The organism is Curtobacterium sp. L3-7, assembly GCF_048756585.1.
GTDB lineage: Bacteria > Actinomycetota > Actinomycetes > Actinomycetales > Microbacteriaceae > Curtobacterium.
Genome location: NZ_CP151474.1, coordinates 1,405,752 through 1,633,373, shown reverse-complemented (window position 1 = coordinate 1,633,373; position 227,622 = coordinate 1,405,752). Strand labels below are relative to the sequence as shown.

General features: G+C 70.3%; 212 protein-coding genes, 2 tRNA genes, 1 pseudogene and 1 riboswitch (2 of these 216 running past the window's edge). Of the genes and pseudogenes, 74 read left to right on the top strand and 141 right to left on the bottom strand.

Going from position 1 to position 227,622, the window contains the following annotated elements; translation table 11 throughout:
• Together AAEP80_RS08010 and AAEP80_RS08005 are read left to right on the top strand one after the other, a co-directional pair.
• On the top strand, window positions 1-71 hold the final stretch of the coding sequence (locus tag AAEP80_RS08010; RefSeq protein ID WP_420366631.1) for a peroxiredoxin. Its footprint begins 409 nt before the window's first position; 71 of the gene's 480 nt are visible here — the last part of the coding sequence; its start codon lies beyond the left edge, outside the window; the stop codon is at window positions 69-71.
• A gap of 229 nt (window positions 72-300) precedes the next feature.
• The gene (locus AAEP80_RS08005; protein ID WP_420366630.1) at window positions 301-870 is read left to right on the top strand and encodes a PH domain-containing protein; all 570 of its coding nucleotides are present in this window, start codon (window positions 301-303) and stop codon (window positions 868-870) included.
• A 565-nt stretch (window positions 871-1,435) separates the two neighbouring features.
• Here AAEP80_RS08005 and AAEP80_RS08000 read toward each other — a convergent pair.
• From AAEP80_RS08000 to gcvT, 7 genes are all read right to left on the bottom strand, one after another.
• Window positions 1,436-3,178 carry a dipeptide ABC transporter ATP-binding protein gene (locus tag AAEP80_RS08000; RefSeq protein ID WP_281267189.1) on the bottom strand — a complete coding sequence of 581 codons (1,743 nt, stop codon included), beginning with the start codon at window positions 3,176-3,178 and terminating at the stop codon, window positions 1,436-1,438.
• Window positions 3,175-4,125, bottom strand: a complete 951-nt coding sequence (locus AAEP80_RS07995; protein ID WP_281267188.1) for an ABC transporter permease — start codon at window positions 4,123-4,125, stop codon at window positions 3,175-3,177. The genes AAEP80_RS08000 and AAEP80_RS07995 overlap by 4 nt, the downstream gene beginning before the upstream one ends.
• Entirely contained in the window at window positions 4,115-5,044 is a 930-nt protein-coding gene (locus tag AAEP80_RS07990) for an ABC transporter permease (RefSeq protein ID WP_402729081.1), read from the bottom strand. The genes AAEP80_RS07995 and AAEP80_RS07990 overlap by 11 nt, the downstream gene beginning before the upstream one ends.
• 219 nt (window positions 5,045-5,263) lie before the next feature.
• Entirely contained in the window at window positions 5,264-6,895 is a 1,632-nt protein-coding gene (locus AAEP80_RS07985) for a peptide ABC transporter substrate-binding protein (RefSeq protein ID WP_413602558.1), read from the bottom strand.
• Between the two features lie 664 nt (window positions 6,896-7,559).
• Window positions 7,560-10,484, bottom strand: a complete 2,925-nt coding sequence (gcvP, locus tag AAEP80_RS07980) for an aminomethyl-transferring glycine dehydrogenase (RefSeq protein WP_420366629.1) — start codon at window positions 10,482-10,484, stop codon at window positions 7,560-7,562.
• The gene (gene gcvH, locus AAEP80_RS07975; RefSeq protein ID WP_281267184.1) at window positions 10,481-10,858 is read right to left on the bottom strand and encodes a glycine cleavage system protein GcvH; all 378 of its coding nucleotides are present in this window, start codon (window positions 10,856-10,858) and stop codon (window positions 10,481-10,483) included. Before gcvH ends, gcvP begins: the two co-directional genes overlap by 4 nt.
• Before the next feature lie 5 nt (window positions 10,859-10,863).
• Entirely contained in the window at window positions 10,864-12,000 is a 1,137-nt protein-coding gene (gcvT, locus tag AAEP80_RS07970) for a glycine cleavage system aminomethyltransferase GcvT (protein WP_420366628.1), read from the bottom strand.
• A 170-nt stretch (window positions 12,001-12,170) separates the two neighbouring features.
• Window positions 12,171-12,278, bottom strand: a riboswitch (glycine riboswitch).
• 100 nt (window positions 12,279-12,378) lie between these two features.
• On the opposite strand from gcvT, the gene AAEP80_RS07965 reads away from it, so the two are divergent.
• The 4 genes from AAEP80_RS07965 to AAEP80_RS07950 are packed head-to-tail and all read left to right on the top strand — an operon-like array spanning window position 12,379 to window position 14,308.
• Window positions 12,379-12,756, top strand: a complete 378-nt coding sequence (locus AAEP80_RS07965; RefSeq protein ID WP_281267182.1) for a BlaI/MecI/CopY family transcriptional regulator — start codon at window positions 12,379-12,381, stop codon at window positions 12,754-12,756.
• Window positions 12,757-12,808: 52 nt separating this feature from the next.
• Entirely contained in the window at window positions 12,809-13,534 is a 726-nt protein-coding gene (locus AAEP80_RS07960) for a M56 family metallopeptidase (RefSeq protein ID WP_281267181.1), read from the top strand.
• Between the two features lie 40 nt (window positions 13,535-13,574).
• Window positions 13,575-14,057 carry an FBP domain-containing protein gene (locus tag AAEP80_RS07955; protein WP_402729078.1) on the top strand — a complete coding sequence of 161 codons (483 nt, stop codon included), beginning with the start codon at window positions 13,575-13,577 and terminating at the stop codon, window positions 14,055-14,057.
• Entirely contained in the window at window positions 14,054-14,308 is a 255-nt protein-coding gene (locus tag AAEP80_RS07950) for a hypothetical protein (protein WP_420366627.1), read from the top strand. The genes AAEP80_RS07955 and AAEP80_RS07950 overlap by 4 nt, the downstream gene beginning before the upstream one ends.
• 9 nt (window positions 14,309-14,317) lie before the next feature.
• Here the strand turns inward: AAEP80_RS07950 and AAEP80_RS07945 are convergent, their stop codons facing one another.
• Entirely contained in the window at window positions 14,318-15,196 is an 879-nt protein-coding gene (locus AAEP80_RS07945) for a LysR substrate-binding domain-containing protein (protein ID WP_420366626.1), read from the bottom strand.
• Between the two features lie 68 nt (window positions 15,197-15,264).
• On the opposite strand from AAEP80_RS07945, the gene AAEP80_RS07940 reads away from it, so the two are divergent.
• Genes AAEP80_RS07940 through AAEP80_RS07925 form a run of 4 tightly spaced genes read left to right on the top strand, consistent with a single transcriptional unit; the run spans window position 15,265 to window position 16,715 of the window.
• Window positions 15,265-15,753: a GNAT family N-acetyltransferase gene (locus tag AAEP80_RS07940; protein WP_281267177.1), complete on the top strand. Its 489-nt coding sequence runs from the start codon at window positions 15,265-15,267 to the stop codon at window positions 15,751-15,753.
• Window positions 15,754-15,797: 44 nt separating this feature from the next.
• Complete coding sequence (locus AAEP80_RS07935; RefSeq protein ID WP_420366625.1) at window positions 15,798-16,019, top strand: hypothetical protein; 222 nt, start codon at window positions 15,798-15,800, stop codon at window positions 16,017-16,019.
• A 4-nt stretch (window positions 16,020-16,023) separates the two neighbouring features.
• Window positions 16,024-16,479: a GNAT family N-acetyltransferase gene (locus tag AAEP80_RS07930; RefSeq protein WP_420366624.1), complete on the top strand. Its 456-nt coding sequence runs from the start codon at window positions 16,024-16,026 to the stop codon at window positions 16,477-16,479.
• A gap of 32 nt (window positions 16,480-16,511) precedes the next feature.
• Window positions 16,512-16,715 (top strand): hypothetical protein, encoded by a 204-nt coding sequence (locus AAEP80_RS07925; protein ID WP_413602568.1) that lies wholly within the window; start codon window positions 16,512-16,514, stop codon window positions 16,713-16,715.
• Window positions 16,716-16,828: 113 nt separating this feature from the next.
• On the opposite strand, the gene AAEP80_RS07920 is transcribed toward AAEP80_RS07925, so the two are convergent.
• Entirely contained in the window at window positions 16,829-18,016 is a 1,188-nt protein-coding gene (locus AAEP80_RS07920; RefSeq protein ID WP_281267173.1) for a MalY/PatB family protein, read from the bottom strand.
• A gap of 110 nt (window positions 18,017-18,126) precedes the next feature.
• Here AAEP80_RS07920 and AAEP80_RS07915 point away from each other — a divergent pair, with 110 nt between their 5' ends.
• The gene (locus AAEP80_RS07915) at window positions 18,127-18,915 is read left to right on the top strand and encodes an isocitrate lyase/PEP mutase family protein (RefSeq protein ID WP_420366623.1); all 789 of its coding nucleotides are present in this window, start codon (window positions 18,127-18,129) and stop codon (window positions 18,913-18,915) included.
• A 66-nt stretch (window positions 18,916-18,981) separates the two neighbouring features.
• Here the strand turns inward: AAEP80_RS07915 and AAEP80_RS07910 are convergent, their stop codons facing one another.
• Together AAEP80_RS07910 and AAEP80_RS07905 are read right to left on the bottom strand one after the other, a co-directional pair.
• Window positions 18,982-20,853 carry an amidase family protein gene (locus tag AAEP80_RS07910; protein ID WP_420366622.1) on the bottom strand — a complete coding sequence of 624 codons (1,872 nt, stop codon included), beginning with the start codon at window positions 20,851-20,853 and terminating at the stop codon, window positions 18,982-18,984.
• Entirely contained in the window at window positions 20,850-21,635 is a 786-nt protein-coding gene (locus tag AAEP80_RS07905; RefSeq protein ID WP_420366621.1) for a hypothetical protein, read from the bottom strand. Before AAEP80_RS07905 ends, AAEP80_RS07910 begins: the two co-directional genes overlap by 4 nt.
• Before the next feature lie 396 nt (window positions 21,636-22,031).
• Here AAEP80_RS07905 and AAEP80_RS07900 point away from each other — a divergent pair, with 396 nt between their 5' ends.
• Window positions 22,032-22,319, top strand: a complete 288-nt coding sequence (locus tag AAEP80_RS07900) for a hypothetical protein (RefSeq protein WP_281267169.1) — start codon at window positions 22,032-22,034, stop codon at window positions 22,317-22,319.
• Window positions 22,320-22,422: 103 nt separating this feature from the next.
• On the opposite strand, the gene AAEP80_RS07895 is transcribed toward AAEP80_RS07900, so the two are convergent.
• Window positions 22,423-22,770 carry a hypothetical protein gene (locus AAEP80_RS07895; RefSeq protein WP_420366620.1) on the bottom strand — a complete coding sequence of 116 codons (348 nt, stop codon included), beginning with the start codon at window positions 22,768-22,770 and terminating at the stop codon, window positions 22,423-22,425.
• Window positions 22,771-22,850: 80 nt separating this feature from the next.
• Entirely contained in the window at window positions 22,851-23,123 is a 273-nt protein-coding gene (locus AAEP80_RS07890) for a helix-turn-helix transcriptional regulator (protein ID WP_413602575.1), read from the bottom strand.
• A gap of 32 nt (window positions 23,124-23,155) precedes the next feature.
• Here AAEP80_RS07890 and map point away from each other — a divergent pair, with 32 nt between their 5' ends.
• Window positions 23,156-23,926 (top strand): type I methionyl aminopeptidase, encoded by a 771-nt coding sequence (gene map, locus AAEP80_RS07885; RefSeq protein WP_420366619.1) that lies wholly within the window; start codon window positions 23,156-23,158, stop codon window positions 23,924-23,926.
• A 48-nt stretch (window positions 23,927-23,974) separates the two neighbouring features.
• On the opposite strand, the gene AAEP80_RS07880 is transcribed toward map, so the two are convergent.
• Window positions 23,975-24,115 (bottom strand): hypothetical protein, encoded by a 141-nt coding sequence (locus AAEP80_RS07880; protein ID WP_420366618.1) that lies wholly within the window; start codon window positions 24,113-24,115, stop codon window positions 23,975-23,977.
• A gap of 192 nt (window positions 24,116-24,307) precedes the next feature.
• On the opposite strand from AAEP80_RS07880, the gene AAEP80_RS07875 reads away from it, so the two are divergent.
• Window positions 24,308-24,745, top strand: a complete 438-nt coding sequence (locus AAEP80_RS07875; RefSeq protein WP_420366617.1) for a helix-turn-helix domain-containing protein — start codon at window positions 24,308-24,310, stop codon at window positions 24,743-24,745.
• Window positions 24,746-24,763: 18 nt separating this feature from the next.
• On the opposite strand, the gene AAEP80_RS07870 is transcribed toward AAEP80_RS07875, so the two are convergent.
• The 4 genes from AAEP80_RS07870 to AAEP80_RS07855 all read right to left on the bottom strand — a co-directional run bounded on the left by AAEP80_RS07870 (window position 24,764) and on the right by AAEP80_RS07855 (window position 28,938).
• Window positions 24,764-25,228: a phage tail protein gene (locus AAEP80_RS07870; protein ID WP_420366616.1), complete on the bottom strand. Its 465-nt coding sequence runs from the start codon at window positions 25,226-25,228 to the stop codon at window positions 24,764-24,766.
• Between the two features lie 111 nt (window positions 25,229-25,339).
• Window positions 25,340-27,328: a hypothetical protein gene (locus AAEP80_RS07865; RefSeq protein ID WP_420366615.1), complete on the bottom strand. Its 1,989-nt coding sequence runs from the start codon at window positions 27,326-27,328 to the stop codon at window positions 25,340-25,342.
• A 3-nt stretch (window positions 27,329-27,331) separates the two neighbouring features.
• Window positions 27,332-28,405, bottom strand: coding sequence for a redox-regulated ATPase YchF (gene ychF / locus AAEP80_RS07860; RefSeq protein WP_420366614.1), 1,074 nt, complete (start codon window positions 28,403-28,405; stop codon window positions 27,332-27,334).
• An 11-nt stretch (window positions 28,406-28,416) separates the two neighbouring features.
• Complete coding sequence (locus AAEP80_RS07855; protein WP_420366613.1) at window positions 28,417-28,938, bottom strand: hypothetical protein; 522 nt, start codon at window positions 28,936-28,938, stop codon at window positions 28,417-28,419.
• A 30-nt stretch (window positions 28,939-28,968) separates the two neighbouring features.
• Here AAEP80_RS07855 and AAEP80_RS07850 point away from each other — a divergent pair, with 30 nt between their 5' ends.
• From AAEP80_RS07850 to AAEP80_RS07840, 3 genes are all read left to right on the top strand, one after another.
• On the top strand, window positions 28,969-29,430 hold the full coding sequence (locus tag AAEP80_RS07850) for a hypothetical protein (RefSeq protein ID WP_420366612.1): 462 nt from the start codon (window positions 28,969-28,971) through the stop codon (window positions 29,428-29,430).
• A 111-nt stretch (window positions 29,431-29,541) separates the two neighbouring features.
• Entirely contained in the window at window positions 29,542-30,177 is a 636-nt protein-coding gene (locus AAEP80_RS07845; RefSeq protein WP_420366611.1) for an exonuclease domain-containing protein, read from the top strand.
• 91 nt (window positions 30,178-30,268) lie between these two features.
• Window positions 30,269-31,027 (top strand): GntR family transcriptional regulator, encoded by a 759-nt coding sequence (locus AAEP80_RS07840; protein ID WP_281267156.1) that lies wholly within the window; start codon window positions 30,269-30,271, stop codon window positions 31,025-31,027.
• A 3-nt stretch (window positions 31,028-31,030) separates the two neighbouring features.
• Here AAEP80_RS07840 and AAEP80_RS07835 read toward each other — a convergent pair whose 3' ends face one another.
• The 11 genes from AAEP80_RS07835 to iolC form a co-directional block, all read right to left on the bottom strand.
• The gene (locus AAEP80_RS07835; protein WP_413602583.1) at window positions 31,031-31,438 is read right to left on the bottom strand and encodes a tautomerase family protein; all 408 of its coding nucleotides are present in this window, start codon (window positions 31,436-31,438) and stop codon (window positions 31,031-31,033) included.
• A gap of 121 nt (window positions 31,439-31,559) precedes the next feature.
• Window positions 31,560-32,753 (bottom strand): Gfo/Idh/MocA family protein, encoded by a 1,194-nt coding sequence (locus AAEP80_RS07830; protein WP_281267154.1) that lies wholly within the window; start codon window positions 32,751-32,753, stop codon window positions 31,560-31,562.
• Window positions 32,754-32,968: 215 nt separating this feature from the next.
• Window positions 32,969-34,081 (bottom strand): transaldolase family protein, encoded by a 1,113-nt coding sequence (locus tag AAEP80_RS07825; protein WP_420366610.1) that lies wholly within the window; start codon window positions 34,079-34,081, stop codon window positions 32,969-32,971.
• On the bottom strand, window positions 34,078-34,947 hold the full coding sequence (locus AAEP80_RS07820; protein ID WP_402729051.1) for a sugar phosphate isomerase/epimerase family protein: 870 nt from the start codon (window positions 34,945-34,947) through the stop codon (window positions 34,078-34,080). Before AAEP80_RS07820 ends, AAEP80_RS07825 begins: the two co-directional genes overlap by 4 nt.
• A complete protein-coding gene (locus tag AAEP80_RS07815) occupies window positions 34,947-35,999 on the bottom strand; it encodes a Gfo/Idh/MocA family protein (RefSeq protein ID WP_420366609.1) in 1,053 nt (350 codons plus the stop codon). The genes AAEP80_RS07820 and AAEP80_RS07815 overlap by 1 nt, the downstream gene beginning before the upstream one ends.
• Window positions 36,000-36,044: 45 nt before the next feature.
• Entirely contained in the window at window positions 36,045-36,998 is a 954-nt protein-coding gene (locus AAEP80_RS07810) for a sugar phosphate isomerase/epimerase family protein (protein ID WP_420366608.1), read from the bottom strand.
• A 39-nt stretch (window positions 36,999-37,037) separates the two neighbouring features.
• The gene (gene iolD, locus AAEP80_RS07805) at window positions 37,038-38,918 is read right to left on the bottom strand and encodes a 3D-(3,5/4)-trihydroxycyclohexane-1,2-dione acylhydrolase (decyclizing) (RefSeq protein WP_413603038.1); all 1,881 of its coding nucleotides are present in this window, start codon (window positions 38,916-38,918) and stop codon (window positions 37,038-37,040) included.
• A gap of 17 nt (window positions 38,919-38,935) precedes the next feature.
• Window positions 38,936-39,841 carry a 5-deoxy-glucuronate isomerase gene (gene iolB / locus AAEP80_RS07800; RefSeq protein WP_420366607.1) on the bottom strand — a complete coding sequence of 302 codons (906 nt, stop codon included), beginning with the start codon at window positions 39,839-39,841 and terminating at the stop codon, window positions 38,936-38,938.
• Between the two features lie 8 nt (window positions 39,842-39,849).
• Window positions 39,850-41,361 (bottom strand): CoA-acylating methylmalonate-semialdehyde dehydrogenase, encoded by a 1,512-nt coding sequence (locus AAEP80_RS07795; protein ID WP_420366606.1) that lies wholly within the window; start codon window positions 41,359-41,361, stop codon window positions 39,850-39,852.
• Window positions 41,358-42,347, bottom strand: coding sequence for a class I fructose-bisphosphate aldolase (locus AAEP80_RS07790; protein WP_420366605.1), 990 nt, complete (start codon window positions 42,345-42,347; stop codon window positions 41,358-41,360). Before AAEP80_RS07790 ends, AAEP80_RS07795 begins: the two co-directional genes overlap by 4 nt.
• Entirely contained in the window at window positions 42,340-43,332 is a 993-nt protein-coding gene (gene iolC / locus AAEP80_RS07785; protein WP_281267146.1) for a 5-dehydro-2-deoxygluconokinase, read from the bottom strand. Before iolC ends, AAEP80_RS07790 begins: the two co-directional genes overlap by 8 nt.
• Window positions 43,333-43,497: 165 nt before the next feature.
• Between iolC and rmuC the strand changes: the two genes are divergently transcribed.
• Entirely contained in the window at window positions 43,498-44,748 is a 1,251-nt protein-coding gene (gene rmuC, locus AAEP80_RS07780) for a DNA recombination protein RmuC (protein WP_420366604.1), read from the top strand.
• Window positions 44,749-44,766: 18 nt separating this feature from the next.
• On the opposite strand, the gene glpX is transcribed toward rmuC, so the two are convergent.
• The gene (gene glpX / locus AAEP80_RS07775) at window positions 44,767-45,756 is read right to left on the bottom strand and encodes a class II fructose-bisphosphatase (protein ID WP_281267144.1); all 990 of its coding nucleotides are present in this window, start codon (window positions 45,754-45,756) and stop codon (window positions 44,767-44,769) included.
• Window positions 45,757-45,881: 125 nt separating this feature from the next.
• Between glpX and fbaA the strand changes: the two genes are divergently transcribed.
• Both fbaA and AAEP80_RS07765 read left to right on the top strand, forming a co-directional pair.
• The gene (fbaA, locus tag AAEP80_RS07770; RefSeq protein ID WP_402729044.1) at window positions 45,882-46,910 is read left to right on the top strand and encodes a class II fructose-bisphosphate aldolase; all 1,029 of its coding nucleotides are present in this window, start codon (window positions 45,882-45,884) and stop codon (window positions 46,908-46,910) included.
• A gap of 58 nt (window positions 46,911-46,968) precedes the next feature.
• A complete protein-coding gene (locus AAEP80_RS07765) occupies window positions 46,969-48,231 on the top strand; it encodes a M18 family aminopeptidase (RefSeq protein ID WP_420366603.1) in 1,263 nt (420 codons plus the stop codon).
• A 21-nt stretch (window positions 48,232-48,252) separates the two neighbouring features.
• Here the strand turns inward: AAEP80_RS07765 and AAEP80_RS07760 are convergent, their stop codons facing one another.
• Together AAEP80_RS07760 and AAEP80_RS07755 are read right to left on the bottom strand one after the other, a co-directional pair.
• Window positions 48,253-48,945 carry a DUF6264 family protein gene (locus AAEP80_RS07760; protein WP_420366602.1) on the bottom strand — a complete coding sequence of 231 codons (693 nt, stop codon included), beginning with the start codon at window positions 48,943-48,945 and terminating at the stop codon, window positions 48,253-48,255.
• Window positions 48,942-49,961, bottom strand: a complete 1,020-nt coding sequence (locus tag AAEP80_RS07755) for a 4-hydroxy-3-methylbut-2-enyl diphosphate reductase (protein ID WP_402729346.1) — start codon at window positions 49,959-49,961, stop codon at window positions 48,942-48,944. The genes AAEP80_RS07760 and AAEP80_RS07755 overlap by 4 nt, the downstream gene beginning before the upstream one ends.
• A 170-nt stretch (window positions 49,962-50,131) precedes the next feature.
• On the opposite strand from AAEP80_RS07755, the gene xseA reads away from it, so the two are divergent.
• From xseA to AAEP80_RS07730, 5 genes are all read left to right on the top strand, one after another.
• Complete coding sequence (xseA, locus tag AAEP80_RS07750) at window positions 50,132-51,370, top strand: exodeoxyribonuclease VII large subunit (protein ID WP_281267140.1); 1,239 nt, start codon at window positions 50,132-50,134, stop codon at window positions 51,368-51,370.
• Between the two features lie 97 nt (window positions 51,371-51,467).
• Window positions 51,468-51,731 (top strand): exodeoxyribonuclease VII small subunit, encoded by a 264-nt coding sequence (locus AAEP80_RS07745; RefSeq protein WP_402729041.1) that lies wholly within the window; start codon window positions 51,468-51,470, stop codon window positions 51,729-51,731.
• Window positions 51,728-52,366: a DUF4245 domain-containing protein gene (locus tag AAEP80_RS07740; protein ID WP_420366601.1), complete on the top strand. Its 639-nt coding sequence runs from the start codon at window positions 51,728-51,730 to the stop codon at window positions 52,364-52,366. Before AAEP80_RS07745 ends, AAEP80_RS07740 begins: the two co-directional genes overlap by 4 nt.
• 46 nt (window positions 52,367-52,412) lie before the next feature.
• Window positions 52,413-53,027: a carbonic anhydrase gene (locus tag AAEP80_RS07735; protein ID WP_281267137.1), complete on the top strand. Its 615-nt coding sequence runs from the start codon at window positions 52,413-52,415 to the stop codon at window positions 53,025-53,027.
• A 124-nt stretch (window positions 53,028-53,151) separates the two neighbouring features.
• Window positions 53,152-54,594: a class II fumarate hydratase gene (locus AAEP80_RS07730; protein ID WP_420366600.1), complete on the top strand. Its 1,443-nt coding sequence runs from the start codon at window positions 53,152-53,154 to the stop codon at window positions 54,592-54,594.
• A 184-nt stretch (window positions 54,595-54,778) separates the two neighbouring features.
• Here AAEP80_RS07730 and AAEP80_RS07725 read toward each other — a convergent pair whose 3' ends face one another.
• The 3 genes from AAEP80_RS07725 to AAEP80_RS07715 form a co-directional block, all read right to left on the bottom strand.
• Window positions 54,779-56,083, bottom strand: a complete 1,305-nt coding sequence (locus tag AAEP80_RS07725) for a PhoH family protein (protein WP_281267673.1) — start codon at window positions 56,081-56,083, stop codon at window positions 54,779-54,781.
• A 431-nt stretch (window positions 56,084-56,514) separates the two neighbouring features.
• Window positions 56,515-57,648: an aminotransferase class V-fold PLP-dependent enzyme gene (locus tag AAEP80_RS07720; protein WP_402729037.1), complete on the bottom strand. Its 1,134-nt coding sequence runs from the start codon at window positions 57,646-57,648 to the stop codon at window positions 56,515-56,517.
• A gap of 89 nt (window positions 57,649-57,737) precedes the next feature.
• Window positions 57,738-58,523 carry an isoprenyl transferase gene (locus AAEP80_RS07715; RefSeq protein WP_281267135.1) on the bottom strand — a complete coding sequence of 262 codons (786 nt, stop codon included), beginning with the start codon at window positions 58,521-58,523 and terminating at the stop codon, window positions 57,738-57,740.
• Window positions 58,524-58,598: 75 nt separating this feature from the next.
• Here AAEP80_RS07715 and trhA point away from each other — a divergent pair, with 75 nt between their 5' ends.
• Window positions 58,599-59,339: a PAQR family membrane homeostasis protein TrhA gene (gene trhA, locus AAEP80_RS07710; protein ID WP_420366599.1), complete on the top strand. Its 741-nt coding sequence runs from the start codon at window positions 58,599-58,601 to the stop codon at window positions 59,337-59,339.
• 113 nt (window positions 59,340-59,452) lie between these two features.
• Here trhA and AAEP80_RS07705 read toward each other — a convergent pair whose 3' ends face one another.
• Window positions 59,453-59,734: a hypothetical protein gene (locus tag AAEP80_RS07705; RefSeq protein WP_413602597.1), complete on the bottom strand. Its 282-nt coding sequence runs from the start codon at window positions 59,732-59,734 to the stop codon at window positions 59,453-59,455.
• On the bottom strand, window positions 59,731-60,621 hold the full coding sequence (gene mca, locus AAEP80_RS07700; protein WP_420366598.1) for a mycothiol conjugate amidase Mca: 891 nt from the start codon (window positions 60,619-60,621) through the stop codon (window positions 59,731-59,733). Before mca ends, AAEP80_RS07705 begins: the two co-directional genes overlap by 4 nt.
• Window positions 60,622-60,677: 56 nt before the next feature.
• Between mca and AAEP80_RS07695 the strand changes: the two genes are divergently transcribed.
• Window positions 60,678-61,187 carry a DUF4307 domain-containing protein gene (locus AAEP80_RS07695; RefSeq protein WP_281267131.1) on the top strand — a complete coding sequence of 170 codons (510 nt, stop codon included), beginning with the start codon at window positions 60,678-60,680 and terminating at the stop codon, window positions 61,185-61,187.
• 75 nt (window positions 61,188-61,262) lie between these two features.
• Window positions 61,263-61,751 (top strand): transcription elongation factor GreA, encoded by a 489-nt coding sequence (gene greA, locus AAEP80_RS07690; RefSeq protein WP_281267130.1) that lies wholly within the window; start codon window positions 61,263-61,265, stop codon window positions 61,749-61,751.
• Between the two features lie 173 nt (window positions 61,752-61,924).
• Here the strand turns inward: greA and ilvA are convergent, their stop codons facing one another.
• Entirely contained in the window at window positions 61,925-63,172 is a 1,248-nt protein-coding gene (gene ilvA, locus AAEP80_RS07685) for a threonine ammonia-lyase (protein ID WP_420366597.1), read from the bottom strand.
• Between the two features lie 46 nt (window positions 63,173-63,218).
• Window positions 63,219-64,478, bottom strand: coding sequence for an AI-2E family transporter (locus tag AAEP80_RS07680; RefSeq protein ID WP_413602601.1), 1,260 nt, complete (start codon window positions 64,476-64,478; stop codon window positions 63,219-63,221).
• Between the two features lie 93 nt (window positions 64,479-64,571).
• On the opposite strand from AAEP80_RS07680, the gene AAEP80_RS07675 reads away from it, so the two are divergent.
• Window positions 64,572-65,837, top strand: a complete 1,266-nt coding sequence (locus tag AAEP80_RS07675) for a winged helix-turn-helix domain-containing protein (protein ID WP_420366596.1) — start codon at window positions 64,572-64,574, stop codon at window positions 65,835-65,837.
• On the opposite strand, the gene AAEP80_RS07670 is transcribed toward AAEP80_RS07675, so the two are convergent.
• Both AAEP80_RS07670 and AAEP80_RS07665 read right to left on the bottom strand, forming a co-directional pair.
• Entirely contained in the window at window positions 65,834-66,736 is a 903-nt protein-coding gene (locus AAEP80_RS07670; RefSeq protein WP_420366595.1) for a M48 family metalloprotease, read from the bottom strand. The genes AAEP80_RS07675 and AAEP80_RS07670 overlap by 4 nt on opposite strands.
• A 22-nt stretch (window positions 66,737-66,758) precedes the next feature.
• Complete coding sequence (locus AAEP80_RS07665; protein WP_281267125.1) at window positions 66,759-67,340, bottom strand: LemA family protein; 582 nt, start codon at window positions 67,338-67,340, stop codon at window positions 66,759-66,761.
• 229 nt (window positions 67,341-67,569) lie between these two features.
• Between AAEP80_RS07665 and AAEP80_RS07660 the strand changes: the two genes are divergently transcribed.
• Window positions 67,570-69,951 (top strand): Ig-like domain-containing protein, encoded by a 2,382-nt coding sequence (locus AAEP80_RS07660; protein WP_420366594.1) that lies wholly within the window; start codon window positions 67,570-67,572, stop codon window positions 69,949-69,951.
• Window positions 69,952-70,129: 178 nt separating this feature from the next.
• Window positions 70,130-71,800: a class I adenylate-forming enzyme family protein gene (locus AAEP80_RS07655; protein ID WP_420366593.1), complete on the top strand. Its 1,671-nt coding sequence runs from the start codon at window positions 70,130-70,132 to the stop codon at window positions 71,798-71,800.
• A gap of 57 nt (window positions 71,801-71,857) precedes the next feature.
• Here AAEP80_RS07655 and AAEP80_RS07650 read toward each other — a convergent pair whose 3' ends face one another.
• Together AAEP80_RS07650 and AAEP80_RS07645 are read right to left on the bottom strand one after the other, a co-directional pair.
• Window positions 71,858-73,180, bottom strand: a complete 1,323-nt coding sequence (locus AAEP80_RS07650; RefSeq protein WP_281267122.1) for a threonine/serine exporter family protein — start codon at window positions 73,178-73,180, stop codon at window positions 71,858-71,860.
• A 25-nt stretch (window positions 73,181-73,205) separates the two neighbouring features.
• Window positions 73,206-73,487, bottom strand: coding sequence for a hypothetical protein (locus AAEP80_RS07645; RefSeq protein WP_420366592.1), 282 nt, complete (start codon window positions 73,485-73,487; stop codon window positions 73,206-73,208).
• A gap of 172 nt (window positions 73,488-73,659) precedes the next feature.
• Here AAEP80_RS07645 and AAEP80_RS07640 point away from each other — a divergent pair, with 172 nt between their 5' ends.
• Window positions 73,660-74,763, top strand: a complete 1,104-nt coding sequence (locus AAEP80_RS07640; RefSeq protein ID WP_420366591.1) for a fatty acid desaturase family protein — start codon at window positions 73,660-73,662, stop codon at window positions 74,761-74,763.
• A 2-nt stretch (window positions 74,764-74,765) separates the two neighbouring features.
• Here the strand turns inward: AAEP80_RS07640 and AAEP80_RS07635 are convergent.
• The 7 genes from AAEP80_RS07635 to AAEP80_RS07605 all read right to left on the bottom strand — a co-directional run bounded on the left by AAEP80_RS07635 (window position 74,766) and on the right by AAEP80_RS07605 (window position 81,299).
• Window positions 74,766-74,839, bottom strand: a tRNA-Leu gene (locus AAEP80_RS07635).
• Window positions 74,840-74,913: 74 nt separating this feature from the next.
• Entirely contained in the window at window positions 74,914-76,374 is a 1,461-nt protein-coding gene (locus AAEP80_RS07630) for an NAD(P)/FAD-dependent oxidoreductase (RefSeq protein ID WP_420366590.1), read from the bottom strand.
• 44 nt (window positions 76,375-76,418) lie between these two features.
• On the bottom strand, window positions 76,419-76,967 hold the full coding sequence (locus AAEP80_RS07625; RefSeq protein ID WP_281267118.1) for a DUF501 domain-containing protein: 549 nt from the start codon (window positions 76,965-76,967) through the stop codon (window positions 76,419-76,421).
• Window positions 76,968-77,016: 49 nt separating this feature from the next.
• On the bottom strand, window positions 77,017-77,553 hold the full coding sequence (locus tag AAEP80_RS07620) for an FtsB family cell division protein (RefSeq protein ID WP_413602612.1): 537 nt from the start codon (window positions 77,551-77,553) through the stop codon (window positions 77,017-77,019).
• Window positions 77,554-77,709: 156 nt separating this feature from the next.
• On the bottom strand, window positions 77,710-78,993 hold the full coding sequence (gene eno, locus AAEP80_RS07615; protein WP_402729022.1) for a phosphopyruvate hydratase: 1,284 nt from the start codon (window positions 78,991-78,993) through the stop codon (window positions 77,710-77,712).
• A gap of 99 nt (window positions 78,994-79,092) precedes the next feature.
• Window positions 79,093-80,337, bottom strand: coding sequence for a histidine--tRNA ligase (gene hisS / locus AAEP80_RS07610; protein WP_420366589.1), 1,245 nt, complete (start codon window positions 80,335-80,337; stop codon window positions 79,093-79,095).
• 278 nt (window positions 80,338-80,615) lie between these two features.
• On the bottom strand, window positions 80,616-81,299 hold the full coding sequence (locus AAEP80_RS07605) for a MazG family protein (RefSeq protein ID WP_420366588.1): 684 nt from the start codon (window positions 81,297-81,299) through the stop codon (window positions 80,616-80,618).
• Between the two features lie 96 nt (window positions 81,300-81,395).
• On the opposite strand from AAEP80_RS07605, the gene nhaA reads away from it, so the two are divergent.
• Window positions 81,396-82,574 (top strand): Na+/H+ antiporter NhaA, encoded by a 1,179-nt coding sequence (nhaA, locus tag AAEP80_RS07600; RefSeq protein ID WP_420366587.1) that lies wholly within the window; start codon window positions 81,396-81,398, stop codon window positions 82,572-82,574.
• Window positions 82,575-82,695: 121 nt separating this feature from the next.
• On the opposite strand, the gene mfd is transcribed toward nhaA, so the two are convergent.
• From mfd to AAEP80_RS07520, 16 genes are all read right to left on the bottom strand, one after another.
• Window positions 82,696-86,289, bottom strand: coding sequence for a transcription-repair coupling factor (gene mfd / locus AAEP80_RS07595; RefSeq protein ID WP_420366586.1), 3,594 nt, complete (start codon window positions 86,287-86,289; stop codon window positions 82,696-82,698).
• Window positions 86,290-86,369: 80 nt separating this feature from the next.
• Window positions 86,370-86,954 carry an aminoacyl-tRNA hydrolase gene (pth, locus tag AAEP80_RS07590; RefSeq protein ID WP_420366585.1) on the bottom strand — a complete coding sequence of 195 codons (585 nt, stop codon included), beginning with the start codon at window positions 86,952-86,954 and terminating at the stop codon, window positions 86,370-86,372.
• A 28-nt stretch (window positions 86,955-86,982) separates the two neighbouring features.
• Window positions 86,983-87,615, bottom strand: a complete 633-nt coding sequence (locus tag AAEP80_RS07585) for a 50S ribosomal protein L25/general stress protein Ctc (RefSeq protein ID WP_413602617.1) — start codon at window positions 87,613-87,615, stop codon at window positions 86,983-86,985.
• A gap of 277 nt (window positions 87,616-87,892) precedes the next feature.
• Entirely contained in the window at window positions 87,893-89,263 is a 1,371-nt protein-coding gene (locus AAEP80_RS07580) for an RbtT/DalT/CsbX family MFS transporter (RefSeq protein ID WP_420366584.1), read from the bottom strand.
• A gap of 509 nt (window positions 89,264-89,772) precedes the next feature.
• Window positions 89,773-90,735 carry a hypothetical protein gene (locus AAEP80_RS07575; protein ID WP_420366583.1) on the bottom strand — a complete coding sequence of 321 codons (963 nt, stop codon included), beginning with the start codon at window positions 90,733-90,735 and terminating at the stop codon, window positions 89,773-89,775.
• Between the two features lie 8 nt (window positions 90,736-90,743).
• Window positions 90,744-92,696 (bottom strand): response regulator, encoded by a 1,953-nt coding sequence (locus AAEP80_RS07570; RefSeq protein WP_420366582.1) that lies wholly within the window; start codon window positions 92,694-92,696, stop codon window positions 90,744-90,746.
• An 86-nt stretch (window positions 92,697-92,782) separates the two neighbouring features.
• Entirely contained in the window at window positions 92,783-93,328 is a 546-nt protein-coding gene (locus AAEP80_RS07565) for a hypothetical protein (protein ID WP_420366581.1), read from the bottom strand.
• Window positions 93,329-93,417: 89 nt separating this feature from the next.
• Complete coding sequence (locus AAEP80_RS07560) at window positions 93,418-94,311, bottom strand: hypothetical protein (protein ID WP_420366580.1); 894 nt, start codon at window positions 94,309-94,311, stop codon at window positions 93,418-93,420.
• Between the two features lie 41 nt (window positions 94,312-94,352).
• On the bottom strand, window positions 94,353-95,696 hold the full coding sequence (gene manD / locus AAEP80_RS07555; protein ID WP_413602623.1) for a D-mannonate dehydratase ManD: 1,344 nt from the start codon (window positions 95,694-95,696) through the stop codon (window positions 94,353-94,355).
• Window positions 95,693-96,979 (bottom strand): mannitol dehydrogenase family protein, encoded by a 1,287-nt coding sequence (locus AAEP80_RS07550; protein WP_420366579.1) that lies wholly within the window; start codon window positions 96,977-96,979, stop codon window positions 95,693-95,695. The genes manD and AAEP80_RS07550 overlap by 4 nt, the downstream gene beginning before the upstream one ends.
• Window positions 96,976-97,863 carry a sugar phosphate isomerase/epimerase family protein gene (locus tag AAEP80_RS07545; RefSeq protein ID WP_420366578.1) on the bottom strand — a complete coding sequence of 296 codons (888 nt, stop codon included), beginning with the start codon at window positions 97,861-97,863 and terminating at the stop codon, window positions 96,976-96,978. The genes AAEP80_RS07550 and AAEP80_RS07545 overlap by 4 nt, the downstream gene beginning before the upstream one ends.
• Entirely contained in the window at window positions 97,860-99,044 is a 1,185-nt protein-coding gene (locus tag AAEP80_RS07540; protein WP_413602626.1) for a Gfo/Idh/MocA family protein, read from the bottom strand. The genes AAEP80_RS07545 and AAEP80_RS07540 overlap by 4 nt, the downstream gene beginning before the upstream one ends.
• Window positions 99,041-99,892, bottom strand: coding sequence for a sugar phosphate isomerase/epimerase family protein (locus AAEP80_RS07535; RefSeq protein ID WP_413602627.1), 852 nt, complete (start codon window positions 99,890-99,892; stop codon window positions 99,041-99,043). The genes AAEP80_RS07540 and AAEP80_RS07535 overlap by 4 nt, the downstream gene beginning before the upstream one ends.
• A gap of 81 nt (window positions 99,893-99,973) precedes the next feature.
• Window positions 99,974-100,924, bottom strand: a complete 951-nt coding sequence (locus AAEP80_RS07530) for a carbohydrate ABC transporter permease (protein WP_420366577.1) — start codon at window positions 100,922-100,924, stop codon at window positions 99,974-99,976.
• Window positions 100,921-101,907: a carbohydrate ABC transporter permease gene (locus AAEP80_RS07525; RefSeq protein ID WP_420366576.1), complete on the bottom strand. Its 987-nt coding sequence runs from the start codon at window positions 101,905-101,907 to the stop codon at window positions 100,921-100,923. Before AAEP80_RS07525 ends, AAEP80_RS07530 begins: the two co-directional genes overlap by 4 nt.
• Window positions 101,907-103,247: an ABC transporter substrate-binding protein gene (locus AAEP80_RS07520; protein ID WP_420366575.1), complete on the bottom strand. Its 1,341-nt coding sequence runs from the start codon at window positions 103,245-103,247 to the stop codon at window positions 101,907-101,909. The genes AAEP80_RS07525 and AAEP80_RS07520 overlap by 1 nt, the downstream gene beginning before the upstream one ends.
• Before the next feature lie 127 nt (window positions 103,248-103,374).
• Between AAEP80_RS07520 and AAEP80_RS07515 the strand changes: the two genes are divergently transcribed.
• Window positions 103,375-104,505 carry a LacI family DNA-binding transcriptional regulator gene (locus tag AAEP80_RS07515; RefSeq protein WP_420366574.1) on the top strand — a complete coding sequence of 377 codons (1,131 nt, stop codon included), beginning with the start codon at window positions 103,375-103,377 and terminating at the stop codon, window positions 104,503-104,505.
• A complete protein-coding gene (uxaC, locus tag AAEP80_RS07510) occupies window positions 104,505-105,923 on the top strand; it encodes a glucuronate isomerase (RefSeq protein ID WP_420366573.1) in 1,419 nt (472 codons plus the stop codon). Before AAEP80_RS07515 ends, uxaC begins: the two co-directional genes overlap by 1 nt.
• 6 nt (window positions 105,924-105,929) lie before the next feature.
• Here uxaC and AAEP80_RS07505 read toward each other — a convergent pair whose 3' ends face one another.
• The 5 genes from AAEP80_RS07505 to AAEP80_RS07485 are packed head-to-tail and all read right to left on the bottom strand — an operon-like array spanning window position 105,930 to window position 109,340.
• The gene (locus AAEP80_RS07505) at window positions 105,930-106,703 is read right to left on the bottom strand and encodes a sugar phosphate isomerase/epimerase family protein (protein WP_420366572.1); all 774 of its coding nucleotides are present in this window, start codon (window positions 106,701-106,703) and stop codon (window positions 105,930-105,932) included.
• A gap of 54 nt (window positions 106,704-106,757) precedes the next feature.
• Window positions 106,758-107,135, bottom strand: a complete 378-nt coding sequence (locus AAEP80_RS07500; protein WP_420366571.1) for a type II toxin-antitoxin system death-on-curing family toxin — start codon at window positions 107,133-107,135, stop codon at window positions 106,758-106,760.
• Window positions 107,132-107,335, bottom strand: a complete 204-nt coding sequence (locus tag AAEP80_RS07495) for a DUF6290 family protein (RefSeq protein ID WP_402729000.1) — start codon at window positions 107,333-107,335, stop codon at window positions 107,132-107,134. Before AAEP80_RS07495 ends, AAEP80_RS07500 begins: the two co-directional genes overlap by 4 nt.
• A gap of 44 nt (window positions 107,336-107,379) precedes the next feature.
• Window positions 107,380-108,054: a response regulator gene (locus AAEP80_RS07490; RefSeq protein ID WP_420366570.1), complete on the bottom strand. Its 675-nt coding sequence runs from the start codon at window positions 108,052-108,054 to the stop codon at window positions 107,380-107,382.
• The gene (locus AAEP80_RS07485; RefSeq protein ID WP_420366569.1) at window positions 108,051-109,340 is read right to left on the bottom strand and encodes a sensor histidine kinase; all 1,290 of its coding nucleotides are present in this window, start codon (window positions 109,338-109,340) and stop codon (window positions 108,051-108,053) included. Before AAEP80_RS07485 ends, AAEP80_RS07490 begins: the two co-directional genes overlap by 4 nt.
• Window positions 109,341-109,555: 215 nt before the next feature.
• Between AAEP80_RS07485 and AAEP80_RS07480 the strand changes: the two genes are divergently transcribed.
• Together AAEP80_RS07480 and gndA are read left to right on the top strand one after the other, a co-directional pair.
• Window positions 109,556-109,795: an SHOCT domain-containing protein gene (locus AAEP80_RS07480; protein ID WP_420366568.1), complete on the top strand. Its 240-nt coding sequence runs from the start codon at window positions 109,556-109,558 to the stop codon at window positions 109,793-109,795.
• 119 nt (window positions 109,796-109,914) lie between these two features.
• Complete coding sequence (gndA, locus tag AAEP80_RS07475) at window positions 109,915-111,372, top strand: NADP-dependent phosphogluconate dehydrogenase (RefSeq protein WP_420366567.1); 1,458 nt, start codon at window positions 109,915-109,917, stop codon at window positions 111,370-111,372.
• 275 nt (window positions 111,373-111,647) lie between these two features.
• Here gndA and AAEP80_RS07470 read toward each other — a convergent pair whose 3' ends face one another.
• The gene (locus AAEP80_RS07470; protein ID WP_420366566.1) at window positions 111,648-112,331 is read right to left on the bottom strand and encodes a hypothetical protein; all 684 of its coding nucleotides are present in this window, start codon (window positions 112,329-112,331) and stop codon (window positions 111,648-111,650) included.
• A 129-nt stretch (window positions 112,332-112,460) separates the two neighbouring features.
• Between AAEP80_RS07470 and AAEP80_RS07465 the strand changes: the two genes are divergently transcribed.
• Window positions 112,461-114,005, top strand: a complete 1,545-nt coding sequence (locus AAEP80_RS07465) for a molybdopterin-dependent oxidoreductase (protein ID WP_420366855.1) — start codon at window positions 112,461-112,463, stop codon at window positions 114,003-114,005.
• A 49-nt stretch (window positions 114,006-114,054) separates the two neighbouring features.
• Here AAEP80_RS07465 and AAEP80_RS07460 read toward each other — a convergent pair whose 3' ends face one another.
• The 15 genes from AAEP80_RS07460 to AAEP80_RS07390 form a co-directional block, all read right to left on the bottom strand.
• The gene (locus AAEP80_RS07460) at window positions 114,055-114,831 is read right to left on the bottom strand and encodes a putative protein N(5)-glutamine methyltransferase (RefSeq protein WP_420366854.1); all 777 of its coding nucleotides are present in this window, start codon (window positions 114,829-114,831) and stop codon (window positions 114,055-114,057) included.
• On the bottom strand, window positions 114,831-115,808 hold the full coding sequence (locus tag AAEP80_RS07455) for a ribose-phosphate diphosphokinase (protein WP_281267087.1): 978 nt from the start codon (window positions 115,806-115,808) through the stop codon (window positions 114,831-114,833). The genes AAEP80_RS07460 and AAEP80_RS07455 overlap by 1 nt, the downstream gene beginning before the upstream one ends.
• A gap of 74 nt (window positions 115,809-115,882) precedes the next feature.
• The gene (gene glmU, locus AAEP80_RS07450) at window positions 115,883-117,310 is read right to left on the bottom strand and encodes a bifunctional UDP-N-acetylglucosamine diphosphorylase/glucosamine-1-phosphate N-acetyltransferase GlmU (RefSeq protein WP_420366565.1); all 1,428 of its coding nucleotides are present in this window, start codon (window positions 117,308-117,310) and stop codon (window positions 115,883-115,885) included.
• Between the two features lie 221 nt (window positions 117,311-117,531).
• A complete protein-coding gene (locus AAEP80_RS07445; RefSeq protein ID WP_420366564.1) occupies window positions 117,532-118,911 on the bottom strand; it encodes an MFS transporter in 1,380 nt (459 codons plus the stop codon).
• A 301-nt stretch (window positions 118,912-119,212) separates the two neighbouring features.
• Window positions 119,213-120,256 carry an NAD(P)-dependent alcohol dehydrogenase gene (locus tag AAEP80_RS07440; RefSeq protein ID WP_281267084.1) on the bottom strand — a complete coding sequence of 348 codons (1,044 nt, stop codon included), beginning with the start codon at window positions 120,254-120,256 and terminating at the stop codon, window positions 119,213-119,215.
• Window positions 120,253-121,485, bottom strand: a complete 1,233-nt coding sequence (locus AAEP80_RS07435; protein ID WP_420366563.1) for an ROK family transcriptional regulator — start codon at window positions 121,483-121,485, stop codon at window positions 120,253-120,255. Before AAEP80_RS07435 ends, AAEP80_RS07440 begins: the two co-directional genes overlap by 4 nt.
• Window positions 121,486-121,587: 102 nt before the next feature.
• The gene (gene yicI, locus AAEP80_RS07430; protein WP_420366562.1) at window positions 121,588-123,927 is read right to left on the bottom strand and encodes an alpha-xylosidase; all 2,340 of its coding nucleotides are present in this window, start codon (window positions 123,925-123,927) and stop codon (window positions 121,588-121,590) included.
• Window positions 123,927-124,865: a carbohydrate ABC transporter permease gene (locus AAEP80_RS07425; protein WP_281267081.1), complete on the bottom strand. Its 939-nt coding sequence runs from the start codon at window positions 124,863-124,865 to the stop codon at window positions 123,927-123,929. The genes yicI and AAEP80_RS07425 overlap by 1 nt, the downstream gene beginning before the upstream one ends.
• Complete coding sequence (locus AAEP80_RS07420) at window positions 124,862-125,833, bottom strand: carbohydrate ABC transporter permease (protein WP_402728285.1); 972 nt, start codon at window positions 125,831-125,833, stop codon at window positions 124,862-124,864. The genes AAEP80_RS07425 and AAEP80_RS07420 overlap by 4 nt, the downstream gene beginning before the upstream one ends.
• 95 nt (window positions 125,834-125,928) lie before the next feature.
• A complete protein-coding gene (locus tag AAEP80_RS07415) occupies window positions 125,929-127,224 on the bottom strand; it encodes an ABC transporter substrate-binding protein (protein ID WP_420366561.1) in 1,296 nt (431 codons plus the stop codon).
• A 91-nt stretch (window positions 127,225-127,315) separates the two neighbouring features.
• Entirely contained in the window at window positions 127,316-128,323 is a 1,008-nt protein-coding gene (locus tag AAEP80_RS07410; protein ID WP_420366560.1) for a LacI family DNA-binding transcriptional regulator, read from the bottom strand.
• Between the two features lie 269 nt (window positions 128,324-128,592).
• Window positions 128,593-129,618, bottom strand: a complete 1,026-nt coding sequence (locus AAEP80_RS07405; protein ID WP_420366559.1) for a sugar phosphate isomerase/epimerase family protein — start codon at window positions 129,616-129,618, stop codon at window positions 128,593-128,595.
• Between the two features lie 26 nt (window positions 129,619-129,644).
• The gene (locus AAEP80_RS07400; RefSeq protein WP_420366558.1) at window positions 129,645-130,745 is read right to left on the bottom strand and encodes a Gfo/Idh/MocA family protein; all 1,101 of its coding nucleotides are present in this window, start codon (window positions 130,743-130,745) and stop codon (window positions 129,645-129,647) included.
• Window positions 130,742-131,455 (bottom strand): ThuA domain-containing protein, encoded by a 714-nt coding sequence (locus AAEP80_RS07395; protein ID WP_420366557.1) that lies wholly within the window; start codon window positions 131,453-131,455, stop codon window positions 130,742-130,744. The genes AAEP80_RS07400 and AAEP80_RS07395 overlap by 4 nt, the downstream gene beginning before the upstream one ends.
• On the bottom strand, window positions 131,452-132,648 hold the full coding sequence (locus AAEP80_RS07390) for a Gfo/Idh/MocA family protein (protein WP_420366556.1): 1,197 nt from the start codon (window positions 132,646-132,648) through the stop codon (window positions 131,452-131,454). The genes AAEP80_RS07395 and AAEP80_RS07390 overlap by 4 nt, the downstream gene beginning before the upstream one ends.
• Before the next feature lie 97 nt (window positions 132,649-132,745).
• Between AAEP80_RS07390 and xylA the strand changes: the two genes are divergently transcribed.
• The 4 genes from xylA to AAEP80_RS07370 all read left to right on the top strand — a co-directional run bounded on the left by xylA (window position 132,746) and on the right by AAEP80_RS07370 (window position 137,725).
• Entirely contained in the window at window positions 132,746-133,936 is a 1,191-nt protein-coding gene (gene xylA, locus AAEP80_RS07385; protein ID WP_281267075.1) for a xylose isomerase, read from the top strand.
• Complete coding sequence (gene xylB / locus AAEP80_RS07380) at window positions 133,933-135,405, top strand: xylulokinase (RefSeq protein ID WP_420366555.1); 1,473 nt, start codon at window positions 133,933-133,935, stop codon at window positions 135,403-135,405. Before xylA ends, xylB begins: the two co-directional genes overlap by 4 nt.
• A gap of 87 nt (window positions 135,406-135,492) precedes the next feature.
• Window positions 135,493-136,215, top strand: coding sequence for a VIT1/CCC1 transporter family protein (locus tag AAEP80_RS07375; protein WP_413602653.1), 723 nt, complete (start codon window positions 135,493-135,495; stop codon window positions 136,213-136,215).
• An 88-nt stretch (window positions 136,216-136,303) separates the two neighbouring features.
• The gene (locus AAEP80_RS07370) at window positions 136,304-137,725 is read left to right on the top strand and encodes a protein kinase domain-containing protein (RefSeq protein ID WP_420366554.1); all 1,422 of its coding nucleotides are present in this window, start codon (window positions 136,304-136,306) and stop codon (window positions 137,723-137,725) included.
• 28 nt (window positions 137,726-137,753) lie between these two features.
• Here the strand turns inward: AAEP80_RS07370 and AAEP80_RS07365 are convergent, their stop codons facing one another.
• From AAEP80_RS07365 to AAEP80_RS07340, 6 genes are all read right to left on the bottom strand, one after another.
• Complete coding sequence (locus AAEP80_RS07365) at window positions 137,754-138,416, bottom strand: peroxiredoxin-like family protein (RefSeq protein WP_420366553.1); 663 nt, start codon at window positions 138,414-138,416, stop codon at window positions 137,754-137,756.
• Window positions 138,417-138,500: 84 nt separating this feature from the next.
• Complete coding sequence (locus AAEP80_RS07360) at window positions 138,501-139,814, bottom strand: family 1 glycosylhydrolase (protein WP_420366552.1); 1,314 nt, start codon at window positions 139,812-139,814, stop codon at window positions 138,501-138,503.
• Window positions 139,811-140,671 carry a carbohydrate ABC transporter permease gene (locus tag AAEP80_RS07355; protein WP_420366551.1) on the bottom strand — a complete coding sequence of 287 codons (861 nt, stop codon included), beginning with the start codon at window positions 140,669-140,671 and terminating at the stop codon, window positions 139,811-139,813. The genes AAEP80_RS07360 and AAEP80_RS07355 overlap by 4 nt, the downstream gene beginning before the upstream one ends.
• Window positions 140,661-141,494 carry a carbohydrate ABC transporter permease gene (locus AAEP80_RS07350; RefSeq protein WP_420366550.1) on the bottom strand — a complete coding sequence of 278 codons (834 nt, stop codon included), beginning with the start codon at window positions 141,492-141,494 and terminating at the stop codon, window positions 140,661-140,663. The genes AAEP80_RS07355 and AAEP80_RS07350 overlap by 11 nt, the downstream gene beginning before the upstream one ends.
• 122 nt (window positions 141,495-141,616) lie before the next feature.
• Window positions 141,617-142,879 (bottom strand): sugar ABC transporter substrate-binding protein, encoded by a 1,263-nt coding sequence (locus AAEP80_RS07345; RefSeq protein ID WP_420366549.1) that lies wholly within the window; start codon window positions 142,877-142,879, stop codon window positions 141,617-141,619.
• Window positions 142,880-142,996: 117 nt separating this feature from the next.
• Entirely contained in the window at window positions 142,997-144,040 is a 1,044-nt protein-coding gene (locus AAEP80_RS07340; protein ID WP_420366548.1) for a LacI family DNA-binding transcriptional regulator, read from the bottom strand.
• 223 nt (window positions 144,041-144,263) lie between these two features.
• Between AAEP80_RS07340 and AAEP80_RS07335 the strand changes: the two genes are divergently transcribed.
• Both AAEP80_RS07335 and AAEP80_RS07330 read left to right on the top strand, forming a co-directional pair.
• Window positions 144,264-145,028: a hypothetical protein gene (locus AAEP80_RS07335; protein WP_420366547.1), complete on the top strand. Its 765-nt coding sequence runs from the start codon at window positions 144,264-144,266 to the stop codon at window positions 145,026-145,028.
• 225 nt (window positions 145,029-145,253) lie between these two features.
• On the top strand, window positions 145,254-145,535 hold the full coding sequence (locus tag AAEP80_RS07330) for a hypothetical protein (protein ID WP_420366546.1): 282 nt from the start codon (window positions 145,254-145,256) through the stop codon (window positions 145,533-145,535).
• A 253-nt stretch (window positions 145,536-145,788) separates the two neighbouring features.
• Here AAEP80_RS07330 and AAEP80_RS07325 read toward each other — a convergent pair whose 3' ends face one another.
• Entirely contained in the window at window positions 145,789-146,529 is a 741-nt protein-coding gene (locus AAEP80_RS07325) for a helix-turn-helix domain-containing protein (RefSeq protein ID WP_420366545.1), read from the bottom strand.
• 21 nt (window positions 146,530-146,550) lie between these two features.
• Here AAEP80_RS07325 and AAEP80_RS07320 point away from each other — a divergent pair, with 21 nt between their 5' ends.
• Window positions 146,551-147,948, top strand: a complete 1,398-nt coding sequence (locus AAEP80_RS07320) for a CoA transferase (RefSeq protein ID WP_420366544.1) — start codon at window positions 146,551-146,553, stop codon at window positions 147,946-147,948.
• 555 nt (window positions 147,949-148,503) lie between these two features.
• Here AAEP80_RS07320 and AAEP80_RS07315 read toward each other — a convergent pair.
• The 6 genes from AAEP80_RS07315 to AAEP80_RS07290 all read right to left on the bottom strand — a co-directional run bounded on the left by AAEP80_RS07315 (window position 148,504) and on the right by AAEP80_RS07290 (window position 157,160).
• Entirely contained in the window at window positions 148,504-149,112 is a 609-nt protein-coding gene (locus AAEP80_RS07315; RefSeq protein ID WP_420366543.1) for a hypothetical protein, read from the bottom strand.
• A gap of 255 nt (window positions 149,113-149,367) precedes the next feature.
• Window positions 149,368-151,254, bottom strand: a complete 1,887-nt coding sequence (locus AAEP80_RS07310; RefSeq protein WP_413602666.1) for an arabinofuranosidase catalytic domain-containing protein — start codon at window positions 151,252-151,254, stop codon at window positions 149,368-149,370.
• Window positions 151,255-151,442: 188 nt separating this feature from the next.
• Window positions 151,443-153,953: a glycoside hydrolase family 3 N-terminal domain-containing protein gene (locus AAEP80_RS07305; protein ID WP_420366542.1), complete on the bottom strand. Its 2,511-nt coding sequence runs from the start codon at window positions 153,951-153,953 to the stop codon at window positions 151,443-151,445.
• Window positions 153,950-154,828, bottom strand: a complete 879-nt coding sequence (locus AAEP80_RS07300) for a carbohydrate ABC transporter permease (protein ID WP_420366541.1) — start codon at window positions 154,826-154,828, stop codon at window positions 153,950-153,952. The genes AAEP80_RS07305 and AAEP80_RS07300 overlap by 4 nt, the downstream gene beginning before the upstream one ends.
• Window positions 154,825-155,856, bottom strand: coding sequence for a carbohydrate ABC transporter permease (locus AAEP80_RS07295; protein WP_420366540.1), 1,032 nt, complete (start codon window positions 155,854-155,856; stop codon window positions 154,825-154,827). The genes AAEP80_RS07300 and AAEP80_RS07295 overlap by 4 nt, the downstream gene beginning before the upstream one ends.
• An 8-nt stretch (window positions 155,857-155,864) precedes the next feature.
• Window positions 155,865-157,160, bottom strand: a complete 1,296-nt coding sequence (locus tag AAEP80_RS07290) for an ABC transporter substrate-binding protein (RefSeq protein ID WP_420366539.1) — start codon at window positions 157,158-157,160, stop codon at window positions 155,865-155,867.
• Window positions 157,161-157,372: 212 nt separating this feature from the next.
• Here AAEP80_RS07290 and AAEP80_RS07285 point away from each other — a divergent pair, with 212 nt between their 5' ends.
• Window positions 157,373-158,404 (top strand): LacI family DNA-binding transcriptional regulator, encoded by a 1,032-nt coding sequence (locus AAEP80_RS07285; protein WP_402728258.1) that lies wholly within the window; start codon window positions 157,373-157,375, stop codon window positions 158,402-158,404.
• Between the two features lie 13 nt (window positions 158,405-158,417).
• Here the strand turns inward: AAEP80_RS07285 and AAEP80_RS07280 are convergent, their stop codons facing one another.
• Window positions 158,418-159,392, bottom strand: a complete 975-nt coding sequence (locus AAEP80_RS07280) for a helix-turn-helix domain-containing protein (RefSeq protein WP_420366538.1) — start codon at window positions 159,390-159,392, stop codon at window positions 158,418-158,420.
• Window positions 159,393-159,481: 89 nt separating this feature from the next.
• On the opposite strand from AAEP80_RS07280, the gene AAEP80_RS07275 reads away from it, so the two are divergent.
• Together AAEP80_RS07275 and AAEP80_RS07270 are read left to right on the top strand one after the other, a co-directional pair.
• The gene (locus AAEP80_RS07275; RefSeq protein WP_420366537.1) at window positions 159,482-159,940 is read left to right on the top strand and encodes a MarR family winged helix-turn-helix transcriptional regulator; all 459 of its coding nucleotides are present in this window, start codon (window positions 159,482-159,484) and stop codon (window positions 159,938-159,940) included.
• 155 nt (window positions 159,941-160,095) lie between these two features.
• Window positions 160,096-160,245, top strand: coding sequence for a hypothetical protein (locus AAEP80_RS07270; protein ID WP_281267051.1), 150 nt, complete (start codon window positions 160,096-160,098; stop codon window positions 160,243-160,245).
• 126 nt (window positions 160,246-160,371) lie between these two features.
• Here AAEP80_RS07270 and opgC read toward each other — a convergent pair whose 3' ends face one another.
• The 4 genes from opgC to AAEP80_RS07250 all read right to left on the bottom strand — a co-directional run bounded on the left by opgC (window position 160,372) and on the right by AAEP80_RS07250 (window position 166,237).
• Entirely contained in the window at window positions 160,372-162,873 is a 2,502-nt protein-coding gene (gene opgC, locus AAEP80_RS07265; RefSeq protein WP_420366536.1) for an OpgC domain-containing protein, read from the bottom strand.
• Window positions 162,870-163,274, bottom strand: coding sequence for an ATP-binding protein (locus tag AAEP80_RS07260; RefSeq protein ID WP_420366535.1), 405 nt, complete (start codon window positions 163,272-163,274; stop codon window positions 162,870-162,872). Before AAEP80_RS07260 ends, opgC begins: the two co-directional genes overlap by 4 nt.
• Window positions 163,271-165,295: a glycosyltransferase gene (locus AAEP80_RS07255; RefSeq protein ID WP_420366534.1), complete on the bottom strand. Its 2,025-nt coding sequence runs from the start codon at window positions 165,293-165,295 to the stop codon at window positions 163,271-163,273. Before AAEP80_RS07255 ends, AAEP80_RS07260 begins: the two co-directional genes overlap by 4 nt.
• Before the next feature lie 126 nt (window positions 165,296-165,421).
• Window positions 165,422-166,237, bottom strand: a complete 816-nt coding sequence (locus AAEP80_RS07250; protein ID WP_420366533.1) for a TetR/AcrR family transcriptional regulator — start codon at window positions 166,235-166,237, stop codon at window positions 165,422-165,424.
• A 127-nt stretch (window positions 166,238-166,364) separates the two neighbouring features.
• Between AAEP80_RS07250 and AAEP80_RS07245 the strand changes: the two genes are divergently transcribed.
• Window positions 166,365-167,288, top strand: a complete 924-nt coding sequence (locus tag AAEP80_RS07245) for an NAD-dependent epimerase/dehydratase family protein (RefSeq protein WP_420366532.1) — start codon at window positions 166,365-166,367, stop codon at window positions 167,286-167,288.
• A gap of 156 nt (window positions 167,289-167,444) precedes the next feature.
• Here AAEP80_RS07245 and AAEP80_RS07240 read toward each other — a convergent pair whose 3' ends face one another.
• The 4 genes from AAEP80_RS07240 to AAEP80_RS07225 all read right to left on the bottom strand — a co-directional run bounded on the left by AAEP80_RS07240 (window position 167,445) and on the right by AAEP80_RS07225 (window position 172,193).
• The gene (locus tag AAEP80_RS07240) at window positions 167,445-168,785 is read right to left on the bottom strand and encodes a fibronectin type III domain-containing protein (protein WP_420366531.1); all 1,341 of its coding nucleotides are present in this window, start codon (window positions 168,783-168,785) and stop codon (window positions 167,445-167,447) included.
• Between the two features lie 183 nt (window positions 168,786-168,968).
• Window positions 168,969-170,756 carry a DEAD/DEAH box helicase gene (locus AAEP80_RS07235; protein WP_281267044.1) on the bottom strand — a complete coding sequence of 596 codons (1,788 nt, stop codon included), beginning with the start codon at window positions 170,754-170,756 and terminating at the stop codon, window positions 168,969-168,971.
• A 181-nt stretch (window positions 170,757-170,937) separates the two neighbouring features.
• Window positions 170,938-171,519, bottom strand: coding sequence for a hypothetical protein (locus AAEP80_RS07230; RefSeq protein WP_420366530.1), 582 nt, complete (start codon window positions 171,517-171,519; stop codon window positions 170,938-170,940).
• Complete coding sequence (locus AAEP80_RS07225) at window positions 171,516-172,193, bottom strand: TetR/AcrR family transcriptional regulator (protein WP_420366529.1); 678 nt, start codon at window positions 172,191-172,193, stop codon at window positions 171,516-171,518. The genes AAEP80_RS07230 and AAEP80_RS07225 overlap by 4 nt, the downstream gene beginning before the upstream one ends.
• A gap of 74 nt (window positions 172,194-172,267) precedes the next feature.
• Between AAEP80_RS07225 and AAEP80_RS07220 the strand changes: the two genes are divergently transcribed.
• The 4 genes from AAEP80_RS07220 (at window position 172,268) to AAEP80_RS07205 (ending at window position 177,266) form a co-directional block, all read left to right on the top strand.
• A complete protein-coding gene (locus tag AAEP80_RS07220) occupies window positions 172,268-174,241 on the top strand; it encodes a GMC oxidoreductase (protein ID WP_420366528.1) in 1,974 nt (657 codons plus the stop codon).
• A gap of 242 nt (window positions 174,242-174,483) precedes the next feature.
• Window positions 174,484-175,869, top strand: coding sequence for an FAD-binding oxidoreductase (locus AAEP80_RS07215; RefSeq protein ID WP_420366527.1), 1,386 nt, complete (start codon window positions 174,484-174,486; stop codon window positions 175,867-175,869).
• A complete protein-coding gene (locus AAEP80_RS07210) occupies window positions 175,869-176,759 on the top strand; it encodes an alpha/beta fold hydrolase (protein ID WP_420366526.1) in 891 nt (296 codons plus the stop codon). Before AAEP80_RS07215 ends, AAEP80_RS07210 begins: the two co-directional genes overlap by 1 nt.
• Before the next feature lie 9 nt (window positions 176,760-176,768).
• Window positions 176,769-177,266 carry a DUF427 domain-containing protein gene (locus AAEP80_RS07205; protein WP_413602684.1) on the top strand — a complete coding sequence of 166 codons (498 nt, stop codon included), beginning with the start codon at window positions 176,769-176,771 and terminating at the stop codon, window positions 177,264-177,266.
• Between the two features lie 18 nt (window positions 177,267-177,284).
• Here the strand turns inward: AAEP80_RS07205 and AAEP80_RS07200 are convergent, their stop codons facing one another.
• Entirely contained in the window at window positions 177,285-177,737 is a 453-nt protein-coding gene (locus AAEP80_RS07200) for a hypothetical protein (protein WP_420366525.1), read from the bottom strand.
• 48 nt (window positions 177,738-177,785) lie between these two features.
• Between AAEP80_RS07200 and AAEP80_RS07195 the strand changes: the two genes are divergently transcribed.
• Together AAEP80_RS07195 and AAEP80_RS07190 are read left to right on the top strand one after the other, a co-directional pair.
• Window positions 177,786-178,448 (top strand): DUF3592 domain-containing protein, encoded by a 663-nt coding sequence (locus AAEP80_RS07195; RefSeq protein ID WP_420366524.1) that lies wholly within the window; start codon window positions 177,786-177,788, stop codon window positions 178,446-178,448.
• Window positions 178,449-178,525: 77 nt separating this feature from the next.
• Window positions 178,526-179,071: a TetR family transcriptional regulator gene (locus AAEP80_RS07190; protein ID WP_420366523.1), complete on the top strand. Its 546-nt coding sequence runs from the start codon at window positions 178,526-178,528 to the stop codon at window positions 179,069-179,071.
• Window positions 179,072-179,097: 26 nt separating this feature from the next.
• On the opposite strand, the gene AAEP80_RS07185 is transcribed toward AAEP80_RS07190, so the two are convergent.
• Window positions 179,098-180,123 carry an SDR family NAD(P)-dependent oxidoreductase gene (locus AAEP80_RS07185; protein ID WP_420366522.1) on the bottom strand — a complete coding sequence of 342 codons (1,026 nt, stop codon included), beginning with the start codon at window positions 180,121-180,123 and terminating at the stop codon, window positions 179,098-179,100.
• Window positions 180,124-180,311: 188 nt separating this feature from the next.
• Here AAEP80_RS07185 and AAEP80_RS07180 point away from each other — a divergent pair, with 188 nt between their 5' ends.
• Entirely contained in the window at window positions 180,312-181,199 is an 888-nt protein-coding gene (locus tag AAEP80_RS07180; protein ID WP_420366521.1) for a DUF808 domain-containing protein, read from the top strand.
• Between the two features lie 52 nt (window positions 181,200-181,251).
• Here the strand turns inward: AAEP80_RS07180 and AAEP80_RS07175 are convergent, their stop codons facing one another.
• Window positions 181,252-181,872 (bottom strand): TetR/AcrR family transcriptional regulator, encoded by a 621-nt coding sequence (locus tag AAEP80_RS07175; protein WP_420366520.1) that lies wholly within the window; start codon window positions 181,870-181,872, stop codon window positions 181,252-181,254.
• Between the two features lie 100 nt (window positions 181,873-181,972).
• Here AAEP80_RS07175 and AAEP80_RS07170 point away from each other — a divergent pair, with 100 nt between their 5' ends.
• Window positions 181,973-182,941, top strand: coding sequence for a zinc-dependent alcohol dehydrogenase family protein (locus AAEP80_RS07170; RefSeq protein ID WP_420366519.1), 969 nt, complete (start codon window positions 181,973-181,975; stop codon window positions 182,939-182,941).
• Between the two features lie 71 nt (window positions 182,942-183,012).
• Here the strand turns inward: AAEP80_RS07170 and AAEP80_RS07165 are convergent, their stop codons facing one another.
• The 5 genes from AAEP80_RS07165 to AAEP80_RS07145 form a co-directional block, all read right to left on the bottom strand.
• Entirely contained in the window at window positions 183,013-183,927 is a 915-nt protein-coding gene (locus tag AAEP80_RS07165) for a carbohydrate ABC transporter permease (RefSeq protein WP_420366518.1), read from the bottom strand.
• Window positions 183,924-184,949, bottom strand: a complete 1,026-nt coding sequence (locus AAEP80_RS07160) for a carbohydrate ABC transporter permease (RefSeq protein ID WP_420366517.1) — start codon at window positions 184,947-184,949, stop codon at window positions 183,924-183,926. Before AAEP80_RS07160 ends, AAEP80_RS07165 begins: the two co-directional genes overlap by 4 nt.
• A gap of 23 nt (window positions 184,950-184,972) precedes the next feature.
• Window positions 184,973-186,289: an extracellular solute-binding protein gene (locus tag AAEP80_RS07155; protein WP_420366516.1), complete on the bottom strand. Its 1,317-nt coding sequence runs from the start codon at window positions 186,287-186,289 to the stop codon at window positions 184,973-184,975.
• Window positions 186,290-186,366: 77 nt separating this feature from the next.
• Window positions 186,367-188,235, bottom strand: coding sequence for a glycoside hydrolase family 2 protein (locus tag AAEP80_RS07150; RefSeq protein WP_420366515.1), 1,869 nt, complete (start codon window positions 188,233-188,235; stop codon window positions 186,367-186,369).
• A gap of 71 nt (window positions 188,236-188,306) precedes the next feature.
• Window positions 188,307-188,771 (bottom strand): hypothetical protein, encoded by a 465-nt coding sequence (locus tag AAEP80_RS07145; RefSeq protein WP_420366514.1) that lies wholly within the window; start codon window positions 188,769-188,771, stop codon window positions 188,307-188,309.
• 283 nt (window positions 188,772-189,054) lie between these two features.
• On the opposite strand from AAEP80_RS07145, the gene AAEP80_RS07140 reads away from it, so the two are divergent.
• Window positions 189,055-189,735 (top strand): hypothetical protein, encoded by a 681-nt coding sequence (locus AAEP80_RS07140; protein ID WP_420366239.1) that lies wholly within the window; start codon window positions 189,055-189,057, stop codon window positions 189,733-189,735.
• A 114-nt stretch (window positions 189,736-189,849) separates the two neighbouring features.
• Here the strand turns inward: AAEP80_RS07140 and AAEP80_RS07135 are convergent, their stop codons facing one another.
• Both AAEP80_RS07135 and AAEP80_RS07130 read right to left on the bottom strand, forming a co-directional pair.
• Window positions 189,850-190,479, bottom strand: coding sequence for a DUF1345 domain-containing protein (locus AAEP80_RS07135; protein ID WP_281267014.1), 630 nt, complete (start codon window positions 190,477-190,479; stop codon window positions 189,850-189,852).
• A 69-nt stretch (window positions 190,480-190,548) separates the two neighbouring features.
• Window positions 190,549-191,559 (bottom strand): response regulator transcription factor, encoded by a 1,011-nt coding sequence (locus tag AAEP80_RS07130; RefSeq protein WP_420366513.1) that lies wholly within the window; start codon window positions 191,557-191,559, stop codon window positions 190,549-190,551.
• Window positions 191,560-191,787: 228 nt separating this feature from the next.
• Here AAEP80_RS07130 and AAEP80_RS07125 point away from each other — a divergent pair, with 228 nt between their 5' ends.
• Genes AAEP80_RS07125 through AAEP80_RS07115 form a run of 3 tightly spaced genes read left to right on the top strand, consistent with a single transcriptional unit; the run spans window position 191,788 to window position 194,569 of the window.
• Window positions 191,788-192,939: a glutathione-independent formaldehyde dehydrogenase gene (locus AAEP80_RS07125; protein ID WP_420366512.1), complete on the top strand. Its 1,152-nt coding sequence runs from the start codon at window positions 191,788-191,790 to the stop codon at window positions 192,937-192,939.
• Window positions 192,900-193,403 (top strand): hypothetical protein, encoded by a 504-nt coding sequence (locus AAEP80_RS07120; RefSeq protein ID WP_420366511.1) that lies wholly within the window; start codon window positions 192,900-192,902, stop codon window positions 193,401-193,403. The genes AAEP80_RS07125 and AAEP80_RS07120 overlap by 40 nt, the downstream gene beginning before the upstream one ends.
• A gap of 35 nt (window positions 193,404-193,438) precedes the next feature.
• Window positions 193,439-194,569 carry a zinc-dependent alcohol dehydrogenase gene (locus AAEP80_RS07115; RefSeq protein WP_420366510.1) on the top strand — a complete coding sequence of 377 codons (1,131 nt, stop codon included), beginning with the start codon at window positions 193,439-193,441 and terminating at the stop codon, window positions 194,567-194,569.
• A 23-nt stretch (window positions 194,570-194,592) separates the two neighbouring features.
• On the opposite strand, the gene AAEP80_RS07110 is transcribed toward AAEP80_RS07115, so the two are convergent.
• Genes AAEP80_RS07110 through AAEP80_RS07085 form a run of 6 tightly spaced genes read right to left on the bottom strand, consistent with a single transcriptional unit; the run spans window position 194,593 to window position 200,365 of the window.
• Window positions 194,593-195,372: an alpha/beta fold hydrolase gene (locus AAEP80_RS07110; protein ID WP_420366509.1), complete on the bottom strand. Its 780-nt coding sequence runs from the start codon at window positions 195,370-195,372 to the stop codon at window positions 194,593-194,595.
• A 54-nt stretch (window positions 195,373-195,426) separates the two neighbouring features.
• A complete protein-coding gene (gene nagB, locus AAEP80_RS07105) occupies window positions 195,427-196,197 on the bottom strand; it encodes a glucosamine-6-phosphate deaminase (protein WP_402728215.1) in 771 nt (256 codons plus the stop codon).
• 11 nt (window positions 196,198-196,208) lie between these two features.
• Window positions 196,209-197,033, bottom strand: coding sequence for a carbohydrate ABC transporter permease (locus AAEP80_RS07100; RefSeq protein WP_413602708.1), 825 nt, complete (start codon window positions 197,031-197,033; stop codon window positions 196,209-196,211).
• Window positions 197,030-197,986, bottom strand: coding sequence for a carbohydrate ABC transporter permease (locus tag AAEP80_RS07095; RefSeq protein ID WP_420366508.1), 957 nt, complete (start codon window positions 197,984-197,986; stop codon window positions 197,030-197,032). Before AAEP80_RS07095 ends, AAEP80_RS07100 begins: the two co-directional genes overlap by 4 nt.
• A gap of 11 nt (window positions 197,987-197,997) precedes the next feature.
• Complete coding sequence (locus AAEP80_RS07090; RefSeq protein WP_420366507.1) at window positions 197,998-199,362, bottom strand: extracellular solute-binding protein; 1,365 nt, start codon at window positions 199,360-199,362, stop codon at window positions 197,998-198,000.
• A 34-nt stretch (window positions 199,363-199,396) separates the two neighbouring features.
• Entirely contained in the window at window positions 199,397-200,365 is a 969-nt protein-coding gene (locus AAEP80_RS07085) for a carbohydrate kinase family protein (RefSeq protein ID WP_420366506.1), read from the bottom strand.
• 200 nt (window positions 200,366-200,565) lie between these two features.
• Here AAEP80_RS07085 and AAEP80_RS07080 point away from each other — a divergent pair, with 200 nt between their 5' ends.
• The gene (locus AAEP80_RS07080; protein ID WP_281267003.1) at window positions 200,566-201,345 is read left to right on the top strand and encodes a DeoR/GlpR family DNA-binding transcription regulator; all 780 of its coding nucleotides are present in this window, start codon (window positions 200,566-200,568) and stop codon (window positions 201,343-201,345) included.
• Window positions 201,342-202,700, top strand: a complete 1,359-nt coding sequence (locus AAEP80_RS07075; RefSeq protein ID WP_420366505.1) for a 6-phospho-beta-glucosidase — start codon at window positions 201,342-201,344, stop codon at window positions 202,698-202,700. Before AAEP80_RS07080 ends, AAEP80_RS07075 begins: the two co-directional genes overlap by 4 nt.
• Before the next feature lie 212 nt (window positions 202,701-202,912).
• Here the strand turns inward: AAEP80_RS07075 and AAEP80_RS07070 are convergent, their stop codons facing one another.
• Window positions 202,913-203,086 (bottom strand): hypothetical protein, encoded by a 174-nt coding sequence (locus AAEP80_RS07070; protein ID WP_420366504.1) that lies wholly within the window; start codon window positions 203,084-203,086, stop codon window positions 202,913-202,915.
• A 213-nt stretch (window positions 203,087-203,299) separates the two neighbouring features.
• Here AAEP80_RS07070 and AAEP80_RS07065 point away from each other — a divergent pair, with 213 nt between their 5' ends.
• Window positions 203,300-204,061 (top strand): hypothetical protein, encoded by a 762-nt coding sequence (locus tag AAEP80_RS07065; RefSeq protein ID WP_420366503.1) that lies wholly within the window; start codon window positions 203,300-203,302, stop codon window positions 204,059-204,061.
• Entirely contained in the window at window positions 204,058-205,509 is a 1,452-nt protein-coding gene (locus AAEP80_RS07060) for a hypothetical protein (protein ID WP_420366502.1), read from the top strand. The genes AAEP80_RS07065 and AAEP80_RS07060 overlap by 4 nt, the downstream gene beginning before the upstream one ends.
• 402 nt (window positions 205,510-205,911) lie before the next feature.
• Here AAEP80_RS07060 and AAEP80_RS07055 read toward each other — a convergent pair whose 3' ends face one another.
• Window positions 205,912-207,495 carry a hypothetical protein gene (locus tag AAEP80_RS07055; protein WP_420366501.1) on the bottom strand — a complete coding sequence of 528 codons (1,584 nt, stop codon included), beginning with the start codon at window positions 207,493-207,495 and terminating at the stop codon, window positions 205,912-205,914.
• Between the two features lie 457 nt (window positions 207,496-207,952).
• A tRNA-Gln gene (locus AAEP80_RS07050) sits at window positions 207,953-208,024 on the bottom strand.
• Window positions 208,025-208,101: 77 nt separating this feature from the next.
• Between AAEP80_RS07050 and AAEP80_RS07045 the strand changes: the two genes are divergently transcribed.
• A complete protein-coding gene (locus AAEP80_RS07045; protein WP_420366500.1) occupies window positions 208,102-208,596 on the top strand; it encodes a MarR family winged helix-turn-helix transcriptional regulator in 495 nt (164 codons plus the stop codon).
• Here the strand turns inward: AAEP80_RS07045 and AAEP80_RS07040 are convergent.
• The gene (locus AAEP80_RS07040) at window positions 208,593-209,183 is read right to left on the bottom strand and encodes a GNAT family N-acetyltransferase (RefSeq protein ID WP_420366499.1); all 591 of its coding nucleotides are present in this window, start codon (window positions 209,181-209,183) and stop codon (window positions 208,593-208,595) included. The genes AAEP80_RS07045 and AAEP80_RS07040 overlap by 4 nt on opposite strands.
• A gap of 86 nt (window positions 209,184-209,269) precedes the next feature.
• Between AAEP80_RS07040 and AAEP80_RS07035 the strand changes: the two genes are divergently transcribed.
• Entirely contained in the window at window positions 209,270-209,707 is a 438-nt protein-coding gene (locus AAEP80_RS07035) for a VOC family protein (RefSeq protein ID WP_420366498.1), read from the top strand.
• Window positions 209,708-209,761: 54 nt separating this feature from the next.
• Here the strand turns inward: AAEP80_RS07035 and AAEP80_RS07030 are convergent, their stop codons facing one another.
• The 7 genes and pseudogenes from AAEP80_RS07030 to glp all read right to left on the bottom strand — a co-directional run bounded on the left by AAEP80_RS07030 (window position 209,762) and on the right by glp (window position 214,967).
• Window positions 209,762-211,141: an ABC-F family ATP-binding cassette domain-containing protein gene (locus tag AAEP80_RS07030; RefSeq protein ID WP_420366853.1), complete on the bottom strand. Its 1,380-nt coding sequence runs from the start codon at window positions 211,139-211,141 to the stop codon at window positions 209,762-209,764.
• Between the two features lie 23 nt (window positions 211,142-211,164).
• Window positions 211,165-211,633, bottom strand: a pseudogene (locus tag AAEP80_RS07025) (ATP-binding cassette domain-containing protein); the annotation flags it as partial.
• 234 nt (window positions 211,634-211,867) lie between these two features.
• Entirely contained in the window at window positions 211,868-212,266 is a 399-nt protein-coding gene (locus AAEP80_RS07020) for a PLDc N-terminal domain-containing protein (protein ID WP_420366497.1), read from the bottom strand.
• Window positions 212,267-212,300: 34 nt separating this feature from the next.
• A complete protein-coding gene (locus tag AAEP80_RS07015; protein WP_420366496.1) occupies window positions 212,301-212,744 on the bottom strand; it encodes a molybdenum cofactor biosynthesis protein MoaE in 444 nt (147 codons plus the stop codon).
• Window positions 212,741-213,268: a MogA/MoaB family molybdenum cofactor biosynthesis protein gene (locus AAEP80_RS07010; protein ID WP_420366495.1), complete on the bottom strand. Its 528-nt coding sequence runs from the start codon at window positions 213,266-213,268 to the stop codon at window positions 212,741-212,743. The genes AAEP80_RS07015 and AAEP80_RS07010 overlap by 4 nt, the downstream gene beginning before the upstream one ends.
• Window positions 213,265-213,753 (bottom strand): cyclic pyranopterin monophosphate synthase MoaC, encoded by a 489-nt coding sequence (moaC, locus tag AAEP80_RS07005; protein WP_413602781.1) that lies wholly within the window; start codon window positions 213,751-213,753, stop codon window positions 213,265-213,267. The genes AAEP80_RS07010 and moaC overlap by 4 nt, the downstream gene beginning before the upstream one ends.
• Entirely contained in the window at window positions 213,750-214,967 is a 1,218-nt protein-coding gene (gene glp / locus AAEP80_RS07000; protein ID WP_420366494.1) for a gephyrin-like molybdotransferase Glp, read from the bottom strand. Before glp ends, moaC begins: the two co-directional genes overlap by 4 nt.
• A gap of 107 nt (window positions 214,968-215,074) precedes the next feature.
• Here glp and AAEP80_RS06995 point away from each other — a divergent pair, with 107 nt between their 5' ends.
• The 7 genes from AAEP80_RS06995 (at window position 215,075) to pgm (ending at window position 221,654) form a co-directional block, all read left to right on the top strand.
• The gene (locus AAEP80_RS06995; RefSeq protein WP_420366493.1) at window positions 215,075-215,908 is read left to right on the top strand and encodes an MTAP family purine nucleoside phosphorylase; all 834 of its coding nucleotides are present in this window, start codon (window positions 215,075-215,077) and stop codon (window positions 215,906-215,908) included.
• Window positions 215,905-216,975, top strand: a complete 1,071-nt coding sequence (locus AAEP80_RS06990; protein ID WP_420366492.1) for an NAD-dependent epimerase/dehydratase family protein — start codon at window positions 215,905-215,907, stop codon at window positions 216,973-216,975. Before AAEP80_RS06995 ends, AAEP80_RS06990 begins: the two co-directional genes overlap by 4 nt.
• A gap of 394 nt (window positions 216,976-217,369) precedes the next feature.
• Window positions 217,370-218,140: a glycosyltransferase family 2 protein gene (locus AAEP80_RS06985; protein WP_420366491.1), complete on the top strand. Its 771-nt coding sequence runs from the start codon at window positions 217,370-217,372 to the stop codon at window positions 218,138-218,140.
• Window positions 218,137-218,793 carry a TIGR04282 family arsenosugar biosynthesis glycosyltransferase gene (locus AAEP80_RS06980; RefSeq protein ID WP_420366490.1) on the top strand — a complete coding sequence of 219 codons (657 nt, stop codon included), beginning with the start codon at window positions 218,137-218,139 and terminating at the stop codon, window positions 218,791-218,793. Before AAEP80_RS06985 ends, AAEP80_RS06980 begins: the two co-directional genes overlap by 4 nt.
• The gene (locus tag AAEP80_RS06975) at window positions 218,790-219,458 is read left to right on the top strand and encodes a class I SAM-dependent DNA methyltransferase (protein ID WP_420366489.1); all 669 of its coding nucleotides are present in this window, start codon (window positions 218,790-218,792) and stop codon (window positions 219,456-219,458) included. Before AAEP80_RS06980 ends, AAEP80_RS06975 begins: the two co-directional genes overlap by 4 nt.
• A 122-nt stretch (window positions 219,459-219,580) precedes the next feature.
• Window positions 219,581-219,832, top strand: coding sequence for a hypothetical protein (locus tag AAEP80_RS06970; RefSeq protein WP_420366488.1), 252 nt, complete (start codon window positions 219,581-219,583; stop codon window positions 219,830-219,832).
• Between the two features lie 202 nt (window positions 219,833-220,034).
• Window positions 220,035-221,654: a phosphoglucomutase (alpha-D-glucose-1,6-bisphosphate-dependent) gene (gene pgm / locus AAEP80_RS06965; RefSeq protein WP_402728179.1), complete on the top strand. Its 1,620-nt coding sequence runs from the start codon at window positions 220,035-220,037 to the stop codon at window positions 221,652-221,654.
• Window positions 221,655-221,672: 18 nt separating this feature from the next.
• Here pgm and AAEP80_RS06960 read toward each other — a convergent pair whose 3' ends face one another.
• The 5 genes in view from AAEP80_RS06960 to AAEP80_RS06940 are tightly spaced (at most 24 nt apart) and all read right to left on the bottom strand, a layout consistent with a single transcriptional unit that may run on beyond the window.
• Window positions 221,673-222,947 (bottom strand): glycoside hydrolase family 125 protein, encoded by a 1,275-nt coding sequence (locus AAEP80_RS06960; RefSeq protein ID WP_420366487.1) that lies wholly within the window; start codon window positions 222,945-222,947, stop codon window positions 221,673-221,675.
• Window positions 222,944-225,265, bottom strand: coding sequence for a glycoside hydrolase family 3 protein (locus tag AAEP80_RS06955; protein ID WP_420366486.1), 2,322 nt, complete (start codon window positions 225,263-225,265; stop codon window positions 222,944-222,946). Before AAEP80_RS06955 ends, AAEP80_RS06960 begins: the two co-directional genes overlap by 4 nt.
• Complete coding sequence (locus AAEP80_RS06950) at window positions 225,262-226,116, bottom strand: carbohydrate ABC transporter permease (protein ID WP_420366485.1); 855 nt, start codon at window positions 226,114-226,116, stop codon at window positions 225,262-225,264. Before AAEP80_RS06950 ends, AAEP80_RS06955 begins: the two co-directional genes overlap by 4 nt.
• Before the next feature lie 14 nt (window positions 226,117-226,130).
• The gene (locus AAEP80_RS06945; RefSeq protein ID WP_420366484.1) at window positions 226,131-227,069 is read right to left on the bottom strand and encodes a carbohydrate ABC transporter permease; all 939 of its coding nucleotides are present in this window, start codon (window positions 227,067-227,069) and stop codon (window positions 226,131-226,133) included.
• 24 nt (window positions 227,070-227,093) lie between these two features.
• On the bottom strand, window positions 227,094-227,622 hold the final stretch of the coding sequence (locus AAEP80_RS06940) for an ABC transporter substrate-binding protein (protein ID WP_413602792.1). The gene runs 761 nt beyond the window's last position; the window shows 529 of its 1,290 coding nt (coding positions 762-1,290); the start codon falls outside the window, past its right edge; it ends in the stop codon at window positions 227,094-227,096.

The window sequence follows — 227,622 nt, the reverse complement described above, 5'->3', positions numbered from 1 at the left end:
TCGGACTCGTCGGGCTCCGGTTCCCGAAGGCCTCCGTGATCCGCGGGGAGATCGAACAGCTCGTCCGGTAGGTACGTCCGCATCGACTTTGCGCTCGATCGGCGTGTCGGTTTCCTGATCCTTTCGTTCGGGGGTATTGACACCCGAACTGGGGTCGGGGACCATCGACGGTACGAGAGATCCGTCATGGATTTGCCTCCCCGGAACATCGGGTCGTCAGTTGGTACGCGCACGGCGTTTCACGCCCGCTCAACAGACGGTTCCGGGGAGGCACTCTCGCACCTCTCCTACGATGGAGCCGTGAGCGACTCCCCCGGCCCCGAACCCGCGCGCATCGTCGCTCCCGGCATGCGGACGTTGGCCATCGTGCTCTGGGCAGTCGCCGTCGTCCTGCTCGTCCTCGGCTTCATCAGCCGTGGTGACACGTCGGTCCTCCTCGTGCCGATCCCGAGCATCTTCATCGCGTTCGTGGCGTGGGCTGCGCTCTGGCGTCCTCGGCTGCTGCTCACCCCCGACGCGCTCGTGGTCGTCGACGTCCGACGCACCTCGACGTACGCCTGGCGACGCGTCACCGGCGTGCGGACGAAGTACGGCCTCGAGATCCAGTCGAACGAACCCGACCGTCGCACCTGGATCGCGCCGCGGCCGACGGCACGCTTGCGCGTGGACCGGCCGGGAGGCTCGGTGCCAGTGACCGTGGACGCTGCGGCTGCCGAGGTGCTCGCGTTCGTCCCCGCGGCGGCTCATCAGGACGGCCCGCCTCCGGCGACCGTCACCCCGCACCCGATCGTGCACCGTGTCCACGGATGGACGATCCTCGCGATCACGATCCTCGCCATCGCCGCGTCGATGGCCGCCGCCCGCCTCTGACCGACCCGCCGGCGTGCCGGCTGGGCGCCATCCGGGCGTGCGAGCGCGCGTGCGGGCACTCGTGCGTGCGGGCGTGGGTGCGTGCGGACGAGCGTGGGTGCGCGCGTGGCGGACCCTGACTCGAGCGGGCGAAATACCCGTGTCGGTCCCAAGCCGAACCCTGGCATTTCGCCCGCTCGGCCGCGTGCGGAGCGCGTCCCACGGTGAAGTCGCCATCCGTGGCGGCTCGGCGGACCCGAGGCGACACGGACTGCGATCTCACCCGGCGTCGATCCGGGTACGAGGCGGGCAGGACAGTCGCGCGGACGAGGGGCGGTCCTCCAGTCCGTGTCCACGGTCGAGCGGGCGGAATACCCGGGTGCGCGCTCGGGATGGCCACGGTATTTCGCCCGCTCGACGCAGGCGCGGCCCGCGGGAGCACGCCCGCACGTCGAGCGGGCGGAATACCCGGGTGGGCGCTCGGGGCGACCACGGTATTTCGCCCGCTCGACGGGGCGGGTGGGGCGGAAACGCGGAACGCGCCGCCCCATCGGGGCGACGCGTTCCGTGTGCGGTGAACGGGGGCTCAGCGTCCGAACTCGAACGAGGCGCCCGGGATCGCGGCCAGGAGGTCGCGGGTGTACTGCTCGCGAGGGTTGGCGAAGACCTCGTCGGTCGTCGCCTTCTCCACGATCTGTCCCTTGCGCATGACACACACGTTGTCCGCGACGAGGCGGACGACGGCGAGGTCGTGCGTGATGAACAGGTACGTCAGGCCGAGTTCCGACTGGAGCTCGGTGAGGAGCTCGAGGATCTGACCCTGCACGAGCACGTCGAGCGCGGAGACCGCCTCGTCGAGCACGATGACCTCGGGCTTCAACGCGAGTGCACGCGCGACGGCGATGCGCTGCCGCTGACCGCCGGAGAGCTCGTTCGGGTACCGGTTCACCATCGAGGACGGCAACGCCACCTGGTCGAGGAGCTCGCGCACGCGAGCGCGACGCGATGCCTTGTCGCCGACGCCGTGCGTGACGAGCGGCTCCGCGATCGTGTTCCCGACGTTGTACATCGGGTCGAGGGAACCGTACGGGTCCTGGAACACCGGCTGCACACGGCGGCGGAAGTCGAAGAGCTCCTTGCCCTTCAACGCACCGATGTCGGTGCCGTCGAACTGGACGGTGCCGCTCGTGATGCCCTCGAGCTGCAGCACGAGCTTGGCGACGGTCGACTTGCCCGAGCCGGACTCACCGACGAGCGCCGTGGTGGTGCCCTTCGGGATCGAGAACGACACGTCGTCGACGGCCTTCAGCTCACGCGACGCGAGGTTCTTGCCGCGCAGCTTGTAGATCTTCTGCAGGTTCTTGACGACGATGAGGTCCTCGGCCGGCTGGTGCTCGCGCTCCTGGGCGCGTGCGATCAGTTCGGCGTCGTCGCTGCCGCTGTCCGAGATCGCGATGCTCTCGTGCTGCACCTTCGACTGGATGCGGCGGCTGGCGAGGGACGGTGCCGCGGCGACGAGTCGCTGCGTGTACGGGTGCTGCGGGTTGCCGAGGATCTCCTGCGACGGACCCGCCTCGACGACCTGCCCCTTGTACATCACGACGAGCTTCTCGGCACGCTCGGCAGCGAGGCCGAGGTCGTGCGTGATGAAGAGGACGCTCGTGCCGTAATCGCGGGTCAGGGTCTCGAGGTGGTCGAGGATGACTCGCTGCACGGTCACGTCGAGCGCGCTCGTCGGCTCGTCGGCGATGAGCAGCTGCGGGTGGCTCGACAGACCGATGCCGATGAGCACGCGCTGCCGCATGCCGCCGGAGAACTCGTGCGGGTACTGCTTGAGGCGGTTCGCGGCGTCGCCGAGACCCGCTTCCTTCAGGACCTCGATCGCACGCTCGCGCACGGCCTTCTTGCCGGTGGCCATGCCGTTCGCACGGATCGCCTCTTCCACCTGGAACCCGATGGTCCACAGCGGGTTGAGGTTCGACATCGGGTCCTGCGGGACGTAGCCGATCTCCTTGCCGCGGATCTCGGACATCTCCTTGTCCGAGAGGCCGACGAGCTCGCGACCGTTGAACTTGATCGACCCGCCGGTCACCTGGCCGGCGCCGGGCAGCAGCTTGATGATCGCCTGGGCGCTCGTGGACTTGCCGGAACCGGACTCGCCGACGATCGCGAGTCGCTCACCCTGCTCGAGGGTGAAGTCGACACCGCGGACCGCCTGGACGAACCCGCTCTGGGTCTTGAAGCCGATCTCGAGACCGGAGATCTCGAGGAGCGGCGCGCCGTTCGCGTTGGCGCGACGCGCGGTCGGCTCGGTCAGCGTCTCGCTCATCGGCGGGCCCTCGCCTTCGGGTCGAGTGCGTCGCGGACCACGTCACCGAGGAGGAGGAACGCGAGCACGGTGATGGACAGGGCGAGCGACGGCCAGAAGATCGTCGACGGGTTGGTACGGAGCGACGGCTGCGCGGCGTTGATGTCGTAGCCCCAGCTGAGCGACGACGGCGGCAGACCGATCCCGAGGAACGACAGGGTCGACTCCGCGACGATGAACGTGCCGAGCGAGACGGTCGCGACCACGATCACCGGGGCGATCGAGTTCGGGATGACGTGGCGGATCAGCGTCTTGAACCGGCTCACACCGAGTGCCGCCGATGCGGTGACGTAGTCCGCGTTCTTCGCGGACAGCACCGCACCGCGCATGATGCGGGCGATCTGTGGCCACGCGAACGCCGCGAGGACGAGTGCGACCGTCCACGGGCTGCGCTGCGGGATGCTCGACATGATCACGATCGCGCCGAGGACGGTCGGGATCGAGAAGAAGATGTCACCGATGCGGGACACCACGGAGTCGAGCCATCCGCCGTAGAAACCGGCGAGCGAGCCGACGATCACGCCGACGATGACCACGAGGATCGTCGCGACGAGGCCGACGAGCAGCGAGTTCTGCGTGCCGTAGATGACACGGGAGTAGACGTCGCAGCCCTGACGGGTGTACCCGAGGATGTGGCCGGCACTGCCGCCCTTCCCGGAGTTCGACAGGTCGCACGCACGCGGGTCGGCGTGTGCGAACACACCCGGCACCAGCGCGACGGCGATGATCAGGACGATCAGGACGCTCGACACCCAGAAGATCGGACGGACGCGCATGGAGTCCCACGCGTCGGTCCAGAGCGACCGGGTCTTCTCGTCTTCGTTGACGTTGTCGATCGCCTGGAGCGGCGTCTCCTCGAGCGGCGCGACGTAGTGCGTCGCCGAGCGCGATTCGGTGTTACTTGGCATAACGGATCCTCGGGTCCAGGACGGCGTACAGCAGGTCGACCAGGAGGTTGGCGAGCATGAAGATGATGACCATCACGGCGACGAACGACACGACGGTCGGACCCTGGCCGAGCTTGACGGCCTGGTAGACCGTGCCGCCGACGCCGTGGATGTTGAAGATGCCCTCGGTCACGATCGCGCCGACCATCAGGTTGCCGATGTCGATGCCGAGGTAGGTGACCACCGGGATCAGCGAGTTCCGGAAGATGTGCACACCGATGACGCGGCGACGCGGGAGGCCCTTCGCCGTGGCGGTGCGCACGAAGTCGGCGCTCATGTTCTCGGCGACGCTGGCCCGTGTGAGTCGCACGATGTAGGCGAACGACCCGGTCGCGAGGACGATCGCGGGGAGCACGAGCTCCGACCACGGAGCCTGACCGGAGACCGTTGCACGGAACAGTCCGAGCTGGATCCCGAGTCCGTACTGCAGGACGAAGCCGATGACGAACACCGGGATCGAGATGAGGAACAGGCTGACGACGAGCGCGGTGGCGTCGAAGAGCTTGCCCTTCCGGAGGCCGGCGATGACACCGACGACGATGCCGGCGACCGACTCGAACACCAGCGCGAGGATCGCGAGGCGTGCCGTGATCGGGAACGCCTGCGCGAGCTGCTCGGTGACCGGGATCCCCGAGTACGTCATGCCGAGGTCGCCGCGGAACACGCCGCCGATCCACAGCAGGTACTGGACGATGAAGGGCTTGTCGAGGTTGTACTGCGCGCGGATCTGTTCGATGACCTGCGGCGACGGCTGGTGGTCGCCGAAGAGCGCGGCGATGGGGTCTCCGGGGAGGAGGAACACCATCAGGTAGATGAGGAACGTGGCACCGAAGAACACGGGGATCAGCTGCAGGAGGCGCTTCCCGAGGTACCAGAGCATCAGATCTCCGCCTGGTTCGGAGCGAGCATGTGGATCACAGTCATTTCGTCGTGGGTGGACGTCGCGTGAGTTGACACGGCTGCCCGGCGCGGGAGGCGGCGCCCGCTTGGGTCGTGGGGGGAGGTGTTGCCGCCGCGGTACGGGGGCCCGAGGACTGATCGTCCCCGAACCCCCGTCCGGTGGTGTTGCTGCTGATGCAGGATACCTGCGATCAGTTCGTTACTTCTTGACCTCGACGTCGTAGTAGAGCGGCACCGAGTCCCAGCCGAACTTGACGTTCGACACGTTGTCAGCGGACCACACACCGGTCACGTTCGAGTACCAGAGGGGGATCTCCGGCAGGTCCTTGAGCAGGAGCTCCTGGGCCTGGTCGAAGATCTTGTTGCCCGCCTCGACGCTGTCGGCCGACTGACCCTGCTTGAGCAGGTCGTTGAACTCTGCCGAGTCGTAGCGCGAGTAGTTGTTCGACGAGCCCTCACCCATGGTCGGGCCGAGGAAGTTGTACAGCGACGGGTAGTCGGCCTGCCAGCCGGTACGGCTCGCGCCGGTCAGCTTGTCGTTCGTCTGGACGTCCAGCGCCTCCTGGAAGGTCGGGTACGCCTTGCCCTCGGCCTTGATGCCCAGGGTGTTGGAGATGCTGTTCGCGACCGCGGTCACCCACGCCTCGTGTCCGCCGTCGGCGTTGTACGAGATGGTGAGGGTGTCGTTGTACGGCGAGATCTTGTCGGCCTCGGCCCAGAGCTTCTTCGCCTCGGACTTGTTGTAGTCCAGGACGTCGGAACCCTTGAGGTCCTTCGACCAGCCGTCGATGACCGGCGAGGTGAAGTCGCTGGCCGGCGTACGGGTGCCGTCGAAGATCTTCGAGGTGATCTGCTTGCGGTTGATGGACATCGACACCGCCTCGCGACGGAGCTTGCCCTCCTCGCCCTTCCAGTGGTCGAGGTAGTAGGGCAGGTAGATGCCCTGGAAGATCGCGGCCGGCTGGTTCACGTTCGAGTCGGGGAAGTCCGACTTGTAGTTCGCGAACGCGCTGTCCGGCACGGCGTCGAGGATGTCGAGGTTGCCACCCTGCGCGTCGGAGTACGCGGTGTCCTGCGAGGTGTAGAACGTGATCGTCAGACCACCGTTCTTCGGCTTGCGCTTGCCCTCGTAGTCCTTGTTGGTGACGAGCTTGATGTCCGTGTTGTGCGTCCACGCGCTCTTGCTGGCCAGCTTGTACGGGCCGTTGCCGATCGGGTTCTCACCGAACGCCTTCGGGTCGTCGTAGAACGACGACGGCAGCGGCACGAACGCCGAGTAACCGAGCGACAGCGGGAAGTCCGACTGCGGGGACTTCAGCGTCACGGTGAACTCGTCGTCGCTCTTGACCTTGAGGCCGGTGAGCTCGGAGTCAGCGTCGGCGCTGTAGCCCTCGATGTTCTCGAAGTAGTAGCTCGCGCCCTGGGCGTTCGACTTCTGCGCCGCCCAGTTCCACGCCTTCGTGAAGGACTCCGCGGTGATCTTCTCGCCGTTCGTGAACTTCCAGCCCGTGTTGAGCTTGATGTCGAACGTCTTCGAGTCGTCGGTGGTGATGCTCTTCGCGACCTCGTTCACCGGCTTGCCGTCGGCGTCGTAGGAGCGGAGTCCCTCGAAGATCGAGTTGATGATCTTGCCACCACCGGTCTCGGTGGTGTTCGAGGGGATGAGCGGGTTCTGGGGCTCGCTGCCGTTGGTGGTGACGATGCCGTTCGCGTTCGTCGAGCCGGAGCCCGAGTTGCTGCCGCTACCACTGTTGCTGGAGCAGCCGGCCAGGGCGATTGCTGTGGCCCCGAGCACGGCGAGGGCTGCGAGCCCAGCGCGCTTCTTGATCAAGAGTTCCTCCTGGTGCATGGGACGCGCCCGGCACAGAGGTGTCGCCAGGCGCGTTTGACCTTTGCACTGTAGGCAGTGCGCTGAGAACCCGCCAAACCCTGGAACGAACGGTTACACGCTGGTAACCAACTTGCATGATCCTTGCGAGATGCTGCAAGATATGCGCGTTTCAGGGCGCAACATGCTGGATTGTTGCATCTGCATCATCTTCGTTGCGCATCGGAACAGTTCCTCGCAGTGTGCCACCTCTTCGGGGGTCATGTCACGGAGGCTCGTGTCCGCGTTTCGGCGGGCATGACACGCCCGACCCCATGTGTGGGCTGTGCGGCGTCTGGACGCAATGATCCACCGGTTGGACGAATGGGACCGCTCCACCGTGTGTCGGGAGCGTGGTACGGGGTTCGAGGGCAGGGAGGCGGGGTCGGCGGCGCGGACTCAGAACGACAACACCGCTGTCGTACGACGACGAGGGTGTCGCTTCTGCGCTCGCACAACAGGCAGCGCCCGCAACGGACGACAGGATCGCTGTCGTACGACAGCGAGAGTGTCGTTCCGGCTCGGAAACGCGACGGACACCCCCGCACCCGCAACCCGACGGACACCCCCGCAAACGCCGACGGCCCCGGAGCGAGATGCTCCGGGGCCGTCGATGTGTGGACAGGGTCTACGCGAACGCCTCCACCGGCGGGCACGCGCACACGAGGTTGCGGTCGCCGTATGCCTGGTCGATACGACGCACCGGCGGCCAGTACTTCCGCTCGGCGATGCCGGGCAGCGGGTACACCGCCTGCTCCCGCGTGTAGGCGTGCGTCCACTCCCCCGAGATCACCGACGCAGCCGTGTGCGGCGCCCCGACGAGCGGGTTGTCGTCCGCCGGCCACTCCCCACGCTCGACCGCCCCGGCCTCGGCGCGGATGGCGAGCATCGCGTCGACGAAGCGGTCGAGTTCCGCGAGGTCCTCGCTCTCGGTCGGCTCCACCATGAGCGTGCCCGCCACCGGGAACGACATGGTCGGCGCGTGGAAGCCGTAGTCCACGAGGCGCTTGGCGACGTCGTCCACGGTGATCCCGGTGGCGTCCCGGAGCGGACGGAGGTCGAGGATGCACTCGTGCGCGACGAGCCCCGATTCGCCCGTGTAGAGCACCGGGAACGCGTCACGGAGGCGCGCCGCGATGTAGTTCGCTCCGAGCACGGCGGTCTCCGTCGCACGGGTGAGCCCCTCGAGCCCCATCATGCGGACGTACGACCACGTGATCGGCAGGATGCTCGGGCTGCCGTACGGCGCGGCCGAGACCGGACCACCGGCATGCGCGAGCCGCTGGTCCGGGGACGACGTCGACCCGGGTCGACGGTCGTCGTCCTGCGCGAACGGGTGCCCCGGCAGGAACGGCGCGAGGTGCGCCTTCGCCGCGACGGGCCCGACACCGGGGCCGCCACCACCGTGCGGGATGCAGAACGTCTTGTGCAGGTTGAGGTGCGAGACGTCCCCGCCGAAGTCCCCGAAGCGTGCGTGCCCGAGGAGCGCGTTGAGGTTCGCGCCGTCTACGTACACCTGGCCGCCGGCATCGTGCACGGCGTCGCAGATGTCACGGATGTCGTGCTCGTACACGCCGTGGGTGGAGGGATACGTGATCATCAGCGCCGCGAGCGTGTCGGCGTGGTCGGCGACACGAGCACGGAGGTCGTCGAGATCGACGTTCCCGTTCTCGTCGCACGCCACGACCACGACCTTCATGCCGGCGAGCACGGCGGACGCGGCGTTCGTGCCGTGCGCGCTCGACGGGATGAGGCACACGGTGCGCGCGTCGTCCCCGCGGGACCGGTGGTACCCGCGGATCGCGAGGAGCCCGGCGAGCTCGCCCTGGCTGCCGGCGTTGGGCTGGACGGAGACGGTGTCGTACCCGGTGACCTCGGCGAGCCAGGTCTCGAGGTCGCTGATCATCCCGAGGTAGCCCTCGACGTCGGAGCGCGGCGCGAACGGGTGGATGTCCGAGAACTCCGGCCACGTCACCGCGGCCATCTCGGTCGCCGCGTTGAGCTTCATCGTGCAGCTGCCGAGCGGGATCATGCCGCGGTCGAGCGCGTAGTCCTTGTCGGCGAGGTGCTTGAGGTACCGCATCATGCGGGTCTCGCTCCGGTGCGCGCTGAACACGGGGTGCGTCAGGTACTCGCTCTGCCGCAGCAGGCCGGACGGGAGGCCCGGGGTCGCGTCCGCCACGGCCGTCTCGACCGCGTGCTGGTCCGGTGCACTGCCCCCGGCCAGCAGCCCGGACAGCACGCGGACAGCGTCGGGCGTGGTCGTCTCGTCGACGGAGACCAGGAGCGTGTCCGCGTCAACGAGGTGCAGCAGGTACCCGGCAGCGTGCGCGGCGTCCACGAGCTCGCGGGCGCGTCCGGGCGCCCGGAGTGTCAGCGTGTCGAAGAACGCGTCGTGGACGACCTCCACGTCGGCGGCCCGTGCGGCATCGGCGAGCGCCGACGTCGTGCGTGCGACGCGGTTCGCGATGAACCGGAGCCCTTCTGGCCCGTGGTAGACCGCGTACATCGACGCCATGACGGCGAGGAGCACCTGCGCGGTGCAGATGTTCGACGTCGCCTTCTCGCGACGGATGTGCTGCTCGCGGGTCTGCAGGCTGAGACGGTAGGCCATGCCCCCTGCTGCGTCGAAGGACACCCCGACCAGCCGGCCGGGCAGCTGTCGTTCGAGCCCGGCGCGGACGGCGAGGTACCCGGCGTGCGGGCCACCGAAGCCGAGCGGCACGCCGAAGCGCTGCGAGGTGCCGACGGCGACGTCCGCGCCGAGGTCCCCGGGGGACGCGAGGAGCGTCATCGCGAGCAGGTCGGCCGCGACGACGGCGATCCCGCCGCCCGCGTGCACACGCTCGATCGTCGACGACGGGTCGACGACGTGCCCGGAGGCACCCGGGTACTGCAGCACCACGCCGAACGCGCCGTCGAGCTGCTCGTCCGTGGGCCCGGACACGGCGTCGAACGCGCGCAGGGTGATCCCGACGGCGTCGGCACGGTGGTCGAGCAGCGCCCGCGTCTGCGGCAGCAGGTCGGCGTCGACGAGGAACGCGTCGCCCTTGACCTTCGACGCGCGGCGGGCGAGGAGCATGCCCTCCACCACGGCGGTGCCCTCGTCGAGCATCGAGGCGCCGGCCGTGGCCATGCCGGTGAGGTCGGCGACCATCGTCTGGAAGTTGATGAGCGCTTCGAGGCGCCCCTGCGAGATCTCCGGCTGGTACGGCGTGTAGGCCGTGTACCAGCTCGGGTTCTCGAGCACGTTGCGCTGGATGACCGCCGGCGTGTGGGTGCCGTAGTAGCCGAGGCCGATCATCGCCCGACGGACGGTGTTCTTCGCCGCCATCCCGCGGAGTTCGGCGAGGGCCTCGGTCTCACCGACCGCGGTCGGGATCGACGACGACGACACCGGTTCGGCGTGGATCGACTCCGGGATCGCCGCGCGGACGAGGGCGTCGAGGGACGGCTGCCCGACGACGTCGAGCATGGTCCGCTGGTCGGCCGGGGTGGTCCCGATGTGCCGGTCGGCGAACGACGTCTGCAGGTTCAGGTCGGTGTCCGTCATGCGATGGACGCCCGGTACGTGTCGTGGTCCATGAGGTCCTCGGGGAAGTCCGTGCCCTCGACCTTGATCTTCACGAGCCAGCCGGCACCGAACGGGTCCTGGTTGACGGTGTCGGGCGCGTCGACGACGGCGTCGTTGACCTCGACGACCTCGCCCTCGATCGGCGCGAAGAGCTCGCCGACGCTCTTGGTCGACTCGATCTCGCCGAGCTGCTCACCGGCGGTGGTGGCGGTGCCGACGGCCGGCAGCTCGACGTACACGACGTCACCGAGCTGTTCGGCGGCGTGGTCGGTGATGCCGACGGTGACGACGTCACCCTCGACGAGCAGCCACTCGTGGTCCTTGGTGTACTGCAGTGCGCTCTGGTCGGTCATGACGGTCAGCCTTTCGCGGGGCGGCGGTAGAAGGGGAACGGGGTGACGGTCGCGGGGATGGCGGTGCCGCGGACGTCGATGTGGAGGACTTGTCCCTCGGCGGCGGCGGACGGGGCGACGAAGGCCATCGCGACCGGGTGGCCGAGCGTCGGGGAGAGCGCGCCGGAGGTCACCGTGCCGACGACGTCCCCGTCGTGCAGCACCGGGTAGCCGGCACGAGCAGCACGCCGGCCCTCCATCACGAGCCCGACGAGCACGGGCGCGTCCTCGGCTGGCGCGACGCCGGCGGCACCGACGAAGTCTCCCGAAGGAGCGACGACCCGACCGAGCCCGGCCTGCGCCGGACGGGTCGACACGGTGAGCTCGTGGCCGTAGAGCGGCATGCCGGCCTCGAGCCGCAGGGTGTCCCGAGCCGCGAGTCCGGCGGGGACGACACCGCGCGAGGACCCTGCGTCCAGCAGTGCGTCCCAGATCGCCGGGGCGACCTCGGGGTCGCTGTAGATCTCGAAACCGTCCTCGCCGGTGTAGCCGGTGCGGGCCACGAGGACCGACGACCCGTCGAAGGTCGCGTGCAGTGCCCGGTAGTAGCGGAGCTCGTCGAGCGGGGACTCTGGCTGCAGCCGGTCCTCGACGACCAGCGCGTCGAGGGTCCCCGCGGCGGCCGGCCCCTGGATCGCGACGAGCGCTGTGGTGTCGGAGTCATCTGAGACGACGACGTCGAACCCGTCGACCCGCGATCGCAGCGCGGACACGGCGACCTCGCGGTTCGCGGCGTTCGCGACGACCAGGTAGGTGTCGTCGTCGGTCCGGTAGACGACGAGGTCGTCGAGGATGCCGCCGGCGTCCTCGAGCAGGAGCGAGTACTTCGCCCGGCCGACGGTCATCGCACCGAACGCGCCGGCGAGCGCGTGGTCGAGGAACGCCACGGCGTCGGGCCCCGAGACGCCGATCTCCGCCATGTGCGAGAGGTCGAAGACGCCGGCGGCCTGGCGCACGGCGTGGTGCTCGGCGAGGTCGGACGAGTAGCGCACGGGCATGCGGTACCCGGCGAAGTCGGTGAAGGTCGCGCCGGCCGCTTCGTGCGCGGCCTCCAGCGGCGACGAGCGCAACGACGGCGACGGCGACGAAGAAGGATCTGACATGCGGAGTTCTCCCGAGGTCGGGCAGCCCCCGACGACGATCGCCGGGCGCGAACTCCCCCTCTGTCATGGGCCTGAGAGTTTCACCGCGGCCCGTGAGGTCCGGCGGCTTTCACCGTGGGCGAGCCGTTCCGCACCCGGAGGGTGGAGGAGCGCCTGCTTTTCAGAGTGGCCTGTCCGCTGCGGTGTTGGACCTGAGAGATTGGCGGGGAGGATGCTCCTTCGGTGTCGCACGACCACCGACGAGCGGTGGCCGGCACGACGTCTCCCGCGGCGGGTGGTCGGCCTCGATGTTCTGTTGTCCGCGGGAAGCTTACCGAGATCGCGTTACGGGCATGTGACACGTGCCACGACCGCTTCGACATCTCGTAGAGTGGTCTGGTGGCAGGACAGAGACAGCGCCCCCGCGGGCAGCTCGAGCAGGCGGTGCTCGACGCGCTCTGGTCCGCCGATGACTCGGGCCTCACCGCACGACAGGTGCTCGACGCCTTCCCGGAGCCCCGACCGGCGCTGACGACCGTCCTCACCGTGCTCGACCGGCTCGGCCGCAAGGGCACGGTCGAGCGGCAGCAGCACACCGAGGCACCCCTGACCTTCCGCGCCACCCACAGCCGGGAAGAGCAGACCGCGTCGCTCATGTCGACCGCGCTCGCAGCGGCGTCCGACCGCGAAGCGGCGCTGCTGCAGTTCACCGGCTCGCTCGCCTCCGACGACCTCGACGTCATCCGCCGGGCGCTCGACGCCCGCGCCCGATCCTGACGACGAGCCAGAACACGACGAGCCGGAACACGACGAGCATGGCGACAGCGACGTGGTGATCACCGGCATCGTGCTCATCGTGCTGGCGTTGGCCGTCGTGGTCGTCGCGCCCCGCATCCTGACCCGCTCCGCCTGGACGATCGACCGCCCCCGCACCGCGCTCCTGAGCTGGTCGGTCGCCGTCCTCCTCGGCGCACTCGGCTTCGTCGCCGGCATCACCCTCGTCGTGCTCGCGAACCGCCCGATCACGTTCGGTGCTTCTCCGACGCACGGCCTCAACATCGGGGTGGCCGTGCTGGCCGTGCTCGCCTTCGTCGTCGCCGTGCGCGTCCGGCCGGGCCCGGAGCACCAGGCCGTCCGCGAGGCGATGCGTTCCGGCGTCGCCCCGCACCGCGAGATCGACGGCACGCTGGTCGCGGTCGTCGAGGCGGAGCACGCGCTCGCCTGCGCCGTCCCCGGCCGGAGCGGCGGGGTGCTGGTCAGCACCGGTCTCGCAGACCGGTTGCGGACCGACGAACTGGAGGCAGTGGTCGCCCACGAACGCGCCCACCTGCAGCAGCGCCACGCGGCCGTCGTCGCGGTCGCCGAATCGATCGAGCGTGCGGTCCCGTGGATCCCCGGCGCGCGCGCGATGGCGCGATCGACACGCGTCCTCGTCGAGTTCGCCGCGGACGACGCGGCCGCGCGCCGTACCGGACGCGACGCGGTGCGTCGAGCCGTCCTGGTGGCGGACGAGACGAGCGCGCTCGCGGTGATCCGGGCCTCCAGGCTGGGCTGACGGACCGTCTGTCGGAGGCGAGGCATAGGGTGTTCGCACCGTGAAACCACTGACCGAAGCAGACATCCGATCGTCGTTCGTCAACGCCACCCCGGAGGAGCTCGCCCAGCTCCCGATCCCGGGGCTGCACGAGATGCTCTGGGACGAGCGCGAGTTCCTCGGCTGGCGCGACCCCCAGGCGGCCCGGCGCGGGTACATCGTGTCCTGGATCGACGGTGTCGCCGTCGGGATCGTGGTGCGTTCGGCCGGCGGGTCGCTCCGCCCGGGCATCGCCGCGATGTGCTCGTTCTGCCACTCGCCGCAGCCCGCCACGCAGGTCCGCCTGTTCTCGGCGGCGCGCGCCGGCGAGTCCGGCCGCAACGGCAACACCATCGGGTCCTACATCTGCGAGGACCTCGGGTGCTCGATGCTCATCCGGACCGCTCCCCCGCACCTGAACCCGCCGGCGACCATCGCCATGCGGGGCGAAGCACTCCTGCAGCGCGTGCAGAACTTCACGGCCGACATCATGAAGACGGCGTGAGCCGGTTCCCCACTGCGCGATGGGTCGTCGTCGAGGAACAGGGCGACGGACGCTGGCGGCTGACGGTCCGCGACGAGGCCGATGACGAGCTCGGCGCCTTCGGCCTGGGCGTCGAGGGTCCGTGGGACCCCGACGTCGAGCCGCACGTTTCGTTCGTGCTCGTGCAGCTCGGCCTCGGGTTGCGGGGCTCGCGACCGTGGCGACAGGACGAGCTCGGCGACCAGCGGGCACCGGTGCTGCCGCTGGGGTAGGCGGCTCGGTCAGTCGGCCGCTGCGACGAAGTTCCGGAGGATCTCGCGGTCGTCGTCGGCGCGGACCGCCCAGCACAGCTCGCTGCGGTGGTCGCTCGTCAGCGGCAGCAGCACGACGGTGTCCGGTGCCGCGAGCGTCGCACTCGCCGGCGCGATCGTGACGCCGAGCCCGGCACCGACGAGGTGCAGCACCGTGGCCCAGGTCGTCGCCTCCTGCACGACCGTCGGACGCTTCGCACCCCGCACCACCGGGGCGAGGTTCCGCTCGGTGGCGACGGTGCCCGCCTCGGCGGGGAAGAACACGAACGGGTCGTCGACGAGCTCGGTGCCGTCGATCTCCGCACGCTCGGCGAACCGGTGGTCCCGCGGGACGGCCGCGACGAACCGCTCGCTCCGGAACGGCGTGGTCCGGACACCGTCCGTCGGGTCCGGGTCGCGCACGATCGCCAGGTCGAGCTCGCCACGGACGATGCGCGCGAGCAGCTGCGACGTGTAGCCCTCCGTGAGTTCGACGCGGACCAGGGGGTAGCGCTCCCGGAACCGCTGCACGCGTTCGATCGGACCGAGCGGCAGCGCCGAGACCACGAACCCCACGTCGAGGCGCCCGGCTTCACCACGTCCGACGCGGATCGTCTCGTCGAGGTCACGCGCTGCCTGGGCCAGGAGCGACCGCGCACGCCCCTGCAGGGCGCGACCGGCCGGTGTGAGCGCGACACTCCGCGAGGTCCGGGCGAAGAGGTCCACGCCGAGCGCGCGTTCGGTCCGTCGGATCTGCTGCGAGAGCGCGGGCTGGGCGATGTGCAGGGTCTCGGCGGCGCGGCCGAAGTGCAGTTCGTCGGCGACCGCCAGGAACGCGCGAAGCTGCCGGAGATCGACGTCGTGATCCATGCATCCAGCGTATCGATCGACGCGAACAAGTATTGGACTCTTCTCGGGGCTGACCCGAGGATGGAGCCATGCCCGACACCGCCGACATCACCATCGCCGACCTCGCCACCCCCGCGGACGCCGAGGCGTTCCGTGTCCTCAACGAAGCGTGGATCACCCGCTTCTTCGCGCTCGAGGACGAGGACCGCAAGTACCTCGGCGACCCCGTGGGACGCATCGTCGAACCCGGCGGCGCCGTGCTCGTCGCACGCCTGGCGGACGGCACCGTCGTCGGCTGCATCGGGATCGCGCCGGTGACCCCCGGGGTGTTCGAACTCGTCAAGATGGCGGTCGCTCCGGACCACCAGGGGCACGGCACCGGTCGACGACTCATCGAGACCGCCATCGACCGCGCCCGGTCGCTCGGCGCGTCGCGCGTGGTGCTCGAGAGCAACGCCGACCTCGCCAGCGCCGTGCACCTCTACGAGACCACCGGGTTCCGGCACCTCGGCGCGGACGAACACGAACCGAGCCCCTACACGCGCGCGAACGTCCACATGGCGCTCGACCTGGACTGAGACCCGACCTGACCCCGACGCGCCGCACGTCCTAGGGTGTGCGCATGGGGATCATCGGGGTGGTGCTGTTCGCGATCGCAGGGTTCGCGCTGACCAACGGCATGCCGCACTCCGTGGCGGGGCTCGGCGCTCGCGTGTTCGGCACGCCGTTCGGGGCCACGGGGTTGTTCGACGACCGCGACGCACGACCCGACGGATCGGGCACTGACCCCGACGGATCACGTCGTGCTCCTGACGGATCGCGGGGCGCTGCCGACAGTGCCTGACGCCATGCGGATCCACGAACGCACCGACGCCCACCTCGACACGTTGGTCGAGGTGCTCTGGCGCGTGCACACGGACGGCTACCCGGCGACCTGGCCGGACGACCCACGCGCCTGGCTCTCCCCGGAGGGACTCCTCGCCGCCTGGGTCGCGGTCGACGACGGCCGGGTCGTCGGACACGTCGGCATCGCCGTGTCCGGACCAGGTCGGATGCCGTCGGTCACGCGACTCTTCGTCGACCCGGAGCACCGATGCCGAGGACTCGCGGACGACCTGCTCGCTGCGGCGGAACACGGCGCACCCGGCACCCACGTGCGACTCGACGTCACCGACGAGACACCCGGGGCGTGGCGACTGTACGAGCGCCGCGGATGGCACCTCACGGGCACCGGGCCGGCCGACTGGTCGAAGCCCTCCGGCGAGACGCCGGTGCTCCGCTACTACGCCAAGCGCGTCGGCTGAGCGCCGCCGGGCACGCTTGCTACGCTCGCGGCATGGCGACGCACGAGGTCCAGGCGGTCCGGGACAAGGGCATGTGGCAGGTGTTCATCGACGGGTTCCTCGTCACCGAGGTCTCCCGCTGGGGCTCGGTCGGGTTCGTCGCTCGGGAATGGGTCGCCATGACCGAGGAGGTCCCCTCCAGCGAGGTCGACCTGGCGATCCGCGTCGTCGGCCGGAACCAGTACATCGACGCGTGAGCACCCGCTCGTCCTGACGAGTGCGCCACGAGTCTCGCGCTCAGCGACACTTCTCGCGCGCCGCGGCCCGAGAACGGTCGCTCAGCCCGAGTCTCGCCCCCGCGCCGAGCATCTCACGCGACGTGCCAGACCACGGCTTCCTGCGCACTCGACGGGTACGCCGCCGCGATCCGCAGCACCGCTTCGCGCAGGGTGTCCGGCGAGCACGCCAGGTTGATCCGGGCGAACCCGCGTCCCTCGGACCCGAAGGGCACGCCGGAGTTCAGCGCCACGAAGGCGTGCTCGCGCAGCTGCACGGCCGGGTCGTCCCCGAGGCCGATCCCCCGGAAGTCGAGCCACGCCAGGTAACCGGCGCGCGGCCGGGAGTACACGACCCCCGGCAGGTGCTCGGCGAGGAGCTTCGCGAGCAACCGGTCGTTCGCGACGATCCGGTCGATGACGTCGTCGAGCCACCCCACCGCGAGCGAGAACGCCGCGAGGTTCGCGTGCAGCCCGAGGATGCTCGTCCGGCACGCCACCTCTTCCCACAGGGTGTCGAGGAGCGCTGCGGTCCGGTCGTCCCCGGCGACGATGACGGAGCACTTCACCCCGGCGAGGTTCCAGCCCTTGCTCGCGGACGTGACACAGACGCTGCGCGCTCCGACGGACGACGCGATCGAGGCGAACGGCGTGAACTGCACGCCCGGGTGGGTCAGCGGCGCGTGGATCTCGTCCGAGATCACGAGGACGTCGTACCGTGCGGCCAGCTCTGCCAGCGCGAGCAGGTCGGCACGGTCGTGCACGAGCCCGATGGGGTTGTGCGGGTTGCAGAGCAGGAACACCCGGACCCCGGATGCGAAGGCACGCTCGAGCCCCTCGAGGTCGAGCCGGTAGACGCCCCACTGCTCGGCGAGCGGGACCTCTTCCACCTGACATCGGGCCTCTTCGACGAGTTCGAAGAACGGCGGGTACACCGGCGGGGTGATCGCGACGCGACCACCGTCCGGCAGCGCGAGCCGCAGCGTCTCGACGATCCCGACGCTGACGTCGGTGGCCAGGTACACGCGGGCCGGGTCGACCTCCCAGCCCCAGCGCTCACGCGCGAAGGACGCGAACGCCGGCGCCAGCGGCCCGGGGCCGTCGAGGTAGCCGAGGTCGGACTGCTGCACCCGTTCGACGAGCGCCTGCCGGATCTCCGGCGCGACCTCGTGGTCCATCTCGGCGACGAACAGGGGCAGCACGTCTGGCGCGTACCGCGTCCACTTGATGCTCGTGCGGACCCCGCGGATCGTGCCGACCGGGTCCTCCTCGTCACTCGCCATCCCCTCATGGTGCACCGGACAGGAGGCTCGGCGCGAGTCCGTCCGTCATCTCGCGTCGTCTCCTGGTCACCTTGGGCCGGGGGCCGACGCGTCGGCCTACTGTCGGTGCCATGACCAGCAGCACAGCGAGCAGCACCGTCGACAAGGCGTCGACCCTCAAGACCCTGCACGAAGCCCCCGAGATCCTCCGCGTCGTGAACGTGTGGGACGCGATCAGCGCGAAGACCGTCGCGGCACTGCCGGACACCCACGCGATCGCGACCGCCGGGCACTCGATCGCCGCGTCGTACGGCTACGACGACGGTGGGATGCCCCTCGACCTCGCGCTCCAGGGCGCACGGATCGTCGCCGAGGCCGTCGACCTGCCCGTGACGGCCGACCTCGACGACGGGTACGAGGACCCCGCCGAGACCATCCGTCGCGCGATCGGCTTCGGCGTCGTCGGCGCGAACGTCGAGGACCGCCTCCGTCCCTTCGACGAGGCCGTCGCCCGCGTCGCCGCGATCACGAAGGCCGCGGAGGCCGAGGGGGTGGCGTTCCAGCTCAACGCGCGGACCGATGCGATCGCCCGCGGCGGCGACCGCCCGCTCGACGAGAGCATCGCCGACGCCATCGCCCGCGGCAAGGCGTTCCTCGACGCCGGCGCACCGCTCGTGTTCGTCCCGGGCGCGATCCAGCGCGACGTCGTGGAGCGGCTCGTCGAGGGGCTCGGCCGTGGGAAGCTCAGCGTCATCGGGCTCCCCGGCGCCCTGCCCGCGGCGGAGTACGAGGCCCTCGGCGTCGCCCGGATCTCCTACGGTCCGCTGACGCAGCGCGTCGCCCTCCGGGCGCTCCGCGACCTGGCGACCGACCTGTACGGCGGTGGCGTCGTGCCGGAGGACACCCCCGCCCTGAACTGACGCACCAGACGGACAGGAGGCTCGGCGCACGACGTGCGCCGAGCCTCCTGTCCGATCTGGGCGGGACTACCCGAGCGGGCCGTACGCCGCCGGCGAGGTGCGCGCGTGCGTCGCCTGCTCGAAGGCGTAGCCGAGCCCGATCACGGTGCTCTCGTCGTACGAGCGGCCCAGGAACTCCAGGTTCACGCCGCCGCCGGTGACCGTGTTGTCGGCCGCGGTGGCCTGTCCCATCGGGACCGTCACGGCCGGCATGCCGGTGTTCGGGCTGAGGCGCATGTTCGTCGACTGCGTGCCGTACGGCGTGCCCGACGGGTAGACGAGCGCGTCGAGGTCCTGGGCGTCCATCATCGACGTGACGACCTGCTTGCCGGTGGCGAGCTGCGTCGTGTGCGTCCCGGTCGGACCGGCCCACGCCTGGTACTGGGCGTCCGTGATCTTGTCGCGTGCCTCGTACGTGGACTTCCGGCTCGGCACGTACTCACCCGATGCGAGGATGCCCGAGATGCTCCGGGCGGTGACGTCGGGGTCGAGGTGCTTCTGGACGTACTCGTCGAGGTCGTGCTTGAACTCGTTCGTCGATCCGCTGCCCTCGTTCAGCACCTTCGCGAAGTCCGCGGTGCTGCTGATCGGCACGACCGTCGCCCCGGCGGCGGTGAGCTTCGCGACGGACTCGTTGAACAGCCGGAGCGTGGTGGCGTTCGTGCCGACCATCGACGTGACGTAGCCGATCCGCGCGCCCTGGAGCGCCTCCGGGTCGAGCGCGGCGGTGTAGGACGTCGGGACCTTGCCCGTCTGGCCGCTCGTCACCGGATCGGCTGCATCGACCCCGGTGACGGCATCGAGCGCCACCGCGGCGTCGGTCACCGAGCGGGCGATGGGCCCGCCGGTGTCCTGCGACAGCGCGAGCGGGATGATGCCGTCTCGGCTCGTCAGTCCCACCGTCGGGCGGATGCCGACGAGCTGGTTGTACGAGGACGGGATGCGGATCGACCCACCGGTGTCGGTGCCGAAGCCGATGCCCGCCAGGTTCGCGGCGATCGCAGCACCGGTTCCACCGCTGGACCCGCCTGCTGTCTGCGTCGTGACGTAGGGGCTCGCGACGAGGAGCGAGGACCCCGCCGGCTGGTTCGAGGAGAACTCCGACACGAAGCCGTACGCGAACTCGTCGAGGCTCGCCTTCGCCAGGATCACGGCACCGGCACCGCGGAGGCCGGTGACCATCGCGGCGTCGGTGTCGGTCTGGTTGTCGTCCCAGCAGCCGCAGCCACCGGTGGTCGGCATGTCCTTCGTGTCGTAGTTGTCCTTCAGGGCGATCGGCACGCCGAGGAGCATGCTCGTCATCCCGTGCTCGGCCCGCTCGGTGTCGGCGGTCTTCGCGGCCGCGAGTGCTTCCTTGTTCGTGGTGATGATCGAGTTCAGCGGCCGGCCGCCGGCCTGCACGGTGGTGCGGTCGTAGGCGGCGATGCGGTCGAGGTAGTCCTGGGTGATCGCGACCGAGGTCGTCACGCCCGCGTTCATCGCGGCCTGCATGTCGAGGGTCGAGGCCTCGACGAGCTGGAACGGGCCGTCGTCGTAGATCATGCGGTGGGACAGCGCGGCGACGTCGGCGACCGTGATGGTGCCGTCGCCGTCGGTGTCCGCCTTCGCGACGGCGGACCAACCCGCGTCGGTGCTCGTCGTGCCGAGGGACTTCGTCAGGACGGTCAGGTCCTCGGTCGTGACCTGGTCGTCGCCGGTCAGGTCGAGGGACGTGTAGTACGGCGCGAGCATCGCGGCAGGGCTCGCGTCGACGGTGGGGTCGGCCGCCTGTGCCGTCAGCGCCGGTGTCGCGGCGAGGGCGGTGCCGACGAGGGCGATGAGGGCAGCGCCGGCGGCAGCTCGCTTGGTGGTGGGAGTGGTGCGCTGGGTGGTGCGCTGCGTGGTGCGCTGGGTGGTCATCGGGTGACTCCGTTCCGGCGGGCGCGGGCGCGGGCCCGGGCGACGAGGACGCCGCCGCCGGCCAGCAGCAGGGCGAGACTTGCGGCGATCCACGGTGCGACCTGCGCACCGGTCCAGGCGAGCTGGCCTGCGGCCGGACGGGAGGCACCGCTCACGGCGTCCGCGTCGGTCGCGGTGCCGCCGGTGCCGGTTCCAGCGCCCGCTCCGGCCCCGTTCGTCGGGTCGCCTCCCGGGATGCCCGGCGTTGCCGGATCGGTGGGCGCGGTGGTCGCCGCCGCTTCGATCGTGATGGCCGTCGTCGCGGGGGCGTCGAGCGTGGTCGCTGCACCGTCCTCGTCGAGGAGCGTGATGCTCGTGACCGCGAGGTCCACCGTGCCGGCGCCCGTCGCCGTCATGCCGATCGAACTCGCGAGGTCGCCCCCGATCGCGGGCGACGTACCGAGTCGGGTGTGCACGATGGTGAGCTCGTCGCCGTCCTGGGTGACGCTGTCGAAGCCGCCGTCCGGGCCGGTCACACTGCCGTCCTGGTAGGTGACGGCAGCCTCGTCGGCGTCGAGCGTGATCTCGTACGCGAAGACGTCCGCCGTCGCGGGGATCGTCACGTCGACGTCGAAGTCGTCGCCGACCGTGACGGTCGCCGGGGCGTCGATGGTCGCTGTGGTCGCTGTCGGGGCCGCCTGTGCCGGGCCGGCCGTCAGGACGACGAGCCCGAGGGCTCCCGTCATGACCGCCGTCGCGGTGGCGATCGCCGCGCGGGGGCGCTGGCGTGTTCGGTGCTGCATCCGTGCAGGTCCTTCGTCCGGGTGGTTGCTGAGCGGGGGCTCAGCTCTCGAACCGTAACGACGCGGTGTTTCGCGGACGGACCCGATCGGTTTCCACCGCGTTACGCGCTTGATCGGTGGACATTCGGGGCGCACTCGTGTAGTGTTCTTTCTGGTGCACTGCAGCGAACCCATCTGACTCGCGCACACCGAACCGTCTCGAAGCCGACTCACCCGAGTCGCATTCCCCCGAGACCACCGTTCGCCCGAACGTCCGATCCGGATCCTTCCGATCGAGGCCAGGCCGAACAGCACGTCGAATGCCGACGTGCGCGTGCCCACCACACGCGACCAATGCGACTCAGTCGTCCGTCGGACCGCAGCGTGGGCTCGCCAGAAGACGAGAAAGACAGCACCATGACCAGCAACGAACGAATCACCATCATCGGGACCGCGACCGCGGCTCCCGTCGTCTCCCCCGACCGCATCGCGGAGTTCCCCGTGCGCGACAACGGCACCCAGCGCGAGTACGTCGTGCGCGTGCCCGTCGACGTGCTCGACCTGTTCGTCACCCCAGGCACCCGTGTCGAGGTCGACGGCGAAGCCGGCTGGACCGTCCCCGGGCGCTCCTGGCTCGGCGAGTCGAGCCGCACCATCCTCCAGGCGGCGACCGTCCGCCGGTCGGAGCTCGCGCTCGCAGCCTGAGTCGAGCCTCCCGTCCGGGGGTTCGCCCGGCTCGCCCCTCGGGACCCCCCGAACTCACGAAACGCCGCCGGTTCCGGCGGCGTTTCGTCGTTCCCGAGGCGCCTCAGGCGTCCGGGAGCGACTCCGGGTCGTCGGCTCCCGCGAAGGGTGTGCGGCCGTCGGCGTTCAGCGGGCTGTCCGGGCCCGCGTGCGTCGCCGCATCGCGGAGGCGACGGATGAAGCCGGGGTCCTCGTACTCGAGTTCGTCGTCCGGCGCCGCCGTCAGCACCAGCTCGCTCGCCGGCCCCACCAGGAGCGTGGTGATCTCGATCGAACCGTCCTCGGCGACGGTCGGGACGTGGACCGAGTCCGTACGCCCGTTGGCACCGAGGATCGCCGCGTAGTCGGCGAGCGCTTCGGCGATGCGATCACCCGTCAAGACGATGCTGCCGTCGTAGTTGATGTACTTCACGTTCCACCTCCGCAGTGCACGGTAGGCACTCGTGGGTCCACGACAGCCCAGTGGGTGCGTTCGGTGGATGAACGGACGGGTCAGGACGCCAGTCGATTCGGGGACGAATCGGCGGCGGTGATCTCCGCCCAGACCTCATCGAGCGACAGCCCGAGGACGTCCGCTATGGCGGCGATCGTCGGGAACGCCGGTGTCGCCACCCGCCCGGTCTCGATCTTCCGCAACGTCTCCGGGGACACCCCGGCATCGAGCGCCGTCTGGAGCATCGACCGGTCGCCGCGCGCCTCGCGGAGCAGCGCACCGAGGCGCTGACCGCGTTCGACGTCTGCGGGGGTGAGGGGAAGCCTGACCATGACACCCATACTAGTACCGGTATAGTTATTGCATGATTGAGCTCCTCACCCCGACCGAACTCCCCCGCGCACGGGCCGTCGGTGCGCTCGTCGGACGGATCCTGCACACCCTGCAGGGGCGGGCGACGGTGGGTACGAACCTCCTGGACATCGACCGGTGGGCGAAGGCGATGATCCTCGAGGCCGGCGCCGTCTCGAGCTACGTCGACTACGCGCCGTCGTTCGGCCGCGGCCCGTTCGGGCACTACATCTGCACCGCCGTCAACGACGCCGTGCTGCACGGGCTTCCCCATGACTACGCGCTCCGCGACGGTGACCTCCTGACGCTCGACCTCGCCGTCTCGCTCGACGGCGTCGTCGCGGACTCCGCCGTGAGCTTCGTCGTCGGATCGGCGGCACGGCCCGAGGACCTCGCGATGATCGATGCGACCGAGCGCGCCCTCGCCGCCGGCATCGCCGCTGCCGCTCCAGGAGCACGCGTCGGTGATCTGTCCCACGCCATTGGCGCGGTCCTGCACGAGGCCGGCTACCCGATCAACATGGAGTTCGGCGGGCACGGCGTCGGGTCGACGATGCACCAGGACCCGCACATCTCGAACGACGGTCGGCCGGGCCGCGGCTACGTGCTCCGGCCGGGGCTCCTGCTGGCGCTCGAGCCGTGGGTGATGGCGGACACCGACGTGCTGGTCACCGACCCGGACGGCTGGACGCTCCGCAGTGCGACGGGAGCACGCACCGCGCACAGCGAGCACACCATCGCGATCACCGAGGACGGCGCCGAGATCCTGACCCTGCGGGGGTGACACCCGGGTGACCCCGTCTGCTCAGGACCACTCATCGCGTCCGCACGCTCAGGACCACTCGTCACCGATCACGATGGACTCGGGGAAGTAGTCCGGCCACCGCCCGTCGAGGCGGACGGATACCCGGAGCGGCCGATGCCGGGGCGCGTGGTTCGTCGGGGTTCCGGTGTCCGCGTGCTGCACGTCCATGGTGGCCTCCTGGTCGTCATCGAAGCGAGGGGGTTCGGCGACCGAGGGCTGGGGCAGCTGCCGCTCACCGTAGGGCCGATCCGCCGTCGGTGCAAGGGTCCTGCGCGCGCGGCTCCGGTACGCCTACCGTTGCGCAGCTGCCCCAGTCCCTGGTCGCCGGAGCACCCACGATTCCGATGACAGGAGACGATCATGACCGCGCAGCGTTCCTCTTTCGGCTCTCCGCCATCAGGTACCCCGAACGACCGGTCGGGTGACGACCCGAACGTGTACCCGGCCGGTGCCACTTCCCCGCAGCCCGTCCCCGCTGCGGACGACGACGCGATGTCCGACTGCGTGGTCGCCTCGGTCGCCTACATCTCGACGCACGTCGCGGGACCCCTGACGACGGAGACGATCGCGCGTGCTGCGGGTGTCAGCCCTGGCGAATCGGAACGTGGGTTCCGGACGCAGTTCGGGATCTCACCGATGCAGTACGTCCACCGACTCCGACTGGAGGGTGTCCGTGCGGAACGCCAGTCCACGACGGACGAGCCCCTCGCGGCGATCATCGGTCGCTGGGGGTTCGTGCACGTCGGCAGGTTCGCCGAGGCGTACTCCCGACGCTACGGAGCGCGCCCCGGTCCCTGAGACCTCCTCGCGCGGGATTCAGGCGTACTCGCCCTTGATGACGAAGTACGAGCCGCGGATCTCCCCGGCCAGCTTCGACCGCTGACGGGCGAACTTGAACGCGGACAGCTCCTCGGGCACGTCCATGCCCATGGAGAGCTTGAACCCCACCGCGCGCTTGCCGCCGTCCTCGATCGCGTACATCACGTTGATCGCCAGCCCGGACTGGTAGAACACGTACGCCATCCGGAGCCCGCCGACCTCGAACCCGCTGACCTCGAGCGGGGGCGACGCGATCACGATGTCCCGCTCGTCGTGCAGCAGCCGCGTGACGAGGTCCAGCACCTCGGGGGCTTTGTCCGGCGTGCTCGTGACGAACACGTGGTCGTACTTGTTCTTGTAGTACCGGGCCTCGTTCGCGCGCAGCCCGGCGAGTGCTTCTGCGACCGGGGACGACTCGAGCCCGGTGGTTGAGACATCGACGAAGTCGACCGTGTACGTCATGGAGTCACCGTACAGCCACCGAGCCGCCATCAACCCCTCGGAGCAATCCGGTGCACCTTCGCTACCACCCAATGACATTCGAGGTACCAACATGGTTCCTGCGACGCACGATTACAGTTCGCGGAAAACGAGCACCGCATCAGCCGACGGCAATGCGGGCGGCTCGGGAGATTCCCTCGAGACGGCACGAAGGTCAGCTAGCACCGAATCGCGAACGGAGGGGCTGCGTATCGCGGATATGGCAGTGACCGCCAAATCAGATAGTGCAAACTCATCGAGCTCGATAGCGTATCTTCGCAGCGTCCGCAGATTGCCAACCTGGGTGAGATCTCCACCAAGGAGGCGCGCCCCCAGGAATGCGATTGCAAACTTCAGGTCTGCTGCGGTCAATGCGGGCATATCCCCAAACGCAACTCGCGACTTGAGATCGAGAACCGCCATGAGAAAATCGGAGCTCTCCTCACCCGCCATGGATCGCTCGAAGTCCTCATAAACAGAGAGTGGAACGCTCAGAGGCTCACCCCGAGCCGCTAGCGAGCTCACCTCGACAACTTTGACGCCGTCCATATCCATCGAAGCGAGAGTGATTCCTACCGAGAGGGCCGAATCTGGTTGAAAGTCAGCCGTCAGTATCCAACGTCCGTCCACCACCTCTGAACGCACCACGTGAGTTCCGTCCTGCACTGAGAGCCACACGGCGGCCAATTCCGGAACCGAGAGTCCAAGTTCATCCGAAAATCCTGCCGGCAAGTCGATTTCCAGTTTCGCGGCCTCGAAGCTGGAGTTTATAATCCAACTGAGTGCAAGAAGTGATTCGATGACCGCGTAGGCATGATCCACGTAATCGCGTATACTCATCGACTCTTCGTAGCTCTTCAGCCGAAAGTGGACCTCACCCGCATCCACATCAATATCGATTGAACGGCCATGATGCGCCGCATTACGCATGAACGACGGCAAGTCGCCGAACGTCAAAGGGAATTGCTTCGCGAGATCAAGGACCAAAGATGTACTGTTCTGCTTGACCAACCGCGAGTAGCGGTCGTTACCAGTGCTTTTGGTCGATAGAAGCCTTGCCCATGCGAGGAATGGAAGAGCCGCCTCGTAAAGATCGCCGATAGTCTTCACAAAACGTCGAAGCTGAGACCCTTCGCTTGTTGCATCGAATTCGACGAGCGCAAATTGGTTTAGGCATTCATAGAGATCTCGTCGCGCAATACCAATATCTCGAATCGCATCCTGCATTGCGCTCACCTCGACGATGCGGTCGATGTTCGACGCCAGAGAAGCAATTTCGGTACGCTTGAGGTCCATTACCGAGGGATCTAGATAAACGTCAGCGAGCATCGAAGTCAGAAGGAACTCGACACCACCACCCGGGCCTACGTCAAACGGGGCATACTTCTGCGCTTCGCGTTGCCCCAGAGCAACCAAGTCGGCGAACGACATCTCTTCGTTGAGTTTCGTAATCGACTTTAGGCTTCGCTTTAGCACTGAAGACTCCGCACGGACATCGGCGAGTATGGCTACCGCAGTTTCGCTCTTAGCTATCGCAGGTAATGAGTCCGTGCTCGAATCGAGAACAGCCTGTCCGCGCCGAGAAGCGGCCTGAGCAACATCCATCGAATCCGCGGTCAACGCCTCAGAGTAGATCGGCCAGAGTCGACCTAGCTCTTCTGCAACAGCTAAGTAGGCCCGGAAACGTCCGCTCGGACGCTTCGCGGAAAGATCCCTCAGAGCCTGGGTCAGGCGATCGAGGCGATCAATCGTGCCTGCGAATTCAACTTCTGCAACTTCGTCACGAGGGTCTGCCAACAGTCGTGCGAGATTGCCCACGAACAGCTTGACGAAATCGAGAACCTCATGATGAGGTTCGAGATCATCGAGGTCGCCCGGACCTGAGGCCAGATCCTGTATCCGCCCCTCGATTCGACGGACAAGGCTCCTGCGCGTAACGACAGCCGAATTGACTTCGCCGAGCGGCGGCGTAGCTCCGCATTCGGCGCAGGGCAACGCCATTATCCGCATCCCGCCGCATTTCAGGCAGCGAATGGTTTTAAACTCGATTGCGCGTTGTTTGCGGCCTCTTGCCACGAGCATGCCCTAGTTGTTGAAGCGGAACTCCACCACGTCGCCGTCCTGCATCACGTAGTCCTTGCCCTCGATCCGGGCCTTGCCGTGCGCACGGGCCTCCGCGATCGAGCCCGCCTCCATCAGGTCGGCGAACGAGATGACCTCCGCCTTGATGAAGCCCTTCTCGAAGTCGGTGTGGATGACCCCGGCGGCCTGGGGAGCCTTCCAGCCCTTGCCGATCGTCCACGCACGCGCTTCCTTCGGCCCGGCCGTCAGGTAGGTCTGCAGCCCGAGGGTGTCGAACCCGATGCGTGCGAGCTGGTCGAGCCCTGATTCCGTCTGCCCGGTGGACTCGAGGAGCTCGCGGGCGTCAGCGGGGTCGAGCTCGATCAGCTCGGACTCGACCTGCGCGTCCAGGAACACGGCCTGCGCGGGAGCGACGAGTGCGGCGAGCTCGGCCTTGCGGGCGTCGTCGGTGAGGATCGCCTCGTCGACGTTGAAGACGAAGATGAACGGCTTCGCGCTGAGCAGCCCGAGTTCGGCGATCGGTGCGAGGTCGATCGACGTGGCGGAGAGGAGCGTGCCCTGCTCGAGCGCCGCCCGTGCCTCCTTCGCCGTCTCGAGCACGATCGGCTCGGCCTGCTTCAGCTTGAGCATCTTCTCGTACCGCGGGAGCGCCTTGTCGATGGTCTCCATGTCCGCGAGGATCAGCTCGGTGTTGATCACCTCGAGGTCGTCCTTCGGGGAGACCTTGTTCGCGACGTGCACGACGTCGTCGTCGGTGAACCCGCGGACGACCTGCGCGATGGCGTCGGCTTCGCGGATGTTCGCGAGGAACTTGTTGCCGAGCCCCTCGCCTTCGCTCGCGCCCTTGACGATGCCGGCGATGTCGACGAACGACACCGGCGCGGGCACGGTCTTCTCCGAGTGGAACAGCCCGGCGAGCTCGTCGAGCCGCGAGTCGGGCAGGTTCACCACGCCGACGTTCGGTTCGATGGTCGCGAAGGGGTAGTTCGCGGCCAGGACCTGGTTCTTGGTCAGCGCGTTGAAGAGCGTCGACTTGCCGACGTTCGGGAGACCGACGATTCCGATGGTGAGAGCCACGGGAGTAGAGCCTAACGGCCGAGCGCCTGGACGGCCGCCGCGACGGTCTCGAAGACGTCGGCCTGCAGCCGTTGCGATCGCCGCCAGTCGCCGGTCACGTGGAGCGAGTGGTCGGCTCCGGCGACGGTCTGGAGGCTCGCGGCCGTCCCCGGGACACGCTCGAGCCGCCACATGGAGTCCTCCGACCCGCCGATCGCGACGTTCCCATCGGCAGCGGCGGCGAGCGCCGCCGCCACGTCGTCGTGTGTGAGCACCGGCGTCAGCCACACGCCGCGGACCCCGTTCCGGACCGCCCACGGCAGTGCGAAGCAGCCGAAGGACTTCGCCACGACGAGGTCGGGCAGCCGGTCTCCGAGGGCCGTCGCGATCTCCCCCTCCACGAACGCGACGGGCGCCTCCCCCGCCGCGTCGTCGACGATCCAGTTCGGCGCGACCACATCGCACCCGGCCTCGAGCGCGATCTGCCGGGACCACCAGAGCAGCGGCGCCTGCTGCCCGTACCCGGCACCGGCGAGGATCAGCACTGTCACCATCACCTCACCGTACGTGGCAGCCTGGCCTGCATGTGGTTCGAACGCGATCAGCTCGGTGTGCACTCGATGGGGTACGACGCCCGAGGGCAACGGCGGTACTTCACCCCGGAGACGATCGACGCGCTCGCCGCGACGCCACCACGCGACCTCGAGACCCTGCACGACACGCTCGCCGAACTCGAGGCCGACGTCCTCGTCGACTACGACCCGGAGGCCGCGACGATCGACCACGACGAGGAGGACGGCTTCCGGCTGGCGACGCTCCCGGTCGAGTTCGGGTTCCCGTCGACGACTTCGGGCTTCGCCGACGCCTTCACCACCCACGTCGAGAACCTCCCGCCGCGCTGGCGACTCGATGCCGTCGCGGTTGCGTTCGAGCTCGTCGGGACGCTCCTCGACCCGTACTGGGCAGCGGAGCGTGCGCGACAGACAGCGACGTGGCGAACGACCGCGCGACGCCGCCGGGGGTCCCGCCGAACCCGACGGCGCTGACCCGACGGCGCTGACCTGACGGCACTGACGCAACGCCGCCGACCCGACCGCGCCCGCGCAACGCCGACCCGGCTTCCGGGGATGTCGGCGCTCCGTGCGACGATCGGACGCGTGCCGTTGAACTTCACCGCGATCGACTTCGAGACCGCGAACAGCTCGCCCGCCAGCGCGTGTTCCGTCGGGCTCGTCAAGGTCCGGTCCGGCAAGGTCGTGGACCGCGCGTCGTGGTTCATCCGCCCGCCGATGGGGCACGACGACTTCCTCGAGTGGAACACCCGCATCCACGGCATCGTCGCCGAGGACGTCGTCCGCGCCAAGACGTGGGAGCAGCAGTACCCGGACCTCGTCGCCTTCGCCGAGGGTGACGTCCTCGTCGCGCACAACGCCCGTTTCGACATGGGTGTCATCGCCGGCGGCTGCTCCGCAACGGGCATCGCGCTGTCTGAGCACCACTCGATGTGCTCCCTGCAGGTGGCCCGCAAGACGTACACGCTCGACTCGTACCGCCTGCCCGTCGCCGCGATGGCCGCCGGCTTCGAGGGCTTCCAGCACCACGACGCCGCCGCCGACGCCGAGGCCTGTGCGGCGATCGTCGTCCACGCCGCCGGCCGGCACGACGTCGACACCGTCGAGGCGCTCGGAGCCGCGACCCGGGTGTCGATCAACCCGGTGCGGATCCGCGCGGAGAAGCCGAAGGCAGCGAACCAGCCGCGGCTGTCCCACCGCCCGATGATCTTCGCCGACTGACCCCGTCGCCCGGTGGGCCGCGAGCCCGGTGGTATTGTCACGACATTCCCCCGGCACAGTCGCCGGACCCGTACTCCCCCGAAGGACCGCGATGACCAACGAAGGCCAGCTGCCGTCCGACCTGTTCATGGACCTGGACCGGTCGGGTCCGATGCCCCTCTACTTCCAGGTGGCATCCCGCATCGAGGAGTCGATCCGCTCCGGTGCGATGCCACCGGGTGCCCGGCTCGAGAACGAGATCGCGCTGGGTGAACGGCTCGGGTTGTCGCGTCCGACGATCCGCCGGGCGATCCAGGACCTCGTCGACAAGGGCCTCCTGGTCCGCCGTCGTGGCATCGGGACGCAGGTCGTGCACGGCCCGGTCACGCGCAAGGTCGAGCTGACGAGTCTGTACGACGACCTCGCGCAGGGTTCACAGGCTCCCGCGACGAAGCTCCTCGAGCGGAACGACGTCCCCGCGTCGGACGTCGTCGCCGAGGCCCTCGGTGTCGCGCCGGGGACGACCGTCGCCCACATCCGTCGGGTCCGGTTCGCCGAGGACGTGCCGATGGCCATCCTCGAGAACTACCTGCCGCCGGAGTTCCTCGAGATCACCGACACCGACCTGCAGGAGCACGGCCTCTACCAGCTGCTCCGCGGCCGAGGCGTGACGATGCGTGTCGCGAAGCAGCGGATCGGCGCCCGCGCGGTGACCGACGAAGAGGCGAACCTCCTCGAGATCGAGGACGGCGACCCCGTGCTCACGATGAGCCGGACCGCGTACGACGCCTCGGGCCGCGCGGTCGAGTACGGCGTGCACTGCTACCGCCCCGACCGCTACTCGTTCGAGGTCACGCTCGTCGACAAGTAGGCCTCACGCCGCGGACGGGACGCCGAGCTCCCCGGTCACGTACTGCGCCCGACCGAACCCGAACGACCAGTCCTGCGGGCCGTTCTCGACGTAGCCGATGAAGACGTCCTCGGAAGCGACACCGACGCCGGTGAGTGCGTCGTGGATCGCCGCGTAGAGCGTCGTCTTCGCCTCGTCCGTTCGACCGCGCTGCGTGAAGACCTGGATCATCACGACGCCGCCGGTGCGCTCGAAGCCGAGCCCTGCGTCCTCGGCGATGATCTGGCCGGCCGGGTGTTCCGTGACGATCTGGAAGCGGTCGCGCGGCGGGATCCCGTACACGTCGACGATGGCCGTGTGGATCGCGTCGGCGATGGCGCGGACGGCTTCCGGGCTGCGCCCGGTGGCGAGGTCGATACGGACGAGCGGCATGGCGCCTCCTGCAGTTCGGGACTTTGTCCTAACAAACTAACATGGCTTGCTCCCGAGCACCAGACGGACGGGAGGCTCGGTGCCAGCTGGCACCGAGCCTCCCGTCCGTCTCCGGTTGGGTCTAGATCACGGGGGTCGCCGCTGCGTAGGTGAGCGGTCCGTCGACGCGCGCCACGTCGTGCCAGGCTCCGTCGGCGAGCGAGGCCTCCGCCGCTTCCACGATCGACGCGGCCGCCAGGCCGTCGGCGACCGACGGCGCGAGCTGCTCCCCGCGACGGACGCTCGCGACGAACTGGGCGGCCTCGATGGTCTTCAGGTCGTCGTAGCCCATGGCCGTGCCCGCGCCGGGCTGGAAGCGCGCGAACTCGCCGTCCCCGCCGGCGACGTAGTGCGTCGCGTACCCGTCGACCTCTTGCCCGTCGAGGGACACCTCGAGCTCGTTGAGGCGCTGGAAGTCCCAGCGGACGGATCCCTTCGTGCCGTAGACCTCGATCGTGTACTCGGCGTGCGGGCCGTGCATGACGCGGCTCGAGTCCATCGTGCCGACCGCGCCGTCCTCGAAGCGGAACAGCAGCGCGGCGTAGTCCTCGTTCTCGACCGGCTTCCGTTCGCCAGTCGCAGCCGCGGACCGGTCGACGATCCCGGCACCCGGAAGCGGCCGTTCGGTGATGAACGTCTCCGCCAACGCCGTCACGCTCGCGATGCGCCCGACCACGTACTGCGCCAGGTCGAGGCCGTGCGACAACAGGTCACCGAGGACCCCGGAACCGGCGCGCTCCCGCTCGAACCGCCAGGTCAGCGGCGCTGCCGGATCGGAGGAGTAGTCCGCGAGGAGTGATCCGCGGACGTTCGTGATCCGGCCGAGGCGTCCACTCCGAACCAGCTCGCGGGCGCGTTCGATCGCCGGGGCGTGGCGGTAGTTGAAGCCGACGCTCGTGATCACGCCGGCCCGCTGGACGGCCTCGTGGATCTCGCGGGAGTCGCTGGCGTAGCGACCCATCGGCTTCTCGATCCAGAACGGCTTGCCCGCGGCGGCAGCGGCGACGGCCATCTCACGGTGCAGGAAGTTCGGGGAGCAGATCGACACGACGTCGACCTCGGGATCGGCGAGCACCTCGTGGTAGTCGGCGACGGCTCGCTCGTACCCGAGTCGTTCGATCGCCTGGTCACGGGCGGCCGGGACCGGGTCCGCGGCGACCACGAGGCGCGGCGCGATGCCGAGTTCCGGGAAGTGGTCGGGCAGGGCACGGTAGGCACGGGAGTGCAGCCGCCCCATCCACCCGACCGAGATGAGGCCGACGCCGATCGTGTCCATTGAGTTCCTCTGTTCGTGGTGGTGCGTGTTCGTGGTGTTGCGTAGGGGTGGTGGTGCGTGTTCGTGGTGGCGCCGTCGCCCGGACGCGAGACTCGCCCACGGCGACAGTTCTCGCGCTCTTGAACGCGAGAACCGTCGCCGAGGACGAGCCTCGGATCGCCGAGGACGAGCCTCGGGTCAGCGAGGACGAGTCTCGGGTCAGAGCGGCGGGCGAGTTACTCGGCGGGGACGATGATGTCGCGGACCAGGGCGTCCAGCTGTGCGTCCGCGTCGAGGAACTGCCGCAGGGTCTTCACCGTGGCGCCGAACCGGTCGAACTCGTCGATCGTCATGCCGTTCACGTCGTAGGCGCGGGCGAACTCCGGCGTGGCAGCACGCAGCGCGTCGATGACGTGCGCGGGGACCTCGTCGTCGATGGCATCCGGCCGGAATGGGAACGCGTTGGCGTTGATGTCCTTGGACCACTGGAACGGCGGCGAGACGACGAGGTCGCCGCCCTGGAACTCGGACCACTGCAGCGCGTTGCGGAACGCCGCGACGAGCACGCGGGAACGGAAGCCGCGCTCTTGGAACACCCGGTAGGCGTTCTTCACGGCGGCGACACCCGCCCACTCGAGGATGCCCGGGTCGACCATCACGTGGTCGCGCTGCACCACGGCCTTCAGCCAGTCGTCGAGTCGCCCGGCCATGAGGGTGACGACGTGGCCGAACTCCTGGTCCGGCAGCCCGTCGGCGGCGCGACGGTCGAGTGCACGCTCGATCGCCTCTCCGACGGCGACGACCTGCGGCACCGTGAAGGAGACCGTCGCGTTGATCGACACTCCGCGGTAGGCGGCCTCCTCGATCGCGGCGATGCCGACCTTCGTCGCGGGGATCTTCACGATGATGTTCGGTGCGAGCGCCGAGAACCGGACGGCCTGCTCGACGAGGGCGTCCCGGTCCCGGTGGAGACGCGGGTCCGTCTGCATGCTCAGTCGCCCGTTGCGGCCGCCCGACGCCTCGAACGCCGGGAGGAGCTGTGCAGCGGCGGCGACGGAGAGCTCCTCGACGGCCTTCCAGCCGATCCACGACTCCCCCGCGGTGGGGTGTTCTGCGGCGATCTCGCGGATGCGCGGTACCCAGGTGTCCGGATCCTGCTTGATGCACGTGTAGGCGATCACCGGGTTGCAGGTCGCCCCGACGGCGCCGTACTCGTGGATCGCGGTCGAGAGCTCGCGCGGATCGGCGGAGTCGTTCCAGAGTGCGGTGATCGTCTGCTCCGCCGCCTGGAGGGTGACAGGGCGGGTGTCGACGTCGGAGGAGGCCGGGGTCGCCAGGGTGTCGGTCATCGGTGCAGTCCCTTCGTGATCGTGTCGAGCTGGAAGCGTGAGACCTCGTCGGCGTTCTCGTCCTCGGCGAAGACGCTCGACACCGCGACGGTGTCCGGCCTCGCCGAGAAGCCCACGCGGTCGAGCGCGGCCCAGAACGCGTCGAAGTCGACGTCGCCCTGCCCGACCGGCAGGTGCTGGTGGACGCGGACGGCGTTGCCGGGCGGGTTGGTGATGTAGCGGAGACCGTGCGACCGGTGGTGGTCGTAGGCGTCCGCGACGTGGATCAGCTGGAGCGAGTCACCTGCGGCGTCGATGATCGCGTCCATGTCTCCGCCGTAGTGGAAGGTGTGACACGCCACGTAGACGAAACCGATGTTCTTCGAGTTGAGCCCACGGATCACCCGCAGGGCTTCGAGGCCGTCCTCGACGAAGTCGTCCGGGTGCGGGTCGATGAGCACGCGCAGGTCGGCGTCCTCGATGATCGGCAGGAGCTCCTCCATCGCCCAGTAGAACTGCGCCTCTGATTCCTCGGCGCGCTCCGGACGGCCCGAGAACTCCGTGTTGATCGTGTCGACGCCGAGGCGCTTCGTGATCTCGATGACGCGCTTCCACTGCTTGACGGCGGTCTCGCGGGTCTCCCGGTCGGGCCCGGACCACCGGAGCACCGGCAGCACCGACGCGACCTGGACGCCGGCGTCCGCGCAGGCTGCAGCGAACGCGTCGACGAGGTCGTCGTCCGCCTTCGGGTGTCGGAAGAACGGGATGAAGTCCTTGTGCGGGGTGAGCTGCAGGTACTCGTAGCCGAGATCAGCGACCTTGCGCGGGAACTCCAGCAGCGACAGGTCGTGGTGGAACGGGGTGGGGTCGAGCGCGATCTTCGGCATCAGACGTCCGCGAGTTCGTTCGGAGCGGCGTCGTAGAACGCGGGCTTCGCCGTGGCGTACGTCACGGCCTCGAGGGCACCGGACTGCTGCGCACGGACGGCCACCTCGGCGACGACGGACGCCGTGTAGCCGTCCCACGCGCTCGGGCCGTCGATCCCGCCCTGCTTGGCGGCGTCGACCCAACGCTGGACCTCTTCGTCGTAGGCGGCACCGAAGCGCTCCACGAACGACGGCGTGACGCCCTGGCCGGAGACACCCTGCGACACGAGGTTCAGCGAGGTCTCACGCCCGATGTAGGCGACCCCGGACTCGAACACGGCATCGGTCGTGACCTGGTACCCGAACTGCGCGTTCACGTTGATCTCGACGATCGCCATCGTGCCCGACTCGGTCGTGAACAGCACGAACTGCGGCTCGGGCAGGTCGGCCGGCGCCAGCGAGTTCTTGCGCGGCTTCTTGACCTCGACGCTCGTGATCGCCTCGCCGGTGATGAACGGGATGATGTCGATCTCGTGGATCACCGAGTCGTGGATGAGCATCGACTCGCTGAAGTTCGGCGGGGTGGTCGGGTTGCGGTGTGCGTGGTGCAGGGCGAGCAGTGCGCCGTTCGACCCCGACTCGCGGAGCGCCCGGAGTTCCTGGTAGCCCCTGTCGAATCGACGCATGAAGCCGACCTGGATCTTCGGGCGGTCCGACTTCGCCTGCTCGAGCTCGACGATCCGCAGCGAGTCCTCCGCACTCGTCGTGAGGGGCTTCTCGCAGAGCACCGCGAGTCCGCGTTCGATCGCCGGCACCAGGACCGGCTCGTGCAGGAAGCCCGGGGTCGCGACGATGACGGCGTCGATGGGGGTAGCGTCGAGGGCGTCCTCGAACGACGCGGCGGTGATCGCGCCGGGGGCCTTCGCGGCCGCGGCGGTGGCCCGCGCGGTGTCGGGGTCCACGATCGCGACGACGTCGGCACCGGCGATGGTCGACGTGATGCGGCGGATGTGGTCGCTGCCCATGGCCCCGGCGCCGACGACGGCGACGCGGAGGTTGTCAGTGGTGCTCATTGGATGTCTCCTGGAGGTGGTGGCGCTGCGTGGACGGTGTCGGCGTCAGGACGCGCGGGCGGCGGACGTCGAACCGAAGATGTGCTGGAACGTGCGCTCCGCGATCGGGCCAGGAGCGTCGACCGAGCAGCCGTACATGTCCTGCTCGACGATGCCGAAGACGTCCGGGTTGATCGCGGCCACTGCCTCGATGATCGGCGCGAGCTCGGGGGTGCCGTGCGGCGGCTCGGTCATGATGCCCTGGGAGACGGCGGTCGCGAACGGCACGTCGTTCTTCAGCACGTCGAACAGCAGGTCGGTGTCGACCTGCTTGAGGTGGAGGTAGCCGATGCGCTCGGGGTGCGCCGCGATGAGCTTGAGGTTGTCGCCGCCGTAGTAGGCGAAGTGCCCGGTGTCGAGGCAGAGGTTCGTGTACTGCGGGTCCGTGACCTCGAGGAAGCGCACGGTCTCCTTGTAGGTCCCCACGTGGCTGTCGGCGTGCGTGTGGAACTGCTGGTGGACGCCGAACTCCTCGAGCAGTGCCTTGCCGAGCTGGTCGTGGCCCTTGCCGAGCCGTTCCCACTGCTCGCCCGTGAGCGTCCGGGGTTCCAGGACCTCTTCGGTGGCGTCCGAGCGCCAGAGGTCCGGGATCGTCACGAGGTGCTCCGCGCCGAGCTTCGCCGCGAGTCCGGCCACCGCGACGGCCTGGTCCCACGCGCGCTGGAACTGGTCGTCGCCCTTGTGGAACCCGGTGAAGACGGTCCCCGCGGACAGCTTCAGCCCGCGCGACTCGAGCTCGTCCGACAGCTGCGCGGGGTCGGTCGGCAGGTACCCGTACGGGCCGAGCTCGATCCACTCGTACCCGGCGGCCGCCGCTTCGTCCAGGAAGCGCTGCCACGGGACCTGCTTCGGGTCGTCCGGGAACCAGACGCCCCACGAGTCGGGAGCGGTGCCGATGCGGATCGACGCGGTGGTGGCGTCCGTGGACGGGGCGCCGGTCGGGGTGGCGGTGTCGGTCATGACGTCGTCGTCTTCTTTCTGCACGAGGTGGTGGTGGGGTCAGCCGAGGAGCGGGCGCTGTGCCGCGACCTGCTGCTCGTAGTCGGCGCGTGCGGCCTGGGTGGTGGACAGGGTCGAGGTCTGCGCGACCGGGACGTCCCACCAGCCGTCGCCGTCCGGGGCGTATACGAGCGGGTCCGAGTTGATGTGCACGAGGGTGGTGTGGTCGTTCGCCTTGGCCTGGCGCACCGCGGCCTTGAGGTCCTCGATCGCGTTCGGGCCCGGCTCGACCTCGATGACGTCGACACCGTACGAACGGGCGTTCGCCGCGAGGTCGACGGGCAGGGGCTCGCCGTCCTCGAACGACTGGGTGTCGTCCAGGTAGCGGTACTTGGTGCCGTACCGCTCGGAACCGACGGTCTCGGAGAGGTGCCCGATCGACGCGTACCCGTGGTTCTGGATGAGCACGACGATGATCTTGATGCCCTCTGCCACCGCGGTGACGAGCTCGGTGTGCAGCATCAGGTACGAGCCGTCGCCGACCATGACGATCGCGTCGCGGTCGGGAGCACCCCGACGGACACCGAGGCCGCCGGCGATCTCGTAGCCCATGCACGAGAAGGCGTACTCGACGTGGTAGCCGAGTTCGTCCCGCACGCGCCAGAGCTTGTGCAGGTCGCCCGGCAGCGAACCGGCCGCCTGGATCACGACGTCGCGGGGGTCCGACACGGACTGGACCGCACCGATGATCTCGGGCTGGCCGGGCAGCGCGTTGCCCGACGGCGCGAACGCGGCGTCGACCAGCGCGTCCCACGCGCGCTTCTGCTCGGCGATCTCGGACGCGTACCGGTCCGACACCGAGAACGACGCGAGCGACTCCGTCAGGGCGACCAGGGCCTCCCGGGCGTCCGCGATCAACGGCAGCTGGGTGCCGTGCTTGTAGGCGTCGAACGCGGCGACGTTGACGTTCACGAACGTGACGTCCGGGTTCTGGAACGCCGTCCGCGACGCGGTCGTGAAGTCGCTGTAGCGGGTCCCGATGCCGATGACGAGGTCGGCTCCTGCCGCGATCGCGTTCGCGGCGGCGGTGCCGGTCGCGCCGATGCCGCCGAGGTACTGCGGGTGGTCCCACGCGAGCGCGCCGCCTCCGGCTTGCGACGTGCCGACGGGGATGCCGGTGGCCTCCACGAAGGCCCGCAGCTGTTCGGACGCCGCGGAGTACAGGACGCCTCCGCCGGCGACGATCACCGGGCGCTCCGCGGCCCGGATCGCAGCGACCGCACGGGCGAGCGGCCCGTGCTCGGGCAGTGGACGACGGATGTGCCACTCGCGCGGCTGCAGGAACGCGACGGGGACGTCGAACTCCTCGGCCTGCACGTCTTCAGGCAGCGCGATCGTCACCGCACCGGTCTCGGCCGGGTCGGTGAGCACGCGCATCGCGGCGAGCGCGATCGAGAACAACTGCTCGGGACGCTCGACCCGGTCGAAGAACCGGGAGAGCGGGCGGAACGCGTCCGTGACCTGCAGCGAGGTGTCGTGCGGCATCTCGATCTGCTGGAGCACCGGGTCGGTGGTCCGGGTCGCGAAGGTGTCCGACGGCAGCAGCAGGGCAGGCAGGCGGTTCGTCGTGGCGAGCGCGGCGGCGGTCAGCATGTTCGCCGCCCCGGGGCCGACCGATGCGGTCGCGGCGAAGGTGGCGCGACGGCGGTGCATGCGGGCGAAGCCGACTGCCTCGTGCACCATGGCCTGCTCGTTGCGGGCCTGGTGGTAGGGCAGCAGGCCGGGCTGCTCGACGTGGAGCTGCTTGATGGCCTGACCGACGCCGGCGACGTTGCCGTGCCCGAAGATGCCGAAGATCCCCGGGATGGTGCGTTCGCGGTGGTCGCCGTCGACGGTCCACTGGTTGGCCAGGAACTCGACGAGGGCCTGACCGACGGTCATGCGGCGTGTGGGGGTGGTCACACGTCCTCCTTCTTCGATGCGTAGGGCAGGCGCGGGTCGATGGTCTCGGTCTCCCACACCTGGCGGACCCACCCGTGGGCAGGGTCGTCGGTGATGTTCCACACGCGCTCCGGGTCGGGCCCGGCCATCACGTTGAGGTAGTACATGTCGTAGCCGGGAGCCGCGACGGCCGGTCCGTGCCAGCCGTAGGGCACGAGCGCGATGTCGCCCGTCCGGACTTCACGGAACTCGTCGATCGCGCGGTCGTCCGAGGCGTACGTCCGGTGCAACGCGAACGGATCGGCCGTTGCAGGGGCATCCACGCCACGAGCCACCGCCGACTCGTAGTAGTAGATCTCCTCGAGGTTCGACTCGCCGCCCGGGACGTTCGTGTCGTGCTTGTGCGGCGGGTACGACGACCAGTTGCCGGCCGGCGTGATGACCTCGCACACCAGGAGCTTCACCGCGTCGAGCCCGGCAGGGGTCCCGAAGTTGTGCACCTGCCGCGACGACTGTCCCGCACCGCGGAGCTCCACGGGCACGTCGGCCTTCGCGATGTACCCGACCGGCTTGACGACGTCGGTGGGTGCCTCGGCGACCGCGACCCGTCCCGATCCGGTGATCCGAGCCTCCAGCCCGGACCCGAGGTACAGGACATCGGTGGGCCCCTCGAAGACCCCGCCACGTCCTTCCAGCCCCTGCTCGCCGGATTCGGCGCCGGACCACGCGACGTGGAAGCTCCCCGAGAGCGGCACGACCATGCGCTCGACGGCAGCGGCCGGGAGGCGCAACTCGGCCCCGTCGGACACCGTGCCGGTCCGCAGGCCGGTGTGCTCCCACCCCGCGATGCGCCCGTCGACGACGTCGGTCCAGCCGGCCTCCGGTCGACTCCCGCGCGGGTTGAACCAGTTCTGTTCAGCCATCGGTCGCGTCAGTTGTTCGAGGGGAAGCCGAGGTTGATGCCGCCGTGCGACGGGTCCAGCCACCGGCTCGTGATCGCCTTCTGCCGGGTGAAGAAGCTGACGCCGTCGGCGCCGTACGCCTTGTGGTCGCCGAACAGCGAGTTCTTCCAGCCGCCGAACGAGTAGTACGCGACCGGCACGGGGATCGGGACGTTGATGCCGATCATGCCGACCTGCACGTCGCGCTGGAAGCGTCGGGCCGCGCCGCCGTCGTTCGTGAAGATGGCGGTGCCGTTGCCGAACGCACCGGAGTTGATCAGCTCGAGACCTTCTTCGTAGGTGGCGACGCGCACGACCGACAGCACCGGCCCGAAGATCTCCTCGGTGTAGACGCGGCTGGTCGTCGGGACCTTGTCGATCAGGGTCGGGCCGAGCCAGAACCCGTTCTCGTCGCCGTCGGGTCGGACGGTGCGGCCGTCCACCACGACCACCGCGCCGTCCTGCTCTGCGACCTCGATGTACGAGGCGACCTTGTCGCGGTGCTGCTTCGTGACGAGGGGACCCATGTCGCAGCCGCGACGCCCGTCACCGATGCGCAGCGTGGCGGCACGGTCCTTGATCTTCTCGATGAGCTCGTCCGCGACGGGCTCGACCGCGACGACGACCGAGATCGCCATGCAGCGCTCGCCGGCGGAGCCGAAGCCCGCGTTGATGGCGTTGTCCGCGACGAGGTCGAGGTCGGCGTCGGGCAGCACGAGCATGTGGTTCTTCGCGCCGCCGAGGGCCTGCACGCGCTTGCCGTGCTTCGTGCCGGTCTCGTAGACGTACTGCGCGATCGGCGTCGAACCGACGAACGAGATCGACTCGACGTCGGGGCTCGTCAGGAGCCCGTCGACGGACAGCTTGTCGCCGTTGAGCACGTTGAAGACGCCGTCCGGCAGGCCGGCCTCCTTGAACTTCTCGGCCAGCCAGATCGCGGCGCTCGGGTCCTTCTCACTCGGCTTGAGCACGACGGTGTTGCCGGCGGCGATGGCGATCGGCAGGAACCACAGCGGCACCATCGCAGGGAAGTTGAACGGGCTGATGATGCCGACGACGCCGAGCGGCTGCCGGATCGAGTAGACGTCGATGCCCGTCGAGACCTGGTCGCTGAACTCGCCCTTCAGCAGCTGCGGGATGCTCGTCGCGAGCTCGACCACTTCCTGCCCGCGGGCGATCTCACCGAGCGCGTCGTCGAGGACCTTGCCGTGCTCGCTCGTGATGATCTCGGCGAGCTCTGCCTTGTCACGGTTCAGGATCTCGCGGAAGGCGAAGAGGATCTGCTGACGCTTGGCCAGCGAGAGGTTGCCCCACTTCGGGAACGCGGCCTTCGCACTGGCGATCGCCGCCTGGATCTCGTCCTCGTTCGCCAGCGCGACCTGCTTCGTCGCGACGCCGAGCGCCGGGTCGTAGACCGGAGCAGTGTTCCCTGACGTCGAGGCGACGCGCGCCCCGTCGATCCAGTGGCCGATCGTCGTGGTGACGGTGTCCGAGATGGTCATGCGTTGGTTCCTTCCGAGATGGACGAGTCCATGGTGGTGGGGCCCGCGAGCCGCGCGGCTGGGTCGTGAGCATCCGTGGAGAACCCGGCCCGAGCTCCCTGGGTGTGGACGAGACCCGCTGCGACGTCCACGGCCGTCGCGACGTCCCCGTCCGGCGGGTAGAGCAGGGTCCGTCCGACGACGAGCCCGCGGACACCGGGCAGTGCGAGCGCGTCAGCCCACTTGGCGTAGGTCTCGAGCGGACGCGCCGACGGGTCGCCGCCGAGCAGCAGCGTGGGCAGCGTCGTCGCGGCCATCACGCGCTCCATGTCCTCGACCACGGGGATCTTCAGCCAGCTGTAGGCACTGGACTCGCCGAGCCCCGCGGCGATCGCCATCGAGGTGATGACGGCGTCCGCGGTCAGGTCGTTCACGACCTTGTCGTCCCGCCACGTCGACATGAAGGGCTCGAGCATGATCGGCAGGCGGTGCTGGGCGGCCTCGGTGACGGCCCGGGCGGTCGCCTCGAGTGTCGGTGCGGTGCCGGCGTCCGAGAGGTTGATGCGGACGAGCAGCTTGGCGAAGTCGAGGCCGGCGTCCGCGATGGACCTGGCCGAGTACGCCGTGTACCGGTCGTCCATCTCGAAGGTCGCACCGCGCAGCCCGCCGCGGTTCATCGAGCCGACGACGACCTTGCCGTCGAGGGCGCCGAGCAGCGCCAGGTCCTCGAGGATGTCCGGCGTGCCGAGCACGCCGTCGACACCGGGGCGGCCGAGGGCCGTGACCAGCCGCTCGAGCAGGTCGTAGCGGTCGGCCATCGCGGACTCGTCGTCGCGCACCGCCAGGGCGCCACGGGCCGGGTGGTCCGCGGCGACGATGAAGAGCTTGCCGTCGTCGGCCAGGAGCGGCCGCTTGGTCCGTGCTGCGAGCGTGCTCGCGATCGTCTCCGGCGATCCGGCGCGGACGTCGCGCAGCCGCTGGAAGTCGACACTGCTGATCTCAGGCATTGACCGCTTCTTCCGTCGGGTTCTCCTGCAGGAACGTCTCGATCTCGTCGCTCGTCGGCATCGCGGTGGAGCACTCGAACCGCGTCGCGACGATCGCGCCGGCCGCGTTGGCGAACGCGAGGATGCGCTCGAGGCCCCAGCCCTGCAGCAGGCCGTGGGTGAGCGCGCCGCCGAAGCCGTCGCCGGAGCCGAGGCCGTTCACGACGTCGATGTGGTGCGGGCGGAGCTCGACGAACTCGTCGCGGGTCTTCGCGAGCACGCCCTTGGGGCCCTGCTTCACGATGGCGATCTCGACGCCGCGTTCGAGCAGCGCGTCGGCAGCCCGCACCGGATCGGTCTCCCCCACGGCGACCTCGCACTCCTCGCGGTTCCCGACCGCGACGGTGGCGTGCTCGAGCGCGACGGCGACCTCGCGCGTCGCGGACTCCGGGGAGGACCAGAACATCGACCGGTAGTCCAGGTCCAGCACGGTGTGCACCTTCGTGCTGTGCTCCGACGCGGAGCGAGCAGCGAACGCCGTGTGGTGCGCCTGTCGGCTCGGCTCCTCGCTGAGGCCGGTCACGGTCGTCCAGAACACCTTCGCCCGCTCGATCTCGTGGAGCGGCAGCGACTTGGCGGTGATCATCAGGTCGGGGGCCTTCGGCGCCCGGTAGAAGTAGAGCGGGAAGTCGTCCGGCGGGAAGATCTCGCAGAAGGCGACCGGGGTGTTCAGCCCGTCGACCGTGTCGACGAAGGCGTTGGCGACGCCGAACTCCGGGAGCGTCCTGGCGATGTACCTGCCGAACGGGTCGTTGCCGGTGCGGGTGATGACCGCGGCGTCGGCACCGTGCCGGGCAGCGGCGATGGCGACGTTCGTGGCGCTGCCGCCGACCGACTTCGAGAAGGTCTCGACGTCTTCGAGCGGACCCGTCTGCTGCGGGTAGATGTCGACGCTCACGCGACCCATGGTGATCACGTCGTAGGCGTGGGGAGCTTCGTTCGTCATGCGACGTGCGGGACCTTCCGTGCGGCTTCATCGGCGGACGATCACGACTGTACACCCTCCTTGGCTTAATGTCATGACATGGTTGCCAACCGCTCCAGCGGTCGATCTGGAGGCTCGGATCACCCCCGGAACACCGGTGTCGGTGGGTCCTGGGAAGGTCTGGGCATGGACTTCACCGCCCTGCTCATCGGCCTCCTGGTCGGCGCCGTCGCCGGCGCCGGGATCGCGTGGTCGGTCGCGCGCACCCGATCCGGCGCGGCCGAGGCCACCGCCACCGCGCTCCGTGCGCGCCTGGACGAGGTACGTCGTGATGCCGAGGAACGGCTCGACGCACAGGACGCCCAGTACCGGCGGCAGGTCGACTCGCTGGAACGCCGGGCGGCCGAGCTCGAGCACCTCGTGCAGCGCATGCACGGTGCCGAGTCCGCCCGGGCACAGGACGAATCGAAGGTGCTCACGGCGCTCAGCCCCGTCGCCGAGACCCTCGACGTGATGCGCGCCAAGATCGCCGAGCTCGAACGCTCCCGCAGCGAGCAGTACGGTGCGATCTCCACCCAGCTCCGCTCCGCCGCCGAGTCCGAGGAACGCCTGCGCGCCACGGCCGAGACCCTCGCGAGCGCCCTGTCGGCCAACAGCACGCGTGGTGTCTGGGGCGAGACGCAGCTGCGCAACGTGGTCGAAGCGGCGGGGCTCCTCGAACGGGTCGACTTCGACGTGCAGTCCTCCGTGACGACCGCAGCCGGAGCGGCCCGACCCGACATGATCGTGCACCTGCCCGGCGGCAAGAGCATCGCGGTCGACGCGAAGGTGCCGTTCAGCGCCTACCTGCAGGCGATGGAGATCCCGGCGTCGGCCACCGGCGCCGAGGGTGCGCGCCGCACGCAACTGATGGCGCAGCACGTCAAGGCGCTGCGGGCGCACGTGGATGCTCTCGCCGCCCGGGAGTACTGGTCCGGGTACGACGCCTCGCCGGAACTCACGGTGGCGTTCATCCCGTCCGAGTCGCTCATCGCCAGCGCCCTCGCCGCCGACCCCGGGCTGCTCGACCACGCCTTCCGCAAGCGGGTCGCACTGGCCTCGCCCGTGACGCTCTGGTCGGTGCTCAAGACGGTGGCGTTCTCCTGGCAGCAGGACGTCGTCACGCAGGAAGCCCGCGAGCTCTTCACGATCTCGCGGGAGCTGCACGGCCGGCTCTCGACGATGGCGGCACACGTCGACAAGCTCGGCCGGTCGATCCGGGGCACCGTCGTCGACTACAACCGCTTCGTCGGGTCGCTCGAACGCCAGGTGCTGCCGAGCGCTCGGCGGCTGTCACTCCTCGACGAGTCGAAGGTCATCGCCGAACCCGCCACGATCGACGACGAGCCCCGGCTGCTCACCGCGCCGGAGCTCGTCGGCTCCCCCGACCGCGACTGACCCCGCAGACGGGACGGATCAGAACCACTTCTCGGCGCGGTGGTCCGCCTGGATGCGGCGGATCGTGTTCGAGCGGGACCGCAGCACGAGCGAGTCCGTGTGGATGACGCCGCGCGAGCGACGGACACCGTCGACCAGCACGCCGTCCGTGACACCCGTCGCGACGAAGAACGTGTTGTCGCCCGTGACGAGGTCGTCCTGGTCGAGGACCTTGTCGAGGTCGTGCCCTGCGGCGATCGCCTTCTCACGCTCCTCGTCGTCCTTGGGCTGGAGCTTGCCGAGGATCACACCACCGAGCGCCTTGATCGCGCACGCCGTGATGATGCCCTCCGGGGTCCCACCGACGCCGACGCACATGTCGATCGGCGAACCGGGCAGCGCCGCCGCGATCCCACCGGCGACGTCACCGTCGAGCAGCAGTCGCGTGCCGGCACCGGTCGCACGGATCGCACGGATGAGCTCGTCGTGGCGGGGACGGTCGAGGACGGCGATCTGCATGTCCTCGAGGTCCTTGTGCTTCGCCTTCGCGAGCGCGCGGATGTTCTCGCCGATCGGCTTCTCGAGGTCCAGGACCCCACGGCCGTCGGGCCCGGCGGCGATCTTGTCCATGTAGAACACGGCGGACGGGTCGTACATCGAGCCGCGGTCCGACACGGCCATCACGGAGATGGCGTTCTGGCGACCGGCAGCCGTGAGGGAGGTGCCGTCGATCGGGTCGACCGCGATGTCGCACGCGGGGCCGTGCCCGTTGCCGACGTGCTCGCCGTTGTAGAGCATCGGGGCGTTGTCCTTCTCGCCCTCGCCGATGACGACCACGCCGTCGAAGTTGACCGTGCCGAGGAACTTCCGCATCGCGTCGACGGCAGCGCCGTCCGCGAGGTTCTTCTCACCACGACCGACCCACGGCTGCGCACGGATCGCCGCGGCCTCGGTCGCACGCACGAGTTCCAGCGCGAGGTTGCGGTCGGGCTGCAGGAAGAGGGATCCGGTTTCAGTCGTGGGAGTCACGACTGCCAGCCTACCGACCGGGACCACACCCACCCCGCGGGACGAACGGATGTGCAGACCAGGTCACACTCTGCTGCGGCTGACTACGATCGGACCGGCCACCACCGAAGTCGAAGGAGATCCCAGTGCCCATCGCAACGCCGGAACAGTACGCCGAGATGATCGACCGAGCGAAGGCGGGCAAGTTCGCGTACCCCGCCGTGAACGTCTCCTCGTCCCAGACCATCAACGCGGTCCTCCAGGGCCTGACGGAGGCAGGGTCGGACGGCATCCTCCAGGTGACCACGGGCGGTGCAGACTACTTCGCCGGCCACACCGTGAAGAACCGCGCCGCCGGTGCGCTCGCGATGGCGAAGTTCGCGCACGAGGTCGCCAAGAACTACCCGATCACGGTCGCGCTCCACACCGACCACTGCCCGAAGGACGCCCTCGACGGCTTCGTCCTGCCGCTCATCGCAGCGAGCGAGGAAGAGGTGCGCCACGGCCGCAACCCGATCTTCCAGTCGCACATGTGGGACGGCTCGGCCGTGCCGCTCGACGAGAACATCGAGATCGCCCGCACGATGATCGAGAAGACCCGCAACATCAACGCCATCCTCGAGGTCGAGATCGGCGTCGTCGGCGGCGAAGAGGACGGCGTCCAGCACGAGGGCACCAACGACGCGCTCTACACGACCCCGAACGACGTCGAGCGGGTCGTCGACGCACTCGGCCTCGGTGACAAGGGTCGCTGGATCGCCGCCCTGACCTTCGGCAACGTGCACGGCGTCTACAAGCCCGGCAACGTGAAGCTCCGTCCGGAACTCCTCGGCGAGATCCAGGCCGCCGTCGCCGCCAAGCACGGCACCGGCGAGAACCCCCTCGACCTCGTGTTCCACGGCGGCTCCGGCTCGACCGACGACGAGATCCACGAGGCCGTCCGCAACGGCGTCATCAAGATGAACATCGACACGGACACGCAGTACGCGTTCACGCGCTCGATCGCCGGCTCGATGTTCACCAACTACGAGGGCGTCCTGAAGATCGACGGCGAGGTCGGCAACAAGAAGCAGTACGACCCGCGCGCATGGGGCAAGGTCGCCGAGACGGCGATGGCCGCCCGCGTCGGCGAGGCCGCGAAGGTCCTCGGCTCGGCGGGCAACAGCAAGAGCTGACATCGGCCTGGAGGCTCGGGGCGCGTCCGTCGGACGCGTCCCGTGCCACGATGGTCGGGTGACCGTCGACGCCATCGCCTCCGAGTTCGCCCAGTTCGTCACCGCATCGCCGACGGCGTTCCACGCCGCCGCCGAGACCCGGGACCGCCTGGTGGCGGCCGGGTTCACGGAGCTCTCGGAGCTCGATGCGTGGCCGACCGAGCCCGGTGCCTACGTGGTCGTCCGCGACGGCGCGGTGATCGCCTGGCGGACGCCGCCCGGTGCGAACGCGACGACGCCCTTCCGGATCCTCGGCGCACACACCGACTCCCCCGGCTTCCGGATCAAGCCGAACCCGACCGTGCGCGTCGGGGGCTGGGAGCAGCTCAACGTCGAGGTCTACGGCGGCCCGATCCTCTCGACCTGGTTCGACCGCGACCTCCGCATCGCCGGTCGCGTCGTGCACGCCGACGGATCGATCACGCTCCTGGACACCGGCGCGGTCGCACGGATCCCGAACCTCGCGATCCACCTCGACCGCGGCGTGAACACCGGCACCGAGATCGACCGGCAGCGCCACACCCTGCCGGTCGTCGGCACGGACGGCACCGAGTCCGGCGGCGTCGACGCCCTCGAGTGGCTCCGCGGCCGGGTCGGCGAAACGGCGGTCTCGTGGGATCTCTTCCTCGCCGACACCCAGGCGCCCGCCCGGGTCGGGATCGACGGGTCGTTCCTGGCCTCCGGGCGGATGGACAACCTGACGAGCGTGCACGCCGGACTCCGCGGCATCGTGGATGCCCCCGGAGACGCGGACCACATCCCGGTGTTCGCGGCCTTCGACCACGAAGAGGTCGGGTCGGCGACGCCGTCCGGTGCCGGTGGGCCGTTCCTCGAAGACGTCCTCGGCCGCGTGCAGGAGGGCCTCGGCGCCACCCGTTCCGAGGCAGCTCGGGCGTTCCGCGCCTCGTGGCTGCTGTCGAGCGATGCCGGACACCTGGTGCACCCGAACCACTCCGAGAAGCACGACCCGACGAACCGTCCGCGGCCGGGTGGTGGCCCGCTCCTGAAGATCAGCGCGAACCAGCGCTACATGACCGAGGCGAAGGGCGAGGCCGTCTTCGCTGCCGCATGCGCATCGGCCGGGGTGTCGTTCCAGCCGTTCGTGAACAACAACACGATCCCCGGCGGCTCGACGATCGGCCCGATCGCGGCGACCCGGCTCGGCATCCCCACCGTCGACATCGGTGTCGGGCTGCTCTCGATGCACTCGGTCCGTGAACTCGTGCACGTCGACGACCTGGCGGCACTGCACGGCGCCGTCGCGGCGTTCCTGGCCGGCTGAGCCGGGGCGCCCGGAGCGGACTCAGCCGCCGGCGTTCTGCATCATCCAGGCCACGAAGTGCGCGTCGTTGGCGAGCACCGTCGCGAACGCACCCAAGGTGACCAGGGACGCGACGGCACCACCGAGGAGCGGCACCCACACCGTGCGCTTCCGGCGACGCAGGCGCACGATCGACCACCAGGCGACGAGGACGAACAGCACGACCGTGACGATCGCGCTCACGAGTGCCGCGGTGGTCAGTGCGCCGGGGTCCTCCAACGCGGTGTAGCGGAGTTCCAGTTCCCGCCGGACACCGGAGGCGACGGTGCCGACGGACAGCGACTGGACGACGGACACGAGCCCGAACGCCAGCAGCATGACGGTGAGCAGGAAGTCGCCTGGTGACTTCCCGAACCGCGACGTCGGCACGGCTGCACCCGACGGCGTGCCCGACGACGCACGCGACGGCTGCGCTCCGGCGCCGGGGCCGGCCGCAGCCGACTCGCGCGCGGCGACGGCGGCCTCGTGCGCCTGGCGCTCGCGCTCGGCACGTTCCTGTTCCACGAACACCGGGTTGACCCAGCCGTCCGGGGCGTACTCGCCGTACTGCGGTGCCGGACGGCCGTGGACGCGACCGTCCGCGGTACCGGCGGCCGACGTCGGCGGATCGAGCCGGGCCTCCTGTCCGTCGCCGTGCCCACGCGACGGGACGGACGACCAGTCCCCCGCGCTCATCGGGTACGACCGCCGAGGGCGCGCGTCGGCTTGCCCGACGCGTCCGTGCGGAGTTCCTTCGGGAGGGAGAACATCAGGTCCTCGTGGGCGGTGACGACCTCCTCGACGGAGCCGAAGCCGGCGTCGGCGAGCTGCTCGAGGACCTCGTGGACGAGCTCTTCGGGGACGGACGCTCCGCTCGTGACGCCGACCGTGCGGACGCCGTCGAGCCACTCCTGCCGGATCTCCTCGGCGTAGTCGACCCGGTGCGCTGCCCGGGCGCCGTGCTCGAGCGCGACCTCGACCAGGCGGACGCTGTTCGACGAGTTCGCCGAACCGACCACGATCACCAGGTCCGCCTGCGGGGCGACCTTCTTGATCGCGACCTGCCGGTTCTGGGTGGCGTAGCAGATGTCGTCGGAGGGCGGGTCCTGGATCGTCGGGTACTTCTCGCGCAGCCGGCGGACGGTCTCCATCGTCTCGTCGACGCTCAACGTGGTCTGCGAGAGCCACACCAGGTTGTCCGGGTCGTCCACGGTGAGGGCGGCGACGTCCTCCGGCCCGTTGACCAGGATCGTGCGCTCCGGGGCGTGCCCCATCGTGCCCTCGACTTCTTCGTGGCCGGCGTGCCCGATCAGGATGATGGTGCGCTCGGCCTTGGCGAACCGGGTGGCTTCGCGGTGGACCTTCGTGACGAGCGGGCACGTGGCGTCGATGGCGTGCAGGTCCCGGTCCGCGGCACCGGCCACGACCGCCGGGGACACCCCGTGCGCGCTGAAGACGACGTGCGATCCACGGGGGACCTCGTCGACGTCGTCCACGAAGACGGCGCCGCGCTGCTCGAGCGTCGACACGACGTGGACGTTGTGGACGATCTGCTTGCGCACGTAGACGGGTTCGCCGTACTGCTCGAGCGCCTTCTCGACCGCGACGACTGCGCGGTCGACGCCGGCGCAGTACCCGCGCGGGGCGGCGAGCAGGACCTTCTTGGTGCCGGTCACCGGGTCGTTCCGCAGCCGTCCGCGCGGCGCGGGCATGCGCGGCGGGGCGAGTGGGACCGAGTGGCCGTTGGTGATCGTCACGTCCCCGATGATAGGTGAGCGGGACCGACGGGGCCTGGGCGCGGGTGTCACCGGTGTCCGGCAGCGCCTGGGCGCGGGTGTCACCGGTGTCCGGCACCATGGAACGGCACCACGAGGAGGAGCGCATGGCGATCGAACAGGGACCACCGACGGCCGACAACCCGTGGCCCGTCGCGCTGCTCGGCGCGAAGATGCGGGACTGGATCGACCGGCTCGGCACCGCGTGGGTCGAAGGCGAGATCACGCAGTGGAACGTCGCGGGCGGCAACGTGTACGGCAAGCTCAAGGACGTCGAGGTCGACGCCACCGTGTCGTTCTCCATCTGGTCGAGCGTGCGCTCCCGGGTGCCGGCCGACCTCAAGCAGGGCGCCCGGGTGGTCGCCGCGGTCAAGCCGAACTACTGGGTCAAGGGCGGCTCGCTGACGATGCAGGTCGTCGAGATGAAGCACGTCGGCCTCGGGGACCTGCTCGAACGGCTCGAACGGCTGCGGCGGACCCTGGCCGAGGAAGGCCTCTTCGACGTCTCCCGCAAGAAGCGGCTCCCCTTCCTGCCGCACCGCATCGGGCTCGTCACCGGCAAGGACTCCGACGCTGAGAAGGACGTCAAGCGGAACGCGCAGCTCCGGTGGCCGCAGGTCGAGTTCCGCACGATCCACGCAGCAGTCCAGGGCGAGCGTGCCGTGACCGAGGTGACGGCCGCCATCCAGGAACTCGATGCCGACCCCGAGGTCGACGTCATCATCGTCGCCCGCGGTGGCGGCGACTTCCAGAACCTGCTCGGCTTCAGCGACGAGGGACTGGTCCGGGCAGCGGCGGCCGCGACGACCCCGATCGTCTCGGCGATCGGCCACGAAGCCGACCGCCCGATCCTGGACGAGGTCGCCGACCTGCGCGCCTCGACCCCGACGGACGCCGCGAAGCGGGTCGTGCCCGACGTCGCCGAGGAGCTGGCGAACGTGCGGCAGGCGCGGGCCCGACTCGGGCTCCGGCTCTCGCACACCCTGTCCGTCGAGGCGGACCGCATCGCCGCGCTGCGCTCCCGTCCGGCACTCGCCTCCACGGCGTGGCTCGTCGACACCCGTGCCGAGGAGGTGGCACGAGACCTCTCCCGGGCGCGCGAGCTCCTCGACCGCCGCATCGAGCGCTCGCACGCGGACGTCGGGCACCTGACCGGACGGCTCCGTGCGCTCTCGCCGCGGGACACGCTCCGGCGCGGGTACGCGATCGTCCAGACGGCCGACGGTGGCGTCGTCCGGGCCGCCGCGGACCTCGACGGCAGTACCGGCGTCCGCGTGACGCTCGGTGCCGGGACGGCGACGGGCACGCTCGAACCCGAGGGGCCGGGGCCCGACGGCGAGGGCTGAGCGTTCTCCACGGGCGTGGGATGTCGACAGCCACGGCGTTCTCCACCGGCGCAGCCTCCCGACGAACGCGTCGGTGGACCATCGGTAGGATCGAGGGGTGTCATCCGAGGAACAGCCCGAGACTGCCCCGAGCGGGCAGACAGACGTCCGGTCCCTGAGCTACGAGGCCGCGCGCGACGAACTCGTCCGCGTCGTCAACGAGCTCGAACAGGGCTCCGCGACGCTCGAGCGCTCGCTGTCCCTCTGGGAGCGCGGCGAAGCCCTCGCGGCACGCTGCGAAGAGTGGCTCGTCGGCGCCCGTGCGCGCCTCGACGCAGCCCGCGCGGCCAGCGACGGTGACGCCGCCGAGGCGTCCCGGTGACCGATCCGGAGACCGGCCGCCCGGTCGTCGCCGAGCTCGGCCGCCCCGAGACGGCCGAGGAGACCTGGGCACGCAAGGACTCGGCGCGCCGTGCACGCCGGCAGCACCAGACGGCCTTCAACCTCGTGCTCGCGCTCATCGCGTCGCTCGGCATCGTGGTGTTCCTGGTCGCGGTCGTGGCACGCCCGGACGGCGCCGTGGACCGCAGCGTCGACTACCAGCAGGTCGCCGCCCAGGCGGACGTCCCGGGGGTCACGCTCGCTGCGCCGGAGCTCCCCGACTCGTACAGCGCGAACCGCGCCGACTACAAGGACAAGGCCGCCGACGGCGTTGACGTCTGGACCGTGGGCTTCCTGACCCCGGACAAGCAGTACATCGGCCTGCAGCAGGGCATCGACGCCAACCCGACCTGGGTGGCGAACCAGCTCGACCAGCACGCGGCGACGGGTTCACGGTCCATCGGCGGGACGAAGTGGACCGTGTACGACCGCCGGGCAGAGGGCAAGGACGCCGGCAACCAGGCGTACTCCCTCGTCGCGACCTTCGGCCGGAACACCGTCGTGCTGGCCGGCACCGCCGACGACGCCTCGTTCCGGAAGATCGCCGCCGGCGTCGCGAAGCAGCTGAGCGACTGATCCAGGCCGAACCCGTCACCCGAAGCAGCACCGAGGAGCCGAACCCATGACCGACCGCGCAGCGTCCACCCCAGCCGACGCCCTCCGACTCCTCGTCGAGGGCAACGCCCGGTTCGCGGCCGACAAGCGCCGCACCGGCCGCATCGATCCCGACCGCCGCAACGAGCTCGCCGGCTCGCAGGCGCCGTTCGCGACCGTCCTCGGGTGCTCGGACTCCCGCGTGCCGTTCGAGCACGTCTTCGACGCGGGCATCGGCGACGTGTTCGCGATCCGCAACGCCGGGCAGATCGTCGACGACGTCGTGCTCGGCTCGATCGAGTTCGCCGTCGTGGCGCTCGGCACCCCGCTGGTCGTCGTCCTGCGCCACACCAAGTGCGGTGCGGTCGCGGCGGCACGCTCGGGCGAACCCGTCCCGGCGCCGCACCTGCAGGCGCTCGTGGACGCGATCTCGCCGAGTGTCGAGCGGGTCAGGGCGACCGACGCCGATCTGCCGCAGGAAGCCATCGGCGCCGCACACCTCGAGTCCACACTCGGTGCGATCCTCGAGCGCTCCGGCGCCGTGTCCGACGCCATCGCCGAGGGTAGATTGGCCGTCGTCGGCGCGACCTACGACCTGACCACGGGCGAGGTCAGCATCGACACCGTCGTCGGCCAGGCCTGACGACGGGCCGCCGCCGGTCCGACGGGCACCGGCACGGCACGCGAGCCGCGGCGATCCACCGCGGCCCGAACGACACCCGGGCGCGACCGCGACCGGCAGCACCACCAGGAAGGACCACGACGACGTGACCGACACCACCGCGACGACACCCACCGCCTCGACCGGCACCGAACCGACCACCGACGACGGTTTCCGGATCGAGCACGACACCATGGGCGAGGTCCGTGTGCCCGTCTCGGCGCTCTACCGCGCCCAGACGCAGCGCGCGGTGGAGAACTTCCCGATCTCGGGCACCGGGCTCGAGTCGGCGCAGATCGTCGCCCTCGCGCGCATCAAGCGTGCCGCGGCGATCGTCAACGGGCAGCTCGGCATCGTCGACGGGGCCGTGGCCGACGCCATCGTCGGTGCCGCGGACGTCATCATCGCGGGCGAGCACCACGACCAGTTCCCGGTCGACGTCTACCAGACCGGCAGCGGCACCTCGTCGAACATGAACATGAACGAGGTCCTGGCGACCCTGGCGTCCCGGAGCGGCACGGCCGTGCACCCGAACGACCACGTCAACGCCTCGCAGTCGTCGAACGACGTCTTCCCGACCTCGGTGCACGTCGCCGTCACGGATGCCCTCATCCGGTCGCTCGTCCCGTCCCTCGAGCACCTCGCCGAGTCCCTCGAAGCGAAGGCCACGCTGTGGGCCGACGCCGTGAAGTCGGGCCGCACCCACCTGATGGACGCCACCCCGGTCACCCTCGGGCAGGAGTTCGGCGGGTACGCGCGGCAGATCCGCCTCGGCATCGAGCGTGTGAACGCCACGCTCCCCCGCGTCGCCGAGGTCCCCCTCGGCGGCACCGCGGTGGGCACCGGCATCAACACGCCGAAGGGCTTCCCGCAGCAGGTCATCGCCCAGCTGGCGGAGGACACCGGACTCCCGATCACCGAGGCCCTCGACCACTTCGAGGCCCAGGGCGCCCGTGATGCCCTCGTCGAGGCATCCGGCGCGCTCAAGGTGCTCGCGGTCAGCCTGACGAAGATCAACAACGACCTGCGCTGGATGGGCTCCGGGCCGAACACCGGGCTCGGCGAGCTGCACATCCCGGACCTGCAGCCGGGGTCGTCGATCATGCCCGGCAAGGTCAACCCGGTCATCCCCGAGGCGACGCTCATGGTCGCGGCACGGGTCATCGGCAACGACGCCACCGTCGCATGGGCCGGCGCGTCCGGCGCGTTCGAGCTCAACGTCGCGATCCCGGTGATGGGCACCGCGCTGCTGGAGTCGATCCGTCTGCTGGCGAACAGCTCGCGGGTCCTCGCCGACAAGACCGTCGACGGGCTGCAGGCGAACCTCGAGCGTGCCCGCGCCTTCGCCGAGTCCTCGCCGTCGATCGTGACCCCGCTCAACCGCGTCATCGGGTACGAAGCCGCCGCGAAGGTCGCCAAGCACGCCGTCGCCGAGGGCATCACCGTGCGGGAAGCCGTGGTCGCGCTCGGCTTCGTCGAGCGCGGTGAGGTCACCGAGGCGCAGCTGGACGAGGCGCTCGACGTCCTGTCGATGACGCACCCGAACTGATCCGCGCGACCCCCTCACGGACGGGAGGCCCGGTGCCAGCTGGCACCGGGCCTCCCGTCTGTCTCGGTGACCGTCCCGAGACTCGTTGCGCCGATCCCGGAACTCGCGCTGAGCGACACTCCTCGCGGCGATCGCCGCGAGGAGTGTCGCTCAGGCCGAGACTCGTGGCCGAACCCTCGCGGCGCTAGACCAGGTCGGGCGAGTCCAGCATCTCCGTCACCAGCGCGGCGATCGCGGAGCGCTCGGAACGCGTCAGCGTGACGTGCGCGAACAGCGGGTGTCCCTTCAGCCGCTCGATCACCGACGCGACCCCGTCGTGCCGACCGACCCGCAGGTTGTCGCGCTGCGCGACGTCGTGGGTGAGCACGACGCGGGAGTTCTGCCCGATGCGGGAGAGCATCGTCAGCAGGACGTTCCGTTCGAGCGACTGGGCCTCGTCGACGATGACGAACGCGTCGTGCAGGGAGCGTCCGCGGATGTGGGTCAGCGGCAGCACTTCGAGCATGCCGCGTTCCACGACCTCGTCGAGGACGTTGTCGGACACCAGCGCGCCGAGCGTGTCGTAGACGGCCTGCGCCCACGGGTTCATCTTCTCGCTCGCGTCGCCGGGGAGGAAGCCGAGCTCCTGCCCGCCGACCGCGTAGAGCGGCCGGAACACCATGATCTTCTTGTGCTGCTGCCGTTCGAGCACGGCTTCGAGTCCGGCGCAGAGCGCGAGCGCCGACTTCCCGGTGCCGGCGCTGCCGCCGAGCGAGACGATGCCGATCTCCGGGTCGAGGAGCGCGTCGATCGCGAGCCGCTGCTCGGCGGAGCGGCCGCGGAGCCCGAAGACCTCGCGGTCGCCGCGGACGAGGGCGACCGAACCGGCGGTGTGCACGCGGCCGAGACCGGATCCCCGTTCGGAGTGGATGACGACGCCGGTGTTGACCGGGACACCGTCGAGCTGCGACGACCGGATCTCCTCCTTCTCGTACAGGTCGGACATCTGCTCGCCGGAGACCTGCAGCTCGGCGATGCCCGTGTACCCGGAGTCGACGGCGAGTTCGGCGCGGTACTCCTCTGCCGCGAGGCCGATCGAGGCGGCCTTGACGCGCAGCGGGAGGTCCTTCGAGACGACGACGACATCGAGTCCGTCGTTCGCGAGGTTCGACGCGACCGCGAGGATCCGGGAGTCGTTGTCGCCGAGCTGGAGGCCGGAAGGCAGGACGGACTGGTTCGAGTGGTTCAGCTCGACGCGGAGCGACCCGCCTTCGCCGACGGCCACCGGGAAGTCCAGGCGTTCGTGCTCGATGCGGAGTTCGTCGAGGATCCGGAGGGCCTGCCGGGCGAAGTACCCGATCTCCGGGTCGTTGCGCTTGGACTCCAGTTCGCTGACGACCACGACGGGCAGCACGACGGCGTGCTCGTCGAAGCGGAACAGGGCCCGCGGATCACTCAACAGCACCGAGGTGTCCAGCACGTAGGTGCGCTGGTCCGTGCCGGTCGACACCGCGGCGGAAGCCGAGGTCGACGCTGCTGACGAGGTTCCGTGGGAGACGTTCTGAGAGGTCACGACCACTCCATCCCCGGGCCGCACGCGACCCGGTCCTTGTCCTCGACACGGCCACGGAGCGGGTCCCGAAGCACCATCTGTGGCCGCTTCGATCGGGCGCGGTGCCCGATGCGGCAAAGCTACGACGAGCCTCTGACAGCGCGCCAGCGACACGCGGATTGCTCGGTTACGTTCATGTGAACGCGACCTGAGCGACGCGATGCGATCCCCGGGCTGGGCCGATCGATCCGGCCGGTCCCGCGAAAGCGACAGTTTCCCGCCACACGTGTGCGGGGAACTGTCGCTTTCGCGGGACGGACGGCTCCACCCGGCGAACGGGTGTCGCTCTGGCAGCACGGACGGACGGCGCGGACGCGCACGCGCACGCGTCAGAACGAGGTGGCGTAGGAGATGCAGGCGTCCCGGAACATGTCGAGCGTCTCGTCCGTCGTCGACGCGAACACCGACACCCGGACCGTGCCGAGTCGGGTGCTCGCCGTGACGCCGTGGTTGTGCAGCGCCGCCGACAGCGCGGTGAGTCGTCCCTCGGCGGGCCGGAGCACGACGATGCCCGCACGCTCGGCCGGGTCGCGGCTCGACTCGACCTCGAGCCCGAACTCGTCCGCGATCTGGAACACCCGCTCCACGCGGTCCGCGACGCGCTCCTGCACGGCGGACACCCCGACCGCGGTGAGCCGCTCGAGGGAGACCGCGAGCCGTGCCTGAGCGACGGGGTCGATCCGCGTCATCGTGAAGCCGGCGGCACCAGGACGCACCGACGGCACCTCGACCGGCCACCCGGTCGTGCCGTGCGGCCCGGACAGGGCCGGCTGCAGGCGGCCGAGCGCGCGGTCGCTGAACGACACGAACCCCGTGCCCCACCCGGCGTGCAGCCACTTCTGTCCACCGGTCGCCACGACGTCGGCGGCCTCGTACGGGGCGTCGACGACGCCGAAGCCCTGGATCGCGTCGACGATGAGCAGACGGTCGCCGATGACCTCGCGGATGCCGGCGAGGTCGGCGAGGTACCCGGTGCGCCAGTCCACGAGCGACACGGCGACGGCGGTGATGTCATCGGCGCCGGAGTCGGCGGCCGCGGCGAGTCGGGACGCGACGAGCGACGGCGTCACCCACCCCGCGCCGGACTCGATGACGACCGGACGCACACGACCTCCGGTGGCCGACGCGGCACTCGCCAGCGCCAGCGGCATCGACGGGTACTCGTCCGCGGCGACGAGCACGCCGCCGGTCAGCCCGAACGCGGTGTGGAGCAGTCCGGGCGTCGTCGCGGTCTGCGACACGACCTGCTCCTCGCGGACGCCGACCAGCCGTGCAGCGACGGCCCGGACGCGGGCGTCCTGCTCGTCGAGCGTCTCCATCGCGCCGAACCGCATGTGCTCCTGGATGGTCCCGAGGACGCGCTGCTCCTCGAGCACGGCGGTCTGCACGGGCCCGAAGGCGGCGTGGTCGAGGTACCCGGGATCCTCGGCGAAGCCGGCGGCGTACTCGTCGATCGTGGTCACAGCGGACACCTTTCACAGGAACAGAACCCTGTGAGTGTACTGGGACCCGGGTCAGCACCCGAATCGACGCCGGAACGCGCGCTGACGCCTCAGCCGCCGAAGCGCCGCGACCGACGCCCGAAGTCACGCACGGCCCGGAGGAAGTCCACCTCGCGCAGGTCCGGGTAGAACGCCTCGACGAAGTAGAACTCGCTGTGCGCGCTCTGCCACAGCATGAAGTCCGACAGGCGCTGCTCCCCCGAGGTGCGGATCATCAGGTCAGGGTCCGGCTGCCCCTGCGTGTACAGGTGGTCGCCGATGAGCTCGGGGGTCAGGACCTCGGCGAGGGTGTCGAGCGTCCCACCGCCTTCTCCGTGCGCGCGGACGATGCTGCGCATGGCGTCGGCGATCTCCCGCCGGCCGCCGTACCCGACCGCCAGGTTGATGTGCAGCCCGGTGTTGCCGGCGCTCCTGGCTTCCGCTTCCGACAGCGCCGCGACGAGCTCGTCTGGAAGCCCGTCGTTCGACCCGACGTGCTGCACACGCCACGTGCCCTGCCGCGACAGGCGATCGGCCAGCGCCGCGATGATGCCGATGAGTTCCTGGAGCTCGTCGCCGCCGCGGCCCTTGAGGTTGTCCGCCGACAGCAGGTAGAGCGTGACGACCTGCACGTCGAGGTCTTCGCACCAGGTCAGGAACTCGGGGATCTTCGCTGCACCAGCCCGGTGTCCGTGCGCGGCGGTCTCGAGGCCGAGCTGCTTCGCCCAGCGGCGGTTGCCGTCCACGATCATCGCGACGTGCTTCGGCGTCGGCGCACCGTCGATCTGCTTCCGGATGCGCTGCTGGTAGGCGCGGTAGAGGATCCCGCGTCCTTCCCGTCCCAGCCTGCCGGTCACGCAACGACTGTAGTGCACGGCTCCTCGGTGCGGACTCCCAGCCGTCCGGGTGCCGGCCGGACATATCGTCGGAGGATGCAGCACGACCGGGACAGCGACACCCTCCCCCACGTCCCGTTCACGGAGGAAGCCGTGGACGAGGCCGCGGAGGGAGCGTCGCAGGCAGCCGCGTCGGCCGTCGAGCCGCGTCCGGCCTGGCGCGGCTGGATCCACCTCGGCACGTTCCCGTTCGCCATCGCGATGGGCATCGTGCTCGTCTCACTCGCCGCGAGTCCGGCAGCGAAGGCCGGGTCCGCCGTGTTCATGGCCACGTCGCTGATCATGTTCGGCGTCTCCGCGACCTACCACCGCTTCCCGTGGGGGCCGGTGGTCAAGAGGGTCCTGAAGCGGATCGACCACACGAACATCTTCCTGCTCATCGCCGGCACGTACACGCCCGTGGCGGTGTGCGCCCTGCCGCACACGCTCATGCTCGTCGTGCTCTGGGTGATGTGGGGCGGTGCGCTCCTCGGCATCGCGTTCCGGGTGTTCTGGATCGGCGCACCACGTTGGCTCTACGTGCCGCTCTACCTGGCGCTCGGCATGGCTGCGCTCGGGATCCTGCCGCAGCTCTTCGCGGCGAGCGTCCCGATGACGGTGCTCGTGCTGTCCGGCGGGCTCGCGTACGTCGTCGGCGCGCTGGTCTACGGCTTCAAGCGGCCGAACCCGTCCCCGACGGTCTTCGGGTTCCACGAGGTCTTCCACGCGCTGACGGTCGCCGCGTTCGCCGCGCAGTGGGTCGGCATCCTGCTGGTGGCCCTGCACCCGGTCCGCTGACCGCGCACGACCAACTCGGCACCGCGCGCGATCCGGCCCACCAGGCGCGGAACGGCGGACGGGAGGCTCGTGGCGGGGTCCGGCAGGAGCCTCCAGGCCGGTGACCGGTCCTGCTAGCCGCGTTCGGTGTCGTCCGCCACGTCGGTGCGGCCCGGCTCGTCGGCGCCGACGACGTCCTCGCCACGGGCCTCGGCCTCGAGGCGCTCCCGGATCTCCGCGCGGTAGCGGGTCCGCCGGATGCGGCGGGTCATGTCCACCACGAGCAGGATCGTCAGGACCGCGATGACCGCGATCGCGATGAACCCGGCGACCCCCGGCGTGACGTCCACGTCCGGGACGGCCGAGGTCGGGCTGGGGCTCGGGGTGGCGGCGAGTACTGCCGCGATGGTGCTCACGCGTTGACGTCCTGTTCCGGTGGGATCCCCGCGAAGAGGTCGGACTCCGGCAGGTCGGTGGGCACGCGTGCCTCGACCAGCTGGTAGTCCTCGGTCGGCCACACCGTCGCGAGGAGGTCGTTCGGCCAGTAGAAGAAGGGGCTGTCCGGCGGCACCTGGCTGGCGTGCGCACGGAGTGCGGCGTCGCGGGCGTCGAAGTACTCGTGCACGTCCACGTGCGTCGTCGCGAGGTCTGGGCGGTCGGCGAACCGCTCCACCCACTCGCCGAGCTGCTCGAGGAGCGGGCTCTCCGGCTCGCGTTCCCTGAGGGCCTCGTAGAACGCGGTGAAGCGGCGCGGGTTCATGGTGCGCTCGTAGTAGAGCTTCGAGATCGACCAGGGTTCCCCGGCCTCCGGGTACTTCGCCGGGTCGGCGGCATCGCGCCAGGCGGCAACGGAGACCTCGTGCGTGCGGATGTGGTCGGGGTGCGGGTACCCGCCGTTCTCGTCGTAGGTGACGAGCACGTGCGGGCGGAACCGACGGATCACGCGGACGAGGGCCTCGGTGCTGTACTCGAGCGGGACGGTGGAGAACGTGCCGGGTCGCACGGTCTCGCCCTGCTCGGCGTCGGGCAGTCCCGAGTCGTGGTAGCCGAGCCAGACGTGGTCGATGCCGAGTGCCGCCTGCGCAGCAGCCATCTCGCCGCGGCGGAAGCCGGCCATGTCGCGGTGCGCGTGGCTCGTCGCGGGTTCGCCGAGGTGGTCGTTGAGGATGTCGCCGGCCTCGCCGCCGGTGCAGGAGACCACGAGGACCTGGTCGCCGTCGGCCACGTACTTCGCCGAGGTGGCCGCTCCCTTGCTCGACTCGTCGTCGGGATGGGCGTGCACGGCCATCAGGCGGTAGGGCACCGGACGTTCCTCACTGCTGGCGATCGGGATGCACGTCGCGCGCATCGGGGGTGCGGGTGGCGCACGGAGAGCGTGAACTACCCTGGGATCAGGATAATCACCCCGGGAGCCCCGAACTGTCCGAACAGCTGAACCCGACCCCGTCTGGCCCGACCGCGTCTGGCCCGACCACCACGGCCACCCTCGACGACCGCTACGGCCGCACCCCCGGGCGCACCCGTCGCACCCGCACGATCGCCATCGCCGCGGCGGCCGCGATCGTCGTCGTGTTCGGCGCCTGGGTCATCTGGGCGGGCCCAGGGCAGACCTCGCACGGCCTCGACACCGAGGACGTCGGCTACGAGATCCTCTCGGCGCACAAGGCCGTCGTGCACTCGCAGGTGTCGGTCGACCCGGGCACGAAGGCCGAGTGCGCCGTCCAGGTGCTCGACAAGTCGTACACGATCGTCGGCTGGAAGACGGTGTCGCTGCCCGCCGCCACCGAGCGCTCGCGGTCGATCTCGACCGAGGTGAACACCACGACACGCGGCGTGACCGGCTTGATCCACACCTGCTGGGTTCCCTAGACTGCCCTGATTCGCCTGACGAGATCGACCGCTCCGGTCGGTCTCGTTCTTTCATGGCCGAAGGGATTGACTTTCATGAGCAACGACACGCAGGCCACCTGGCTGACGCAGGAGGCGTTCGACCGCCTCCAGGCGGAGCTCGAGGAGCTGAGCGGCGAAGGCCGTGCCGAGATCGCCCGCCGCATCGAGGCCGCGCGCGAAGAGGGCGACCTCAAGGAGAACGGCGGCTACCACGCGGCGAAGGACGAGCAGGGCAAGATCGAGGCCCGCATCCGCGTGCTCACGAACCTGCTGAAGACGGCGACCGTCCGCGAAGCCGAGTTCGACGGCACCGTCGAGCCGGGCACCGTCGTGACGGCGACCATCGCGGGCGACTCCTCGACGTTCCTCGTCGGCAGCCGCGAGATCGTGGCAGAGGGCTCCGACCTGACGGTCTACAGCCCGGTCAGCCCGGTCGGCGCCGCGATCGTCGGCCTCCGCGCCGGCGACGCCACGACGTACACCGCGCCGAACGGCAAGGACATCGCCGTGGAGGTGACGAAGGTCGAGCGCTACGAGCCGTAGGCTCGCGCCCTCTCACGAACGACGCGCCCCGTCCTGACGGGGCGCGTTGTTCGTTGCGGGGCGCGATCCGCGCCAGACGGGAGGCTCAGTGCAGCAGCTGCTCCGGGCCCCGGTGGACGCTGTCCCGCCTCAGTGCAGCAGCTGCTCCGGGCCCCGGTGGACGCTGTCCCGCCTCAGTGCAGCAGCTGCTCCGGGCGGAAGCCCGCCTCGTGGAGCCGCTGGATGACCTCTTCGGCGTGCTCGGGGCCGCGGGCCTCGATCGACAGGTCGAGGGCGACCTCGTTGATGACGAGCCCCTGCCCGTGCCGGGTGTGCAGGACCTCGACGACGTTCGCGCCGGCGTCGGAGATGACCTGGGAGACCCGTGCGAGCTGCCCCGGGCGGTCCGGCAGCATGATCCGGATGCCGATGTAGCGCGATGCGGCGACGAGACCACGGGTGATCACGCGTTCCATCATGAGCGGGTCGATGTTCCCGCCGCTCAGGAGCACGACGGTCCGACCGGTGTCCTTGACGGCGCCGGCCATGATCGCTGCCACGCCGACCGCGCCTGCGGCCTCGACGACCAGCTTCGCGCGCTCGAGGAGCACGAGCAGCGCCCGGGCGACGTCGTCGTCGGAGACCGTGACGATCTCGTCGACGAGGTCGCGGATGATCGGGAAGTTGAGCTCGCCGGGTCGGGCGACGGCGATGCCGTCCGCGATCGTCGGCGTGGTCTGGATGGTCACCGGCTCCCCGGCGTCGAGCGAGTCCGGGTAGGACGCGGCGTTGGCCGCCTGCACGCCGATCACGCGGATCGTGCGGCCGAGACGCCCGGCGAGTCCCTTCACCGCGATGGCGATGCCGGCGATGACGCCGCCGCCGCCGATCGGGACCACGACCGTGTCGACGTCTGGGACCTGGTCGACGATCTCGAGCCCGAGGGTGCCCTGCCCGGCGATGACGTCGGGGTGGTCGAACGGCGGGATGAACACGGCACCCGTGCGGGCGCCGAAGTCCTTGGCGGCCGACAGTGCTTCTTCCACGGAGTGGCCGCGGAGGACGACCTCGGCCCCGTAGTGCCGGGTCGCCTGCAGCTTCGGCAGGGCGACGCCGACCGGCGTGAAGATCGTCGCCGGGATCCCGAGCTCACGGGCGGCGAGGGCGACGCCCTGGGCGTGGTTGCCGGCGCTGGCGGCGACGACGCCCTTCGCGCGCTGCTCTGGTGTCAGCGCTGAGAGGCGGTTGTACGCCCCGCGCACCTTGTACGCACCGGTGCGCTGCAGGTTCTCGCACTTCAGGTGCACGGGCGACCCGAGGAGCTCCGCGAGGAACTGCGACGTCTCCATCGGGGTCACGCGCGCCACGCCCGCGATGGTCTCCCGCGCAGCCTCGATGTCGGCGAGCGTGGGGGCCTGTGGAGGAGCGCTGGTGTCGGTCACTCCCCCATCATCGCCGGTGCGGGGCCCCGCCCGCGAACCGATGACGTCAGTTGGTGCTGGCGGTGCCGTCAGCGGCCGTGGGCTCCTTGTCGCTGCCGGGCGCCGGGACGTCGTCCAGCGTGGTGTGCCGGCGACGGCGGAGGAGCTGGATCTTGCCGTGCTGCCCACGCTTGGGCGTGGCCTCGAGCACGTGGTCCGAGTCGAGTCGACGCCACCGGCCGCTCGCGATGGTGGTGACCATCGCGTTCACGGTCGCGATCAGGGGGACCGCGAAGAACGCGCCGGCGATACCAGCGAGACCGGAGGCCGCGGTGACACCGAGGACGACCGCCAGGGGGTGCACCTTCACCGCGTTGCCCATCACCAACGGCTGGAGGATGTGCCCCTCGATCTGCTGCACGAGCAGGACGACCGCGAGCACGAGGACCGCGGCGATCGGTCCGTTGAAGATCAGCGCGACGAAGACCGCCAGGAACCCGGTGACGATCGCACCGACAACGGGGATGAACGCCCCGAGGAACACGAACGCGGCGATCGGGATGACGAGGGGCATGCCTCCGAAGAACAGCCCGACGATCCAGGCACCGAGGCCGATGCCGACGGCGTCGACGAACGCGACGAAGATCTGCACGCGGATGAAGCTCGTCAGGGTGATCCAGCCGGCCACCCCGGCACCGTCGACCGCTGCGCGCGCCTTCTTCGGGAAGAGCCGCACGGTCCAGCGCCAGACGTTCTTGCCGTCGATGAGCAGGAAGATCGTCGTGAACAGGATGATGAACAGGGCCTCGAACACGTGGGTCGCACTCGACCCGGCGCTCGCGACGCCGGAGAGGATCGACCCGGAGTTGTCCTGCAACCACTTCGTGGCGTCGTCGAGCCAGCCGTTGACGTCCTTCTGGGTGATGCCGAGGCCGGAGTTGAGCACGAAGTCGCGGATGTTCGCGTACTGCGAGAGCGTCCGGTCCCGGAGCGACGGGTAGGACGCGATCACCTGGTCCACGACGAGCCAGATCAGGCCACCGAGCGCGGCGATGCCGGCTAGCAGGCTGACGATGACGGCGATCCACTTCGGGACGTGGTGGCGCTGCAACCAGTTCGAGAACGGGACCAGCAGCGCGGAGATCACGATGCCGATGAGGAACGGGATGAGGATCTCGCTGAAGATCGTCATCAGCCAGATGAAGAGCGCGATGACCCCGACCACGACGAGCACTCGCCAGGACCACGCCCCGGCGATGCGCATGCCCACCGGTACCGAATCCTCGACCACGGGGTCGGGATGAGTCTGCTTGCGTGCCCATGCCATGCCGCGAGTGTATCCGTGTGTCGCCTGACAGGTTCCAGATGCGGCATATACGTCGGCAGGTGGGCGTCGGTGGCGCTCACTAGGGTCGATGACATGGTCAGGACCACGCTCTCCGCTGCCGAGTCCCGGCGCGTCGTACTCGCTGCGCAGGGCTTCGGGCGGCCGCCGGCGGACACCGTCGTCACCAGGTCGCTGAGCGCGGGGATCAACCGCCTCGGCCTGCTGCAGATCGACTCGGTCAACGTCTTCGAGCGGAGCCACTACCTGCCGCTGTTCGCCCGGCTCGGCCCCTACGACCGCACCGCGCTCGATCGACTGACGTTCGCGAAGCGCGGCCCGTACCTGGAGTACTGGGCGCACGAAGCCGCGTTCATCCCCCGGGACGACCTCCGGCTGTTCCGCTGGAAGATGGACGCGATGCGCGAGCGGGACGCCGCCCCGGTCCGCGTCGAACACGTCACCAGGACCGAGTCCGTGCGTCGCGAGCTGCACGCGATGCTCCGTGCCGAGGGGCCGATGCCCGCGAGTGCCGTCGAGCACGAGTCGAACGTGCGCCGTGGGCCGTGGTGGGGGTGGAGCGACGTCAAGCTCGGGCTCGAGCTGATGTTCCGCTGGGGCGACGTGGTGAGCGCGGGTCGATCGGGCTTCGAGCGGGTGTACGCGCTGCCGTCGCAGGTGCTGCCGGCCGGGTTCCTCGAGACGGCGCCTGCTCGCGCGGACGCGATCCGCGAGCTCGTCGGCCGGGCATCACGCGCGCTCGGTGTCGGCACGCGTGCGGACATCGCCGACTACTACCGGTTGCGCTCGGACGACACCGCGGCGGCCATCGCCGAGCTGCAGGACGCCGGGGAACTGCTGCCCGTGCGGGTCGAGGGCTGGCGGGCGCAGGCGTGGATGCACGCCGACGCCCGGGTCCCGCGCACGATGACGACCAGTGCGGTGCTGAGCCCGTTCGACCCCGTGGTGTGGTTCCGGCGACGTGCCGAGCGGATGTACGGGTTCCACTACCGGATCGAGATCTACACGCCGGCGCCGAAGCGGGTGTTCGGGTACTACGTGCTCCCGGTGCTGCAGGACGACACGCTCGTCGGCCGGGTCGACCTGAAGAGCGACCGGCAGCGCGGGGTCCTCCGCGTGCGGACGGCCTGGCAGGAAGACGGCGCCGTGCTCGATGCGGAACGCCTGGCAGACACCCTGCGCCGGGCAGCGGCGTGGCAGGGGCTCGACGGCATCGAGGTCACCGATCGCGGGACGGCCGCCCGTGCACTGGCGGGGGCGCTCGGCGTGCCGCTCGTCCCGCACGTGGCGGCCGACGACGCGGACGCCCCCGAGCCCGCCGCGGCCGACGCGACCGTCTAGAAGCGGTCCTGGTTCGCGCGGAGCCGCGCGATCCGGTCCGGCAGCGGCGGGTGTGTCGAGAACAACCGGTCCATGAGTCCGGGCCGCATCGGGTCCGCGATCCACAGGTGCGCCATGGAGGAGTTCTGCGTCTGCATCGGGCGACCGTGGGCCCCGAGCTTCTCGAGCGCCCGCGCGAGGCCCTCCGGGTGCCGGGTGGTGAGCGCACCGGTCGCGTCGGCGAGGTACTCGCGCTGCCGGGAGACCGCCGCCTGCACGCCCATCGCCGCGATCGGGGCGACGAGCACGGCGACGATCCCGGCGATCATCAGGATCGGGTTCGCACCGCCGCCGTTGTCGCTGTTCCGGTTCCGCCCGCCGGCCAGCCCGCTGAAGATCGAGATGCGCAGCAGGACGTCCGCGATGAGGCCGACCGCGACGACCAGCCCGAAGACCATCGTCGACACCCGGATGTCGTAGTTCCTGACGTGTCCGAGCTCGTGCGCCATCACGCCCTGCAGCTCCTGGTCGTCCATGATCTCGAGCAGCCCGGTGGTGGCGGCGACGACGGCGTGCTCCGGGTCACGGCCCGTGGCGAAGGCGTTCGGGGACGGGTCGCGGATGACGTACACCCGGGGCATCGGCATCCCGGTGGCGATCGCGAGGTTCTCGACCGTGCGCCAGAGCCGGGGTTCGGTGTTCCGGTCGATCTCGATGCCGCCGGCGATGGCGGTCGCCTGGCGCGAAGCGGTGAAGTACTGCAGCACGGCGTACCCGACGGCGACGACGAGCACGATCACACCGATCGAGACGTTGCCCGCGAGGTACCCGCCGAGGAACCCGAGGGCGCCGATGATCAGCAGGAAGACGAAGACGATGACGACGGTGTTGCGCTTGTTGCGCGCGATGGCGCTGTACATCCGCGGGGGCCGTGCCGGTTCGTCAGAACTGGACGCGCGGCGGCTCGGCGATGGCCGCCGGCTCGGCCGTCTCGAAGAACGATGCCTCGTCGAAGCCGCGGCTCTTCGCGAAGGACGAGTTCGGGAACACCTTGATCTTGGTGTTCAGCTCGCGGACGCCGCCGTTGTAGAACCGCCTGGCCGACTGGATCTTGTCCTCGGTGTCGACGAGTTCGGTCTGCAGCTGCAGGAAGTTCTGGCTCGACTGGAGCTGGGGGTACCCCTCGGCGACGGCGAACACGCTCTTCAGGGCCTTCTGCATGTGCCCTTCGGCTGCGGATGCCGCTGTCGCGTCGCCGGCGCTCAACGTCTCGGAGCGGGCCTTCGTCACGTCGTCGAAGACGGACTTCTCGTGCGTGGCGTACCCCTTCACCGTGTCGACGATGGTCGGGATGAGGTCCGCACGGCGCTTCAGCTGCACGGAGATGTCGCTCCACGCCTCGTCGACGCGGACCTTCAGCGTGACGAGCGAGTTGTACGTGACCCAGAGGTAGATCCCGACGACCACGAGGACCACGACCACCACGCCGATGACGATCAGTGTCGTGATGAGTCCGGTGTCCATGCGGGAGTGCTCCTTGTCGCGTCGGGATGCTCGCGTGCGGCGGCCGATGGTGCACACCGGACGACCATCGTTGATTCTAACGACGCTCAGTGACGGTTCCGAGCGCGCCCCGGGGTTCACGGTTGATTCCCCAGGCACGCACACCCCACGTTCGGGACCAGGTCGGATCGGGGACATCATCCGCGAGGTGTATTGACCGATGCGTCGCCGTGACGTGGGATGGAGGGGCATGAACACGCGCGGGGACCACGTGGACACCAGGGCAGTCGGGGGCGACGGCCCTGCTCGTCGACCCCGGAAGGCCGCCCGTGGCACGGTGCTGGCAGCCCTGACCGCGACGCTCGCCGCAGGCCTGCTCGCCCTCGCGGCCGCCCCGGTGGCAGCAGCAGCGACCACCACGTCGCGGCCGGCAGCGACCACCATCGCGCCCGCGGAAGCGACGAGCACCGCGGCGCCGACGGCACCGGCCGCCCCCACGCAGTCCGACACCCGGCCGGCCCCGCCGTCGTCCGCCCCGACGGGTTCCCCGTCCCCGACCGCTCCCCCGACCGACCGTCCCCCGGTCGACCCCACGATCGCCGACCCCGGCGACGTCACGAGCGCGACCGGCCGGTTCCACGGCACGGCGACGCCCGGACACGCCGTCCGTGTGATGGACCCCTCCGTCTCCACCCGTTCGGTGTGCACCGCGACGGCAGACCCCCGTGGCGCGTGGTCCTGCTACGGCACCGTCCAGACCGGTCCGCAGCAGGTGTTCACCGTGCAGGACACCACCGACCCCTCCCGCCGCACCGCCGACGCTCCTGCGTCCGACGTCGTCGTCCCGCCGACCATCACCACGCGGGCACCGACCGCTGGCTCCGTCTCCGGCACCGGGGACGCGGGCATGACCGTCACGGTGTCACTCTCCGCCACCACGACGAACGGAGGCGCCGCCGTCCGCACCGCGGTCGTCGGACCGGACGGCCGCTGGATCGTCTCCTGGGCGACGGGTGCATCGCCGCGCCCGAACGGCACCGTCACCATGACGGCCACCCAGACGGCGAGCACCGCGAACGGCTTCCGGTCCGACCTCCGCAGCGCCGCATCGCAGCCGGTGTCGGTCACGATCGACCGCACCCCGCCGGACGCCCCGCGTGTCACGGACCCGCGGACCGGAGCACGGATCGGCACCCAGCCGCTGACGATCCGCGGCACGGGTGAGCCCGGCGCAACCCTGACCGCCTACGTCGACCGCGTCGCGGTGTGCGGCGCCACGGTCGGCTCGGACGGTTCCTGGGCGTGCTCGGCCGAGGGCACGACCCTCACGGCGGGCCGCCACCAGGTCACCGCGCTGCAGCACGACGCGGCGGGGAACCACTCGCGGTCGTCCTCGGCCGTGGACGTCACGGTCCGGGCGGGCTCCACCAGCACCCCCGGTTCGAGTGCACCGGCCAGCAGCGCCCCGAGCGGGTCCACCGGAGCCGGTGGCACCCCGACCGGGACGGCAGGACCGGGCTCGGCCGACGGCTCGGGCGGGACCTCCGGGCACACCCCGGGCAGCGGCGCCGGCGGCGGGACGGGGACCGGCGGAGCCGGGACCGGCGGCGGCAGCGCGGGCCCTGGCACCGGTGGGCACGACTGGTCCGGCCCCGCCGGCGACTGGTCGATCGCGACGACGTTCGACCAGACCGTCCCCACCATCCAGTCGTCCTTCTCGTGGCGAACGCTCCTCGTCGCCGCGTCGGTCGCAGCCGGGTTCCTGCTCCTCGTCGCCGGGCCCGCGCGACTCGTCGCCCGCACGCTCCGCGGTCGCCTGCCCGTCCGGCTCGCTTCGTTCACCGGGCGCAACCGGCCCCGCGCGGAGCGCACCCGTGGTGACGAGGCGCTCCCGACCTGGGCGTCCGTCGCCGTGGCGGTCCCACTCGCAGCCGTGCTGACCCTGCTCGGGGTCGGTGTCGAGCTCGAGGCGCGGTACGTCCGCCTCGCGATCGCGGTCCTGCTCGGTGCGGCCGTCCTCGCGGCCGCGGTGGTGCTGGCGACCCGCTGGGCCGCCGGCGCCGACCGGCACACGGTCGGGTACCGCATCTCGCCGTGGCTCGTGCTCGCCGCCCTCGTGGCGTGCGGCATCACCCGTGTCGCGGACCTCTCCCCGGCGATCGTCATCGGCGTCCTCCTGGTCCCGGCCGGACGCCTCGACGTCGACACGGCCGCGATGCGCCTCGGCACCGGGATCGCGGCCTGCGCCAGGAGCGCGACGTGGCGTTCGATCGCGCTGCTCGTCCTCGCCGCGGCCGGGTGGCTGCTGCACAGCCTCACCCCGGGAACCGGCTTCTGGACGTCGCTCGTGTCCGAGTTCGCGATCACCCTCTGCGTGGGCGGTCTCGGGTCGCTCGTCGTGACGCTGCTGCCGGTCGCCGGCTCCGCCGGGAGCGCGCTCTGGGCGCACTCCAGGGGACGGTACGCGTCGATCGCCGCGGTCGGCGTCGCGCTGGCCGCCGCCGTCTACTCCGGCTCCGCCGGGACCCACGTCTCCCCCGTCGCCATGGGTGTCGTCGCCTGCGGGTGCGCCGCGGTGGCGGCCGCCACCTGGTTGTGGGTCCGGGTCCTGGAACCGGACGTCCGCGGCTGACCCGCACCGAGCCTCCAGTCCGGCGCCGGAGACCGCGGCCGACCCGCCGACCCGCCGACCCGCCGACCCGCAGACACTGCGCACTCGACCGTCTCGCGCGCCGCGCGCCCGGCACTGCCCGCGCCGATTACGCTGGCGAACGGTGCGTCGGAGCACCGACGAGCGCATGGGAGCGACGATGACGAAGACCCGATCCGACTACGACCCGACCCGGTTCCGCGAGGTCTTCGAGGGCAGCTACACCTACGCCAACGGCTTCGCGCGGAACACGCACCGCTTCGCCGGACGGCCAGCGCTCCGAGACCCGGACACGGACCGGTCGTGGACGTACGCGGAACTCGGCGACGCGGTCGACCGGATCGGCGGATGGCTCCTCCGGCACGGCGCCGGCAAGGGCTCGGTCGTCATGGTGGAGCTCTTCAACTCCCCCGAGTTCGCGATGCTCTACCTGGCGTGCCACCGCATCGGCGCGGTGTTCTCGCCGACGAACTTCCGGCTCGCGGCCGACGAGGTCGCGTTCATCGTCGACGACTCGGCCCCGGTCGTGCTCGTGTACGACGCCGACCGGACCACGGACATCACGGCCGCGCTGGCGAGCGCCTCGCACGACCCGGCGCACGTCGTGGTCGTCGGCGACGCGCTCCGGCAGGACGTCCCCTTCGCCGACCTGCTCGCGGCCGACCCGGTGACGGCGGACGAACTCACGCCGACCGAGCCGCGGAGCACCTACGACGAGACGACGCGGCTGTACACCTCCGGGACGACGGGCCGACCGAAGCCCGTCCCGCTGCCGAGCCTCGTCGAGGTGCTCAGCGCGCACGACGTGGTCATGCACTTCCCGCTGAGCCCCTTCGACAAGACGCTGAACATGTCGCCGCTGTTCCACCGCGGCGGGCTGTACTCCGGCGGTCCGAACCCGGTGTTCTACGTCGGGGCCGAGCTCACCACGCTCCGGCACTTCGACGCCGACCGCGTGCTCGACCTCGTCGAGTCGGAACGGCTGACGTTCCTCATCGGGGCCCCGCCGAACCTCGTCCAGCTCGCGAACGCGCAGGAGAAGCGACCGCGCGACCTGTCCTCCCTGCACGGCATCGTGACGATGGGGGCGCCGCTCGACCGGGCAGCTGCCCTGCGGTACCAGGAGCTGCTCTCCCCGCGGATCTTCAACGGCTACGGCACGACGGAGACGTTCTGGAACACGTTCCTGCGCCCCGAGGACTTCCCCGACGGTGCCGGCTCCACGGGCAGGGCATCCACCGACGACGACGTCGCGGTCGTCCGGGTGTACGCCGACGAGCTCGCGGCGCCGAGCGACACCGTGGCGAAGGACGGCACCGAGATCGGCGAGTTCGCGGTCCGCACCGTGAAGTCCGGGTACTCGTACCGGAACCCCGGCCTCGAGGCGGAGAAGTTCGCGAACGGCTGGTTCTACCCGGGCGACCTCGCGACGTGGGACGAGCACGAGCGGGTGACGATCGTCGGGCGCAAGGACGACATGATCATCTCCGGCGGCGAGAACGTGCACCCCGTGCAGGTGGAGGCGGTCCTGCAGGAGCACCCAGGCGTCGCGGACTCGATCGTGACCGGGGTGCCCGACGAGCGCTGGGGCGAGGTCGTGACGGCGTACGTCATCCGTGCCGAGCGCGGGCTGCCGTCGGAGGATGCCGACGCGGCCGCCGAGCTCGAGCAGTGGACGGGGTCGCACCCGGGCCTCGCTCGGTACAAGCGCCCGCGGAAGTACCGGTTCGTCACCGAGCTGCCGTACAACGCGACGGGCAAGAAGGTGCACTACCTCGCCAAGGCGACGGCCGCCGAGGACGACGCAGCAGGGCTGCTGCTGGCCCCGTAGCGGACGGGAGGCACGCGGCGGGCCCGCCACGAGCCTCCCGTCCGGCCCTGGTCGCGCTCAGTGCGCCGGGGCGGTGCGGGCGAACAAGCCGGGGAGCAGCCCGCCGATCTTCGTGCCGATGCACAGGCTCGCGAACGTCGCGAGCGGGGTGGCGAGCGCCACCGGGTCGAGGGTCGACACCGCGACGAGCCCGACCGTGCCCGGGACGAGCAACAGGAACGCGGGGAAGAACGACACTGTCGCCGGGATCACCGGGACGAGCCGTTCGAGCAGGCGCGTGGCGACGAACAGCAGGGCGGCGGTCACGCCGGTCGCGACGACGCTGCCCCACAGCGGGCTCGTACCACTCAGCACGGCGTACGCGGTCACCATGACCGCGACGGACACGAGCGTGAGACGCCAGCCGGAGCCGAAGACCAGGCCGAGACCGAGCGCCAGCACGACCACCGCGACCCACGACACCCAGTAGGACGGCACCGCTTCCCAGCCGCCGCGGTCGGTCCCGACCCCGGCGACCTCGCCGACGAGGGCCGCGGACGACGGGTCGACGTGCAGCCCGGTGAGGGCGCTCCCGGCGGCGATCCCGGCGGCCATGAAGCCGAGCATGATCACGCCCTGCACGAGCCGCGAGGCCCCGGTGACGATGTCCGCCGCTGTGAGTTCGAGCAGGGCGTTCGTGATGAGCGCCCCGGGGACGAACACCGCGACGGGGGCGCACACGGCGAAGAGCGGGACGTGCCCGAAGCCGGTCTGGGCGACGACGAGTCCGACCACCGCCGTCGACATGAACGCCGCGAGGAACGGGATGATGGCGACCGCCTCGCGGAAGCGACGGAGCAGGAGTCCGATGACCCCGACCAGTGCACCGACGCCGAGCGTGACCAGGATCGCCCACCACGGGCAGCGGAACACGACCGCCAGTCCCGCGGCGGTGAGGGCGTTGCCCGCGATCCACGGCAGCGGCGCCGGCGGACGGGTGCCCGCTCGGATCGCCCTGACCCGCGCCGGGATCTCCGCGAGGGCGATCGAGCCGCTCTCGAGCCCGAGGACCAGCCGGTTCGCGCGCGCCGCCTGCCGGGACGACAGCTCGACGCCCTCGGCGTTCACGATCGTCGCCGATCCCGTCGCGGTCTCGCTGACGATCACGAGTGCCGGGAGCACCCCGACCGCGAGCTCCGGGCCGATGCCGGCGGAGTCCCGGGCCTTCTCGAGCGCGGAACGGACGTCGGTGACGGAGCTGCCGGCGTCGAGCAGCAGGGTGCCGAGCGTGCCGAGGAGCATGCCGACCGGGACGGTCTCGCCGTCGACGACCTCGACGTGCGACTCCGGCTGCCGGAGGACACCACGGAGGTTCGCGAGCGCACTGCCGAATCCCACCACCGGAGCATGCTAACGGTCACCGGGGTCAGTGCGCGGTCTGCACCGCCCGCGTCCGCCACCGGATCTCGTTCGTGAACCCCTCGGTCTCCGGGTGCAGCTCGTCGTCCGGCGCTGACTGCACGAGCAAACCGATCGCGGGCGCCAGCAGGATGCCCGACGTGGTGGCCATCCCCCAGCGGTCGACGGTCGGGACGTGCACCGTGTCGGCCAGACCCGCCTGCGCGAGGGCAGCCGCGTACTCGAGCACCGCGTACGCGGCGTCGTCCGTCGTGAGGACCGTCGCCAAGCCGTAGATGATGTGCTTCACGGTCGGGGACCTCCGTGCCCGGAATCGCCACAAAACGGGGGACGACCTCGGCTGGACGTTACGCGCACTCCACGGTGCGTGCTCAGGTTCAGCCCTTAGATTTCGATGCAACCGCATTCGCGGGAACTCTGAGTTCGGCCGAAGGGCTGTTCCTGATGGAAGCAGCCCCCTGATGCCCGCTTCATCGACCCTGTACCGCCCCACCACTCCTCGCGTCGCCGGAGCAGCAACCGCGACGTCGACCTACAAGGACCTCCTCGAGGAGGTCCGTGCCGCCGGTCTCCTGGAACGCCGTGTCGGCTTCTACTGGGCCGTGTTCGGCGTGCTCGTCGCCCTGGTCGCCGCGTGCTTCACCGCCGTTGCACTGCTCGATGGTTCGTGGTTCGTGCTCATCCCCGCCGGGATCCTCGGCGCGCTGTTCACCCAGTTCGCGTTCCTCGCCCACGAAGCCGCGCACCGTCAGGTGTTCGCGTCACGCAAGTGGAACGACCACGCCGGCCGCTGGGTCGGCACGTTCGTCGTCGGGCTGTCCTACACGTGGTGGATGAACAAGCACAACCGCCACCACGGCAACCCGAACACCATCGGCAAGGACCCCGACATCGCGCAGGACACCGTGTCCTTCATCGAGGAGGACGCAGCCGAGCGCAAGGGTCTCCTCCGTGCACTCACCCGGGTGCAGGGCTGGGCGTTCTTCCCGCTCCTGACGATGGAGGGCGCGAACCTGCACTTCCTCGGCGTCAAGGCACTCGTCACCGGCCAGCACATCAAGGGCACCGGCCGTGACCGCGTCATCGAAGGATCGCTCCTCGTCGCCCGCTTCGGCATCTACCTCTGGGCCGTCTTCGCGCTCATGCCGTTCCCCGTCGCCGCCGCCTTCCTCGGCGTGCAGCTCGCCGTCTTCGGCGTGATGATGGGCGGCTCGTTCGCCCCGAACCACAAGGGGATGCCGATCATCGCCGAGGGCGCACGCATCGACTTCCTGTCCCGCCAGGTGCGCACGTCGCGCAACATCACCGGCGGGATCTGGGCCGACCACCTCTTCGGCGGGCTCAACCACCAGGCGGAGCACCACCTCTTCCCGAGCATGGCGCGCCCGAACCTGCGCAAGGCCAAGCCGATGGTGAAGGCGCACTGCGCCAAGCACGACATCCCGTACACCGAGGCCAGCCTCGGGAAGTCGTACGCGATCGTCGTCGCCTACCTCAACCGCGTCGGGCTCGCCGCACGCGACCCGTTCACCTGCCCGATGGTGACGGCGTACCGCCTGCACTGACGTACCCCCGGTGGGACTCGAACCCACAACTCGGCGATTTTAAGTCGCATGCCTCTGCCAGTTGGGCCACGGGGGCGCGGCGATCTAGCCTACCGACGAAGGGCGGTCACCCCGTGTGGGTGACCGCCCTTCGGCGTGAGCGGGTGATCGCTACTTGGCGTCGACCGGGGCTGCCTCGTTCGAGACGTCCTCGGCGGGCTTGCCGTACGCGGGGCCGGCGGCACCGGCGGGCGTGCCCTCTGCCGGCGACGGAGCGACCGCCTTCGGCTCCTCGGCAGCGGCAGGCTTCGGGCGCGACGCCCATGCCTCGAACGCGGCGCGCGGGGTCTCGCGGTCGTCGAGCGACGCGATGTCACGGCCCAGGAAGAAGCCGCCCACCCAGTCGCCGATGACGCGCCACTTGCGCTCCCACGACGGCATCGCCATGCCGTGGTAGCCACGGTGCGCGCCCCAAGCGAGGAAGCCCTTCATCGCGAACTTGCCCGACTGGAAGACACCGATGCCGAGACCGAGGCCCGCGACGGCGCCGAGGTTGTCGTGCTTGTAGTCCACGGTCGCCTCGCCGCGGAGCACCGCGACCAGGTTCTTCGCGAGCTGCTTGGCCTGACGGACGGCGTGCTGCGCGTTCGGGACGCACATGCCGCCGACGCCGGCACCCGTGAGGTCCGGGACGGCTGCGACGTCGCCACAGGCCCACGCGTCTGCGATGACCTCGTCCTCGTTCACGACGCGGAGGTCGGGCTGCACGGTGATGCGGCCGCGGGGCTCGAGCGGGAAGTCGGTGCCCTTGACCATCGGGTTCGCCATGACGCCGGCGGTCCAGATGATGAGGTCGGACTCGATGGTCTCGATCGACTCGTCCTTGGCCTTGAGCTGGCAGACGCCACCGACGGCCGACGCGAGCTGCGTCTCGAGGTGCACGTTCGCGCCGCGCTCCGCGAGGTTCTTGAGCACCCAGTGCGAGGTCTCGAGGGAGACCTCGGGCATGATGCGCCCCATCGCCTCCACCAGGTGGAAGTGCGTGTCGTCGAAGGACAGCTGCGGGTAGCTCTTCAGCAGGTCGGTGACGAACGAGCGGAGCTCTGCGAACACCTCGATGCCGGCGAAGCCACCGCCGACGACGACGACCGTGAGCAGGCGGTCGCGCTCCGGACCGGCCGGCAGGTTCGACGCCTTGGCGAAGTTCGTGAGGATCTTGTCGCGGATGGCCGCGGCTTCCTCGATGGTCTTCAGGCCGATGGCCTCGTCAGCGACGCCCGGGATCGGGAAGGTGCGGGAGACGGCACCGGCGGTCATGACGATCTGGTCGTAGGACTCTTCCCACGGCTCGCCGATCGCCGGCGTGATCGTCGCGGTCTTCGAGGCGTGGTCCACCTTGGTGACCTTGGCCGTGACGACACGGGTCTTCTTGAGGTGACGACGGTGCGAGACGACGGCGTGACGCGGCTCGATGGAGCCGGCGGCGACCTCCGGGAGGAACGGCTGGTACGTCATGTACGGCAGCGGGTCCACCATGACGACCTCGGCTTCGCCCTGGCGAAGGTGCTTCTCGAGCTTCCATGCGGTGTAGAAGCCGGCGTAACCGCCGCCGACGACGAGGATCTTGGGCACGGGGGATGATCTCCTTGGAGTGGGGGTGGTTGCCGGGCGGCTGGTCAGAATTCGCCACCACCCGCCCCGACTCCGGCGTCTGCACCCTCATCATACGCCCGGCATTCGCACCGGTCGGGCGACCAGCTCGCGCGCTCGAGCGCGAGGTCGCCGATGGGGTTCACGCCGGGGCCGGCAGCGAGTGTGTGACCGACGAGGGCGTGCAGGCACTTCACGCGGACGGGCATGCCGCCGGCGCTGATGCCGTCGATCTCGTCGACGTGCTCGATGGATTCGCGGTCAGCGAGGTAGGCCTCGTGGGCAGCGCGGTAGCGCTCGGCCGTCTCCGGGTCCTCGAGCAGCGAGGCGAGTTCCGGCATCACGCCGTTCGCCTCGAGTGTGCTGACGGCAGCGGTGGCCGCCGGGTGGCACAGGTAGTAGAGCGTGGGGAACGGGGTGCCGTTCGACAGGCGCGGCTTCGTGGCGACCACCGTCGGGTTGCCGCAGACGCAGCGCGCCGCGATGCCGACGACGTCACGGGCGGGGCGGCCGAGCTGGGCCGAGACCACCTGGACGTCGTGCTCGGACGGCGGGTCGAACGGAGGGGTCGTCACGGGTACAAGAGGCTACCGGAGTTCCGGACGGCCTCGCACCGACGTGACGTCAGTTGCCGGAGTTGCCGCTGCCGGACACGTCGGGGGCGACGAGTTCCTGCGTGGTCTCGTCGGACAGTCCGGACTTCAGCACCGAGGACAGCATCGCCTGCACCCAGTCCACCTTCGGGGTCTGCACCGTCGAGCTCACCGGCGTGCCGGAGTCGGTCGTCGGCTTGCCGTCGGCGGAGGTCGTGCCCTCCCCCATCACCAGGAAGCTCTGCTCACCGGGGTAGACGTAGAGCAGGCGGTCGCGGGCCTGCGCCTCGATGTAGGCGGGGTCGTCCCAGCGGGCGACGTCCTTCTTCTTCTGCGCGACGTCGGACTTCTGCGCGGCGACCTCGTGCTGCTTCTGCGAGATCTGCTCCTGCTGCTGGATGAGCGTGCGGAGCGACGGCGCGAGCACCACGACGAAGAGCACGATGATCGCGAGCATCAGCAGGCTGAAGCCGGAGAACCGGATCGAGCGGTACCAGGGCTGCTCGGCTCGCGCATCGTCGGGCATCGCCACGGGGACGCGGCGGACGCGGGGCTTCTCGCTGGGCACGTCACGACGATAACCCGACGTGGCTGGTCCGTCCGTCCGGCACGCGGCCATCCGGTGCCCTCCCAGCCTGGAGGCTCGGCTGACCCCGTCCGTCCGGCCCACGACGACGAGACGCCGCCCTCCGGCAGGAGGACGGCGTCTCGAGGGGAGCGCTGGCTACAGTGCTGCGGCGCGCGGGAACGCGGTGCGGCCCGCGTAGACCGCGGCGTCGCCGAGCTCTTCCTCGATGCGGAGGAGCTGGTTGTACTTCGCGACGCGGTCCGAGCGCGCCGGGGCGCCGGTCTTGATCTGGCCGCCGTCGACCGCCACCGAGATGTCCGCGATGGTGGTGTCCTCGGTCTCGCCGGAACGGTGCGACAGGATCGCCGTCATGCCGTGGCGCTGCGCGAGCGAGACGGCGTCGAGGGTCTCGGTCAGGGTTCCGATCTGGTTCACCTTGACGAGGATCGAGTTGCCGGCCTGCTCGTCGATGCCCCGCTGCAGACGCTTCGGGTTCGTGACGTAGAGGTCGTCGCCGACGATCTGCACCTTGCCGCCGAGCTCGGCGGTCAGGTGGGTCCAGCCTTCCCAGTCGTCCTCGGCGAGGGGGTCCTCGATGGTGACGAGCGGGTAGTTCGCGACGAGGTCCGAGAAGTAGCTCGTGAACTCCTGCGAGGAGAGCTGCTTGCCCTCGAAGTTGTACTTGCCGTCGGCGAAGAACTCGGTCGACGCGACGTCGAGGCCGAGTGCGATGTCCTTGCCGGGGGTGAAGCCGGCCTTCTCGATCGCCGCGACGAGGAAGTCGAGCGCCGCACGGTTCGACGCGAGCTCCGGCGCGAAGCCGCCCTCGTCGCCGAGGCCGGTCGCCAGGCCCTGCTTCTTCAGCTCGCCCTTGAGGGCGTGGTACGTCTCGACGCCCCAGCGGAGCGCCTCGGAGAAGCTCTCGGCGCCGTACGGCACCAGGAAGAACTCCTGGATGTCGACGTTGGTGTCGGCGTGCGCGCCACCGTTGACGACGTTCATCAGCGGAACGGGCAGCGTGTGCGCGTTCGGGCCGCCGAGGTAGCGGAACAGCGGGAGGTCGGCCGAGTCGGCGGCGGCGCGGGCGACGGCGAGCGAGGCGCCGAGGATCGCGTTCGCGCCGAGGCGGGACTTGTTCTCGGTGCCGTCGAGCTCGATGAGCGCGGCGTCGACGAGGCGCTGGTCGGTGGCGTCGAAGCCCTCGAGCGCCGGGCCGATCTCGTCGAGGACGGCTTCGACGGCCTTGAGGACGCCCTTGCCGCCGTAGCGGGCCTTGTCGCCGTCGCGCAGCTCGTACGCTTCGAAGGCGCCGGTGGAGGCGCCGGACGGGACGAGCGCGCGCGAGACGACGCCGTCGTCGAGGAGGACCTCGACCTCGACCGTCGGGTTGCCTCGGGAATCGAGGACTTCGCGTGCTCCTACGGCATCGATCACGGCCACGGGGTACTCCCTACACGTTGCGGTTGTGGTGCTTGCGGTGTCGATCCTACCGAGGCGCGGTGAACGGTTTCGCTGCGCTCGGCGACGACTGGGGACGAGTCAGTCGAGCGGGCGGAACTCGACACCCACGAGCGACGTCGTGTCCGCGCCGACGGTGGCGAACGACCCGAAGCCCTGCGCCGCCAGACCGGCGAGCAGGTTCTTCGTGTTCTTGGTCCGCTTCTCGAGCCGGACGCGGTGGTGCTGCTCGAGCGCCTCGCCCTTGAGCGCGGCGAGCCTGACCGGGTCCACGTCCTTGTCGTAGACGAGCACGACGGCGTCGGAGGTGGCCGCTTCCGGCAGGGTCACGAGGTCGACGAGCCGCTCGAAGCCGAGCGAGAACCCGACGGCGGGGACGTCCTGTCCGAGGAACCGTCCGATCATGCCGTCGTACCGCCCGCCGCCGCCGAGGCTGTACCCGAAGTCCGGGTGGGCGACCTCGAAGATGGTCCCCGTGTAGTAGCCCATGCCGCGCACGAGTGTCGGGTCGAAGCGCAGGTCGACGCCGGGCAGCGCCTCGCGGAGCCGGAGCAGGTCGGCGAAGGCGTCCTCGTCGAGCCACGCGGCACCGCGGACGCTCTCCCAGTCGGCCGTCTCGAGCGCGCCGATCGTCGCGGCGAGGTCGGGCAGGTCGACGCCGAGGACCTCGCCGAGCTCTCGCGCGACACCGTCCGCGCCGATCTTGTCGAGCTTGTCGATCGTGATCAGGGCACGGTCGGCGGCGGTCGGGTCGGTGATGCCCCACGAGGCCAGCAGCGCCACGAGGATGCGGCGGTCGTTGATCCGGATCGAGGTCCCCGTCACGCCGAGCGCGTCGAGCGCGGCGGTCGTCGCCCGGATGAGTTCGATCTCGGCGAGCTGCCCCGGTTCGCCGAGGATGTCGATGTCGCACTGCACGAACTGCCGGTACCGCCCCTTCTGCGGGCGCTCGGCGCGCCAGACGGGTGCGATCTGCACGGCGCGGAACACCGTCGGGAGCTCGGCGCGGTGCGAGGCGTAGAAGCGGGCGAGCGGCACCGTGAGGTCGAAGCGGAGCCCGAGGTCGGCGAGGTCGAGTGGAGCCTCGGCACTGCGGAGGTCCTCCACCGAGAGCCCGCGACGCATCACACCGAACGCCAGCTTCTCGTTGTCGCCGCCGAGGCCGGAGTGCAGGCGTGCCGAGTCTTCGACCACCGGGGTCTCGATCTCGTCGAACCCGTGGCGGGAGTACACCCCCCGGATCACACCGAGGACGTGCTCGCGACGCGCCTTGTCCGCGGGGAGGAAGTCACGCATGCCACGGGGTGCCGTCACGGTCGTCGCCATGGGTCAATCCTGTCAGATCGCGACGCCCGGGTTGCGTGCCACCCGGCCTACTGATATTCTCTATCCAGAACCTCGGACCGACGGGTGCCTGATCCACTCACCGGTCCGATCGCGTGGGCAACGTGCTGCAGTGTGCCCCGCGGTTCGAGCGGGCTTCCCTGCCGGCGCCACCACCCCTGGGGCGCCGTCTGCCCGCTCTGCGGGCGTCCTCCTTTTTCGGGTTAGGAGGACGCCCGCACTTCTCCCGCCAGAAGGCGGTCACCCGCACTCAGCCGCACTCACCCGGCGTCGTCGGTCGCGCGTCCCGCTGCGTCGAGCCGACCGACCGCCGCCCGCAGACTCGCGACCGGGTCGATCCCCGCGTGCTGCGCCTCGGCGACCGCCGCCAGCATGCGGACACCCCATCCGGGATCGACGCCGTCCGCACGGTCGCCCGTCCCGCCGTCGCCGTCCCCGTCCCCGTCCGACCCGACGACGGCGGCGACCACCGCGTCGGCGTCGCCACGTTCCTCCAGGCGTTCCAGCAGCTTCACCGCACGCTCCAGCGGCGGCATCGCCCGCGGGACGCCGTCGAACGCACTGGTCCGGCTCGACTTCTCGGCCGCCTTCGCAGCGCGCCAGACCCGGACGACGTCCTCGACCGTGTCGGCGTGCTCGTCGCCGAACACGTGCGGGTGTCGGCGGACCATCTTGTCGCGGGCGGTCGCGGCGACGTCCTGCAGGTCGAACGAGCCGTCCCTGGCGGCGATCCCCGCGTGCAGCACCACCTGGTACAGCACGTCGCCGAGCTCTTCGCGGAGGTCGTCGGCGTCGCCGTCCTCGATCGCGTCGACGAGCTCGTACGACTCCTCCACCGCGTAGCGCGACAGCGACGCATGCGTCTGCACGCGGTTCCAGACGCACCCGTCCTCCGGGGCGAGCAAGCGGTCGACGACGGCTGCGAGGTCCTCCATGGCGCTCATGTCGGCCATGCTCGCACGGGGGCCGTCCGGTACGATGGTCGAGGCGTGTCGGGAAGTCTGGTCGACGGACCGTTTCCCGATCCCTGACGGAGTTCCATGCTTGCTGTCGTCCGCTCCCCCCGTTTCAGCGCCATCGCCCTGCTCACCGCGGCGGTGCTCGGACTCGTCGTCGCGAACACCCCGGTCGGCCCCGGGCTCGAGCACGTGCTGCACCTGCACTCCCCGTGGGGCGCGATCGGTCTCGACCTGTCCGTCGCGCACTGGATCAGCGACGGGCTCCTCGCCGTGTTCTTCCTGCTCGTCGCGATCGAGTTGAAGCAGGAGCTCGTCGCGGGCGAGCTGTCGAACCCGAAGACCGCGATCGTGCCCGCGATCGCGGCGGTCGGCGGCGTGCTGGTGCCCGCCGGGATCTACCTCGCGGTGACGGCCGGCACGCAGTACACCCACGGCTGGCCGATCCCGACCGCGACCGACATCGCCTTCGCGCTGGGCGTCCTCGCGATGTTCGGCCGCGGGCTGCCGTCGACACTCCGCGTGTTCCTCCTGGCGCTCGCGGTCCTCGACGACCTCATCGCGATCGTCATCATCGCGGTCGTCTTCGCCAGCGACACGGACTTCCTCGCGCTCGGTGGCGCCGCGGTCGTGCTCGTCCTCTTCTGGTTGCTGGGCCGGATGCTGCGCCCTGGTCGCGCCGGGCAGGGCTGGATCATCGCCGCGATGATCGTCCTCGGCGCGCTGACGTGGTGGCTCGTCTACCACTCGGGCGTGCACGCCACGATCGCCGGCGTCGCGCTCGGGCTCGTGCTGCCGCGGCGGCCCGGGCACACCGTGTACGACCGGGTGGAGCCGTGGTCGAACGCCGTCGTCCTGCCGATCTTCGCGTTCGCGTCAGCGGCGGTCGTCATCCCCGCGGTCGGCATCGGCGAGCTCTCCCCGACGTTCTGGGGAGTCGTCCTCGCACTGCCGGTCGGCAAGGTCGTCGGCATCACGCTGTTCGGTGCCGTCGCGACACGGGTCTTCCGCGGGCCGGGTCGTCCGTCGCTGTCGTTCTGGTCGATCGTGACCGTCGGCGTGCTGGGCGGGATCGGCTTCACGGTGTCGCTGCTCATGAACGAGCTGGCGTTCGCGAACAACGAGGAGATCGTCGACGAGGGCACGCTCGCGGTGCTGATCGGCTCGGGCATCGCGATGGTCGCCTCCGCGATCGTCGTGAGCCTCAAGGCGCGCCACCACCGGGTCCGCCGTGAGCTCTCCGAGGCCGAGTCCACCGAGTAGCGCGACCGGTCGCCGGACGGGAGGCGCGGTGCCAGCCCGCACCGAGCCTCCCGTCCGACGGTGCGGCGATGCGCACGCCGCAGGGCACGTGACCGGGCCGGCCACGCACCCCCGCGACCTGCTACGCGGCGGGCGCCTCGGCGGCCGCCGTCGCGCCGTAGACGGCGGTCAGGATGCTCTCGACCCACTGGATCAGCGCGTCGTCGGGGAGGGCCTCGCCGTGCGGACGCGGCATCGGGATGCTCGACGCGTTCTGCTGGGGGAACCACTTCGCCCCGGGGAACATCCGCTTGAGCCGCACCTGCGACGAGTCCGCGAGTTCCTTGCCCGCGACGCGCAGGTTCGATCCCATGACGACCACGTCGGACAGCCCGACCTGCTGGGCCATGCGGCGGAGCCGGGACACCTCGACCAGGGTCTGCACGGCCTGCGGGGGCTGGCCGTAGCGGTCGGTGAGCTCGTCGAGCACCATGTCGATCGCGTCGTGCTGCGACGTCGGCGCCGAGGCGGCGGAGAGCTTCTGGTACGCCTCGAGTCGGAGCCGCTCGGACTCGACGTAGTCCTCGGGGATGTGCGCGTCGACGGGGATCTCGAGTCGGAGCTCGGTCTGCCCCTCTGCGACGTCCCCGCGGAACTGCGACACCGCTTCGCCGATCATGCGGAGGTACAGGTCGAAGCCGACGCCCGCGATGTGGCCGGACTGCTCCCCGCCGAGCAGGTTGCCCGCACCGCGGATCTCGAGGTCCTTCATGGCGACCTGCATGCCCGCGCCGAGCTCGTTGTTCGCGGCGATCGTCTCGAGGCGGTCCTGCGCGGTCTCGGACAGCGGCTTGTCGGCGTCGTAGAGGAAGTACGCGTAACCGCGTTCCCGACCACGACCGACACGCCCGCGGAGCTGGTGCAGCTGCGACAGGCCGTACTTGTCGGCCCGGTCGATGATGAGCGTGTTCGCGTTCGCGATGTCGAGACCGGTCTCGATGATGGTCGTCGAGACGAGCACGTCGAAGCGGCGCTCCCAGAAGTCGACCATCACCTGCTCGAGGGTCTGCTCGGACATCTGCCCGTGTGCGACGGCGATGCGGGCGTCCGGGACGATCTCGGCGAGGTGCGATGCCACCGACTGGATGTCCTTGACGCGGTTGTGCACGTAGAAGACCTGCCCCTCGCGGAGGAGCTCGCGCCGGATCGCCGCGGCGACCTGCAGGTCCGACTGCGGGCCGACGAAGGTCAGGATCGGGTGCCGGTCCTCTGGTGGGGTGGCGAGCGTCGACATCTCACGGATGCCGGTGACCGCCATCTCGAGTGAGCGCGGGATCGGCGTCGCGGACATCGCCAGGACGTCCACGTTGGTCTTGAGCTTCTTCAGCTGGTCCTTGTGCTCCACACCGAAGCGCTGTTCCTCGTCGATGATGACCAGGCCGACGTCCTTGAACTGCACGCCCTGCGACAGGATGCGGTGCGTGCCGATGACGATGTCGACGGTGCCGTCGGCGAGCCCCGCCAGCGTCTCCTTCGACTCCTTCTCGGTCTGGAACCGGCTGAGCGCGCGGAGGTGCACCGGGAAGCCGGCGAAGCGCTCCTGGAAGGTCTCCATGTGCTGGCGGACGAGCAGCGTCGTCGGGACGAGCATCGCGACCTGCTTGCCGTCCTGCACGGCCTTGAACGCCGCACGGATCGCCACCTCGGTCTTGCCGTAGCCGACGTCACCCGACAGCAGACGGTCCATCGGGATCGGGCGCTCCATGTCGCGCTTGATCTCGTCGATGGTGGTGAGCTGGTCGGCGGTCTCGGCGAACGGGAACGCTTCCTCCAGCTCGCGCTGCCACGGGGTGTCCGGGCCGAACGCGTGCCCCTTCGACGCCATGCGCGCCGAGTAGAGCTTCACGAGGTCGACGGCGATATCGCGGACGGCCTTGCGCGCCTTCGACTTCGCCGACGCCCAGTCCGAGCCGCCCATCTTCGACAGGGTCGGGGACTCGCCGCCGACGTAGCGCGACAGCTGGTCGAGCTGGTCGGTCGGGACGAACAGCTTGTCGCCGGGGAACCCGCGCTTCGACGGCGCGTACTCGAGCACGAGGTACTCGCGCTGGGTCTTCACGGCGTTGCGGCCACCGGAGCTGACCTCTCGCGAGACGAGTTCGACGAACTTGCCGATGCCGTGCGTGGCGTGCACGACGACGTCGCCCGGCTTGAGCTGCAGCGGGTCGACGACGTTCTTGCGGCGGCTCGCGAGCTTCCGGACCGTGCGGGCACCCTGCTGCGCGCTGCGGCCGTAGAACTCGGCTTCCGACAGCACCGCGATCCGGGGATCCGGGATGGCGAAGCCGTGCTCGACGGCGGCGGTCGTGACGATCGCGACACCGGGCTGCGGCGGCGCGGTGACGGCCTCGGCACGAGCGGCGACCCCGGCGTCGGCGAGGACCTGCACGGCGCGCTCGACGAGACCCTGCCCCTGCGCGGTCACGACCACGGCCCAGCCGTCGTCGGTGAGTTCCTTGACGTGTGCGACCGCCCCGTCGGCGCTGCCGGCGAAGCTCGGGACGGCGTCGGCGCGGACGCGGACGTACTCCCCGGCCTCTGCCGCGGCATCGGCGTCGCTCAGGGGCTCGTCGGCGCCGCTGTCGAAGGGCGAGATCGTCCACCAGGTGCGCTGCCCGCGGGTCTGCTTGAGCTGCGGGACCGTCAGGAAGTTGCCCGCGTCGAGGTCGATCGGCGCCTGGGCCCCGGCGACGGCGGCACTCCACGCGGCCTGGAGGAACTCCTGGTTCGTCTCGGCCAGGCTGTGCGCGCGCCCGCTGACCCGCTCGGGCGAGAAGACCGCGATGGTGGCGTCGGCGGGCAGGTAGTCCGTCATCGGGACGAGTCGCTCCACGAGCGCCGGGGCGAGGGACTCCATGCCCTCCACCGGGATGCCCTCTGCCACCTTGGCGAGCATCTGCGACAGGTTCGGGAACTCGTGCAGCATCTCGCGGGCGCGCTGCCGGACGTCCTCGCTGAGCAGGAGTTCGCGCGACGCGGTGAGCTCGACGGAACCGAGGTCGTCCTCGGTGGTGCGCTGGTCGGCGACGGAGAAGGCCTTGATCGCCTCGATCTCGTCGCCGAAGAAGTCGACCCGCACGGGGTGGTCGGCGGTCGGCGGGAAGACGTCGAGGATCCCGCCGCGGACGGCGAACTCGCCGCGACGGGTGACGAGGTCGACCCGGGCGTAGGCGAGGTCGACGAGCTGCGCGGAGATCGACCCGAGGTCGTTGCCGCGCGAGTCGGTCCGGAGCACGACGGGTTCGAGCGAGGTCAGGTTGCTCGCGATCGGCTGGAGCGCCGCGCGGACACTCGCGACCACCACCGTCGGCTGGCGCTCGGCCGGCGGTGCGTCCTGCCACTGCTGCAGCGCACGGAGCGTGGCGATGCGGGTGCCGACGGTCTGGGCGCTGGGCGACAGGCGCTCGTGCGGCAGGGTCTCCCACGCCGGGAACTCGAGGACCCGGGCATCCGGCAGGTAGCTCGTCAGGGCACCGCGGACCGCCTCGGCTTCGCGTCCGGTGGCGGTGATCACGAGGACGCACTGCGGCTCCCCGCGCTCGGCCATGAGCGCGGCGAGGAGCGGCACACGCAGGCCGTCGACGACGGAGAAGTCGGCGTCACGAGGTGCGGCGCGGAGGACGCGATCGAACGCGGAGGCGCGCGAGAGCGCAGGGATGATGCCCGAGATCGTCACTCAGGACATGGTACCGGCGACGTCCGACAAGGACCGCGACGTGCGCGGCCCGCGAACAGCGGCACATCGGACGGACGCGCTCAGGACGGCGCGTGCACCCGCTGCTGGGCGGCGAGGAGGCCGAGGTCCGCGATCACCTCGACCGCGTCCGCGGCGTCGGCGAGCAGGTTCGGTAGCGTCTTCTTCTCGGTCGGCGAGAAGTCGCGCAGCACGTAGTCGGCGGGGTCCTGTCGACCTGGTGGGCGGCCGATGCCGACGCGCACCCGGGAGAACTCGTTCGTGCCGGTGGCCTTGATGATGTCGCGGAGACCGTTGTGTCCGCCGTGCCCGCCGTTGCCCTTGAGCCGGACGGTGTCGAACGGCAGGTCGAGCTCGTCGTGCACGACGACGAGGTCGGCGGGGGTGGCGCTGTAGAACCCGAGCACGCTCGAGACGGGGCCGCCGGAGGTGTTCATGAACGACCCCGGCTTGGCGAGCACCAGGCGGGGGCCACCCGGCACCAGACGCCCTTCGGCGACCTGGTTCGGGGTCTTGTGCTTCTTGAACGTCGCGCCCATGCGGGCAGCGAGTTCGTCGAGGACCATCTGGCCGACGTTGTGACGGTTCCCCGCGTAGCCGGGCCCGGGGTTCCCGAGCCCGACCACGACGAGGATGCGATCCGTCACGACGTCGACCAGGTGTCCGCGAAGGGTGTTACTCGGACTCGACGGGCTCGGAGCCGCCCTCGGCACCGGCTTCGGCGCCGGCCTCGGCAGCTGCCTCGTCCGCGGCGTCGTCGTCGGCGGTGCCACGCGGGGTGACGATCGAGACGACGAGGGTGTCACCCTCGGTCTCGAGCTCGGCGCCCTCGGGGAGCTCGATGTCGGTCGCACGGATCTGCGCGCCGTCCTCGAGGCCCTCGACGTTGACGACGACGTGCTCCGGGATGTTGGTCGCCTCGACGAGGAGCGACAGGGTCGACTCGTCCTGGACGTGGATCGTGCCGGAGAAGGACTCGCCCTCGACGACGACGGGCACGGAGACCGTGACCTTCTCGCCGCGGCGGACGACCACGAGGTCGATGTGCTCGATGACCTGGCGCACCGGGTCACGCTGGACGTCCTTGACGAGGGCGAGCTGCGCAGCACCCTCGATGTCGAGGTCGACGATCGCGTTGGCGTGACGGACGAGCAGCATGGTCTCGTGGCCCGGGAGGGTGATGTGCTGCGGCTCGGTGCCGTGGCCGTAGACGACCGCGGGGATCTGGTCGTTGGCACGGATCTTGCGCGCAGCGCCCTTGCCGAACTTGGTGCGGACTTCCGCTGCGAGCTTGGTGTAGTCGGCCATGGTGCCTCCTGGTCTCGGGGACGACGCCGGGGTGCCGGCATCGTGGGGTCTGTGGTGTTGCAACTCGAACGCGTGCACGCGTGAGGAACGCTCCCAGAGCTTGGCCGGGTCTCCCACCGCGTCGATCACGGCCGCGCACGCGCGGCCCTCGCCGAAGTCGTCAGCAACTCTACCAGCACCGACCCGGGCGTGTCGCCACGGCGGTGGACGCACGGACAGGCGGACGGGAGGCTCGTGGCGGGGTCGCCGCGAGCCTCCCGTCCGCCTGGTGCCCGGTCTAGTGCCCGGCGGCCTCCGCCTCGGACGGCACCTTCAGGAAGCTGAGGACCACGAACGCGGCGACGTAGAGCGCGACGAAGGTCCAGACGACGCCTCCAGCGCCGCCCCACGGCAGCACCACGCTGACGACGGCGTTGCCGAGGAAGGTGGCGCCTCCTGCGGCGGTGGCGTACATCGCCATCGCCGCGCCGCGTCGCTCCTCGCCCGCGAAGGCCGGCACGATCGCACCCATCGGCGTGAAGCCGGCGAGCATGATGCCGAACACCGTGCCGGCTGCGGTCGCGAGCCAGAAGCCCCACTCGGAGCCGGCCGGCACCAGGTGCGGGACGTACCACCACGCGAGCAGGCCGATCGCCGAGGCGCCGATGCCGAACCACTTCACGGTCCTGATCCACCCGATGCGGTCGCCGAGCGCGCCGAAGAAGGCGTTGAACAGGATGTTGCCCGCGTAGACGATCACGGTCATGGTCAGCCACTTCGACTGTCCCCAGCCGAGCTCGGTGCCGATGATCGCCGGCATGATCACGAACATGCCGAACTCCGGCGCGGTGTTCACGAGGCGGATGAGGACCGCGAGGAGGACCTTCGGACGCTTGACGCAGACCTCGATGCCGCTGGCGATGACCCGGGCGGCGGAGTGCTCGCGCGGGGCGATGCGACCGAGGCCGGTGCGCTCGTGGACGCCGAACCGGACGATCGCCCAGCCCACCACGACGAAGACCAGCGACAGCGCCATCGACCAGGTCTCGCCGAGCTGGCCGCCACCGAACGCAGGGATGGTGCCGATCGCGATGAGCGACCCGAGCGTCGGCAGCCCACCGGTGAACACGACGTAGAACCAGCCGACGGCGGTGGCGTTCCGCTCCCGGGCGACGGTGTGGTTCACCCAGCAGAGGAACGAGAACGCGAACAGCGGGAAGCCGAGTCCGCGGAGGAAGTACGTCAGGGCGATGAGTCCGACCGACCCGGTGGGGAGCGCGGCGAGGAACGTGATCTGGAAGACCACCCACATCGCGGCGCCGATCGTCATCACCCGGCGCGGTCCCCAGAGTTCGGAGAGGACGCCGGCGAAGTACGACGCGACGAGGACCGCGACGCCGTAGATGCCGATGACCATCGCGGCACTGTCGGTCCCGCCGGAGCCGAGCGCCGTGGCGATGTGCGGGGAGATGAAGTTCGACTCGATGCCGTCACCCGTCATGAAGACGAGCACGCCGAGGAAGCCCCAGCGGAGCTGGTGCGGGATGCCGAGGCGGGCGACGAGGCCCTCGCGGACTGGTCCTGGGGGCGTTGGTGCTGCGGTCGGTGGTGCGGTCACTCCACCGGGTGGTGTGAGCGTGGTGCTGCGGTCACGGTTGACGTCCGACATGCGTCGTCTCTCCTGAAGGGGCCCCGGAGTGCTCGACCCGGCATCGCGGCATGTCTCCGGGGTGCGCCGCGCGCCGATCCCCCACGCCTGCGCTGTGGCTGCGGGCTGCGGGTTCGTCGGCGATGATGCGAGTCCTGTACCCGGGGCTCGGCCCCGGCGGACCATCGCCGGCCCGAAGCATGGTGTCCGACATTAGACCGCTCCAACGAGATTCGTCAAAGACGACAACTGTTGGGTAACGATGTGGGGCGCGGGATGTGCGCGGGGGCCGTTCCGCGCGTAGGGGGTCGTTCCGCGCGTAGGGGGTCGTTTCGCGCGTGGTGGGTCCGTTTTCCCGACCACCTACGCGCGATTCGTCACCCCAGGTCGAGTGTGATGGGCGGAAACGCGCGTGGACGGCGGACGGGAGGCGCGGGGCAGGGCCGCACCGAGCCTCCCGTCCGTGGTCCACGCGCCGGGCGCGGGGCGCTCCCCCCATGGCAGCTCCCCGCGCCCGTTGCGTGGGCTCCTCAGTCGACGCCTGCCGGCGCCTTCGGCGCGAGCCGCTCGATCGTGCGGTCGAGGCGCGCGTCGACGGCGAGCTGGTCCGGCTCCGCCGCGGCGAGGACGGCGGCGTCGGAGGCGGTGACGTGCAGCAGCCGGTTCCACTCGGCGTCGTACAGGGTCTTCCGGTAGCCCGACGAGGTCTGGCAGGCGACGTCCCGCTTCGCGACCGCGATCTCGACGGACCCGATGCCCGTCTCCACCGGCACGTCCGTCGGCCCGACACCCATCGACGGTGTCGGCATCCCGTCAGGAGCGGCCGGCAGGTCACGCACCCCGGACGGCTCCATGCAGCTCCGCCAGCGCTCCGCGGCCGAGACGACTGCCTCGTCCCGCCGTGCGTCGAGGGCGGCGAGGCGCGTGAGGCGTTTCGCCACCGCCGACGCCTCCTGCACGTGCCCGGTCGCGGTGTTCCCGAGCGTCTTCCGTGCGGCGTTCCAGCACCGTGCGGCGACACCGTCCGGCAGTGCGGCGAACGCGGCGTTCCGGTCCGCGTCGAACCCCCACGCCGTCATGCCCTGGCGGTTCGCTCCGGCTGTCGACGGCCCGTGGTACCCCCTCGTGCCGGCGAGTGCCGCCGTCAGCGGCCGGGTGGTCGCGAGGGCCGGTGACGGGTTCCCGCGGGCATCGGTGTCGGACGCGTCGCTGTCGGCCTGGAGCCCGGAGACCGTCGCCCACGGCGGCGGGTCGTCGATGCCGGCCTTCCGGAGGCACGGGTCGGCGAGCAGGTTCTCGGCGTAGTCGCTCTTGCTGCCCGCGGGCATCGCGTACGCGTCGAGGGGCATCGTCCAGTCGGCGCTGTCACGCTCGACCGTGGGAGCGACTGCGACGTCCGCCGGCTCGGGCAGACCGTGCACGACGGCGGTGGCGAGTCCCGCGACGACGAGTGCGAGCGTTCCGGTCTTGGCGACGCGGGTCGTGATCTGCATGGTTCCCCCTAGGCGCGGACGAGGCCGCGTTCGTGTGCGGTGATGACGACCTGGATGCGGTTCCGGAGGCCGAGCTTCATCAGCACGGAACGGACGTGGGTCTTCACGGTGGCCTCGCTGAGGAACACGCTCGCGGCGATCTCCGCGTTGCTCAGACCCTTCGCGACGAGGAGGAAGACCTCGCGCTCGCGGGCGGTCAGGGCGTCGAGGACCTCGTCGCGGCGGTTCGCCTCGACGGTGATCCCCTGCGCGCGGAGCAGGTCGAGCGCCTCGGCCTCGGTCGGTGCCGGTCGACCCTCGTGGACGTCGCGGATGGTGGCGGTCACCACGTCGGGGAGCGCGTCCTTCGTCAGGAACGCGGCGGCACCGGCGCGGAGTGCGGCGAGGACGGCGTCGTCGCGGCGGATGGTCGTGAGGGCGATCACACGCGGACGGTCGGTCGCCGCGGCGCCGCTGGCCGCGGCGTGGCTCGCCGCGGCGTGGCTCGCCGCGGTGTCGCTCGCCGCGCCGTCGCTCGCCGCCAGGCGCGCGAGCGTCTCGATGCCGTTCATCACGGGCATGCGGAGGTCGAGCAGCAGGACGTCCGGGCGTTCGGCGGCGCAGAGGTCGAGCGCCTCGGCCCCGTCGGCAGCCGTCCCGACGCAGGTCATGTCGTCCTGCGCGTCGACGAGCATCCGCATGCCGGAGGCAAAGAGCCGCTGGTCGTCGACGACGGCGACCCGGATGGCGGTCATCGTGCCGCCTCGAGGTCCGCAGCAGGTGCCGCGGTGGTGACCGTCGGCAGCCACCCCGTCACGACCCATTCGTGGTCGGCGTCGCCGCTCCCGGCACGCAGCCACCCATCGGCGAGACGAGCACGTTCGCGCATGCCCTCGACACCAGAGCCGGATCCGTCCAGCTCGACGAGCGGCGCCGCACCGGTCGATGTCACGACGACGCCGAGACCCGGCCCGCGCCAGTCGAGGTCGACCCGAGCGGACGCGGTCCGGCCCTGGTGCTTGAGCACGTTCGTCAGGCTCTCCTGCACGATCCGGTGCACTGCTCCCCCCGACGTCCGGGAGCACCGCGCGCGGATCACCGTGTTGCTCGAACACGGCGTCCATGCCGAGCTCTCGCATGTCGGCGACCAGCCCGGGCACGTCCTCGAGACCGTGGCGCGCGTCCTCACCAGCACCCTGGATGCGCTCGACGAGCGCGCGGACGTCCCCGAGCGCCGACCGGCTCACCTCGCCGATGTCCCGCAGCGCCCGTGCGGCGTGCTCGTCCCGTACCGAGATGGCGGCTGCTCCCTGCGCCTGCGACACCACGACCGCGAGCGAGTGCGCCAGCGAGTCGTGCACGTCACGAGCGATCCGTGCACGCTCCTGCTCCGCCCGGAGCTCGGTCGTCGTGACCGCGGTCTGCCGCTGCGCCTCGACGACCCGCACCCGGGCCAGACCGATGCGCCAGGTGGCCCCGATCGCGACGCCGACGGCCCACCCCACACCGCACACCCCGATGATCGCGAGCGTGATCGTGACGAGGTCCGACCGTGTCCCGCCCGCCGTCCCGACCCACTGGGCCCACACGTCCGGGTCCGCCTCCGTCGGCACGGCCATCGCCCACGCGGCAGCCGCGGACGCCACGGCGATCACCGGCAGCGCGACGTAGCGGAGCAGGTCCGACCGTCCGGCGCCGACGATCCCGACGACGATCGCGATCGCGAGGTACTCCGGCCAGGTGGTGTCGGTCGGCCGGTGCAGCAGGTGGAGCGCCTGCAGGACCGGCACGACGACGATCATCCCGAGGGCGGTCGCGGGCATCCAGTTGGCGAGGCCGATCGCCACGGCGAACGCCGACACGACGATCACGTGGTCGGCGAGTCCCGAGCGTCCGGCCTCGGCGACGATCCAGAGCACGAGGTACACGGCACCGGCAGCGGGTGCCACGAGGTGTCGGAACCGACGGATGGTGGAGGTCATGACGCCGAGCGTATGGGGGCGCACCAGCGCTCAGCGAGCCGCCGCGGTGCTTTTCATCCGAGGTGATGAGCCCGCGCGTGCCGTCCTCAGCGGGGATCGAGCTGAGGCTCGTCGAGACGCCGGTCGAACTCCTGCAGGCGACTCGGCATCGCCGCCAGCTCGTACTGCCCCTGCTCGGAGTCGAGCGTCACGATGTGGAGCTGCGGGTTGATCGTCCAGAGCTGGCGGAACGGCGGTCGCCTTCCGCTGTCGGGTCCGAGACGGACCTCCGTGAACTCGGTCTTCTTCCCACTCGGGATGCGCATCTGCCACCGGTAGCGCTCGAACGTCACACCCGTCGGCGAGACCGTGAACCGACCGTGCCGCCACCTCCCGCCGGGCTCGCGGATCGCCGCCTCGATGCGGTCGCCCACGATCCGCCGGCCGACGGCGAGCCCGAGCAGCACTGCGGCCCAACCGACCAGGACCACGATCGCGAGACCGAGCGCGTACACCCACCACGGACCACGGTTCTCGCGTCCGGTGACGGCGGGGAGGACGAGGAACGCCGCGACGAGGCCGACGATCATGCCGATCAGCATGGTGACGATGCGGAAGCCGTGCTCCCGGAACGGCTGACGATCTCGTGGCATCGGTGAGACTCCTTCGGTTCAGGACCGATCGAACCAGATCAGCGCGACGGAGTCCGGATGCGTGCGGCCTTCCGCAACGCGATGCTCGGTCAGCGGCTGAGGGCGCGACGGTGCTGCTGCGCGGCCGCCAGGAGCTCCCGCGCCTGGTCGCTCGCGGCCTCGGCATCGTCGCGGGCGTGCTCGAGGCGCTCGATCTCCGCGGTCGCCCGGTCGAGGTCGCGCTGGAGCTCGGCCCGGCGCTCCTCGGCGGCTGCGAGCTCGCGCTCGGCGCCGTCGAGTGCGGCGTCGGCGTCGCGGGACTCCGTCCGCGCGGTCGTCTCGGCCTGGCGGGCCGCTCGGCGGTCGGCGGCTGGGTCGCGCTCCGGTTCCGGTTCCGGTTCCGGTTCCGGTCTGGAGGCTCGGCGCACCTTCCGTGCGCGTCTCGCGTCATCGATGGGGATGGGCGGGGCATCGCTGCCGGACCAGGCATCCGGCACCGCGTCCGGGACGGCGAGGGCGCCGTCGAGGTCGACGTCGTCGAACCCGGCGCTCTCGAGCGGCTGCACGAGGAGTCCCGACCGCACCGCTGCCCCTGCGTGCGGATCGGCCATGGCTGCCTCGATCGTCGCACGGACCTGGTCGAGCACGGCGGCGGTGACCGGGTGCCCGGCGTCCTCGGCGAGTGCGGCACCGGCCTGTGCGAGGGCTCCGACGACACCCGACCGTCGGCGGCGGAGCGCGGCGATCTCCTTCGGGTCAGCACCCGCCTGCGCGTCGCGGATGGCCGGTCCGAGGTCGACCGCCTCGTCGAGGGAGCCGTCCTGCGCCAGGAGGTCGATCACCCACGCGGCCGGCGCGGGCTTCCGGAGCTTCCCGATCGCTGCGGCGAGGTCACGGTCGTCCTTCCGGATGCTCCGCTGCCGCGCGGTGCGCTCGGCGACGAAGTCCGCGGGCGCGCGCCTCAGGAGGTCACGGGCAGCCTCGGCGAGCGTGTCGATGTCCACGCCCGGGAGGCTACCCGTGCACTCCCCCGCTCAGTGCCCGGTCACCAGTCGTGGACGGTGCCGTCGGCGAGGCGGTTGAACGGCAGGTAGGCCTGTTCGTAGGGGTACTTACCCGCTTCGTCGACGTCGAGCGAGACCCCGAGGCCGGGTTCGTCGCCGGGGTGGAGGTACCCGTCGGTGAAGGTGAAGGTCTGCTCGAAGACCTGGTTCGTCTTCGGTCCGTGCTGCATGTACTCCTGGATGCCGAAGTTGTGGATCGCCATCCCGAGGTGCATCTGCGCCGCGAGGCCCACCGGGGAGATGTCGGTGGGCCCGTGGAACCCGGACTTGATCTGGTACATCGCCGCGTAGTCCATCGTCTTCTTCAACGGCGTCACCCCGCCCATGTGCGTCACGGCGCCGCGGACGTAGTCGATGAGCTGGTCGCGGATGATGTCCTTGAAGTCCCAGATCGTGTTGAACACCTCACCGATCGCCAGCGGCGTGGTGGTGTGCTGCCGGACCAGCTTCAGCGCTTCCTGGTTCTCCGCCGGCGTGCAGTCCTCGAGCCAGAACAGGTCGTACGGTTCCAGCGACTTGCCGAGCTTCGCGGCCTGCAGCGGCGTCATCCGGTGGTGCCCGTCGTGCAGCAGCGGCAGTTCCGGGCCGAACTCGTTCCGGACGGCTTCGAACACGGTCGGCACGTGCCGGAGGTAGGCGCGGGTGTCCCAGTCCTCCATCGCGGGGAACGCCCCGCGCTGGGCGGGTTCGAAGTCGTAGCGGACGCCCGCGTTGCCCTCGGTGGTCTTGTTCGACGCGATGCCGTAGATCGACTCCAGCCCGGGGACGCCGGTCTGCACGCGGATCGAGCGGTAGCCCTCTTCCTGGTGTTCCCGGATCGAGTCGAACAGCTCCGGGAGTTCCTTGCCGGAGGCGTGCCCGTACGCCATCAGCCCGGTCCGGGAGGCACCGCCCAGCAGCTGGTAGAGCGGCATCCCGGCGACCTTGGCCTTGATGTCCCACAGCGCCATGTCGACCGACGCGATCGCGGCCATCGTGACGGGGCCCCGACGCCAGTACGAGGACCGGTAGAGGAACTGCCAGGCGTCCTCGATGCGGCTGGCATCCCGGCCGATCAGCAGCGGCACGACGTGTTCGGACAGGTACGCGGACACGGCCAGCTCACGACCGTTCAAGGTCGCGTCGCCGAGACCGGTCACACCGTCCGCGGTCGTGATCTTCAGCGTCACGAAGTTCCGGTCCGGGCTCGTGACGATGACCTCCGCCTTCTCGATCAGCTGGCCACGGTCGGCCGATGCCCAGGTGTCGGGGCGCCCTGCGGTGGCACCGGCGGTTCGGTCGTCCGTCGCACCGGGGACGGGCGTCGCGGGGTCGGTGGTGGTCATGCTGGTACTCCTTCGGAAGCGCGGGCACTGGCCGCGCGGATGCGGTCGGCAGCGGCGGTCACCGCGTCGACGACGGGGGTGGCGTCGAGGTCGGGGGCGATCACGGCGAGGACGTCGTGCACGTCCGAGCCTGCACCGGGAGCGCCCGGGTCGTTCACGAGCTCCGGCTGTGTGGTGACGTGCAACCACCAGGCCGCGATCAGCGTCGCGGCGCCGGGCCCGATGCCGGCCGACGGGTCGCGGGCGAGGCGGTGCCGGAGCACGTCGACCACGCGGACCGGGAGTTTCTCGGAGCCACCGGAGGCGATCTGCGACAGCGTGTGCCGGATGCGGGGGTTGGCGAACCGGTCGACGAGGGCGGCGCGTGCCTCGGCGATCTCGTCGGCCGGCAGCGGGAGCTCCAGGGCGGCCTCGTCCCAGAGCTGCTCCACGGCGGCACGGCACGTCGGATCGTCCATCGCGTCGGCGACGGTCTCGTGTCCGAGCTGCAGGCCGAGGTAGGCGAGCAGGGAGTGCGAGCCGTTGAGCAGCCAGAGCTTCCGCTGCTCGTACGGGGTGACGTCGTCCACGACGCGCGCGCCTGCGGTCTGCCACGCGGGACGCTCGATCCCGTCGAAGCGGTCCTCGATCACCCACTCGGCGAACGGCTCGGTGATGACGGGAACGCGGTCACCCGGCAGTGCTCCGTCGAGCCCGCCGAGCTCCTCGACGTCGGTGTCGGTCGTGGCCGGCGTGATCCGGTCCACCATCGAGCTCGGGAACGTCACGTGCTCGCCGATCCAGTCGCGGAGGGCATCGTCGTCCACGGCGCCGAGGACCGCGTCCCGGAGCACCGAGCCGTTGTGCGTCAGGTTGTCGAGGCTCATCAGCGCGATGCGGCCGGCACCGGCTGCCCGGCGGGCGTCGAGTCCGGCGACGAGACGGGTCGGGACGTCCGACCCCGCCCGGTAGCCGTTCTCCGTGACCGTCAGCGTGACGAGCGTCGTCTCCGGTGCGGCGATCGCAGCGCGGAACGCCGCGCCGTCGCTGCCCGGGTGTGCGGCGACGATCGTGTCGACCACCGACGCGGTGTCACCGTCCGCCGCACGGGTGACGAGCGTGTACCGGCAGTCCTGCGCGGTCAGCGCGTCGGCGACGTCCGGCGATCGACCGGTGAACGCTGTGATCCCCCACGCCGCGCCGTCCGCCCGCTGGGTGTACCAGGCGAGGTGGGCGCGCGCGAACGCCCCGACCCCGACGTGCACGATCCCAGCGTGCACAGCGCCCGTGCGGCGGTCGGTCATGCCGACACCGGGGCCAGCGATCGGAGGTACGCCAGGTTGTCCGCGGTCCGGGTCTCGAGGGGCAGGTCGGTCGAGAAGTCCTCGATGGTGACCCAGCCGTCGTAGCCGTGGGTGGCGAGGGCGGCGAAGTACCCGGAGACGGAGGCCTGGCCGGTGCGCAGCGGGGCCCACTCGTTCTGCCAGATCGAGCTGCCGTCGGCGCGGGTGTCCCCGGTGTCGACCCAGCGGGCGTTCTTGACGTGCACGTGTGCGAGGTAGGGACCGAGGAGCTCGAACGCCGCGAGGTGGTCTTCGTGGCCCTCGATGACGAGGTTGCCGAGGTCGTGGATGACCCCGACGTGCTCGGGGTCGAGGCCGTCGACGAGCCGGAGGGCTGCCGACGCCGACGGGGTGATCGTCATGTGGTGCAGTTCGACGAGCGCCTTCACACCGAGCTCGGACGCGCGGGACACGGCCCACTCCAGATCGGCGCGGGTCCGCTCGAAGACCTGTGTGTAGGTCTCCCCCGTTCGTTCCTTCTCCTGCCGGTACATCGGCATGCTGACGCGGACCTGGCGCGCGCCGAGCTCGCTCGTGACGCGGAGCATCGTCTCGACGCCGTCTCGGTTCGACGCCTGCTGGTAGCCGCCGATCCCGGAGTACTCGAGCCCGGCCTGGTCGGTGATGCGGGCGATCTCGCCGACCTGGTCCTGGATGCCGGTGAACTGCCACGTGGACTTGTTGCCGGCCCAGAACGAGCGGCCGTCCGGCACGGTGGTGCCCTCGGCGGGACGGTCGTCGACGATGCGCCACTCGATGCCGTCCCAGCCCTGCTCGGCGAGCGTGGTCGCCGCCTGCTCGGGCGTCCAGTCCGGTGTCGATGCGGTGAACACGGAGAACTTCATCGGGTGGCTCCTTCGGTTGCTGCGACGACCGGGACGACGTGGTCGTACTTGCCGTCGATCACGTCGTCGATCCGCACGGGCTGCCCGAGCGTCGCGCTGACGTACAGCCCGCGGACGGTGGCGAGCGACACCAGCGCGGCGTCGACCGTCACGCCGGGCTCCCGGCCGTCACGGATGGCCGCGACGATGTCCGCGTACTGCCGACCGTGGCCGGCGAGGAAGTGCTCGGGCTCTTGCGGGCCGCCGACCACGTGCTCGGGTGCGACGATCTCGGACTTCTGGTCGACCGCATCGGCGACTGCGGTGGCGTTCGCCGTGGTGGACGCCGACTCCAGCGTCGCGGCGTCCGGCGCGACGTGGAAGTACGCCAGCCGGTCGTCGTCGACGATGGCCGACCCGTGCGTGCCGTAGATCGCGTAGCGAGCGGAGAGTCCAGGGTAGGCCGCCGTGGTGCAGTGGATGACACCGAGGGCCCCGTTGTCGAAGCGCACGGTGGCGACCGCGGTGTCCTCGACCTCGATCCGGTCGTGTGCGAGCAGGCCGACCTGGGCGGAGATCTCCACCGGGCGGCCGAGCGTCCACACGAGGAGGTCGACGGTGTGCACGCCCTGGTTCATCACCGCGCCGCCGCCGTCGAGCTCCCAGGTGCCGCGCCAGTCACCGGAGTCGTAGTAGCCCTGCGACCGGTACCAGGCGACGCTCGCCACACCGGAGGTCACGCGACCGAACCCGCCGCCGTGCGCCGCGGTCGCGACGGCCTGCGATGCGGGGTCGAACCGGTGCTGGCTGATGACGCTGACGACCAGCCCGCGCCCCTTCGCATCAGCGGCCAGGCGCGCGATCTCGCGGGCGCGGGGCATGGTCGTGTCGAGGGGCTTCTCGATGACGACGTGCTTGCCCTTCGACAGCGCTGCTTCGGCGAGCGCGACGTGCATCCCGGACGGAGAGCAGATCGCGACGACGTCGATGTCGGTCTGGGCGATCGCTTCCTCGATGGTCTCGGTGGTGAGCGGCCGGGGCGCGCCAGATGCCTCGATCTCGTCGGCGGCGCTCGTCGCCGCTGCCGGGAAGGCGTCGACGAGGGCGACGACGTCGAGGTCCGGGTTCGCGAGGGCGACACGGGCGTGGTGGCGTCCGATCACGCCGGCGCCGACGACTGCCAGCTTCAGTGGGGTGGTCATCGCAGGGTGACTCCGATCTGGTCGGTGAGCTTCCGGAGGGCTCGTCCGGCGCGGCCGAACGCGGCGGGCCCGGAGAACCCGCCGAGGGAGGTGAAGTCGCTGAGGTGCGGTTCGAGGGACGCGTACCCGGTGTACCCGGCGTCGCGCAGGGCCGTCAGGGTCTCGAGGAGTTCCCCGTCGCCTTCGCCGGCCGGCACCACCGACGAGTCGGCGGCGACGGCGTCCTTGACCTGCAGGTAGTCGACGTACGGCGCGAGCTGCGCCCAGCCGTCGGTGAAGGGCTTGACCCCGCACTGCACGTAGTTCGCGTTGTCCCAGGCCAGTCGGAGCGCCGGCGATCCGACGCTCTCGACGATGTCGAGCACGCGCGAGGGGATGTCGCCGTAGATGTCCTTCTCGTTCTCGTGGAGGAGCACGACCCCTTCCCGAGACGCGAGGTCGGCGAGCGCCCGCATCCGGGTCAGGACGGCGTCACGGACGCTCTCCGCGGTGCGGCCTTCGTAGTAGAACGAGAAGATCCGGATGTACTTCGTGCCGAGCGCGTGGGCAGCGCGGATCGCGCGGCCGAGCCGCTCGACCTCGTGCTCGACGGGCTCGTCGACGGACACCTTGCCGATCGGCGAGGCGATCGCGGAGACCGTCTGCCCACGCTCCTCGAACAGGCGGTGCAGCCCGGCGAGCTGGTCTTCGTCGAGGTCGACGACGTTCACCCCCCATGCACTGCGGACCTCGATCGCGCTCGCACCGAGCGCCTGGAGGACGGCGACCTGGATCGCGGGGTCGGCGTCGATCTCGTCGCCGAAGCCGCTGAGCTCCCAACTGGGCTGTGCGGACGTGGGCTGGGTCATTTCGTTCCCTTCATGGGGACCAGGGTGACCGACGGGGCGGACGCTCGCCGGGCCTCCAGTCAGATCTGTGGACAACGCGCGCTACTTCACCGAGCCGGCGGTCAGACCGCCGACCAGGTAGCGCTGGAAGATCAGGTAGAGCGCGACCACGGGTGCGGCGCACACGATCGAGGCGGCCATCATCTGGCCGTAGATCGGGACGGCCCCGCCCTCTTGCGCGGTGCCGAGCACCTGCAGCACGACGGCGACGGTGCGGGTGTTCGGGGTCGTCATGATCGTGGAGAACAGGACGTCGTTCCAGCCGAGCAGGAAGGCGAAGATCGCGGACACGACGATGCCGGGCCACGACAGCGGCAGCACGATCTTCGTGAGGATCTTCGTCGACGAGGCACCGTCGATGCGGGCGGCTTCCTCGAGTTCCTTCGGCAGCCCGCGGAGGTACGTCACCATCACCCACGTCGAGAACGGCAGCGCGAACGTCAGGTACGTGACGAACAGGCCCCACCGCGTGCCGATGATCTGCACACCCGTGGCGCTCGCGATGTTCGAGAAGACCACGAACACCGGCAGGAGCAGGAGCGTGCCCGGGATCGACTGCAGCGCGAGCAGACCGCGGAGGAACGTCAGGCGTCCGAGGAACCGGAACCGGACGAGCACGTAGGCGGTGGACACGGCGAGCGCGGCACTCGCGACGGCGACGGCCCCCGCGGTGAGGATGCTGTTGAGCAGTCCGGTGCCGAGGGCGACCGTGGACCAGATGTTGACGTAGTTCGCCAGGGTGAACTCGGTCGGGAAGTACTCGCCGCGAGCGACCGCGACGTCCGAGTTCACCGATCCGAAGAGGATGTAGAGCACCGGGACGGCGATGAACGCGATGATGACGGCGATCACGGTGATCAGCAGCCACCGAGGGAGCAGCCGCGTGACGTCGGTGTCGTACGGGCGCTTGTGGCGCCTCGCGCCGCCCTGTGAGGTGATGCTCTCGGTGAGCGTCGCGGTCGGGCGGGTCCGGCTGGACGTGAACGCGCTCATGCTGCTGCTCCTGTCTGCTGGCGCTGCAGCCTGCGCTGCCCGCGGCTGGGACGGGCGTCGTCACCGGTGTCGAGCTGGACCGCCCGCAGGTAGACGAACAACGGGATGGCGACGATCACCAGCGAGCAGATCGCCATCGCCGCGGAGAGCCCGAAGCGGAACGACTGGAAGCTCGCGATGTACGTCAGGACCGGCATGACCTCGACGCTCGAGGGCAGCGGGATGCCGAACAGGACGAACGGCAACGTGAAGTTGTTGATGTTGTGCAGGATCGCGATGATCACCGCGAGGCTGAGCGGCCCGCGCAGGTACGGGAAGATCACGTAGCGCAGCTTGATCCACCAGGTCGCCCCGTCGAGCGACGCGGCTTCGTGGACCTCGAGGTCCACCGCCTGGAGGCCCGCCAGGCTGAGCAGGTACACGAACGGCCACGACGTCCAGACCATGACCGCGGCGAGCGCCCAGTAGGACGCCGATCCGTTGAGCCAGAGGACGTCGGTGTGGAAGATCGCGTTCACGACGCCCTGTGGCTGCAGCATCGTCCGGAAGAACGTGCCGACGACGAACGCGGGCAGCACGTACGGGATCAGGTAGATCGAGCGGACGAGGCCGCGGCCGGGGAACCGGTTCTGCGTGGAGATCGCCGCAGCGACCCCGATCGGCACGGTCACGGCGGTCACGAGCACCGCCAGGGACGCCGAGATCCAGATCGAGTGCAGGAGCGGCGAGTCGGTGATCGCCTCGGCGAAGTTCGCGAACCCGACGAACGGGGCGCTGAACCACTGGCGGAGCGTGTACTGGTCGAGGTCGAGCATCGCGATGAAGACGCCCACCAGGAGCGGTACCACGATGACGGCGAGCATGAGGATGCCGCCGGGGAGGAGCATCCAGAGCGGACGTTCCCGCTTGTACAGCGGCGTCTTGCCGTGCGGGCGGACCGGTCGGTCCGTCGCCGCGGGCGGCCTGGTCTGTGTGGCGGTCATCACAGACCTCCGTTCTTCTGACGGTTCAACGTGGACTGGGCGTCCTTCTGCGCGGCCTGCAGGCGCTTCCGGAGCTGGTCGTCGGTGACCTCGCCGCTCTTCAGCGACGGGATGGACTGCACGACGACGTCGACGAGCGACAGCTGGATGTCCGACCACGCGCCGGTGAAGGCGGTGGGCTTCGAGAGCTTCCCGGCGTCGATGATCGGTTTCAGGGTGGGTTCCTGCGCGGCGAGCTCGGCCGCGGCGGCGGCGTTCGTCGGCAGCTGGCCGAACAGCCGGTAGTACTCGAGCTGGGCCTGCTTCGAGGTCGTCTGCTTGACGAACTGGAACGACAGGTCCTGCTTCTTGCCGTAGTCGGCGACGACGAAGTTGTCGCCGGACAGGATGCTCGCGGCGTCGATCCCGTCTGCGGGACGCTCGGTCGCTCCTGGCGGCACGGTCGGCAGCAGCGCGAACTCGTACTTGCCGTCGACCTTCGTGTTCTTGAACGAGTTGATGGCGGTCGTCGTGGTCATCGGGAAGAACGCGGCCTTGCCGTCGGCGAACTGCGCGAGGGCCTGCGCGTTGTTCCAGCCGATCCCCGCCTTGTCGACGACGCCGTCCTTCGTCACCCAGTCGAAGTAGGTGCGGTACGCGTCCTGCACGGCCTTGGTGTCGATCTCGGCCTTCTGCCCGTCGACGATCGTGTTGCCGGCGTTCTGGGCCATCCCCCACACGAACTTCCACGGGTCGAAGCCGTCCGCGTACGCGATCGCCATGCCGTAGTGCCCGTCACCGGTCGTGGCCTTGGCGTCCTCGGTGAGCTGGTCCCAGGTGGTCGGCATCTCCGTGATGCCGGCCTGCGCGAGGAGGTCCTTGTTGACGGCCATCACGAACGGGCGGCTGGCGAGCGGGATGCCGATCTGCTTCGAGGCGCTCGGTCCGGAGATGCCGAGCGACGCCGGGTCGAACCGGTCCTTGCCGCCGACGGCGTCCCACTGTTTCTCGCCCATCTCGACGAACGCGCCGGTGGCGTACGCGGTGGGGGTGAACGTCGTGCCGATGGCGTACACGTCGGGGCCCTGGCCGGAGATGACGCTCGTCTGGATCGCGGTGAGCTCTTCCTGAGCAGACGAGTACGTCTCCCACTGGATGTCCGCGCCCGTCGTCCGCTTGAACGCAGCGGCGGTGTCCTGCTGCCACTGCTTGCGTTCCTTGGGGTAGGTGGTGTCCGCGCCCATCATCACGCGGAGGGTGTTCGGGTCGTCGCCGCTGCCGTTCACGACCGCACACCCCTGCAGGGACAGTGCGGCGAGGGCGACCACGACCGCGGAACCGATCAGGGTCCGTCGCTTCATGGGGGTTTCCTCCTCGAGACCTCCTCCCGAGCGGCGCTGCTCGGGACGTCCACCACTGTCTCGCTGGTGGCAACATCCGGCAACCGGTTGCCACTTGTTGCCAGACCCGAATAGCTTCGTGTCACCGATGCACCGTCGCACCGGGTTCACCGTTGGAGGTTGCGTGACCGAGATCGACACGTCGCGCCGGGTCACGATCCGTGACGTGGCGGATGCCACCGGGGTCGCCCCGTCCACCGTCTCCCGCGCGCTGTCCCTGCCCGACCGCGTCAACCGCGCGACGCAGCAACGCATCCAGGAGGCCGCGCGGGAGCTCGGCTACGTCCCGAACTCGCAGGCCAGGGCGCTGACGTCCGGCCGGACCCGCGCGGTCGCCGTCCTGGTGTCCGACATCACGAACCCCTTCTACTTCGACGTCATCCGTGGCACGCAGCACCAGCTCGCCGCAGCAGGGTGGACGCAGTTGCTCGTCGACACCGAGGAGTCGGCCGACGCCGAGATGGCCGCGCTGAGCGCCATCTCCGCCAAGGCCGACGGTGTGGTCCTCACCGCGTCGCGACTGTCCGACACGCAGATCGCCCGCTACGCCGAACGCTTCCCGCTCGTCGTCGTCAACCGCCGTCCGAACGGCGTCCCCTCCGTGCTCATCGACACCCCGGGCGGCGTCGAGCAGGCCGTGCAGCACCTCGCATCGCTCGGACACCGCGACGTCCTCTACGTCGCAGGTCCGGACAGTTCGTGGTCGAACGAACGTCGTTGGAAGGCGCTCGTCCGCGTCGCGAAGCGGCTCGACGTCCGCGTCGCCCGCATCGGTCCGCACGCGCCGTTCGTGGACTCCGGCGCAGCTGCGGCCGACGCCGCGGTGAACGCCGGTGCCACCGCGTGCATCGCCTTCAACGACCTCATCGCCATCGGCATGCTCGGTCGTCTCCGGGAACGCGGCGTCCGCGTCCCCGAGGACATGAGCATCGTCGGGTGCGACGACATCTTCGGCGCCGACTTCTGCAACCCGCCACTCACCACGATGACCTCGCCCATCGAACGTGCCGGCCGCGTCGCGATCACGATGCTGCTCGGGCGCCTCGGCGCGATCCCGTCCGAGGAGCTCCCCGGCGAGCGCATGCGCGGTGCCGTCGCGCTGCCCACCCACCTGACCGTCCGCGAGTCCACCGGACCCGCGCCGACCACACCCTCTCCGCAGGCCGCGCAGTCCGCGCGGTCCGCGCTGTCCACGCTGTCCTCGCGAAGGAGTCGATGATGACCACTGCCGCCGTGCCCACGCTCGCGCCGCACCCCGACCGGCTGTTCCCGGCCGACCCGGCAGCCACCTCGGTGGCACGCACCGTCTACGACGCCGTCAAGGACGCGCCGATCATCTCGCCGCACGGCCACGTCGACGCGTCCATGATCGCCGCCGACGAGCCGTTCCCGGATCCGGCAGCGCTCCTCATCACGCCGGACCACTACGTGCTCCGGCTGCTGCACGCGAACGGGGTCGACCTGTCCGCGCTCGGGCGGGACCCCGGGCACACACCGGCCGGTCGGGACATCTGGCGCCAGTTGGCGACGCACTGGGACGACTTCCTCGGCACCCCGGTCCGCTACTGGTTCGAGACCGAGCTGCACGACGTCTTCGGGCTGACCGAGGCGCCGTCGACCGCGAACGCCGACGCACAGTACGACCACATCGCGTCGGCCTTGCTCGAGCCGGGCTTCCGCCCCCGCGCCCTGTTCGACTCGTTCGGCATCGAGGTGCTCGCCACCACCGACGGCCCGGCCGACGACCTCGCCGCGCACGCGCGGCTCGCCGCCGACCCGACCTTCCACGGCCGGGTGGTCCCGACGTTCCGTGCCGACGCCGTCTTCGACCCGTCCCGGTCGGACTGGAGGCTCGTGGTCGCGTCGATCGGCGAGGCCGCCGGGATCGACACGGGAACCCACGACGGGCTGCTGGCAGCACTGCGCGCGCGTCGCCAGTACTTCATCGACCACGGCGCGACGGCCACCGACACCGGGGTGCTGGACGCCGGATCGACGCCGCTGTCCTCCTCGGAACGCGAGCGCATCCACGCCGCGACGCTCCGCGGGGACGTGTCCGCCGCGGATGCGATCGCGTACCGGCACGACATGCTCTACCGCTGGGCGGAGATGAGCGTCGATGACGGGCTCGTCATGCAGCTCCACCCCGGCGTGATCCGGAACCACCACACGCCGACGCTCGAGCGCTTCGGACCGGACACCGGGCACGACCTCCCGGCGGTCGGCTCCTTCACCGAACCGCTCCGGCCCCTGCTCGAGTCCTTCGGGACCGCAGCGGGGTTCCACCTCGTGCTGTTCACCGTCGACGAGACCGTGTTCTCCCGTGAGATCGGGCCGCTCGCCGGCTTCTACCCCGCGGTCTACGCCGGCGCGCCGTGGTGGTTCATCGACACCCCGGCCGCGATCGGTCGGTACCGCTCAGCGATCACCGATTCGGCGTCGTTCACGAAGACCTCCGGGTTCATCGACGACACCCGGGCGTACTGCTCCATCCCCGCGCGGCACGACATGGCCCGTCGTGCCGACGCCGCCTACCTGGCGTCGCTCGTCGTCACGCACCAGATCTCGGAGGAGGACGCCGTCCACACCGCCCGCCGGATCGTGTCCGACATCCCGAAGGCCACGTTCAAGCTCTGAGCCGCTTCAGCCCGCGACGACGGCCGCCCGGACCTCGGCGAGCGCAGTCGTCATCGCGGGCTCGGCGTCGTCGGGCCAGTGGCACTCGAGCGACACCGAGCCGCGGTAGCCGCCGTCCTGCACTGCTCGGAGGAACTCCCGCCACGGCCAGTCCCCGGTACCCGGTGCCTCGCGGTCGCGGTCGGAGAGGTGGACGTGCCCGATGCGGTCGCCGTGCGCGCGGACGACGTCGAACGACTCGGACTCCGCCTGCACGTGGAACAGGTCTGCCACCACGCCGACCCCGTCGAGGGCGAACTCGTCGAGGAACCGGACCGCCTGGTCGATCGTGTGGATCAGGTTCGTCTCGGACCGGTTCAGGGGTTCCAGGACGATGCGCAGGTCGTGCTCGCGTGCGGTGTCCCGTGCGACCCGGACGACGCGTGCGAACCGGGCGCGCGCGTCGGCGTCCGACATCCCCTCCGGCGCGGTCCGAGCCGTGCCCGAGCCGAACACGATCTTCGCGCCGGGTTCGGCGACCGAGGCGATGATCGGCAGCACCGCCTGGAAGTACCCGTCGACGACCGCGGGTTCACCGGTGAGGAGCGGCAGGTCCGGTGGCACGAAGAGCGCGAACGACCCGAAGCGCTCCCCGGCGTACGCCTCGTTGCGGTGCCACCCGTCGTCGCCCTGCACGACGAGGTTGCCGCTGATCGAGGGCTCGACGTGATCCGCGCCCGCTCGCCGTACCGCATCGGTCAGGTGTTCGCCGGCGACGATGCCGATCCCACTGAAGGCCATGCGTCCATCGTGCTCCCGGAACGCCGCGGTGCCGGGAGTTGCCATCCGTTGCCGTCAGCGCTCCGCCACGTGGTCCAGGAGTTCCGCGGCGATCGGGCCGACGTCGTCGAGCCGTCCTTCGGCGATCGCCACGATGAACGCGTAGGCCTGGTCGTTGGACATCGTGAGGGTCCGACCGTTCACACCCAGGAAGACGATCAGCAGCATGAGGCCCAGCCGCTTGTTCCCGTCGACCAGCGCGTGGTTCCGTACGACGGAGTGCACGAGCGCCGCAGCCTTGTCGACCAGGGTCGGGTAAGCATCACGACCGTCGACGGTCGTCGCGGCCCGGGCCAGTGCGGCTTCGAGCAGCCCGGGATCCCGCACGAGCACGTCGGAGCCGACCGTGCGACGGGCGATGTGCAGTGCTTCGTCGAGTGTCAGGTGGATCATCGCGCGAGGCGGTCGAGCGCTTCCGCGTACCGAGGCAGCTCGCGGTCCAGGATCCCGTCGATGAGATCGCTCCGGCTGTGCTGCTCGATGTACTCGCGGATGGCTTCCCGGGCGACGTCCTGCATCGAGCGTGCTTCGAGGTCCGCGCGCTGCCGAAGGGCAGCGGCTTCGTCGTCGTCGAGCCGCAGGGTCATCGCCATGCTCTCGATGGTATCAGCGGTGGTATCAGTGCGTGTGAGGAGCATCAGGCCTGCCAGCCCGGGGTCGCGAGGCCGGTCTCGTAGGCGAAGACGACGAGCTGCGCACGGTCGCGGGCACCGAGCTTGATCATCGCCCGGGAGACGTGGGTCTTCGCGGTGGCGGAGCTCACGAACAGCCGCTCGGCGATCTCGGTGTTCGTGCACCCCATGGCGACGAGGCGCATCACCTCGCGTTCACGGTCGGTCAGGACGTCGAGTTCCGGGGACAGGGAGCTGGGTTTCGCGTGGGTCGCGAACGCCTCGACCAGGGAGCGTGTGGCTCGCGGCGAGAGCAACGACTCCCCCGCCACCACCGTTCGGATCGCGCGCAGGAGCTCGGCGGGTTCGGTGTCCTTGACGAGGAACCCGGCCGCGCCGCCACGGATCGCGTCGAACACGTAGTCGTCCTCTTCGAAGGTGGTGAGGATCACGACGTGCACGTCGGCGAGCGCAGCATCGGCGCAGATGCGTCTGGTGGCGTCGAGCCCGTCGCTGCCCGGCATCCGGATGTCCATGAGGACGACGTCGGGCCGCTCATGTGAAACGACCTCGACCGCGCTGTCGCCGTCGCCCGCTTCCCCGACGACGGTCATGCCCGGCTCGGCGTCCACGAGCGCGCGGAGCCCCGCCCGCACCAGGACCTGGTCATCGACGAGCACCACCCGGATCGCATCGGTCACGGTGTCGCTCCTGACTGGTCGATGTCGGACGGCCGATCGCCGACCGGCAACCGCGCGAGCACCGTCCACCCGCCCTCGGGGGTCGGCCCGGCACGGAGGGTGCCGCCGACAGCGGTCGCTCGCTCCCGCATCCCGATGATGCCGTTGCCGGAGTGCCCGACGCCGCCGCTCGTCGCCCGCGCGCCGAGGTGGGCGTCGGGAGCGCCGGGAACGTCGGACACGGTGACCTCGACGAGCTCGGCGCCGACCTCGACGAGCACGCGCGCGGTGTGCTCCGGGACGTGTTTCATGACGTTGGTCACCGACTCCTGCACGATCCGGAACGCGTTGCGGTCGACGATCCCACCGACGCTGCCGAGATCCCCGCGGACCTTGAGGCCGATGTCGATCCCGGCCGCACGAGCGCGCTCGACGAGGTCGGGGACGCGATCGAGCCCCGGCGTCGGGTTCCGTTCGGAGCTCCCAGGCTCGCCGTCGACGGACCGCAGCACGCCGAGGATCGTCCTCAGCTCGACGAGGGCCTGCCTGCTGGAGTCGCGGATGTTCGTCAGCGAGTCCCTGGTCTGTTCCGGGAGCGCGTTGCCGAGGTGCAGCGCCACACCGGCCTGGAGGTTGATGAGCGACATGCTGTGCGCCACGGAGTCGTGGAGCTCCCGGGCGATCCGCACGCGTTCGTCGTCCGCCCGGGCCCGGTCCGCGGCTGCTCGGGCACGGCGGGCCTCTGCCACGCGGGCGACACGGACGCGCACGAGTTCGGTGATCGCGATCGTCGCGGTGAGCCATGCGAGGCACAGCGTCATCGTCGTCACGGTCGGGAACGACGCACGACCGGTGAGCGTGTCGGCCGTGGGCAGCACGACCTGCGCGATGCCGGCCGCGAGGTAGACCGGGACCCGGTTGCCGCGGAACCACGCGTTCGCGATCGCCATCGTCAGCGCCGCGACGAACGGGCCCCTCGGGCTCACGACGAGGGCGTACCCGATCGTGGTGGCGAGGGTGACCGCCAGGACCGACAGCGGCCAGCGGTACCGGAACGGCAGCGCCACGACGCCGGCGACGAGCAGCGCCACCGCGAGCGGCCCGAGGACGATCGGGTCGAACGCCGCGCCCCCTGCGCTGTGCCGGGCCCATGGCGGGCCGGTCCCGTCCGCGGGACCGCCCGACCACCGGGAGGCCACGAGGGTGCCCACGATCTGCACGACGGCGACCGGGATCACCCGGCCGACCCGCGTGAACCGTCGTCGACCCGGCCAGCGGGTGTCGGCGTCGCGGAGTTCGGAGGTCATGTGGTCGAGCCTATGGTCGGTCGCCGAGCCGGGCATCCCGCGGGAGCGGGACCTGTGGACTACTCCCCCGGGAGTAGTCGGCTGGTGAGGAGGGGGTGCACTACGACTGCGGGAGCAGGCGGAAGTGGGGCTGCTGGTCGGACGCGTGACGAGCCTCCCGACCGGAGCCTTGGAGGGTCGCAACCGCGGCACCGCAATCGACCCAGGAGGTCCCCATGCTCACCACCCTCGCGACGGCTGCACCGTACTGGCACGGCAGCGGATTCCCGTTCTTCGTCTTCCCCGCGTTCTTCTTCCTCGCGTTCCTCGTCGTCTTCCTGGTGTTCGGGGTGTTCCGGCGCGGGAGCTGGCGAGCGCTCTCGGACGCACGGTCGGTGCTCGCCGACCGGTTCGCCCGCGGCGAGATCGGCGCTGAGGAGTACCGCGCACGCCGCTCCGAGCTGAGCCGGAAGTAGCGAGTTCCTCCACCGCACGGGTGCCGGTGAACACTGTCCACAGGTTGCCGTAACACCCGTGCGGTCCCAGGTCCCGGTCCGTAAGTTGGGGCCGGAACGTCAGGACAAAGGAGACTCACGTGGCAGACAGCAACGCACCGGCCAACATCGGTGTCATCGGCCTCGCGGTCATGGGATCGAACCTCGCGCGCAACCTCGCTTCGCGCGAAGGGAACACCGTCGCGGTCTACAACCGCACCTACGCCCGCACCGAGGAGCTCCTGAAGGAGCACGGCGACGCCGGCTTCATCGCGTCCGAGGACATCGACGGCTTCGTCGCGTCGCTCTCGAAGCCGCGCACCGCGATCATCATGGTGCAGGCCGGCAAGGGCACCGACGCCGTCATCGAACAGCTTGCCGAGCGCTTCGAGCCCGGTGACATCATCGTCGACGGCGGCAACGCGAACTTCCACGACACCATCCGCCGCGAGCACGACCTCCGCGAGAAGGACCTCAACTTCGTCGGCACGGGCATCTCGGGCGGTGAAGAGGGCGCGCTGAAGGGCCCGTCGATCATGCCCGGCGGCTCGAAGGAGGCCTGGGAGACGCTCGGCCCGATCCTGAAGTCGATCGCCGCCGTCGCCGAGGGCGAACCCTGCGTGACGCACATCGGCACGGACGGCGCCGGGCACTTCGTGAAGATGGTGCACAACGGCATCGAGTACGCCGACATGCAGCTGATCGCCGAGTCCTACGACCTGCTCCGCCGCGCCGGTGGCCTCTCGGTCGAGGACCTCGTGCAGGTGTTCGACGAGTGGAACAAGGGCGACCTCGAGTCGTACCTGATCGAGATCACCGGTGAGATCCTCAAGCAGCGCGACGCCGACACCGGCAAGCCGCTCGTCGACGTCATCCGTGACGAGGCGGGCTCGAAGGGCACCGGCGTGTGGACCGTGCAGAACGCCGTCGGGCTCGGGATCCCCGTCTCCGGCATCGGCGAAGCGGTGTTCGCCCGCGCGGTGTCGTCGAAGCCGGCGCAGCGTGCGGCGGTCCAGGCCTCCGTGACGTCCCGGCCGGACATCGCCGAGGTGCCTGACACGTTCGCCGACGACGTACGCGCAGCGCTGTACGCGTCGAAGGTCGTCGCGTACGCGCAGGGCTTCGACCTCATCATCGCCGGTGCCAAGGAGTACGGCTGGGACATCGACCTCGGCAACGTCGCGAAGATCTGGCGCGGGGGCTGCATCATCCGCGCCCAGTTCCTCAACCGCATCGTCGATGCGTACGACAAGAACCCCTCGCTCGAGTCGCTGCTCGTCGACCCGTACTTCGCGAACGCCGTGGCCGAGGGCGAAGCCGCCTGGCGCCGCATCGTCGGGATCGCTGCCGCGTCGGGGATCCCGGCGCCGGGGTTCTCGTCCGCGCTGTCGTACTTCGACTCGCTCGCGTCCGACCGGCTGCCCGCCGCGCTCATCCAGGGACAGCGCGACTTCTTCGGGGCGCACACCTACCAGCGCATCGACAAGGACGGCACGTTCCACACGCTGTGGTCCGACGACGACCGCCGCGAGGTCGAACAGGAACCGTCCACGCACTGATCAGCACCGAACACCGAACGGGCCCCGCCACACGGCGGGGCCCGTTCGTGCGTGCATGGGCCGGACGCGGGCGCAGCGTGCGGGGCGCGGTGCGCGGTGCGCGGTGCGCGGTGCGCGAAAGCGACAGTCTGCGCCGAACGTTCCGCGGCAGGGTGTCGCTTTCGCGGAACGAACGGCCAGCAGCCGCAGCAGGGTGTCGCTTTCGCGGAACGAACCGCCGGCAGCCGCGCACGGACCGCCAGCAGCCGCAACACAAGGCCCGACCGCCCGCCCGCTCAGGCGACGATGCGCTCCCGCGCCAGCTCCGCGAGCAGCCGCTCGAGCTTCGGCCCGCGCCCCAGCAACCGCCGCGACCCGGGTGCCGTCCGGACGTGGAACGTCGCGACCGCGATCGTGTCGTCCGGTCGGACGAAGTGCATCGCGACGGCGCAGGCGCCGCGGTCGCCCGGCGCCGGCACGTCCTCGAGCCCGACGTGCATCACCCGGCTCCAGCGGATCACGAGCAGCCGGGTCGCACGTCGCTCGTCGAGCTCCCACAGCGACGCCTCGGTCGCACCGAAGGCCCACGTCACGCGTGACCCGAGGGTGATCTCGGACCGATCGCCCTCGACCATCGCACGGAGTTCGGCGGTGGGAGCCGCCGGCACGAGCCACACGGTGGGGTCGATACGACGGATCGCGAGTGCGAGCGACTCGTCTTCGCGCCGACGCCGGAGGCCCTGCATCCTGAGCACTCCCGCCAGGATCACCCCGACCCCGAAGACGATGACGGCGATCTCGGCGATGCCGAACGGGGTGAGGTCGGCTTCCGGGCTCCGAGCGACGACGATGATCCGCGCAATGAGCAACGCGGCCCAGACGGCGACGATGACCCAGCGGACGGCCGCGAGGCGACGGCCGGGTGTCATGGGCCGGCGGGCACGTCCGTTCCGCGGGACGCGGTCGGGTCGGCTCAGCACGTGTCGATCCTCGCACGGCAGCGCGGGGAACCCCACCGGAGGACCCTGAATGCACGGCAACCTCGTCGGTCCTGCCCGTTCACAGCCCGGCAGACCTAGCATCGGGTCGTGCCCACCAGCCGATCCCCGATGCGGCCGCGACTGCTGGCCGCGGCCGTCGGCATCGTCGCCGCGCTCGCTTTCCTCGGTGCCGCCGAACTCGGCGCCCTCGTGCTCGGCGGAGCCGGCAGTCCCCTCGTGGCGGTGGGCTCCGCGGTCATCGACCTCGCGCCGGCCGGTGCGAAGGACCTCATGGTCAGCCTGTTCGGCACCGGCGACAAGATCGCGCTCTTCGCGCTGATGGGCGTGCTGATGGTCGCGATCTCGGCTGCGGCAGGCATCCTCGAACGCGCGCGTCCGCCGTTCGGAGCACTCGTGTTCGCGGCCGGCGGCGCCCTGTCGCTGCTGGCGGTGACGACCCGGTCGGGCTCCGGCATGTGGGACGGTGCGCCGACCGTGCTCGGTGTTGCCGCCGCGGTGATCGTCCTCCGGCTCGTGATGGCCAGGCTCCGGCGGTGGGAGTTCGCCGCAGCGACACCCACCCGCTCCGAGGCGCCCCTCCCAGAGCGCCGGGCGTTCATCGTCTGGTCGGTCACGGCCGGGGCCCTCGCCCTCGTCGTCGGGACCGGTGCACGGATCGGTTCCGCAGCGATGCAGCGGGCCGCAGCGATCCGGCGTGCGGTGCACCTGCCCGCTCCGGTGAACACGTCGCCGACGGTGCCGTCTGGCGCCTCGCTCGACGTCGCGGGGATCACGCCCTACGTCACGCCCAACGCGGACTTCTACCGGATCGACACCGCGCTCCGCGTGCCCTCGATCGACCCCGCCGACTGGAGCCTCCGCATCCACGGCGCCGTCGAGGAAGAGGTGACCCTGACGTGGGACGAACTGCTCGCACTGCCGCTCGAGGAGCACATGGCGACGATGAGCTGTGTCTCGAACGAGGTCGGCGGCGACCTCATCGGCAACGCCCTGTGGCTCGGGTACCCGATCCGCGAGCTGCTCGCGCGTGCGAAGCCGACCGGTGACGCAGACATGGTGCTCTCCCGGAGCATCGACGGGTTCACCGCCGGCACCCCGCTCGACGTCCTGCAGGACGACGGCACGGACGCACTGCTCGCGGTCGGGATGAACGGCGAGCCGCTGCCCGCCGAACACGGGTTCCCGGTCCGGATGGTGGTCCCTGGCCTCTTCGGGTACGTGTCCGCGACGAAGTGGGTCGTCGAGATGGAGGTGACCCGGTTCGCCGACGCGCAGGGCTACTGGACGCCCCGTGGGTGGTCGGAGCGCGGACCGGTCAAGCTCGAGTCCCGGATCGACACCCCCGCGAACGGCAGCACCGTCACGGTCGGCGACCGGGTCGCGATCGCCGGCGTCGCGTGGCAGCCGCACACCGGGGTCAAGGCCGTGCAGGTGCAGATCGGCGACGGCGACTGGCAGGACGCCGAACTCGCCGACTCGGTGTCCGCCGACACGTGGCGGCAGTGGGTCTACCGCTGGACCGCGACCGCCGGGGACCACCGGGTGCAGATCCGCGCCGTCAGCGCGGACGGCGAGGTGCAGACGAGCGTGCAGCGGCCGCCGGCCCCGAACGGGGCGACCGGCTGGGACTCGATCACGCTGACGGCACGCTGACCGGACACGGCGCGGTCCGGACCGCATCAGCCGGGAGGCTCGGTGCGCGTCAGGCGGGTCGGCTCGCCACCACGCAGGTCCCGTCCACCGCGTCGTCCCGCTCGATGCGCGTCGCGAACCCGGCGTCGGCGAAGGCCGCCGCTGACGCGGCGGACTGCAGCTCGGACACCTCGATGACGACGGTGCCGCCGGGACGCAGCCACTCCCCCGCCCCCGCAGCGATCCGGCGGTGCAGGTCCAGGCCGTCCGGACCGCCGTCGAGCGCCACGCGGTGCTCGTGGTCCCGGGCCTCGGACGGCATGGTCGCGATGACGTCGGTCGGGACGTACGGCGCGTTCACCGCGATGACGTCGACCGCCCCGCGGAACCGGCCGGGCAGGGCGTCGAACAGGTCCCCGGCGACGACGATGCCGCGGTCGCCGATGTTCTCCGCGGCGACGTCGACCGCGTCCGGGTCGATGTCGGACGCGACGAGGTCGAGCGCACCGACCCGTTCGAGCAGCGCGACGCCGATGGCTCCGGCGCCGCAGCACAGGTCGACCACGCGGTCGTAGCGGTGCAGCAGCGCAGCGGCCTGCGACACCACGACGGTCGTCCGGGCGCGGGGCACGAACACACCGGGGGTCACCCGGATCCGGTGCCCGTCGAAGGCAGCCCAGCCGAGGACGTACTCGAGCGGTTCTCCGGCGAGCCGACGCTGCACGAGCGTGCGGAGTCGGCCGGCGTCACCGTCTCCGGCGTCGAGCAGCAGGTCGGCTTCGTCCTCGGCGAAGACGCTCCCCGCCGCCCGGAGCCGAGCGGCGAGGGCGTCCCGCGCGGGGTGGATCAGGCGGCTCCATCGAACATCGAGGTGACCGACCCGTCGTCGAAGACCTCGTGGATGGCACGGGCGAGGAGCGGCGCGATCGGCAGGATCTCGAGGCGGTCCCAGCGCTTCTCCACCGGGACGGGCAGCGTGTCCGTCACGACGACGCGGTCGATGAACTCGCTCTGCAGGAGTTCGGTCGCCGGGTCCGAGAACACGGCGTGGGTCGCGGCGACGACGACACCGATCGCCCCTGCGGCCTTGAGCGCCTCTGCGGCCTTCGCGATCGTGCGACCGGTGTCGATGAGGTCGTCGACGAGCAGACACCAGCGGCCGGAGACGTCACCCACGATCTCGTGCACGGTGACCTGGTTCGGGACGAGCGGGTCGCGGCGCTTGTGGATGATGGCGAGCGGGGCGCCGAGCTTCTCGGACCAGATGTCGGCGACGCGCACGCGGCCCATGTCCGGCGAGACGACCGTCAGCGTCGACGGGTCGAGGATCTCCTTGAAGCGCTCGAGCAGCACCGGCATCGCGAACAGGTGGTCGACGGGTCCGTCGAAGAACCCCTGGATCTGCGCGGCGTGCAGGTCGACGCTCATGATGCGGTGCGCGCCAGCGGCCTTGAACAGGTCGGCGACGAGTCGGGCCGAGATCGGCTCGCGGCCACGGCCCTTCTTGTCCTGGCGGGCGTACGGGTAGAACGGCGCGACGACCGTGATGCGCTTCGCCGAGGCACGCTTCAGCGCGTCGACGATGATGAGCTGCTCCATGAGCCACTCGTTGATGGGCGCGGTGTGCGACTGGATGACGAACGCGTCGCAGCCGCGGACGGACTCGTCGAACCGGACGTACAGCTCACCGTTGGCGAAGGTGCGGGCATCGGTGGGGACCAGGTCGACGCCGAGTTCTTCCGCGATCTCCGCCGAGAGCTCCGGGTGTGCTCGTCCCGAGACGAGGACGAGTCGTTTCTGGCCGGTTGCCTTGATTCCGGACAAGTGCCGTGCTCACTCCCTGACCCAGCAGGGCCGTGTGTGTCGAGGGTCCGACGACCGATGGCCGTCGCGGTGGTTCATTCGCCTCGCGCGCGCCGAGCCGCCTCGGCCGCCGGCGTACCGGGTCGGTGTTCGTCGACCCATCCGTCGGTGTTGCGCTGTGGGGCGTAGCTGATCGCGAGCGACCCGGCCGGCACGTCCTTGCGGACCGTCGTACCTGCACCGGTGTACGCCCCGTCACCAATCCTAACCGGGGCGACGAACACGTTGTGCGAGCCGGTGCGGACGTTCGACCCGACCTCGGTCCGGTGCTTGTGCACGCCGTCGTAGTTCGCGGTGATCGTGTTCGCCCCGATGTTCGAGTCCTCGCCGATCTCGGCGTCCCCGATGTAGGACAGGTGCGGGACCTTGCTGCCGCGGCCGATCTTGGCGTTCTTCGTCTCCACGAAGGTGCCGATCTTGCCCTGGTCGCCGAGGATGGTGCCCGGCCGGAGGTAGGCGAACGGACCGACCGACGCGCCGTCGCCGATCACCGCGAGGGTGGCGTCGACCCGGTTCACCGTGGCCCCAGCACCCACCTCGGTGTCGCGGAGCGTGGTCCCCGGTCCGACGACTGCACCGGCGGCGATCGCCGTGGCACCGATGAGCTGCGTGTCCGGCAGGATCTCGGCGTCCGGCTCGATCGACACGTCGAGGTCGATCCACGTCGAGGCCGGGTCCTGGATGGTGACGCCTGCACGCTGGTGCGCGCGGACGATGCGGGCGTTGAGCTCGCGTCCGGCGTCCGACAGCTGCGCGCGGTCGTTGATCCCGGCGACCAGCCACGGGTCGGTGAGCGTCACGACGTCGATGTGCCCGCCGCGTGCGGCGATGAGTGCCGGGGCGTCGGTGATGTACTTCTCGCCCTGCGCGTTCGCCGTGGTCAGCGACGGCAGCACGGCACGCAGGTGCACGGCGTCGAACGCGTAGATGCCGGCGTTGGTCTCGGTGATCTCCCGCTGCGCGTCCGTGGCGTCCTTGTGCTCGACGACGCCCACGAAGGCACCGGCGTCGTCGCGGACGATCCGCCCGAGCCCGGTCGGATCCGGTGCGATGGCGCTGACGAACGTGACCGCGTTGCCGGTGCGCCCGTGCACGTCGGCGAGCTGCCGGAGCGACACCGCGTCGAGCAGCGGGACGTCGCCGGAGAGCACGACCACGGCGCCGTCGAAGTCGGCTGGGAGCGCGGCGACCGCGACCTCGACGGCGCGTCCGGTCCCGGGGACCTCGTCCTGGTCCACCACGAGGGCGTCCGGCATGCGCTCGGCGACCTCGGCCGCGACCAGGTCGCGCTCGTGCCGCACGACGACCGCGATGTGCTCCGGCTCGAGGGACTCCGCCGTCCGCAGGACGTGCGCGATGAGGGGCAGTCCGGCGAGCCGGTGCAGCACCTTCGGGGTCGAGGACTTCATGCGCGTGCCCTGCCCGGCGGCGAGGACGACGACGGCGATCCGCTGGTCGGTCATCACCCCATCCTGGCCCACCCGGCCACGACGCACCAAGGCAACAACAGGACGGCACGCGACCAGGCCGGGAGGCACGGTGCGGGTCCGACCCGCACCGTGCCTCCCGTCCGTGCGCGCGTTCGCACCCACGTCACGCGCGATGGAGCGCGGAATCGTGCATAGCGGGTCGGAAAAGCGGACCACCTACGCGCGATTCGACCGCCTCCGCGCGATTCGACCTCCTACGCGGCGGGCGCGACGGGGTTCTCGCGCTTGACGAAGGCCATCAGCACCAGGCCGGCGACCAGGACGACGACGATGCCGATGATGCCGAAGCGCGTCGACCCGCCGATCGTCACCGCGATGCCGAACATCGCCGGGGCGATGAACGCGGCGGCACGCCCGGTCGTGGCGTAGAGGCCGAAGAGCTCGCCCTCGCGGCCGGGGGTCGCGAGCCGCGCCAGGTACGCCCGCGACGAGGACTGCACGGGCCCGACGAACATGCACAGGGCCAGGCCGAGCACCCAGAAGCCGATCTGCGCCGTGCCGACGAACAGCACCGCGAGGCCGCAGACCGCCAGCCCGACGAGCGACACCATGATGATCGCCCGGGAGCCGAAGCGGTCGTCCAGCCGGCCGGACAGTGCCGTGGAGATGCCCGCGACGACGTTGGCGACGATCGCGAACATGATGACCCCGGACGCGCTGAAACCGAACACCTGCGCGGCGATGATGCCGCCGAAGGTGAAGACCGCGCCGACGCCGTCGCGGAACACCGCGCTGGCGATGAGGAACGCGAGCACGTTCCGGCGCTCGCGCCAGAGCCGCGCGATGTCCCGGCCGAGGTCGCGGTAGGCGGAGAACAGGCTCCCGCGCTGGTCGGGCGCGCGCTCCGCCTCGGGGACGACGAGGAACAGCGGGATCGAGCTCACCGCGAGCCACACCGCGGCGATGCCGATCGCCACGCGGACGTCCCACTGCCCGGACGCGACGGTCGCCGGCAGGTTCAGGAGCCCGGCCGTGTCGCCGCCCCCGAAGTCCTGGATGCAGAGCACGAGCAGCAGCACGAGCAGGACGATGCCGCCGAAGTAGCCAGCCGCCCAGCCGATCGCCGACGCCCGGCCGGTCCGGGGACCCGGTGCGACCTGGCCGAGCATGGCGTTGTAGCCGACGCAGGCGATCTCGTACGCGACGGTCCCGATGCCGATGAGCGCTGCACCGAGCACCAGGTACGGCTGGCTCGGTGCGACGAACACCATGGCTCCGATCGACAGCGCGACGCCGATCGTGGCGATGAGCACCGACCGCCGGCGGTGTCCGGACGAGTCCGCGAGCCGGCCGACGGCGGGTGCGACCAGCGCGACGACGATGCCGGCGATCGTGAGGGCCGTCGAGACCACGGCGGCGTTGTGGGCGAGCTCGCGTTCCACGGCACGTGCCGCGGTTGTCGAGGAGTCCGCGGCCGCGACGAGCGCCGGGTCGACGAACGCGCGGCTCGCCAGGTACGTGCTGAACACGAAGGTGGTGACGACGGCGTTGAACGCAGCAGAGCCCCAGTCCCAGAGCGCCCAGGAGACGAGGGCGCGACGATCGGTGCGCTGCGGCGGGGGCACGACGGTCATGGGCGAACCGTAGCGCGTCCTGGTGTCCCGCCGGTGCCCCCGTTCCTGGTCACGTGCCGGACGACGGGTCGCGAGCGGTCGAGACACCCCGCTCAGGTCCGCCGACCGGTCGAGGACCGTCGGCCAGGGCGTCGCACAGCGACGCTCACCGACCGCACGGCGGCACGCACACGGTGTGTCGTGACCGGTCACGCTCCGGACGGGAGGCTCGGGGCGGGCTCGCACCGAGCCTCCCGCTCCGGACGGGAGGCTCGGGGCGGGCTCGCACCGAGCCTCCCGTCCGATGGGTGGGTGCTGCGCGTCACGCCGCGGGGACGCCGTTCGGGTAGACGACCGACTTCAGGGAGTCCGGGTCGGTGTCGCTCTCGAGCGCCTCGCGGACCTGGTCGAGCCCGAACCGCCCGGTGACGAGCGAGTCGAGGTCGACCTGCCCCGATGCGACGAGCCCGATCGCGACCGGCCACGTGCCCGTGTACCGGAAGATCCCGGTGACGGTGACCTCGAGGTTCTGGATGTGCTCGACGGGCAGCGTCATCTCGGAGTTCCCGAGTCCGACGAGCACCGCCGCACCTGCTGGACCGACCGCCTTGATGCCGTCCGACACCGCACGCGGCGCACCGCTGGCGTCGATGAAGGCGTCGACGGGCGCGATGTCCGAGGCGACGGAGACCACGGTGGGGTCGACGACCTCGGTGGCGCCGTAGGACAGCGCGCGCTCACGGCGTTCGGGGACGAGGTCGCTGATGACGATCCGGGTCGCGCCGAAGGCCTTGGCCGCCTGCGCGCAGATGATCCCGATCGGGCCGGCACCGGCGATCAGCACGGACGATCCCGGCACGATCCCGGCCTTCCGCACGGCGGCGATCCCGACCGAGAGCGGCTCGAGCAAGGCACCGGCCTCGAACGACACCGAGTCGGGCAGGGTGTGCGCGAACTCGGCCTCGATGGTGACGAAGCCCGCGAAGGCGCCGTCGACCGGGGGTGTGGCGTAGAAGCGCATGTCCGGGCAGAGGTTGTACCGCCCGGCGAGGCACTGCGCGCACCGGTGGCACGGACGCTGCGGTTCGACGGCGACGCGCTCCCCCACGCGGCCGGGGTCGACGCCGTCGCCGACCGCGACGATCGTGCCGGAGAGCTCGTGGCCGAGGACGAGCGGCGACGAGACGACGAAGTCCCCGATGCGCCCGTGTCGGAAGTAGTGCACGTCGGAGCCGCACACGCCGACGGCGGCGACCTCGACGAGGACGTCGCCCGGGTCGACGGCGGGCACGGGGCGGTCCTCGATCGTGAGGTCGTCCTGCCCGAGGAGGACGCTGACGCGCTGGGTCTGCTGGTCCGTGGTCACGGGGTACCCGCTTTCTGTCGTTCGGATGGACGTGCTGTCGGCCGGTCCGCTGCTCGTTCGGATGGACGTGCTGTCGGCCGCTCCGTCAGGGCGTGGATGCGCGCCGGGTCGTCGAGCAGCTCGCGGAACCCGATCTCGGCGGCGCCGCGGAGCAGCACGTCCGATCCGAGTTCGGCCGGCACGATGCGCACCCGGTCCACCATCGCGGCCATCGACTGTGCTCGGACGGCCTCGAGCACGCGGTCCCCGACGTGATCGAGCAGCACCCCGAGGAACCCGCCGAGCACGACCACCTCGGGGTTGACGGTGTGGATGGCGTTGCGGAGGCCGGTCGCCAACGCGGCCACCTGCCGGTCGACGACGCGGTCGACCTCCGGGCCGCCGGCCGCGAGGGCCTCGGCGAGCGCCGGCAGGTCGTCCGCCGGCACGCCCGTCACGGCGACGAGCGCCGCACGCGACGCCTCGGTCTCGAGGCAGCCGATGGCGCCGCAGTGGCAGCGGATCCCGTTGTCCGCGACGAAGGTGTGGCCGAGCTCCCCCGCGTACCCGTCCGCGCCGCTCAGCGGCTGACCGGCGCTGATGACCCCGCCGCCGATGCCGCTCGCGCCACCGTTCAGGTACACGAGGTCGGACACCCCGCGGCCGGATCCGTACAGGCGCTCCGCCCATGCACCGAGGTTGGCGTCGTTCGCGACGCGTACGGGCAGGCCGGTCGCGCCGGCGAGTGGCATGGCGAACGGCTCGTCGCGCCATCCGAGGTGCGGCGCGTCCCGCACGAGACCGTCCTCGACGCGGACCGTGCCGGGGATCGAGACGCCGACCCCCACGAGGCGCGCGGGGCGGTCGTCCAGGAGCCTCGCGACGATCTGCACGGCCTCGTCGGCGGTCGGTCGGTCGTCGGTGTGCTCGGTGACCCGGGACCGGATGCTGCCGTCGAGGCCGACCATGGCCACCGTCACGGCGTCGATCTCCACCGTGACGGCGGCCGCCACGACGTCGGCCGACGCACGGACCACCGGACTCGGTCGCCCGACCCCGGTGGCCGCGCCGTCCTCGGTCTCGAAGGCCAGGCCGAGTTCGACGAGTTCCCCGACGAGCGCAAGGGTCGTGGAGCGGTTCAGGCCGGTCGCGCGCGTCAGATCCGCGCGGGTGAGCGGCCCCTCTTGGTGGACGAGTCGGAGCACGCGCGCGGAGTTGCGGTTGCCGCCGGCCGGTGTGTCGCGCTGCATGGTGCCCTTCCGGTCGACCGTCCGCGGTTGCTCCAGGTCCCTGCACTCATCATGGCGCGGCACCGGCGTTCCCGCCAGCATTTTGTGGTGCCGCGCAACAAATCAGTACCGAAGCCGCGCCACACCACCGTCCGCCTCGGTCGTCGGGCCGTCGGCGAGCGACAGCCGCCACCCGTCCGGCACCGGACCGGTGGCCGACACCGACGACTCGTCCCCCGACACGGTCGACACCGTCCAGACCGCCGACCGCCCGTCGGGTGCGGTCACCCGGACGTCCACGCTGCCGGTCGTCCCAGCGGGGAACGCCCTGAGCTCGAGCGCCGCCAGGTAGTCGTGATCAGGCCGGTCCGTGCGGGTCGAGAGCGGCAGTACCGCTCCCCCACGGACCCACAGCGGCAGGGTGTCGAACCCATGCCGCTCGGTGCGCCACACCCCGCCGGAGACCACCTCACCGGTGAACCAGTTCGTCCACGAACCGGCCGGCAGGTAGTACTGCACGTCGCCGGACTCGCTGAACACGGGCGCGACGAGCAGGTCGGACCCCAGCATGTACTGCCGGTCGCAGTACGCAGCCGTCGGGTCGTCCGGGAACTCGAGCAGCATCGGTCGCATGACGGGGAGCCCGCGTTCCGACGCCTGCAGCCCGAGCCCGTAGAGGTACGGCATCAGGCGGAGCTTCAGACGGGTGAACGCCCTGGTCACCTCGACCGCCTCCTCGTCGAACGCCCACGGGACGCGGTAGGAGCTGCTGCCGTGGAAGCGGCTGTGCGAGGAGAGCAGCCCGAACTGGACCCAGCGCTTGAAGACCGCGGGGTCGGGGCGTCCCTCGAACCCGCCGATGTCGTGCGACCAGAACCCGAAGCCGGACAGCGCGAGCGAGAGGCCGCCGCGGAGCGTCTCCGCCATCGACGGGAACGACGAGGTGTTGTCGCCGCCCCAGTGCACCGGCATCTGCTGGCCCCCTGCGGTGGCCGAGCGCGCGAAGAGCACGGCGTCACCGGCGCCGCGGGCGTCTTCCAGGACCTCGAACACGGCCTCGTTGTACAGCTGCGTGTACCAGTTGTGCATGCGTTCCGGATCGCTGCCGTCCGCCCACGTCACGCCGAGCGGGATCCGCTCGCCGAAGTCCGTCTTGAAGCAGTCGACGCCCTGGTCGACGAGCGCGCGGAGCTTGCCCTGGTACCAGGCCTTCGCGTCCGGGTTCGTGAAGTCGACGAGTCCCATGCCGGCCTGCCAGAGATCCCACTGCCAGACGGTGCCGTCCGGGTTCCGCACGAGGTACCCGGCCGCCGCCGCCTCGTCGAAGAGCGGGGAGCGCTGCCCGATGTACGGGTTGATCCACACGCAGACGCGCAGGTCCTTGTCGTGCAGCCGGCCGAGCATGCCGGTCGGGTCCGGGAAGACCCTGGGGTCCCACTCGAAGTCGCACCAGTTGAACTCGCGCATCCAGAAGCAGTCGAAGTGGAACACGCTCACCGGCAGGTCGCGCGCGGCCATCTCGTCGACGAAGGACGTGACGGTCGCCTCGTCGTAGTCGGTGGTGAACGAGGTCGACAGCCAGAGGCCGTACGACCACGCCGGCACGTGCGCCGGCCGGCCGGTGAGCGCGGTGTAGCGCTCGATGACCCCGGCCGGGGTGCCGCCGCCGATGACGTGGAACACGAGCGACTCCCCGGGGACCGAGAACTGCACGCGCTCGACCGCCTCGGAGCCGACCTCGAACGACACGTGTCCCGGGTGGTCGACGAGCACGCCGTACCCGCGGTTGGTCAGGTAGAACGGCACGTTCTTGTAGGCCTGCTCGCTCGACGTGCCACCGTCGGCGTTCCAGATGTCCACGGTCTGGCCGTTCTTGACGAGTGGACCGAACCGTTCGCCGAGCCCGTACACCAGCTCGCCGACCCCGAGGTCGAGCTGGGCGTGCACGAACGTCGAGGACGTCGGCGCGTCCGCGCCCTGCACCCGTGCGTTGCCGACGACTCCGCGGGAGACCTCGGCCCCGGGCGCCAGGGTGACGTGGCCGAGCGACTTGTGGCCGCTGCCGGTCAGTTCCCGGTCGCCGGATCGGAACCGGAGGTCCCACGGCGCCCCCGGGGTGACGACGGCCGAGAGGTCCCCGGACGTCAGCGTCCCGACACCGTCGGTCAGCGTGGCCGTCCCGTGCCCCGGCTCCTTCCCGACCAGGTCGAAGGACAGCTCGGGCCGCGGGGCCCGGAAGTGCTCGACGCGGACGGTGACGACGCCCTCCATGGGGCTCGACAGCGTGACGGTGAGCGTCGGCCGGTTGAGCGTGTCCCCCCGCGACTCGATGACCTTCGTCGGCGCAGTGACGACGAGGCGGTCGCCCGAAGGGGCGTGCACCGCGTCGATGTCGTGGGCCTCTTGCGCGTACAGGGGCTGGACGCCGGGCCGGAGTTGCCAGAACCCGTCGGTGAACTTCATTACTTGACCGCTCCTGCCGTGATGCCGCGCGCGAGGGTGCGCTGGAAGATGAGGAAGAACACGAGTGTCGGGATGAGCCCGAGGAGCGCCGAGGCACTCGTGGTGGTGACGTCCATCAGCCGGTCCCCCTGCAGCAGGGAGATCGCGACGGGGACCGTCTGGTTGTCGTTGCTGACGAGGAACGTCAGCGGGATGAGGAACTCGTTCCACGTCCAGATGAAGAAGAAGATGAGCAGGACGGACAGCGTCGGACGGCTGATCGGCACGATCACGCGCCACAGCACCCGCCAGCGGCCGGCACCGTCGAGCGCGGCCGCCTCGAGGATCTCCTTCGGGAAGGTGCCGTACACGCTCGAGAGCAGGTACGTCCCGAACGCGGACTGGATCACGGTGAAGACGATGATCACGCTCCACACGTTGTCGTACAGTCCGATGCCCTTGAACATCATGTAGAGCGGGTAGAGCAGGACCTCTTGCGGGAGCATGTTCGCCAGCATGAACAGCACCACGATCCAGGTGCGGTACCGCACCCGGCCGATCCCGATCGCGAAGGCGTTGAGGATCGAGATGAGCACCGCGAGGATCGCGACCGAGCCGCTGATGAAGACGCTGTTCCAGAGCTTCAGCGGGAAGTCGACGCGGTTCCAGAACGTGGTGATGCCGTCGAACGAGATGTGCGCCGGCCACGCGAGCGGCCCACCGGCCGCGTAGTCCGCCGGCGTCTTGAACGAATTGAGCAGGATGAGCAGGAACGGCGCGGCGATCAGGACGGCGATGACGATGCCGCCGGCCAGGACGATCCAGTCGGCCGGGCGCTTGCGCCCGCCCTCACCGGCGCTCTTCCGGCGCGTGGGACCTCCGGCGGTCGGCCTGGAGGCTCGGCGTGCGTCCGTCACGGAGGCCGCCTCGGTCGTCGGTGCTGACACGATCCCGGTCATCGGGCTTCTTCCTTCCGCTCGGCCCGGTTCTGGGCCGCGATGAACGCGATGGCGACGATGACGATCACGACGGTGAGCGCGGTTGCGATCGTCGCGCCGTACCCGACCTGCTGCGCCTGGAAGAACTGGCTGTACGAGTAGTAGCTCGGCACGATGGTCGCGTTGCCCGGGCCGCCACCGGTCAGCGCGTACACCGGTCCGAAGACCTTCAGCGCAGCGATGGTGCAGGTGAGGACGACCACGAAGATCTCGGGCCGGATGATGTGCACGGTGATCGCACGGAAGCGCTGGAACCAGCCGGCGCCGTCGAGTTCTGCCGCCTCGTAGAGCTCCGGGTCGACGCGCTGGAGGGCGGCCATGAACACCACGACCGGGTACCCGATCTGCACCCAGACGAGCACGACCGCGACGGAGAGCAGCGCCGTGTCCGGGCTGCCGAGCCAGTTGTGCTGGAGGCCGCCGAGCCCGACCGCGTCGAGGATGACGTTGAGGGCGCCGTTCTCCGGCCGGAGGATCCAGCCGATGACGATCGCCGCGATGACGGCCGGCAGGATCTGCGGCAGGTAGTAGGTCGCGCGGAGGAAGCTCGCGAGCCGCCCGCCGAACTTCTTGCCGATCACGTCGAACAGCGCGGCGGCGAGGACGAGACCGAGGCTCGTCGGCACGATCACCATCGCGAGGATCATCGCGATGCTGTTCCGGAACGAGATCCAGAACTGCCCGTCGGCCATCAGCCGTCGCCAGTTGTCGAGGCCCGTCCACTGCGGCGGGAGGATGCCCCGGTAGTTCGTGAACGACAGGTACACGTTCCAGCCGAGCGGCACGAGGATGATCGCTGCGAGCAGGACGAACCCGGGCAGCAGGTAGAACCAGTAGCTGCCACGACCGCTCGAGGGCATGATGGCGCCGACGTCGGCGGGCCGGCGGCCGCGCCGCCGGGGCGCGGTGACGGGAGGGCTGGATGCCATGGGGGGCTTCCCTTCCGGAAGTGATGGGTGTTCTGGGGTGGTGGGGTGGCGGGGGCACGGTGCGGGGCGGACCCGCACCGTGCCTCCAGGCCGGGTCAGCCCGTGACGGCCTTGACGCCGTCCGCGTACTGCTGGCCGAGTTCGTCGTCGACCTTCGACGGGGAGCTGCTGCCGTTGACCACGCTCTGGAGACCCGCGTTCAGCTGGTCGTAGAACGTCGACGTGGGCCAGTCCGGGTAGTACGCCAGGCCGTCACGCTCGGTCAGCGTGTTGAAGTTGGCGATGAGTTCCTTGCTCTTCGGGTCCGTGATGTCGGACTCGTCCGCCGCGACGGGGACCCCGCCGTTGTTGCCGATGATCGCCTGGATCTCCGGACGCAGGGTGATGTCGATGAACTGCTCGGCGAGCTTCTTGTTCTTCGCCTTGGTCGGGACCACCCAGAGGTTGCCGGAGGAGCCTGGCGACATCTCGGCACCCGGGAACAGGAACGTGCCCCAGTCCTGCTGCATCTCGGTGGTGAAGCGGCCGTACCACCACGAGCCGGAGAAGAACATCGGGTACTTGCCGCTGATGAACGCGGTCCCGGCGTCCTCGGCCTTCATCCCGGTGGAGTCGGACGAGATGTAGCCCTTGTCGGTCCAGTCCTGGACGGTCTTCGTCGCGGTGCTGATCTCCTTGCCGGAGAAGTCGACCGGGTTCTTGTACAGCTGGTAGTCGTCGACCCAGTCGCGGTCGGCCTTCTGGAGCGCCAGCTGGTACCAGAGCTGGCCGAGCGGGTACTCCGCCGCCGACTCGGCGAGCGGCGTGACGCCTGCTGCCTGGAACGTCGCCATGGCCGCCTCGAGGTCGTCCATGGTCTTCGGGACCTCGACGCCGTACTTCTGGAAGAGCTCCTTGTTGTAGTAGAACTCGACGTACTCGCCGTAGTCCGGCACGCCGTACCAGGAGCCGGAGCCCATCACGCCCTTGTCGTCGTAGCGCGCGGTGGTCTGCAGCGACTTGGCGAGCTTGTCGTCCCAGCCGTACTGCTTGACCGCGTCGTCGAGCGGGCTGAGCAGGCCCTGGCTGGCGAGGAGCCCGGCCGTCGCGTTGCCCTTGTTGTACTCGATGAGGTCAGGGGCCTGGTCGGAGTTGAGCGACTGGCTGGCCGTCTTGCGGATCTGCTCGAAGCTCTTCTCCTGGAACTCGACCTTCGCACCGGTCTCCTGCTCGAAGACCTTGATGGACTCCTTCCAGGCCTTGCCCATGGCGGAGTCCTCGGACTCGTAGTGCCAGAGCTTGAGGGTCTTGCCGTCTTCGGCGGCACTGCCGCCGCCGGCGGAGCAACCGCTGAGGACGACTGCGGCCGCGGCCAGCCCGGCGAGGGCGCCGAGCACACGGGACTTCTTCATGTCGCTACTTCCTTGTAGGGGTCGGTGGTTCTCGGTGGCTGTCGAAGCGCTTCGACAATGCACGTCGAGGAACGCGTTCGGTGGGGAGGGCTCACCCGATCCGGCGGATGCTGCCGAGGTCGGTGAACCGTGGCGGGATGAGGGTCACGCCGGGCTCGTGCGCGCCGTCGACCTGGCGGACGGTGCGCTCCACGGCGCCGCGGCACATCTCCTCGAGCGGGAGCGGGATGGTGGACAGCGGGGTGTCCATCACCGTGGTGTCGTAGCTCGCGCAGGCGGCGAGCACCGACAGGTCGTCCGGGACACGGATGCCACGGGACGCCAGGTGGGCGAGGACCGTGTCGACGACCGGCTCGTTGCAGTGGAACACGAGCGCGGTCATGTCGGGCAGCTCCGCGAGGAGTCGATCCGCGGCGGCACGCTGGTCGGCGCGGTCGAGGGAGGGGTAGTGCGCGACGGTGGCGACCCCGGACGCACGGCACTCGTCGTCGAACGCGTCCGCGAAGCGACGGATGAAGCCGGTGTGCCGCTCGACGTAGGTCGCCGGGTGCCCGATCACGCCGATGCTGCGGTGTCCGTCGGCGACGAGCCGCCGGACGGATCCCCGGCCGGCCTCGGCGAAGTCGAGGTCGATGCAGGTCAGGCCGGTGATGTCACCCGGCACGCCGACGAAGGCAGCGGGGACGCCCGACGCGCGGACGACGTCGGCGCGTTCGTCGTCGGTGGAGACCCCGAGGACGACGACGCCGTCGACGAGCGACGAGTGCGCGACCCGCTGGATGCCGGTCACCTCGTCGTCGCGTGCCAGCAGCAGGACGTCGTCGTCGTGCGCCCGAGCGGCCTCGACGACCGCGGTGACGAACCGCATGTGGGTCGGCAGGTGTGCGTCCGGTCGGATCGGCGCGGAGAGCGCGAGGATGTCGGTGCGTGCGCCGGCGAGCATGCGGGCTCCGGCGTTCGGACGGTAGTCGAGCTCCGCGACCGCGCGGTCGATGCGGGCGCGGGTGGTGGCGGAGATCGTCCGCTTGCCGGAGAGGGCGTACGAGACGGTCGAGATCGAGACGCCGGCGGCCTTCGCCACCTCGTTGATCGTCACCATCGTGCACCTCCTCGTGCTCGTCGTCTGCGGTCGGCCGGTTCGTTCCCGGACCCGGTCGTTCTCGGGTCGAAGCGAAGCGCTTCGACAACCTGCGACGGCGACGCTAACAGGGCGGCGGTGCCCACCGCAAGCCTTTTGTGGTTCTCGGCAACAAATGCGTTCTCACGATCGCGAGGCCACCAGGCGTGAGGTCGTGGTCTCGACCGGCTGGTGCCCGTCCCAGCCGCCGCGGACGACGAGCGCGTCGCGACGCAGGACGTCGGGCGGCATCAGCGCTGCTGCGAGAAGGCGGCGTCGAAGGAGGCGTCCGGCGGTGCGATGGTGCTGAGGCGCCGGACGAACGCGAGCGCCTCGCGGCCGCCGACCAGGCGGTCCATGCCGGCGTCCTCCCACTCGACGCTCGTCGGCCCCTCGTACCCGATGTGGTTGAGCACGCGGAACACCCGCTCCCACGGGACGTCGCCGTGTCCCGCGGTGACGAAGTCCCACCCACGCCGGGGGTCACCCCACGGCAGGTGGGAGCCGAGTCGGCCGTTCCGCCCGTCGAGTTGCTTGACGGACTCCTTGCAGTGCACGTGGTAGATCCGGTCGGCGAAGTCGAGCAGGAACGCAGCGGGGTCGAGGTCCTGCCAGACGAAGTGCGACGGGTCGAAGTTGAAGCCGAAGGCCGGCCGGTCCGCGAACACCTCCAGGGCCCGCGCAGCGGTCCAGTAGTCGTAGGCGATCTCGGACGGATGCACCTCGAGGGCGAACCGGACCCCGACCTCCTCGAACACGTCGAGGATCGGCGCCCACCGGTCGTGGAAGTCCTGGTAGCCGGCGTCGACCATGCCGGGCGGTACCGGCGGGAACCCGGCGACGGTCTTCCAGATCGACGACCCGGAGAACCCCGTGACGGTGTCCACGCCGAGTGCCGCGGCCGCGCGGGCTGTCCAGCGGAGCTCCTCGGCAGCCCGCTGCCGGACGCCCTCCGGGTCACCGTCCCCCCAGACGTGCGGCGGCAGGATGTCCTCGTGCCGCTGGTCGATCGGCTCGTCGCAGACCGCCTGGCCGACCAGGTGGTTCGCGATCGCCCAGACCCCGAGGCCGTTCGCGTCGAGCACCGCGCGCAGCTCGGCGACGTACGCCGCGTCCGTCGCTGCGCGACGGACGTCGAGGTGGTCGCCCCAGCAGGCGATCTCGAGTCCGTCGTAGCCCCACTCGCCGGCGAGCCTGGCCACCTCCGTGAAGGGCAGGTCGGCCCACTGTCCGGTGAAGAGCGTGACCGGCCGGGAGGCACGGGTCGGGTCCGTCATGCTGCTTCCATCCTCCTGCGGCGGGTTCACCAGGTGTCCGGTTCCGTGCCGTTGCGCACTGCCGCCGGACGGTCGACGCGGGACCGGACCTCGACGACGGCGTGCTCGCGGCCGGAGGTGGCGATCGCCTCCATCACCTCGAGCACGTGGAACGCGAGCTCGCCGCTCGCGCGGTGCGGACGGTCGGTGGCGATCGCGTGCGCCATGTCCGCGAGGCCGTACCCGCGACCCGCGTCGGCGTACCCGGCCGACACCGGCAGCTCCCGCCACTCGCGGTCATCGGCAGTCGCGATCGACACCGGGTCGGAGAACCGGTTCGGGTCGGCCACGGCGAGGCTCCCCGATGTGCCGTGCACCTCGAAGAGCGGGCTGCGGGTCGCCCAGACCTCGAACGACACGGTGACGGTGGAGACGACCCCGGAGGCGTGCTCCAGGATCGCGACGACGTGCGTGTCGACGTCCACGGGGATCGCGGTGCCGGCGGCTGGTCCGGTGGCGACCGTCCGCTCGCGGGTCGAGCGCGAGGCGCTCCCGCTGACTCGGACGACCGGGCCGAAGAACTGCACGAGGCTGGTCAGGTAGTACGGGCCCATGTCGAGCAGCGGACCGCCGCCCGGCTGGTAGTAGAACGCCGGAGCCGGGTGCCAGAGCTCGTGACCAGGTGCGCTCCACGACACGGCGGCGCCGACGGGGTCGCCGATGCGCCCGTCGTCGATCGCGGCACGGGCGGTCTGGATGCCGGTCCCGAGCACGGTGTCGGGTGCGCTGCCGACCCGGAGGCCCCGCTCGGCGGCGAGCGCCAGCAGGGGTTCCGCCTCGGCCGTCGCGAGCGCGAGCGGTTTCTCGCCGTAGACGTGCTTGCCCGCCTCGAGTGCGCGGGTGGCGACCTCGGCATGTGCGGCCGGGATCGTCAGGTTGAGCACCACGTCGACGTCGTCCGCTGCCAGCAGCCCGTCGACGCTCGTCCCGCGCACGCCCTGCTCGTCGCCGACGGCCCGCGCCCGCTCGACGTCGAGGTCCGCGACCGCCGTGAGCTCGAGCCCGGGCAGTGCCGGGAAGTGCTCGAAGTACTGCCGACTGATGTTGCCGACGCCGACCACACCGACCCGGAGCGGACGGTCGCTCACCGGGCTGCCCACAGGAGTCCCCTCTCGATGATCGTGCGGAGCGGCTGCGACTCGACGACCTCGAGCCGGTGCCCAGGAGCGGACACGAACACGCGTCCATGCCCCCACTGCCTGGTCCAGATGGCCGGCGCCGTGACCGGGCGGTTCCACGCGTCGAAGTCGCGGGCCTCCTGCGTCGTGGTCGCCAGCACGTCGTTGTACTCGTCGGAGAGCACCCAGTACTGCTCGGTGACGAGGTCGAAGTCCTCGATGCCCTGCGTGATCGGGTGCTGGCGTCCGGCGTCGGTGATGTGCACCGTGTACGGGATGTAGTTGTCCGACTGCTCCCCGGTGCGCTCCTCCGGCGGCTTCGCCGCGTGGTGCGCGAACTGCCCGCCGATCATGTGCAGGTAGTCGGCCGTGTTCCGGAACGCGTCCGCGATGCCGCCGTGCCACCCGGCCAGTCCGGTGCCGCCGAGCACGGCGCGCTGCAGTCCGGCGAACTCGTCGTCGGCGATCGTCGACATCGTGACGACCTGCACGATGAGGTCGACACCGTCCATCACGGCCGCGTCCGCGTAGACGGCGGTCGAGTCGGACACGAGCACGTCGAACCCGTTGTCCCGCAGGAACGGCAGCATCGCGTCGGTGGTCTCGACCGGCATGTGGCCGTCCCAGCCGCCTCGGACGACGAGTGCGCGGCGTCCCGTGGTCTCGTCCTGGTCGCTCATTCGCCTGCCGATCGCTCGATGGTGGTCCAGCTGCTGCCGTCGGCGGCGCTGCGTTCGACGGCGTCGAGCACGCGCTGCACGTGCAGCCCGTCCTCGAACGACGGCGACGGGTCGATGCCGCTCGTGATCGCGTCGACCAGGTCCTTCACCTGGTGGCTGAAGGTGTGCTCGTACCCGATGAGGTGTCCGGTGGGCCACCACGCCGCCATGTAGGGGTGCTCGGGTTCGGTGACGAGGATTCGTCGGAAGCCCTGCTCACCGGCGGGGGCCGACGACTCGTACAGTCGGAGTTCGTTCATCGACTCCAGGTCGAACTGGATCGCGCCGGCCGACCCGGAGACCTCGAGCGTCAGCCCGTTCTTCCGGCCGGTGGCGTAGCGGGTGGCCTCGAAGGTGCCGATCGCCCCGTCCGCGCGGCCGCCGCTCAGGCGTCCGAGGAAGAACGCGGCGTCGTCGACGGTGACCTGCCCGCGTTCGGACGACGCCGTGCCGGAGAGCCCCACGCCCTCGGCCAGCAGCGGGCGTTCGTGCACGAAGGTCTCGAGTGTGCCGGACACGGTCGACAGCCGTGCGCCGGTGACGTGCTCGGCGAGGTCGATGGCGTGCGCGCCGATGTCACCGAGCGAACCGGACCCGGCGAGCGCCTTGTCCAGGCGCCACGTCATCGGACCGTCCTCGTCGGTCAACCAGTCCTGCAGGTACAGCGCACGGACCTGCCGGACCGTCCCGATCCTCCCGTCCTGCACCAGCTGCCGGGCGAACGCGATCGCCGGGACGCGGCGGTAGCTGAAGCCGACCATCGCGCGGATGCCGTGCTCGCGCGCCGCGCGAGCGGCGTCGACCATCGCCTCGGCCTCGGCCACGGTGTTGGCGAGCGGCTTCTCGCAGAGCACGTGCTTGCCGGCCTGCAGCGCGGCGATCGCGATCTCGACGTGCGAGGACCCGGGCGAGACGACGTCGACGACGTCGATGTCCGGGTCGGCGACCACGGAACGCCAGTCGGTCGAGGCGTGCTGCCAGCCGTACTGGACGCGGGCCGCTTCGGTCCGGTCGGGATCACGGCCGACGACCACGGTCATCTCGGGTTCGGCGTCGAGGTCGAAGAACCTGGGCGCCGTCCGCCACGCCTGAGAGTGGGCGGCTCCCATGAAGCCGTGACCGATCATCGCCACCCGGAGGGGTCTGCGTGCCATCCGTTCGCTCCCTTGCGATCGTGTCCTTGCGAGAGTCAACACTACCGCTTATGTTGGGCGCGGCAACATTTTGTTTCGACGACGAACGGTGACCACCATGGCGACGACGCCCACCCGTGCAGACAAGTTCTCCTTCGGTCTCTGGACCATCGGATACAACGGCTCCGATCCCTTCGGCGGTCCCACCCGCCCCCAGCTCGACGTGGTCGAGGCGGTCGAGAAGCTCGACGAGCTCGGCGCCTACGGCCTGACCTTCCACGATGACGACCTGTTCGCGTTCGGTTCGACCGACGCCGAACGACAGACCCAGATCGACCGCCTCAAGGGTGCGCTGGAGGCCACCGGGATCGTCGTGCCGATGGTGACGACGAACCTCTTCTCCGCCCCGGTGTTCAAGGACGGCGGCTTCACCTCGAACGACCGCCAGGTCCGCCGGTTCGCACTCCGCAAGGTGCTGCGGAACGTCGACCTGGCCGCCGAGCTCGGCGCGAAGACGTTCGTCATGTGGGGCGGTCGCGAGGGCGCCGAGTACGACTCCGCCAAGGACGTGCAGGCCGCGCTCTCCCGCTACAAGGAGTCGGTCGACCTGCTCGCGCAGTACGTCACCGACAAGGGCTACGACATCCGCTTCGCGATCGAGCCGAAGCCGAACGAGCCCCGCGGCGACATCCTGCTGCCGACGCTCGGCCACGCGATCGCGTTCATCGACACGCTCGAGCGTCCGGAGCTCTTCGGCGTGAACCCCGAGGTCGGCCACGAGCAGATGGCGGGCCTGAACTTCACGGCCGGCATCGCCCAGGCGCTCTACTCGGGCAAGCTCTTCCACATCGACCTCAACGGCCAGCGCGGCATCAAGTACGACCAGGACCTCGTCTTCGGCCACGGCGACCTGCAGAACGCGTTCTCGCTCGTCGACCTGCTCGAGCACGGCGCACCACAGGGCGGCGTCGCGTACGACGGCCCGCGCCACTTCGACTACAAGCCGAGCCGCACCGAGGACATCTCCGGCGTCTGGGACTCCGCGGCCGCGAACATGCGCATGTACCTGCTCCTCAAGGAGCGCGCGCAGGCGTTCCGCGCCGATCCCGAGGTCCAGGCGGCGCTGTCCGCGGCGAAGGTCGACGAGCTGTCGACGCCGACGCTCGACGAGGGCGAGTCGTACGACGCGTTCCTCGCGGATCGGTCCGCGTTCGAGGACTTCGACGCCGACGCGTACTTCGGCGGCAAGGGCTTCGGCTTCGTGCGCCTGCAGCAGCTCGCGGTCGAGCACCTGATGGGCGCTCGTTGAGCCTCGTCGCCGGCGTCGACTCGTCGACCCAGTCCTGCAAGGTCACGATCCGCGACGCCGCCACCGGCGCCGTCGTCCGGGAGGGACGCGCGTCCCACCCGGACGGCACGTCCGTCGATCCCCGTCATTGGTGGGACGCCCTCGGCACCGCGATCGCGGACGCCGGCGGGCTCGACGACGTGGCGGCGATCGCGGTCGCCGGCCAGCAGCACGGCATGGTCGTGCTCGACGCCGACGGCGTCGTCATCCGCGACGCGCTCCTCTGGAACGACGTCCGCAGTGCCGACGCGGCAGCGCAGATGGTCGAGGAACTCGGACGGGAGGCATGGGTCACCAGGACCGGTCTGGTCCCGGTGGCCTCGTTCACCGGCACGAAGCTGCGCTGGCTCCGCGACGCCGAGCCGGACAACGCACGCCGCGTCGCGGCGGTCGCGCTCCCCCACGACTGGCTGTCGTGGCGGCTGCGCGGCTACGGTCCGGCCGACGAGAGCCCGCTCGGCCCCGACCTCGACGCGCTCGCGACCGACGGATCGGACGCCAGCGGCACCGCGTACTGGGACCCGGCGCGGACGGCGTACGACCCGGAGCTGTTCGAGCTCGCCCTCGGACGGTCGATGCGGGTCGCCGGCGAGTCGGGCGGCGACGTGGTCGTCCCACGGGTCGTCGAGGTAGACCAGGCGATGGGCACACTCGACACCGACGTGCCACTGCCCGGTGGCGGGGTCGCCCACGGCGGCCTGGTCGTCGGTGCGGGCACCGGCGACAACGCCGGTGCCGCCCTCGGACTCGGACTCGGACCCGGCGACGTCGCGGTGTCCCTCGGGACCAGCGGGACCGTCTTCGGCGTCACCGACACCGCGGTGGCGGACCCGAGCGGGACCGTGGCGGGCTTCGCCGACGCGACGGGGGCGCGCCTCCCGATCGTCACGACGCTGAACGCGGCCCGCGTGCTCGAGGTGATCGGCGGCCTGCTCGGCGTCGACCACGGCGAGCTCGGCGAACTGGCGCTGCGAGCACCGGCCGGCGCGGACGGGCTCGTCCTGGTGCCGTACTTCGTCGGCGAGCGCACGCCGAACCGCCCTGACGCGACCGCCTCGTTGCTCGGGATGACCCCGACGACGACGAACCGTGAGCACCTGGCTCGCGCCGCCGTCGAGGGCATGCTGTGCGCGCTCGCCGACGGGCTGGCCGCCGTCGAGGGCACGGGGGTGACGGTCGAGCGACTGCTGCTGATCGGCGGCGCCGCACGCAACGAGGCCGTCCGCACGATCGCCGCGCAGGTGTTCGGACGCGACGTGCACCTGCCGGAACCGGGCGAGTACGTCGCAGCCGGCGCGGCGAAGCAGGCGGCGTGGGCGCTCACCGGGACCCTGCCGTCCTGGACGCTCGACACCACGACCGTCGCCGCGGACCCGCATCCCGAGGTGCTCGAGCGGTACCGCACGGCCGTCGATCACCAGAGCGGCTGAGTGAGGACAGGCTGCCCTGACAAAGCCCCGGTCAGGGCAGCCTTTCCTGCCTAGCGGTGGGCCGTCCGGAGTGCTTTGCTGTCCGACATGGCCACCACCACCGTTCCCGCACTGCCGACCGCGTCGCCCGCGGACCCCACGAACGCGGCCCGGCTCAACTGGCTGCGTGCCGGTCTGCTCGGGGCGAACGACGGCATCGTCTCCGTCGCCGCCGTCGTGGTCGGTGTCGCCGGTGCCGGGGCACCGGTCGGCCCGGTCCTCGCCGCCGGCGGAGCCGCCCTCGTCGGTGGTGCCGTCTCGATGGCGCTCGGCGAGTACGTCTCGGTGAGCGGCGCACGAGACGCGCAACGCACCGGGCAGGCTGCCCGTGCGGCCCGTCGGGCGACCGACGCGGTCGGACCCTCGGACATCGCCGCCGCCTACCGCTCGATCGGGGTGTCCGACGACGTGGCACGGTCGGTCGCCGCCGAGCTCGGTCGCCCGGAGGTCCGAGAGAACTGGATCGCCGCCGAGGAACGGGCCGCACAGGACGAGGTCGTCAGCCCGTGGCGAGCGGCCTGGGTCTCCGCGGCAACCTTCACCGCCGGCGGCCTGCTGCCGTTCCTGGCGACCGTGTTCGTACCGGAGTCGGTGCGCGTCGCGGTCATCGTCGTGGCCGTGCTCCTGGCACTCGCCGCGACGGGCACGACGGGCGCGGTGCTCGGCGGCGCGCCCCGAGGTCGTGCTGCCACGCGCGTCGTGATCGGTGGCGCTGCGGCCCTCGCGGCGACGTGGCTCGCGGGCACCCTGCTCGGCGCGCACGCACTCTGACGACGCGGCCCATGTGCGCAGGCGGCGGCTCCGGCGGGATCCGGGATGGGATGATGCATCTCGATCACCGGAACGAGAACGAGGAACGATGCCCCCGCTGGACGATCAAGGCCATGAGGCCACGCTCCTCGCCGGGCGGTACCGCCTGGAGTCCGTCATCGGTCAGGGCGGCATGTCCGTCGTCCACCGCGCATGGGACGAGGTCCTGCACCGCCCCGTCGCGGTGAAGGTGTTCCACGCCGGCACGGTCGACATCGCGCGTCAGGAGACGGAGCAGGGCGTCCTGGCGTCCCTGCAGCACCACAACCTCGTGAGCCTGCTCGACGCAGGCGTCGTCGACGACCACGAGGGCCGCCACCGCCGGTTCATCGTGATGGCGCTCGTGACCGGACAGGACCTCGAGGCGCGTCTGGCCGTCGGGCCACTGGCGTCCCGGCACATCGCCGAGATCGGCTTCGACATGGCGGAAGCGCTCGACTACATCCACGCACGCGGCGTCGTCCACCGCGACATCAAGCCGTCGAACATCCTGCTCGTGGACTACGGCAACGGCTCGGACCGCGCCAGGGCCAGCCTGACCGACTTCGGGATCGCCCTCGCCGAGGGGGTCGAACGGCTGACGGCCGACGGCGTGACCACCGGGACGGCCGCCTACCTCAGCCCGGAGCAGGCGAGCGGGTCCGACGTCGGACCCGCGAGCGACGTGTACTCCCTCGGACTGGTCCTGCTCCAGTGCTTCACACGACGGCGGGAGTTCCCCGGGTCGCTCGTCGAGTCGGCGGTCGCCCGGCTGTCGCGTGACCCGGTGGTCCCCGATCCCCTGCCGGCACACTGGAGCGGACTCCTCTCCGCGATGACCGCGCGGGATCCCGCATCGCGGCCGACGGGGGCTGCGCTCGTGGCATCGCTCCGGGACGTCGTGATCGCCGACTCCTCGAGCGCCGACCACGTGGTCGAGCCGACGACACCCGTGCCGTCTCGACCCGCCGAGAGCGGCCGTCCGACGACGCTCGACGTCCTGCCGGAGGAAGCGCTCCGCCGCACCACCGCCATGGCCGCACGACTCTTCGACGCACCGATCGCGCTGGTCGAGGCGCTCGACGAGGACCGGGAGTGGTCGCAGTCGTACATCGCGGACGGCGTCGACGACGCCGCCCGGCACATCAGTTTCCGGAACGGGTTCGCCCCGGTCGCGGTCCCGGTGGTGATCCCCGACGGTTCGACCCACCCGGAGATGCGCGACAGCCCGCTCGTCACCGGCCCCCTCGGCATCCGCTTCTACGTCAGCGTCCCGTTGCTGCGGCACGACGGAGCCCCGATCGGGACCCTCGCGGTGCTCGACACGCGGGCCAGGACCGCGACCGAGGCCGACCTCGCGAACCTGCGGGACCTCGCGGCGCTGGCGGTCGCGCAGCTCGAACTCCGACAGGAGTCCCTCCGCTCCACCAGCGACGCGCTCCCGCTCGTGCCCGGTCCACCCGCACCGGATGGACCGGTCGCCCAGGCCTGACCAGCACGCTCCGACCGGTGCGTCGCGACTACCTCGTCGCGCGCTCGACGGCGTCGAGGATCGTGGCGACCTCGGTCCTCGTGGTGTAGTCGACCTTGACGTCGGCGAACCGCACCACTCCGTCGGCGTCGAGGACGAACACGGACGGGAACGGGATCCGAGCGGTCGCGTCGGCATTGCTGTCCGCGACGTCGAACCCGAGCGCGGTGTGCGCCCGCCGCGCGTCGGCACTCGGCTCGGTGACGATCCCGATGCGTTCGGCGAGCGCGTTGCCGACGTCGGACAGCACGGCGAACTCGAGCTCGCCGTTCGCGACCGCCTGCTCGGACGCCTCCGGCGTCTGCGGCGAGATCGCGATCAGGGAGACACCGCGCTCGCGCAGGGCCGGCAGCAGCTCCTGCTGGTAGGTCCGGAGCGTCAGGTTGCAGTAGGGGCACCACGCGCCCCGGTAGAACACGAGGACGCTCACGCCGTCCCCACGCGCGTCCCGCAGGCCCTGCGCGTCTCCAGTCGCCGTCAGGAGCTCGGCGTCCGGGAAGACATCGCCCTCGCCGATGGCCGTCTCCGGCACCCCGGCAGCTCGGAGATCCTCCTGCTCACCGTCGAACACCGCTGAGAGCTCCGGACCGATCTGCTCGGTGAACCCCTCGTTGAACGTGTCGACCTGCGTGGCGATGGACGGTGCTGGCATCTCGGGACCTCCGGGTTCAGGCGCGGCCGACGCGGCCGTTCCACGGAGCATAAGCAGGCTCACCCGGATGGTGACCGCCCGGCGTCATCGAGCGTCATCGACGGGCGCGGTGTCGCGGACGGCGGCGAGCTCCCGGTAGACGTCGGCAGCACCGGTCGGGACCCGGAGGAGCGACCCGTCCGGCTGCTCTTCCAGTCGGACGAGCCCCATCCGCCGCAGGTACGGGGTCTTCGCCCCGGCGGCGATCCGGTCGGCGACGACCTCCGGTGCGACGGCGAACTCCTCGACGTTCCGCCCGCCGGAGGCGTAGGACCAGTCCACGAAGTCGAACACCGGCCACCACGTCCACCCGCGGACGTCGACCCCGTCGGCGACGAGCGTCCGGACCGCGGCGATCGAGTCGCGGACCCAGGCCTCGCGGACCGCGTCGTCTCCCTCGATCGAGGTCTCGGTGACGACCATCGGCAGGCCGTACCGATCACCGAACCGGGTCAGCGACTCGACGAGGCCCTCGGACCAGCGGTCGTACGCCTGCTGCACGGTGCCGTCCGGCCCGTCGACGAGTCGCCGCGGCGAGAGGTCCGGGTAGTAGTTGACGCCGAGGAGGTCGATCGTGACGGCGCCGTCGACGAGCTCGGCGAGGGCTGCCCTGGATGCGCCCTGCTCGACGAGCCAGTCGTGGGACGGGTGGTCAGGGGTCACCCGTCCCACGACGAGGTCGGTCGGGATCCAGCCGATCGCTTCGAGCAGCGCCGCTTCGTCGGCGAGCGCCGAGGGGTCCGTCGTGTAGAGCGAGGACGCCTCGACGTGCACGATGACGGCGTCCGGGTTCGCGGACCGGACCGCGGCGACCGACTGTTGGAACCCCGTCGCGATGCCGAGCACGACCCGCGTCCATCCGTCCCACCCGGTGAGCGCCGGTGGCCACACGCCGCGCAGCCCGGCGAAGGACGCGGTCGTGATGGGTTCGTTGAGCGGGGTCATGTGGTCGACGACCCCGGCGTACCTGGCGGCGAACGCCCCCGCGAAGGAGGCGACCGCGGCCGGGTACGCCGGATCGGCGAACGAGTCCTCGAGCCAGGTCGGCGTCCCGTAGTGCACCAGGTCGGCGATCACGGTGAGCCCGAGGGACGCGGCGTACGACAACCGCTCGTCGAGCACCGCCCAGTCGAAGACCCCGGGTGCGAGGTGGACGCGCGGCCAGTCGACCCCGTAGCGGAGCGCCGTCGCGCCGAGTGACACGACGAGGTCCAGGTCACTCCGCCAGGCGTCGTCGTGCCCGGTCAACTCGTGCTCGTCGAGCGGCAGCATGTCGAACCGCGCGGGCGGGTACACACAGGTGTCCTCGATGCCGGCGACGAAGGTGAGGGTCCCCGGCGCGAACGCCCCGATGGTCACTTCAACCCCGTCGTCGCCACACCCGCCACGAAGAACTTCTGTGCGAAGAAGAACCCGAGGGCGATGGGCAGCAGCGAGATCACGGCGCCGGCGAGCAGCACCGCGTGGTCGGTCACGTGCGCTCCCCCGAACAGCGTCAGCCCGGCCGGGAGCGTCAGCATGTCGTTCGAGGTCGTCACGACGAGTGGCCAGAGCAGGTCGTTCCACAGTGCCATCCCGTTCAGCACGGCGACGGTCGCGATGGCGGGCTTCGCGAGCGGCAGGACGACCTGCCAGTAGATCCGCCAGTGTCCGGCGCCGTCGATGCGGGCGGCCTCGTCGAGCTCGGTCGGGATGTCGACGAAGAACTGCCGGAACAGGAAGATGCCGAACGCACTGGTGGCCCGCGGGATGATGAGGCCCTGGTACGTGTTGAGCCACCCGAGGTGGAACAGCTCCACGAACACCGGGATCAGGGTCACCTGGAACGGCACCATGAGCGTCGCGATGACGAGCACGAACGCCACGTTCCGCCCGACGAACCGCATCCGAGCGAGGGCGTAGGCGCACATCGAGTCGAACAGCAGCGTCAGCACGGTGGTCACGACGGTGAAGACGAACGAGTTGAGCAGGAGCCGGAGGAACGGCAGCTGCTGCCAGACGCCGGTGTAGCCGTGCAGGGTGATGCTGGTCGGGAACAGGCTGGCGGGGTGGCCGAAGAGATCAGCCTCGGAGCGGAACGACCCGCTGACCATCCAGATGAACGGCACGAGCGCGAACACGAGTCCGATGCCGAGGTACACCCACTTCACGAGGGACCCGGTGCGTGCGAGGCCGGTGCGTCGCAGGGACCGGCGGACGCTGGCGTCAGTCGACATCGTCGTACCGGAAGAGTCGCAGCTGCAGGAGCGAGATGAGCATGATGATCACGAAGAGCACCCAGGAGATCGCCGACGCGTAGCCGGTCTGGTAGTTGACGAACCCGTCGCGGTAGAGCAGGTTCACGAGCGTGTCGGTGTGGAACACCGGCCCACCGCCGGTCATCACGTACACCAGGTCGAACACCTGGAACGACTGGATCGTCAGGATCATCGACGTGAAGAGCATGGTCGGGCGGATGCTCGGCAGGGTGATCCGCCAGACGGTCTGCCAGCGGTTCGCGCCGTCGAGCTCGGCGGCCTCGTACCGTTCCGCCGGCACGCCCTTGAGACCGGCGACGAACAGGATCATCGCGAAGCCGATGCTCTTCCAGACCGACACGAAGATGATCGTCGGCAGGGCGAGCGAGGTGGACTGCAGCCAGGCGACGCTCGGCAGCCCGAGCATCGCGGTGATGCCACCGACGAGCCCGATGTCCGGGTCGAGCAGGAACTTCCAGACCAGACCGATCGTGACGAGCGACACGATGGTCGGGAAGAAGAACACGCTCCGGACGATCCGGTTCGCCAGGGTGTCCTCCTGCAGGAGCAGCGCGGCGACGAACCCGAGGACGACGAGCAGCACGACCGAGACGATCGTGTACTCGAGCGTGATCCGCAGGGCGTTCCAGAACTGCGGGTCCTGGAACAGCTTCGTGTAGTTCCCGAACCCGACGAACGGCTGCGAGGTCGCACCGACCGTCCAGTCAAAGAACGAGTACCAGAGCGATCGGAGGATCGGGAACACGACGAACGCACCCAGGATGATCAGGGATGGGGCCATGAAGAGCCAAGCGGGCTGGAACCGCCGCGGTCGACGGCGGGTGGGTGGAGCCTCCTGGCCGGAGCGGGGCACCGCCCCGTCGCGTCTGGTGCGCGACGGGGCGGACCCGGTGAGCTGGCTGGTCACTTGCTGCATCCGGTGAGGCCGTCGATCGTCTGTGCGGCTTCCTTCGTCGCGTCGGCGACGGAGGTGCCTCTGGTGATCTTGCCGATCATCGGGACGTAGCCGTCGGAGTCGACCTTGGTGGCGTCCGGTACGTGCGGCAGGTACAGGCGCGAGTCGGACACCTGACTGGCGAAGACGCTCACCGTGGGGTCGGCCTTCAGCTTGGCGTCGTCGGACAGGTCGGTGCGCAGCGGCGGGAAGCCGGTCTGCAGCGAGAACTTCTGCTGCGCGGTCTTCGACGTCCAGTACGCCAGGAACTCCTGCGCCTGCTTCGGGTACTTCGTCTTCGCGGAGATCGACAGCGGGGCGATCGAGCCGAGCGTGGTGGACTTGCCGTCGACGCCCGCCGGGACCTTCACGAGGCCGAGGTCGATGCCGGCCGACTTGTAGCCGGGGGCCGCCCACGGACCGTTGATCTCCATCGCGGCCTTGCCAGCCGAGAACAGCGAGTCGGCCTCGGCGCCGGTCAGCCCGACCGGGCTCACCTTGTCGTTCGCGACCAGGTCCGCCCAGGTCTTCAGGGACTGTTGCCCGGCGTCCGTCTGGACCACGCTGCAGTTCTTCGCGTTGACGATGTCGCCGCCCTCGAGCCACTGCAGGACGGGCCACATCTGGATCGTCTGGTTGTCGGCGAGCGCGATGCCGTACTTCCCGCCGGTCGTGAGCTTCTGGGCGTCGGTGGCCATCTCCTGCACGGTCGTCGGCGGGTCGCTGATGCCGGCGTCCGCGAAGAGCTTCTTGTTGTAGTACAGACTCAGCGTGGCGAAGTTGGCCGGGACGCCGTAGAGCTTGCCGTCGTAGGTGAACTCCTTGACGGTGCCGGGAGCGAACTCGGACGTGTTGATCTTGCCGTCGCCGCTGCCGGTCTCGGTGATGGGCAGCACCGAGTTCGTCTTGACGTACTGCGCGACGGCGTTCGGGTCGGAGCTGACCGCGGCGACGTCGGGACCCTGCCCGGTGAGCCATGCGGACGGGAGCTTCTGCTGGATGGTGTCCCACGGCTGCACGGTCATGTCGACCTTGACGTCGGGGTGGGCCTTCTCGAAGTCCTTGACGATGGTGGCGTAGCCGGGGCGGTCGCCGCCGGTGAAGCCGGTCCAGACCTTCAGGGTGACGGGGCCGGACGTGCTGGCGTTGCCGCCGGCAGAGCACCCGGTGAGGGTGAGGGCCGCCACGGTGGCGAGGGCGCCGATGGCGAGGGTGGTGCGTGTGTGCTGCATCGGGGAACGCTCCTTTGCGTTGCTGCTGCGTGGTGCTGGGTTGTGGGGGTCGTGCGGGGTGCGGTGGTGCTGGTGTCGGGTGGTGCTGGTCCGGTGCGGACGCGCGCGGCGTCCTGATCAGGTGCGGACGCGCTCGGCGTCCGGGTCGCATCCGCAGGACGCGCGGATGACGAGCTCGACGGGCAGTTCTGTCCGGGTCGGCGTCCCCGCGCGGCGGTCGACCAGGTCGAAGAGCCGCTCGGTCGCGATGCGTGCCATCTCCTCGGCGGGGACGCGCACGGTCGTGATGCCGGGGGTGGTGACCCGCGCGAGCCCGAAGTCGTCGAAGCCGACCACCGAGACGTCGCCGGGGACGTCGACTCCTGCACGCCGCAGGGTGTGCAGGCCCCCCACCGCCATGTCGTCGTTCGCGAAGACGATGCCGTCCGGGCGGGGGCCGCCCGCGAGCATCTGCTCCATCGCCGCCGCGCCGGAGGTCTCGGACAGGTCCCCCTCGATCACCGCCACGTCGTCGATGCCGTGCCGCTCCGCAGCCGTCAGGAACCCGGCGCGTCGATCGAGCCCGGTCTGGTGGTCGAGCGTTCCCGTGACGTGCAGCAGGCGGCGGCGACCGTGCACCTCGACGAGGTGGTCGACCAGGCGTTCCGTCGCGCTGACGTCGTCGATGCCGACCGTGACCGCGTCGGACAGGTGCGGGTAGTTGCCGATCAGGACCGCCGGGAGGCCGGATGCGACGAGGGTCTGCACGTGGTCGTCGTCGATCGCCGCACTCGTGACGATCGCGCCGTCCGCCGTCCTGGACCGCATGACCCGCTCGTACGCGACGTCGCCGGAACCGGTGTCGGCGTTCGTGGACACGATGACCTGGGCGTCGTGGGCGTTCGCAGCCGTCGACATCCCCGTCAGCACGTGCATGAAGTAGAGGTGGCCGAAGACGTGGGCCGAGGAGTTCGGGACGATCAGCGCGACGGCGTCCGCACGCTGGCTGCGCAGCGCACGACCCGCAGAGCTCGGGACGTAGCCGAGTTCGTCCGCGGCCTGCTTGACGGCGGCGCGGGTGCGCTCGCTGATGCGTTCGTGACCGGCGAGCGCCATGCTCGCGGCGGCGGACGTGACACCGACCTTGGCGGCCACGTCCTTGAGGGTGACGGACTTCGGCATGGGGGTCGCCTCCTTCGGAAACCACGCGCTTTATCGATTAACTAGACACATCATGCACGTGCTTAATCGATGAAGCAAGCCCCAGATCGATACCGTGGCATCCATGCCACCGCTCGCTGCAGTACACCGCGGTGACTGGCTGCGACCTCGCGCGGGTGCCTGGGCGACAGCCGGCGGTGTTGCCGGCACCGACTTCGACGCATACGTACGGATCCTGCACCCAGTGCAGGCGTATCGCGAGGACTCCGCCGCGGATGGACGGACCCCGCCACCGATCGTCGAGGAGTGCTCCTGGCGCTGGGCGGACGTCGCGGCCCGCACCGGCCGACGCATCCACCCACTCGTGCAGTGGACACGCCTGTCAGGCCACGAACCTCCTCGCGGGTTCGCGACCGCCGACGGCTGGACTGTTCACCCTCCCGAGGAAGGACGACTCGACCCGGTTCTGCTCGCTGCCCTGACCGAACACCTTCGACCGGCCACGACGACACCGAGCGACCTCCTCGCTGCCGTCTGGAACGGCTGGGGAGACCTCAACGGCGGGTCCGCCTCGGCGTCGTTCACCATCGGTGAGCCGACCGCCGAGGAGATCAGGGCACTCCAGCAACAGGCTCTCGACGAACGCCTCCGTCGTGCAGCGATCGCGAGCGCGCTCTCCGGCCCGCTGTTCGAGTGGCCTGGTCGCGAGTTCCACCTCATGTCGGTCACGCTCGATCTGTTCGCGGATCCCGACTGGATGGAGACGACCGGCATCGAGACCTACCCGGCGTCGGGACGGACGCCGCAGATGCTGTGGCCAGAAGACCACACCTGGGTCCTCGCCACCGAGATCGACTGGGACGCCACGATCGTCGCGGGCACCCGCACCCTGATCGCCGACGTCATCGCTGACCATCGGTTCGAAGCGTTCGAGGTCAGCGCCGATGACGACCTCTCCTGGACTGGCGACACCATCAACCACGGGTGCATGCGCAACGACGCCCGGTGATCACCTCGACGTCCCTCCGGCAGCGCCCCGCCCCAACCGTTGAACCCGCCGAACGCGACCTTCACCGGGACGGCCTGCGCCCGATCACCCACGTACTCGTACACCCCACCCGGACGCCCGAGCCACAGCACCCGCGCCGGCGTCACGGTCGTCGCCGTTTCATCGCCATCTACGCAGACGACGCAGTACGCACCTTCCCGTTCGCACCCGAGGGGATGCCGAATCGTGTCGTCGGGAAGGACGCCATCGACGCCTGGATGCGACAGGTCGACGACCATCGTCACCTTCGACGGCTCCGTCGACGACCTGCGCATCCTCGAGGGCTCCGATTCCATCACCGCAGAATGGTCCGCGGCCGGCCGGTTCTCCTCGGGCCAGCCGGTGCGGCTGACCTACGTCGCCGTCGTCCGGTACGACGGCGATGCCGTGATCGAGTACCACGACTACATGAACCCGCTGGAGCTGCAGCCTGGCTTGACAGCTGGCCCGCCGAGGGAGTCAGCGTGACCCTCATCGCGGTCGAAGAGCACTGGAACCTCCCCGTAGTCCGCACTGCCTTGGCGGAAATGGCGTCGGACGTTCTGGCTCAGCACCGTGCTCGACGAGATGGGCAACGCCCTCGATCCGCAGGCGCCGAGAAGGCGACGAACGAACACCGCCGTCGGCGAATCGCCCGTGTTCAGGGCGTGCTGCACCAGATGGAGCGAGCCGTTCGGCGCTCGTACGCGGGCTGTGGTATCGCGAAGGAGGCGTAGCGGCTTCACGATGGACCATTACTCGTCAGTTCGTGGGCTGCGGTCTTCAGGAGTGCGGTGTCGATGCCTCGGCGGCCGAAGAGGACGAGCGCTTCGCGGTCGTCTCGGTCAGGGAAGACCGCGACCGCAGCGATGGGTTCCTGTGAGAGGCCGTCACTCCAGGCCGTTCGTCGCCGCCGGATGGTGGGCAGGAGCCGTTCGTACTCGTCGACGAGCTCCGGATGCGCTGGGCGCGCGTCGCGAAGCACGTTTGCACGCACGTCCTTTGGCGCAGCGCTCAGGAGGAGCCGCCCTGCGGCGGTCGTGAGCGGGTTCCTCGGGAGGTACTGATCAGCAACGACGGCGAAGCGCTCGTCGAAGGGCCGCTGTGATCTTGCGGTGTAGACGACGTGGCGGCCGAGGAGTACGGCGATCGCAGTTGCGGTGTTGAAGCGTTCCGCGATCGCGTCAACGTCGATGCTGGCCCACTGCACGTGCCGCGCGGCGAGGAGTTCGAGGACCAAAGGTGCCGGCCCGATACTGAGGCCACGCTCGGTGCGGATGAGCCAGCCGCGCGACGCCAGCCCGAGAGCGATGTCCTGAACGGATGACCTCGGGACGCGCAGTCGGCGCGCCAATTCACTCACCGTCAACGGGATGTCCGCGCGGGCCACCATGTCGAGGACGTCAATGATCCGGTCGACGCTGCGATGGGAACTCATGTGTTCAAGGTGCCGCAAATGCGGCAATCCTGTGATGTGCACCATCGGTCGTCCGAGGCTTCGCGTATGAACTCCACACCGCTTCAGGACCTGTCCAAAGTTCTTCGCCTCGACCTCTCGAACGCAGAGATCGATGGCTCCGAGCCCGAGACGACCTCCCCCCACCGCCTCGCCGAGTGCATGGCGGCGGCGATGGCCGCACACGGCTTGGCAGCAGCGGGGTTCGGTGCGCTGCGAGGCGGTCCAACACGATCTGTGCGCGTCCGGACCGAGGATGCGCTGCTGCAGCTCATGGCTGTCTTCGCGACGCGGATCGGCGACGTGCCAGCCGCGGCCACCATGGAGGACCCGCACCTCTTGGGCGACAGTGACTTCTACACCTGCCGTGACGGGCGCGAGATCTTCATTCTCCTGTCCTTCCCGCACCTGCGCGATCGTGCCCTTCGCGTGCTCGACTGTCCGCCGGGACCTGATCGGATCGCGGCAGCAGCCGCGGAATGGGACGCGCTCGCACTCGAGGAAGCAATCGTTGCCGCTGGCGGGACGGCCACGATGGTGCGGTCCCGAGAGGAGTGGGCAGCGTCGGCCGCAGGGCACGCGATCGCCGGAGAACCGTTGGTGCGCCTCGAACGCACCGGTGATGCCTCCCCCGTCGGCCGCACGCCGCTCGCTCCGTCCGATCCACCACTGTCCGGTGTCCGTGTCATCGACTTCACGCATGTGATCGCCGGGCCGATCGCTGCTCGTCTGCTCGCGGAACTTGGTGCGGAGGTCCTCCACGTGTCGCGTCCCGACCGGGCCGACCCGAACGCCATGATCATCGAGACCGGCGTCGGGAAGCGGAATGCGTTCTGCGACCTTCGGACGGCAGCGGGCAAGGCGCAGTTCGAGGACGTTCTCGCGGGTGCAGACATCGTCATCCACAGCTACCGCCACCTCGCCAGGTTCGGGTTGGACGCAACACGGCTCGCCACCGAACACCCTGGACTCGTCTTCGCCGACGTGCACGGCTGGGGCGACCGCGGGCCGTGGGCGGACCGGGGCGGGTTCGATCAGCTCGCCTGCTCAGCGACCGGCTTCGCTCTTGAAGAGGGCGGCGGGGAGCATGCCGCTCTCCCGCCGACATACCTGTTGAACGATTACGTCGCCGCGTTCCTTCTGGCAGCAGGGATCGAGACCGCGCTGACCCGGCAGGCGACCGATGGCGGTTCCTGGCACGTGCACGTCGACCTCGCTCGGGTCTGCACCTGGGTCCAGTCATTCGGACAGAATCCGAACCAGATCGCGGCCGGACCCGACCTTCGCGCAGGGCTTGCCGCCGTTGACACGGTGCAGACCGACGGACCGTTCGGAAGAATCAATGCCCTTCCGAGTTTCGTGCAGATCACCCCACCCTGGGATTCCGTGCGCGGCGTTTCTTCCCCGTTGGGATCATCGGCAATGAAGTGGTCGGACGCGCACTGACCTCGCTGGACTGCCGCCCGGGCGACGGGTCGTTCGTGGACCGTGGCGAGCGATCACGTTCGTGAACGAGGCGAACTCGTCGGAACGGATTCTCCGGTGCGGAGCAGCGGGGCCGTGCGTCCCGTACGCGCGGCCCCGCCTCTGGGAGCACCACTCCCCGAGCGGGATGAATCAGGGATCCCGCTCCGTCCGCCCGGTCGAGGGCGGACGTCTGGCCACCGCACGGACCCCGGCGAGAACTGGCCCGAGCATGGGGACGCAGGAGGAGTTAGGTCGTCCGCATCGAACGCTCGCGTGGTCGCAGCGGCCAACCGCCGCCCCGCCGCAGCATGGCGTTCCCACAGCGTCCCGAAGGCTGCCCGGTTCCCGGCACGAGCCGCGCCCGCAAGCTCCTGATCCGTCCAGCTGAGGCGCCAGCCCGATCAGCGTGGCCGCATCCAGCGCCACGACCAGTGTCGTCCCGGTGATCAGTCGCATCGCGTTCCCCGCCCGCCGGTCGTGTGTTGCGTGGGACCGTACGCGCCCGGCGCACGGTGGGAAGGCGGGGATCCCCGGTCAGGTGATGCGACGGTCATGCGGTGACGGGCCGAGCTCCACGAGGCGGTGCGGGATCTGCGCTGTGCAGATCGACTCGATCGGCGAACGCTCACCGTGCTCGACCTCGTACTCGCATTCACCGCACCTCGTCCGCGCTCGGTCCAGTTCACCGGGGTGTTCCTCCCACGGGTGCGCGCACGTCGGACATGCGGTGTTCCGGAGCCGCTTCGACACGGCGCGGTAGTCGAGGATCACCGGCACCGCTGGGTCCCATCGCCGCCATCGTCCCCAGCGGCGGACCGCGATGGGCGTCGTGCCCACGTCGACCAGCGCCTGGCTTCGCACGGATGTCGTCACGACGACCGCGCACGGGATGACGCCTCGTAGCGTCACCGTCGTCGCCGTGACGTCGATGCTCTCGAGCACGAGTTCACCGGTCCCTCCGGTGTCGTCGACCATGACGGCGACCGCATCCGGGACGGTCAGCACGACCGGCAGTCGAGCCGTTCCGACGTTCGTGTCGTGGTCCTCGACCCAGCCGTGCAGGACCAGCCGCCCGTCGGCCACCCGTGCGGCGGTGACGTCGAACGTCGCGTCGTCGAGCGTCGCGAGGGAACGGAGGGGCACGCTGCGATCTTCGCACCACCGTGCCCCCGTCCCGAGCCACGCCGGTGGTCGAGGCGACTCCAGCCCGGCCAGCGCGTCCGGTTTGCGGTCGAGCCGTACCCGTCGGGACAGGATGGCTCCTTCTTCCGCGCTCACGACGTCAGGCCGATGTGAGCAGCGCGCGACGCGCGGACGCTGGCGCGGCGCACGACGTGCCCGGCAACGGACAGGAGGCTCGGTGCCAGCTGGCACCGAGCCTCCCGTCCGTCACACGGTTCAGTTGAAGCTGAACACCTGCGGCGCCTGGTTGTTGCAGTCGTACAGCTGCAGCGGCGTCTGGTTCGCGGTGTTGCCCGACGGGACGTCGAGGCACCGACCGGACTGCGGGTTCAGCACGGAGCCGTTCGCCTGCGGCACCCACTGCTGGCCGCCGACACCGTTGCACGTGTACAGCTCCAGGTGCGAGCCGTTCGCGGTGGCGTTGCCGTCGATGTCGAGGCAGCGCCCGAGCGTCCGGATCGTGTGGTCGGCCTGGTTGTAGGCCCACTGTTGATCGGTCGTCTGTTCGTCCGTCAGGAGCGTCTGGCAGTCGTAGACCTGGACCTGCTGACCGTTCTGCTGCAGGTCGTTGCCGGCGACGTCGACGCACTTGGACCCGATCGTCTTGATCGGGACGGCCGCGACGAACTTCTGCGCCTGGTTGCCGTTGCAGTCGTAGATCTGCAGCGCCGTGCCGTTCGCGGTGTTGCCCGACGGGTCGTCGAGGCAGCGTCCGGACTGCGGGTTCTTGATCGACCCGTCCGGCTGCACGATCCACTGCTGCCCGCCGACGCCGTTGCAGTCGTAGAGCTCGACGTGGGTGCCGTTCGCGGTGCCGTTGCCGTTGATGTCGAGGCAGCGGCCGAGCGTCGAGAGCGTGTGTGCTCCGTAGACGTTGCCGAGCCAGTGCTGGTCGGCCGCGAGCGTCTGGCAGTCCCACAGCTGCACGACGGCGGTGTTCCCGCCGGTGTCGTCGCCGGCGACGTCGACGCACTTGCCACCGGGTCCGGTGATCGGGGCGCCGGGGCCACCACCGGTCGAGACACCCTGGTAGTTCTGCGCGACGACGTTCGCCTGCACGGCGTTGTCGGCAGCATCGGTCGAGTACCCGGTGGTCATGACGCCCTCGAAGAACGACTGCGTGCCGCGGTTCGAGTTGTCCCCGCCGGCGCCGAGCACGATCGACCCCTCGAGCTTCATCGGCGTGTAGCCCTGGCCGTCGCCGTCCTTGTCGGTCGGTAGCGCCCCCTCGTACCACTTCGACAGCGACCCGGACTGCGCGTTCCCGCCCTTCAGAGCGAAGTTCGCGACGCCGTCGTTCTTGAGGAGCGCGGTGACGAACTTCGACGTGTTGCCGGTGTTCGCGGTGTTGATCGCGGTCTTGCCCTCGTAGACGCCGTTCTCCAGGTCGGCCTGCACCCACGGTCCGCGACCGGCGCTGCCCGTGCCGTTGAGCATCGACAGGTTCAGGGCGTCCATGTGCCCCTTACCGGTGTCCTTCTCCTGCGTCTCGACGTTGCCGAAGTCCGAGCAGCAGCCGTGGTTCGCGTTCGTGCCGCTGGCGACCTCGTACATCGACTCCGGGCTGGCGCCGCGCGCCGTGCCCTTCGCGAGGGTGCTCGCGATGCGGTAGGCGACGCCTGGTGGCATGTAGATGCCGTACGCCTTGTGCCCGGCCACCGTGATCGGCAGGGCGGTGGCGTTCGCGGCGACGTTCGCCCCACCGGCGTCACCCGCCGGCGCGACGGTCAGGTCGTTGTGGTTGGACGACTGGTCGTAGATCTTCGGGATGGTGCACGTCGTGCCGGAGCAGAAGGTGTCCTGCGTCTGGGCGTTGGCGTACCCGCCGGCGGCGAGCAACCCGACGTTCGTGGTCGCCCCGTCCGAGGCACGCTGCACCTGGTAGAGCGGCCCGTTGTACGAGGAGTACAGCGCCCGGGTGGAGCTGTACGCGGCGACACACGAGGTGCCGGCGCCGGCGTAGGTGTCGCACGGACCGTTCGTGGCGGCAGCAGCGCTGCCGACACCGACCGTCGTCGCGAAGAGGCTCCCGGTGACGAGAGCGAGGGCTCCGAGTGCCGCGGCGACGATGCGCCGTGGCCTGGAGATCGACCCGATGTGCATGTGTGGTTCCTTCCGAGCGTCGTTGCTTGGGGATGCGGTCGACCGTCGGGTTGAGCACCGCGCCGTCGAGCGGCGATGCTTAATCGATTAACCAGAACCAGGATACCGCGCCCCGTCACCTGCCGCCCGTCGAGGGAACAGAAAACGTCGGATCCGTCGCGCGGACCCGACGTCTTCTGTTCCCGTGGTCAGGCCACCGCCCAGGTGACGACGCGGGGATCCGTCAGCTGCACCTCGTGCACCGGCCCGGTGACCCGCAGGGTCGCACGCTCCGTGGCGGTGCCCGGCAGGGGCGCTGCGGCCGATCCGTCCGACAGCGCGACGATCCCACCGGACTCGAGCGGGCCTCCCGGCCGGGACGCCGCCGCGTGGGACGCGACCCACACCTGCACGTCCCCAGGCTCGACGACCTTCCGCAGGTCGCGACCGCTGAAGGCGAAGCGCTGCACCGGCACGGTGAAGCGCACGCTGCGGGACTCCCCCGCCGGCACGTCGACGCGGGCGTACCCCAGCAGCTGGACGACCGGACGGGTGACGCTGGCGTGCACGTCGTGCCCGTAGAGCTGCACGACGTCCGAGCCGTCGCGCTGCCCGGCGTTCCGGACCGTGACCGTCGCGGTGAACGTGCCGTCGGTGGTGACGGCGTCGTCGACGACCAGGTCCTGGTACGCGAAGGCCGTGTACGTCAGGCCGAAGCCGAACGGGCGGACCGGCGTCGAGTCGGCGGCCGTGACGTCCGACGGGCCGCCGAGCCTCGGGTGCAGGTACGTGTACGGCTGCGCACCGGCAGCACGGGGCAGCGAGACCGGCAGGCGCCCCGACGGCGCAACGGCACCGGTCAAGAGGTCGGCGATCGCCAGTCCCCCGCCCTCCCCCGGGAAGAACGCCTGGACGACGGCGGACGGACGGGGACCCGGCCCGTCGAGCGCCCAGCCGATCGCGTACGGCCGTCCGGTGAGCAGGACCACCACCGTCGGGGTGCCGGTCGCGACGACGGCCTCGACCAGCTCGCGCTGCACACCGGGTAGGTCGAGCGAAGCCGTGTCGTTGCCCTCGCCCACGGTGCCGCGGCCGAACAACCCCGCCTGGTCCCCCACCACGACGACCGCGACCTCGGCGTCCCGCGCGACCGCGACGGCCTCGGCGATGCCGGAGCGGTCGTCACCCTCGACGGCGCAGCCGACCGCGGTCGACACCGTGCCGCCGAGAGCCGCTCGCAGCGCCTCGAGCACGGTCGGGATCGCGAAGCCGAGCGGCAGGTCGGGGTGGTCGGCCAGCACGTGGTTCGCGAAGGAGTAGCACCCCTGCAGGGCCTCGGCACGGTGGGCGTTCGGGCCGATCACCGCGACGCGCCCCTGCCGGGGGTCCAGGGGCAGCACGCCGTCGTTGGACAGCAGGACGAGCGACTCCGCCGCGAGCTGCCGTGCGAGGTCGCGGTGCGACGGGGTGTCCAGGTCGATGCCGGTGGGCGGCTCGTCCTCGAACACGTCCGGGTCGAGCAGCCCGAGCCGCTCCTTCTGGCGCAGGACCCGCAGCACGGCACGGTCGACCAGTGCCTCGTCGACGAGGCCGGCACGGACGCGCTCGACCAGTGGCGCCAGGTACGCGTCACCGGTGGGCAGCTCGACATCGACCCCGGCCTCGAGCGCCATCGCCGCGGCCTCGCCACGGTCGGCGGCGATGCCGTGCATGACCTCGAGGAACGCCACCGAGAAGTAGTCGGCCACGACGGTGCCGTCGAAGCCCAGGCGATCGCGCAGCAGCCCGGTCAGCAGGTCGGCGTTCGCCGCGACGGGCACGCCGTCGATCTCCGCGTAGGAGTTCATCACGCTCCGAGCGCCACCGTCGAGCAGCGCCATCTCGAACGGCGGCAGGAACACGTCCGCGATCTCGCGCGCTCCGGCGTGCACGGGTGCGTGGTTGCGGCCCGCCTGCGACGCGGAGTACCCCAGGAAGTGCTTGAGCGTCGCGTCGACTCCGGCGCGCTGCAGCCCACGGACGTAGGCGGTGCCGACGGTGCCGACCAGGTACGGGTCCTCGCCGATGCACTCGTCGACCCGTCCCCAGCGGGGGTCGCGGACGACGTCGAGCACGGGAGCGAGGCCCTGGTGGACCCCGAGCCGTCGCATCGAGTCGCCGATCACGGCACCGACGCGTTCGACGAGCTCCGGGTCGAAGGCGGCACCCCAGGCCAGCGGCGTCGGGAACGTCGCGGCCTTCCACGCGGCCAGGCCGGTCAGGCACTCCTCGTGCACGAGCGCCGGGATGCCCAGCCGGGTCTCCCGCTTCAGGCGCCGCTGCTCGTCCCACAGCCAGGCGGCGCGCTCGTCGGGTTCGACGGGGCGGGTGCCGTAGACGCGGGTGAACTGGCCGATGCCGTCACGGGTGATGTCCGCCAGCGTGCGGCCGTCCGACCGGGTGGTCATCTCGCCCTGCATGGGCGCGACCACGCCGTTCTGGTCGAGCCAGTAGCCGACGAGCTGCGCCGTCTTCTCCTCGAGCGTCATGGCCGCCAGCAGGGCGGCTGCGCGGCCCGGCGCGACCGTCGGGTCCGACGGTCGGGCCGGACCGGACGGGAGGCTCGGGTCGGCCCCGCCACGCGCCGCGGCCCGGGCGTCGGTCGTGGTGACCGGCGTCGTCGACGTGGGGCGAGCCTCCCGGCCGCCGGTGGCCGACGCTGTCGCGTCGGTGGCGGTCATCCCTTCACCGCCCCGGTCAGCCCGCCGACGATGCGACGCTGGAACACCGCGAAGAACGCCAGCGCGGGGATCATCGACAGCGACGTGAACGCGAGCACCCGTGCGGTGTCGACGGAGTACTGCGACGAGAACGCCTGCACCCCGAGCGGGAGCGTGTACGCCGACGCGTCGTTGAGGATGAACAGCGGCAGGATGTAGCTGTTCCAGCTGCCGATGAAGGCCAGGATGCCCGTCGTGACGACGCCGGGCAGGGACAGCGGCACGACCATCCGGAAGAAGAAGCCCAGGCGGCTTGCCCCGTCGATGGAGGCTGCTTCCTCGAGCTCGTCCGGGATCGCCCGCAGGAACGGCACCAGGATGATGACGGTCGTCGGCAGCGCGAACGCGATCTGCGGCAGGATGACGCCGGCCAGGCTGTTCGTCAGCCCGAGGTCCTTCACCAGCAGGTAGAGCGGCGTGATCGCGACGGTGATCGGGAACATCAGCCCGGCGGCGAACAGCGAGTACAGCGCACCGCGGCCGCGGAACCGGTAGCGGGCGAGCACGAAGCTGACCATCAGCCCGAGCACGACGACGCCGACCGTGGTGGTGACGCCGGCGATGAGCGAGTTGCCGAGCTGCTGCCAGAACACCCCGCTGGACAGGACCTCGGCGTAGTTGCCGAAGTTCCACGGTGCCGGGAGCCCAGCGGGGCTCGCGGTGATCTGCGCGTTGGTGCGGAAGCCGCCGAGGACGATGTACGCGACGGGGCCGATGCAGACCGCGATGAACAGCAGCGCGATGAAGTACGTGCCGAGGTTGCGCTCGCGGCGGACCGGTCCGGTGTCACGGTCCCGACGTCGTCGGGGCGCGACGATCGATGCGGTGGCGGTCATCGTGTTGCCTTCTCGGTGAGGGCGCCGGCGGTGTCGCGACGCAGGACGAACCGCTGGTAGACGAGTGCGATCGCCAGCGAGATGAGGAAGATCACCACGGCGACGGCGTTGCCGTACCCGTAGTTACCGGAGTTCCGGCCGTTCGCGACCATGTACGTCGCCATGGTCGAGGTCCCGGCCGTCGAGGCGATGTACTGCCCCCAGATGATGTAGACCAGGTCGAACAGCTGGAGCGAGCCGATGATCGACAGGAACGCCCAGATGCGGATGGTCGGTCCGAGCAGCGGCAGCGTGATCCGCCGCTGGATCTGCCAGTAGCCGGCGCCGTCGAGCTGGGCGGCCTCGAACAGTTCTTCGGGGATGCTCTGCAGGCCGGCCAGGAACAGGATCACCGCGAAGCCGATGTACTTCCACGAGATGATGGCGAGGAGGGTCCAGATCGCGATGTCCGGGTTCGACAGCCAGTCGTTCCGCAGCCCACCGAGGCCGATCGCCTGGAGCAGGTCGTTGACCGCGCCGCTCGTCGAGAGCATCAGGCTCCACCCGGTGCCGACGATCACCTCGGAGATGACGTACGGCACGAAGATGAGCACCCGGATGAGGCCACGTCCGCGGATCCGCTGGTTGAGCAGCAGCGCGAGGATGATCGCGATGGGACCCTGCACGAGCAGCGAGCCGATCACGATGAACGCGTTGTGGGTCAGCACGCCCCGGAAGTCCGGGTCGGTGAAGATGATCTTGTAGTTGTCGAGGCCGACGAAGTCCGTCGGCGCCCCGTAGCCCTGCCACTTGTAGAAGCCGTAGTAGGCGGCGAGCGCCACGGGGAGGATCACGAACCCGACGAACATGATCGTCGCGGGTCCGGCCAGCAGGGCGATCTCGACCCGCTTGCGGACGTCGGCGACCGGCTTCTTCCGGCCCCGGCCGGCCGGGGCCGACGGCGTGGTGCCGCCGGCTCCGGTCAGGTCCTTCCCCGCGCCCGTCAGCTCGCTCGAGCCGGACGGACGGGGGGCGACTGATGTGGCCATGGGTCGGGTCAGCCCTTCGCCGCGGCCTGGTTGACCGTCTTGACGATGTCGTCGACGTCGCCCTTGCCGGCGAGCAGGTCCACCACGCTGGTGTTGAGCGCGTTGCCGACGTTCTGGCCGTAGAGGGTGTCGAGGTAGTTCGACACGAACGGGGCCTTGTTGTACGCCTCGAGCACCGTCTTCAGGTAGGGCTCGGTGACGACCGCCTGGGCGGACTCGTTCGCCGGGATCGCGTTGAATGCCTTGTAGTACGCCTCCTGCACGGGCTTCTCGGTCATGTAGTTGAGGAACTCGGTGCACTGCTTCTTCGGGGCCTTCGCCGAGCACGAGTAGCCGTCGACAGCACCCATCATCGAGCCGGGAGCGCCCTTACCGCCGGAGACCTCGGGGAACGGGAAGAAGCCGAGGTCGGGCAGCGGCTTGCCGTCCGGGGTGAGCGACGAGATCACTCCAGGGTCCCACGCGCCCATCAGCTCCATCGCGGCCTTGTGGTTGGCGATGAGGCCGGCCGAGCTGCCGGCGCCCTGCTGCGCGGCGGTGGTGAGGTAGCCGTCGTTGAACGGCTTCGTGTCGAAGAAGTCCTTCGTGTCCTGACCGGCGGCCTTCCAGCAGCTGTCCGTGAACTTCAGGTCCTTCGCGGCACCGTTCAGCGTCTTCTCGCTGCACGCGCGGAGTGCGAAGTTGTAGTACCAGTGCGCGGCGGGCCAGGCGTCCTTCGCACCGACGGCGACCGGCTGGATGCCGGCGTCCTTCAGCTTGGCGATGTCCGCGTTCAGCTCGTCCATCGTGGTCGGGGTGCCCTCGATGCCCGCCTGCTTGAAGAGGTCCTGGCTGTACCAGATGCCCTCGGGGTTCACGTCGACCGGCATGGCGTACGTCTTGCCGTCGAGCTCGTAGCCCTTGAACGCACCGGCACTGACCTCGGACTTCGCGGTCTTCCCGATCGAGTCAGTGATGTCCATGAGCTGGCCGGCCTGGGCCATCGCGTTCATCTTGCCGCCGCCGCGCTGCAGGAACACGTCGGGGGCGGATCCCGAGTTGAGCGCGGTCTGGAGCTTGCCGTCCAGGTCCTCGTTCTGGATCGCCTGGATCTTGATCGTCACGTCGGGGTGGTCCTGCTCGAAGTCCTTGACGGTCTTCTCCCAGAACGCCTTGCCGGGTCCGGTCGTGGAGTTGTGCCAGAAGGTCATCGTGACCTTGCCGTCGCTGCCCGCGGCGTTGCCACCGCTCGAGCAGCCGGTCGCCAGCAGTGCTGTGGCCCCGATCAGCGCGATGGCCGCCGTGGCTCGGATCTTCCTCGTCATCGTGGAGCTCCTGAAGTGTCGTCGTTGACAGCTGCGGCATCGGTCGCCGCTGCGGCACCGGGTGCCGTTGCGGCATCGGGTGCCGCTCCGGCATCGCTGCCGTTGCGGAGAGCGTGCCAGGTGCCTCCACGCTTTGTCAATCGATATCGATAACGTTTTCTATCGCAAAGACCGCGGTCGTTCACCGGGGGCATCGGCGGTACGGTGAGCACATGGAGACCGCTCCCGGCGTGGACAGCAGCCCTGGGCGGGCGACGATCGCGGACGTCGCGCGGGCAGCCGGGGTGTCGATCCCGACCGTCTCCAAGGTCGTGAACCACCGCGACGGCGTCGCCCCCGCGACCATGCTGCGCGTGCAGGAGGTCGTGGAACGCCTCGGGTACGAGACGTCCCTCGTCGCGCGGAGTCTCCGGAGTTCACGCACCGGGGTGATCGGCATCCTCGTCCCCGAGTTCGAGCCGTTCTCCACGGAGCTGCTGCGCGGGATCTCCTCGGCGACGACCGGCACCGGCTACGAGCTGCTCGCCTACGCCGGACTCGTCACCGGCGCGAGCCAACCCGGATGGGAACGGCGATCGCTCTCCCGGCTCTCCGGCACCCTCATCGACGGAGCGATCGTCGTGACGCCGTCGACCGCGCTGCCGAGCTCGTCGATCCCCGTGGTCGCGATCGACCCGCACACCGGGCCGGAGGGACACGCCACCGTCGACACCGACAACGAGGGCGGCGCACGCATCGCCGTGGAGCACCTCCTCGCGCTCGGGCACACGCGCATCGCACACATCCACGGCCGCGCGGACCTGGCGTCCGCACAGTTGCGCGAGGCCGGGTACCGCGCCGCCCTCGCCGCCGCGGGCATCCAGGTGGACGACGCGCTCCTCCGGGCAGGCGACTACCAGGAGGGCAACGCGGCCGCCGTCGCCCGGGAACTCCTCTCCGGCCCGCACCGCCCCACCGCGGTGTTCGCGGCGAACGACTCCTCCGCCATCGGTGTGCTGCACGCGGCCGCCGACCTCGGACTCCGCGTCCCCGAGGACCTCTCCGTGATCGGCTTCGACGACGTCCCGCAGGCGTCGATGACCACACCGCCCCTGACGACGGTCGCACAGCCGCTCGCGGAACTCGGCGCGAGTGCGGTGGAGATGCTGCTCTCCATGCTCCGCGGGGAGCCGACCCCCGAGCACGTCCGGCTCGCGACGACCCTGCAGGTGCGACGGAGCACCGCGCCGCCGGCAGCCGACTGACCGCTCGGGACGATCAGCGGCGCAGCGTCTGCTTCGGGTACTCGCCGAACCGGTCGACGTACGCGGCGGAGAACCGCCCGAGGTGCGCGAACCCCCACCGACGTGCGACGTCCCCCACCGTCACCGACTGGGGATCGTGTGCGAGCAGGTCGTCGCGGACCCGGTCGAGCCGGATCTCGCGGAGGTACGTCAGCGGGGAGACGCCGAGCACCCGCGCGAAGGACTCCTGCACCGACCGGACGCTGAGCCCGGCGACGTCGGCCAGGTCCGCCACCGCGATCGAGTCGCGGACGTGGGCGTGGAGGTACTCGACGACGGCCTTGAGCCGTGCGTTCCGTGGGCTCGAGAGCTCGGCGGGCAGCGCGTCCAACCGCGGCGGGAACATCGTGAGGAACGCCTCGGCGGCCGCGTGCTTCGCCGAGGCCCAGGCGTCGGACTCCACACCGTCACGCAGTGCGCGCGACAGGGCACCGAGTGCTTCGCGCCAGGGGCCGAGCGCCGCGTCGTCGACGACGCGGACGCGGTCGAACACGAGCGGACCGGAAGCGGCGCCGTACCGTTCGGCGGCGACGGTCTCGACGAACGCGCGTCCGAGGTGCACCAACCGCTGGTCGTGGTCGGTGCCGACGAAGACGTACTCCTGGTCCGACGGTGACAGCACGGGTTCGTCGTGCCGCAGCTCGAAGCGCGCCCCCGTCGCGTCGATGACGACGGAGCCGTCGGTGGTCCACCGCACGACGTGGTCGTCACCTGGTGGCACGAGACCCCGCAGCAGACCGCGTATCCGTGAGCGACGGATCGTGACCTCGTCGTCGCCCACCGCGGAGTACCGGAACGAGTACTCGTCCCCCGTGCGCCGCGAACTCCACTGCCGGCCGACGTCGACGGCCGCGAGCTCACGGATCGCGGTCTCGGGATCGCGGGCACAGATCTCGATGCGGATCATCTGGTCCATCAGCCGACCGATCGCCACGCCGCGGGTCGGCATCCACGCGGCTCCGCGCGATCTGGATACGCTGTGCCGACGACGCCTGCGCATCCCGACGCGTGGCCGCACGGCGCAGAGGAGGCACCCCGGTGACGGGCAGCGAGACCGACCTGGACCTCGACGCGGCCCTGACGCGACTCGAGGCGACGGTGACGTCGTTGCGGTTGCGTCTGCGCGACCACATGGGTGTCTCCGGCGTCGACCTCACGGTGGTGCAGTTCGTGTCCCGCGCCGAGTCGGCGGGGCGCCCCGTCCGCGTGAAGGACCTGTCGAGTCACCTCGGCATCACGGGCCCTGCGGTGACCACGGCGGTCGACCGGCTCGAGCGGTCCGGACACCTGCAGCGACGACCGAACCCGGAGGACGGACGCAGCCGGCTCATCGAGCTGACGGACACCAGCCGAGCACGCTACGCAGCCGCCATGGACAGCACGAACGAGCACCTGCACGAGCTGATGGCCTCCTTCTCGGATCGGGACAGGGCCAAGTTCGTGCGCATCATCGAGCGCGTGATCACGGCGCTCGACGGCGGCGCCCCCAGGCCCTGAACGGCAGAGTAGAGGGAGCGGTGCCCTCGGCTCGTCTGATTGTCCACGGAGCGCAACAAGGTAATTCTTCTACCTAAATCCGGTCAGCCCGCAGCGCGGCGACGTAGCCTCGCCGCGGGGATGCAGACGGGGAACGGATGAGGAGCGGAAGGACCATGAGCAGCTACGACACCGAGCCGGGCATCGAGCCGGTCCGCATCACGACGTTCCGGCGCATGCGCCGCAAGTGGAAGTTCGGCGAGGAGCAGACGGACGAACCCGGGCTCTTCGACGACCTCTTCACGGAGACCACGCGGCAGCGCTGAGCGCCGACAGACCCATGGCGGTCGCGATGGGAGGCGGAATCGCGCGTCGGTGGTCGAACGTTCCGACCGCCTACGCGCGATTCGACTGCCTACGCGCGATTCGACCGCCCGCGGTTTGGACGGGCGTCAGCGCGGGATCACACTGAACAGGAACTTCTTGCGGACCATGTACCAGGCGAGCAAGATCAGCGCCGAGTGGGTCGCGAAGCCGATCCAGGCGTTGCCCCAGTCGACACCGGGGATCGACGCGATCGCCAGCGCGAAGAACACCTGCCAGACGAACACGTAGAGACTCGCCTGCCCGATCGGGATCCACAGCCATCCGATGGCCGCCGCGATCGGCTTCCAGAACACCGTGAGGATCGCGTACGAGACGATGGCGAAGAACGCGATGTCGACCAGTCGGCCCCACTGCAGGTCGACGCGCTGGTACGCGGTGTTGTACAGGTCGTCGTACATCGACGCGGGGAACGGCACGGGCGTGAACCCGAGGTGGTTCGCCGCCCAGACGTAGACCAGGAACCCGGCGTAGCCGCAGATCCCGATCCCGACGAGGACCTTGCCGAGCCGACCGGTCAGCGCGCCGACGATCTGCCGCCGGTAGTAGCCGAGCACCAGCCCGTGGGTGAACACGACCTGCCAGGTGAGCAGCGGGAAGACGGACTCGAACTGCGAGTTCAGCGGCTGGAACCCCGGAACGAGCGCCTGGAAGACGTACAGCGCCCAGCTGACGAGGAGCACCGCCCACCAGAAGCCGCGGCGGATCACCCAGAGCAGCGGCGGGATGAACAGGCTCAGCACCACGAACAGCCCCATGATGTTGAACGGCCACGGGCCCATCTCGAGCAGCAGGAACTGCCGGATCGCGTACCAGGGCGGCGGGTAGGCGAGCAGCTGCATCGCGTTCGGGTAGAGGTCGTAGACGCGCCCCTCTGCGCCGACGCCGCCGGTGCCGGTCCCCCGGTCCGTGAACGTCGTGATCGCATCGGTGTTCAGGAACGGCACGAAGCTCAGCGCGAAGACGACCGCGATCACCGCCAGCGTGACGAGGTACTGCTTGCGCGCACGCTTCCACGCGCCGACCGCGGCCACCCACTCGCCGAACTTCTTGATCGCCAGCGGGTACGTCATGCCGAGGACCATCCCGGACAGGAACACGAACATCTCCGCGCCGGTGATCGCTCCGACGGCGTGCAAGGTGATGTACGAGTACGGGCCGCCGATCTCGATGTGCGTGATCACGACCGCCAGGATGATGAACCCGCGGAACAGGTCGAGCCGCAGGTCGCGCCCCGGCCCGCCGTCGTCGGGGTACCGCCAGCTCGGCAGCAGCCTGCCGAACACCCCGCTCAGCAGGAACACGATCGCCAGTGCGACGGCGCACCAGACGATCCACGCCATCTGGTCACCGCCGGTGTCGAGCTGCTGGTTCGTCGCCGCGTTGCCGTCCTGCGGGGTCACCCGTTCCGTGACCGGACCGAACACGAACCGGTCGGTGGCCTGCAGGTCCGTGCGGAACGACCCGGCGATGCCCGGCACGGCCGTGTCGCGCCAGTCGGCCACGCGGTTGCCGGCCTCCGGCTCCCGACGGTTGGTCTCGAGGAAGGTCACACCCCGGATGAGCGGACGGTCCTCGAGCGCCGTGAAGACCTGTCGCCACCACCCCTGCTTGACGTCGAGCTCCGCGGCACCCTTCAGCGAGTGGTCGTAGAGCGCCCCGGTGTCGAGGAGCATCGGGCGGTCGTGCCCGACGGCGAAGCGGTCGTAGAAATCGCCGCGCGACTGGGACTGCTCGTACCCCCAGGTCTCGTCGAACCGCGCCTGGACCTCTCCGGACTCCGGCACGTCGTTCTTGGTGAGCGGGACGTCGCGGCCAGCGGCTTCCGTCGCCTTGCCCTTGCCGAAGTAGTACATGGACAGGCCGACCCAGTCGACCGAAGCGTCGCCAGGCCAGTACGGCTCGTACGGGTCGTCGGCGGCGGTGAGCTGTCCGTCGCCGTTCGTGTCGAGCTTCGAGACGTCGGTCGCGGAGAGGTCCTGCAGCCGTCCGGCGGACTCGCCGAACGGGTACCCGGCACCGTACGACGGCGACCACACCATCGCCGCGTCGGAGCTCCCCGCGTGCACCTGGGCCGCCAGCGTGCGGAACGCCGTGACGAACTGCGTCGGCTGCTGCCCCCACCGCACCCACGTCCCGTTCATCTGTGGCGCGAACCGGACCAGCACCTTCGTGTCGTACTGCCGGTGGATCTCCTGCAGCAGCTCGTTGGTGTGCCGGGCGTCTGCCGTGGTGAGCGACCGGAGCGACACGTCCGGTTCGAGGCTCACGACGAGGGTCGCGCCCTGCGTCGCAGCAGCCCGGGTCGAGCGGAGCAGTTCTCGTTCGGCGCTCCGGTCGATCGGGTAGTCGATCTCGACGCCGTAGCTCGAGGGGGTCGCTCCGAGTCGGCCTTCGTACCCGTCCGGTGCGTCCGAGCCCCAGTCGAGGTCTGGTCCGAACCAGGTCTTCCCGGTGGCGGGCTGCGCCGGCGTCGACGCCGTGACGGCCTGTGCCGGCAGCGCTCCGCCGATGAGCAGGCTCGCCGAGGCGACCAGGACGGCGACCGCACGGACGAGCGCTCCCCTCACCGTGCGCACACCAGGGTCCAGACGTTGTGGCCGTCCTCGTGCCGGTGCTCGAGCCGGTCGAGTGCGGCGATCGCGAGCGCCAGGCCACGCCCGCTCTCGGCGTCGACGTCCGCCATCGTCACGGCGCTGAGGTCGACGTCCGCCGGCCGGCCGTTGTCGCGGAGCACCGCCGTCACCGCGTGCTCGGTCGCGTCGAGCTCGACCGAGTACCGCCGTCCGGCCTCCTGGTCGGTGCGGCGGGTGTGCTCGACGATGTTCGCAGCGATCTCCGCCACGGCGGTCTCGAGCGCGAAGCGGAGGCGGACGTCGTCGATGCCGAGGTCGTCCCACCACGAGGCGAAGCGGTCCTGCACGGTGTCGAGCGACTCCACGGTCGCCGGGACGTCGAACGCGGCGGTCACAGCGGGCCCCCCGCGGTGCTCGACTCGTGCTCGGACTGCACCGAGGTCGACGGGCCGCGGTAGAGCACGGCACGGATCACGATGCTGAAGATGCACAGGTCGAACACCACCCACGCGGTGTTCACGAGCGGAGCGATCCCGGAAGCCTGGCCGCTGAGGTAGCGGATGCCGATCAGGATCAGCGCCGCGACGAGCGCGCCCATCGCGAACAGCTGCGGGCGGACCAGGTCCCACCGTGGCTTCTGCTCGGTCTCGTCGCGCACCTTCGGCGTGACCCGGAACCCGAGCGGCTTGCCGCGGAACACGTTCTCGAACGCACTGGTGACGCTCTCGATCCACACCGGGAACAGCGCGAGCGAGTACTGCTGCCCACGCCAGGTCGGTCTGCCTGCGGCCACCACCCAGAAGAGCAGCTGGTTGAGGACCAGGAACGGGATGAGCCGTGCGAAGAAGTCCACGCTGTAGGCCTGCACGGGCACGACCCCGAACGACAGGCAGAGCACCGGCGCGGCGATGTAGACGATCGCCGCGAACCCCGACAGGTAGCTCCACATCGTGGAGAAGTACATGAGACGCTGCCCGAACGACAGCCCCTTCTGCACGAGCGGGTTCTCGCGGAAGAACACCTGCATCGTGCCCTGCGCCCACCGGAGTCGCTGCACGAGCATCGTCGGCAGGTCCTCCGGCGCGAGGCCCTTCGCGAGGATCTCGTCGTGGTACGCGGACTTCCAGCCGAGGCCGTGCAGGCGCATCGCGGTCGCCATGTCCTCGGTCACCGAGATCGTCGCCAGCGGCATGATCGCCTGTGCCTCGTCGCCACGGTTGACGTCGACGGCCCGCGCGAGCACGGCGATCGACTCGATCGCGGCGACCGGTGACGCGCCGCGCTGCCCGAGCACGTCGAGCGCCGCGTCGTCGAGCCCGGCGAACGTGCCCGCGTCGGTGGACATCGCCGCGAGTTCCTGCAGGTCGTTGCGCACCGATTCGAGGTCGGCCGCCGCGAACCGGAAGGCGATCGCGTCGATGCCGCGCTGGAACTCGTACGTGACGTCGCCGAGGGGCTCCCCGCGGGTGATCGCGTCGCGGGCCCGGTCGACCACGGCCTCGGCGTCGTCGAGCGCCCCGAGCACGCGGTCGTCGGTCTCGTTCTCCCGCGCACGGGACAGCAGCTTGCGCGAGGTCTTGAGCGTGCGCTGCACGGAGGCCTCGACCTCGGTGACGTAGCGCGAGATCCCGAGCTGCATCAGCGCTTCACGACGGAGGATCGCGTTCGACCCGCAGAAGAACGCCGCGTTCCAGCCGTCCTTCGACTGCTGGATGGGGCCGTAGAACAGGGGCGCCTGGCTGCCGAGCAGGTCGGCGTCCGGCACGTTCTCGAACCACTGCGGCGTCTGCACGAGCGCCATCTTCGGGTCCTTGAAGTAGCCGAGGGTGCGGTCGAGGATCGCCGGGTCGGGCACCTGGTCGGCGTCGAGGATGAGCAGGAACTCGCCCTGGGTGGCGAGCAGCGCGTTGTTGAGGTTGCCGGCCTTGGCGTGACGAGGACGGTCGATCCAGTCCTGTCCGCGCGTGATCACGCCGATGCCGAGCTCCTCGGCCGCCCGGCGCATCTCGGGACGGTTGCCGTCGTCGAGGATCCACGTGGCGTGCGGGTACGTGATCGCCTTCGCGGCCGTGGCGGTCCGCACGACGAGCTCGACCGGCTCGTTGTACGTCGTGATGAAGACGTCGACGGTGACGTCGGTGCTCGGTGTCGTCGGCGGTTCGCCACGCTCGCGGAGTCGCCACGCGCCGAACGCGAAGAGCAGCGAGTCGATGACGCTGTAGGTCTCGGCGAGGATCAGCGGCACCGCGATCCACCAGGAGTGCCAGTTCACGGACGCGGCCCAGCGCCACGCCACGTAGTTGATGCCGGCGAGCGACGCGAGGAGCGCGACGGTGCGGACCGTCACGATGCGACGACGAGCGGTCCCCCGCCCGAGTCGACGGCGGTCCTGCCTGCTGACGTCGAGCGAGGTCATCGGTGGGCCCCGACGGGCGTCGTGCTGCGCTGCAACATGCCTCCTGATCACGGCTGCGGGTGGTTGGTCCGGCCGTCGGGTCGGTCTCGGCGTCGGGACCTGTCTACCCCAGGAGCGCCCGGCGTGTCAGCGTGCCGCCCCGATCTGGGGATGATCCGCGCCGTCCACAGCGGGATCGGGAACTCCTGGCGCCACCGCCACGAACCCGATGTCCGCCGCGAGCCGCTCCGCGACGAGGTCGAAGTAGGCGGCGTGGTCCGACACCGATCCGACGTAGTGGCCGAACAGCTCGAACGACACCGTGCCGAAGAGCGACGTCCACGCCATCAGCGTCCGCATGACCACTTCGTCGTCGATGTCCTCCACGTACCCGAGCGCCCGGATGTACGCCACCGCTCCGGCAACCACCGGCGCCGCCGACGGCCCGGCCGCAGCGGGGCCCGACCTGGCCACCCCGGGTGCCGGCGCGCCTGCCGGAGCCGACCCGGGCCTCCCGGCCGTGGCGTCGAGCGCGATCCGGACCAGCACGAGCGTCGCCCGTGTGGCTGGCTCGATCGTCTCCTGCGGCGCTGCGTACCCGGGGACCGGGCTGCCGTAGAGCAGCGCGAAGTCACCGGGGTGCCCGACCGACCACTCCCGGATCGCGCGGCATGCCGCCATCCACCGGCCGCCGACGTCGGTCCGGTCGTGCGCCGTGTCCGCGCGCTCGACGGCCGCGCCGAGCTCGTTGTAGTCCTGCACGAGCAGCGCGGTGAGCAGGTCGTCGCGACTCGGGAAGTACCGGTAGGTCGCGGACGAGACCATGCCGACGTCGCGCGCCACCGCACGCAGGCTCAGCTGGGCCGGCCCCTCCTCGGTGAGTCGCGCCCGGGCCGCGTCGAGGATGCGCGTCCGGATCGTCTCGCGAGCGAGGTCACGTGCGGTCGGAGCCCGGTCTGCCATGCCCCAACCCTGCCACGGGAGAGCACTGCACACAAGAGAGAGCGCTGCTCTTGCTTTTGTCTCGGAGCAATGTCATGCTCGAGGGGACGAGAGCACTGCTCTCCCAATCGATCCGAAGGGACACACCATGTCGGAGCTCCACCTGGTCATCGGCGCCGGACCCGTCGGCCGGCACGTCGCGGAACTGCTCGCGGCCCGCGGCGAGCGCGTCACGGTCGCCACACGCTCGGGTCGGGACACCGGCCTGGAGGCTGTCGGTCACGTCGCCCTGGACGCCTCGGATCCCGAGGCGCTCACCAGGGCCGCCGACGGTGCGGCGGTCCTGTACAACTGCGCGAACCCGGGGAACTACACGCAGTGGGAGGCGAACTGGCCCCCACTCGCGGCCTCGCTGCTGACGGCGGCCGAGCGGACCGGGGCCGTGTACGCGATCACCGGCAACCTCTACCCGTACGGGCCGGTCGACTCCCCGATGCGCGAGGGCATGCCGGATGCCGCCACCGACCACAAGGGCGTGCTCCGGGCGCGGATGTGGCACGACGCGCTCGAGCTGCACCGGGCCGGACGGATCCGCACCGTCGAGGTCCGCGGCTCGGACTACGTCGGCCCGGGCATCGGCGAGAACGGGCACGTCACCCGTGTGCTGCCCGCGGCACTGCAGGGTAAGGCGGTGACGATGATCGGCCGCACCGACCTGCCGCACACCTTCACGGACGTGCTGGACGTCGCCAGGACGATCGTCGCCGCGGCGACCGACGAGCAGGCGCTCGGCAGGACCTGGCACGTCCCGTCGAACCCGCCGAGGTCGCAGGTCGAGGCGCTGACCGACGTGCTGGCCGCCGCCGGGAAGCCCCCGGTGCGGGTGCGGCGGCTGCCCGCTGGTGCGATCCGCGCGATCGGGCTCGTGTCGCCGATGATGAAGGAGGTCGCCGAGATGAGCTACCAGTGGACCGCGCCGTACGTGCTCGACGACACGGCGTCCCGCGAGTACTTCGGCATCGAGCCGACCCCGTGGGACGAGGTCTGCCGCCGGACGGCCGGTCTCGCCTGACGCGGGGTGCACTGCCCGCGGGCCCGAGTCTCGCGTCGGCGGGCCCGAGACTCGCGCCGGGCGACTGCTCTCGGGCCGCGAGACCCGAGAAGTGTCGCCCAGCCCGAGACTCGGGGCAAGGAGCGCCCGGCCCGACCGAACCCGACGGCAGCGCCGCTAGATCACCAGCAAGCGGGAGAACTGCGCGGTGGACAGCTGCTGCGCTGCACCCCCGGCAGCCGGGACCCGCCACAGCCCGGCGGTCGGTGCCTGGTCGACGTCGATGTACACGTCGCCGGCCTCGTCAGCGGCGCCGACGTTCGATCCGCGCGACCCGGCGGTCAGCCCGGACACGGGGACCGATGACGTCGTGCCGTCGAGCGCCCGGACGAGCAGCGACGGGATCGACCGGTCGACGGAGCACTGCCCGGAGTTCTCGGCGGGCGAGGTGCACCACTCCTTCGACTGCAGCAGCCGGAACGACGACGAGTTCGTCGCGCCGTACTCGAACGCCAGCCGGGGTTCGGCCGAGACCCACGTGGTCGCTCCGGCGGGCAGCGCGGCCCAGATGTACGAGCCAGCTCCACCGGGCGAGCTCCAGTCGATGTACAGCCCACCGTGGGCGTCGGCGAGGAGTGCCCGCACGTACCCGAACACCCCCGTCGCGCCGGAGCTGATGGTCCTGGTGGTGGTCGTGCCCGCCGGGGTCCTCGTCACGACCGAGGCCGTCGTCGTCGTGCCCGTCCAGGTCGACACGGTGCCGTCCCGTCCGACGGCCCAGAGGGTCGTGGTGCCCGAGTTCGGCACCGGCCCGAAGGACACCCACGGCGTCGCGGGCCCACCCGCCCTGGCGAGCTTCACCACCCCGCCGGTGACGCTGTCCACCCAGTACAGGTTGCCCGTGAGGTCCGTCCGGAGATCCGCGGTGAGGTGCAGGCCCGTCGCGATGGTCTGTGCAGCGCCCCCGCCCTCCGGGTACATCACGATGGCGGTCCGGTCGGCCGACGGCACGAACACGTCGCCTTCGTCGTCCGCCGTGTAGCCGGCACCGTTCGGCGCGATGGTGGTCGGTGTGCCGGTGCCCGTCGTCGGGAAGCGGACGACGTTCCCCGCCGCGTCGAGCGCGAACAGCGACTGCCCCACCGCAGCGGGCGCGACCGGCTGGTACCGCACGGTCGCGGCCGGGCCTGGACCCCTGGTGCCGACCGCCCGCACGGTGAAGGAGTACGTCGTACCGGCCGTCAGGTCGCCGAAGTGGTCGGACCGCGCCGATGCGCGCAGCAGGTCGACCCCGTGCCGCGGCTGGTGCTCGGCCGGACGGACGGTGACGGCCCACCCGAGCACCTTCGCGCCGGACCGTGGCAGGCCCCACGTGACGTCGGCGTCGGTCGCCGTACCGGTCACCGACACCGAGGTCGGCGTCCCAGGCGTGCTGGAACGTGGTGCCGCCTGCGCCGGGAGTGCCCCGGCGACGACGAGCACGGCCGCTGCTGCGGCGGTGAACACTGCTCTGTACACGATCGATCCCCTGTCCGCGCGGCTCCCTGCGCCGCGCACGCGGTCAGCGAAGCACCGCGCGGGGCCGTGCGGAACCGCCGCAGGACGATGTGCGGTGCGATCTGCGGTCTCCCGCAACCACGAGACGGACTGGAGGCACTGCGCGCGTCGTGCGCAGTGCCTCCAGTCCGTCGTCGGCGGGGTCTAGTACCGGGGCTTGCGCGCCGGACGGTCGTCACGATCGCGGCGGTCGTCCCGGTCGTCGCGCGGTCCGCGGCGGTACCCGCCACCGCCGCCGCGGCGGTCCGGCTTGATCTCGATGAGCCGGCCGCTGATGCGGGTGTCGCTGAGCTTGTCGATCACGTCGCCTGGCATGTCCGTCGGGAGCTCGACGATGGAGAAGTCCGGCTGGATGCGGATCGCACCGAAGTCGTCGCGGCGGAGGCCGCCCTCGTTCGCGAGCGCACCGACGATCTGGCGCGGCTCGACGCGGTGACGACGGCCGACCTCGATGCGGTACGGGGTCATCGGGACCGAGCGACGGCGACGGTCACCGCCGTCCACCTCGCGCTCGCGGCCCTTGCGCTCGTCGCGACGCTGGTCGCGCTCGACCTGGCGGCGGAGGGCGTCCTCGGCCGGGTCGAGCAGCAGCGGGGTGTCCCCCTGCGCGACGACGGCGAGTGCTGCAGCGACGTCCTGCTCCGGCACGTCGTGGTGCTCGACGTAGTGGGCGATGATGTCGCGGAACGCCTCGATGCGGTCGCGGGACTCGAGCGCCGCCGTGATGGCGTCGTCGAAGCGCGTCAGGCGGGTGACGTTGACGTCCTCGATGCTCGGGAGCGTCATCTCGGTCAGCGGCTGGCGCGTGGCCTTCTCGATCGCGGTGAGCAGGCGGCGCTCGCGCGGCGTGACGAAGCTGATCGCGGCACCGCTGCGGCCGGCACGACCGGTGCGGCCGATGCGGTGCACGTAGGACTCGGTGTCGACGGGGATGTCGAAGTTCACCACGTGCGTGATGCGGTCGACGTCGAGGCCACGGGCGGCGACGTCGGTCGCGACCAGGATGTCGAGCTTGCCGGACTTCAGCTGGTTCACGGTGCGCTCCCGCTGGGCCTGCGCGACGTCACCGCTGATCGCGGCCGCGGCGTACCCGCGGGCACGGAGCTTCTCGGCGAGGTTCTCGGTCTCGCTCTTCGTCCGGACGAAGATGATGAGGCCCTCGAAGTCCTCGACCTCGAGGATGCGGGTCAGGGCGTCGACCTTCTGCGCGTACGACACGATGAGGTAGCGCTGCGTCGTGTTGGCGGACGTGGTCGTCTTCGCCTTGACGGTGATCTCGGCCGGGTCGTTGAGGTACTGCTTCGAGATGCGACGGATCTGCGCGGGCATCGTCGCGGAGAACAGTGCGACCTGCTTGGTGTCCGGGGTCTCGGCGAGGATCGTCTCGACGTCCTCCGCGAAGCCCATCTTCAGCATCTCGTCGGCCTCGTCGAGCACCAGGTACTTCAGCTCGGACAGGTCGAGCGTGCCCTTGGCGATGTGGTCCATGATGCGCCCGGGCGTGCCGACGACCACGTCGACGCCACGGCGGAGCGCGGACAGCTGGACGCCGTACGCCTGGCCGCCGTAGACGGGGAGGACGTGCACGCCACGCATGTGCGACGCGTACTGCTCGAACGCCTCGCAGACCTGCAGGGCGAGCTCGCGCGTCGGGGACAGCACGAGTGCCTGCGGCAGCTTCGAGCCGGACTCCATGCGGGACAGGACGGGCAGCGCGAAGGCCGCGGTCTTGCCGGTACCGGTCTGCGCGAGGCCGACGACGTCGCGCCCCTCGAGCAGCGTCGGGATGGTGGCGGCCTGGATCGCGGAGGGGGTCTCGTACCCGATCTCCTTGACGGCCTTGAGGACGTTGTCGCTGAGCCCCAGGTCGGCGAACGTCACCACGGGCCCCTCGTCGGTGGGTTCGGTGGTGCTGGTCGTCTCGGAGCTCATCCTGGTACGGTACCCGGTTCGCGGCTCCGGTATCGACCGGGATGACGGACGGGAGGCCCGTGGCGGGGTCGCCACGAGCCTCCCGTCCGTCTCCGGTCAGCGCACCGGGCCGTACAGGCTGGTCTCGGCCTGGTCTCCTCCGTGCAGCCCTCACGGTCCTCGCCGCGGTGCACAGCGCTGGTCAGGATGAGCCAGCAGGCGCACTCTCGGTCTCGTCGGTCTCGTCGGTCTCGTCGGTCTCGTCGGTCTCGTCGGTCTCGTCGGTCTCGTCGGTCTCGTGCGCGGCTGCGGCGGCCAGGCGGTCGGCGCGTCGGAACTCGCCGTTCCGCGCGAGGGCGGCGGCAGCACCGGCCGCGATCGACATCGGGACGAAGAGGACGTACACGGGCAGGAGCGCGAGCGGGAGCGCGGCGAGGACCCCGGCGAGCGCCGACGTCGCGACGACGTGCAGCGTCCGGGACCGCACCGAGTGCATCGCCCGTCCGAGCAGCATCGTGAGCGGCCACGCGACGACGGCTGCGAGCACGGCGGGCAACGACGACAGCACGACGACCATGAGCATCCACAGCAGCGCGTTGACGATCGCCAGCCACCACGGCTCCGGCTGCATCCCCCACCCCTCGATCGCACCGGGGAGGAACATCGCGAGCACGACGGTGACGGGGAGGGTCACCCCGAGCAGCCACCCGAGCGCGCGGAGCACGAGCCACCAGCTGTCCGACCACGTGGGCGTCGACGGCCGCGGGCTCATCGCCCCGGTCATGCCGCACGTCCCGCGACGATGCCGACGATCTCGGTCACGGTGGCGCGGAACGGCCGGATCCGGAGCATCGGGAGCGCGAACCGGAGCACGCGGAGCATGGCGTCCACGAGCCGGTGCGTCCGGACCTGCGCCGTGGACGTGTCGTACGTCCAGAACAGCGCCAGCAGGAGGTACCCCGTCCAGAGCGCCGAGGGGAGGTCCTCGGCGAGGCGCCCTGGCAGCTGCTGCCTGGCGCCGCCGACGGCCTGCGCGAAGAGGTCGAGGACCAGGTCGCGCGCCTCGGACGACTCCGCGGCCAGCGGGTTGATCGGGGAGTTCGGTGCGACCGCCGCGGCGAGGAACTGCGGCGCGATGGCGTGGTACCCGGCGAGGTTCGTGAGCCCGGTGCGCAGGACGATGCCGATGCGCGCGGTCAGGTCGTCCGTCGTGTCGAGCAGCGGGAGCGCGGCCGCTCGGTGCTCGTGCTGCACGTCCACGTAGAGCTCCTGGACCAGGTGGTCCTTCGTCGGGAAGTGGTAGTAGGCGTTGCCGACCGACAGCCCGGCCTCCTCGGCGATCCCCCGCATCGTCGTCGCGTCGTAGCCCTTCTCGCGCAGCGACCGGATCGCGACCGCGCGGATCGTCGCACGGGTGCGCTCACGCTTGGGGCGCGGCGCGTCATCATTTTCGAACACGTTCAAAAAGTACACCACGCGCCACGTCCGTGGTAGACGTACAGGGCGACCACCGCCACGACGAAGGAGTCCCGGTGCCGGATCCCCACCTCGACGACGCGACCGCGACGCGGCTCCGGGAGCGTGTGGACGAGGTGGTCCCCGGTTCCTCGGACGCCGGCGTCGATTTCCTCCGATCGCTCCTCCCCGAACGCCCCGAGTGGGCAGCGCGGTTCCGCGACGTCGCGAAGCGCGGGTCGGAGAGCACCGACTGGGACTGGTTCGCCGAGCTCGTCGCGGGCGGGCACTGGGCCGACCCGGCGTCGTGGCCCGCGGTGGACTGGCAGCCGGAGCCCCTCGACGGCTGGCCCGTGCCCGTCCCCGTCCCGACGGACCGGCCGGTGACGGTGCACCCGTCCGAGCTGGCGCCCCGGTACGACGCCGTCGTCATCGGCTCGGGCGCCGGCGGAGGCGTCGCGGCATGCGGCCTGGCGGAGGCCGGTCGGCGCGTCCTCGTGGTCGAGGCGGGCGCGTGGCCGGACACCGCGACGCTTGCCCACGACCACCTGCGGAACCCGCGCTCCGACTGGGGTCTCGCGCCGTTGTCCGGCCCGACCGACCCGCTCGACCTCCGCGTCTTGGACGACGGGCGCACCCGCCTGCCGATCCGGCCAGCCGACCCCGGGTGGAACAACAACGCGTCCACCGCTGGCGGCGGCACCCGCGTCTACGGCGCACAGGCCTGGCGGTTCGCGCCGCTCGACTTCCGGATGGCGACGACGTACGGCGTCCCGGACGGCAGCGCCCTGGCGGACTGGCCGATCGGCTACGACGACCTCGAGCCGTTCTACACGCGCGCCGAGTGGGAGCTCGGCGTCAGCGGCGGGCCCGATGACGGCCGCTGGTCCGGGCACCGCTCCCGGCCGCTCCCGATGCCGCCCGTGCCGTCCGGCCCGGCGCGCGAACGACTCGCAGCGGCCGCGACGGACCTCGGTCTGGGGACGGTGCACGTCCCGCTCCTGGTGAACAGCACCCCGTGGCTCGGACGTGAGGCGTGCGCGAACTGCGGGATGTGCGTCGGGTTCGCCTGCCCCGTCGACGCGAAGAACGGCTCGCAGAACACGATGCTGCCCCGGGCGTTCGCGACCGGCAGGGCGCAGATCGTCCTCGACACCCGGGCGGCCCGGCTCCGCACCGACGCGGCGGGACGTGTCGTCGGTGTCACCCTCGTCGGCACGGTCGACGGGAACACCTGGCAGCAGGACGTCGACGCGGCCGAGGTCGTCGTCGCCGCCGGCGCGATCGAATCGGCACGCCTGCTGCTGAACAGTCGGAGCGACCGGGAGCCGGACGGCATCGGTAACGGCAACGACCTGGTCGGGCGGCACCTGCAGGGACACGTGTACGGCGGTGCGACGGGGGTGTTCGACGACGTCGTCGAGGACCTCGTCGGGCCGGGACCCTCGATCGCGACCACCGACCGGCGGCACGGCAACGACGGCATCGTCGGCGGCGGGATGATCGCGAACGAGTTCGTCGCGACCCCGTCGAACACCTACCGGTACCTCGTCGGCGCGGGGCTCCTGCCGCGGACCGGCCGGGCGTCGACGGACGGCATGCGACACCTGGTCCGCCGCACCATGCGGCTGATGGGCCCCATCCAGGAGGTCACGTCAGCCGACTCCCGCGTCCGCGTGGACGACCGGATCGTCGACCGGCACGGGATCCCGGTCGCCCGGCTGAGTGGTTCCGTGCACGCCGAGGACCTCCGCGCCCGTGACGCGACGAGCGCGCTTGCCGCGTCGTGGCTCCGCGCGGCGGGGGCGCGGGCCACCGTCGAGGTGGGCGGCACGCCGGTCGGGCCGTCCGGCGGGCAGCACCAGGCCGGCACGCTCCGCATGGGGTCCGACCCGACGAACTCGGTCGTCGACGAGTTCGGACGCGTGTGGGGACACGACAACCTCCGCGTCGCGGACGGCTCCGTGCACGTGACGAACGGCGGCGTCAACCCGGTGCTCACGATCTTCGCCACCGCCATGCGGACCGTCGCGCACATGACGGGCGGCTGACGGCCCGCATCCCGGCCACGGGGCGGGTCCGCAGCGGCCTGGTCGGTGGCGCCGGCGCCACCGACCGAGTTTCGCGCTGAGCGACAGTCTTCGCGCGGTCCGCGCCGTGATCTGTCGCTGAGCGCGAGACTCGGTCTGCGACCTGCCGGGACAGGCAGAACTGGAACGGCGGCCGGCAGCATCCGCCCGACGGGTATCGTCGGTCGGGTCTCACCGCCGAGTCCCGGAAGGACCCCTGCTCCATGACCGTCAGCTCCGTAGTCGACACCACCGCGCTCGACGACCTGCTGGGTGCCGACCAGGTGCTCCGGGACGACGCCGCGCTCGCGCGCTACAGCCACGACGACGCCGAGTGGGCTGACTTCGTGCCGCCGCTGGCCGTCGTCCTCGCCCGGAGCACCGACGACGTCGTGGCGGCCGTCCGCTGGGCGGCCTCCGCCGGCGTGCGGGTCGTCCCGCGCGGTGCCGGGACCGGGTTGTCCGGTGGGGCGAACGCGGTGGCGAACTGCATCGTCCTGTCGCTCGAGCTGATGGACGCCGTCGTCGAGGTGAACGTCGACGAGCGGTACGCCGTCGTCCAGCCGGGAGTGATCAACGACGCACTCCGTGCCACGGTGGCGACACACGGCCTCTGGTACCCGCCCGACCCCGCCAGCTCCGCGATCTCGACGATCGGTGGCAACGTCGCGACGAACGCAGGCGGCATCTGCTGCGTGAAGTACGGCGTGACGCGGGACTACGTCCTCGGCCTCACCGTCGTGCTCGCCGACGGGTCCGTCGTGGAGCTCGGCCGCAAGACCGCGAAGGGCGTCGCCGGCTACGACCTCGCCGGGCTGGTGGTGGGGTCGGAGGGCACGCTCGGCATCGTCACGTCGGTCACCGTGAAGCTCCTCCCCCTCGCCGGACGCGACGAACGGGCGGTCATCGGGTACTTCCCGTCGCTGACCGCAGCCGGGGACGCCGTCGCCGCGATCTCGCGAGCGGGGATCATCCCCGCGGCGCTCGAGATCGTCGACCGGACGTGCCTGCGCGCCGTGGACGAGTGGATGCAGCTCGGCCTGCCGTCCGACGTCGACACGCTGCTGCTCGCCCGTGTCGACGAACAGGGTGCCGCCGGCGACGAACTCGCGGACCAGGTCGCCGCCGTGTTCGCGGACGCGGGTGGCACCGACGTCGAACGTGCGACCGACCCCGAGGACATCGACCGGCTCTTCCAGGCGCGACGTCTCGCGTACCCGGCACTCGAGCGCCTCGGACCGGTGCTGACGGAGGACATCTGCGTCCCGCGGGGCGAGGTCCCCGAGATGCTCCGTCGGATCCAGACGACCGCGGCGGCGAACGACGTCACCATCGCGAACATCGCACACGCCGGCGACGGCAACCTGCACCCGCTCATCATCGCTCCCGAGGGCGACGCCGCCGCGAAGGACCGCGCGAAGGCCGCCTTCGACGCGATCGTCGCGGACTGCCTGGCGCTCGGCGGCACCGTCACCGGCGAGCACGGCGTGGGACTCCTGAAGCTCCCCGGACTCCGCGAGGAGCTCGGCGAACGCGTCATCGCGATGCACCGCTCGGTCAAGGACGCCCTCGACCCGGCGGGCACGCTCAACCCCGGGAAGGCGTTCTGATGCCCGAGACGCTCACCACGACCGACGGCGCGACCCTGGCGTACACGGACTCCGGCGCCGGTACGGACGGCCGGACGGTCGTCCTCGTCGCCGGGTACGCCATGCCCGCGACCGGATGGGCATTGCAAGCGGACACCCTCGTCGCGGCCGGTCACCGGGTGATCGCGTTCGACCGCAGGTCGCACGGTGCCAGCGAGGACACGCTCTGGGGGCAGCGGGTCGCCCGGCACGGTGCCGACCTGCACGAACTCCTCGTCGCACTCGACCTGCGCGACGCGGTGCTCGTCGGCCAGTCGATGGGCGCGTCGACGATCTGGGCGACGGTCGACCTGTTCGGCACCGACCGGATCGCCGGCGTCCTGACGATCGACCAGACGCCGAAGCTCGTCAACACCGACGACTGGCCGCACGGGTTCTACGGGATGACCCCGGAGAACAGCGGGACCTTCTTCGACGACGGCATCCCGGACACCGGCCGCGGCGCCCGGGTCGACGCGGGCAGGGCCGGCATGATGCGGCTCGTCGAGCGGATCGGCGGGATGCCCGACTTCCGGATGCCGAACGCGCCCGAGACCACCCGGCTGCTCCGTGACCACGGGCAGCAGGACTGGCGGGACGTGATCGAGCGGCTCGACGTCCCGTTCACGATGGTCGCCGGGCGGGACAGCCAGCTCTGGCCGTGCTCCCATGCCGAGGCTGCCGTCGGGACGAACCCGAACGGCCACGTCGTCGTCATCGAGGACGCCGGCCACGCCACGAACCTCGACCAGCCGGACGCGTTCAACGAGGTGCTGCTCGCGTTCCTGGCGGACGGGCCCACGACCGCGACCGGGAGCGGGACCGGGGCCGGGCCCGCGGCCGGGACCGGGAACACAGCGGACGGCGAGTAGACCGGCCGCATGAGACACCCCGCGCCGATCACCCCGGGTCCCGGCCAGGAGTCCGTCTGGGACTACCCCCGACCACCCCGCGTCGAGCCCACCTCCGACCGGGTCGTCGTCCGACTCGGCGGCGAGGTCATCGCCGACACGACGTCCGCCGTGCGGGTGCTCGAGACGAGCCACCCGCCGGTCTACTACCTGCCCGCGTCGGATTTCGCCCCCGGTGCACTGACCCGGACGACCGGCTCGAGCATGTGCGAGTACAAGGGCCGGGCGGCCTACTTCGACGTACACGGCGGGGACACGACCGTGCCCCGCGCCGGCTGGACCTACCCGACCCCCGAGCCGGGCTTCGGCGAGCTCCTCGACCGCGTCGCGATCTACCCGGCCGAGATGGACTCCTGCGAGGTCGCCGGCGAGCGGGTGCAGGCGCAGGCCGGCGACTTCTACGGCGGCTGGATCACGTCCAGGGTCGTCGGGCCGTTCAAGGGCGAACCGGGCACCCTCGGCTGGTGACACCCGGAGGCCGCAGCCTCAGCCGATCCGCTCGTACCGCACGATCTCCGGCCGGAGCTTCAGCACGCGGATGAACGAGCGCAGCTGGTACGACCCACCACCCACCGTGACCCGGTAGCGGTCACCCCGCTCGACCTCGGCCGCGATGTCGTCCTGGTTCTCCCGTGTGACCCCGCGGAACAGGGTGAGCTCACCGCAGTCCGGCGAGGAGAACCGCACGAACGGCGAGTGCGAGTACCGACCGGTCGTGATGCCGACGGCCACCGCGTCGACCGAGCAGTCCAGCGTGACCGGGTGGGTGCGGTCGTAGACCGGCAGACCGAAGACGAAGACCGGCACGGACAGCAGCGGCACGAAGACCAGCAGCAGCGTGAGCCACCACCGCAGCCACGCACGACGCGGGTGTTGACGCGCCCACTCCCGTCGGCGGTTCTCCAGCCCCGTCTTCGAGTACCCGTGTCGTCCGGCCACTGTCCCCCCTCGTGGTCACCGATATCCTCGCAGAGTGGGGGAACACCGATGACGCATGTGGGGCCGCGCGCCAAGCGACGCCCCTTCGACCGCACCCGCCACGCCTGGACGTGGCTCAGGACGATGCCTCGGGACGACCGCAGGGGCCTCGCGCTCGTCGCCTGGTTCCTGCTGGCCGGGCTGCTCATCATGGGGAGCGGACTGATGGTCCTCTGCGGACTGTTCGCGACCCCCGGGAAGTACGTCGCGCTGCACCACGACACGCAGCTGCGCAACGAGGGCCGCACCGTCTCCGGTCTGGTCACCGACATCCGCGAGACGCGGCACGTCGGCGACCCGGACTGGACCGAGTACACGCCGACCGTCCGCACCCGCATCGGCGGTGCGACCGTGTCGACGCGGCTGGACGACGACTCCGCGGACCAGGCCGGCGTCTACCGGGTCGGGCAGCGCGTCCAGCTGATGATCGACCCGGCGCACCCCGACGAGCCCCGCGTCCGCAGCGACCGGATCCGCAACGCGCTCGTCGACGACGCGCGGACGTGGACGATCGTCCTCGTCGTCGGGGCGGCCGTGTTCGTCCCGCTCCTGACTGCGGCGATCCGCTGGGTCCGTCGCGAGGACCGCCGGACCGAGGCCCGTCGCCTCGAGCGCGCGGCCGAGCGCATCGCGGAGCGCGAGCAGGAACGCGACCAGCAGCGGAGAACGTGAGCACGCTCCGGACGGGAGGCACGGTGCCGGCCCGCACCGAACCTCCCGTCCGCGACGTGGCTGGCTATGCTCGCGACGTGACGGATGCGCGGACCACCAAGCGGGCGGCCATCCTGGCCGCGGCCTCGACGCTGTTCGTCGACCGGGGCTACGCGGGGACGTCGCTCCGCGACATCGGCCGCGCGGCCGACGCGGACGCGGCACTCGTGATCCACCACTTCGGCTCGAAGGACGGCCTGTTCCTGGCCGTCCTGGAGTCCGTCGGGCCGCAACACCCCATCTCGGAGGGGCCACTCGCCTCGCTCGGCGAACGGTTCATCCGGTTCGTGCTCGACGCTGGGCCACAGGTGCGCTCGACCTTCCTCGCGATGTTGCGCGCGGCGGACTCGGACAGCATCAACGAGGAACTCCGACGACAGCACGAGCTCGCCTTCGTCCACCCGCTCCGTGCGCGGCTGACCGGCGCCGACGCCGACCTGCGCGCGTCGCTCGCCGCCGGACTCGTCGGCGGGCTGCTCTACGCGCTCTGGGTGGTCGGTGACGAGACGCTGCTCGCCGCCGACCACGACCAGGTCGTCGCCAAGTACGGCCGGCTCCTGCAGGAACTGATCGACCCCAGCTGATCGAACCCACATGCGTTCCGACGGGGCTACTGCACGGACCAGCCGCCATCGGAGGCCAGGACCGCGCCGTTGATGTTCACGGCGTCGTCGCTGAGCAGGAACGTGATCGACGCAGCCAGCTGCTCCGCGGTGGCGAGGGACGGGATCGCCGCCTGGAACGGACCGAGGCGGGCTGCGCCGACCTCGGAGACGTGCGCGGGCATCGGGATGCCGGTGGCGACACCACCGGGGGCGACCGCGTTCACCCGGATGCCCTGCTGCGCGTACATGAACGCGGCACTCCTGGTCAGCCCGATCACGCCGTGCTTCGACACCGTGTAGGCGTTGCCGGACGCGTTCCCGCGGAGGCCGGCCTCGGAGGCGACGTTCACGATCGCACCCTTCCCGGCGGCGAGCATCACGGGCAGGACCGCCCGCGAGAGCTTGAACCCGCCGGTGAGGTTGATGCCGATGACCCGGTCCCACGTGGCGTCGGAGGTCTCGTGGAGGGGCGAGAAGTCGTCGTTGATGCCGGCGACGTTGGCGAGGGCGTCGATGCGGTCACCGGCGGCAGCGACGATCGCATCGATGTCCTCCTGCTTCGTGATGTCCCCGGTGGCGGTGACGACCTCGCCGCCGGCGGCCGACGCACCGCCGCCGAAGCCGGCTGCGAAGTCGGCGAGCCGCTCGGCGGAGACGTCGACGGCGACGACCCGGCCGCCTTCACGGACGATCCGCGACGCGGTCGCCCGCCCGATCCCCGACGCGGCGCCGGTGACGACGACGGTCTTGCCCGCGAACCGGCCTGCGGTGACCTGCTCGGTCCAGCCCGTGTCCTCGGTGGATTCGAGGATCTCGCCACCGTTGGCAGCCCGGACGAGGTCGTCGACGACCGACTGCGGCAACTGCCCGCCGGACATCACGACGAGCTGCTGCAACGCCATGCCACGGGCGGGCGCAAGGACCTCCGGGTCGAGGCCGGCCGGCGCGAGCAGGTCGCGGAGCAGGGCTCCCCCGGTGGGGTCGTCGAGCCACGAGCCGACGGTGGAGGAGCCGGTGAGCGGTGCGGACATGTGCGTTTCCCTTCGTCACCACCACGGGTCCGGCCGTGCCGGTCGACGAGCGTCGTTGCTGGGTGGCACTCGCATTCAACACTGTTGAACCGCGACGCCGACCGTGCTGATCCCGTGCGGTCGCTGGGAGTCCGCGAACGGCAGTAGTCTGAGCGTCCCGACAGCCACGATCCCCAGGAGGACCACGCATGTCAGTCGGCCTGCTCGCCGTCGTCGACGACATCCTGTCGGCCGCCCTCAAGGCCAGCGCGAAGACCGCCGGCGTCGTGATCGACGACGCCGCGGTGACCCCGCAGTACGTACAGGGCCTCGAACCCGCGCGCGAACTGCCGGTCGTCGGGCGCATCGCCCTCGGCAGCCTCTTCAACAAGTTCGTCATCATCATCCCCCTGGCGCTCCTGCTCACGGCGTTCGCCCCGTGGGTGCTGCCGTGGCTGCTCGTCCTCGGCGGCACGTACCTGTGCTTCGAGGGCGCCGAGAAGGTCATGGAGTGGTTCGGCTTCCACCACGAGAGCGGTGCCGCGGAGACGACGACCGAACCGAAGCTGGTGTTCGGCGCGATCAGGACCGACCTCATCCTGAGCACCGAGATCATGCTCATCGCGCTGGCGAGCCTCGACACCGGCCTCGGGTTCTGGGCGACGCTCGGCGCGCTCGCGGTGATCGCCCTCGCGATGACGGGGGTCGTCTACGGTGCCGTCGCACTGCTCGTGAAGGTCGACGACGTCGGCCTCCAGATGATGAGGAACCCCGTCCGCCGCACCCGGCGACTCGGCGCCAGGATCGTCGCCGCGATGCCGGCCGTCTTCCGCGTGATCAGCATCGTCGGCACCGTCGCGATGCTGTGGGTGGGCGGTCACCTGGTGATCGCGAACCTCGCCGAGACGTTCTGGCACGGCCCGCTGGACCTGCTGCACGTCGTCGAGCACGCGATCGAGGCCGCCGGCCCCGTCGTCACCTGGATCGTCGACACCGCGCTGTCGGCCGTGGCCGGCCTGGCGCTCGGCCTGGTCGTGGTCGCGGTCGTGACCGGCATCGGCCGGCTGCGCGGTCCGCGGCACCAGACCGCGCACTGACGGACGGGAGGCTCGTGGCGGGCCGGTCACGAGCCTCCCGTCCGTCAGCTGGTCACCGCGCGACGCGCCGGTCCGCGCGGTCGCCCGTCCGGCGGTCCGCACGGTCATCCGTCCGCCGATCCGCGCGGAGGCCGTCGACGGCGATGACCGCGAAGCGCCGCGCGGCTGCGAGCCGCTGCGCGGCGGGCGCGCGGGAGACGCCCCGTCCGGCGAGCAGCACCAGGACGAGGTCATCGAGGACGAAGTCCGCGCGGAGCGCACCGGCTGCCTGCGCCCGTCGCGCGAGGCCGGCGAGGCTCCGCAGCAGCTCGGCCCGGTGGCGCGCGAAGTCGACGGCGTCGGGGAAGTCGTTCGTGAAGGCCTCGACGAACGCGTGGTTCCTGGCGTTCAGCTCGCTCGAGTCGACGACCACCCTCCGGAGCCCACGCCACGGATCAGGATCGGCCGCCCCGCGTTCGACGATCGCACGGCACTCGCGGAGCTCCTCCGCGAACGCCGCGCCGACCAGGTCCTGCTTCGTCGGGAACCGTCGGTAGAGGGTCGCCGGTCCCACGCCGGCGCGTCGTGCGACCTCGCGCATCGTCACCCCGAGGCCGACCTCGTCGAACAGCGTCCTTGCCGCGTCGAGCAGGCGGTCGCGGTTGCCGAGCGCGTCGGAGCGCAAGTGAGGCATCGGGGCAGGCACGTCTCTCACTCTACGGAAGTGGACGCCCGCGTCCACTACCGTCGATCGCGCCGGCCGATCGGTGCCGGCAGGACCAGAGGAGGACGTCGTGCGCGCAGTGTCGATCGAGGAGTACGGCCCAGCGGAGGGGCTCGTCGTCTCGGAGCGCCCTGATCCCGTCGCCGGCCCCGACTCGGTGCTGATCGAGGTCGAGGCGATCGGGGTCGGCGGGGTCGACGCGGTGATCCGCCGCGGGACCCTCGGGAGTTCGTTCCCCGTCGGGATGGTCCCGGGGAGCGAGGTCGCGGGCACCGTCACCGCGGTCGGCGACGGCGTCGACGGCGCATGGGTCGGCCGGCGGGTGTGGGGCTTCACGGGCACCAGCGGGGCGTACGCCGAGCTGGCCGTGGCCCGGCTCGAGGACGTCACGGACCTCCCGGACGACCTGTCCGTCGTCGACGCGGTCGCGGTCGGCAGCGCCGCCACGGTCGCGCACTTCGCGCTCCGGCACGCACACCTGACGGCAGGCGGATCGGTCCTCGTGCGTGGCGCGGCCGGCAGTCTCGGGATCGCAGCCGTCCAGCTCGCAGCGCAGGCCGGCGCCACGACCATCGCGGTCACGACGTCGTCGTCCGAACGGGGCCGACGACTGCTGGACCTCGGTGCCACCCACGTCCTCGACCGCTCCGGTCACCCCCTCGACGACGGCCCGGCTCCGTCGGACTTCGACGTCCTGGTCGACGTCGCCGGCGGCCCCGAGCTGCCGTCGTTCCTCGAGATGCTCGCCCCGAACGGGCGCGCGGTCTCGATCGGGGTGGTGGGCGGCTACCCGCCGGCCGACTTCGGCATGACGCTCATGCGGCTGTTCCAGCGGTCGCTCTCGTTCGCGACGTTCAGTCTCGACACCGTCCCTCGCGCCGAGCGCAACGACGCCCGCGCCGCACTCCTCGCCACGGCCGCTGCCGACGGTCTGACCCCGGTCGTCGAGGCGGTCCTGCCGCTCGCCGACGCCGTCGAAGCGCACCGACGGATGGACGCCGGGAGCGTCTTCGGCCGGATCGTGCTGACGGCGCGCTGAGCGCGACTGACGGGAGGCGCGGTGCCAGCTGGCACCGTGCCTCCCGTCAGTCGTGGTCCCGGTTCAGGACGTCACTGCCCACCGAATCCGGTGGTCGCGATGCCCTTGATGATCTGTCGCTGGAAGAACAGGAACACGATGATGAGCGGCGCAGCCGCGAGCATCGCCGTCGCCATGTTCTGTGCGTACTGGATGCCGAACGCGCTCTTCACGGTCTGCAGCCCCACTGGGAGCGTCATCAGGTTCGCCTGGTTCGTCACGAGGAACGGCCAGAGGAAGTTGTTCCACGCCCCGATGAACACGAAGATCGCCACGGCGGCCAAGATCGGTCGCGACAGGGGCAGCACGATCGTGAAGAACACCCGGAGGCGCCCGGCTCCGTCGACACGCGCCGCTTCCTCGAGCTCGACCGGGATCTGGTCGAAGAACTGCTTGAGGATGAACACCATGGCCGGCGCGATCACCTGCGGCAGGATGATGCCGAGGTACGTGTCGACGAGGTTCATCGCCAGCATCTCGTAGAACAGCGGGATGATCAGCACCTGCGGCGGCACCATGATCGAGCCGATGATCGCGGCGTAGAGCCACTTCCGACCGGAGAAGTCGAGGCGGCTGAACGCGTACGCCGCCAGCGTCGACAGGATCACGGTGACCAGGGTGACGACGACGGACGTGAACAGCGAGTTCCAGATCCAGACCGGGATCTGCCCCTGGGTCAGCACCTTGACGTAGGCATCGATCGTGAAGCCGCCGGCAGGGATCCAGGACTGCTGCGCGGCCGCGGCGTCGGTCTCGGACTTCAGCGAGGTGTCGATCGCCCAGAGGATCGGCAGCAGCCAGCTGATCGCCAGCACGATCAGGACGACGAGCGCCCCGATGCGCGCGGGGCCCCACTTCGGCCCGTGGTGCTTCGTGGTCCGGACCCGGACGGTCGTGGTGGGTGTGCTCGTCTGGAGCGACTGCGGGTCGATGGTGGCGGTGCTCATGCTGCCTGTCCCTTCGTGGCGGCACGGACGGCGGCGCGCTTGCGACGCGCGTCGGCCCGATCGGCACGGGCGATGGCGTCACCACGACGCCCGGCGGTGAACTGTGCGATCGAGATGATGACGATCATCGCGAAGAAGATGTAGGAGATCGCGGACGAGTAGCCGAAGCGGTACCCGGTGAACCCGGACTCGAAGATGTACTCGACGATCGGCCGGGTGGAGCCGTTCGGTCCGCCGGTCGTCATCTGGTAGATCTGGTCGAACACCTTGAGGGACGCCAGGATCTGCAGGACGACGATGAGTCCGGTCGTGCCGCGCAGCTGCGGGAGCGTGATCGACCAGAGCTTCCGCCAGGTGCCGGCGCCGTCCAGCGACGCCGCTTCGTACTGCGACTCCGGGATGTTCTGCAGGGCGGCCAGGTACAGCAGGAAGTTGAAGCCGACGGTCCACCAGACCGTGGTGCCGACGACGGCGTACATCGCGATGTCCTGGTCGTTGAGCCAGTTGCTCGCCGGGAGTCCGATCGAGGTCAACAGGTGGTTGAACAGCCCGAGTTGCGGGTTGAAGAGCCACAGGAAGATCTGCGAGACGACGGTCGACGCGAGCAGGTACGGCATGAAGAAGGACAGTCGCCAGAGCCACTGTCCTGGCAGGCCGGTGTTCACCAGGAGCGCCATCGCGAGGGCGACGACCACGAGCGGGATCGTCGACAGGACGGTGAACCAGACGGTGTTGCCCATCGAGTGCCACATGTCGGCGTCCCCGAAGGCCTCGAAGTAGTTCGCGAAGCCGAGGAGGTGGTTGCCGGCGCCGGTGAGGCTGGTCGCGGTGAAGCTGAGGTAGAGGCCCCAGACGATGGGGACGACGAGGAACGCGACGAAGAACACGACGAAGGGGGCGACGAACGCCCACCCCGCGCGGTTGTCGCGCCTGCGCTTGACGGTCCGGCCCCTGGCGCGGGACGCGTCGCGTTCCCCGGCACTGACTGCGTGCGGTGTCGGACCTGCGGTTGCTGATGCCACGATGTTCTGGACTCCTTCGTCCGTCAGCCGGCCGGGTTCGGCTCGGAGAGCTTCTTGTTCACGACGCCCATCAGCTGGTCCCAACCGGCTTCGGGCTTGGTCTGACCGAGCAGCACGCCCTGCAGTGCGTTCCCGACCGCGGTCTGGAAGTCGCTGCCGGCGCCGGTGAACCACGCCTGCGGGTCGTAGTTCGCGATGTCCGCGGCCCGGGCGTAGTGCGCCTGGGGCAGCAGCTTCTTGTACTCGGCGCTGTCGGTGACCGGGTTGTACGCCGGGATGTGTCCCGCCTGCGCCCAACTGAGGGACCGCTTGACGATCGCGGCGACGAACTCGTGCGCGTCACGGCGCTTCTGCTCGTCGACGACGTTCTGGTGCGGGAGCACGAAGGTGTGCGAGTCGGCGTAGGCCGCTGGCTCGGAGTACATCGTCGGGATCGGCTGGGCGTCGAACGGGATCTTCGCGTCCTTCATCGACGGGGTGTCCCAGACGCCGGTGAACATGATCCCGGACTTCTGCGTGACGAACTCGGCGAGCGCGGTGCCACCGTCCGCGGCGTTGGCCGCGATGTCGCCGTCGAGCATCGTCTTCATGAAGTCGAGCGCGGCCATCGCCGCGTCCTTCTCGACCTCGGCCTTCTTGCCCGGCGTGAACACCATCGTGGCGCCCTGCTGCCGGTAGAGCGTGTAGAGCATCCGCCACAGGTTCGCGCCGTCGTTGAGGTACCCGTACGAGATGCCGTGGGTCTTCGTGACGCCCTTGACCGCTCGGCCGACCTCGAGCAGCTGGTCGGGGCTCGAGATGTCGACGATGCGCCCGTCGCTGCCGAGCGCACCGGCCTTGTCGAGGACGTCGGTGTTGTAGAACTGCACGAACGGGTGGGCGTCGAGCGCCACGGCGTAGTGCTTGCCGTCGACGAAGGTCTTCTTCCACACCGCCGCCGGGTAGTCCGATTCACGGACGCCGAACTCGGCGAGCAGGTCGTCGTCCCATGTGTCGAGCAGGCCGCCGGGCGCGTAGCCCTCGAGGCGGCTCGCGTGCATGATCGCGAGGTCCGGTGCACGGCCCCCGACGCTCGCCATCGCGAGCTTCGTGTAGTACGGCGTTCCCCAGGCGAGGACCGTCTGCTGGGCGGCGACACCGGTCGCCGCGTCGGCACGTTTGACGAGGTCGGCCATCTTCGCCCCGTCACCGCCGGTCAGCAGGTGCCAGAACTGGAGTCGGTCGGCGCCGGAGGCGGCGGTCGATCCGGTCGCGCAGCCGGTGAGGCCGCCGGCGAGCACCGCGCCGCCGAGGATCGATGCGCCGCCGACCAGCAACTGCCGGCGGGAGAGGGGGGACATTCGGGTTCACTCCTTCGTGAAGTGGTACATCGTTGTAGTGGCAGACGTGGCTGCACGCGCCTGCCGGTCGGGGCCGTTCAGGGACGAGCAGCTGCCTCGATCGCGGCGACCCGGGTCTGGATCTCGCGGATGCGTTCGATGTCGAACTTCTGTCCGCGGGCGAAGTCGTACACGCCGTTCTGCTCCTGGAACACGTCGGTGAGCTGCGTGTAGCAGTACCCGAACATGTGCTCGTTGCCGAGGAGCGCGGTCACGAGCCCCTCGAAGCGCTCGTAGAAGTCGTCGAGCGAGCGGACCCGTTCCCCGTACCCCCACGAGGTCGTGCCTGACTGTTCCGGGGCATCAGCGGCGGCAGCGGCCTCGGCGTTCCACCAGATGCCGCCGAACTCGCTGCAGAAGTAGGGCTGGCCGTTGTACGGCAGGCTCCACGGCGTCGCGCCCTCCACGTGTCGGTCGCCGTCGTCCTCGGTGTTGATGAACGCCGTCCGCGTCGTGGGGTCGAGCATCCCGAGCGTCGCGCTGAACGTGGCCGGGTCCTGGTCGTAGTTGTGCGAGTCGTAGACGTCGGTCTCGAACACGCGGTGCGCGTAGCCTGACGCGTCGAGCACCGGACGGGTCGTGTCCATCGCCTTGGTTGCGAGGAACATCGCCCGGGTGACGTCGTCGAGGGCGGTGATCCGGTCGGAGATGTGCTGTCGCGTCTCGTTGAGCGGGCACCACCCGATGATGGCCGGGTGCGAGTAGTCGCGCTCGAGTGCTTCGAGCCACTCGGCGACGTAGCTGGCGTCGGGCTGCTGCCGGTCGTCGCTCGGGCCGGTGGTCTTGCAGCCCCAGTCCCCGAACTCGCCCCACACGAGGTAGCCCAGACGGTCGGCGTGGTACATGAACCGCTCCTCGAAGACCTTCTGGTGCAGGCGTGCACCGTTGAACCCGGCCTGCATGCTGAGCTCGATGTCGTGCACGAGCGCAGCGTCCGACGGCGCGGTGAGGAGTCCGTCGGCGTAGAGGCCCTGGTCGAGCACGAGGCGCTGGAAGACCGTCTCGCCGTTGATGAGCACCGACCGGCCAACGATCGAGACGCTGCGGAGCCCGGCGTAGCTGCCGACCTGGTCGACCACGGCACCGTCTGCGTCCAGCAGCTCGACGCGGACGTCGTAGAGGAACGGATCGGCGATCGACCACGGCCGGACGCGGCCTTCCGCGATCGCGACCGTGAGCCGCGGCGTCAGCGTGAGGTCGGCACGGACCTCGCGCTCCCCCACCACGCCGTGCTCGTCGGAGACGGTCACGCGGACGCGACCACCCGGCAGCCCGGTGCTGAGCGGGACCTCGACGGCGAAGTGCTCGCCGTCGAGGTCCGGCGTGATCCGCGGACGGCCGATCGCGACCTCGGGGACCGGCTCGAGCCAGACCGTCTGCCAGATGCCCGTCGTGCGGGTGTAATCGGCATCGTGGTTCGCGTACTCGGTGGACTGCTTCCCCCGTGCCTGCGGTGCGTCCTTCGAGTCACGGGCGCGGACTGTCAGGGTGACCATGTCGCCGGCGCGGACCCCGGCGCGGGCGGTGAGGTCGAACGTGAAGCTCGTGAACCCGCCGCGGTGCCGACCGACCTCTCGCCCGTCGACCCAGACGGTCGTGTCGTGGTCCACCGCGCCGAAGTGCAGCAGGATCCGCCCGTCCCAGTCCGTCGGCACCGAGACCTGTCGGCGGTACCAGACGGCGTGGTGGAAGTCGACGTCGCCGATGCCCGAGAGCGTCGACTCCGGCGCGAAGGGCACCGTGATCTCCCGCGACAGCTCGGCATCAGGGGACGACAGGCCGCGTTCGAAGCCCGAGTCACCCGGATCGAAGTCGAAGCCCCACCGGCCGTTGAGGTTCATCCACCGCTCGCGGGTGCACTGCGGCCGGGGGTACTCGGGGCGGGGCGTCTGGGAGGTCGTGGTCATGGCTCTTCCTTGAGTCGGTACCGGGGGGTCGCCTCGACGCTACAACGTTGCAATTGAGCTGTCCACCCTGCTCACCGCGGCCGGGCCGAAGGGGTCACCGAGACCCGCAGCGATCCGTCTTTCGACCCCGAGTACGGGGTCGTGTACGACACCCGCTCGGTGAAGCGCTCGTCGGAGCCCTCCGCGCCGCACGTCAGCTCGAGACCGGCGCCGTCCACAGGGGTGCACGAGCCGGTCTGTCGGAGACCCAGATCGGAGCGATCGAGGATGCCACGGAAGGCGGCGTCGTCGAGCGTCGGCGGAGCCGAGTACGTCCTCGTCACCGACGGACACGGATGCCCGAACCCGGACAGCTGGAGGCAGAGTCCGGCCCCGCGCGTCAGTTCCTCGTGCTCGAGCTCCCACCCCGACGGCACCGCGACCCGGTCGGCGATGCGACGGACGCCTCCGTCATCCGACGCAGCGACCCCGACCCACGTCCCGCCACCCACCAGGGCCGCCGCAACCGCGATGACGACCACCCATCTCGCTTGCACCTGCGCCCCCTTTCGCCTCGCCGGATCTTCGCGGAGCGTGTCAGGCCACCGCTACCGCACGTCCGGGGCACACGAAGACCGAGCCCTGTTGCATAACGGAACGGTAACGAGGGGGAACCGGTCCAAACCCTTTCCGGGACGGTGCCGAATCCCATGCACAGACCGGGAAACACCCGGAGCGCTCACCAGCCGCAGATAGCTGGTTCTCCACTCCTTGTCGGAGTGTGTTCGGCGCGCTTTCAGTCCGCCGCGCCGAGCGCGACACAGCAAAGGAATGACCATCATGCGCAAGTCCCTCAAGACCACCATCACCCTCGCCACGACGGGTGCCCTCGTCCTCGGCGGTGCCGCGTTCGGTGTCTCCGCCGCGAACGCGTCGACCCCCGCGATCCACACCGTCGCGTCGTCGTCGTCGAAGATCCCCGCACCGGTCGCGTCGGTTCCCGAGGTCCTCGGTGGCGACACCTCCGTCGCGCTGGACTCCGGCTTCACCGACGCGCTCACCGCGCTGAAGCTGACCCCGGGTGTGTCCGGCAACGCCAAGCTCGCCGACGGCGCCGTGTCGTTCCCGATCACCTCCGGCTCGGTCACCTACTGGTCCCCGGACGGGAAGTACCGTCCGTACGTGCAGGGCCTGCTGAACCACGACGACTCCGGTCTGACCCTGAAGGCCGGGGACACGACCGTCACGCTGGAGAACTTCGTGGTGAACCCGGGCTCGTCCAAGCTCTACGGTGACGTCCTGGTCAACGGGCAGGTCGCCGCAGCGAACGCGTACCTGTTCAGCCTGCACGGCGGGACCCTCAAGCCCCTGCAGCTCGAGGGTGACAACGCGATCCTCACCGGCACCACCGTCCACGTCTCCGCGGACGCCGCGAAGCTGCTCAACAGCACCTTCAAGACCGACGCCGTCAAGAGCGGCCTCCTCGTCGGCACCGCAACCATCACCGCCAAGATCAAGTAAGCACGCCTGGCGCAGGTTTCCGTCTGCGCATGACAGACCGGAAAAGCCAACGCCCCGTCGCACCCGCGACGGGGCGTTGTGCTGTGCCGCTCGCCCACTCCGCTGTCGTCGTCCTCACCCTCCCTGGGCCAGGCCGGTGATCAGGTTGATGGCGACCGCGACCACGAAGGTGCCGAAGAAGTAGGACAGCAGCGCGTGACCCAGGGCGATCCGGCGTGACGGGGTGGACGACTGGGTGATGTTGCCCGCGTTGTAGGCCATCCCGATCGAGAAGGCCGTGTAGGCGAAGTCACTGTAGGACGGGTCCTCGTCCTGATCGAAGTCGAAACGGTGGCTGTCGTCGATGTAGTACATGCGCGCGTACTTGAAGGCGTACACGGTGTTCACGACCGCCCAGGCCGCCACGACGCCGACGACCGCGAGGATCGCAGCGGCAGACCCGACCGGGTCCTTCTGCTGGCTGCGGACGAGCGCGAAGAGCACCAGGACGAGGCTGAGGAACGTCGCGGCGATGACGAGGACGTCGACCAGCTTCCGTGACCGGTCCTCGTGGCGAGCGAGGGCACGGGTCCGCTCGGGATCTGCCGGCCAGGCCGCGGACCACGCCCAGACGAGGAACACTCCTGCGGCGATCGCCCAGCCCAACAGCGGCGACAGATCGGGGACACCGAGGAGAGCGGCGATCACCGCGACCACTGCCCCGACGATCGCGCCGACACCGGCCTTCATCGACAGGTGGGACATGACCCTTCCTTCCTGAACAGTGGTTCTTCGTCCAGCCGCGCATGCAGCTTCGAGACCACCACGCGACGCTCAGCCCTGCCGGGCGCGCGAGAGCGGCACGTAGAGACCGGCACGCTCCGCGCGCACGGCGGCGAGCGTGCGCGACGTGGCATCGAGCTTGAACAGGATGTGCTCGATGTGCGCAGCGACCGTGCGGGGGGCGATCATCAGCGCTCGGGCGATCTCGAGGTTCGAGCACCCCTCGATCACGTGGCCCAGCACCTCGAGTTCGCGCGGCGTCAAGCCCCGCAGGCGCCCGGCGGGTGAGAGCACGACGACCCCTCGGGCCGCTGTCTGGAGATCCCGATCGCAGGCGAGCACGGTCGCCCGCGTGTAACCGTCCGGCAGCTGTCGGCTCCCACGCGGCCACAGGAACGTGGCGTAGCGCTGTCCTTCACTGATGGCGTCCCTGGCCGCATCGACGAGCGCGGAATCGGCGGCGAGGAGCACGTCATCGGACAGGCCCGGTATGCGGGTGACCCCGGAGCCGGCAAGCAGCACCACGCCCGACCGGGCTCCGCTGACGGAGGCTGCCGACGTCGCCAGCGACCGGACCGGGTCGATGCCCGACGCGAACTCGGGCAGGAGCCGAGTGAGTCGCCGGCGGAGTGTCCGCGACGGCGGGGCCGCGCTCCGGAACAGCACCGTCATGAAGCCCACGTGACGCCCGCCGTCCTCGAACAGTGCGACGGACAACGCCTCGTGGAATCCTGCGGGGAGCAGGCACTCCGCCCACGTCTGCAGGTCCGCCGACGGATAGGGCAGGTCGGAGAGACTGGTGGGAGGCCGTGCGCGATCAAGACCGGTCCGCTCGATGTCGCGTGCCACCTCGGGACCGCTCAGGTAGCGGACGCTCGACTCGTCGAGGTCCGTGCTCGCGACCGCGCTGTACCCCGTGCTCCCCCGTTCGGCCAGTGCCATCCACGCGCCGTCGAACGGGATGTGGTGGTGCAGTTCATCGAGCAGCGCCTGCGCTCGATCGTGGACGGGACCCGGGCGCGCTGCGATCTCAGCGAGCAGCAGTGCAGCAGTGCGTGTCACGGTTCGACCACCTCATGACCATCGGCGGCGGGAATCGAAGGAGTTGTCCGAAAACCGTCTCTCGCCGGTCTAGCACGGTGATGCGGTACGCGTGCCCACACTGCGCGAAGTCGGATGGGCATGTCTGCCGATGGTGCTCCCGCTCCGGGTGGCGTGCCATGAGGGTGTCGCGCGGCAGACCGGCCCGCGGCGCAAGCCAGGGCACGTCCCGCACGAGAGGAGACGAACATGAAAGCCGTTGTCTACGAGGGGCCGCGCAAGGTCACGGTGCAGGACGTCCCCGATGCGCGCATCGAGCGCCCGACCGACGTGCTGGTGCGCGTCACCACGACCAACATCTGCGGATCCGACCTCCACATGTACGAGGGGCGCACCAGCTTCGAGACCGGCCGCTGGTTCGGTCACGAGAACATGGGCGAGGTGATCGAGGTCGGCGGCGGTGTGGACAAGGTCAAGGTCGGGGACCACGTCGTCCTGCCGTTCAACGTGGCGTGCGGGCACTGCAAGAACTGCGAGCGCGGGCTGACCAACTACTGCCTCACCGCTCAGCCCGTTCCCGAGTGGGCGGGTGCCGCGTACGGATTCGCGGACATGGGCCCATGGGCCGGCGGACAAGCCGAACTCCTGCGGGTGCCCTGGGGCGACTTCAACTGTCTCCGACTGGGCGAGGACGCTGAGGAGAAGGCATCCGACTACGTGATGCTCGCCGACATCTTCCCGACCGGCTACCACGCCACCGAGATGGCGGGAGTGCAGCCGGGCGACCAGACCGTCATCTACGGCGCCGGCCCGGTCGGACTGATGGCCGCCCTGTCGGCCACCATCCGGGGAGCGAGCAAGGTGATGGTCGTCGACCGGCATCCGGACCGCCTCCGACTGGCGGAGTCCATCGGCGCGATCGCCATCGACGACTCGAAGGTCGACCCCGTGCAGGCCGTCCTCGAGCAGACGATGGGGCTCGGCGCCGACAACGGCTGCGAATGCGTCGGCTACCAGGCGCACGACCCCGGTGGTGACGAACAGCCGAACCTCACGCTCAACCGTCTGGTGCAGTCGGTGCGGTTCACCGGACGGATCGGAACCGTCGGCGTGTTCGTGCCGCAGGACCCAGGCGGACCCGACGACTTGGCGAAGCAGGGCCAGATCGCATTCGACATCGGACTGCACTGGTTCAAGGGCCAGATCATGGGCACCGGACAGGCGCCGGTCAAGAAGTACAACCGACCGCTCCGCGACCTGATCGCTGCTGGTAAGGCGACACCGTCGTTCATCGTCAGCCACGAGCTGCCGCTCGATGGCGCTCCCGACGCCTACGAGCACTTCGACAACCGAGACGACGGGTGGACCAAGGTCGTCCTCAAGCCCGGGAAGCGGTCCTGATCATGGTGGGCAGAGCTGCCGCCGCGGTCGGGGTCGCGGGGGTCGCCGTCGGCCTGGTCGCCCGGTCGTTGGTGACGAAGCCTCGGGGATCGGACGGTGACGCGGCACACCCGGAAGGATGGAAGGCGGTAACCGTCCTGGGCGATGCCGATGCGTTCGAGCGCGACGGCTACCCAGAGCCGCTCGGACGTCTGGCTGCGGCGCTTGAGATCCGGGTCGAGCCCGCTCCGGGCGACAAGGGCTTCGAGGTGCATGCCCGCGTGCCTGACGGTGCCGACCTCGGAGTGGACGGCAGCGATCCGAACCGGACCCTGCGGGAAGCGCTGCGCGATGCCAAGCAGGTCTTCGAGACAGGCGAGGTCCTGCGCGCAACCCCGAGACCGCACGGCGACCGTCCACGCACGCTGCTCGGCCACGCGGTCGACGAAGCAGAAGACGATGCGAAGGGCGAGGGTGTGCTGTGAGGGCCCTGTGCTGGACCGGGGTGAACGAACTCTCGGTGGAGAACGTCGATGACCCGGAGATCCTCAACGCCCAGGACGCCATCGTCAAGGTGACGTTGAGCACGACCTGCGGGTCCGACCTCCACCTGCTCGGCGGGTACGTCCCCACCATGCGGGCAGGCGACGTGCTCGGACACGAGTTCATCGGCGAGGTCGTCGAAGTCGGATCGGCCGTCACCGAGCACAAGGTCGGTGACCGGGTCGTGGTGTGCTCGTTCATCAGCTGCGGGAAGTGCTGGTACTGCCGCAACGAACTGTTCTCGCTCTGCGACAACGGCAACCCCAACGCGGGCATCCCCGAGATGCTCTGGGGCCAGGCACCCGGCGGCTGCTACGGCTACTCGCACGCACTGGGCGGATGGGCCGGGAGTCACGCGGAGTACATCCGGGTGCCGTACGCGGACCAGGGTGCCTTCCCCGTCCCGGACGGGGTCAGCGACGAGCGGGCGCTCTTCGCGTCCGACGCCGCCCCGACGGGATGGATGGGAGCGGACCTCGGGGGTGTGCGGCCCGGCGACACCGTCGCCGTCTGGGGCGCTGGTGGTGTCGGCCAGATGGCTGCGCGCAGTGCGATGCTGCTCGGCGCGGAACGCGTCATCGTGATCGACCGCTTCCAGGAACGGCTCACGCAGGTCGAGCAGGTCATCGGTGCAGAGACCATGAACTACGAGACGGCCGAGGTGACGGCCGAGCTCCGAGAACGCACGGGTGGCCGCGGCCCCGACGTGTGCATCGAGGCTGTCGGCATGGAGGCACACCGCGACGGGCCCGATTTCGCCTTCGACCAGCTGAAGCAGCAGCTGCGGCTGCAGACGGACAGACCGACTGCCGTCCGTGAGGCGGTCTTCGCTGCGCGCAAGGGCGGCAGCATCTTCGTGCTGGGCGTCTTCGGGGGCTTCGTCGACAAGTTCCCCCTCGGGGCGGTGATGAACAAGGGCCTGACGCTCCGGTCCGCTCAGCAGCACGGACACCGGTACATCCCGATGCTCCTCGAGCGGATGGCGCGGGACGAGATCGTCACAGAGCACCTCGCCACGCACGTCATGCCACTCGACGACGGACCCGGCGGCTACGCCATGTTCAAGGAGAAGACCGACGGATGCGTCAGGGCCGTCTTCCGACCCTGATCGACGCCCCGGCAACGGACGGGCTACCGATCGATGCGTGCGAGCCAGTCGCGGACCAGGGCGGTGGTGACCTCGGGTTGCTCGAGGTGCACGTTGTGTCCGGCGGCGTCGAGGACGACGAAGCTCCCTCGTGGGTAGTGGTCCCGGAGTGCGAGGCCGTCTTCGTACCCGACGACGTCGTCCTGCCGACCGAACAGATGCAGCGCCGGCGCGGTGAACGGCGCCGGATGACGTGCCTCGGGCACGGCCTCCAGCGCGTAGTCAGCGGCGATGCGCTCCATGATCGCAGCGTCCGAGCCGCGGAGACCGGGCAACACGTACTGCTTGAACGCTGCAAACGCGGCCGTGTCCTGGATGACGCTGACCTCCTCGAACGCTTCTCGCGCGTCACCGGCCGCCTCGAGGACGGACGGGTCGGTCTGGAGCACGGTGCGCTCGGGGACGGCGCGGTCCGCGTGTGCTGGTTGCACGACCCCCGCCAGGGTCGCGACGCCGAGCACGCGGTCCCGGCGTTCGTGCGCGACATGGCGGGCGATCATGCCGCCGAAGGAGTTCCCGATGACGGCGAACGGCTCGTCGCCGAGGTGCTCGTCGATCTCCGCGAGGACACCGTCGGCCACCTCGCCCGCGCTCGTCGCGGTCGAGGTGCCCGCGGCGGCCTCGGTCCACGGGAGGTCGAGGAACACGAGTCGCCAGGGCAGGTCCTGCACCGCGTCCGCCAGCGGCAGCATGATGCGATGGTCCACCCCGAATCCGTGGAGGGCGACGAGCGGACGACCAGCACCGAGGACGCGAACGATCACCCGGCAAGCCTATGAGTCCCCCGCACCGTGACGGACCGACCGGTCGTCCGACCGTCAGGCTGGCTTGCTGCTGTACGTGTACTTGTAGTAGTCCGCGAGCCGGAGTCCGGCTGCTGCTTCCTCGTCGACCACGACGGTCGCGTGCTCGTGGAGCTGCAGCGCACTGCCGGGCACGAAGGAGCTGAGCGGCCCCTCGACCGCGGCCGCGATCGCGTCGGCCTTCGCCGACCCCTGCGCCACGAGCACCAGCTGCTGCGCTTCGAGGATCGTGCCGAGCCCCTGCGTCATGCAGTGCGTCGGCACCTGGTCCAGACTGTCGAAGAACCGGGCGTTGGCCTCACGCGTGGACGGCGCCAACGTCTTGATGCGGGTCCGTGACGCGAACGAGGACGTCGGCTCGTTGAAGCCGATGTGCCCGTTCGCCCCGATCCCGAGGATCTGCACGTCGATCCCACCGGCGGCACGGATCGCGGCGTCGTACTCCTTCGCCGCGAACTCGATGTCCGCAGCACGACCGTCCGGCACCCGGACCCGCGACGCGTCGAAGCCCAGCGGCGCCACCACGTCACGCGCGATCACCGACGCGTACGACTCGGGGTGCTCCAGCGGGATCCCGACGTACTCGTCCAGGGCGAACCCGCGTGCTTCGGCGAAGGAGATCTCTCCCGCGTCCACGCGGCGCTGCAGGTCGGTGTAGATGCCCTGGGGGCTGGACCCGGTCGCGAGACCGATGACGGCTGACGGCTTCTTCGCCACGACCGAGGCGATCTTCGCCGCAGCGACGCGACCGACCTCAGCAGGCGTGGGCAGGATGACGATCTCCACGTCGGCGCTCCTCAGCGGTCCGCAAAGCCGCCGAGCATCCCGGAGATGAACCGCTTCTGCAGGAAGAAGTACAGGACCACGATCGGCAGCGCGACGATCACCCCCGCGGCGGACAGCAGCGAGTAGTCGGTCAGGTGGGCGCCCTTGAAGAAGGCGAGGCCGAGCGGTGCGGTCCGGTGGTCCTCGCTCGTGATGAGCACCAGGGGCAGCAGGAACTCGTTCCAGGTCCACATCGTGATGAGGAGCGCCATCGTCATGATCGGGGCGACGGCCGCGGGGACGATGACCTGCCAGAGCAGCCGCACGTCCCGGGCACCGTCGAGCCGGGCAGCCTCGATGACCTCCCCGGGGAAGCTCCGGAACTGGCTGCGCATCCAGAAGATCCCAAACGCCAACGACTGCGCGGTCTGCGGCAGGATCAGGCTCGTGTAGGTGTCGGTCAGCCCGACGCTCCGCAGGTTGAAGTAGAGCGGGATGATGAACGCCTCGGCGGGGAGCATCAGGCCGGCGAGCATCACGAAGAAGAGCACGTTCGAGCCGAAGAAGTCGAGCCGTGCGAACGCGAACCCGGCGAACACCGCCAGGACGGTCGTGAGGACGACGACCGACACCGTGACGAGCACGCTGGAGAGCATGTAGCTCGCGAAGTGTCCCTGGTTCCACGCGGCGCCGAAGTTCCCGAGGTCGATCGACGTCGGCACGCTGAACCCGCCGGAGTTCTGCGCCGACGGGGTGACCGAGGACAGCAGCACCCCGATGAGCGGGATGATCGCGAAGAGCGCGAACAGCGTCAGGATGACGTAGTTCACGGTCTTCTCGCGGACGGAGATCCTCATGCGACGTCCTTCGGCTGGAGACGGCCGATCAGGGCCGTGACGATCATGATGACGACGGTGAGCGAGACGGCGACAGCGGCGGCCGACCCGACCTGCCCGGTCTGGAACGCCCGGTTGTACGCCTCGAACGCGGGCACGGACGTCGAGTTTCCCGGCCCACCGCTCGTCGTGACGTAGACCAGGTCGAACGTCTTCAGTGCGGACACCACCGTGAGGGTGAGCGCGGCGGCGATCTGCCCGCGGAGGGACGGCAGCGTGATCGAGAAGAACTCCCGAGCGGCCCCGGCGCCGTCGATGCGCGCGGCTTCGAACAGGCTCGGGTGGATGTTGCCGACGCCGGACAGGAAGAGCACCAGGCAGAGCCCGACGTTGAGCCAGGTGCCGACGAAGCCGATCGCGGGCAGGGCGGTGTCGTATCCGCCGAGCCAGACCTGCGCGAACTGTCCGAGGCCCACGAGCCGGAGCCCGTCGTTCAACAGGCCGTCGGACGAGTAGATCGAGACCCAGATGGTCGCGACGACGACCGAGGCGATGACCTGCGGGAGGAAGAGCACGGTGCGGAAGAACGACATCCCACGGAGGCCGTTCGCCCGCGAGATCAGCGCGGTCAGGAACAGCGCCACGACCACGGGGATCGCCGCGTAGAACACCATCAGCACGAGCGCGTGCCCGAACGACGCTCGGAGCTGGGCGTCGGTGAAGACGCCCGCGTAGTTCGCGAACCCGGCCCAGGTCGCGGCCGAGAGCCCGTCCCAGTCGTAGAACGAGTACTGGATGCTCTGCAGGAACGGCACCCCGAGGAACACCGCAAACACGACGAACGCGGGGAGGATGTAGAGGTACGCGACGAGGCTCCGCCGCCGCTTCCGGACGGCGCCGGCCGTCCGGCGGGTCCGCCCGCGGCGGGCGCTGCGGTCGGCAGCACCCGCCGTGGTTCCGGTGAACTGGGTCACGGGGGTCCTCGCTACTTCTTCACGAAGCCGGCGTAGTCGTCCTGGAGCGTCTTCGTGTACTGCTCCGGGCTGGCCTTGCCGGCGACCAGGTCCTGCATCGCGGCCGTGATCGTGTCGTAGAACGTCGGGGTGGCGTAGTCGAGGTACGGCGTGATGCTGTTCGACGACGAGATCGACTTGTAGTTGCTCGTGATGTCGCCCGCGATCGTGCCGGATGCCGGGGTGTCGTCGTCCGGGACCACCGTCGGCAGGTTGCCCTTCTGGACGAGGGTCTCGGAGGCCTTCGCGTTCGTGACGAAGTCGATGTACGCGGCGGCCGCGTTCGCGTTCTTCGTCTTCGAGGTGATGGCCCACGCCAGCCCCTCGCCGCCCATCGTGACGGGCTTCGACGCGTCGGGCGGGGTCAGCGCCGTGAAGCCGATGTCGTCCGCCTTCGCCGCGGCCTCGAGCGTCGCCTGGTACCAGGTGCCCGTGATGAGGAACGCTGATTCGCCCTTGCCGAACGCCGCGACGGCGTCGTCGCGCGAGACGCCGTTCGCGCCCTCGGTCACGTAGCCGTCCTTGACCCAGTCGCTGATGGTCTTCGCTGCGGTGACCTCGTCGTCGCCCGTCCAGCTGCCGGACTTGCCGGCGACCAGGTCGTTCACGGCGTCACGCCCGGCGAGAGCGGAGAGCACCAGGCCGTAGAGGTGGATGCCGGGGCTCTTCTCGACGTCGCCGTAGCTCAGCGGGAGCGTGCCTGCGGCCTTGACCTTCTGCATGTCCTCGGTCAGCTCGGCAACGGTCGTGGGCGGCGAGTCGATGCCGGCGTCCTTCAGGACGGCCTTGTTGTAGTACAGCCCGACGAGCTCGCCGGTCTGCGAGACGCCGTAGAGGTCGTCGCCCTGCCAGGTCTTCCCGTCGGAGGAGAACGAGTTGAGCTTGAGCAGGCTCGACGGGTAGGAGTCGTCCCAGCCGTAGAGCTTCGCGTAGTCGTCGACGGGACGGAGGAACCCGGCCTTCACGAAGGCGCCCATGTCCGGGTACCCCTGGTTCGCCTGAACGACGTCCGGCGGGTTGTCCCCGGAGAGCGCGAGCTTGAGCGTCGTCTTCAGGTCGGCGAAGGACCGCGAGACCCGCTTGATCGTGATGTTCGGGTGCGCCTTCTCGAACTCGTCGTTGAGGACCTGCTGCGCGTCGTCGATACCGGTGTCGGTGTTCTGGTCCCAGACGGTCAGCGTCGTCTTCCCCGAACCGACGTCCTTCGACACCGGGCCGAGGCTCTGCGACGCCGCGGGCGCCGCGGATCCGCCGGGGGTGCACGCGGTCAGGCCGAGCGCGACCGCGGCTGCGACGCCGATGAGCATCGTCGTCTTGCTGATGTGCTTCATGGTCATCCAGTTCTGCGAGTGGGTGGATGGTGCTGGGGGGTCAGGCGCCGGTGGGAACGGACGCGTCGAGGAACGACCAGTCACCGGGTGCGGCGGTACGGCGGAGGAAGGCGACGAGTTCGGCCGGGTGCGGGGCGCTCGCGGCGCCACCGAGTCCGGTGACGGCGTATGCGGCACTCGCGGCGGCGAACCGGAGACGGGTGTCGAGGTCCCAGCCGTGGTGCGTGCCGGCCATGAACGAGGCCACGAACACGTCACCGGCGCCGGTCGGATCGACCACGTCGACGGGGATCGTCTCGGCGGTGGCGACGACGCCGTTCGCCGAGTCCACCGCGACGACGCCGTCCCGGCCGCGGGTGACGACGGCGAGCGGGACGCGCTCGGCCAGGACCTTCGCGGCCTCCAGCGCGGTGTCGGTCCTGGTGTAGCGCATCGCCTCGACGTCGTTCGGCACGAAGACGTCGACCTCGGCGAGCCGACCGAGCACCTCGCCGGACCACTCGCCGGTGTGGTCCCACCCGACGCCGCCGACGACCGTGGTCCCCGATGCGCGGAGCGTCGCGACCCACGCCGGCAGCGGACGGGCGATGCCGACGTGCGTGGCGGCAACCCGGCCGATGTCGTCGGGGATCGTCAGGGGCTCGAGCTGCTCCTCGTACGTGATGAAGCTCCGGTCCTCCGGCCCCGTCAGCGCGACGGAGACCGAGCTCTGGTGGCCGGGCACGAGTGCGAGCAGGCTCGTGTCCAGCAGGGGCTCCGCGGTCAGCAGCCCGTGCACGTGCCGCCCGAGGACGTCGTCGCCGAGGCGGCTGAGCACCCGGGTCGGCGCGCCGGCCCGGGCCGCGGCGACCGCGCGGTTCGCGACGCCGCCCGGGGTGACGGCGAACGCGTCTGCGTACACCTCGGCGCCCTGCTCAGGCGCCGTGACACCGGAGAACACCAGGTCACAGAACACGTCGCCGGCGAACAGCAGGGCACCGGGATCGGTGGTCGGGCTCGCCTCGGGCACGGCTTCTCCTCGTCATTGCGGATCATCCCTGCGCAGGTCTGCGCGATTCGGGATTCCGATCCGCTGGTGGTGCTCAAGCCTGCGTGGTTCGTGTTGCGAGGACGTTACCTGATTGCTCCAGATTTGTTAAGTCTGATCTGAATCGACGTTTGCATGATTGATCTTGCGTGATCGTGCGCGATTTCGGATAGGGTGACGGCATGATCCTGCGAGAGCGGCAGAACCGCATCATCAAGGCGCTCCGGCTCGACGGGGCAGCCTCGGTCCAGGAACTGGCCGACGCCCTGTCCGTGAGTCCGGCGACGATCCGCCGCGACCTCGAGATGCTCGACCGCAACGGCGAACTCGTCCGCACCTGGGGCGGTGCCGTCCTCGCACCGCGGCAGACCGCGCAGGACGGCGATGACGGCGAACCCGTCGAGACCCCGTTCGAGGAGGCCGGCGACATCGACCTCAAGCGCCGCATGGCCGCCGCCGCCGCCGCGATGGTCACCGACGGCCAGGTGGTCATCCTCGACATCGGCACGACCACGCCGCAGATCGCCGAGCTCCTCCGCGGGCGCGACATCACCGTCATCACGACGAACCTGGCGGTGTTCGACGTCCTCCGCGACGACGAGGCCGTGCGTCTGGTGCTCCTCGGAGGTGTGGTCCGCCGGAACTACCGCACGCTCGTCGGGTCGCTGGCGGAGGCCGCGCTCGAGCACGTCAGCGCCGACGTCGTCTTCCTGTCGTGCACCGGTGTCCGCGCGAACGGCCACGTCGTCGACAACATGGCCGTCGAGGCCCCGATCAAGCAGTCGATGATCGCCGCCGCCGAGCGCGTCGTCCTGCTCGCATCCGAGACCAAGTTCCCCGGGACGGGGGCGCTCCGCCTCTGTTCCCTCACCGACGTCGACACGCTGATCACGACGACCGGCGCCCCCGACGAAACACTCGCACACAGCCGGAACGCCGGCGGAGAGGTCATCATCACATGAAGCTCTGCATCCTCGGAGGCGGCGGGTTCCGCACGCCGTACGTGTACCAGGCGCTGCTCCGCGACACCGGCTCACCGCGCGTCGACGAGGTCGCGCTGTACGACGTCGACGAGGTCCGGCTGCACGCGATGGTCGCGATCCTGACCGAGCTCGCCGCCGAGTTCCCCGACGCGCCCGTCCTCAAGCCGACGACGGACCTGCACCGCGCCGTCGAGGGCAGCGACTACGTCTTCGCCGCGCTCCGCGTCGGCGGGCTCGAGGGACGTCGCTGCGACGAGCACGTCGCGCTCGACCTGAACGTCCTCGGGCAGGAGACCACCGGTCCCGGCGGGCTGGCATACGCGATCCGCACCGTGCCCGTGATGGTCGAGGCGGCGAAGGTCATCCGCGACCTCGCCCCGAACGCCTACGTGATGAACTTCACGAACCCGGCGGGCATCATCACCGAGGCGATGCAGAGCGTCCTCGGCGACCGCGTCCTCGGCATCTGCGACACCCCGTCCGGGCTCGGCCGTCGCGTCGCCGGCATGCTCGGCCTCGACCACACCCGCGTGAAGATGGACTACGTCGGCCTGAACCACCTCGGCTGGATGCGCCGCGTCATGTACGACGGCCGCGACGTCCTGCCCGAGCTCATGGCGGACGACGACCGACTCGGTGCCATGGAGGAGGGGCACGTCTTCGGCCTCGACTGGATCCGCTCCCTCGGCGCGATCCCGAACGAGTACCTCTTCTACTACTACTTCAACCGGGACGCCGTGCGCTCCATCGTCGGCTCCGGCAAGACCCGTGGGGACTTCCTCGCCGAGAGCCAGTCCGCGTTCTACGACCGGGCGAGCGCCGCGGGGGGCGGCGTCGCCGAGCTCTGGCGGGAGACGGTCGAGCGACGGAGCGCCTCCTACATGGCCGAGGCGAAGGGCGGCACGCAGGACGAGCCGCTCGACCCGAAGGAACGGGAGACCGACCCGTCGCACCAGGGCTACGCGGGCGTCGCCCTCGGTGTGATGGCTGCGATCAGCCGGAACGAGCGCCAGACGATGATCCTCAACGTCCGGAACAACGGCACCATCGCCGGGCTGCCGCGCGACGCCGTCGTCGAGGTCCCGACGATGGTGGATGCCAACGGCGTGCACCCGATGACGACCGACCAGCCCGACCTGCACCAGATCGGGCTGATGTCGCAGGTGAAGGCCGTCGAACGGCACACCATCCAGGCGGCGCTCACCGGGTCGAAGGACGAGGCGCTCAAGGCGTTCGCACTGCACCCGCTCGTCGACAGCGTCTCCGTGGCGCGCGACCTGGTCCGCGGCTACGTGGACCGCATCCCGGAGGTCGCGGCGGTGCTCACGAAGTAACCGCGCGTTCCGGACGCGCGTCCCTTCCGGACTGGAGGCTCGGTGCCAGCTGGCACCGAGCCTCCAGTCCGGTGGTGGGGCGCGCAGCGAGGTGTTCGGTCTATTCGCGGAGGCCAGTGGCAGCGCGGATCGCGGAGCCCAGCAACGATGGGCGTTCCACGGGTTTCGGGAATCTGTTCCACGCCGTCTGCGCATGGGAGCCGATCAACCGATCAGCGAAAGCTCCTCACAGCGGCGATACGCGAACGTAGGTTCAGCCCGTCCTGCTCTCTCGCATCGTCGGCGAGCTTGGCGACCGCGGTGACAGGCTTGCACCGCGACCTCTGGATCGCCCGCTCGCCTGCAGCCTTCAGCAGACTCAGAACCCAGTACAGCTTGTCTGGCACCGTCCCCAATCCACGACGTAGGCGTCTGCTGCCCTCGGTAGCACTGCAGCGCTCCTCCGAAGCTCCCCTAATCCGACCTCGACCACGGCCACGGCTCCGACTCCGACTCGGACTCGGACTCGGACTCGGACTCGGACTCGGACTCGACCGTGTGCGCTCAACGAGCGTCGAATCAAAAGCCTCAGTGTCGGTGTCGCATGCTCGAATAGAACCATGGAGACTGAACTGCGCCGGGCCGTGCTCAGCCGCTTGAATGCCGGCGGCGAGACCCGCTTTGGTCGGCCGTACTTCGTCAGCAGGCTTCGCCGGGAGGTGGGCTGCTCCGAGTCGGAGGTACTGGAAGTGTTGTGGGGCCTAGTGGGCGACGGCTTGGCCTACCTCGATCCGTCAGGTCAAGGCTCGAGCACCGACAACTGGCATTGGAGACTCTCCAGCCGGGGACTACGCGCTGTCGAGGGCGGGTCATGGGAGCCCCAGGACGTCGACGGGTACTTGGCCCGAATACAGCGTGAGATTCCGGACTTGGACCGACTGGTCAAGCTCTACCTAGTAGAGGCTCTTCGGTCCTTTGAGGCTCGAACCTACCTCGCCGCCTCCGTGATGCTGGGAGTTGCCGCCGAACGCGCCTTCCTCGTCATGGCCAATTCGTACGCCGGCTCTAACATCCCTGGGTCAACCAGCATGGCGAAAGAACTCGCGCGACCTCGTAGTAACTACTTTGGCCTTTGGACTGAGTTTCGCAAGCGCATCGAACCCGTCCGGCAAACCCTTCCGGACGGACTCGCGGACCCATTGACGCTCGACGCCGTTGCTGACCTGATCAGGTTGACCCGTAACGAGGTGGGGCACCCTACGGGTCGCATCATTGACGAAGACACCGCGCGTATACACCTGACGATCGCGCCGATGTACCTTCAGAAGATGAGAAAGCTCACCTACCACTTCGCCCAGAACCCGTTGCAGGAAACCGCATGACACACGCAGTCCCCCTGCCGGTGCAGGTTGGATCCAGGCCGCCCGAGGAATGGGACAAGATCGAAGCCCAGCAGCAGCACGAGGACGCTTCGCCGTATCTGATGGACCAGCGACGGCCAGCAATCGCCGATCCAAATCTTCCGTGGAGCGAACTCGGCTTCGAGCCTCGATGGATATCATTCGATTCGGCAGCCTGCGTGGCGGCGCTCCAGCCAAGCATCTTCGCCTCGGAGGGCGCGGACGAGTTTTCGCGATTCCGGCAGGGCGCGAAGCAGAGAGGAGAGGTGGCTTTAGTGATAAGCCCGATCGGCACTTCATCGGGCAACGCATCTCAAGTATTCAACATCTTCGGACCTTTGACAGAGCCCGTCTCGATCGACGAGAGTAACACCACGATCGTCGGAAAGCCGATTGGCAAAGGTGCCAAGATCAAAGCCTCGGACAATCTCGGACACGCCGATGGACAACTAGCCCTCCTTCTCCTCAACCAGAGAGCGTCGCACTCTTGGCACAGCTTGTCACTGCACGGCATGGAGGAACATCACTTCGACGGAATTGAGTACCATTCCCCCGAAGGCACACTTATACCCATACTTGAAACAGACTTGGGCGAACCCGTAGTCGCAGCCTGGGTTCGCCCTGATGTGAGCGAACGAAGATATGTGATACCCCGGTCGGCACCGTGGGCGACAATCCTTCAGTGGCTTGCGGAAGAAGCGCTGCCCGAGTTTGTGCCCGGGGCCTTGCGTCGAGCCAGGAGCCCCCTCGCGGTCGACGAAAACCTCCAAACACTACGGGAGAGAGCCGCAACGGCCGCCCTCACTCAACTCGACTCTGAATACGCTTCGCGCCGGGCCTCGGTTGAGCGAGAAGTTGCCGCCGCCCGTAGCGCCGCAGGTGACATCCGCGAGGGATTGCTGTACGGAACAGGACAGCAGCTTGTCCGCGCTGTACAGGCTGTCCTCGAAACCGCCGGACTCGAAGTTGTGGATCTGGACCGAACACTTGGCGGGACTAAGAATGCCGATTTGCTATGCACTCTAGGCGCGCGCTCTCGGTTGATCGAGGTGAAGTCGGCAACTGGTCGCGCTTCAGAACGGGCCTACCAAGACCTACTACGGCACCTGCGCGAGTGGCCTTCGCTGGATGAAAGTATCCCGGTGGAGGGCGGCGTACTCATCATGAGCGCCCAGTTGCGCACCGCCCCCGCAGAACGCAGCCCTGAGCCATATACACGTCCGGAGTTTTTAGCCGCACAGACAGAGCCCGTCGTGACCGCGCTAAGCCTCCTGAAAGCATGGCTCGACGACGACGCGGCAGCAATAAAGTCAATGTTGTTTAGAATCGAACCGGGTCCGGTAGAGGCGCATGAGGAGTCGAAATCGGTAGACATCGAGCACGCGCCCGAGCCAAGCAGGCCGCCTCGACGTTGGTTCCGTCGAAAATGATGTCGCCCCACAAAGCGCTCGCTTCGACCGACATCGGCGAGAGCTCAGCATGCAGACCAACTGCGAATCTTGAACGCTGAGTCGTGTCCCTCCTCGTCACGGCGCCATTGATCACGTTAGTAGCGGAGTGCACATCCTCGTTCTGTGGATTCGTTCCCTCAGAACGACTGCACCTTCGCCACGAGCTCCTCTTCTCCTCGGATTCACGGCACGCCAGCGTTGTCGGCTGCACGGGACTTCTTGGCGTCGACGCGGCATCCTGACATCACAGCCGCAAGCAGTTCACGTCCGGCCGTTGGCACTGCCGGGCCCTCGAGAGCAAAGAGGAGCCGCGACGTGGTTGCGAGAAACAGGTCACTCACCCGTTGCCTAACGGAGGCACCTTTCGACGCGGGGCAGTCCTCACTGCTCTTGTGTGATCTCGACGTAAACCGGCAGCTTGGACGCGAGGTAGGACTTTATCTTCTCGCTAGTCGTCGACTCGATGGCCGTGAACTCGAATACGTGAGCATCTCTGCGTATGGCCTGCCGGATGGCCTTGGGATCGTCACTGATCGAATTGAGAACCGAGGCAGGGCTGAAGTCGTTGACAACGAAGTCCGGTCTATACGTCAGGAAACCTGAGGTTGTCGTGTTATAACCGGGCAGGACCTGCTTTAGGGCAGGTTCATAGAGCGTCGACCTAGCCTGTCCGGAGGACCAGAATGCAGAAGTATCGTAGGCGGAGGGGTTCCATAGGTCAATCATCGATGCATAACGCGCGGTATCGGCGACGCGAGTGGGCTCCTTCGTCCCTGGCCCACGGAAGGTCTTCAATTCAGAGAGCAGACTTTGAACCTGGGCCTTCTGCGGAATATCGCCACCACCAGCCGCGAGCAGGCTCGCGACGAATGCGTCGCCAAGCGCGCACACACGTAGAGCCCACTCGGACTCGAGCAGCCCTTTCTCACGTGTTCCGAGCGAATCCGGCGCCCAATCTTCGTGGTAGGTCGTAAGACTCATCCACTTATGGGCAACATCAGTCCGTTTCAACGTGCCGATTTCAGCAGGATCATATCCTGCGGTAGAGGACGGAGAAAGGGCAACGAGGGTGATAACGTTCCTTCGAGCCGGCCGCCCGATTCTGTTCTTCGACGCTGTATCCACAGCACGGAAGGAGTTTGGGAAGGTCGCGTCTCCGCCTAGCGCCTGCTTGAGGGCGAGGCGATCAGTCTCGCTGGCCTGGTCGATAGCCGACCAGTAGGAAGCCGGATTTAGCCTGTTGGTGTTCACTCTAATGATGGTTTCCTTCGTTGCCGAGTCAGGAAGACCAAGAGTAGAAAGTGCCATGAGGTCCTCGTGCTGATGCTCGACCGCGTCCTGCAACTGAAGAAGGAATTCGTCGTCGTTGCTCAGCACGATCAAAAGCGTTCCACGCAAAGTGGTGCGAAGCTTGTCCACAAGACGTTCCGCGGCCAATCGAGTCAGTTCTGGGTCTCGCGAATTCTTCATGAACTCGATGTCGGTCATGTCGACCAAGCCTTGCCGGAAGTACGCGCGTTCCGCGTTGTCCGCGAGTAGTACGCGTGCACGAACGCGATCCCTACTCTGAGCGAACGCCTCCGCGTCCGAAACCCAGTCTCGATTGTTTTCGACTTCCTTGAACTCGGTCTTCTCGGTCCCGCTGGCAATTAGCTCGGGGTCTAAAGATTTGCCACCAGAGACCCGGTGCCAGAAGTTGTTTTGGTCCACAACAAGACCCGCTTGCGATGATTTCGTGACTTCGAAGTCCGCAAGAAGCTTTTTCGTCAAGAGAGTTTTGCCCGCGCCCTGCGGTCCAAAGATTCCGAGGATTCGGGATTCTTCCCGAAGTGCGACACCCGTCCACTGCGATTGCAGTTCGTTGGCGATCGGCTCCCACGGGTCGAGGAACACCCGGTAGCCTTCGAAGCTCGCCAAAGCCTCGGCACGATCGGGGAAACGAATGCCTGGGTGCGTCGCTGCCATGAAGTGATGATTGCACATCTTTGCGCGACGCCCCGCCCGCACTCCGCTAGCGGGATCACCTGCGGGGGGCGGTGTTGCGGAACCAGGTGGGAGACCCCTCGCGCTCGCGCGTAGATCAGGGCCCAGCCGCTGCGAAGACACCAGCTCGCCCGTCGGAGGACGCTGGGCCTCAAAGGTGCTTCGCCGCTCGGCGCGGCCCACTGGCGGGCGGAGCTCTTCAGTCGATCGAGCCTTGCGGTCTGAGAGATGATGCCTGCAGCGCTTCAATGGGGGCGCATGAGCGCGCCTTCGCCCTACGAAGCCCTCAGTGACGACAAGCAGTGCCCTTCAGCGGACAACACAACTCAACCCTGTCGGGCTCGCGGTCCATCTGCATGCCCGACCTGGCCGATATCGCTCAATATGGACTCGAACCCGGATCTCACGGATCAGCGGGTAGCTGCATGGGGGAGCTGAGCTCCGCCTCCAGGATTCGAACCCGGACCTAACGGCACCAAAGGCCGTCGTGCTGCCATTACACCAAGGCGGAACGCCCACGGAGGGCCCGTCCATCCTCCCATGACCGGAACGGTGGCCGTGCGCGCGGCGTTCGGCCAAGATGGAGGGATGCCGCATGAGGACGAGGTCGACCGGATCGTCGCGGCGTGGGGACGACAGCGCGACGACCTCGACTTCGCCCCGTTGCAGGTGCTCTCGCGGGTGGACCGGCTCGCCAGGCACCTGGATCGTGCACGCCGGGCGGCGTTCGACGCGAGCGGCATGGAGCCGTGGGAGTTCGACGTGCTGTCGGCACTGCGGCGTGCGGGTGCACCCTACGAGCTGAGCCCGAAGACGCTCCTGCAGCAGACCCTGGTGTCGAGCGGCACGATGACGAACCGGGTGGACCGTCTGACGGCACGCGGGCTCGTGGCACGACGGACCGACCCGAAGGACGGCCGCGGCATCCTGGTGTCGCTGACCGACGCCGGTCGGAGCGCGGTGGACTCGGCGATCGCGGACCTGCTCGGCGCGGAGCGGGACATCCTCGCCGGGGTGTCCGACGACGAGCAGGACCAGCTCGCGGGACTGCTGCGGCGATTGATCCTCGGGCTCGGGGACTAGACCGGACGCACCGGCGGCTCGGGCCACTCGCGGGCGAGCGCGGCCATGACGATCTCGTCGTGGAAGCGACCGTCGTGGAAGGTGGCGTCGCGTCGCACGCCCTCCTGCTGGTACCCCGACCGTGCGTACACGGCTCTGGCGCGTTCGTTGAACGCGTGGACGCGGATCTCGATGCGGTTGAGGCCCATCTCGCGGAACCCGTGGGTCGTGATCAGCCGGACCGCCTCAGTCCCGTAGCCCTGGTCGACGTGCTCGCTCCCGATCATCACGGCGAGGGTGGCGGCACGGACAGGGAGGGTCGCGCCGAAGAGCGTCACGTGGCCGACGAGGATCCCGGACGAGCGGTCGACGACGCTGAAGCCGACGGATCCGCCGCTGCCGTTGCCGCTCCAACTGCGGAACTGCTCGGCGATCGGTTCGGCGGGCCTGGGCCGCACGATGACCTGCTGCAGCACGGCCCACGCCGGGTCCTGCCACCAGCGCACCAGGTCGGGCAGGTCGTCGTCCTCGAGCGCGCGGAGCCGGACCCGGTCCCCCTCGAGCAGCGTCGCTCCGTACCGTCGCGCATCGGCCCCGTTCCACGTCATGCCTCGACTCTGCCAGAGCGAACGATCGTCCGGACCGGCGAGCGCCGGCGTCACGACCAATCGGCGCCGCGACTACGCTGCGGCGCATGCACGCCATCACCCTCGCCGTCGCCGACCTCGAGCGATCGGCCGCGTTCTACACCGCGCTCTTCGGCTCCGAGGGCAGCGGCATCATCGGCACCGAGTACGCCCCGACCGACACCGTCGCGGGTGGTGCGACGGCGATGTTCACGCTCGACGACGGGCTGATCGTGTCCGTCTACGGCCGGGACGACATGCGGAAGGACTCGAGCGTGGAACTCGGGACCGACCCGAGCGCCACGATCGGGCACTTCGTGGAGTCTCGCGCCGACGCGGACGCGTTCCTCGAGCGGGCACGGGCGGCCGGCGCGACGATGCTCGAGCCGCCGTACACACGCCCGTGGGGCATGTACTCCGGCTTCTTCCAGGACCCGGACGGGCACCTGTGGGAGGTCGTCGCGAACCCGGGCATGGGCGCGCCGTCCGACGCCACGCCCGGGTGACGGGGCGCGAACCCGGAGCGCCACGCCCGAGTACCGGGGCGCGGACCCGGAGCGCTACACCCCGAGCTGCTCGGCGACCTCGAGCCAGCGCTCCTCGAGCTGCTCGATCTCGGCCTCGAGCGTCGCGAGCTTCGTCTGCAGCTCCCCCAGCCCGGCGTAGTCGGACTGGTCGTGCGCGGCGAACAGGTCGAGCACCGTCTGGCGGTCGGCCCCCGCGCGGGCGATGCGCCGGTCGAGGGCCGACATCTCCTTCTCCGCGGCGCGACGATCAGCGCCGGACAAGCCGGACGAACCCGAAGAACCCGACGCACCCGACGCACTGGACCCGGCCCCGGGAGCAGGCGACGAGCCCGCCCCGGCCGTGTCGGGCCTCCCGGCCGTCGCGGCGGCAGCCGCTGAAGCCGTGGACCCGCCGGTGCCGGATGCGCGAAGCCGCATGTACTCGTCGACGCCGCCCGGCAGGTGGCGGAGGTGCCCGCCGAGCACGGCGTACTGCTGGTCGGTGACCCGCTCGAGGAGGTACCGGTCGTGACTCACGACCAGCAGCGTGCCCGGCCAGGTGTCGAGGAGGTCCTCCATCGCGGCGAGCATGTCGGTGTCGAGGTCGTTGGTGGGCTCGTCGAGGATGAGCACGTTCGGCTCGTCGAGCAGGATGAGCATGAGCTGCAGGCGACGCTTCTGCCCACCGCTGAGGTCGCGGACGGGTGTGGAGAGCTGCTCCGACGTGAAGCCCAGGCGCTCCAGGAGCTGTGACGGCGTCATCTCCTTGCCGTCGGCGACGTAGCTGGTCTTCTTGCGGGCGACGACCTCGCGGACGCGGTCGTCCGCGTACTGCTGCAGGTCCGCGAGCTGCTGGTCGAGGACCGCGACCTGCACGGTCTTGCCCGTCTTCACCCGCCCGCTGGTGGGTTGGATGCGCCCCGAGACCAGGCCGAGGAGCGTCGACTTGCCGGCGCCGTTCGGTCCGAGGATGCCCGTCCGCTCCCCCGGTGCGATGCGCCACTCGATGCTCCGGATCGTGGGCTCCGGCGCGCCGGGGAAGGTCACGCCGGCATCGACCAGGTCGACGACGTCCTTGCCGAGGCGCGCGGTGGCCATCTGCGACAGGGCGACGGTGTCGCGGATCGGCGGGACGTCGTCGATGAGGGCGTTCGCCGCGTCGATGCGGAACTTCGGCTTGCTCGTCCGGGCGGGGGCGCCGCGGCGGAGCCACGCGAGCTCCTTGCGCGCCAGGTTCTGGCGGCGCTGCTCGCTCGCGGCGGCCTGCCGGTCGCGCTCGACGCGCTGCAGGATGTAGGCCGCGTAGCCGCCCTCGAAGGGTTCGACGATGCCGTCGTGGACCTCCCACGTGTCGGTCGACACGGCGTCGAGGAACCACCGGTCGTGCGTCACGACGACGAGTCCGCCCTGGCTCGGCGACCAGCGCCGGTTGATGTGCTCGGCGAGCCACTGGATGCCCTCGACGTCGAGGTGGTTCGTGGGCTCGTCGAGGAACAGCACGTCCCAGTCGCCGACGAGCAGGCGCGCGAGGGCGACACGGCGCCGCTGTCCACCGCTGAGGTCGTCGACGGGGATGTCCCACGGGATGTCGGAGACGAGTCCGCCGATGACGTCGCGGATCTTCGGGTCGCCGGCCCACTCGTGCTCCTCGCGGTCGCCGACGACGACGGCGCCGACGGTCTGGCCCTCCGGCAGGGCGTCGCGCTGGTCGAGCACGCCGACCGTCACGCCGCCGCGGTGCGTCACGCGGCCGGTGTCGGGTTCGAGGCGCTTCGCGAGCAGGCTGAGGAGCGTCGACTTGCCGTCGCCGTTCCGGCCGACGACGCCGATGCGGTCACCCTCGTCGATGCCGATGGTGACGCTGTCGAAGACGGTGCGGGTGGGGAACTCGAGATGCAGGTTCTCGGCGCCGAGGAGATGTGCCACGCGTCAAGGGTAGGTGGCGCGGGTGGGTGCGGGCGCCGAGCGACGGGTGCGGGTGCCGACTCGGAACGACAGGATCGCTGTCGTACGACATCGACATCGTCGCAACCGCGCGCCCGCAACTGTTGCACGCGCGTGGGAGCGACAGGATCGTTGTCGTACGACAGCGACTTTGTCGTTCGGGGTCAGTCCGCGAGTGGTGGCGCGGGCGCGCGGGCACCGGACGGGAGGCTCGGGTCAGCTCCCCGGGGTCGGCTCGCCCTCGCCGGCGGCCTCCTTGGCACGCTTCAGGCGCGCCTTCGCCTCCCAGTACTCGATCTCGCGATCGAGGTCCGCGAGTTCCTGCTCGGTGGTGGTCACCCGCCGGTCGCCGTGCGCTGCCCGGGCATGCCCGAGGGAGGCGTACTGGTCCTCGTGGCGGGTGGGCTCGATGTACCGGCCGTGGTTCCGGGCGCCCGGCGCCCAGTCGTGCCCGATCGCGAACCACACGATGCTGCCGACGACGGGGACCAGCACGACGAGGATCACCCACGCGATCTTCGGCAGCCCGCGGATCTGGTCGTCGGTCTTCGTCAGGATGTCGATCAGGGCGAACACCAGCAGGACGATCGTCAGCCCGGGCAACAGCACGCTCATGCCTCGGATTCTATGGAACGCCTTGGAGCCAGCGCTACGCCCGCGTCAGGGACGCCACCCACTCGTCGGAGCCGTCCGTGAAGCGCTGGTGCTTCCAGATCGGCACCCGTTCCTTGACGAGGTCGATGAGCGCCCCGCACGCGGCGAACGCATGCCCGCGATGTGCGGAGGACACGGCCGCGGCGAGCGCGACGTCCCCGACGCCGAGGGACCCGACCCGGTGCAGGACGGCGATCCGGACCTCGGGGTGCTCGGCGGCGATCGTGGCCGCGACCTCGGCGATGACGTCGCCGGCGCTCGGGTGCCGTTCGTAGTGCAGCGCGGTGACGCCCTTGCCGTCGTCGTGGTCGCGCACGACGCCCGCGAAGGTCACCACGGCGCCGTCCTGGTCGGTGGCGACGACCGCAGCGACCTCGTCCACGCCGATGGTCCGGTCGACGACGTCCGCGAGCACCACACGATCCGTGCCGCCGGTCACGAGGCGCTCCGCGGCGCGTGTCCCTCGCCGTGCACCTGTGCCAGGACGTGGTCGAGCAGCCCGTCGAGCACGGCGAGCCCGTCAGCGACACCGCCGCGCGACCCGGGCAGTGTGACGACGAATGCTCCCCCGGAGGCGATGCCGGCGACCCCGCGGCTGAGGAGCGCCGTCGGCCCGGCCCCCGCCAGTCCCCGGCGGCGGATCTCCTCGATGACGCCCGGGAGCTCGAGGTCGAGGAGCGGTGCCACGGCTTCCGGGGTGCGGTCGGTCGGGGTGACCCCGGTGCCGCCGGTGGTGATGACGACGCGCGCATCGGCGATGAGCTCACTGGTCACGGTCTCGGCGACGGGGCCGCCGTCCGCGACGATGACCGGCTCCGGGACGGTGAACTCGCGCTCACGCAGCCACCCGGCGATGACGGGACCCGTGCGGTCGAGGGCGGGATCGGCGGCGGCCTGTGTCGACACGACGACCACGACCGCGCGGCCCCTCGTCGGTTCCGGTCGATGCGGCGCTGCGGTCATCGTGCGCTCCAGTCCCCTGATCGTCCGCCGTGCTTCTCGAGCACCCGGACGTCCGTGATGGTCGCCGCCCGGTCGACGGCCTTCACCATGTCGTACACGGTCAGCGCGCCGACGCTCGCCCCGGTCAGCGCTTCCATCTCGACGCCCGTCCGCGAGGTGGTGCGCACCGACACCTCGACGACCACGCGATCGTCCGCCCCGGTGATGTCGACCTGGACGCCGGCGATGGGCAGCGGGTGGCAGAGCGGGATCAGGTCGGAGGTCTTCTTCACGGCCATGATCGCCGCAATCCGGGCGGTGCCGATGACCTCGCCCTTGGGCAGCGACCCGTCGAGGATCCTGGTCACGACGTCGGGCCGGGTGACGAGGGTCGCGGTCGCGGTGGCCGAGCGGTCGGTGACGTCCTTCGCGGAGACGTCGACCATGTGCGCGCTGCCGTCTGCCCGGACGTGGGAGAGGTCGGACGAGTCGGACGGGTCGGTCATCGGATGCTCCAGACGGTGAGGGGGTCGCCGGGTTCGACGGCTGCCGTGCCGACGGGCACGTGGACCAGGTGGGTGGCGTCGGCGTAGTGGGCGAGGAGGTGCGAGCTCGGGCCGCCGACGAAGTGCACGGCCCCGTCGACCACGGTGCCGCGGCGGACCTGGTGCTTGCCGTCCGGCGAGACTGCTGACGACGCCGCGGGGAGCACCTGTGTCGGGCGGGTGTCGGGCATCCGTGCGGCACGGGCGAGGACGGGGCGCAGGAAGACCTCGAACGAGACGAGCGCCGACACCGGGTTCCCCGGGAAGGAGACGACCGGAACCGGACGCCCGGCGATCGTGACGGTGCCGAAGGCCTGCGGACCACCGGGCTGCATCGCGACCGGGGTCACGGCGAGGCCACGGGGCTCGAGCGCCTGCCGGACGACCTCGTACGCACCGGCGCTGATCCCGCCCGTCGTCAGGACGAGGTCGGCCCAGTCCCCCACGGCGTCGTCGAGCGCGGCGAGGAACCGGGCTTCGTCGTCGGGGACGCGCACCACGCGTGACTCGGCCCCGACCTCGGCGAGCGCGGCCCGCAGCGCGATGCCGTTCGCGTCGTTGATCGCGGCCCCGCCGTCGCCACCGAGTTCGGATCCCGTGGACACGACGAGCACCCTGGGGCGTCTGACGAGTTCGACCCGGTCGACACCGGCAGCGGCGAGCGCCCCGAGCACCGCCGGCGTGAGCGGCGCTCCGCCGTCGACGACGACCGCACCCGCGGCGAGGTCGGAGCCGACGGTCCGGACGAAGGTGCCGGCGGTGAGGTCGGCGGGGACCTCGACCTCCGTGAGCGCCAGTGCCGCGGGGAAGGACCCGGGCGGCGTGGCTTCGACCGGGAACACCGCGTCGGCGCCGTCCGGGATCCGCGCCCCGGTCATGATCGGGGCGGCTTCCCCGGCGAGCAACGGCACCGGGACGACCCCGGCGGCGATCGGCGACACGACGCGCAGCGTCGTCCCGGCGTCTCCGGACCGCACCGCGAACCCGTCCATCTGGCTGTTGTCGAACGCCGGCAGCGGACCAGGTGCGACGACGGCACGACCGAGCACGCGGTACCCGTGCCCTGCGCCGGTGTCGGCGGCGAGGTCGTCGACGAGTCGTGCCTCCTGTCCGAGCGACAGGACCGGCGCGATCAACGCTTCCACGTCGTCGCGGTGCTGACCGATCGTTCGCACGGGGGCCTCCGAATGAGTTCGATGCGGGCCCGGACGGGCGCGTGTCAGTAGCGTAACGAGCGCGCATCGCGCGCCTTGGACGATTCGGAGGACCTGTGGAGAACGACGTGACCGCGACCATCGGTGTGATCGGCGGCTCCGGCCTGTACGAGCTGTTCGCACCGGGAACCGCCGACGAGATGGACGTGGAGACGCCCTTCGGGCCGACCTCCTCCCCCGTCACCGTGGGGACGATGGCGGGCAAGCGCGTCGCGTTCCTCACCCGGCACGGCCGCGAGCACTCGGTGGCACCGCACCTGATCAACCACCGCGCGAACGTCTGGGCGCTGCGGTCCCTCGGGGTCCGCGCGATCGTGTCGTCGAGCGCCGTCGGCGGCCTGCACCCGGACTACGCCCCCGGGACCTTCGTGGTGACGGACCAGCTCATCGACCGGACCTGGGGCCGCGCCGACACGTTCTTCGAGGACCAGGTGCAACACCTGTCGTTCGCCGATCCGTTCGACCCCGTCCTCCGTCGGGTGGCCGTCGACGCGGTCGCCGCACTGGACGTCCCGTTCCGACCGACCGGCACCTGTGTCGTCATCCAGGGGCCGCGGTTCTCGACCCGAGCCGAGTCGGTGTGGATGCGCGAGGCCGGCGGGCACACGATCAACATGACGATGACGCCGGAGGTCCCCCTGGCCGCCGAGCTCGGGATCGGCACGGTGAACCTGTCGTTCGTGACGGACGCCGACGCGGGGCTGGCGCCGAGCGAAGCCGACGCAGCGAGGAGCACCGAGGCCCCCGTGACCCACGCCCTCGTGATGGAACGCCTCGCCCGCGCGAACGAGGTCATCGTCGGCGCGATCGGGAGCATCGTCGGTTCGATCCCGGACGACTTCACGCCGCGGGAGCTCGTCCCCGCGGCGGCCAGTGAGAGCGTCATGGCGGTCAGCGCGTGAGCCGCCTGCTGGTGACGGGTGGCGCGGGCTTCATCGGCTCCGCGATCGTCCGCCGCGCCCTGGCCGACGGCCACGAGGTGCGGGTGCTCGACTCCCTCCGCGCCGACGTGCACGGGGACCCCGCCGACGTCGTCGCCGACCACGAGCGGCGCGGCATCGCGTTCGTGCACGGCGACGTCCGCGATCGGGTGGCCCTCGAAGCCGCACTCGACGGCGTCGACGTGGTGTGCCACCAGGCCGCGAAGGTCGGTCTCGGCGTCGACTTCCAGGACGCCCCTGACTACGTCTCGAGCAACGACGCCGGCACCGCCCACGTGCTCGCCGGCATGGACCGGTCCGGCATCGGCCGGCTCGTCGTCGCGAGCTCGATGGTCGTCTACGGCGAGGGCGCGTACACGACCTCCGACGGCACGCCGATGCGTCCGCCTGCTCGTCGCCGCGAGGACCTCGACGCCGGCCGCTTCGACCCGATCGGACCGGACGGCGAGCCACTCGTCCCCGGGCTCATCGACGAGTCCGCCGCGCTCGACCCCCGCAACGTGTACGCGCAGACGAAGGTCGCGCAGGAGCACCTCGCGTCGTCGTGGGCCCGCGCCACCGGCGGCCGCGCGGTCGCGCTCCGCTACCACAACGTGTACGGACCGGGCATGCCCGCGAACACCCCCTACGCCGGAGTTGCCTCGCTGTTCCGGAGTGCGATCGCTCGCGGCGAGGCCCCTCGCGTCTTCGAGGACGGCGCCCAGCGTCGTGACTTCGTCCACGTGGACGACGTCGCCGGAGCGAACCTCGCGTCGATCGGGGCGACCGGCTCCATGGACCCGGACTCGTTCCGCGCGTACAACGTCGGGTCGGGCACCGCGCACACGATCGGCGACATGGCCGCGGCGATCGCGGGGACGGCCGGGCTCACTCCCGTCGTCACCGGCGAGTACCGGCTCGGTGACGTCCGGCACGTCACGGCGTCGTCCGCGCGGATCGCGGACGAGCTCGGCTGGCGCGCCGAGGTCGACTTCGAGCGCGGCATGCGCGCGTTCGCGGACGCGCCGCTCCGCGCAGCCGTGCGCTGACGCGCCGTCCCGGCCACGAACCGGACGGGAGGCTCGTGACGGCCCCGCCACGAGCCTCCCGTCCGGTACTCGCCCGCTCGCCGAGTGGTCACGACACCCCGTCCGCGTGACGCTGACCGGTCACAAGCCGTCGCCCGCGAGGCCCGGAATCGACAGGTCGTGACCGCCCGACGGAACTGAGCGGGGAGTCGTGACCACTCGACGACGGCCCGGCCCGCCCGGTCCGGGGGCCTACCCGGCCCGGCCCGGCCCGGCGCGCCCGCGCCGCGTCGTTCCTGTGCGCGCACCGGACACGGGGTACGAAGGACCTGCACATCCCCAGCGACTCGTCGGTTGAGTGGTGCGTATGGCAACGTCCTCCAGTCGCAACGGCCGACCGCACCGAATGGTGGACATGAAGGTCGACGTCATCCTCCCCTGTCTCGACGAGGCCGATGCCCTGCCGACGGTCATCGGTCGTCTGCCGGACGGCTACCGCGCCATCGTGGTGGACAACGGCTCGACCGACGGCTCCGCGGACATCGCACGCGCGCTCGGGGCCCTCGTGGTCACCGAGTCCCGCCGCGGCTTCGGCAGCGCATGCGCCGCCGGCGTCGAGGCCGCCACCGCCGAGTACGTCGCCTTCTGCGACGCCGACGCCTCGATGGACCCGGCAGAGCTCCCGCCGCTGGTCCGCCGCGTCGCGGAGGGCCGCACCGACCTGGCGCTCGGCCGCCGCGTCCCGACCACCCCTGGCGCATGGGCCCCACACGCTCGCTTCGCGAACCGCGTCCTCGCCGTGCTCATGCACCGGGCGACCGGGTACCGCCTGCGCGACCTCGGCCCGATGCGCGTGATGCGCCGCGAGGACCTCGTCGCGCTCGACCTGCAAGACCGCCGGAGCGGCTACCCGCTCGAGATGGTCCTCGCCGCCCACGCCGCCGGCTGGCGTGTCGACGAGTCCGACATCGGCTACGCCCAGCGCGTCGGCGACAGCAAGGTCACCGGAACGCTCCGCGGCACGATCAACGCGGTGCGGGACATGACGCGCCTGCTGCGCGAGTACCGCCAGGAGGCTCGGACCCGGTCCGACGCGCCGGGTCCGGTCCGCCGCACGGCCGGCTCCACCGCCCCCTCCGCCTCCGGTTCCACCGCAGCCTCCGCCGTCGAGGAGGTGCGCTCATGAGCGCCACCGCGACCACCCCGATCACGGTCGTCGTGATCGCCAAGGAGTGTCTGCCCGGCCGGGTGAAGACCCGGCTGACCCCGGCGCTCTCCCCCGAGGCGGCCGCCCGGGTCGCGAGCGCGAGCCTCGACGACACGCTCCGCACCGTCGCCGCACTGCCCGTCGAGCGGCGCGTGCTGTTCTTCGACGGCTCGGTCGTCCCGGGAGCGGCCGCTGGTTTCGACGTCCTGCACCAGCCGGGCGGCGGCCTCGACGAGCGCCTCGGCTTCCTGTTCGACACGATGACCGGACCCACGCTGCTGGTCGGCATGGACACCCCGCAGGTCTCGGTCGATGACGTCGCACCCGTGCTCGACGCCCCCGACCGCGACGCCTGGTTCGGTCCGGCCGAGGACGGCGGCTTCTGGTCCCTGTACCTCCGCGAGCCGACGGGCGACCTGCTGCGCGGGGTCCCGATGTCCCAGGACGACACGGGTGCCGTGCAGCTGGCACGTCTGACGGCGGCCGGGCTCGACGTCGGCGTGCTCACCGAGCTGCTCGACGTGGACACGATCGACGATGCCGGTGTCGTCGCCGGACTCGCGCCGGACTCCGGGTTCGCCGCTGCCCTGCGCGCCGAGGACGGCGCACTCACCGCCGGAGGCGCCCGATGAGCGACATCACCCAGACCGCTGTCACCTTCGGCACCGGCGGCGACGAACCCTACGCACGGGCACTCCGGAGCGACGGCCGTCTCCGCCTCACCGACCCCGACCGCCCCGGCGTCGGCATCACGATGGACGTCGGACGGTGGAGTGCTGCCGCCGACCGCGTCGACCGCTCCCTGCTGGACGACGTCGACGGCCCCGTGATCGACATCGGCTGCGGTCCCGGGCGGATGCTCGTCGCGGCGCGCACGCTCGGCATCCCCGCACTCGGGGTCGACGTCTCCGCCGAGGCCGTCGCGATCGCGCGGCGCTCCGGCGGCCGGGCGATCCAGGGCTCCGTGTTCGACCCCGTCCCCGACGAGGGACGCTGGGACACCGCCCTCGTCCTCGACGGCAACATCGGCATCGGGGGCGACCCCGCCGCACTCCTCGCGCGCTGCCGCGACATCGTCAGGGCCGGCGGTCGCGTCGTCGTCGAGACGCACACGGACCCGACCGCCGACCGCACCTACCGGGCCCGCGTGGTGGACACCGACGGCCACGAGAGCGCCGAGTTCCCGTGGGCCGAGGTCGGCCTCGACGCCCTGCACCGACACGCCGCGGACGGCGGGCTGGTGGCCCGACAGAGCTGGACGGTCGCCGGACGGAGCTTCTGCGAGCTCGTCGCCTGAGCCCGGCTCTTCTTTTGCATTCTGCAAGACAAGGGCGTAGTGTGATCCTCGTAAGCCGACGGCGTCAGGTTCGTCGGAAGCGGCGTTCCCGATGCTGCCAACCACACATCGAGGAGACCACCATGACGAACAGCACCTTCCCGTTCGGCGGCACCTTCGTGTCCGGACTCGGCGAGCGCGACGAGCTCGGCAGCTACACGGGCACGACCGCCCGCACCCACCAGACGGTGGGCACCTACACGGGCGTGCCGACCGGCAGCCGGCTCGGGCGCTTCGTCGACACGCAGTCCGCACGCCCCGGTACGTCGACGTCCTCGAACCGCACCGTCACCGGTTCGTTCCGCACCGCGACGGGCTCGTTCCGGACGGCATGAGCGCGCACGGCGCACACTGACCGCGAGCGGTCGTCCCTTCCCGGGTTTCCCCCCTTTCACCCGGGCCGGGGCGGCCGCTCGCTCACGTCGTGACGGACGGGAGGCTCGTGGCGGCCCCGCCACGAGCCTCCCGTCCGCCTGTCCAGCGCGCACCGCGCGGCGCACCTGAGCGCGCCGCCCGCGGCGATGCCAGGATGGAGGCATGAACGACCGCGCCGGTACCCCAGCGACCGCAGACGACCTCGTCGACCTCGACGCCCTCATCGCCGCGTACTACGAGCGCGTCCCGGACGTCTCGATCGCCGAGCAGAAGGTGGTGTTCGGCACCTCGGGGCACCGCGGCTCCTCACTCGACACCGCGTTCAACGACACCCACATCGCCGCCATCACGCAGGCGATCGTCGAGTACCGGCAGTCGCAGGGCACCGACGGTCCGCTGTTCATCGGCCGCGACACCCACGCGCTCTCCGGCCCGGCCGAACGCACCGCGCTCGAGGTCCTCGCCGCGAACGACGTGCACGTCCTCGCGGACAGCGAGAACGGCTACGTGCCGACGCCGGCGCTCAGCCACGCGATCATCCGCTACAACCGCGCGGGCAACCCGGACACCGCTGACGGCATCGTCATCACGCCGAGCCACAATCCGCCCCGCGACGGCGGCTTCAAGTACAACCCCCCGCACGGCGGTCCCGCGGACAGCGACGCCACGTCGTGGATCGCGAACCGTGCGAACGCGATCATCGAGGGCGGCAACGCCGAGGTCAAGCGCACCGAGCACGCCACGCCCGACCGCTACGACTTCCTGCACACCTACGTCGCGGACCTCGAGAACATCATCGACATCCCGGCGATCAAGCGAGCCGGCGTGAAGATCGGCGCCGACCCGCTCGGCGGCGCATCCCTGCCGTACTGGAACGCGATCCGCGACCACTACGGCCTCGACCTCACCGTCGTGAACCCCGACGTCGACCCGACCTGGTCGTTCATGACGCTCGACTGGGACGGCAAGATCCGGATGGACCCGTCGAGCCCGTCCGCGATGGCATCGGTCCTCGCGCACAAGGACGAGTTCGACGTGCTGACCGGCAACGACGCGGACTCCGACCGGCACGGCATCGTCACGCCCGACGGCGGGCTGATGAACCCGAACCACTACCTCGCCGTCGCGATCGAGTACCTCTACGCGCACCGCCCGGCCTGGCGCGAGGACGCGGCGATCGGCAAGACCCTGGTCTCGTCGAGCATCATCGACCGCGTCGCGGAGTCCCTCGGCCGTCGCCTGTGGGAGGTCCCGGTCGGCTTCAAGTGGTTCGTCCCCGGCCTGATCGACGGCTCGGTGGCCTTCGGTGGCGAGGAGTCGGCCGGCGCCTCGTTCCTCCGCACCGACGGCACCGCGTGGACGACGGACAAGGACGGCATCATCCTGGCGCTCCTGGCGTCGGAGATCGTCGCGGTCACGGGCAAGACCCCCTCGCAGCTCTACGCCGAGCTGACCGACCGCTTCGGCGCACCGGTCTACCAGCGCGTCGACGCGGCGGCCAGCAAGGAGCAGAAGGCACGGCTGTCGAAGCTCGACGGCGACGCCATCACCGCCGAGACCCTGGCGGGCGACCCGATCACCGCGAAGCTCTCGAAGGCGCCGGGGAACGACGCGGCGGTCGGTGGCGTCAAGGTCGTCACGGACAAGGCGTGGTTCGCCGCGCGTCCGTCCGGGACCGAGGACGTCTACAAGATCTACGCCGAGAGCTTCGTCTCCCAGGAGCACCTGGAGCAGGTGCAGCGCGAGGCGAAGGAGATCGTCGACGCCGCGCTCGGCGCGTAGCGGCGGCAGCGGCGGGGGTCAGTCCTCCGCCGCCGCCATCGCCAGTTCGCAGAACATCGCGTCCGCCCACGAGAACCACGGCCGCGAGAACTGCGTCGGGTCGTCGACGTCGAACGCCTCGTGCACGTCGCCGGTGCCGCCGTCGGTGGCCACGAGCAGGTCGACGACCTCGCGCCGTCGCGACGGTGCGCCCGACACCAGCCCATCGACGGCGAGTGCGATCGGCCACACCCGGCCGGGCAGGGTGTGCGGGCTCCCGATCCCGGATGCGCTCGCGCCGCTGAACCAGTACGGGTTCGCCGGCGACGTCACGAACGCGCGGGTCGCCGCCCACACCGCGGGGTCCACGACGGACGGGGCCGAGAGCGGCAGGGAGAGCAACGACGGGGTGTTCGCGTCGTCCATGAGCAGGACGCCGCCGAGGCCGTCGACCTCGTACGCGTAGACGTCGGCTCCGGACGGTCCCGGCACGACCCCGTGCGCCGCGACGCCGTCCGTGATCGACGACCGGAGCGTGTCGGCGTCGTCGGCGAGGACCGGATCGTCCCAGACGTCGCGGGCGATGGACGCGACCGCGAGGAGAGCCTCGGCGGCGAACAGGTTCGCCGGGACGTTGTACCCGAAGGTGCAGGCGTCGTCCGATGGCCGGAACCCGCTCCACGTCATGCCCGTCACGGCCACGGGGCTCCCGCGCCCGTCCCGTGTCAGGGTCTCGGTCGCCTTCGCGCCCGGACGGACGAACCGGTACGCGGAGCGGTCGTGGTCCGTCTCGAGTCGCCACTGGTCGACGATCGTCCGGAACACCCGGTGCGCCCGGTCGTCGAGCGCGGCGGTGTCGCCGGTGGCCCGCCACAGCGCGTGCGCGAACGTCACCGGGTAGCCGAGGCTGTCCACCTCGTACTTCTGCTCCCACACGAGCGGGTCGTCGTGCAGGTCGTCCGGGTCGTAGTGCGCGCCGTCCGGCTCCCGGTTGAAGGAGTTGGCGTACGGGTCGTGCTCGATGAGCCGGATCTGCCGCCGCACCACCGACCAGAGCACCGCGGCGAGCTCCTGGCACTCCCCGACGAGCCGCAGGTAGGGGGTCATCTGCGTCGTGGAGTCCCGCAGCCACATCGCCGGGATGTCGCCGGTGATGACGAACGCGCCCGCTTCGTCGACGCTGATCGTGTCGCGGAGGGTCCGCAGCAGGGCCCGTTCGACCCGGTCGCCGACGTCGTCACCGACCGACGCACGGACACGGTCGGCCGCCGCGCGGATGGTCGGAGCGATGCGATCGAGGTCGACGCCGCTCACGACACCCACGGGATGCGTCCGTCGTCGTCGGTCACGCGGACGAGTCGAGCGGAGTCCGGTGGCGTGGTGACGTCCTCGGTCCAGCACAGCACGTCGAGCGGCCGGGCACCGAGCCGGAGGTCGTCGCCCCAGGTCCCGAGCGCGTCCAGCCCGAGCACGTACTCCCCCCGCACCGTCGCCCCCGCCCGGACGTCCAGCGTGACGAGTGCGAGCACCCGACGTCGCCGCGGGCGCACGCCGGGCTCCAGCCGGCGCGACCAGAGCGGCACGGCGACGCGGCGGTCGTGTCCCGACTCGTTGGTCACGACCACCGGGACGGTCACCACCGCGCCGCCCAGGAGGCTCGACGCCGTGAGCGCGCCACGCACGTCCCCGAGTCCCACCTGGACCCCCGCGCCCGGCCCCGGCAGACCGAGCGGCAGGGACGGCTCGTCGACGTCGACGTAGCCGCGAGCGGTCTCGAGCCGCTCGTCGTGCGCCACCGGCCAGGTTCCGTCGGCCGCGGGCCAGGTCGCGGGCAGCCGACCCTCCGCCGGCGCTCCGAGGAGCACGTCCACCACGGCCGCACCGCCCGCCGGTCCGGGGAACGGCACGACCAGCACGGCGTCCGCGAGCGCCGTCACCGCGGTCAGGACGCGGGGCCGCCCGTCGACGACCACCGCCACGACGGGCAGCCCGGCGTCCCGCGCTGCACGGAGGACCGCGAGCTGGGCCTCCGGGATCGCCACCGACGCCAGGTCGACGCCCTCGCCGTTCGTCGTGTCCGGTGCCGGGCCGCTGACGGCACCGTTGTCCTCGAAGCCGTCGTCGTAGGTCCGGCGACTGGACCCGCCGAGCACGACCACCGCGACGTCCGCACCGGCGAGGGCTGCGGCGACGTCGGCCGACGTGTCCGGGCCCGGCAGGGGTCGGCGGAGGCCGCTCCCCTGGGCGTACCGGACCCGGTCGGGACCGAGCCTGGCCTCCAGTGCGGAGCGCACCGTCGACGCTGCCGGATCGCTCGTCGGGCGCGGCGGCGAGTAGTCGCCGAGCTGCGCGTCCAGGTCGTCGGCGTTCGGACCGAGGAGCGCGACGATCGAGTCGGCACGCACACGTGGTGCGGAGTCCCTCAGGGCGACGACGGCGCGGTGTGCGGCTCGGTCCGCGAGGACGACGGTCTCGCGCTCGGCACCGGTGACGGTCGCCGGGGCCTCGCCGAACAGCCCGACCCGCTCCTTGACCGCCAGGACCCGGTCGACCGCGCGGTCCAGGTCGGCGAGGTCCACGAGCCCACGGTCGAGCGCTTCGTCGAGGTGCGTGAACGCCTCGTCCCACAGGCTGAGGTCCACCCCGGCGCGGAGGGCGAGGGCAGCGGCGGTCGCCGGGTCGGGAGTGACGTCGCGGAGTCGGTCGACGGCCGTGCCGTCGGCCATCACCAGACCGTCCCACCCCCAGGCATCGCGGATCGTGGCGGTGAGGAGGTCGCGGTTGCCGCAGCACGGGACGCCGTCGACGTCGTTGTAGGCGGCCATGAACCCGACCACGTGCTCACGGGCGGCGGCGAGCGCCGGCGGCAGGTGCACCTCGGCGAGTTCGCGCCGACCGATCGGCGCACCGGAGCCGTTGCGTCCGCCGATCCCGGCGCCCTGCCCGGCGAGGTGCTTCGCGACGACGGCGACGTGCCGTCCGTCGATGGGGCCGTCACCGCCGCCCTGCATGCCACGGACGGTCGCCCCGACCATGAGCGCGGCGAGGGCGGCGTCCTCGGACCAGCACTCCTCGGCGCGTCCCCACCGGGGATCGCGGAGGACGTCGAGGCCGGAGACCAGCGCGACGTGGGTGCCTCGCGCCCGGACCTCGGCAGCGACGGCGGCGGCGAGCTCCTCCACCAGCTCCACGTCCATCGCCGCGCCGAGGGCCAGGTTCACGGGGACGGTCGTCCCGCCGAGGGCCTGCAGTCCGTGCGGGACCTCTTCCACGAACAGGGTCGGGACGCGGCCGTCGCTGTTGGCCACGACGTGGTCCTGGACCGCCGCGTACGCCTCGCCGGTGCGTTCCGGCGGGATGCCGTTGCCCCAGTGCACACCGGACCACGGGTCGGCGCGGAGGACCCCGTACACCGCGCCGATGCCGCCCCACCGGTCGACCTCGGCCCGGAGGACGTCCGTGATGCGAGGGCGTCCGTCGACCCAGCGGACGGCTTCCCAGCCCTTGAGCCGCTGGTTGACCTGGCCGATCCGGGCGCGGACGTCGAGGTCGGCGGCCCGCGGGGCGGAGCCGGCAGCGGGGGCGGTGCCGGTCGTGGGGGCGGTGCCGGTCGTGGGGTCGGTGTCGGTCATCCCTTGATCGCCCCGGAGACCAGCGCCTTCTGCATCTGCCGCTGGAGGATCGTGTACACGAGGTACACCGGCAGCAGGGTGACGAGCGTGCCCGCCATGAGCATCCCGTAGTCGGTCCCCGCGTCGACCTTGAGCGTCGGCAGCGCGACCTGGATCGTCCGTTGCGCGGTGTCCGGGCCGATCAGCACGAGGGCGTAGAGGTACTCGTTCCAGAACGACAGGAAGTTCAGCAGCAGCACGGTCGCGATCCCGGGGATGCAGATCGGGAGGTACACCTGCCGCATCACCTGCCAGGCGGACGCGCCGTCCATCGACGCCGCTTCCTCCAGCTCGCGCGGGATGGTCCGCATGAACTGGGTCAGGATGACCACGGCCAGGGGCATGGCCGTGGCCGGCAGGAGCAGCACGAGGAAGGTCCTGGTGTGGAACAGTCCCATCGCGGCCGCGAGCAGGAACGTCGGGAAGAGCGCAGCGAACGACGGGATGAGGAACCCGAGGGAGAACAGTGCCTCGACGACCCGTCCGGCGCGACCGGTTGCTCGTGCGAGCGCGAACGACGCGGGGAGCGCGAGCACGAGGGTCAGCACCAACGCGGCGACGGTCGTGATCGCGGAGTTCGCGATCGCAGGACCGAGCGATGCCTGTCGCACGGCGTCGGTGAAGTTGCTGAGGTCCCAGCTGGCTGGCAGCGCCAGCGGCGACTCGAAGATGCCGTCGTTGTCCTTGAAGGACGACACGACGAAGTAGTAGAACGGCAGGATCAGCAGGGCGGCGTAGACCCACGCGATGGTGCCGCCGGTGATCGAGCCGATGCGGTCGCGGAGGCGGGTGCCTGCGGTCGGTTTCGCCATGGTGGTCTCCCTGGTCAGTGCGTCTTGCGCAGGACGCGGCGGATGATGAACATGCCCACGAGCCCGAGGACGAAGAGGACCACGCCGACGGCCTGGCTGTAGCCGAGGTCGGTGTCGACGAACGCCTTCTGGTACACGAGGTACGACAACGTCGTGGTGGCGGTCCCCGGCCCGCCCTGGGTCAGCAGCAGCACGTTCTGCGCCGAGCTGAAGAGCATCGACAGGAACTGCAGCATGGCGACGACGCCGATGAAGTCGCGTGCGATCGGCCAGTACACACCCCACGCGAGCCGCCACGATCCGGCGCCGTCCATCCGGGCCGCCTGGACGACCTCGCCGTCGACGCCGTCGAGCCGCGACGCGATGAGCACGGCCGAGTAGCCGATGCCCGCCCAGAGGTCGACGACGATGAGGGCGCCGAGCGCGGTGGCCGGATCCGCGAGCCAGGCCTTCCCGCCGATGCCGAGCGTCGCGAGCACCCCGTTGACGAGGCCGTCGGGGTTGAGCATCGCGTAGAACATCATGGCCGTCGCCGGAGCGGAGATCAGCGCGGGGATGAAGAGCAGGTAGCGGAGCACCTTGTGCCCCCTGGGCTTCTGCACGACGTGGAACGCGAGCAGGAACGCCAACACGATCATGACCGGGAGCCCGACGACGATCTGGATCGTGCTGTTCCGCACGGCGGCCCAGAAGGTCTCGTCGGAGAACAGCACGCGGAAGTTGTCGAGCCCAGCGAACGTCGGGGTGACGAGCATGCCGGGCCAGCTCAGGAACGCGATGACGATCATCGCGACGACCGGGCCGATCATGAAGAGGCCGTACCAGACCAGCGCCGGGATCGCGAAGGTCGGGAAGCGGCCACGGGCCTCGCCGACGCCGGTGGCCCCGCGTCGGGACCGGTTCGGGGGCGTTCCGGCGGACCGGACGGGTGGTTCCTCGACGAGCACTGCCATGGGAGCTCCTTCTCGTGCGGGTGGTCAGGCGGCCGTGTAGGCGCGCTCGAACAGGTCGATGATCCGTTCGGCCGACGTGCCAGAGCCGTACGCGAGCGACGTCGCGCGGATCATCGGCTCGTACGCCGAGTCCGGAACGAGCAGGTCGGGCAGCATCACCGGGGTGACCTGGTCGTCGGTGAGGGCGGACGCCTGCGCGACGAGCGGGAAGTCCTGACTGACGGTGTCCGTGATGCGGCTCATGTCGCGTCCGGAGTCGAGGACGAACTCGCTGGTGACGGCCGGCGAGTACAGGTACTGCACGAACGGCTTGATCAGGTCGAGCTTCTCGCGGCCGTTCTCGCTGATCCAGATGCCGTGCCCGTTGTAGCTCTTGATGACGCTCGGGTGCGTGATCGCGGCGTTCGCGGACGGTACCGGCCAGCCGCCCACCGTGACCTCGGCCGCACGCTCCTTCGACACGAGCGCGAGCGCCGACGACATCGCCGGGACGATCGCGGCCTTGCGCGTGTTGAACTGCGTGAGCTCGGAGTCCGAGGTGAAGCCCTGGACC

Excerpts from the sequence above, each read along its gene's own strand:
- yicI (WP_420366562.1), bottom strand. The coding sequence starts at position 123,927 with ATGAAGTTCACCGACGGGTTCTGGCAACTCCGGCCCGGCGTCCAGCCC.
- AAEP80_RS07820 (WP_402729051.1), bottom strand. The coding sequence starts at position 34,947 with ATGCCGAAGATCGCGCTCGACCCCACCCCGTTCCACCACGACCTGTCG.
- AAEP80_RS07310 (WP_413602666.1), bottom strand. The coding sequence starts at position 151,254 with ATGCACATCGGGTCGATCTCCAGGCCACGGCGCATCGTCGCCGCGGCA.
- AAEP80_RS07840 (WP_281267156.1), top strand. The coding sequence starts at position 30,269 with ATGACCAACGAAGGCCAGCTGCCGTCCGACCTGTTCATGGACCTGGAC.
- AAEP80_RS07365 (WP_420366553.1), bottom strand. The coding sequence starts at position 138,416 with ATGCCAGCACCGTCCATCGCCACGCAGGTCGACACGTTCAACGAGGGG.
- AAEP80_RS07905 (WP_420366621.1), bottom strand. The coding sequence starts at position 21,635 with ATGCAGCACCGAACACGCCAGCGCCCCCGCGCGGCGATCGCCACCGCG.
- AAEP80_RS07930 (WP_420366624.1), top strand. The coding sequence starts at position 16,024 with ATGCGGATCCACGAACGCACCGACGCCCACCTCGACACGTTGGTCGAG.
- AAEP80_RS07915 (WP_420366623.1), top strand. The coding sequence starts at position 18,127 with ATGACCAGCAGCACAGCGAGCAGCACCGTCGACAAGGCGTCGACCCTC.
- AAEP80_RS07250 (WP_420366533.1), bottom strand. The coding sequence starts at position 166,237 with ATGGCAGACCGGGCTCCGACCGCACGTGACCTCGCTCGCGAGACGATC.
- AAEP80_RS07565 (WP_420366581.1), bottom strand. The coding sequence starts at position 93,328 with ATGCCACGAGATCGTCAGCCGTTCCGGGAGCACGGCTTCCGCATCGTC.
- AAEP80_RS07075 (WP_420366505.1), top strand. The coding sequence starts at position 201,342 with ATGAAGCTCTGCATCCTCGGAGGCGGCGGGTTCCGCACGCCGTACGTG.
- AAEP80_RS07065 (WP_420366503.1), top strand. The coding sequence starts at position 203,300 with ATGGAGACTGAACTGCGCCGGGCCGTGCTCAGCCGCTTGAATGCCGGC.
- AAEP80_RS07575 (WP_420366583.1), bottom strand. The coding sequence starts at position 90,735 with ATGCAGATCACGACCCGCGTCGCCAAGACCGGAACGCTCGCACTCGTC.
- rmuC (WP_420366604.1), top strand. The coding sequence starts at position 43,498 with ATGGACTTCACCGCCCTGCTCATCGGCCTCCTGGTCGGCGCCGTCGCC.
- AAEP80_RS07920 (WP_281267173.1), bottom strand. The coding sequence starts at position 18,016 with ATGGCGAGTGACGAGGAGGACCCGGTCGGCACGATCCGCGGGGTCCGC.
- AAEP80_RS07155 (WP_420366516.1), bottom strand. The coding sequence starts at position 186,289 with ATGTCCCCCCTCTCCCGCCGGCAGTTGCTGGTCGGCGGCGCATCGATC.
- AAEP80_RS07045 (WP_420366500.1), top strand. The coding sequence starts at position 208,102 with ATGCCGCATGAGGACGAGGTCGACCGGATCGTCGCGGCGTGGGGACGA.
- AAEP80_RS07520 (WP_420366575.1), bottom strand. The coding sequence starts at position 103,247 with ATGAAGCGACGGACCCTGATCGGTTCCGCGGTCGTGGTCGCCCTCGCC.
- AAEP80_RS07545 (WP_420366578.1), bottom strand. The coding sequence starts at position 97,863 with ATGAAGTTCTCCGTGTTCACCGCATCGACACCGGACTGGACGCCCGAG.
- AAEP80_RS07680 (WP_413602601.1), bottom strand. The coding sequence starts at position 64,478 with ATGGCATGGGCACGCAAGCAGACTCATCCCGACCCCGTGGTCGAGGAT.
- AAEP80_RS07290 (WP_420366539.1), bottom strand. The coding sequence starts at position 157,160 with ATGACGAGGAAGATCCGAGCCACGGCGGCCATCGCGCTGATCGGGGCC.
- glmU (WP_420366565.1), bottom strand. The coding sequence starts at position 117,310 with ATGACCGACCAGCGGATCGCCGTCGTCGTCCTCGCCGCCGGGCAGGGC.
- AAEP80_RS07060 (WP_420366502.1), top strand. The coding sequence starts at position 204,058 with ATGACACACGCAGTCCCCCTGCCGGTGCAGGTTGGATCCAGGCCGCCC.
- gcvT (WP_420366628.1), bottom strand. The coding sequence starts at position 12,000 with ATGTCAGATCCTTCTTCGTCGCCGTCGCCGTCGTTGCGCTCGTCGCCG.
- AAEP80_RS06970 (WP_420366488.1), top strand. The coding sequence starts at position 219,581 with ATGACGAACAGCACCTTCCCGTTCGGCGGCACCTTCGTGTCCGGACTC.
- AAEP80_RS07500 (WP_420366571.1), bottom strand. The coding sequence starts at position 107,135 with ATGATCCACCTGACACTCGACGAAGCACTGCACATCGCCCGTCGCACG.
- AAEP80_RS07355 (WP_420366551.1), bottom strand. The coding sequence starts at position 140,671 with ATGTCGACTGACGCCAGCGTCCGCCGGTCCCTGCGACGCACCGGCCTC.
- AAEP80_RS07020 (WP_420366497.1), bottom strand. The coding sequence starts at position 212,266 with ATGAGCGTGCTGTTGCCCGGGCTGACGATCGTCCTGCTGGTGTTCGCC.
- AAEP80_RS07815 (WP_420366609.1), bottom strand. The coding sequence starts at position 35,999 with ATGAGCACCACTGACAACCTCCGCGTCGCCGTCGTCGGCGCCGGGGCC.
- trhA (WP_420366599.1), top strand. The coding sequence starts at position 58,599 with ATGCAGCACGACCGGGACAGCGACACCCTCCCCCACGTCCCGTTCACG.
- manD (WP_413602623.1), bottom strand. The coding sequence starts at position 95,696 with ATGACCACCACCGACCCCGCGACGCCCGTCCCCGGTGCGACGGACGAC.
- AAEP80_RS07415 (WP_420366561.1), bottom strand. The coding sequence starts at position 127,224 with ATGAAGAAGTCCCGTGTGCTCGGCGCCCTCGCCGGGCTGGCCGCGGCC.
- AAEP80_RS07350 (WP_420366550.1), bottom strand. The coding sequence starts at position 141,494 with ATGGCCCCATCCCTGATCATCCTGGGTGCGTTCGTCGTGTTCCCGATC.
- AAEP80_RS07865 (WP_420366615.1), bottom strand. The coding sequence starts at position 27,328 with ATGCTCGTGGCAAGAGGCCGCAAACAACGCGCAATCGAGTTTAAAACC.
- AAEP80_RS07280 (WP_420366538.1), bottom strand. The coding sequence starts at position 159,392 with ATGCCGACCCGCGGCGTGGCGATCGGTCGGCTGATGGACCAGATGATC.
- AAEP80_RS07465 (WP_420366855.1), top strand. The coding sequence starts at position 112,461 with ATGCGGCCGCGACTGCTGGCCGCGGCCGTCGGCATCGTCGCCGCGCTC.
- AAEP80_RS07910 (WP_420366622.1), bottom strand. The coding sequence starts at position 20,853 with ATGACCACCCAGCGCACCACGCAGCGCACCACCCAGCGCACCACTCCC.
- AAEP80_RS07995 (WP_281267188.1), bottom strand. The coding sequence starts at position 4,125 with ATGCCAAGTAACACCGAATCGCGCTCGGCGACGCACTACGTCGCGCCG.
- xseA (WP_281267140.1), top strand. The coding sequence starts at position 50,132 with ATGGCGATCGAACAGGGACCACCGACGGCCGACAACCCGTGGCCCGTC.
- AAEP80_RS07375 (WP_413602653.1), top strand. The coding sequence starts at position 135,493 with ATGGCCACCACCACCGTTCCCGCACTGCCGACCGCGTCGCCCGCGGAC.
- AAEP80_RS07150 (WP_420366515.1), bottom strand. The coding sequence starts at position 188,235 with ATGACCACGACCTCCCAGACGCCCCGCCCCGAGTACCCCCGGCCGCAG.
- AAEP80_RS07285 (WP_402728258.1), top strand. The coding sequence starts at position 157,373 with ATGGAGACCGCTCCCGGCGTGGACAGCAGCCCTGGGCGGGCGACGATC.
- AAEP80_RS07850 (WP_420366612.1), top strand. The coding sequence starts at position 28,969 with ATGTGGTTCGAACGCGATCAGCTCGGTGTGCACTCGATGGGGTACGAC.
- AAEP80_RS07230 (WP_420366530.1), bottom strand. The coding sequence starts at position 171,519 with ATGACCGGGGCGATGAGCCCGCGGCCGTCGACGCCCACGTGGTCGGAC.
- AAEP80_RS07495 (WP_402729000.1), bottom strand. The coding sequence starts at position 107,335 with ATGGCGATGACCCTGCGGCTCGACGACGACGAAGCCGCTGCCCTTCGG.
- AAEP80_RS07795 (WP_420366606.1), bottom strand. The coding sequence starts at position 41,361 with ATGACCATCTCGGACACCGTCACCACGACGATCGGCCACTGGATCGAC.
- AAEP80_RS07570 (WP_420366582.1), bottom strand. The coding sequence starts at position 92,696 with ATGACCTCCACCATCCGTCGGTTCCGACACCTCGTGGCACCCGCTGCC.
- AAEP80_RS07135 (WP_281267014.1), bottom strand. The coding sequence starts at position 190,479 with ATGTCCCACCTGTCGATGAAGGCCGGTGTCGGCGCGATCGTCGGGGCA.
- iolC (WP_281267146.1), bottom strand. The coding sequence starts at position 43,332 with ATGACGAACGAAGCTCCCCACGCCTACGACGTGATCACCATGGGTCGC.
- AAEP80_RS06985 (WP_420366491.1), top strand. The coding sequence starts at position 217,370 with ATGAAGGTCGACGTCATCCTCCCCTGTCTCGACGAGGCCGATGCCCTG.
- AAEP80_RS07515 (WP_420366574.1), top strand. The coding sequence starts at position 103,375 with ATGCACCGTCGCACCGGGTTCACCGTTGGAGGTTGCGTGACCGAGATC.
- AAEP80_RS07505 (WP_420366572.1), bottom strand. The coding sequence starts at position 106,703 with ATGGCCTTCAGTGGGATCGGCATCGTCGCCGGCGAACACCTGACCGAT.
- hisS (WP_420366589.1), bottom strand. The coding sequence starts at position 80,337 with ATGGCGACGACCGTGACGGCACCCCGTGGCATGCGTGACTTCCTCCCC.
- AAEP80_RS07755 (WP_402729346.1), bottom strand. The coding sequence starts at position 49,961 with ATGCCCGCGCCGCGCGGACGGCTGCGGAACGACCCGGTGACCGGCACC.
- AAEP80_RS07035 (WP_420366498.1), top strand. The coding sequence starts at position 209,270 with ATGCACGCCATCACCCTCGCCGTCGCCGACCTCGAGCGATCGGCCGCG.
- AAEP80_RS07215 (WP_420366527.1), top strand. The coding sequence starts at position 174,484 with ATGACCGTCAGCTCCGTAGTCGACACCACCGCGCTCGACGACCTGCTG.
- AAEP80_RS07875 (WP_420366617.1), top strand. The coding sequence starts at position 24,308 with ATGACCGCGCAGCGTTCCTCTTTCGGCTCTCCGCCATCAGGTACCCCG.
- AAEP80_RS07255 (WP_420366534.1), bottom strand. The coding sequence starts at position 165,295 with ATGACCTCGCTCGACGTCAGCAGGCAGGACCGCCGTCGACTCGGGCGG.
- AAEP80_RS06950 (WP_420366485.1), bottom strand. The coding sequence starts at position 226,116 with ATGGCGAAACCGACCGCAGGCACCCGCCTCCGCGACCGCATCGGCTCG.
- AAEP80_RS07395 (WP_420366557.1), bottom strand. The coding sequence starts at position 131,455 with ATGAGCGACCAGGACGAGACCACGGGACGCCGCGCACTCGTCGTCCGA.
- AAEP80_RS07165 (WP_420366518.1), bottom strand. The coding sequence starts at position 183,927 with ATGAGCACCGCCACCATCGACCCGCAGTCGCTCCAGACGAGCACACCC.
- AAEP80_RS07370 (WP_420366554.1), top strand. The coding sequence starts at position 136,304 with ATGCCCCCGCTGGACGATCAAGGCCATGAGGCCACGCTCCTCGCCGGG.
- AAEP80_RS07670 (WP_420366595.1), bottom strand. The coding sequence starts at position 66,736 with ATGTACAGCGCCATCGCGCGCAACAAGCGCAACACCGTCGTCATCGTC.
- AAEP80_RS07870 (WP_420366616.1), bottom strand. The coding sequence starts at position 25,228 with ATGACGTACACGGTCGACTTCGTCGATGTCTCAACCACCGGGCTCGAG.
- AAEP80_RS07210 (WP_420366526.1), top strand. The coding sequence starts at position 175,869 with ATGCCCGAGACGCTCACCACGACCGACGGCGCGACCCTGGCGTACACG.
- iolB (WP_420366607.1), bottom strand. The coding sequence starts at position 39,841 with ATGGCTGAACAGAACTGGTTCAACCCGCGCGGGAGTCGACCGGAGGCC.
- AAEP80_RS06980 (WP_420366490.1), top strand. The coding sequence starts at position 218,137 with ATGAGCGCCACCGCGACCACCCCGATCACGGTCGTCGTGATCGCCAAG.
- AAEP80_RS07935 (WP_420366625.1), top strand. The coding sequence starts at position 15,798 with ATGGGGATCATCGGGGTGGTGCTGTTCGCGATCGCAGGGTTCGCGCTG.
- AAEP80_RS06975 (WP_420366489.1), top strand. The coding sequence starts at position 218,790 with ATGAGCGACATCACCCAGACCGCTGTCACCTTCGGCACCGGCGGCGAC.
- gcvH (WP_281267184.1), bottom strand. The coding sequence starts at position 10,858 with ATGACCGACCAGAGCGCACTGCAGTACACCAAGGACCACGAGTGGCTG.
- AAEP80_RS07325 (WP_420366545.1), bottom strand. The coding sequence starts at position 146,529 with ATGGTGCACATCACAGGATTGCCGCATTTGCGGCACCTTGAACACATG.
- AAEP80_RS07435 (WP_420366563.1), bottom strand. The coding sequence starts at position 121,485 with ATGCAGCGCGACACACCGGCCGGCGGCAACCGCAACTCCGCGCGCGTG.
- iolD (WP_413603038.1), bottom strand. The coding sequence starts at position 38,918 with ATGACCGTCGGTCAGGCCCTCGTCGAGTTCCTGGCCAACCAGTGGACC.
- gcvP (WP_420366629.1), bottom strand. The coding sequence starts at position 10,484 with ATGACGGACACCGACCTGAACCTGCAGACGTCGTTCGCCGACCGGCAC.
- AAEP80_RS07080 (WP_281267003.1), top strand. The coding sequence starts at position 200,566 with ATGATCCTGCGAGAGCGGCAGAACCGCATCATCAAGGCGCTCCGGCTC.
- AAEP80_RS07270 (WP_281267051.1), top strand. The coding sequence starts at position 160,096 with ATGAGCAGCTACGACACCGAGCCGGGCATCGAGCCGGTCCGCATCACG.
- AAEP80_RS07425 (WP_281267081.1), bottom strand. The coding sequence starts at position 124,865 with ATGACCGGGATCGTGTCAGCACCGACGACCGAGGCGGCCTCCGTGACG.
- AAEP80_RS07090 (WP_420366507.1), bottom strand. The coding sequence starts at position 199,362 with ATGACCATGAAGCACATCAGCAAGACGACGATGCTCATCGGCGTCGCA.
- AAEP80_RS07675 (WP_420366596.1), top strand. The coding sequence starts at position 64,572 with ATGGTCAGGACCACGCTCTCCGCTGCCGAGTCCCGGCGCGTCGTACTC.
- AAEP80_RS07445 (WP_420366564.1), bottom strand. The coding sequence starts at position 118,911 with ATGACCGTCGTGCCCCCGCCGCAGCGCACCGATCGTCGCGCCCTCGTC.
- AAEP80_RS07660 (WP_420366594.1), top strand. The coding sequence starts at position 67,570 with ATGAACACGCGCGGGGACCACGTGGACACCAGGGCAGTCGGGGGCGAC.
- AAEP80_RS07175 (WP_420366520.1), bottom strand. The coding sequence starts at position 181,872 with ATGCCTCACTTGCGCTCCGACGCGCTCGGCAACCGCGACCGCCTGCTC.
- AAEP80_RS07245 (WP_420366532.1), top strand. The coding sequence starts at position 166,365 with ATGTCGGAGCTCCACCTGGTCATCGGCGCCGGACCCGTCGGCCGGCAC.
- AAEP80_RS07485 (WP_420366569.1), bottom strand. The coding sequence starts at position 109,340 with ATGACCTCCGAACTCCGCGACGCCGACACCCGCTGGCCGGGTCGACGA.
- AAEP80_RS07790 (WP_420366605.1), bottom strand. The coding sequence starts at position 42,347 with ATGCCTGAGATCAGCAGTGTCGACTTCCAGCGGCTGCGCGACGTCCGC.
- AAEP80_RS07305 (WP_420366542.1), bottom strand. The coding sequence starts at position 153,953 with ATGACCGCCACCGACGCGACAGCGTCGGCCACCGGCGGCCGGGAGGCT.
- AAEP80_RS07205 (WP_413602684.1), top strand. The coding sequence starts at position 176,769 with ATGAGACACCCCGCGCCGATCACCCCGGGTCCCGGCCAGGAGTCCGTC.
- AAEP80_RS08000 (WP_281267189.1), bottom strand. The coding sequence starts at position 3,178 with ATGAGCGAGACGCTGACCGAGCCGACCGCGCGTCGCGCCAACGCGAAC.
- AAEP80_RS07550 (WP_420366579.1), bottom strand. The coding sequence starts at position 96,979 with ATGACCGACCGCCGCACGGGCGCTGTGCACGCTGGGATCGTGCACGTC.
- AAEP80_RS07880 (WP_420366618.1), bottom strand. The coding sequence starts at position 24,115 with ATGGACGTGCAGCACGCGGACACCGGAACCCCGACGAACCACGCGCCC.
- AAEP80_RS07945 (WP_420366626.1), bottom strand. The coding sequence starts at position 15,196 with ATGGATCACGACGTCGATCTCCGGCAGCTTCGCGCGTTCCTGGCGGTC.
- AAEP80_RS07345 (WP_420366549.1), bottom strand. The coding sequence starts at position 142,879 with ATGCAGCACACACGCACCACCCTCGCCATCGGCGCCCTCGCCACCGTG.
- AAEP80_RS07530 (WP_420366577.1), bottom strand. The coding sequence starts at position 100,924 with ATGAGCGCGTTCACGTCCAGCCGGACCCGCCCGACCGCGACGCTCACC.
- AAEP80_RS07390 (WP_420366556.1), bottom strand. The coding sequence starts at position 132,648 with ATGGCACGCAGACCCCTCCGGGTGGCGATGATCGGTCACGGCTTCATG.
- AAEP80_RS07480 (WP_420366568.1), top strand. The coding sequence starts at position 109,556 with ATGCTCACCACCCTCGCGACGGCTGCACCGTACTGGCACGGCAGCGGA.
- AAEP80_RS07990 (WP_402729081.1), bottom strand. The coding sequence starts at position 5,044 with ATGCTCTGGTACCTCGGGAAGCGCCTCCTGCAGCTGATCCCCGTGTTC.
- AAEP80_RS07900 (WP_281267169.1), top strand. The coding sequence starts at position 22,032 with ATGACCAGCAACGAACGAATCACCATCATCGGGACCGCGACCGCGGCT.
- AAEP80_RS07100 (WP_413602708.1), bottom strand. The coding sequence starts at position 197,033 with ATGAGGATCTCCGTCCGCGAGAAGACCGTGAACTACGTCATCCTGACG.
- AAEP80_RS07665 (WP_281267125.1), bottom strand. The coding sequence starts at position 67,340 with ATGGACACCGGACTCATCACGACACTGATCGTCATCGGCGTGGTGGTC.
- AAEP80_RS07055 (WP_420366501.1), bottom strand. The coding sequence starts at position 207,495 with ATGGCAGCGACGCACCCAGGCATTCGTTTCCCCGATCGTGCCGAGGCT.
- AAEP80_RS07835 (WP_413602583.1), bottom strand. The coding sequence starts at position 31,438 with ATGCCGCTCGTCCGTATCGACCTCGCCACCGGGCGCAGCCCGGAAGCC.
- AAEP80_RS07540 (WP_413602626.1), bottom strand. The coding sequence starts at position 99,044 with ATGACCACCCCACTGAAGCTGGCAGTCGTCGGCGCCGGCGTGATCGGA.
- AAEP80_RS07810 (WP_420366608.1), bottom strand. The coding sequence starts at position 36,998 with ATGACCGACACCGCCACCCCGACCGGCGCCCCGTCCACGGACGCCACC.
- AAEP80_RS07180 (WP_420366521.1), top strand. The coding sequence starts at position 180,312 with ATGTCAGTCGGCCTGCTCGCCGTCGTCGACGACATCCTGTCGGCCGCC.
- AAEP80_RS07585 (WP_413602617.1), bottom strand. The coding sequence starts at position 87,615 with ATGGCCGACTACACCAAGCTCGCAGCGGAAGTCCGCACCAAGTTCGGC.
- AAEP80_RS07830 (WP_281267154.1), bottom strand. The coding sequence starts at position 32,753 with ATGGACACGATCGGCGTCGGCCTCATCTCGGTCGGGTGGATGGGGCGG.
- AAEP80_RS07940 (WP_281267177.1), top strand. The coding sequence starts at position 15,265 with ATGCCCGACACCGCCGACATCACCATCGCCGACCTCGCCACCCCCGCG.
- AAEP80_RS06955 (WP_420366486.1), bottom strand. The coding sequence starts at position 225,265 with ATGACCGACACCGACCCCACGACCGGCACCGCCCCCACGACCGGCACC.
- AAEP80_RS07195 (WP_420366524.1), top strand. The coding sequence starts at position 177,786 with ATGACGCATGTGGGGCCGCGCGCCAAGCGACGCCCCTTCGACCGCACC.
- pgm (WP_402728179.1), top strand. The coding sequence starts at position 220,035 with ATGAACGACCGCGCCGGTACCCCAGCGACCGCAGACGACCTCGTCGAC.
- AAEP80_RS07040 (WP_420366499.1), bottom strand. The coding sequence starts at position 209,183 with ATGACGTGGAACGGGGCCGATGCGCGACGGTACGGAGCGACGCTGCTC.
- AAEP80_RS07300 (WP_420366541.1), bottom strand. The coding sequence starts at position 154,828 with ATGACCGCCACCGCATCGATCGTCGCGCCCCGACGACGTCGGGACCGT.
- greA (WP_281267130.1), top strand. The coding sequence starts at position 61,263 with ATGAGCAACGACACGCAGGCCACCTGGCTGACGCAGGAGGCGTTCGAC.
- AAEP80_RS07125 (WP_420366512.1), top strand. The coding sequence starts at position 191,788 with ATGAAAGCCGTTGTCTACGAGGGGCCGCGCAAGGTCACGGTGCAGGAC.
- AAEP80_RS07295 (WP_420366540.1), bottom strand. The coding sequence starts at position 155,856 with ATGGCCACATCAGTCGCCCCCCGTCCGTCCGGCTCGAGCGAGCTGACG.
- AAEP80_RS07655 (WP_420366593.1), top strand. The coding sequence starts at position 70,130 with ATGACGAAGACCCGATCCGACTACGACCCGACCCGGTTCCGCGAGGTC.
- AAEP80_RS07855 (WP_420366613.1), bottom strand. The coding sequence starts at position 28,938 with ATGGTGACAGTGCTGATCCTCGCCGGTGCCGGGTACGGGCAGCAGGCG.
- AAEP80_RS07925 (WP_413602568.1), top strand. The coding sequence starts at position 16,512 with ATGGCGACGCACGAGGTCCAGGCGGTCCGGGACAAGGGCATGTGGCAG.
- AAEP80_RS07140 (WP_420366239.1), top strand. The coding sequence starts at position 189,055 with ATGCGCAAGTCCCTCAAGACCACCATCACCCTCGCCACGACGGGTGCC.
- AAEP80_RS07185 (WP_420366522.1), bottom strand. The coding sequence starts at position 180,123 with ATGTCCGCACCGCTCACCGGCTCCTCCACCGTCGGCTCGTGGCTCGAC.
- map (WP_420366619.1), top strand. The coding sequence starts at position 23,156 with ATGATTGAGCTCCTCACCCCGACCGAACTCCCCCGCGCACGGGCCGTC.
- AAEP80_RS07735 (WP_281267137.1), top strand. The coding sequence starts at position 52,413 with ATGACCGACCGCGCAGCGTCCACCCCAGCCGACGCCCTCCGACTCCTC.
- xylA (WP_281267075.1), top strand. The coding sequence starts at position 132,746 with ATGGCGACGACGCCCACCCGTGCAGACAAGTTCTCCTTCGGTCTCTGG.
- AAEP80_RS07420 (WP_402728285.1), bottom strand. The coding sequence starts at position 125,833 with ATGGCATCCAGCCCTCCCGTCACCGCGCCCCGGCGGCGCGGCCGCCGG.
- AAEP80_RS07580 (WP_420366584.1), bottom strand. The coding sequence starts at position 89,263 with ATGTCGGACGTCAACCGTGACCGCAGCACCACGCTCACACCACCCGGT.
- moaC (WP_413602781.1), bottom strand. The coding sequence starts at position 213,753 with ATGACCGACCCGTCCGACTCGTCCGACCTCTCCCACGTCCGGGCAGAC.
- uxaC (WP_420366573.1), top strand. The coding sequence starts at position 104,505 with ATGACCACTGCCGCCGTGCCCACGCTCGCGCCGCACCCCGACCGGCTG.
- nhaA (WP_420366587.1), top strand. The coding sequence starts at position 81,396 with ATGCTTGCTGTCGTCCGCTCCCCCCGTTTCAGCGCCATCGCCCTGCTC.
- AAEP80_RS07320 (WP_420366544.1), top strand. The coding sequence starts at position 146,551 with ATGAACTCCACACCGCTTCAGGACCTGTCCAAAGTTCTTCGCCTCGAC.
- AAEP80_RS07760 (WP_420366602.1), bottom strand. The coding sequence starts at position 48,945 with ATGAGCGCGGGGGACTGGTCGTCCGTCCCGTCGCGTGGGCACGGCGAC.
- AAEP80_RS07605 (WP_420366588.1), bottom strand. The coding sequence starts at position 81,299 with ATGAGCGCCATGGAGGACCTCGCAGCCGTCGTCGACCGCTTGCTCGCC.
- AAEP80_RS07535 (WP_413602627.1), bottom strand. The coding sequence starts at position 99,892 with ATGACCCAGCCCACGTCCGCACAGCCCAGTTGGGAGCTCAGCGGCTTC.
- AAEP80_RS07010 (WP_420366495.1), bottom strand. The coding sequence starts at position 213,268 with ATGACCGCAGCGCCGCATCGACCGGAACCGACGAGGGGCCGCGCGGTC.
- AAEP80_RS07235 (WP_281267044.1), bottom strand. The coding sequence starts at position 170,756 with ATGAGCTCCGAGACGACCAGCACCACCGAACCCACCGACGAGGGGCCC.
- AAEP80_RS06945 (WP_420366484.1), bottom strand. The coding sequence starts at position 227,069 with ATGGCAGTGCTCGTCGAGGAACCACCCGTCCGGTCCGCCGGAACGCCC.
- AAEP80_RS07525 (WP_420366576.1), bottom strand. The coding sequence starts at position 101,907 with ATGACCGCCACACAGACCAGGCCGCCCGCGGCGACGGACCGACCGGTC.
- AAEP80_RS07410 (WP_420366560.1), bottom strand. The coding sequence starts at position 128,323 with ATGGTGACGATCAACGAGGTGGCGAAGGCCGCCGGCGTCTCGATCTCG.
- AAEP80_RS07405 (WP_420366559.1), bottom strand. The coding sequence starts at position 129,618 with ATGACGGACCCGACCCGTGCCTCCCGGCCGGTCACGCTCTTCACCGGA.
- AAEP80_RS07340 (WP_420366548.1), bottom strand. The coding sequence starts at position 144,040 with ATGCCGAAGTCCGTCACCCTCAAGGACGTGGCCGCCAAGGTCGGTGTC.
- AAEP80_RS07825 (WP_420366610.1), bottom strand. The coding sequence starts at position 34,081 with ATGACCGACACCCTGGCGACCCCGGCCTCCTCCGACGTCGACACCCGC.
- AAEP80_RS07890 (WP_413602575.1), bottom strand. The coding sequence starts at position 23,123 with ATGGTCAGGCTTCCCCTCACCCCCGCAGACGTCGAACGCGGTCAGCGC.
- AAEP80_RS07640 (WP_420366591.1), top strand. The coding sequence starts at position 73,660 with ATGCCCGCTTCATCGACCCTGTACCGCCCCACCACTCCTCGCGTCGCC.